This window comes from Mesorhizobium sp. 113-3-3, from assembly GCF_016756495.1.
GTDB lineage: Bacteria > Pseudomonadota > Alphaproteobacteria > Rhizobiales > Rhizobiaceae > Mesorhizobium.
On the sequence record NZ_AP023243.1, the window covers coordinates 3,378,048 to 3,602,860 of the forward strand.

211 protein-coding genes, 2 tRNA genes, 1 other RNA gene, 5 pseudogenes and 2 riboswitches (2 of these 221 cut by a window edge) are annotated in these 224,813 nt (G+C 63.0%); of the genes and pseudogenes, 123 read left to right on the top strand and 96 right to left on the bottom strand.

Features of this window, described 5'->3' with window-relative positions; genetic code table 11:
* On the top strand, nucleotides 1–1,580 hold the 3' portion of the coding sequence (locus JG746_RS16435; protein WP_202359080.1) for a GcvT family protein. It extends 832 nt beyond the left edge of the window; only the last 1,580 of its 2,412 coding nucleotides appear in the window; the start codon falls outside the window, past its left edge; it ends in the stop codon at nucleotides 1,578–1,580.
* A 12-nt stretch (nucleotides 1,581–1,592) separates the two neighbouring features.
* The gene (locus JG746_RS16440) at nucleotides 1,593–3,146 is read left to right on the top strand and encodes a trimethylamine methyltransferase family protein (RefSeq protein WP_202359081.1); all 1,554 of its coding nucleotides are present in this window, start codon (nucleotides 1,593–1,595) and stop codon (nucleotides 3,144–3,146) included.
* Nucleotides 3,147–3,168: 22 nt separating this feature from the next.
* Here the strand turns inward: JG746_RS16440 and JG746_RS16445 are convergent, their stop codons facing one another.
* The 5 genes from JG746_RS16445 to JG746_RS16465 form a co-directional block, all read right to left on the bottom strand.
* Nucleotides 3,169–4,488, bottom strand: a complete 1,320-nt coding sequence (locus JG746_RS16445) for an ABC transporter ATP-binding protein (RefSeq protein ID WP_202359082.1) — start codon at nucleotides 4,486–4,488, stop codon at nucleotides 3,169–3,171.
* 23 nt (nucleotides 4,489–4,511) lie between these two features.
* Entirely contained in the window at nucleotides 4,512–6,266 is a 1,755-nt protein-coding gene (locus JG746_RS16450; RefSeq protein ID WP_202359083.1) for an ABC transporter permease, read from the bottom strand.
* Nucleotides 6,267–6,413: 147 nt separating this feature from the next.
* Complete coding sequence (locus JG746_RS16455) at nucleotides 6,414–6,659, bottom strand: hypothetical protein (RefSeq protein ID WP_202359084.1); 246 nt, start codon at nucleotides 6,657–6,659, stop codon at nucleotides 6,414–6,416.
* A gap of 364 nt (nucleotides 6,660–7,023) precedes the next feature.
* A complete protein-coding gene (locus tag JG746_RS16460; RefSeq protein ID WP_446721211.1) occupies nucleotides 7,024–7,635 on the bottom strand; it encodes a response regulator transcription factor in 612 nt (203 codons plus the stop codon).
* A gap of 5 nt (nucleotides 7,636–7,640) precedes the next feature.
* The gene (locus tag JG746_RS16465; RefSeq protein WP_202359086.1) at nucleotides 7,641–8,726 is read right to left on the bottom strand and encodes a sensor histidine kinase; all 1,086 of its coding nucleotides are present in this window, start codon (nucleotides 8,724–8,726) and stop codon (nucleotides 7,641–7,643) included.
* Nucleotides 8,727–8,889: 163 nt separating this feature from the next.
* Between JG746_RS16465 and JG746_RS16470 the strand changes: the two genes are divergently transcribed.
* Both JG746_RS16470 and JG746_RS16475 read left to right on the top strand, forming a co-directional pair.
* Nucleotides 8,890–9,645, top strand: coding sequence for a bestrophin-like domain (locus JG746_RS16470; RefSeq protein ID WP_202359087.1), 756 nt, complete (start codon nucleotides 8,890–8,892; stop codon nucleotides 9,643–9,645).
* Nucleotides 9,646–9,700: 55 nt separating this feature from the next.
* On the top strand, nucleotides 9,701–10,015 hold the full coding sequence (locus JG746_RS16475) for a ferritin family protein (protein WP_044548017.1): 315 nt from the start codon (nucleotides 9,701–9,703) through the stop codon (nucleotides 10,013–10,015).
* A gap of 18 nt (nucleotides 10,016–10,033) precedes the next feature.
* On the opposite strand, the gene JG746_RS16480 is transcribed toward JG746_RS16475, so the two are convergent.
* Nucleotides 10,034–11,059: a LacI family DNA-binding transcriptional regulator gene (locus tag JG746_RS16480; RefSeq protein ID WP_202359088.1), complete on the bottom strand. Its 1,026-nt coding sequence runs from the start codon at nucleotides 11,057–11,059 to the stop codon at nucleotides 10,034–10,036.
* 195 nt (nucleotides 11,060–11,254) lie between these two features.
* On the opposite strand from JG746_RS16480, the gene JG746_RS16485 reads away from it, so the two are divergent.
* The 5 genes from JG746_RS16485 (at nucleotide 11,255) to JG746_RS16505 (ending at nucleotide 16,219) form a co-directional block, all read left to right on the top strand.
* Nucleotides 11,255–12,274, top strand: a complete 1,020-nt coding sequence (locus JG746_RS16485; RefSeq protein WP_202359089.1) for a Gfo/Idh/MocA family protein — start codon at nucleotides 11,255–11,257, stop codon at nucleotides 12,272–12,274.
* Nucleotides 12,275–12,286: 12 nt separating this feature from the next.
* Nucleotides 12,287–13,192, top strand: a complete 906-nt coding sequence (locus JG746_RS16490) for a sugar phosphate isomerase/epimerase family protein (RefSeq protein WP_202359090.1) — start codon at nucleotides 12,287–12,289, stop codon at nucleotides 13,190–13,192.
* Nucleotides 13,193–13,285: 93 nt separating this feature from the next.
* Complete coding sequence (locus JG746_RS16495) at nucleotides 13,286–14,293, top strand: substrate-binding domain-containing protein (RefSeq protein ID WP_202359091.1); 1,008 nt, start codon at nucleotides 13,286–13,288, stop codon at nucleotides 14,291–14,293.
* 85 nt (nucleotides 14,294–14,378) lie between these two features.
* A complete protein-coding gene (locus JG746_RS16500; RefSeq protein WP_202359092.1) occupies nucleotides 14,379–15,176 on the top strand; it encodes an ATP-binding cassette domain-containing protein in 798 nt (265 codons plus the stop codon).
* Nucleotides 15,173–16,219 carry an ABC transporter permease gene (locus tag JG746_RS16505; RefSeq protein ID WP_202359093.1) on the top strand — a complete coding sequence of 349 codons (1,047 nt, stop codon included), beginning with the start codon at nucleotides 15,173–15,175 and terminating at the stop codon, nucleotides 16,217–16,219. The genes JG746_RS16500 and JG746_RS16505 overlap by 4 nt, the downstream gene beginning before the upstream one ends.
* 54 nt (nucleotides 16,220–16,273) lie before the next feature.
* On the opposite strand, the gene JG746_RS16510 is transcribed toward JG746_RS16505, so the two are convergent.
* Entirely contained in the window at nucleotides 16,274–18,811 is a 2,538-nt protein-coding gene (locus JG746_RS16510) for an ATP-dependent helicase (protein WP_202359094.1), read from the bottom strand.
* 83 nt (nucleotides 18,812–18,894) lie between these two features.
* Entirely contained in the window at nucleotides 18,895–19,731 is an 837-nt protein-coding gene (locus JG746_RS16515) for a DUF2059 domain-containing protein (protein WP_202359095.1), read from the bottom strand.
* Nucleotides 19,732–19,925: 194 nt separating this feature from the next.
* Between JG746_RS16515 and JG746_RS16520 the strand changes: the two genes are divergently transcribed.
* Nucleotides 19,926–22,241, top strand: a complete 2,316-nt coding sequence (locus JG746_RS16520; protein ID WP_274609330.1) for a glucose/quinate/shikimate family membrane-bound PQQ-dependent dehydrogenase — start codon at nucleotides 19,926–19,928, stop codon at nucleotides 22,239–22,241.
* A gap of 5 nt (nucleotides 22,242–22,246) precedes the next feature.
* Here JG746_RS16520 and JG746_RS16525 read toward each other — a convergent pair whose 3' ends face one another.
* A complete protein-coding gene (locus JG746_RS16525) occupies nucleotides 22,247–22,684 on the bottom strand; it encodes a hypothetical protein (RefSeq protein WP_202359097.1) in 438 nt (145 codons plus the stop codon).
* A gap of 9 nt (nucleotides 22,685–22,693) precedes the next feature.
* On the bottom strand, nucleotides 22,694–22,849 hold the full coding sequence (locus JG746_RS16530) for a hypothetical protein (RefSeq protein ID WP_202359098.1): 156 nt from the start codon (nucleotides 22,847–22,849) through the stop codon (nucleotides 22,694–22,696).
* Nucleotides 22,850–23,131: 282 nt separating this feature from the next.
* On the opposite strand from JG746_RS16530, the gene JG746_RS16535 reads away from it, so the two are divergent.
* Nucleotides 23,132–23,980, top strand: coding sequence for a dienelactone hydrolase family protein (locus JG746_RS16535; RefSeq protein ID WP_202359387.1), 849 nt, complete (start codon nucleotides 23,132–23,134; stop codon nucleotides 23,978–23,980).
* A 5-nt stretch (nucleotides 23,981–23,985) separates the two neighbouring features.
* Here the strand turns inward: JG746_RS16535 and JG746_RS16540 are convergent, their stop codons facing one another.
* The 3 genes from JG746_RS16540 to JG746_RS16550 form a co-directional block, all read right to left on the bottom strand.
* Nucleotides 23,986–24,432 (bottom strand): response regulator, encoded by a 447-nt coding sequence (locus JG746_RS16540; RefSeq protein WP_202359099.1) that lies wholly within the window; start codon nucleotides 24,430–24,432, stop codon nucleotides 23,986–23,988.
* Complete coding sequence (locus JG746_RS16545; protein ID WP_274609331.1) at nucleotides 24,425–25,576, bottom strand: histidine kinase dimerization/phosphoacceptor domain -containing protein; 1,152 nt, start codon at nucleotides 25,574–25,576, stop codon at nucleotides 24,425–24,427. The genes JG746_RS16540 and JG746_RS16545 overlap by 8 nt, the downstream gene beginning before the upstream one ends.
* A gap of 144 nt (nucleotides 25,577–25,720) precedes the next feature.
* The gene (locus JG746_RS16550; protein WP_202359100.1) at nucleotides 25,721–26,620 is read right to left on the bottom strand and encodes an EamA family transporter; all 900 of its coding nucleotides are present in this window, start codon (nucleotides 26,618–26,620) and stop codon (nucleotides 25,721–25,723) included.
* An 89-nt stretch (nucleotides 26,621–26,709) separates the two neighbouring features.
* Here JG746_RS16550 and JG746_RS16555 point away from each other — a divergent pair, with 89 nt between their 5' ends.
* The gene (locus tag JG746_RS16555) at nucleotides 26,710–27,189 is read left to right on the top strand and encodes an Lrp/AsnC family transcriptional regulator (protein WP_202359101.1); all 480 of its coding nucleotides are present in this window, start codon (nucleotides 26,710–26,712) and stop codon (nucleotides 27,187–27,189) included.
* 33 nt (nucleotides 27,190–27,222) lie between these two features.
* On the opposite strand, the gene JG746_RS16560 is transcribed toward JG746_RS16555, so the two are convergent.
* Nucleotides 27,223–27,420, bottom strand: a complete 198-nt coding sequence (locus JG746_RS16560) for a hypothetical protein (protein WP_202359102.1) — start codon at nucleotides 27,418–27,420, stop codon at nucleotides 27,223–27,225.
* Between the two features lie 261 nt (nucleotides 27,421–27,681).
* Complete coding sequence (locus JG746_RS16565) at nucleotides 27,682–28,161, bottom strand: thioesterase family protein (RefSeq protein ID WP_202359103.1); 480 nt, start codon at nucleotides 28,159–28,161, stop codon at nucleotides 27,682–27,684.
* Nucleotides 28,162–28,263: 102 nt separating this feature from the next.
* On the opposite strand from JG746_RS16565, the gene JG746_RS16570 reads away from it, so the two are divergent.
* The gene (locus JG746_RS16570) at nucleotides 28,264–29,679 is read left to right on the top strand and encodes an FAD-binding oxidoreductase (protein ID WP_202359104.1); all 1,416 of its coding nucleotides are present in this window, start codon (nucleotides 28,264–28,266) and stop codon (nucleotides 29,677–29,679) included.
* A 102-nt stretch (nucleotides 29,680–29,781) separates the two neighbouring features.
* Entirely contained in the window at nucleotides 29,782–30,303 is a 522-nt protein-coding gene (locus JG746_RS16575) for a hypothetical protein (protein WP_202359105.1), read from the top strand.
* Between the two features lie 48 nt (nucleotides 30,304–30,351).
* Here the strand turns inward: JG746_RS16575 and JG746_RS16580 are convergent, their stop codons facing one another.
* Entirely contained in the window at nucleotides 30,352–31,320 is a 969-nt protein-coding gene (locus JG746_RS16580) for a Dyp-type peroxidase (RefSeq protein ID WP_202359106.1), read from the bottom strand.
* Nucleotides 31,321–31,452: 132 nt separating this feature from the next.
* Here JG746_RS16580 and JG746_RS16585 point away from each other — a divergent pair, with 132 nt between their 5' ends.
* A complete protein-coding gene (locus JG746_RS16585; RefSeq protein WP_202359107.1) occupies nucleotides 31,453–35,469 on the top strand; it encodes an AsmA family protein in 4,017 nt (1,338 codons plus the stop codon).
* Between the two features lie 82 nt (nucleotides 35,470–35,551).
* On the opposite strand, the gene JG746_RS16590 is transcribed toward JG746_RS16585, so the two are convergent.
* The 3 genes from JG746_RS16590 to JG746_RS16600 form a co-directional block, all read right to left on the bottom strand.
* Nucleotides 35,552–36,439, bottom strand: a complete 888-nt coding sequence (locus tag JG746_RS16590; protein WP_202359108.1) for a sigma-70 family RNA polymerase sigma factor — start codon at nucleotides 36,437–36,439, stop codon at nucleotides 35,552–35,554.
* 33 nt (nucleotides 36,440–36,472) lie between these two features.
* Nucleotides 36,473–36,778, bottom strand: coding sequence for a hypothetical protein (locus tag JG746_RS16595; protein WP_202359109.1), 306 nt, complete (start codon nucleotides 36,776–36,778; stop codon nucleotides 36,473–36,475).
* A gap of 127 nt (nucleotides 36,779–36,905) precedes the next feature.
* Nucleotides 36,906–37,343 carry a MarR family winged helix-turn-helix transcriptional regulator gene (locus tag JG746_RS16600; protein ID WP_244730839.1) on the bottom strand — a complete coding sequence of 146 codons (438 nt, stop codon included), beginning with the start codon at nucleotides 37,341–37,343 and terminating at the stop codon, nucleotides 36,906–36,908.
* A 151-nt stretch (nucleotides 37,344–37,494) separates the two neighbouring features.
* Between JG746_RS16600 and JG746_RS16605 the strand changes: the two genes are divergently transcribed.
* Nucleotides 37,495–39,291 carry a chloride channel protein gene (locus tag JG746_RS16605; protein WP_202359111.1) on the top strand — a complete coding sequence of 599 codons (1,797 nt, stop codon included), beginning with the start codon at nucleotides 37,495–37,497 and terminating at the stop codon, nucleotides 39,289–39,291.
* A gap of 122 nt (nucleotides 39,292–39,413) precedes the next feature.
* On the opposite strand, the gene JG746_RS16610 is transcribed toward JG746_RS16605, so the two are convergent.
* The 4 genes from JG746_RS16610 to JG746_RS16625 all read right to left on the bottom strand — a co-directional run bounded on the left by JG746_RS16610 (nucleotide 39,414) and on the right by JG746_RS16625 (nucleotide 41,227).
* On the bottom strand, nucleotides 39,414–39,638 hold the full coding sequence (locus JG746_RS16610) for a ribbon-helix-helix domain-containing protein (RefSeq protein ID WP_032930777.1): 225 nt from the start codon (nucleotides 39,636–39,638) through the stop codon (nucleotides 39,414–39,416).
* Between the two features lie 10 nt (nucleotides 39,639–39,648).
* Nucleotides 39,649–39,843, bottom strand: a complete 195-nt coding sequence (locus tag JG746_RS16615) for a DUF4169 family protein (RefSeq protein ID WP_202359112.1) — start codon at nucleotides 39,841–39,843, stop codon at nucleotides 39,649–39,651.
* An 11-nt stretch (nucleotides 39,844–39,854) separates the two neighbouring features.
* Nucleotides 39,855–40,391, bottom strand: a complete 537-nt coding sequence (locus JG746_RS16620) for an SspB family protein (protein ID WP_202359113.1) — start codon at nucleotides 40,389–40,391, stop codon at nucleotides 39,855–39,857.
* A gap of 146 nt (nucleotides 40,392–40,537) precedes the next feature.
* A complete protein-coding gene (locus JG746_RS16625) occupies nucleotides 40,538–41,227 on the bottom strand; it encodes a TetR/AcrR family transcriptional regulator (protein ID WP_202359114.1) in 690 nt (229 codons plus the stop codon).
* A 188-nt stretch (nucleotides 41,228–41,415) separates the two neighbouring features.
* On the opposite strand from JG746_RS16625, the gene JG746_RS16630 reads away from it, so the two are divergent.
* Nucleotides 41,416–42,621 (top strand): multidrug effflux MFS transporter, encoded by a 1,206-nt coding sequence (locus JG746_RS16630; RefSeq protein WP_010910191.1) that lies wholly within the window; start codon nucleotides 41,416–41,418, stop codon nucleotides 42,619–42,621.
* Nucleotides 42,622–42,667: 46 nt separating this feature from the next.
* On the opposite strand, the gene JG746_RS16635 is transcribed toward JG746_RS16630, so the two are convergent.
* Both JG746_RS16635 and ssrA read right to left on the bottom strand, forming a co-directional pair.
* Nucleotides 42,668–43,219 (bottom strand): AAA family ATPase, encoded by a 552-nt coding sequence (locus JG746_RS16635; RefSeq protein WP_202359389.1) that lies wholly within the window; start codon nucleotides 43,217–43,219, stop codon nucleotides 42,668–42,670.
* A gap of 113 nt (nucleotides 43,220–43,332) precedes the next feature.
* Nucleotides 43,333–43,693, bottom strand: a transfer-messenger RNA (tmRNA) gene (gene ssrA, locus JG746_RS16640).
* A gap of 168 nt (nucleotides 43,694–43,861) precedes the next feature.
* Between ssrA and JG746_RS16645 the strand changes: the two genes are divergently transcribed.
* Both JG746_RS16645 and JG746_RS16650 read left to right on the top strand, forming a co-directional pair.
* A complete protein-coding gene (locus JG746_RS16645) occupies nucleotides 43,862–44,173 on the top strand; it encodes a DUF2853 family protein (RefSeq protein WP_064983857.1) in 312 nt (103 codons plus the stop codon).
* Nucleotides 44,174–44,378: 205 nt separating this feature from the next.
* On the top strand, nucleotides 44,379–45,173 hold the full coding sequence (locus JG746_RS16650) for a thymidylate synthase (RefSeq protein WP_202359115.1): 795 nt from the start codon (nucleotides 44,379–44,381) through the stop codon (nucleotides 45,171–45,173).
* 61 nt (nucleotides 45,174–45,234) lie between these two features.
* On the opposite strand, the gene JG746_RS16655 is transcribed toward JG746_RS16650, so the two are convergent.
* Nucleotides 45,235–45,444 carry a TOBE domain-containing protein gene (locus tag JG746_RS16655; protein WP_063172453.1) on the bottom strand — a complete coding sequence of 70 codons (210 nt, stop codon included), beginning with the start codon at nucleotides 45,442–45,444 and terminating at the stop codon, nucleotides 45,235–45,237.
* A 209-nt stretch (nucleotides 45,445–45,653) separates the two neighbouring features.
* Between JG746_RS16655 and modA the strand changes: the two genes are divergently transcribed.
* From modA to JG746_RS16675, 4 genes are all read left to right on the top strand, one after another.
* A complete protein-coding gene (gene modA, locus JG746_RS16660; protein WP_202359116.1) occupies nucleotides 45,654–46,448 on the top strand; it encodes a molybdate ABC transporter substrate-binding protein in 795 nt (264 codons plus the stop codon).
* A 20-nt stretch (nucleotides 46,449–46,468) separates the two neighbouring features.
* Nucleotides 46,469–47,173 (top strand): molybdate ABC transporter permease subunit, encoded by a 705-nt coding sequence (modB, locus tag JG746_RS16665; protein WP_202359117.1) that lies wholly within the window; start codon nucleotides 46,469–46,471, stop codon nucleotides 47,171–47,173.
* Entirely contained in the window at nucleotides 47,170–48,282 is a 1,113-nt protein-coding gene (gene modC, locus JG746_RS16670; RefSeq protein ID WP_202359118.1) for a molybdenum ABC transporter ATP-binding protein, read from the top strand. Before modB ends, modC begins: the two co-directional genes overlap by 4 nt.
* Nucleotides 48,283–48,373: 91 nt before the next feature.
* Entirely contained in the window at nucleotides 48,374–48,715 is a 342-nt protein-coding gene (locus tag JG746_RS16675) for a winged helix-turn-helix domain-containing protein (RefSeq protein ID WP_010910183.1), read from the top strand.
* 84 nt (nucleotides 48,716–48,799) lie between these two features.
* Here JG746_RS16675 and cobF read toward each other — a convergent pair whose 3' ends face one another.
* Nucleotides 48,800–49,564 carry a precorrin-6A synthase (deacetylating) gene (gene cobF, locus JG746_RS16680; protein WP_202359119.1) on the bottom strand — a complete coding sequence of 255 codons (765 nt, stop codon included), beginning with the start codon at nucleotides 49,562–49,564 and terminating at the stop codon, nucleotides 48,800–48,802.
* 169 nt (nucleotides 49,565–49,733) lie between these two features.
* Here cobF and JG746_RS16685 point away from each other — a divergent pair, with 169 nt between their 5' ends.
* From JG746_RS16685 to JG746_RS16710, 6 genes are all read left to right on the top strand, one after another.
* On the top strand, nucleotides 49,734–50,750 hold the full coding sequence (locus JG746_RS16685; RefSeq protein ID WP_202359120.1) for a DUF4424 domain-containing protein: 1,017 nt from the start codon (nucleotides 49,734–49,736) through the stop codon (nucleotides 50,748–50,750).
* Nucleotides 50,750–51,268 (top strand): dihydrofolate reductase, encoded by a 519-nt coding sequence (locus JG746_RS16690; RefSeq protein ID WP_202359121.1) that lies wholly within the window; start codon nucleotides 50,750–50,752, stop codon nucleotides 51,266–51,268. The genes JG746_RS16685 and JG746_RS16690 overlap by 1 nt, the downstream gene beginning before the upstream one ends.
* A 168-nt stretch (nucleotides 51,269–51,436) precedes the next feature.
* A complete protein-coding gene (hflK, locus tag JG746_RS16695; RefSeq protein ID WP_202359122.1) occupies nucleotides 51,437–52,552 on the top strand; it encodes an FtsH protease activity modulator HflK in 1,116 nt (371 codons plus the stop codon).
* Nucleotides 52,552–53,502 (top strand): protease modulator HflC, encoded by a 951-nt coding sequence (hflC, locus tag JG746_RS16700; RefSeq protein ID WP_202359123.1) that lies wholly within the window; start codon nucleotides 52,552–52,554, stop codon nucleotides 53,500–53,502. Before hflK ends, hflC begins: the two co-directional genes overlap by 1 nt.
* A gap of 3 nt (nucleotides 53,503–53,505) precedes the next feature.
* Entirely contained in the window at nucleotides 53,506–53,694 is a 189-nt protein-coding gene (locus tag JG746_RS16705; protein ID WP_202359124.1) for a DUF2065 domain-containing protein, read from the top strand.
* A 147-nt stretch (nucleotides 53,695–53,841) separates the two neighbouring features.
* The gene (locus JG746_RS16710) at nucleotides 53,842–55,356 is read left to right on the top strand and encodes a DegQ family serine endoprotease (protein WP_202359125.1); all 1,515 of its coding nucleotides are present in this window, start codon (nucleotides 53,842–53,844) and stop codon (nucleotides 55,354–55,356) included.
* A 31-nt stretch (nucleotides 55,357–55,387) separates the two neighbouring features.
* Here the strand turns inward: JG746_RS16710 and JG746_RS16715 are convergent, their stop codons facing one another.
* Both JG746_RS16715 and serB read right to left on the bottom strand, forming a co-directional pair.
* Complete coding sequence (locus tag JG746_RS16715) at nucleotides 55,388–55,960, bottom strand: GNAT family N-acetyltransferase (RefSeq protein WP_202359126.1); 573 nt, start codon at nucleotides 55,958–55,960, stop codon at nucleotides 55,388–55,390.
* Nucleotides 55,957–56,844 carry a phosphoserine phosphatase SerB gene (gene serB, locus JG746_RS16720; RefSeq protein ID WP_202359127.1) on the bottom strand — a complete coding sequence of 296 codons (888 nt, stop codon included), beginning with the start codon at nucleotides 56,842–56,844 and terminating at the stop codon, nucleotides 55,957–55,959. The genes JG746_RS16715 and serB overlap by 4 nt, the downstream gene beginning before the upstream one ends.
* On the opposite strand from serB, the gene miaA reads away from it, so the two are divergent.
* Entirely contained in the window at nucleotides 56,834–57,799 is a 966-nt protein-coding gene (gene miaA / locus JG746_RS16725; protein WP_202359390.1) for a tRNA (adenosine(37)-N6)-dimethylallyltransferase MiaA, read from the top strand. The two genes, serB and miaA, sit on opposite strands and share 11 nt — an antisense overlap.
* Nucleotides 57,800–57,903: 104 nt before the next feature.
* Nucleotides 57,904–58,695 carry a GGDEF domain-containing protein gene (locus JG746_RS16730; protein WP_202359128.1) on the top strand — a complete coding sequence of 264 codons (792 nt, stop codon included), beginning with the start codon at nucleotides 57,904–57,906 and terminating at the stop codon, nucleotides 58,693–58,695.
* 226 nt (nucleotides 58,696–58,921) lie between these two features.
* Here JG746_RS16730 and JG746_RS16735 read toward each other — a convergent pair whose 3' ends face one another.
* Complete coding sequence (locus JG746_RS16735) at nucleotides 58,922–60,754, bottom strand: ATP-binding protein (protein ID WP_202359129.1); 1,833 nt, start codon at nucleotides 60,752–60,754, stop codon at nucleotides 58,922–58,924.
* 154 nt (nucleotides 60,755–60,908) lie between these two features.
* Between JG746_RS16735 and JG746_RS16740 the strand changes: the two genes are divergently transcribed.
* The 3 genes from JG746_RS16740 to JG746_RS16750 are packed head-to-tail and all read left to right on the top strand — an operon-like array spanning nucleotide 60,909 to nucleotide 62,346.
* A complete protein-coding gene (locus tag JG746_RS16740; protein WP_202359130.1) occupies nucleotides 60,909–61,472 on the top strand; it encodes a helix-turn-helix domain-containing protein in 564 nt (187 codons plus the stop codon).
* A 4-nt stretch (nucleotides 61,473–61,476) separates the two neighbouring features.
* Entirely contained in the window at nucleotides 61,477–61,785 is a 309-nt protein-coding gene (locus tag JG746_RS16745) for a hypothetical protein (RefSeq protein ID WP_095202239.1), read from the top strand.
* A 30-nt stretch (nucleotides 61,786–61,815) separates the two neighbouring features.
* Nucleotides 61,816–62,346 (top strand): GNAT family N-acetyltransferase, encoded by a 531-nt coding sequence (locus tag JG746_RS16750; RefSeq protein ID WP_202359131.1) that lies wholly within the window; start codon nucleotides 61,816–61,818, stop codon nucleotides 62,344–62,346.
* A 10-nt stretch (nucleotides 62,347–62,356) separates the two neighbouring features.
* Here the strand turns inward: JG746_RS16750 and JG746_RS16755 are convergent, their stop codons facing one another.
* Nucleotides 62,357–63,244: a LysR family transcriptional regulator gene (locus JG746_RS16755; RefSeq protein ID WP_202359132.1), complete on the bottom strand. Its 888-nt coding sequence runs from the start codon at nucleotides 63,242–63,244 to the stop codon at nucleotides 62,357–62,359.
* 119 nt (nucleotides 63,245–63,363) lie between these two features.
* On the opposite strand from JG746_RS16755, the gene tmpA reads away from it, so the two are divergent.
* The 3 genes from tmpA (at nucleotide 63,364) to JG746_RS16770 (ending at nucleotide 66,950) form a co-directional block, all read left to right on the top strand.
* Nucleotides 63,364–64,515, top strand: a complete 1,152-nt coding sequence (gene tmpA / locus JG746_RS16760) for a 2-trimethylaminoethylphosphonate dioxygenase (protein WP_202359133.1) — start codon at nucleotides 63,364–63,366, stop codon at nucleotides 64,513–64,515.
* On the top strand, nucleotides 64,512–65,096 hold the full coding sequence (gene tmpB / locus JG746_RS16765; protein WP_202359134.1) for a (R)-1-hydroxy-2-trimethylaminoethylphosphonate oxygenase: 585 nt from the start codon (nucleotides 64,512–64,514) through the stop codon (nucleotides 65,094–65,096). The genes tmpA and tmpB overlap by 4 nt, the downstream gene beginning before the upstream one ends.
* A 711-nt stretch (nucleotides 65,097–65,807) precedes the next feature.
* A complete protein-coding gene (locus JG746_RS16770; protein WP_202359135.1) occupies nucleotides 65,808–66,950 on the top strand; it encodes a PcfJ domain-containing protein in 1,143 nt (380 codons plus the stop codon).
* Nucleotides 66,951–67,038: 88 nt separating this feature from the next.
* Here the strand turns inward: JG746_RS16770 and JG746_RS16775 are convergent, their stop codons facing one another.
* Nucleotides 67,039–68,841, bottom strand: a complete 1,803-nt coding sequence (locus JG746_RS16775) for an NAD(P)/FAD-dependent oxidoreductase (protein ID WP_202359136.1) — start codon at nucleotides 68,839–68,841, stop codon at nucleotides 67,039–67,041.
* Nucleotides 68,842–69,318: 477 nt separating this feature from the next.
* Between JG746_RS16775 and JG746_RS16780 the strand changes: the two genes are divergently transcribed.
* The 10 genes from JG746_RS16780 to JG746_RS16825 all read left to right on the top strand — a co-directional run bounded on the left by JG746_RS16780 (nucleotide 69,319) and on the right by JG746_RS16825 (nucleotide 80,684).
* Nucleotides 69,319–71,100, top strand: coding sequence for an acetolactate synthase 3 large subunit (locus JG746_RS16780; RefSeq protein WP_202359137.1), 1,782 nt, complete (start codon nucleotides 69,319–69,321; stop codon nucleotides 71,098–71,100).
* Between the two features lie 78 nt (nucleotides 71,101–71,178).
* The gene (gene ilvN, locus JG746_RS16785; RefSeq protein ID WP_096447268.1) at nucleotides 71,179–71,754 is read left to right on the top strand and encodes an acetolactate synthase small subunit; all 576 of its coding nucleotides are present in this window, start codon (nucleotides 71,179–71,181) and stop codon (nucleotides 71,752–71,754) included.
* Between the two features lie 116 nt (nucleotides 71,755–71,870).
* Nucleotides 71,871–72,467, top strand: coding sequence for a LysE family translocator (locus JG746_RS16790; RefSeq protein WP_202359138.1), 597 nt, complete (start codon nucleotides 71,871–71,873; stop codon nucleotides 72,465–72,467).
* 121 nt (nucleotides 72,468–72,588) lie between these two features.
* A complete protein-coding gene (locus JG746_RS16795) occupies nucleotides 72,589–73,059 on the top strand; it encodes a nucleoside deaminase (protein WP_202359139.1) in 471 nt (156 codons plus the stop codon).
* A 221-nt stretch (nucleotides 73,060–73,280) separates the two neighbouring features.
* Nucleotides 73,281–74,558: an efflux RND transporter periplasmic adaptor subunit gene (locus JG746_RS16800; RefSeq protein ID WP_202359140.1), complete on the top strand. Its 1,278-nt coding sequence runs from the start codon at nucleotides 73,281–73,283 to the stop codon at nucleotides 74,556–74,558.
* On the top strand, nucleotides 74,555–77,716 hold the full coding sequence (locus JG746_RS16805; protein WP_202359141.1) for an efflux RND transporter permease subunit: 3,162 nt from the start codon (nucleotides 74,555–74,557) through the stop codon (nucleotides 77,714–77,716). Before JG746_RS16800 ends, JG746_RS16805 begins: the two co-directional genes overlap by 4 nt.
* A 78-nt stretch (nucleotides 77,717–77,794) precedes the next feature.
* The gene (gene nthA / locus JG746_RS16810) at nucleotides 77,795–78,418 is read left to right on the top strand and encodes a nitrile hydratase subunit alpha (RefSeq protein WP_202359142.1); all 624 of its coding nucleotides are present in this window, start codon (nucleotides 77,795–77,797) and stop codon (nucleotides 78,416–78,418) included.
* Nucleotides 78,415–79,074 carry a nitrile hydratase subunit beta gene (gene nthB, locus JG746_RS16815; RefSeq protein ID WP_202359143.1) on the top strand — a complete coding sequence of 220 codons (660 nt, stop codon included), beginning with the start codon at nucleotides 78,415–78,417 and terminating at the stop codon, nucleotides 79,072–79,074. Before nthA ends, nthB begins: the two co-directional genes overlap by 4 nt.
* A complete protein-coding gene (locus JG746_RS16820; RefSeq protein WP_202359144.1) occupies nucleotides 79,061–79,420 on the top strand; it encodes a nitrile hydratase accessory protein in 360 nt (119 codons plus the stop codon). Before nthB ends, JG746_RS16820 begins: the two co-directional genes overlap by 14 nt.
* 136 nt (nucleotides 79,421–79,556) lie before the next feature.
* Nucleotides 79,557–80,684 (top strand): ATP-dependent DNA helicase, encoded by a 1,128-nt coding sequence (locus tag JG746_RS16825; protein WP_010910153.1) that lies wholly within the window; start codon nucleotides 79,557–79,559, stop codon nucleotides 80,682–80,684.
* Between the two features lie 2 nt (nucleotides 80,685–80,686).
* Here JG746_RS16825 and JG746_RS16830 read toward each other — a convergent pair whose 3' ends face one another.
* A complete protein-coding gene (locus tag JG746_RS16830; RefSeq protein WP_202359145.1) occupies nucleotides 80,687–81,106 on the bottom strand; it encodes an STAS/SEC14 domain-containing protein in 420 nt (139 codons plus the stop codon).
* A gap of 161 nt (nucleotides 81,107–81,267) precedes the next feature.
* On the opposite strand from JG746_RS16830, the gene JG746_RS16835 reads away from it, so the two are divergent.
* From JG746_RS16835 to JG746_RS16845, 3 genes are all read left to right on the top strand, one after another.
* Nucleotides 81,268–82,008, top strand: coding sequence for a pyridoxine 5'-phosphate synthase (locus JG746_RS16835; RefSeq protein WP_202359146.1), 741 nt, complete (start codon nucleotides 81,268–81,270; stop codon nucleotides 82,006–82,008).
* A 98-nt stretch (nucleotides 82,009–82,106) separates the two neighbouring features.
* On the top strand, nucleotides 82,107–84,020 hold the full coding sequence (locus JG746_RS16840) for a potassium transporter Kup (protein ID WP_202359147.1): 1,914 nt from the start codon (nucleotides 82,107–82,109) through the stop codon (nucleotides 84,018–84,020).
* A gap of 156 nt (nucleotides 84,021–84,176) precedes the next feature.
* Nucleotides 84,177–86,096, top strand: a complete 1,920-nt coding sequence (locus tag JG746_RS16845) for a potassium transporter Kup (protein ID WP_202359148.1) — start codon at nucleotides 84,177–84,179, stop codon at nucleotides 86,094–86,096.
* Nucleotides 86,097–86,273: 177 nt separating this feature from the next.
* Here JG746_RS16845 and JG746_RS16850 read toward each other — a convergent pair whose 3' ends face one another.
* Together JG746_RS16850 and JG746_RS16855 are read right to left on the bottom strand one after the other, a co-directional pair.
* The gene (locus JG746_RS16850) at nucleotides 86,274–86,423 is read right to left on the bottom strand and encodes a hypothetical protein (RefSeq protein WP_202359149.1); all 150 of its coding nucleotides are present in this window, start codon (nucleotides 86,421–86,423) and stop codon (nucleotides 86,274–86,276) included.
* A gap of 31 nt (nucleotides 86,424–86,454) precedes the next feature.
* Nucleotides 86,455–87,348: an SDR family oxidoreductase gene (locus tag JG746_RS16855; RefSeq protein WP_202359150.1), complete on the bottom strand. Its 894-nt coding sequence runs from the start codon at nucleotides 87,346–87,348 to the stop codon at nucleotides 86,455–86,457.
* A gap of 135 nt (nucleotides 87,349–87,483) precedes the next feature.
* On the opposite strand from JG746_RS16855, the gene JG746_RS16860 reads away from it, so the two are divergent.
* From JG746_RS16860 to JG746_RS16870, 3 genes are all read left to right on the top strand, one after another.
* A complete protein-coding gene (locus tag JG746_RS16860) occupies nucleotides 87,484–87,894 on the top strand; it encodes a winged helix-turn-helix transcriptional regulator (protein WP_202359151.1) in 411 nt (136 codons plus the stop codon).
* A gap of 53 nt (nucleotides 87,895–87,947) precedes the next feature.
* Nucleotides 87,948–89,234, top strand: a complete 1,287-nt coding sequence (locus JG746_RS16865; protein ID WP_202359152.1) for an FAD-dependent oxidoreductase — start codon at nucleotides 87,948–87,950, stop codon at nucleotides 89,232–89,234.
* Between the two features lie 62 nt (nucleotides 89,235–89,296).
* Nucleotides 89,297–92,077 carry a CHAT domain-containing protein gene (locus tag JG746_RS16870; protein WP_202359153.1) on the top strand — a complete coding sequence of 927 codons (2,781 nt, stop codon included), beginning with the start codon at nucleotides 89,297–89,299 and terminating at the stop codon, nucleotides 92,075–92,077.
* 36 nt (nucleotides 92,078–92,113) lie between these two features.
* Here the strand turns inward: JG746_RS16870 and JG746_RS16875 are convergent, their stop codons facing one another.
* Nucleotides 92,114–92,845: a glutathione S-transferase family protein gene (locus tag JG746_RS16875; RefSeq protein ID WP_244730840.1), complete on the bottom strand. Its 732-nt coding sequence runs from the start codon at nucleotides 92,843–92,845 to the stop codon at nucleotides 92,114–92,116.
* A gap of 1 nt (nucleotide 92,846) precedes the next feature.
* Nucleotides 92,847–93,152, bottom strand: a complete 306-nt coding sequence (locus JG746_RS16880; protein WP_202359155.1) for a Rieske (2Fe-2S) protein — start codon at nucleotides 93,150–93,152, stop codon at nucleotides 92,847–92,849.
* A 97-nt stretch (nucleotides 93,153–93,249) separates the two neighbouring features.
* On the opposite strand from JG746_RS16880, the gene JG746_RS16885 reads away from it, so the two are divergent.
* From JG746_RS16885 to ilvC, 3 genes are all read left to right on the top strand, one after another.
* The gene (locus tag JG746_RS16885) at nucleotides 93,250–93,708 is read left to right on the top strand and encodes a MarR family winged helix-turn-helix transcriptional regulator (RefSeq protein ID WP_202359156.1); all 459 of its coding nucleotides are present in this window, start codon (nucleotides 93,250–93,252) and stop codon (nucleotides 93,706–93,708) included.
* A 164-nt stretch (nucleotides 93,709–93,872) separates the two neighbouring features.
* On the top strand, nucleotides 93,873–94,526 hold the full coding sequence (locus JG746_RS16890; RefSeq protein ID WP_202359157.1) for a TetR/AcrR family transcriptional regulator: 654 nt from the start codon (nucleotides 93,873–93,875) through the stop codon (nucleotides 94,524–94,526).
* Between the two features lie 24 nt (nucleotides 94,527–94,550).
* Nucleotides 94,551–95,570 carry a ketol-acid reductoisomerase gene (ilvC, locus tag JG746_RS16895; RefSeq protein WP_010910140.1) on the top strand — a complete coding sequence of 340 codons (1,020 nt, stop codon included), beginning with the start codon at nucleotides 94,551–94,553 and terminating at the stop codon, nucleotides 95,568–95,570.
* Between the two features lie 173 nt (nucleotides 95,571–95,743).
* On the opposite strand, the gene JG746_RS16900 is transcribed toward ilvC, so the two are convergent.
* Together JG746_RS16900 and JG746_RS16905 are read right to left on the bottom strand one after the other, a co-directional pair.
* Nucleotides 95,744–97,033 (bottom strand): alpha/beta hydrolase, encoded by a 1,290-nt coding sequence (locus tag JG746_RS16900; protein WP_202359158.1) that lies wholly within the window; start codon nucleotides 97,031–97,033, stop codon nucleotides 95,744–95,746.
* 179 nt (nucleotides 97,034–97,212) lie between these two features.
* Complete coding sequence (locus JG746_RS16905; RefSeq protein ID WP_202359159.1) at nucleotides 97,213–97,749, bottom strand: BA14K family protein; 537 nt, start codon at nucleotides 97,747–97,749, stop codon at nucleotides 97,213–97,215.
* A gap of 187 nt (nucleotides 97,750–97,936) precedes the next feature.
* Here JG746_RS16905 and JG746_RS16910 point away from each other — a divergent pair, with 187 nt between their 5' ends.
* Nucleotides 97,937–99,052: an endonuclease/exonuclease/phosphatase family protein gene (locus tag JG746_RS16910; RefSeq protein WP_202359160.1), complete on the top strand. Its 1,116-nt coding sequence runs from the start codon at nucleotides 97,937–97,939 to the stop codon at nucleotides 99,050–99,052.
* 2 nt (nucleotides 99,053–99,054) lie between these two features.
* The gene (locus JG746_RS16915) at nucleotides 99,055–99,771 is read left to right on the top strand and encodes a hypothetical protein (protein WP_202359161.1); all 717 of its coding nucleotides are present in this window, start codon (nucleotides 99,055–99,057) and stop codon (nucleotides 99,769–99,771) included.
* On the opposite strand, the gene JG746_RS16920 is transcribed toward JG746_RS16915, so the two are convergent.
* The 4 genes from JG746_RS16920 to JG746_RS16935 all read right to left on the bottom strand — a co-directional run bounded on the left by JG746_RS16920 (nucleotide 99,768) and on the right by JG746_RS16935 (nucleotide 103,354).
* Entirely contained in the window at nucleotides 99,768–100,010 is a 243-nt protein-coding gene (locus tag JG746_RS16920) for a hypothetical protein (RefSeq protein ID WP_202359162.1), read from the bottom strand. The genes JG746_RS16915 and JG746_RS16920 overlap by 4 nt on opposite strands.
* A gap of 125 nt (nucleotides 100,011–100,135) precedes the next feature.
* Nucleotides 100,136–101,353 (bottom strand): ABC transporter permease, encoded by a 1,218-nt coding sequence (locus tag JG746_RS16925; RefSeq protein WP_202359163.1) that lies wholly within the window; start codon nucleotides 101,351–101,353, stop codon nucleotides 100,136–100,138.
* Nucleotides 101,350–102,057 (bottom strand): ABC transporter ATP-binding protein, encoded by a 708-nt coding sequence (locus JG746_RS16930; protein ID WP_202359164.1) that lies wholly within the window; start codon nucleotides 102,055–102,057, stop codon nucleotides 101,350–101,352. The genes JG746_RS16925 and JG746_RS16930 overlap by 4 nt, the downstream gene beginning before the upstream one ends.
* Nucleotides 102,058–102,061: 4 nt before the next feature.
* Complete coding sequence (locus JG746_RS16935; protein WP_202359165.1) at nucleotides 102,062–103,354, bottom strand: efflux RND transporter periplasmic adaptor subunit; 1,293 nt, start codon at nucleotides 103,352–103,354, stop codon at nucleotides 102,062–102,064.
* A gap of 101 nt (nucleotides 103,355–103,455) precedes the next feature.
* Here JG746_RS16935 and JG746_RS16940 point away from each other — a divergent pair, with 101 nt between their 5' ends.
* On the top strand, nucleotides 103,456–104,364 hold the full coding sequence (locus tag JG746_RS16940; RefSeq protein WP_202359166.1) for a PhzF family phenazine biosynthesis protein: 909 nt from the start codon (nucleotides 103,456–103,458) through the stop codon (nucleotides 104,362–104,364).
* A 106-nt stretch (nucleotides 104,365–104,470) separates the two neighbouring features.
* Nucleotides 104,471–104,546, top strand: a tRNA-Lys gene (locus tag JG746_RS16945).
* Between the two features lie 202 nt (nucleotides 104,547–104,748).
* Here the strand turns inward: JG746_RS16945 and JG746_RS16950 are convergent.
* Complete coding sequence (locus JG746_RS16950) at nucleotides 104,749–105,105, bottom strand: hypothetical protein (RefSeq protein ID WP_202359167.1); 357 nt, start codon at nucleotides 105,103–105,105, stop codon at nucleotides 104,749–104,751.
* Nucleotides 105,106–105,319: 214 nt separating this feature from the next.
* On the opposite strand from JG746_RS16950, the gene JG746_RS16955 reads away from it, so the two are divergent.
* Nucleotides 105,320–106,762 (top strand): LuxR C-terminal-related transcriptional regulator, encoded by a 1,443-nt coding sequence (locus JG746_RS16955; RefSeq protein ID WP_202359168.1) that lies wholly within the window; start codon nucleotides 105,320–105,322, stop codon nucleotides 106,760–106,762.
* Nucleotides 106,763–106,823: 61 nt separating this feature from the next.
* On the opposite strand, the gene cobT is transcribed toward JG746_RS16955, so the two are convergent.
* The 8 genes and pseudogenes from cobT to cbiE all read right to left on the bottom strand — a co-directional run bounded on the left by cobT (nucleotide 106,824) and on the right by cbiE (nucleotide 113,310).
* The gene (gene cobT / locus JG746_RS16960; RefSeq protein ID WP_202359169.1) at nucleotides 106,824–107,834 is read right to left on the bottom strand and encodes a nicotinate-nucleotide--dimethylbenzimidazole phosphoribosyltransferase; all 1,011 of its coding nucleotides are present in this window, start codon (nucleotides 107,832–107,834) and stop codon (nucleotides 106,824–106,826) included.
* Nucleotides 107,835–107,873: 39 nt separating this feature from the next.
* Nucleotides 107,874–108,650, bottom strand: coding sequence for an adenosylcobinamide-GDP ribazoletransferase (cobS, locus tag JG746_RS16965; protein WP_202359170.1), 777 nt, complete (start codon nucleotides 108,648–108,650; stop codon nucleotides 107,874–107,876).
* Nucleotides 108,647–109,966, bottom strand: coding sequence for a cobyrinate a,c-diamide synthase (locus tag JG746_RS16970; RefSeq protein ID WP_202359171.1), 1,320 nt, complete (start codon nucleotides 109,964–109,966; stop codon nucleotides 108,647–108,649). The genes cobS and JG746_RS16970 overlap by 4 nt, the downstream gene beginning before the upstream one ends.
* A complete protein-coding gene (gene cobA / locus JG746_RS16975; protein WP_202359172.1) occupies nucleotides 109,963–110,781 on the bottom strand; it encodes a uroporphyrinogen-III C-methyltransferase in 819 nt (272 codons plus the stop codon). Before cobA ends, JG746_RS16970 begins: the two co-directional genes overlap by 4 nt.
* Nucleotides 110,778–111,542, bottom strand: a complete 765-nt coding sequence (cobM, locus tag JG746_RS16980; RefSeq protein WP_202359173.1) for a precorrin-4 C(11)-methyltransferase — start codon at nucleotides 111,540–111,542, stop codon at nucleotides 110,778–110,780. Before cobM ends, cobA begins: the two co-directional genes overlap by 4 nt.
* A pseudogene (locus JG746_RS16985) lies at nucleotides 111,539–111,709 on the bottom strand (cobalamin biosynthesis protein); the annotation flags it as partial. The pseudogene JG746_RS16985 and the gene cobM, both read right to left, overlap by 4 nt.
* A 243-nt stretch (nucleotides 111,710–111,952) precedes the next feature.
* Nucleotides 111,953–112,105, bottom strand: a pseudogene (locus JG746_RS37170) (cobalamin biosynthesis protein); the annotation flags it as partial.
* Complete coding sequence (gene cbiE, locus JG746_RS16995) at nucleotides 112,084–113,310, bottom strand: precorrin-6y C5,15-methyltransferase (decarboxylating) subunit CbiE (RefSeq protein ID WP_202359174.1); 1,227 nt, start codon at nucleotides 113,308–113,310, stop codon at nucleotides 112,084–112,086. The gene cbiE and the pseudogene JG746_RS37170, both read right to left, overlap by 22 nt.
* Nucleotides 113,311–113,315: 5 nt before the next feature.
* Between cbiE and JG746_RS37840 the strand changes: the two are divergent.
* Nucleotides 113,316–113,438: pseudogene (locus tag JG746_RS37840) on the top strand (cytochrome c-type biogenesis protein); the annotation flags it as partial.
* Nucleotides 113,439–113,464: 26 nt separating this feature from the next.
* The gene (locus JG746_RS17000; protein ID WP_202359175.1) at nucleotides 113,465–114,238 is read left to right on the top strand and encodes a cobalt-precorrin-6A reductase; all 774 of its coding nucleotides are present in this window, start codon (nucleotides 113,465–113,467) and stop codon (nucleotides 114,236–114,238) included.
* On the opposite strand, the gene JG746_RS17005 is transcribed toward JG746_RS17000, so the two are convergent.
* From JG746_RS17005 to JG746_RS17040, 8 genes are all read right to left on the bottom strand, one after another.
* Nucleotides 114,202–114,966 (bottom strand): precorrin-3B C(17)-methyltransferase, encoded by a 765-nt coding sequence (locus tag JG746_RS17005; RefSeq protein WP_202359176.1) that lies wholly within the window; start codon nucleotides 114,964–114,966, stop codon nucleotides 114,202–114,204. The genes JG746_RS17000 and JG746_RS17005 overlap by 37 nt on opposite strands.
* Entirely contained in the window at nucleotides 114,963–115,721 is a 759-nt protein-coding gene (locus tag JG746_RS17010) for a precorrin-2 C(20)-methyltransferase (protein ID WP_202359177.1), read from the bottom strand. The genes JG746_RS17005 and JG746_RS17010 overlap by 4 nt, the downstream gene beginning before the upstream one ends.
* The gene (locus JG746_RS17015; protein WP_202359178.1) at nucleotides 115,718–116,350 is read right to left on the bottom strand and encodes a precorrin-8X methylmutase; all 633 of its coding nucleotides are present in this window, start codon (nucleotides 116,348–116,350) and stop codon (nucleotides 115,718–115,720) included. Before JG746_RS17015 ends, JG746_RS17010 begins: the two co-directional genes overlap by 4 nt.
* A 2-nt stretch (nucleotides 116,351–116,352) precedes the next feature.
* A complete protein-coding gene (gene cobG, locus JG746_RS17020) occupies nucleotides 116,353–117,846 on the bottom strand; it encodes a precorrin-3B synthase (protein ID WP_202359179.1) in 1,494 nt (497 codons plus the stop codon).
* A complete protein-coding gene (locus tag JG746_RS17025) occupies nucleotides 117,843–121,571 on the bottom strand; it encodes a cobaltochelatase subunit CobN (RefSeq protein ID WP_202359180.1) in 3,729 nt (1,242 codons plus the stop codon). Before JG746_RS17025 ends, cobG begins: the two co-directional genes overlap by 4 nt.
* Before the next feature lie 19 nt (nucleotides 121,572–121,590).
* A complete protein-coding gene (gene cobW / locus JG746_RS17030; RefSeq protein ID WP_202359181.1) occupies nucleotides 121,591–122,628 on the bottom strand; it encodes a cobalamin biosynthesis protein CobW in 1,038 nt (345 codons plus the stop codon).
* 2 nt (nucleotides 122,629–122,630) lie between these two features.
* Nucleotides 122,631–123,059 carry a DUF1636 family protein gene (locus JG746_RS17035; RefSeq protein ID WP_202359182.1) on the bottom strand — a complete coding sequence of 143 codons (429 nt, stop codon included), beginning with the start codon at nucleotides 123,057–123,059 and terminating at the stop codon, nucleotides 122,631–122,633.
* A gap of 40 nt (nucleotides 123,060–123,099) precedes the next feature.
* Nucleotides 123,100–123,305, bottom strand: a riboswitch (cobalamin riboswitch).
* A gap of 29 nt (nucleotides 123,306–123,334) precedes the next feature.
* The gene (locus JG746_RS17040) at nucleotides 123,335–124,534 is read right to left on the bottom strand and encodes a winged helix-turn-helix domain-containing protein (RefSeq protein ID WP_202359183.1); all 1,200 of its coding nucleotides are present in this window, start codon (nucleotides 124,532–124,534) and stop codon (nucleotides 123,335–123,337) included.
* A gap of 333 nt (nucleotides 124,535–124,867) precedes the next feature.
* On the opposite strand from JG746_RS17040, the gene JG746_RS17045 reads away from it, so the two are divergent.
* From JG746_RS17045 to JG746_RS17155, 23 genes are all read left to right on the top strand, one after another.
* A complete protein-coding gene (locus JG746_RS17045; protein ID WP_095204098.1) occupies nucleotides 124,868–125,233 on the top strand; it encodes an NADH-quinone oxidoreductase subunit A in 366 nt (121 codons plus the stop codon).
* Nucleotides 125,224–125,805: a NuoB/complex I 20 kDa subunit family protein gene (locus JG746_RS17050; RefSeq protein WP_015317338.1), complete on the top strand. Its 582-nt coding sequence runs from the start codon at nucleotides 125,224–125,226 to the stop codon at nucleotides 125,803–125,805. The genes JG746_RS17045 and JG746_RS17050 overlap by 10 nt, the downstream gene beginning before the upstream one ends.
* A gap of 4 nt (nucleotides 125,806–125,809) precedes the next feature.
* The gene (locus tag JG746_RS17055; RefSeq protein WP_202359184.1) at nucleotides 125,810–126,415 is read left to right on the top strand and encodes an NADH-quinone oxidoreductase subunit C; all 606 of its coding nucleotides are present in this window, start codon (nucleotides 125,810–125,812) and stop codon (nucleotides 126,413–126,415) included.
* 9 nt (nucleotides 126,416–126,424) lie between these two features.
* Entirely contained in the window at nucleotides 126,425–127,615 is a 1,191-nt protein-coding gene (locus tag JG746_RS17060; RefSeq protein ID WP_202359185.1) for an NADH-quinone oxidoreductase subunit D, read from the top strand.
* Complete coding sequence (locus JG746_RS17065; RefSeq protein ID WP_202359186.1) at nucleotides 127,616–128,896, top strand: NADH-quinone oxidoreductase subunit E; 1,281 nt, start codon at nucleotides 127,616–127,618, stop codon at nucleotides 128,894–128,896.
* Between the two features lie 10 nt (nucleotides 128,897–128,906).
* Nucleotides 128,907–130,211, top strand: coding sequence for an NADH-quinone oxidoreductase subunit NuoF (gene nuoF, locus JG746_RS17070; protein ID WP_202359187.1), 1,305 nt, complete (start codon nucleotides 128,907–128,909; stop codon nucleotides 130,209–130,211).
* Between the two features lie 79 nt (nucleotides 130,212–130,290).
* Nucleotides 130,291–130,986, top strand: a complete 696-nt coding sequence (locus JG746_RS17075) for an NADH-ubiquinone dehydrogenase (RefSeq protein ID WP_202359188.1) — start codon at nucleotides 130,291–130,293, stop codon at nucleotides 130,984–130,986.
* Nucleotides 130,987–131,059: 73 nt separating this feature from the next.
* Entirely contained in the window at nucleotides 131,060–133,141 is a 2,082-nt protein-coding gene (gene nuoG / locus JG746_RS17080) for an NADH-quinone oxidoreductase subunit NuoG (protein ID WP_202359189.1), read from the top strand.
* Between the two features lie 2 nt (nucleotides 133,142–133,143).
* Nucleotides 133,144–134,187: an NADH-quinone oxidoreductase subunit NuoH gene (gene nuoH, locus JG746_RS17085; protein ID WP_202359190.1), complete on the top strand. Its 1,044-nt coding sequence runs from the start codon at nucleotides 133,144–133,146 to the stop codon at nucleotides 134,185–134,187.
* The gene (gene nuoI, locus JG746_RS17090) at nucleotides 134,187–134,678 is read left to right on the top strand and encodes an NADH-quinone oxidoreductase subunit NuoI (protein WP_095204089.1); all 492 of its coding nucleotides are present in this window, start codon (nucleotides 134,187–134,189) and stop codon (nucleotides 134,676–134,678) included. The genes nuoH and nuoI overlap by 1 nt, the downstream gene beginning before the upstream one ends.
* 234 nt (nucleotides 134,679–134,912) lie before the next feature.
* Nucleotides 134,913–135,533: an NADH-quinone oxidoreductase subunit J gene (locus tag JG746_RS17095; RefSeq protein ID WP_202359191.1), complete on the top strand. Its 621-nt coding sequence runs from the start codon at nucleotides 134,913–134,915 to the stop codon at nucleotides 135,531–135,533.
* A 1-nt stretch (nucleotide 135,534) separates the two neighbouring features.
* Nucleotides 135,535–135,843 carry an NADH-quinone oxidoreductase subunit NuoK gene (gene nuoK, locus JG746_RS17100; RefSeq protein WP_019858930.1) on the top strand — a complete coding sequence of 103 codons (309 nt, stop codon included), beginning with the start codon at nucleotides 135,535–135,537 and terminating at the stop codon, nucleotides 135,841–135,843.
* A 10-nt stretch (nucleotides 135,844–135,853) separates the two neighbouring features.
* Nucleotides 135,854–137,827, top strand: coding sequence for an NADH-quinone oxidoreductase subunit L (gene nuoL / locus JG746_RS17105; protein WP_202359192.1), 1,974 nt, complete (start codon nucleotides 135,854–135,856; stop codon nucleotides 137,825–137,827).
* Entirely contained in the window at nucleotides 137,827–139,332 is a 1,506-nt protein-coding gene (locus tag JG746_RS17110) for an NADH-quinone oxidoreductase subunit M (RefSeq protein WP_202359193.1), read from the top strand. Before nuoL ends, JG746_RS17110 begins: the two co-directional genes overlap by 1 nt.
* Nucleotides 139,333–139,351: 19 nt before the next feature.
* Nucleotides 139,352–140,788 carry an NADH-quinone oxidoreductase subunit NuoN gene (gene nuoN, locus JG746_RS17115; protein ID WP_202359194.1) on the top strand — a complete coding sequence of 479 codons (1,437 nt, stop codon included), beginning with the start codon at nucleotides 139,352–139,354 and terminating at the stop codon, nucleotides 140,786–140,788.
* A gap of 4 nt (nucleotides 140,789–140,792) precedes the next feature.
* A complete protein-coding gene (locus JG746_RS17120; protein WP_202359195.1) occupies nucleotides 140,793–141,614 on the top strand; it encodes a biotin--[acetyl-CoA-carboxylase] ligase in 822 nt (273 codons plus the stop codon).
* A 34-nt stretch (nucleotides 141,615–141,648) separates the two neighbouring features.
* Complete coding sequence (locus JG746_RS17125; protein ID WP_202359196.1) at nucleotides 141,649–143,319, top strand: ribonuclease J; 1,671 nt, start codon at nucleotides 141,649–141,651, stop codon at nucleotides 143,317–143,319.
* 110 nt (nucleotides 143,320–143,429) lie between these two features.
* On the top strand, nucleotides 143,430–143,834 hold the full coding sequence (gene mce, locus JG746_RS17130; protein ID WP_202359197.1) for a methylmalonyl-CoA epimerase: 405 nt from the start codon (nucleotides 143,430–143,432) through the stop codon (nucleotides 143,832–143,834).
* Nucleotides 143,831–144,115 carry a DUF1467 family protein gene (locus JG746_RS17135; protein WP_010910093.1) on the top strand — a complete coding sequence of 95 codons (285 nt, stop codon included), beginning with the start codon at nucleotides 143,831–143,833 and terminating at the stop codon, nucleotides 144,113–144,115. Before mce ends, JG746_RS17135 begins: the two co-directional genes overlap by 4 nt.
* 654 nt (nucleotides 144,116–144,769) lie before the next feature.
* Nucleotides 144,770–146,098, top strand: a complete 1,329-nt coding sequence (gene proS, locus JG746_RS17140; protein ID WP_202359198.1) for a proline--tRNA ligase — start codon at nucleotides 144,770–144,772, stop codon at nucleotides 146,096–146,098.
* Nucleotides 146,095–147,381, top strand: a complete 1,287-nt coding sequence (locus JG746_RS17145; RefSeq protein ID WP_202359199.1) for a lipoprotein-releasing ABC transporter permease subunit — start codon at nucleotides 146,095–146,097, stop codon at nucleotides 147,379–147,381. The genes proS and JG746_RS17145 overlap by 4 nt, the downstream gene beginning before the upstream one ends.
* On the top strand, nucleotides 147,333–148,061 hold the full coding sequence (locus JG746_RS17150; RefSeq protein ID WP_196232823.1) for an ABC transporter ATP-binding protein: 729 nt from the start codon (nucleotides 147,333–147,335) through the stop codon (nucleotides 148,059–148,061). Before JG746_RS17145 ends, JG746_RS17150 begins: the two co-directional genes overlap by 49 nt.
* A gap of 672 nt (nucleotides 148,062–148,733) precedes the next feature.
* On the top strand, nucleotides 148,734–149,984 hold the full coding sequence (locus JG746_RS17155; protein ID WP_202359200.1) for a site-2 protease family protein: 1,251 nt from the start codon (nucleotides 148,734–148,736) through the stop codon (nucleotides 149,982–149,984).
* Between the two features lie 20 nt (nucleotides 149,985–150,004).
* Here JG746_RS17155 and lipB read toward each other — a convergent pair whose 3' ends face one another.
* The gene (lipB, locus tag JG746_RS17160) at nucleotides 150,005–150,748 is read right to left on the bottom strand and encodes a lipoyl(octanoyl) transferase LipB (RefSeq protein ID WP_202359201.1); all 744 of its coding nucleotides are present in this window, start codon (nucleotides 150,746–150,748) and stop codon (nucleotides 150,005–150,007) included.
* Between the two features lie 188 nt (nucleotides 150,749–150,936).
* Here lipB and JG746_RS17165 point away from each other — a divergent pair.
* A tRNA-Leu gene (locus JG746_RS17165) sits at nucleotides 150,937–151,021 on the top strand.
* A gap of 93 nt (nucleotides 151,022–151,114) precedes the next feature.
* Here the strand turns inward: JG746_RS17165 and JG746_RS17170 are convergent.
* The 9 genes and pseudogenes from JG746_RS17170 to JG746_RS17210 all read right to left on the bottom strand — a co-directional run bounded on the left by JG746_RS17170 (nucleotide 151,115) and on the right by JG746_RS17210 (nucleotide 161,843).
* Nucleotides 151,115–152,896, bottom strand: a complete 1,782-nt coding sequence (locus JG746_RS17170; protein WP_202359202.1) for an SIR2 family protein — start codon at nucleotides 152,894–152,896, stop codon at nucleotides 151,115–151,117.
* Nucleotides 152,893–153,432, bottom strand: coding sequence for a methionyl-tRNA formyltransferase-like protein (locus tag JG746_RS17175; RefSeq protein ID WP_202359203.1), 540 nt, complete (start codon nucleotides 153,430–153,432; stop codon nucleotides 152,893–152,895). The genes JG746_RS17170 and JG746_RS17175 overlap by 4 nt, the downstream gene beginning before the upstream one ends.
* A gap of 233 nt (nucleotides 153,433–153,665) precedes the next feature.
* Nucleotides 153,666–153,828, bottom strand: a pseudogene (locus tag JG746_RS17180) (succinate--CoA ligase subunit alpha); the annotation flags it as partial.
* A 68-nt stretch (nucleotides 153,829–153,896) separates the two neighbouring features.
* The gene (locus JG746_RS17185) at nucleotides 153,897–156,581 is read right to left on the bottom strand and encodes a phosphoenolpyruvate carboxylase (protein ID WP_202359204.1); all 2,685 of its coding nucleotides are present in this window, start codon (nucleotides 156,579–156,581) and stop codon (nucleotides 153,897–153,899) included.
* A 124-nt stretch (nucleotides 156,582–156,705) separates the two neighbouring features.
* Nucleotides 156,706–157,605, bottom strand: a complete 900-nt coding sequence (sucD, locus tag JG746_RS17190; protein ID WP_115144481.1) for a succinate--CoA ligase subunit alpha — start codon at nucleotides 157,603–157,605, stop codon at nucleotides 156,706–156,708.
* A gap of 128 nt (nucleotides 157,606–157,733) precedes the next feature.
* Nucleotides 157,734–158,921, bottom strand: a complete 1,188-nt coding sequence (locus tag JG746_RS17195; protein ID WP_202359205.1) for a malate--CoA ligase subunit beta — start codon at nucleotides 158,919–158,921, stop codon at nucleotides 157,734–157,736.
* A 19-nt stretch (nucleotides 158,922–158,940) separates the two neighbouring features.
* The gene (locus tag JG746_RS17200) at nucleotides 158,941–159,897 is read right to left on the bottom strand and encodes an HpcH/HpaI aldolase/citrate lyase family protein (protein WP_202359206.1); all 957 of its coding nucleotides are present in this window, start codon (nucleotides 159,895–159,897) and stop codon (nucleotides 158,941–158,943) included.
* 11 nt (nucleotides 159,898–159,908) lie between these two features.
* Complete coding sequence (locus tag JG746_RS17205) at nucleotides 159,909–161,099, bottom strand: aminotransferase class V-fold PLP-dependent enzyme (protein WP_202359207.1); 1,191 nt, start codon at nucleotides 161,097–161,099, stop codon at nucleotides 159,909–159,911.
* A gap of 123 nt (nucleotides 161,100–161,222) precedes the next feature.
* Entirely contained in the window at nucleotides 161,223–161,843 is a 621-nt protein-coding gene (locus tag JG746_RS17210) for a response regulator transcription factor (RefSeq protein WP_202359208.1), read from the bottom strand.
* A gap of 423 nt (nucleotides 161,844–162,266) precedes the next feature.
* On the opposite strand from JG746_RS17210, the pseudogene mgtE reads away from it, so the two are divergent.
* A pseudogene (gene mgtE / locus JG746_RS17215) lies at nucleotides 162,267–163,678 on the top strand (magnesium transporter).
* A gap of 138 nt (nucleotides 163,679–163,816) precedes the next feature.
* Nucleotides 163,817–164,203, top strand: coding sequence for a MerR family transcriptional regulator (locus JG746_RS17220; RefSeq protein ID WP_006203215.1), 387 nt, complete (start codon nucleotides 163,817–163,819; stop codon nucleotides 164,201–164,203).
* 6 nt (nucleotides 164,204–164,209) lie between these two features.
* On the opposite strand, the gene JG746_RS17225 is transcribed toward JG746_RS17220, so the two are convergent.
* Nucleotides 164,210–164,686 (bottom strand): methyltransferase family protein, encoded by a 477-nt coding sequence (locus JG746_RS17225; protein ID WP_202359209.1) that lies wholly within the window; start codon nucleotides 164,684–164,686, stop codon nucleotides 164,210–164,212.
* Nucleotides 164,683–165,681 carry a heparan-alpha-glucosaminide N-acetyltransferase gene (locus JG746_RS17230; RefSeq protein ID WP_202359210.1) on the bottom strand — a complete coding sequence of 333 codons (999 nt, stop codon included), beginning with the start codon at nucleotides 165,679–165,681 and terminating at the stop codon, nucleotides 164,683–164,685. Before JG746_RS17230 ends, JG746_RS17225 begins: the two co-directional genes overlap by 4 nt.
* A 208-nt stretch (nucleotides 165,682–165,889) precedes the next feature.
* On the opposite strand from JG746_RS17230, the gene JG746_RS17235 reads away from it, so the two are divergent.
* The 4 genes from JG746_RS17235 (at nucleotide 165,890) to JG746_RS17250 (ending at nucleotide 170,978) form a co-directional block, all read left to right on the top strand.
* Nucleotides 165,890–166,651, top strand: coding sequence for an MFS transporter (locus tag JG746_RS17235; RefSeq protein WP_244730843.1), 762 nt, complete (start codon nucleotides 165,890–165,892; stop codon nucleotides 166,649–166,651).
* 29 nt (nucleotides 166,652–166,680) lie between these two features.
* A complete protein-coding gene (locus JG746_RS17240) occupies nucleotides 166,681–168,498 on the top strand; it encodes a recombinase family protein (protein WP_202359211.1) in 1,818 nt (605 codons plus the stop codon).
* Between the two features lie 761 nt (nucleotides 168,499–169,259).
* Nucleotides 169,260–169,913, top strand: coding sequence for a recombinase family protein (locus JG746_RS17245; RefSeq protein WP_202359212.1), 654 nt, complete (start codon nucleotides 169,260–169,262; stop codon nucleotides 169,911–169,913).
* 270 nt (nucleotides 169,914–170,183) lie between these two features.
* Nucleotides 170,184–170,978 carry a hypothetical protein gene (locus JG746_RS17250; RefSeq protein ID WP_202359213.1) on the top strand — a complete coding sequence of 265 codons (795 nt, stop codon included), beginning with the start codon at nucleotides 170,184–170,186 and terminating at the stop codon, nucleotides 170,976–170,978.
* Nucleotides 170,979–170,987: 9 nt separating this feature from the next.
* Here JG746_RS17250 and JG746_RS17255 read toward each other — a convergent pair whose 3' ends face one another.
* Entirely contained in the window at nucleotides 170,988–171,227 is a 240-nt protein-coding gene (locus JG746_RS17255; RefSeq protein ID WP_202359214.1) for a hypothetical protein, read from the bottom strand.
* A gap of 1,506 nt (nucleotides 171,228–172,733) precedes the next feature.
* Between JG746_RS17255 and JG746_RS17260 the strand changes: the two genes are divergently transcribed.
* Nucleotides 172,734–173,654: a COG3904 family protein gene (locus JG746_RS17260; protein ID WP_202353903.1), complete on the top strand. Its 921-nt coding sequence runs from the start codon at nucleotides 172,734–172,736 to the stop codon at nucleotides 173,652–173,654.
* Nucleotides 173,655–173,667: 13 nt separating this feature from the next.
* Here JG746_RS17260 and JG746_RS17265 read toward each other — a convergent pair whose 3' ends face one another.
* Together JG746_RS17265 and JG746_RS17270 are read right to left on the bottom strand one after the other, a co-directional pair.
* Complete coding sequence (locus JG746_RS17265) at nucleotides 173,668–174,108, bottom strand: hypothetical protein (RefSeq protein WP_202353904.1); 441 nt, start codon at nucleotides 174,106–174,108, stop codon at nucleotides 173,668–173,670.
* A gap of 41 nt (nucleotides 174,109–174,149) precedes the next feature.
* On the bottom strand, nucleotides 174,150–174,722 hold the full coding sequence (locus JG746_RS17270) for a recombinase family protein (protein WP_202353905.1): 573 nt from the start codon (nucleotides 174,720–174,722) through the stop codon (nucleotides 174,150–174,152).
* A gap of 188 nt (nucleotides 174,723–174,910) precedes the next feature.
* On the opposite strand from JG746_RS17270, the gene JG746_RS17275 reads away from it, so the two are divergent.
* Nucleotides 174,911–175,474 (top strand): hypothetical protein, encoded by a 564-nt coding sequence (locus JG746_RS17275; RefSeq protein ID WP_202353906.1) that lies wholly within the window; start codon nucleotides 174,911–174,913, stop codon nucleotides 175,472–175,474.
* A gap of 127 nt (nucleotides 175,475–175,601) precedes the next feature.
* On the opposite strand, the gene JG746_RS17280 is transcribed toward JG746_RS17275, so the two are convergent.
* Together JG746_RS17280 and JG746_RS17285 are read right to left on the bottom strand one after the other, a co-directional pair.
* The gene (locus JG746_RS17280; protein WP_202353907.1) at nucleotides 175,602–176,000 is read right to left on the bottom strand and encodes a hypothetical protein; all 399 of its coding nucleotides are present in this window, start codon (nucleotides 175,998–176,000) and stop codon (nucleotides 175,602–175,604) included.
* Nucleotides 176,001–176,618: 618 nt separating this feature from the next.
* Complete coding sequence (locus JG746_RS17285) at nucleotides 176,619–176,816, bottom strand: hypothetical protein (RefSeq protein ID WP_202353908.1); 198 nt, start codon at nucleotides 176,814–176,816, stop codon at nucleotides 176,619–176,621.
* 664 nt (nucleotides 176,817–177,480) lie between these two features.
* On the opposite strand from JG746_RS17285, the gene JG746_RS17290 reads away from it, so the two are divergent.
* The 3 genes from JG746_RS17290 (at nucleotide 177,481) to JG746_RS17300 (ending at nucleotide 180,065) form a co-directional block, all read left to right on the top strand.
* Nucleotides 177,481–178,653: a hypothetical protein gene (locus JG746_RS17290; protein WP_202353909.1), complete on the top strand. Its 1,173-nt coding sequence runs from the start codon at nucleotides 177,481–177,483 to the stop codon at nucleotides 178,651–178,653.
* Between the two features lie 163 nt (nucleotides 178,654–178,816).
* The gene (locus JG746_RS17295) at nucleotides 178,817–179,197 is read left to right on the top strand and encodes a hypothetical protein (RefSeq protein WP_202353910.1); all 381 of its coding nucleotides are present in this window, start codon (nucleotides 178,817–178,819) and stop codon (nucleotides 179,195–179,197) included.
* 4 nt (nucleotides 179,198–179,201) lie between these two features.
* On the top strand, nucleotides 179,202–180,065 hold the full coding sequence (locus JG746_RS17300) for a lysozyme inhibitor LprI family protein (RefSeq protein ID WP_202353911.1): 864 nt from the start codon (nucleotides 179,202–179,204) through the stop codon (nucleotides 180,063–180,065).
* Nucleotides 180,066–180,159: 94 nt separating this feature from the next.
* On the opposite strand, the gene JG746_RS17305 is transcribed toward JG746_RS17300, so the two are convergent.
* On the bottom strand, nucleotides 180,160–181,002 hold the full coding sequence (locus JG746_RS17305) for a hypothetical protein (protein WP_202353912.1): 843 nt from the start codon (nucleotides 181,000–181,002) through the stop codon (nucleotides 180,160–180,162).
* Nucleotides 181,003–181,460: 458 nt separating this feature from the next.
* Here JG746_RS17305 and JG746_RS17310 point away from each other — a divergent pair, with 458 nt between their 5' ends.
* Both JG746_RS17310 and JG746_RS17315 read left to right on the top strand, forming a co-directional pair.
* Nucleotides 181,461–182,522, top strand: a complete 1,062-nt coding sequence (locus JG746_RS17310) for a hypothetical protein (RefSeq protein WP_202353913.1) — start codon at nucleotides 181,461–181,463, stop codon at nucleotides 182,520–182,522.
* 103 nt (nucleotides 182,523–182,625) lie between these two features.
* A complete protein-coding gene (locus tag JG746_RS17315) occupies nucleotides 182,626–182,997 on the top strand; it encodes a hypothetical protein (RefSeq protein WP_202353914.1) in 372 nt (123 codons plus the stop codon).
* 235 nt (nucleotides 182,998–183,232) lie between these two features.
* Here JG746_RS17315 and JG746_RS17320 read toward each other — a convergent pair whose 3' ends face one another.
* The gene (locus tag JG746_RS17320) at nucleotides 183,233–184,033 is read right to left on the bottom strand and encodes a hypothetical protein (protein ID WP_202353915.1); all 801 of its coding nucleotides are present in this window, start codon (nucleotides 184,031–184,033) and stop codon (nucleotides 183,233–183,235) included.
* A gap of 117 nt (nucleotides 184,034–184,150) precedes the next feature.
* Between JG746_RS17320 and JG746_RS17325 the strand changes: the two genes are divergently transcribed.
* Nucleotides 184,151–184,621 carry an MFS transporter gene (locus tag JG746_RS17325; protein WP_244730305.1) on the top strand — a complete coding sequence of 157 codons (471 nt, stop codon included), beginning with the start codon at nucleotides 184,151–184,153 and terminating at the stop codon, nucleotides 184,619–184,621.
* A 3-nt stretch (nucleotides 184,622–184,624) separates the two neighbouring features.
* On the opposite strand, the gene JG746_RS17330 is transcribed toward JG746_RS17325, so the two are convergent.
* Complete coding sequence (locus tag JG746_RS17330; RefSeq protein WP_202359391.1) at nucleotides 184,625–185,761, bottom strand: aromatic ring-hydroxylating oxygenase subunit alpha; 1,137 nt, start codon at nucleotides 185,759–185,761, stop codon at nucleotides 184,625–184,627.
* Nucleotides 185,762–185,931: 170 nt separating this feature from the next.
* Nucleotides 185,932–186,129, top strand: a riboswitch (cobalamin riboswitch).
* Nucleotides 186,130–186,162: 33 nt separating this feature from the next.
* Between JG746_RS17330 and JG746_RS17335 the strand changes: the two genes are divergently transcribed.
* Genes JG746_RS17335 through JG746_RS17355 form a run of 5 tightly spaced genes read left to right on the top strand, consistent with a single transcriptional unit; the run spans nucleotide 186,163 to nucleotide 188,641 of the window.
* Complete coding sequence (locus JG746_RS17335; RefSeq protein WP_027046966.1) at nucleotides 186,163–186,342, top strand: CbtB domain-containing protein; 180 nt, start codon at nucleotides 186,163–186,165, stop codon at nucleotides 186,340–186,342.
* Between the two features lie 15 nt (nucleotides 186,343–186,357).
* Nucleotides 186,358–187,176: a CbtA family protein gene (locus JG746_RS17340; protein WP_202353916.1), complete on the top strand. Its 819-nt coding sequence runs from the start codon at nucleotides 186,358–186,360 to the stop codon at nucleotides 187,174–187,176.
* Nucleotides 187,169–187,684, top strand: coding sequence for a bifunctional adenosylcobinamide kinase/adenosylcobinamide-phosphate guanylyltransferase (cobU, locus tag JG746_RS17345; protein ID WP_202353917.1), 516 nt, complete (start codon nucleotides 187,169–187,171; stop codon nucleotides 187,682–187,684). The genes JG746_RS17340 and cobU overlap by 8 nt, the downstream gene beginning before the upstream one ends.
* Nucleotide 187,685: 1 nt before the next feature.
* Nucleotides 187,686–188,300, top strand: a complete 615-nt coding sequence (gene cobO / locus JG746_RS17350) for a cob(I)yrinic acid a,c-diamide adenosyltransferase (protein ID WP_202353918.1) — start codon at nucleotides 187,686–187,688, stop codon at nucleotides 188,298–188,300.
* 26 nt (nucleotides 188,301–188,326) lie between these two features.
* Entirely contained in the window at nucleotides 188,327–188,641 is a 315-nt protein-coding gene (locus JG746_RS17355; protein ID WP_202353919.1) for a hypothetical protein, read from the top strand.
* Between the two features lie 17 nt (nucleotides 188,642–188,658).
* Here the strand turns inward: JG746_RS17355 and cbiB are convergent, their stop codons facing one another.
* Nucleotides 188,659–189,630: an adenosylcobinamide-phosphate synthase CbiB gene (gene cbiB, locus JG746_RS17360; RefSeq protein ID WP_202353920.1), complete on the bottom strand. Its 972-nt coding sequence runs from the start codon at nucleotides 189,628–189,630 to the stop codon at nucleotides 188,659–188,661.
* On the opposite strand from cbiB, the gene cobD reads away from it, so the two are divergent.
* Entirely contained in the window at nucleotides 189,629–190,675 is a 1,047-nt protein-coding gene (cobD, locus tag JG746_RS17365) for a threonine-phosphate decarboxylase CobD (protein WP_202353921.1), read from the top strand. The two genes, cbiB and cobD, sit on opposite strands and share 2 nt — an antisense overlap.
* Nucleotides 190,672–191,181, top strand: a complete 510-nt coding sequence (locus tag JG746_RS17370) for a tyrosine phosphatase family protein (RefSeq protein ID WP_202353922.1) — start codon at nucleotides 190,672–190,674, stop codon at nucleotides 191,179–191,181. The genes cobD and JG746_RS17370 overlap by 4 nt, the downstream gene beginning before the upstream one ends.
* On the opposite strand, the gene JG746_RS17375 is transcribed toward JG746_RS17370, so the two are convergent.
* Nucleotides 191,182–191,985, bottom strand: coding sequence for a creatininase family protein (locus JG746_RS17375; RefSeq protein ID WP_202353923.1), 804 nt, complete (start codon nucleotides 191,983–191,985; stop codon nucleotides 191,182–191,184).
* 54 nt (nucleotides 191,986–192,039) lie between these two features.
* Nucleotides 192,040–192,423, bottom strand: coding sequence for a RidA family protein (locus tag JG746_RS17380; protein ID WP_202353924.1), 384 nt, complete (start codon nucleotides 192,421–192,423; stop codon nucleotides 192,040–192,042).
* 265 nt (nucleotides 192,424–192,688) lie between these two features.
* Between JG746_RS17380 and JG746_RS17385 the strand changes: the two genes are divergently transcribed.
* From JG746_RS17385 to JG746_RS17415, 7 genes are read left to right on the top strand one after another with little or no spacing between them, the layout of a single operon-like run.
* A complete protein-coding gene (locus JG746_RS17385) occupies nucleotides 192,689–193,693 on the top strand; it encodes an ABC transporter substrate-binding protein (RefSeq protein ID WP_199642407.1) in 1,005 nt (334 codons plus the stop codon).
* 12 nt (nucleotides 193,694–193,705) lie between these two features.
* On the top strand, nucleotides 193,706–194,530 hold the full coding sequence (locus tag JG746_RS17390; RefSeq protein ID WP_202353925.1) for an ABC transporter ATP-binding protein: 825 nt from the start codon (nucleotides 193,706–193,708) through the stop codon (nucleotides 194,528–194,530).
* Nucleotides 194,517–195,365, top strand: a complete 849-nt coding sequence (locus JG746_RS17395) for an ABC transporter permease (protein ID WP_202353926.1) — start codon at nucleotides 194,517–194,519, stop codon at nucleotides 195,363–195,365. The genes JG746_RS17390 and JG746_RS17395 overlap by 14 nt, the downstream gene beginning before the upstream one ends.
* 4 nt (nucleotides 195,366–195,369) lie before the next feature.
* Complete coding sequence (locus tag JG746_RS17400; protein WP_202353927.1) at nucleotides 195,370–196,671, top strand: cytosine deaminase; 1,302 nt, start codon at nucleotides 195,370–195,372, stop codon at nucleotides 196,669–196,671.
* Nucleotides 196,671–198,077 (top strand): FAD-binding oxidoreductase, encoded by a 1,407-nt coding sequence (locus JG746_RS17405; protein WP_202359392.1) that lies wholly within the window; start codon nucleotides 196,671–196,673, stop codon nucleotides 198,075–198,077. The genes JG746_RS17400 and JG746_RS17405 overlap by 1 nt, the downstream gene beginning before the upstream one ends.
* Nucleotides 198,077–198,658, top strand: coding sequence for an NAD(P)H-dependent oxidoreductase (locus JG746_RS17410; RefSeq protein WP_202353928.1), 582 nt, complete (start codon nucleotides 198,077–198,079; stop codon nucleotides 198,656–198,658). The genes JG746_RS17405 and JG746_RS17410 overlap by 1 nt, the downstream gene beginning before the upstream one ends.
* The gene (locus tag JG746_RS17415) at nucleotides 198,658–199,245 is read left to right on the top strand and encodes an NAD(P)H-dependent oxidoreductase (RefSeq protein ID WP_202353929.1); all 588 of its coding nucleotides are present in this window, start codon (nucleotides 198,658–198,660) and stop codon (nucleotides 199,243–199,245) included. The genes JG746_RS17410 and JG746_RS17415 overlap by 1 nt, the downstream gene beginning before the upstream one ends.
* Before the next feature lie 211 nt (nucleotides 199,246–199,456).
* Here the strand turns inward: JG746_RS17415 and JG746_RS17420 are convergent, their stop codons facing one another.
* From JG746_RS17420 to JG746_RS17440, 5 genes are read right to left on the bottom strand one after another with little or no spacing between them, the layout of a single operon-like run.
* On the bottom strand, nucleotides 199,457–201,904 hold the full coding sequence (locus JG746_RS17420) for a GcvT family protein (RefSeq protein ID WP_202353930.1): 2,448 nt from the start codon (nucleotides 201,902–201,904) through the stop codon (nucleotides 199,457–199,459).
* On the bottom strand, nucleotides 201,901–203,082 hold the full coding sequence (locus tag JG746_RS17425) for a pyridoxal phosphate-dependent aminotransferase (RefSeq protein ID WP_202353931.1): 1,182 nt from the start codon (nucleotides 203,080–203,082) through the stop codon (nucleotides 201,901–201,903). The genes JG746_RS17420 and JG746_RS17425 overlap by 4 nt, the downstream gene beginning before the upstream one ends.
* Nucleotides 203,082–203,981 (bottom strand): homocysteine S-methyltransferase family protein, encoded by a 900-nt coding sequence (locus tag JG746_RS17430; RefSeq protein ID WP_202353932.1) that lies wholly within the window; start codon nucleotides 203,979–203,981, stop codon nucleotides 203,082–203,084. Before JG746_RS17430 ends, JG746_RS17425 begins: the two co-directional genes overlap by 1 nt.
* Entirely contained in the window at nucleotides 203,978–206,431 is a 2,454-nt protein-coding gene (locus JG746_RS17435) for a GcvT family protein (protein ID WP_202353933.1), read from the bottom strand. The genes JG746_RS17430 and JG746_RS17435 overlap by 4 nt, the downstream gene beginning before the upstream one ends.
* A gap of 20 nt (nucleotides 206,432–206,451) precedes the next feature.
* The gene (locus tag JG746_RS17440) at nucleotides 206,452–206,994 is read right to left on the bottom strand and encodes a helix-turn-helix domain-containing protein (RefSeq protein WP_202353934.1); all 543 of its coding nucleotides are present in this window, start codon (nucleotides 206,992–206,994) and stop codon (nucleotides 206,452–206,454) included.
* A 225-nt stretch (nucleotides 206,995–207,219) separates the two neighbouring features.
* On the opposite strand from JG746_RS17440, the gene JG746_RS17445 reads away from it, so the two are divergent.
* Entirely contained in the window at nucleotides 207,220–207,924 is a 705-nt protein-coding gene (locus JG746_RS17445) for a nitroreductase (RefSeq protein ID WP_202353935.1), read from the top strand.
* Between the two features lie 31 nt (nucleotides 207,925–207,955).
* On the opposite strand, the gene JG746_RS17450 is transcribed toward JG746_RS17445, so the two are convergent.
* Complete coding sequence (locus JG746_RS17450) at nucleotides 207,956–209,398, bottom strand: MFS transporter (protein ID WP_202353936.1); 1,443 nt, start codon at nucleotides 209,396–209,398, stop codon at nucleotides 207,956–207,958.
* Between the two features lie 154 nt (nucleotides 209,399–209,552).
* Nucleotides 209,553–210,449, bottom strand: a complete 897-nt coding sequence (locus tag JG746_RS17455) for a LysR family transcriptional regulator (RefSeq protein ID WP_202353937.1) — start codon at nucleotides 210,447–210,449, stop codon at nucleotides 209,553–209,555.
* A gap of 86 nt (nucleotides 210,450–210,535) precedes the next feature.
* On the opposite strand from JG746_RS17455, the gene JG746_RS17460 reads away from it, so the two are divergent.
* Both JG746_RS17460 and JG746_RS17465 read left to right on the top strand, forming a co-directional pair.
* The gene (locus JG746_RS17460; protein WP_202353938.1) at nucleotides 210,536–211,048 is read left to right on the top strand and encodes a DMT family transporter; all 513 of its coding nucleotides are present in this window, start codon (nucleotides 210,536–210,538) and stop codon (nucleotides 211,046–211,048) included.
* Nucleotides 211,045–211,455, top strand: coding sequence for a VOC family protein (locus tag JG746_RS17465; protein ID WP_202353939.1), 411 nt, complete (start codon nucleotides 211,045–211,047; stop codon nucleotides 211,453–211,455). Before JG746_RS17460 ends, JG746_RS17465 begins: the two co-directional genes overlap by 4 nt.
* Nucleotides 211,456–211,481: 26 nt before the next feature.
* Here JG746_RS17465 and JG746_RS17470 read toward each other — a convergent pair whose 3' ends face one another.
* From JG746_RS17470 to JG746_RS17485, 4 genes are read right to left on the bottom strand one after another with little or no spacing between them, the layout of a single operon-like run.
* Nucleotides 211,482–212,069, bottom strand: coding sequence for a sarcosine oxidase subunit gamma (locus JG746_RS17470; RefSeq protein ID WP_202353940.1), 588 nt, complete (start codon nucleotides 212,067–212,069; stop codon nucleotides 211,482–211,484).
* Nucleotides 212,062–215,070 (bottom strand): sarcosine oxidase subunit alpha, encoded by a 3,009-nt coding sequence (locus JG746_RS17475; RefSeq protein ID WP_202353941.1) that lies wholly within the window; start codon nucleotides 215,068–215,070, stop codon nucleotides 212,062–212,064. Before JG746_RS17475 ends, JG746_RS17470 begins: the two co-directional genes overlap by 8 nt.
* Entirely contained in the window at nucleotides 215,067–215,363 is a 297-nt protein-coding gene (locus JG746_RS17480; protein ID WP_202353942.1) for a sarcosine oxidase subunit delta, read from the bottom strand. Before JG746_RS17480 ends, JG746_RS17475 begins: the two co-directional genes overlap by 4 nt.
* Before the next feature lie 9 nt (nucleotides 215,364–215,372).
* Nucleotides 215,373–216,632 carry a sarcosine oxidase subunit beta gene (locus tag JG746_RS17485; protein WP_202353943.1) on the bottom strand — a complete coding sequence of 420 codons (1,260 nt, stop codon included), beginning with the start codon at nucleotides 216,630–216,632 and terminating at the stop codon, nucleotides 215,373–215,375.
* A 206-nt stretch (nucleotides 216,633–216,838) separates the two neighbouring features.
* Between JG746_RS17485 and JG746_RS17490 the strand changes: the two genes are divergently transcribed.
* On the top strand, nucleotides 216,839–219,328 hold the full coding sequence (locus JG746_RS17490) for a mechanosensitive ion channel family protein (protein ID WP_202353944.1): 2,490 nt from the start codon (nucleotides 216,839–216,841) through the stop codon (nucleotides 219,326–219,328).
* Nucleotides 219,329–219,341: 13 nt separating this feature from the next.
* Here the strand turns inward: JG746_RS17490 and JG746_RS17495 are convergent, their stop codons facing one another.
* Nucleotides 219,342–220,232 carry an NAD(P)H-binding protein gene (locus JG746_RS17495; protein ID WP_202353945.1) on the bottom strand — a complete coding sequence of 297 codons (891 nt, stop codon included), beginning with the start codon at nucleotides 220,230–220,232 and terminating at the stop codon, nucleotides 219,342–219,344.
* A 127-nt stretch (nucleotides 220,233–220,359) separates the two neighbouring features.
* Nucleotides 220,360–221,181 carry an AraC family transcriptional regulator gene (locus JG746_RS17500; RefSeq protein ID WP_202353946.1) on the bottom strand — a complete coding sequence of 274 codons (822 nt, stop codon included), beginning with the start codon at nucleotides 221,179–221,181 and terminating at the stop codon, nucleotides 220,360–220,362.
* A gap of 225 nt (nucleotides 221,182–221,406) precedes the next feature.
* Between JG746_RS17500 and JG746_RS17505 the strand changes: the two genes are divergently transcribed.
* The 4 genes from JG746_RS17505 to JG746_RS17520 all read left to right on the top strand — a co-directional run.
* Nucleotides 221,407–221,670, top strand: coding sequence for a hypothetical protein (locus JG746_RS17505; RefSeq protein WP_202353947.1), 264 nt, complete (start codon nucleotides 221,407–221,409; stop codon nucleotides 221,668–221,670).
* Nucleotides 221,671–221,897: 227 nt separating this feature from the next.
* The gene (locus JG746_RS17510) at nucleotides 221,898–223,331 is read left to right on the top strand and encodes a UbiA family prenyltransferase (protein ID WP_202353948.1); all 1,434 of its coding nucleotides are present in this window, start codon (nucleotides 221,898–221,900) and stop codon (nucleotides 223,329–223,331) included.
* Between the two features lie 2 nt (nucleotides 223,332–223,333).
* Nucleotides 223,334–224,683 (top strand): FAD-binding oxidoreductase, encoded by a 1,350-nt coding sequence (locus JG746_RS17515; protein WP_202353949.1) that lies wholly within the window; start codon nucleotides 223,334–223,336, stop codon nucleotides 224,681–224,683.
* Nucleotides 224,684–224,806: 123 nt separating this feature from the next.
* Nucleotides 224,807–224,813: the beginning of an EamA family transporter gene (locus JG746_RS17520; RefSeq protein WP_202353950.1), read on the top strand. It continues 428 nt past the right edge of the window; the window shows 7 of its 435 coding nt (coding positions 1–7); the start codon lies at nucleotides 224,807–224,809; the stop codon falls past the right edge of the window.

Genomic DNA, 224,813 nt, shown 5'->3' on the forward strand with positions numbered 1-224,813 from the left:
ACGGCGCGCCGTGGGACTACGGCATCGAGCTGATCCCGGAAGACATAGACCGCATCAGCTTGGAACTCGGCAGGGCGCATGAGCGCTTTCCCTGCCTGGCGAGCGCCGGCATCCGCAAATGGGTCAACGGCGCCTTCACCTTTACCCCCGACGGCAATCCGATCGTCGGACCGGTTCGCGGCCTGAAAAACTACTGGGTCGCCTGCGGCGTCATGGCCGGTTTCAGCCAGGGCGGCGGCGTCGGCAAATCGCTGGCCGAATGGATGATTTACGGCGAGCCGCAGGCCGACATTTCCGGCATGGACATTGCCCGCTACGGCGCCTTTGCCGCCAACCGCGAATATCTCGGGCAGACGACGCGGCAATTCTATGCGCGCCGTTTCGTCATGACCTTTCCCAATGAGCGGCTGCCGGCCGGCCGGCCCTTGAAACGCCCCGGCGCCTATGACGGCATGAGCGCGGCCGGCTGCGAATGGACTGCATCGTGGGGGCTGGAAATCCCGGCCTATTTCGCGCCGATGGGCTTTTGCGAGAACACCACGCTCAAGCGCTCCAGCGCTTTCGACATTGTCGGCGACGAGGCGCTGCAGGTCCGGCGTGCCGCCGGTCTCGTCGATATCTCGGCCTATTCACGCTATGCGGTGTCGGGGCCAAGCGCCGAGGCATGGCTCGACCGGCTGCTTGCCTGCAGGTTGCCGAAGGCCGGGCAGGCGCGGCTGGCGCCTATGCTCGGGCCGGACGGGCGGCTGAAGGGCGACCTCACAGTGATCAATTGGGGCGGCGGCGACTATTGGCTGATGGGTTCCTACCACCTCAGGGAATTCCACATGCGCTGGTTCGAAAGCCAAACAGGTGGGGGCGTCGCGGTCACCGACATCTCCGACGCGACGGGCGGCTTCCTGCTGACCGGGCCGAATGCGCGGAAAATCCTGGAGCGCACGACACATCAGGACGCCTCCGCCGCCGCACTGCCGTTCATGGCCTGCGGCGCGTTCGACATTGGCATGGTGCAGGCGCGGCTTGCCCGTCTGTCCATCGCCGGCGAGCTCGGCTTCGAGATCAGCTGTCCCGTGACCATGCATGCCACGCTGCGCGAGACCTTGCTTGCCGCCGGCGAGGATCTTGGCCTGGCCGAGATCGGCTACTACGCGCTGAATGCGCTGCGCCTGGAGAAAAGCTTCGGCATCTGGTCGCGCGAATTCACGCAGGGCTACACGCCAGGGCAGACCTGCCTCGACCGTTTCATCACCTTCGACAAGGGCGATTTCGTCGGCCGCGAGGCGGCGCTGAAGGAGCGCGATGCCGGTGCCGCGCAACGGATCGTGACGCTGGAGGTCGACGCCGTCGATGCCGACGCCAGCGGCTTCGAGCCGGTCTGGCGCGACGGCCGGCGCGTCGGCTTCGTCACGTCCGGCGGCTTTGGCTACACGATCGGCAAGAGTGTCGCGCTGGCGTTGGTCGACGGCGATTTTGCCGAGGAGGGGACGGCGCTTTCGGTGCACATTGTCGGCGTCGAGCGGCCGGCTCGGGTCATCGCGGCCTCGCCCTACGATCCCTCGGGCAAGGCGATGCGGCAATGAGGAGGATTTTCGATGATCGATGACGCGGCACGAGACAGCAGGCGCGAGCGCCGGCGCGGACGCACGGGCGAGGCCGGCAGCGAAAGCAGCCGCCGTCCCAACTACCGGTCGCTGAAGAATCCGTTCATGCCGCAGCCGATCTTTTCGGACGACCAGATCGCCGCGATCCACGACACGGCGCTGCGCGTGCTGGAGGAGCTCGGCATCAAGGTGCTCTTGCCGCAGGCGCGGGAGATTTTCGCCCGCGCCGGTGCGCTCGTGGACCCGGACACCGACATGGTGCGCATCGGCCGCGACATCGTGGCCGCGGCGCTGGCCTCGGCGCCAAAATCAATTCCGGCGCTGGCGGGCGACCGCAGCCGCGATCTTTTGCTCGAACTCGGCTCGATGACGTTCCTCGCAGGCGCTGGCGCGCCGAACGTCACCGATCTCGAACGCGGCCGCCGGCCGGGAACGCTCGGCGCCTTCGAGGAGTTGACCAAGCTCATCCAGCATTTCGACGTACTGCACATGCTTTGCCCCTGCATCGAGCCGCAGGATGTCGACAACCGCTTTCGCCACTATGCCGTCAACCGCGCGCAGCTGACGCTGTCCGACAAGTTCCCCTTCGTCTTCGCGCGCGGCACGCCGCAGGTCGAGGATGGGTTTGAGATGATCCGGCTGGCGCGCGGGCTGTCGGAGGATGAATTCCGCGCCGGCGCCCATTGCTACACCATCATCAACACCAATTCACCGCGCCAGCTCGATATACCGATGGCGCAAGGCATCATCGACTTCGCCCGCGCCGGACAGGTCCTGGTCATCACGCCGTTCTGCCTGGCCGGGGCGATGGCGCCGATCACGGTCGCAGGCGCGCTGACGCTGCAGCATGCCGAGGCGCTGGCCGGCCTGGCACTGGCGCAGATCGTGCGCCCGGGCGCACCCGTGCTTTACGGTTCCTTCTCCTCCAATGTCGACATGAAGTCGGGCGCTCCGGCGTTCGGCACACCCGAGCACGTCAAGGCGACACTGGGGGCCGGCCAATTGGCGCGCTTCATCGGCCTTCCCTGGCGATCGGGCGCCGGCAGTGCCGCCAACATCTCCGATGCGCAGGCGGCCCATGAGTCGCAGTTCGCCCTTTGGGGCTCGGTGCTTGCCGGCGCCACCGTCTGCATCCACGCCGCGGGCTGGCTGGAGGGGGGCCTGAGTGTCTCTTTCGAGAAGCTGATCACCGACATCGAGGCGGTGCAGTCGATAGCCGAGCTTTGCGCGACGACTCCTGGCGACGACGACGCGATCGGTTTCGAGGCGATCGCCGAAGTGCAGCCGGGCGGGCATTTCTTCTCGGCCGGCCACACGATGTCGCGCTACCGCACGGCATTCTATGAGCCACTGGTGGCCGACTGGTCGAACTTCGGCAACTGGACGCAAAACGGATCAAAGACCGCCACCGAGCGCGCCACCGGTATCTGGAAACGCATCCTTGCCGATTTCGAGCCGCCCGCTTCGGCTGCCACCACTGCCGGCGTGCTCGACGAGTTCATCGCGCGGCGCACCGAAGAGGGCGGCGCGGCGCCGGTGTCGTAACCAGGCGCGGCGCCCAGATTGGTTAGGTGGGGTTGTCGAGCGTGAACAGGTCGCTCTCCTCGTCATAGGCGAAATATTCGGCGTAGCGCGCCCAGCTGATGACGGCCCGCACCGTCTGGTCGGCATAGTCCTCGGACATGTGGTCCTCCAGCTCATCACGGAAGCGGCGGGCCGGCGCCTTGTGGTTGGCGCGTTCGTCGAGCACGCGGCGGATGTGACCGGCCAGCGGCACATAGGTCGCGAGCTGCTGCGCGAACAATTGCTTGCGCGCGTCGACCTCGCTTTCGGCGAAGCGTTTGCCCGCCGGCGTCAGCTGGATGTCGCCTTCGGCGAACTCGGCGAAGCGCAGCAGCTGCAGCGTTTCGGCGATCGGGAACAGATCGTCGATCTCAAGCTGCAGGCTGGCGGCCAGCGGCGGCAGGTCGGCATGTCCGTTGTAGGGCGGCGCTGCAACGGCCTCGATCAGGCCGGCAAGCAGGTTGGTCGAGACGCGCGGCAGCACCATGGCGATGCCGGAACCCGGGAAGACGCCGTCGCGGACAGGGGTGCCCGGCTCCTTCCTGGCGGTCATGCGGGCATAGATGTCCTCGACCAGCGCGCGGAAGGCGGGGTCCAGCCGGTTGCGCGGCTGCGGCAGATCGATCCTGAGCTCGGCGACGACGCGGCCCGGATTGGACGAAAAGATCAGCACGCGGTCGCACATCAGCACGGCCTCCTCGATGTTGTGCGTCACCATCAGGATCGATTCGATCGGCATGCGGCCTTCCGACCAGAGGTCGAGCAGGTCGGTGCGCAGCGTCTCGGCCGTCAACACGTCGAGCGCCGAGAACGGCTCATCCATCAAAAGCACCTTGGGATGCACCACCAGGGCGCGGGCGAGCCCGACGCGCTGGCGCATGCCGCCCGACAGTTCCTTCGGATAGGCGTTCTCGAAACCGTCGAGGCCGATCAGGTCGATGGCCGACAAAGCGCGCTTGCGGCGCTCGGCCGGCGAGACGCCCTGCGCCTCGAGCCCGAGTTCGACATTCTGCAGCACGGTCAGCCAGGGAAACAGCGCGAAACTCTGGAAGACCATGGCAATGCCGTCCGGCGTGCCGCAGACGAGCTTGCCCTCGAAGGCGATGGCGCCCTCGCTTGGCCGGATCAGGCCGGCGATGGAGCGCAGCAAGGTCGATTTGCCGGATCCGGAGCGGCCGAGCAGGCCGACGATCTCGCCCGAGACGAGCGTCAGCCCGACCTGGTCGAGGACGGCGAGCTTGCCAGCGCTGCCCTTGTCATAGGTCTGGCAGACGCCATGGACTTCGACGAGCGGAAAGGTGTTGGGGATGACAGTTTGGTTCATGATCAGTCTCCTGGAAGAAAGGGTCAGTCGAGCCGCATGCGGCGTTCGGCGAAGACATAGAGCGGGCGCCAGAGGATGCGGTTGAAGAGGGTGACGAAGAGCGACATCACGGCGATGCCGAGGATGACGCGCGGGAAATCACCTGCCTCGGTGGCCTTGGCGATGTACGACCCGAGGCCGAAGGCCTCGAGCCTGGTGTTGCCCCAGCTTGCCAGTTCGGCGACGATCGAGGCGTTCCACGAGCCGCCGGAGGCGGTCAGCGCGCCGGTGATGTAGTAGGGGAAGATCCCCGGCAGCATGACGTTCTTCCACCACGACCAGGACCGTATCTTGAACACCCTGGCCGCCTCCTTGAGATCGGAGGGGAAGGCGCTGGCGCCGGCGATGACGTTGAACAGGATGTACCATTGCGTGCCGAGCACCATCAGCGGCGACAGCCAGATGCCGGGGCTGGCGCCGGTGGCGACGATGGCGATCACCGCGAATGGAAACAGCACATTGGCTGGGAATGCAGCGAGGAACTGCGCCAGTGGCTGAACGCGTTGGGCGACCGCGGGCCGCAAGCCGATCCAGACGCCGATCGGCACCCAGATGACGCTGGCCACCGCGATCAGCACGATCACGCGCAGCAGAGTGAGAAGGCCGCCGCCGAGGGCTTCGACCACATCGTTCCAGCCAAGTGTCTGCCTGAGATACAGGACCGTCTCGACGGCACCCCACAGCGCGACAAGCAGCACCAGGCCGAGCCAGGCGAAGTCGAGCAGCCGGGACAAGCGGCGCGAGGCGACGCTGGCCGCCGGCAGGGTCCGCTTGCCCGGGCGAAGCAGCATGGCGCGCTGCCACAGCCAGGCGATCGGCAACCCCACGGTCCGCAGCAGCCGGGCGCGGCGCAGGACGTCGTAGACCCAGGAGCGGGGCTTTTCCTGGCCGGCGGTCTGCTCGAAGCGGAACTTGTCGGCCCAGGCGACAACGGGCCGGAACAGCAACTGGTCATAGAGCAGGATGAGCACGCCCATGGCGAGCACGGCCCAGGCGACGGCGGTAAAATCCTGCTTGTCGATGGCGAGCGCCAGCCAGGAGCCGATGCCGGGCAGTTGCACGGTGGTGTTGCCAACGGTGATGGCCTCGGAGGCGACGACGAAGAACCAGCCGCCCGACATCGACATCATGGTGTTCCAGACCAGGCCGGGGGCCGCGAAGGGAGCCTCCAGCCGCCAGAACCTCTGCCACGCCGACAGGCCGAAGCCGCGGCTGACCTCGTCGAGGTCGCCAGGCACGGTGCGCAGCGACTGGTAGAACGAGAATGCCATGTTCCAGGCCTGGCTGGTGAAGATGGCGAAGATCGCCGCGCATTCGGCGCCGAGCTGGCTGCCGGGAAACAGGCCCATGAAGAAGGTCACGGTGAAGGTCAGGAAACCCAGCACCGGCACCGATTGCAGGATATCGAGCGCGGGAATGATCACCATTTCGGCGCGCCGGCTCTTGGCTGCCAGCGTCGCCACCGTGAAGGTGAAGACCAGCGACACGATGATGGCCGCGAACATGCGCAGCGTCGTGCGCAGCGCGTATTCCGGCAGGTTGACGAGATCGAGCGTGACCGGCGAGGTGGTGAGCAGCGCGCTCGGCGCGCGCATGCCGGCGGCGCCATGCGCCAGAAGCACCAGCAAGGCCACCAGCATGGCAAAGGCGATAGTGTCGTAGATGTTGGGGGCGATGCGTGCGCGTGCGAGCGCCGCGGCCTCGCCAAGCGAATTGCGGTTGTGGGGCAGGAAGATCATGGCGGACCTCCGGGGGATGGGCCGATTTCGGTTTGGCTTGGGAGAGGATGATTGCGGGCGTGCGGAAGGCTGCGACCGGGAGGTGGTCGCGCCGGGCGCCTGGGCCTGACCGTCAGTGCGGAGGTTTGGGCTGCGTTGAGAAAGGGCTCAGGCAGCGCGCCGAGGGAGGGCCGATCGACGACTGACGCCCTCTTCGGAGACGGGCTCCTGCGCCCAGCGGCACTCCAGGCGGCCGCTCACCGAGCCGAGGCGCCAGACGCAGACGAGCCGGGTCGACGGCATGGCGAAGCCGGCTTTGCCCGCCAGGCCGCGCGTTGTTGCAACGGACGGCCGTGCAATCGAAGCGGAGCGCGTGGCAGAGCGCGCACGGAAGGGAATGATTTTGGTGTTCATGGCTCACCTCTTGCGGTCCGGCGGGACGGCAAGGCGAGCCGCAGGCGGGTTATGCCCTGCCGAGGCCCGACCGGCGCCACATGCCGGAAACCAAATCTGTTGACGGGGCCAGTGTCCGGACCGTGCCTGTGGCTTGATCCGGACAGCGACTGGGATAGCTGTCCATAACCTGTTCGATCTCGAGTTGATGCTTCGGTCAGCCGAAGCCACGCCGCCTTACGCCCGCCGCTCACGACGTGTCAACGCGAGCGCCGGAATCTTAAGTATATGGATTGATACCAAGGCATAGCGCGGCCGGGCGCCGGTTACGCAACGCGCTATCAATGCATTGAAAAATAACGGTTTATTTGCCGCCTCGGAGCGGTCAGATTCCGAGCTTGCCGGCCATTTTTATGAGCTCGGCCAGCGACACGGCCTGCATTTTGCGCATCGCTCGCGCGCGGCGGACCTTGACGGTTATCTCGCTGACGCCGAGGTCGCCGGCGATCTGCTTGTTGAGCCGTCCCTGCACCACCAGCGCCACGACGCTGTGTTCGCCTTCGCTCAGCGTCGCCAGCCGTTCGCGCAACGTATCGAGTTCCGCTGCTTGCGTCCGCCGCAGCCGGTCCTTGTCCAGGGCGGTGGCGATGGCATCGAGCAGGTCCTGTTCGCGGAACGGTTTGGGCAGGAAATCGACGGCGCCGGTCTTCATCGCCTGCACCGACATGGCGATGTCGCCATGCCCGGTCATGATGATGACCGGCAGCGGCGTCTCGGAACGGGCGAACTCCTTCTGGAAATCCATGCCGCTTTTGCCGGGCAGACGCACGTCGAGCACCAGGCAGGAAGGTGCGTCCGGCCTCGGCGCGCCCAGGAATTCGGCGACCGAACCGAAACAGCGCACGTCCAGGCCAACCGAGCGCAGCAGGCTGTCGAGCGCCTCGCGCATGGCGGGATCGTCGTCGATGACGAAAACGATCTGCTCTGGTTCTCCGATAGGCGTCATTGCTCTGACCCGCGCGGTCCGGTTTTGCCGGCCGGGAGCGAAAAGAAGAAGGCGGCGCCGCGCGGCGCCGCAGGCTGCGCCCAGATGCGGCCGCCATGGCTTTCGACGATGGAGCGGCTGATGGCAAGCCCCATGCCCAGGCCCTCGGGTTTGGTGGTGTAGAAGGCGTCGAAGACATGGTCGAGTTCGACGCCGCCCAGCCCACGGCCGGAATCGCGCACCTCTATGACGATTTCGCCGGATTTACCGGGGCTGGTCACGATGGTGACGTCACGCGCTTCTTCGCCGCTCACCGCCTCGAGCGCGTTGAGGACGAGGTTGAGGATGACCTGCTGGATCTGCACCGGATCGGCCTGGGCCCGAGGCAGTTTGCTGGCCAGTTCCGTCCGCAAGGAGACATGCGCTCTGCCGGCCTCGGTTTCCACCAGGGTCAGCGTCTCCGCTATCAGCTGGTTGACGTCCAACCGGACGGCCTTGCCGCCCGCCTTACGGGTCAGACCGCGCAGGCGCTTGATCAGCTCGCTCGCGCGTTTGGCGTCCCTGACGATGCGTTCGGCCGCCTTGCCGGCCTCATCCGGATTGCCGCCCGCCAGCCAGCGCCGGGCGGCGTTGCCGTTCAAAACGATTGCCGCCAGCGGCTGGTTGAGCTCATGCGCGATCGAGGCCGTCAATTCGCCCAGCATCGTCACGCGCGTGATGTGGGCGAGTTGCGCCTGCGCCTCCCGCGCGGCGGCCTCGGCGGCGGCGGTGCGCAGCGCCAGATAGGCGGTGACGGCGATCGCCACCAGGCTGATGGCGCAGTTGATCATGCCCGCCGGCACCGAACCCGCCCGCGTCAGGAAAAAACTCAGCACGGTGAGCGCCATGCAGGCCGCCGCCACCATCGCCACGCCGCGGCGGTCGAGATAGCGGACCGCAATCAGGACAATGGCGACGTAGAAGACCGCGACCGCGATTTCGAGATTGGTGATCGTATCGGCAAGGAAGATGGCCGCCGCCAGCAGGGCAAGCAGGGCCGCCGGCAGCAGCGGCCGGCGCCCGAGGAGCGGTCCAAGGAGCGGCAAGGACGATCTTCCAGACATGCCGCCTCCTTGCTGATCGAACTGCCGCGACGGGCAGGCGACATTACCGCGCCGCGTTTCAGCCCGGCAAGGCGCTGCAATATCGCACCGGATCCTTGAACTTTCGCTTTCAACAGGCCGCCTCGGCATTGGCAATTGGCGCTTCCCGTGCAGAGATGAGCGAATGCGCGAAGCTTTGATCGCAGTGGTGATCTTCCTGTGCCTGGCCGCATCGGCATTTGGCAGCATGGCAATCTGGCCGAGACTGCCGACCAGACACCGCGATGACGACACGAACACGGTGGTTCGGCTTGCAGCCAACCTGTTCGGCGTCATGACCTCGCTGATACTCGGCCTGATGATCAACTCGGCCAAGAACACCTTCGAATCGATCGATCACAATGTGCACGCCTATGCGACGGAGCTGATCCTGCTCGACAGGACATTGCGCCGGTACGGTCCCGAAACCGATGCGGTGCGCCAGCCGTTGGTCGCCTATGTGCAGCGGGTGGTGGACACCTCGTCACAAAACAGCGAAACGACTATCGCCGCCAACCAACTGTCCGAACGTCTGCTGACGGAAATCGGCGCACGGCTAAATGCGCTGACGCCGTCCGACGCTGTACGTGGTTCCCTCCTGCAGGATGGACGCCAGCGCCTGCAGAAGGTACTGGAAATGCGCTGGGTGCTGATCGAGCAATCGGAGGGCGCCATCCCTTGGCCGCTGATTGCCATGCTGGTTGCGTGGCTGGCACTGATCTTCGCCAGTTTCGGCTTCAGGGCGCCGAAGAATGCCATCACAGCCACAACCCTTGTGGTGTCGGCCGCGCTGATCGCGGGGGCGATCTACCTGATCCTGGACATGGATGTCGCATTTTCCGGGCCGATCCAGATTTCGTCGGCGCCGCTGGAGCGGGCGTTGGCGGAATTGCAGCGTTGAGGCGGAACCGGCGACATTCCCAGGCATTCATGGGGATGAAGCACCGGAGGACGACATGGGTTTCGACCAGTATCACGAACCGCCTGAAGAACTGTCGCAGAAGGTGCGGACCTTTGCGCGCATGATCACCTCGCTGATCGAGGAAGCGGAAGCGATCGGCTGGTACGAACAGCGCATCTCGGTGGAGAAGGATCCGCAGGCGCGGGCCATCATGCAGAACGCGCAAGGCGAGGAGTTCAAGCACTTCGGCATGGATCTGGAATTCCTGCTGCGCCAGAAGAAGGACTGGCGCGCGGAATTGAAGGAAATCCTGTTCACCACCGGCGACATCGTCAAGGCCGGTGAGCGGGGCGAGAAGAAGGTGGATTGATATCCTCTACGGGCTCCATCAATCGCTGTCGCGCGCGATCAGCTCCAGCGGCCAGACCTCGCGGATGATGCGCGGGCCTTCGGGGCCGGCAAAGGCGGGCAGCGAGGCCAGCAGCATTTCGGCCAGCCGCCTTCCCATCGGCTCCAGCGCCGGGCGGAAGGCGGTCAACGCCGGGGAAAAATAGCGGCAGAGCGGCGTGTCGACGATGACGGTGACGGCGATGTCGTGGCCGGGTCTGATGCCCATCTCGGCCAGCGCCTTGCAGCCGCCGAGCGCCATGGCGTCGTTGTTGAAGATGATGGCCGTCGGTCGGTCCTTTGCCAGCATCACGCGCGGCGTCACCTGGTAGCCGCCGGCCTCGTTGATGAAGCCGTCGGCGATCAACGCGGGATCGACCTCGATGCCGTGCCGCTTCAGAGCTTTGCGGTAGCCGTCCAGGAACAGATAGCCAAAATTGAGGTTGAGGGAAGGGCGGATGGCGGCGATGCGGCGGTGGCCGCGCGCCACCAGCCGGTCGACGGCATCGCTGCCTGCCTGTTCGAAATCAAGGTCGAGCGAGGGATAGGCCTTGCCGCCGGTGCGGCTGCGGCCGAGCGTGGCGAAGGGGAAGCCGACCTCGGTGAGATAATCGATGCGCTCGTCCTCGCGCCGCGTCCACGCCAGCAGCACGGCATCGGCGCGGCGGGTCTCGACGACGCGGCGCAGGCGTTCCTGTTGATAGTCGCCTGGCGCGCCCATCACCACCGTCAGGTCGAGCCCGCTTTCGGCCAGGCGGCCCTGCAGCCCGATCAGGAAGGGGATGAAGAACGGTTCGCCATATTGCTGGTCGCCAGGATGCGGCTGCAGCATGAAGGCGATCGAATGGGTCGCGCCTTGCCTGAGACTCCGGCCAGACTGGTTGGGGGAATAGTTCAGCTTCTTGGCGGCGTCGAGCACGCGCTGTCGGGTGTCGGCATTGACGTCGGCGCGGCCGTTCAGCGCCCGCGAAACGGTGCCGATCGAAATGTTCAGATGACGCGCTAGGTCGTGGATGCTGGACGCCAAAGGATAGTCTCCCCTGCCTTGGCTATCATTGGCTGCCGCTGAGGCCAAGTGTTCGTGACGATTTTCGCGGGCGGCCGATTGACATTCTACGCCATCGGGTGTGTTCTCGTAAACGTTTACGGAAAAACGTTTACGGTGATGCCGTGGATGCCGTGACGATCGGTCTGGAGGGACCGAGCGGAGGAGGAACGCCGGATGATGAATGTCGTCCTCGTCGGCTGCGGCGCGATGAGCAGGCAGTGGCTCGATGCCGCGAGGCAGATCGACGGGCTCGCCATTGTCGGCCTTGTCGACCTCGACGCCGAGCGGGCGAAGGCGAGGGCGCATGAATACGGCCTCACCGGCATTGTCATCGGCACCAGCCTTGACGCGGTGCTCGACCAGACAAGGCCCGACGCGGTGTTCGATGTCGTGGTTCCCGCCGCCCGGCGCGAAGTCGCGCTTTCGGCCTTTGCCCATAATTGCCATCTTCTGACCGAGAAACCCTTGGCCGACAGTCCTGAAAACGCCCGCGCCATCGTCGAGGCGGCCCGCCAGGCCGGGCGCACCCATGCCGTCGTGCAGAACCGCCGCTACGTCGCCAATGTCAGGCGCATCCGCCGCTTCCTGGAATCCGGCGCCATTGGCGCGGCGACCAGCATCCATGCCGATTTCTTCGTCGCGCCGCATTTCGGCGGCTTTCGCGAGGAGATGGCGCATGTGCTGCTGCTCGACATGGCCATCCACACCTTCGACGCCGCCCGCTACATGGCCGGCGGCGAGCCGGCCGGCGTCTATTGCCAGGAATGGGAGCCGGCCAATTCCTGGTACCGGCAGGGATCGTCGGCAAGTGCTGTCTTCGATCTCGGTGGCGGCAAGGTCTTCACCTATGCCGGCTCCTGGTGCGCCGACGGTTTCCGCACCAGCTGGGAAGGCAGCTGGCGCATCGTCGCCGAGCGCGGCAGCCTCATCTGGGACGGCCACGACCTGTTGACGGCTGAGGTGGTGGTGCCTGGCCGCGACGGGCTATTCGACAAGACCCAGCCGATCGAAGTGCCGCCGCTCGATCCAGCCGACCGCGTCGGCGGCCATCTCGGCATCATCCGGGATTTCATGCACGCCATCGAGACCGGCACCGAGCCGGAGACGCGCGGCACCGACAACATCAAAAGCCTGGCCATGGTCTTCGGCGCCATCGAGAGCGCCGAAACCGGACGCCGCGTGGCGATTTCATAGGAAACACAAGTGATGCCAAACCCGCTTCTCGACATCCGGATCGGCACCATGGTGCGGGCCAATCTCGAAGACCCCGCTGCCTATGTCAGGCAGATCCTGCCGCTTGGTTTCGAGAGCATCCAGCCCTTCTTCTGGCAGACGCTGGGCGGCAAGGACCTTCCGCGCCTTGCCGGCGAGATCCGCGAGGCGATCGGCGATGCCGATGTCATCGTGTCGTCCCTCGGCGTGTTCGGCAATCCGCTGGAGGGCGGCGAGGTCGATCGCGGCGTGCTTGCGGCCTGGGAGACGGTGATCGACAATGCGCATCTGTTCGGCGCTTCGATGGTCAGCGGCTTCACCGGGCGCATCCGCGGCAAGCCACTGACGGACAGCCTGCCGCGCTTCCGCGAAGTGTGGGGACCGCTGGCCAAACGCGCCGCCGACAAGGGCGTGCGCATCGCCTTCGAGAATTGCGCAATGGACGCCAATTGGGCCGCCGGCGACTGGAACATCGCGCACAATCCGGACGCCTGGGAGCTGATGTTCAACGAATTGCCTGATGACAATCTGGGTCTCGAATGGGAACCCTGCCATCAGCTCGTCTATCTGATCGACCCGATCCCGCAGATCCGCAAATGGGCGCCGCGCATCTTCCATGTCCATGGCAAGGACGCCACCGTGCGCTGGGACGTCATCCGCGAGCACGGCGTGTTCGGCCGGCTGCCCTTCGTGCAGATGCGCACGCCCGGCTTCGGCGACAGCGACTGGACGCGGGTGATCAGCGAATTGCGGCTGGCCGGCTACAAGGGCGCCATCGACATCGAGGGCTGGCACGACCCGGTCTATCGCGACGATCTCGAAATCACCGGGCAGGCGCGGGCGCTGGAATATCTCAAACAATGCCGAGGAGGCGCCAGCTACCTGCAGAATCCGACGTGAGGACCCGGCCGGCGGGAGGAGCCGGTTCGTAAGTGGCGAAGCAATCGTCAACAGCCCCTCGGCTGACGAGGGAAACAATGGGAGGACAAGTGCATGAGCATCGCGATCAGAACGACACTTCTGCGCACGACCGTCGTGGCCGCCGCCACGGCGCTTTGCGCCGCCATCTCGACCTTGCCGGCACAGGCGCTCGACGCCCAGTGGTGCAAGGATGTCCATATCCGCTTCTTCGTCGGCGGCGCCGAGGGCGACGCTTTCGGCACCATCGTCTACAATGGCGCCAAGCAGGCGGCGGCCGATCTCGGCCCCAAGGTCGACTACATCTTCTCCGGCTGGGATGTCGAAAAGATGGTGCAGCAATTGCGCGAGGCGGTCGCGGTCAAGCCCAACGGCATCGCCATGATGGGTCATCCAGGCGAAGACGCGATCATGCCGCTGGCCGAGCAGGCGCATAAGGACGGCATCAAGATGATGTACCAGAACGTGCCGGTGCCGAAGGTGACGGCGGCGTTCGGCGGCGGCTATGTCGGCGCGCAGCAGGAACAGCAGGGCCGCGCGCTCGGCGCCGAGGCGTTCAAGCTGGCCGGGCTGAAATCCGGCGACAAGGCGATCATGATCGGCCCCTTCGACAATGAGAGCCGGGGCGCGCGCGAGCGTGGCACGGTCGCCGCGCTGAAAGAGGCCGGCGTCGACGTCGTTCAGATCAATTCCGTAACCGAATGGGCCGCCGATCCGAACCTGGCCATCCCGGTGATCACCGCGGCATTGCTCAACAATCCCGGTGTCAAGGCGGTCGGCTATCCGGGCGGGCAGATGCTCGGCAATGTGCCGACCTACATGCAGGCGGCGGGCAAGAAGCCCGGCGATATCTTCAATTTCGGCTTCGACACCAGCCCGCAGATCGTCGAGGGCTTCAAGGGCGGCTGGGTGCAGCTGACAGCCGACCAGCAGCCATTCATGCAGGGCTATCTGCCGATCCTCAGCCTCTGCCAGCAAGTGGTGCTGGGGCTGGCGCCGATGAATGTCGACACCGGTGCCGGCTTCGTCACGCCGCAGAACTATGAGATCGTCTCAGAGCTCGCCAAGCAGGCGCTGCGCTGACCTCCCAAGGCTGCCGGCCGGGTCAGGCCCGGCCGGCAGGACCGCCGGCAATGGGCCGGCATGCGACAATGAAAGCGAGGATCCGATGGCCGAACGCATCATCGAACTGCGCGATATCAAGAAGTCCTACGGTCAGGTCTATGCGCTGGGCGGCGTCAATCTCAGCGTCGACCGCGGTGAGGTTGTCGGCCTGCTTGGCGACAATGGCGCCGGCAAGTCGACGCTGATCAAGATCCTGTCCGGCGTGGTCAGGCCGACCAGCGGCGACATCCTGGTACGCGACAAGCCGGTGAGCGGCTGGAGCGCGGCACGCTCGCGCGACGCCGGCATCGAGACGGTGTTCCAGGACCGGGCGCTGGCGGTGCAGCAGACCATCGTGCGCAACATCTTCATGGGCCGCGAGCTGACCGGCTTCATGGGCTGGCTGAAGGTCAACAAGGAGATCGAGGAGGCAAGCCGGCTGATGCGCGAGATCGGCTTCACCTCGAAGGTATTCACGCCGCACTCGATCGTCGGCCAGCTGTCGGGCGGCGAACGCCAGGGCGTGGCGATCGCGCGCGCCATCTACAAGCAGGCGGAACTGATCATCCTCGACGAGCCGACGACGGCGCTGTCGCTGACCGAGACCGCCAAGGTGTTCCATTTCGTGCGCCAGGTGCGGGCGAGCGGACGCTCGATCCTGTTCATCGGCCACAACATCCACCACGTCTTCGACATCGCCGACCGCTTCGTGGTGCTCGATCGCGGCAAGGTGGCGCTGACCGCCGATCGCAGCGCGGTCAAGTCGGCGGAAGAGTTGATCAATTTCATGGAGGACGTCGCACATCCCGGCGGATTGCCCGGACTGCGCGAGGCCGGCGAAGCGGAGCAGCAAGCGCGATGAGCAAGACCATGGAACCCGATCTCGAAAGCCCTCTGCACGCTCATGCCGGGTCCACCCGCCAGGAGTGGAAACATCCGTCCGATCACTGGCTGCGCGGCTTTGTCCTCGACAACCGCGCCTCGCTCGGCACGCTCGCCGTGTTCATCGTCATGATGGCGGTGTTCATGGTTGCCAACCCGACCGTGTTCACCACCTGGTATCTCTACAGTTCCGTGCTGACGACGCTGCCCGTGGCGCTGTTCGTGGTGGTGCCGCTGGTCTTCGTCGTCACCTGCGGCGAGATCGACCTGTCGTTTCCGGCGACGATGGGCTTCGCCTCCTGGGTCTTCGCCCTGGTGGTGCAGGCCGGCTACGATCCGTTCCTCGGCATTGCCGCCGCACTCGTCACCGGCATGCTGCTCGGCTTCCTCGTGGGGTCGCTGGTCGTCTATGGCGGGCTGTCGTCGCTGATCGCCACGCTCGGCATGAATTTCCTGCTGCGCGGCCTGATCCAGATCGTCAACGAAGGCAAGTCGATGGCGCTGACGAGCCTCAGCGGCAGCTGGGCCTACAAGATCTTCTCCAGCCAGATCCAAGGCATTCCGGTGCAGATCTTCTGGGCCATCGCCTTCGTCGTGCTGTCGGCGATGCTCTATAACAGGCATCGTTTCGGCGCACAGGTGAGGGTGGTCGGCGACAATCCCGACAGCGCCCAGCAGATGGGCATCGACGTCAAGCGCGTGCGGGTGAAAGTGTTCGTCTTCGTCGGCATAGGGGCTGCGATCGCCGGCACCTTCTCGGTGATGATCAACTTCACCTGGTGGCCGACGGCGGGCGACGGTTATCTCCTGCCGGTGCTGGCCTCGGTGTTCGTCGGCGGCACGCCGACCTGGGGCGGCATCGGCACGGTCGTTGGCGGCGCCATCGGCGCGGTCACCGTGTCGTTCATCCAGACCGGCGTGGTGGCGGCAGGCCTGAGCGGCTTCTACGTGCAGTTCTTCAACGGCCTGATCATCATCCTGTCGCTGCTGGGGCACAAGTGGAACCAGGCACGGTATCGGTGAGGGAGGCACTGCCGTTGCCGGAACTGCGCTGAGAGCTGCTCGGAACCGGGCAGCTCACACCGCCGCGACAAACCCGTCCAGCACGCGTTTCTGGCCGGCCTTGTCGAAGTCGATGGTCAGCTTGTTGCCTTCGATGGCCGAAATGTTGCCATTGCCGAATTTCTGGTGAAAGACGCGGTCGCCGACGCTGAAGGGCGACGGCTTGTCGGCGACGGATTTGGCGACCAGCTCGCCGTCGATGGTGCGGCCCTTTACGCTCGTGCGGCCGGCGCCGTAGCCGCTGTCGGTCTCGCCATAGCCGATGCGCTCGACCTGATGGCCGGAGCGCGTGCCCCAGTTGCGGTCGGTGGCTTCGGTGCGGTTGGCCTGCGCACGCTGCCAGCCGGGCGTCGAATAGGTGTTGGAGAAGGCGCCGGATTTTTCGGTGTTGGCGCCGACACTGTCGAAACGCGAGGCGCCGTACGGATTCTGCCGGCCGCCACGGCCCGACGCGAAGGAGCCGCCGCCGTACGAATTGCCGTAGCCGCCGTAGCTGTTGCCACTTTCGGCAATCTCGACATGGGATTCCGGCAGTTCCTCGAGGAAGCGCGACGGGATGGTCGATTGCCAGAGCCCATGGATGAGGCGGTTGGAGACGAACCAGAGATGCAGGTTCTTCTTGGCCCGCGTCAGGCCGACATAGGCGAGCCGGCGTTCTTCCTCCAGGCCGGAGCGGCCGCCTTCATCAAGCGCGCGCTGGTGCGGAAACAGGCCTTCCTCCCAGCCGGGTAGGAAGACCGTCTCGAATTCGAGACCTTTCGCCGAATGCAACGTCATGATCGAGACGGCGTCCTGCCCGGCATTCTGCTCGGCATCCATGACCAGCGCCACATGTTCGAGGAAGGAGCGCAGCGACTCGTACTCCTCCATCGAGCGGATCAGTTCCTTGAGGTTTTCCAGCCGGCCCGGCGCCTCGGCCGAACGGTCGTTCTTCCACATGTCGGTGTAGCCGCTCTCCTCGAGAATGGTCTCGGCGAGCTCGGTATGCGGCTTGGTTTCCAGCGCCTTCTGCCAGCGCTCGAAATTGGCGGCGACTTCGCGCAGTGCTGCGCGCGGCTTCGGCTTCAATTCGTCGCTTTCGGCGAGATTGCCGGCGGCCTCCAGCATCGGGATGCGCAGCGCGCGCGCCGTGTCGTGGATCTGGCGGATGGTGGCTTCGCCGAGCCCGCGCTTCGGCACATTGACGATGCGCTCGAAGGCGAGGTCATCTCCGCTGTTGGCGACGACGCGGAAGAAGGCCAGCGCGTCGCGGATTTCCATGCGCTCGTAGAAGCGCGGGCCGCCGATGACGCGGTAGTTGAGGCCGAGCGTGATGAAGCGGTCCTCGAAGGCGCGCATCTGGAAGGACGCGCGGACAAGAATCGCCATGTCGTTCAAATTATGCTTTTGCCGCTGATAGGCCTCGATGGTCTCGCCGATGGCGCGGGCTTCCTCCTCGGAATCCCAGGCGGCGTGGACATTGACCTTGCCGTCCTCGGGGTCGTTGCGGTCGGTGAACAGCGTCTTGCCGAAGCGGCCCTCATTGTGGGCGATGAGGTGGGAGGCAGCGCCAAGGATGTGCGCGGTCGAGCGGTAGTTGCGCTCCAGCCGGATGATGGTGGCGCCGGGAAAATCCTTGTCGAAGCGCAGGATGTTGTCGACCTCGGCGCCGCGCCAGCCATAGATGGACTGGTCGTCGTCGCCGACGCAGCAAATGTTGACGGTGGTGCGACCTTCAGCCCGTTGCGCCAGCAGGCGCAGCCACATGTACTGCGCCGTGTTGGTGTCCTGGTATTCGTCGACGAGGATGTATTTGAAGCGCCGGTGATAGTCCTTCAGCACATCCGGATTGGCGCGGAAGATGCGGATCGGGTGGCAGAGCAGGTCGCCGAAATCGCAGGCGTTCAGCGTCTGCAGTCGCTCCTGATAGGCCTTGTAGAGCTCTCGACCCTTGCCGTTGGCGAAGCTGCGCGCGTCACCCTCGGCGATATCGGACGGACCTTGGCCTTTGTTCTTCCAGCCGTCGATCATCTGGGCGAACTGCTTGGCCGGCCAGCGCTTGTCGTCGAGCCCTTCGGCCTGGATCAATTGCTTGATCAGCCGCACGACATCGTCGGTGTCGAGGATGGTGAAGTCGGAACGCAAGCCGGCAAGCTCGGCATGACGGCGTAGAAGCTTCACGCCGATCGAGTGGAAGGTGCCGAGCCAGGGCATGCCCTCGACATTGCCTTCACCGATCAGGATGCCGATGCGCTGCTTCATCTCGCGCGCGGCCTTGTTGGTGAAGGTGACGGCGAGGATCTGCGAGGGAAAGGCCCTGCCGGTGGCAAGGATGTGGGCGATGCGGGTGGTCAAGACGCGGGTCTTGCCGGTGCCGGCGCCGGCCAGCACCAGAACCGGGCCTTCGGTGGTCTCGACCGCCAGCCTTTGCTCGGGATTGAGGCCCTTCAGATAATCGGGCGCACTGTTCTGGCCGCCGCGGGCAGCCATGGCGCGCGCGGCAATGCCCGACGGGGCGGTGGGCCGCGCATTGGGTTCGTCGAAGAAGGGCATGTCTTCCGAAAAGCCGGACATCTTCCCCCGAATGTAGTGATTCGGCAGGGAAAGACCAGAACTGTCTACGTTTTGTTCTGGGTAAAAGTGCCTGCTATCGCGGTTCAGGCCTTGCGGTAGCCGAGGGCGACGAAGAATCGATGGCCGAAGGAGCGCGCCTCATCCGTCATCACCGCGCCCAGGGCGTCCTGCATCTGGTCGTAGTAGCGGCCGCCGGCGGGTGAGGCCAGGAAGGCGGCATAGAGCTTCAGGTCGGCCATGGACATATCCCGGTAGACATAGGCGGCCGATTCCATGGCATCGCTGTCGATGTCGCGGCGAAGCCCTTCGGTTTGCTTGCGCAGCAGGGCCATGACCTGGTCGTCGGGCAGGGGCTTTCCGGCCGCGCCAAGCATTTCGGAAAGCATCGCATAGCCCATGTTCAAGGCGACGGCTTCGCCGGTGTCGACGGCGCTGATATCGTCCATCATCTTCCTGTACAATGCGAGCCTGTCCGGATCCCTGGACGGAAGCTCGCCGAGGATTTTGGCGCCCTCGATCTTCTTGGCCTCCCTTGCCGCTGGCGTGGACGCCTGGATCTCCAGCGCGGTGACCTGCTTGCCCAAAGGCGACGCGTAGAACGCGGCCAGGTCGGACAGGTCCTTCGCGCTGAGCTTGTCCGCCATCCGGGCCTCGATGGCCGCTTCCATCTTCTCCGGGTCAAAGGCGCCTTCCATGGCGTCGGCAAGCGCGTCCTGGACCTTTTGCGGCGGCGTTCCCGGTGCCGATTTCACGGCCGCGGTGAAGCCCGGGCCGATGCCCATCAGCATCTCGTGAAAGCCGTTCGCCTTGTTGATCTCGCTGATTGTCTGCGCCGGCGCAGCTACCGTGCCGGCAACGAGCGGGACGAGGCAGTAGAGCACAAGCGCTATGCGCGTCAGCGGCGAAACGAATGACGGCATTTTGCTTGCTCCACGACAAAGATGATCCATGGAGACTGCGGGAAAACCCTGATGCAGGCAAGATGGTTTGCCACCTTGGCGTGTGGGCCGGCTTGACAGGCGAGGCAGGCGGGAGAAAGCTGCGCGCAGGGCAGGAACGGTGTACCGGATCGCCCATGGGCGCGCGAGCGCGCAACAGTCGAAGGAGTATCATCTTGGCTGTCACCATCACCTCCCTCATCCTCTTTCTCCTCGGTCTGGCGCTTGGCGCGGGCGGCATCTGGTTGGCCTCGCTGGGGGGCAGCTGGTACTACATCGTCGTCGGTCTGGCCTTCCTGATCGCGGCCTGGCTACTTTACCGGCGCCGTTCCACCGCGCTCTGGCTCTATGCGGCGATCGTGCTCGGCACGCTGGCCTGGGCGGTCTGGGAAATAGGCTTCGACTGGTGGGAGCTCGGCCCGCGCGGCGGCATCATCGTGCTGGTGGCGCTTTGGCTGCTGACACCGTGGGCAAGGCGGGGCCTTGTCGGGCCTGACGGCCGCGCTCCGCTGATCCTGGCGGTGCTGGCATCGCTGGCGGTGGCCGGCTATTCGATGACCACGGACCCGAAGGACATTGCGGGCGCGCTCGACACCGACAAGGTGATCCCCAACGCCAATCTCGGCAATGATGTGCCGGCCGGCGAGTGGCACTATTACGGCCGCACGCAGTTCGGCCAGCGCTATTCGCCGCTCGACCAGATCACGCCGGATAATGTCGCCAATCTGCAGCCGGCCTGGACCTACCGCACCGGCGATGTGAAAGGGCCCGATGACGTCGGCGAGACCACATACCAGGTGACGCCGCTCAAGATCGGCGACACGCTCTACATCTGCACGCCGCACAATTTCGCCATCGCGGTGGACGCTGCGACCGGCAAGGAAAAATGGCGCTACGATCCCAAGGTCAAGCTTGACAAGGACCGCCAGCACCAGACCTGCCGCGGCGTGTCCTATTATGCCGATGCGGCCGGCGCCGCCGGCCAGCCTTGCGCGACCCGCGTCTACCTGCCGACCTCGGATGCGCGGCTGATCGCGCTCGATGCTGCCAGCGGGCAGGTCTGTCCCGCCTTTGCCGAGGGCGGCACGCTCAACCTGTTGACCGGCATGCCCTATCCGAAGTCGGGCTATTACTACTCGACCTCGGCGCCGCTGATCGCGGGCGGCAAGATCATCGTCGGCGGCGCGGTCAACGACAATTATTCGACGCAGGAGCCTTCCGGCGTCATCCGCGCCTATGATGCGAGCACCGGTAAGCTGGTCTGGAACTGGGATTCCGGCAATCCGGACCAGACGACGCCGCTGCCGGCCGGCCAGACCTACACCGCCAACTCGCCCAACATGTGGTCGACGCCGAGCGCCGACGAGAAGCTCGGCCTGCTCTATGTGCCGCTCGGCAACCAGACGCCGGACCAGCTCGGCGCCGGGCGCAGCGCCAATGTCGAGAAATTCTCCTCCTCGATCACCGCGCTCGACCTCAACACCGGGCAGTTGAAATGGGTGCGGCAGACCGTGCACCACGATCTCTGGGACATGGACGTGCCGGCGCAGCCGAGCCTGATCGACATCACCAAGGCCGACGGTTCCGTCGTGCCCGCGCTGGTCGGGCCGACCAAGCAGGGCGACCTCTATGTGCTCGACCGGCGCACCGGCGAACCGGTGATCGCGGTCAAGGAAGTGCCGGCGCCCGGCGGCGCCATCGAGGGGGACCATACGTCGCCGACGCAGCCGGTCTCCGATCTCACCTTCATGCCGAAGCCGCTGACCGGCGCCGACATGTGGGGCATTACCATGTTCGACCAGTTGGCCTGCCGGATCGAATTCCAGGGCTTGCGCTACGAAGGCCGCTATACGCCGCCTTCCGTACAGGGCTCGCTGGTCTATCCCGGCAATTTCGGCACCTTCAACTGGGGCGGCGTCGCTGTCGATCCGGTTCGGCAGGTGATGTTCGGCATGCCGACCTATCTGGCGTTCAAGTCGCAGCTCATTCCTCGCGACCAGGTGCCACCGCCGGATGAAGGACGCGGCAGCGAACAAGGGCTGAACCGCAATGAGGGCGCGCCCTATGCGGTGGTGATGGGACCGTTCCTGTCGCCGCTCGGCATCCCTTGCCAAGCGCCGCCCTGGGGTTATGTCGCGGGCGTCGATCTGAGGACCGGCGCGATCGCCTACAAGCACCGCAACGGCACCGTCTACGACATGACGCCACTACCGCTGCCGCTGAAGGTCGGGGTGCCCGGCATTGGCGGGCCGATGATCACCGCCGGCGGCGTCGCCTTCCTCGGGGCCGCGGTCGACGATTACCTGCGCGCCTATGACCTGACGTCAGGCAAGCAGCTCTGGCGGGCCCGATTGCCCGCCGGTGGGCAGTCGACGCCGATGACCTATACGGTCGCCGACGGGCGCCAGTTCGTGGTCATCGTCGCCGGCGGCCACGGCTCGGTCGGCACCAAGCCGGGCGATTATGTGATGGCGTATGCGCTGCCGAAGTAAGGGCGCTAGCCGAGCCCGAGATGGCTCTTAAGGCCGGGCACAGAGCCGAGCACCTGGTTGGTCAAACCGGGGCCGGCGGCGGCTTCGGCCTGCTGGACCAGCGTGGCGCCGGCCTTCTGGATCTGCGCAATGTCGAGCCCGGATGCCTTGAGCGCGGCGAGGCCATTGACCAGCGCGCCCGCCTTTTCGCCGAGAACGCCGCCAAGCGCGCCTTGCAGCGACGACAGGAAGCCGCCCCCGCCGCCGGCCGGGGCCGCGGCCATGACGTCATATTTCTGCGCCAACGCATCGGCGCCCGGGATCTTGGCGAAGAAGGATGAGGCGCTGGTGCCTTCCGCCTCATGCTCAAGCACCGAGAAAATGGTGCCGACGACCTTTTCGGTCGTCGCCTGATCGAGGCCGGCCTTCTGCGAAACGGTGTTCACGATATCCTGTACGTCCATGACTTCACCTCAACCTTGGGTCTTCGTGTTTGCCGGATGGCGCTGGCGGCTGCGGACCTTGACCATGGACTTTCGGCTTGCCGCGACAACGGTTGCGCTCATCGCCAGAATGGCGGCTGCCGCAACCATGAAGACGGTTGCAAGGATCGGCGAAGTCATGGTCATCAGCTTTCCTTTCACGTCGGGCCCTTCTGGACCATGGCCGCGCCATGGGGCGGCCGGAACGTGAGTTTCCTCTAACATTGTGGCAGCGCCATCAGAATTTGTCGCCGATGACAAGAATGTGATGATGGTTGCCGCAGCTTGCCAGGGAACAGGAGCGTGACCGAGCCGTGACTGGACGATGCGAGGCTCGCCCCTATCTTGCGGACGCAAGGACACAAAGTTCGAGGAGCGCCCCCCGTGACCAAATCCACCATCGCTGACAAACCTGTCATCACCCAGGCGATGATCGATGCGTATGACGAGTACACGCATCTGACGCTCGACCGCCGCCGCTTCATGGAACAATTGACCCGGCTTGCCGGATCGGGGGCCGCGGCGGCCGCCATTGCACCAATGCTGGCGGCGAATTCCGCCCAGGCGGCGATCGTCGCCGACAACGATCCGCGGCTGAAGGGTGAGGATATCACCTATCCCGGCAGTGGCGGCGAGATGAAGGGCTATCTGGTCAAGCCTTCAAACCAGGCCGGCAAACTCGGCACCGTCATCGTCATCCATGAAAACAGGGGGCTCAACCCGCATATACGCGACGTCGCCCGCCGCGTGGCGCTGGAGGGGTTCGTGGCGCTTGCACCGGATTTCCTGTCGCCTCTCGGCGGTACGCCCGCTGACGAGGACAAAGCGCGCGACATGTTCACGAAAGTCGATCCGGCGCAAACGATCGCCAATGGCGTCGCAACCGTCGCCTTCCTCAAGGCCGACAAGGACGGCGACGGCAAGGTCGGCGCCATCGGCTTCTGCTGGGGCGGCGGCACGGCCAACATGCTGGCCGTCAACGCGCCGGATCTCGCCGCCAGCGTCGCCTATTACGGCATGCAGCCGAAGGCGGCCGACGCAGCGAAGATCAAGGCCGCGCTGCTACTGCACTATGCCGGGCTCGACGATCGCACCAATGCCGGCATCGCCGCCTTCAAGAAGGAACTCGATGCCGCGCATGTCGAATACACGGTCTATGTCTATGAAGGCGCCAACCATGCCTTCAACAACGATACGTCGGCGGCGCGCTACGACAAGAAAGCGGCCGATCTCGCCTGGGGCAGGACGATCGCTTTCCTGAGGCAGAAGCTGGCGTAGGGACGTCAGGCTGCTGGCGCCCAGACCGCCGCGAAGGCCGGCGAGAGGGTGAAGCCTGCTGGACGTGTCGAAACCGGCGGCGGGCGGCGCACGCCCTCCTGCAGATACCGCAACGCCGACGTCAGCCCGTTCATCGTGTAAGGCTTGGCGATGACGCCGATCGCACCGGCAAAATGATCGGGGATGCGCTTCGGATTGGCGGTCATGAACACCACCATCGAACGTTTCTTCTCGCCAATATAATGGGCCACATCGACGCCGGTCGGACCGTCGGTGAGGTGGATGTCTACAAAAGCGATGTCGGCATCCGTCGACTCAACCATGCTTTTTGCTTCCGCCGAAGACGTCGCCCAGCCGACGACGCTGTGGCCGGCTTCCTCGACAAGGCTTTCCAGTTCCATCGCCAACAGCGCTTCGTCCTCGACGATCAGGACCTTGAGCGGTTCAATCATGAGAGTGTCCTTTTTGCTGCGGTTCGTTTGGCATCGAGATCACGACCGTGGTGCCGGGGCCGGCGTCACGCCATTCGATATCGGCGTGCAATTGGCGAGCGAGCGATTTGATCAGCCGCATGCCGAACGAGCCGTCGCCATTGGCTTCGGCCATGCCGACGCCATCGTCTGATACCTCGATGTTGAAGTGGCCGTCAGGCTGGCTCATCTTGATGCCGATGCGGCCCGCCGTGGTTCCGTCCGGCGCCTCCTTGAAAGCGTGCTTCAAGGCATTCGTGACGAGTTCATTGACCATCAGCGCGACAGGCGTCGCCTTCTCGGCTGAAATCACAATGGGTTCGAGTTCGAGTTTCGACTCGATCCCGGATCGTCCCGACGCCGTCAGCAGATCCGTCACTAGGTCCTTGGCGAAATCCGAGACGTCGAACCGGCTGACATCCTTCGATTGATAGAGCCGGCGATGCACGGTGCTGAGCGCCTCGATCCGCTCCAGCATAGTGGTCAACGAATGCCTGGTCGCCTCATCCTTTATGGTCCGGCGCTGCATGATGATGAGTGACGAGATCATCTGCAGGTTGTTTTTCACCCGGTGATCGACCTCATGCAGCAAGGTGGTCTGCGCGTCGAGCGCCGCTTCCAGTTCGGCGGTGCGCTCCTTCACCGCTCTCTCGAAGCGGTCCTTGTCGGCGGTGATGCGATGCTCCGAGCGCTTGCGGTCCGACACGTCGAGTTGCGAGGCGAAAAAGAACTGCAATTCGCCTTTGTCGTTGGAGACAGGGCTGATGTAGAGTGCGTTCCAGAAGGTCGAACCGTCCTTGCGATAGTTCAGAATGTCGACGCTGACATCGGCTTTGTCCTCGATCGCAGCGCGTATCTGATCAACCGCGTCCTTGTCGGTTTTCGGCCCCTGCAGGAAGCGGCAGTTCTTGCCCAGCACCTCGTGGCGCTCATAGCCGGTCAGACGCAGGAAGGCGTCATTGGCAAAGACGATCGGGTTGTCGGGCCGCCGGGGATCGGTGATGATCATCGACATGCGGGTGGCGCGGATGGCCGCCGCGAACGGGTCGCCCTTGCCGTGCTCGACATGAAGGTCGTCCGTCATGTGCCAAGCGTCGGCAGGCTCCCTGGTCCGTTTCCAGTCCATTGTGTCACTCCAAGCCGTTTTCGTGGGATCAACGGCTCAAGTGAGGAATTGGTTCAATTCTGGACGTCTTGTCGCAGCCAGGCGAGAACCGGGAACCGACTCGGCATTCGTGCAAGCAATTGATGATAAAGGCTTTCCTGGCGTCTAGTCTGTCGAAGCCGGCTTGTGGAAAGCGACGCCGGCGACCACCAGTGCGACCCCCACGCAATCGTAGAAGCTTGGAATCTGGCGCAGCACGATGACGCCGATCAGCGTTGCCGTGACCGGCAGCAGCGATAGCATCAGCGCGAAGCTGGAGCGCGGCAGCCGCGACATGGCGAGCTGGTCGCAAATGTAGGGGATGACCGAGGAGCAGATGCCGACGCCGATGGCGGCGATGAGCAGCGGCGGCGAGAAAAAAGCCGGTAGCGCATCGGCAAAGCCGACCGGCAGCACCAGAATGAAGGCGACCGCCATGGCGGCGCCCAGGCCCGCAATGCCGTCGCCGGCGCCGGTGCGGGCGACACGGTGGCCGAGCACGATGTAGCCGACGAAGAGCGCACCGTTGAGGAAGGCCCAGAACAGGCCGACGGGATCGCTGGACCATTTGACGTCGATCAACAGCAAGGTGCCGGTGACGGCCACGGCAAGGGCAGCCAGGTTGCGAACGCTCCTCAAGCCGATCACCGCGACCCCGATGGTGCCGACGAATTCGATCGCCGCGACCAGCGAGATCGGCGAGCGGGCGAGTGCCAGGTAGAACGAGCAGTTCATCACCGCCAGGCAGGCGCCGAAGGCCAGCAACAGCAGCCGTGTCGAGCGATCGGCGCGGGCAAAGCTTCGCCACGGGCGCGTCAGCGGCGCGAAGATCAGCGCGGCGGTGGCGATGCGCAGCCACGCCATGCCGAGCACGCCGACATGCGGGAAAAGCAGCACGGCGAAGGCCGGGCCGAGATAATGGAAGATGGCACTGACACCGAACCAGACATGCGGCGGCAGTTTTGTCGCCAGGCCGTCGAGGGCCAGGGCAGGGCGGGCAGCTTGTGCTTGCGTTGAATCCTTCATAGTCTCAGCATCGCAGGCGATTTCTTCGCTTTATATGGGCGATAATCAGCTTCTCCGGCAGTTTTTCTCCCGGAAGCAAGGAGTTTTCAGTGAAACGCCTTCGAACTGAAAATATCGACCTCGACGCGGCCGACATGAAGATCCTGCGGCTGCTGGAAAAGGATGCGCGCGCCAGCACGGCGGAACTGGCGCGTTCGGTCGGCCTGTCGGCGCCAAGCGTAGCCGAGCGCATCAAGCGGCTGCAGGAGAACGGCGTGATCAAAGCCTATTCAGTCAGGATCAACCCCGCCGCGCTCGGCCTGAAGCTGTCGGCATGGCTGCGCATCCGGCCGGTGCCGGGGCAATTGTCCGTGGTTGCCGAGATCATCCGTGAAACGCCGGAGATCGCGCAATGCGACCGCGTGACCGGCGAGGATTGCTTCATCGCGCTCGCGCATGTCGCTTCGGTGGCCGAACTCGAGCGGGTCATCGACCGCATCATCCCCTATGCGATGACCAACACGGCCATCATCCAGTCATCACCAGTGGTGGCGCGCTCACCCCTGGCGGCGATGAAGCGCTCGCCGTAAACGGCGCGGTTTGATTAATGCCCGATGAGGACGCTACGCATGCCCGCGCTTCAGGCGGGCGCGTTTCAAGATGCTGCGCCAGCGGATCATGTCGAACGGGATCGGCTCGTTGTTGTTGGCGATGTGGAAGATCTCGTTGTCGACGTTCTTGAGCGAACGCCAGAAATCGTAGTCCGTGATGCGCGGATCAGCGGCCAGCCTGTCCGCTTCGACCTTGATGTCGGTTTTCATGCACGTCCCTCGAACCGGCTTCGCCCCGCCGCTCGTATCGCAACTCGATGCGGACCGTTTTCAACCGCTCCGCTGAGTCGTTCAACGGCTCAATTGGCTTGTTCCCGTTAAATCCTCGGTAAGGTTAACGCCGGTCCAAACCGGCTTCAAGCACCGCTGCTGGTGGATATCGGGGGCTCCGCGATTTTGAGTTCAGGGTGTGGCTTTGAAGTCAGACCCAATGCCTGGCCGCAAGGAAGCTGGATGGATATCGGCTGCGTCCTATTTGCGCCTGATGCCGATCGAGCGGCCAGCACGCTCCGGCATCGGCAGGACCGCATGGGCGGCGCGCATGGCTTCGACCTTGGCCATCACATCGGCGGGGAAGGGCGCGACCTTCGGCCCCGACATGTCGACATGCAGCGACAGCGTCTCGGAGGTGGCGGCGAGCCAGCCGTCGACATGGCGGATTTCCTGATAGGCCCGGAGCCGCTTCTCGTCATGGTCGATGAGCTGGAACGACACCTGGACCTTGTGGTCCAGGTGCAGTTCCTGGACGTAGCAGACATGGACTTCGGCGGTGTAGATGGTGAGGCGCCGCTGCTTGACGTAGTCCAGTCCCATGCCCATCGCCTCGAAGGCCTCGTCCGAGCAGCGGTCGAACAGCACGTTGTAGTAGGCCATGTTGAGATGGCCATTGTAATCGATCCAGTCCTTCTCGATGTCCATGGGCTTGGAGACGAAGGGGGCGGGGATGGACATTGAAACTTCCTTGTTCTGGCGCTGGACACGGCGTGGCCGCTGAGACTACGCATCCATAATCGCATAACAAGCGTGGACGCTGGTCCATTCGCGGAGGAATTCATGGCTCTGAGCGACCTCAATCCGGTCGAACGCAACGAGGAAGGCATCGCGGCGGTGCTCGGCATCCTCAAGCAACGGCTCGGCGAACGTTTTCAGACCGGCCAGGCTATCCGCGCTCAGCACGCCCACACCACCACCTATATCCCGACCCAGGCGCCCGATGGCGTCGCTTTCCCCGAGACGACAGCCGAGGTGCAGGAGATCGTGCGGGCCTGCGCCGCGCATCGCGTGCCGGTGATCGCCTTCGGCGTCGGCTCTTCGCTCGAAGGCCACACCAACGCGCCCGGCGGCGGCATCTCGGTCGACACTTCGCGCATGAACCGCATTTTGGCCGTCAATCCGCAGGATCTCGACTGCACGGTCGAACCGGGCGTGACGCGCGAGGATTTGAACCGGCATCTGCGCGACACCGGCCTGTTCTTTCCGATCGATCCGGGCGCCAATGCCTCGCTCGGCGGCATGGCCGCGACGCGGGCCTCCGGCACCAATGCGGTGCGCTACGGCACGATGCGCGAGAACGTGCTGTCGCTGACGGCGGTCATGGCCGATGGCGAGACGGTGACTACCGGCAAGCGGGCGAAGAAGAGCTCTGCCGGCTACGATCTGACCCGGCTGCTGGTCGGCTCGGAAGGCACGCTCGGCATCATCACCTCGCTGACGTTGAAGCTGCAAGGCATTCCGCAGGCGATCTCGGGCGGCGTCTGTCCGTTCCCGACCGTCGAGGCGGCCTGCAACGCCGTCATCGCGACGATCCAGATGGGCATTCCGGTGGCGCGCATCGAACTGGTCAATGCGCTGCAGATGCGGGCGATGAAGAACTATTCCAAGCTCGATTACCCGGAAAGCCCGTGCCTGTTCGTCGAGTTCCACGGCCGCGATGCCGGCGTTGCCGAACAGGCCGAAACCTTCGGCATGATCGCCGACGAAAATGGCGGCGGGCCGTTCCTGTGGACCAGCATCGCCGAAGAACGCACCAAACTGTGGAAGGCCAGGCACGATGCCTACTGGTCGTCGCTGACGCTGCGGCCGGGCGCCAAGGGCCTGTCGACCGATGTCTGCGTGCCGATCTCGCGCTTTGCCGAATGCGTCACCGAGACCGAGGCCGACATCGCCGAAATGGGCCTGATCGCGCCGATCGTCGGCCATGCCGGCGACGGCAATTTCCACGTGCTGGTGCTTATGGACGTCAATGATCCCAAGGAGATCGCGCTGTCGGAAAAATTCGTCGCGCGGCTCAACCTGCGGGCGATCGCCATGGACGGCACCTGCACCGGCGAGCACGGCATCGGCCAGGGCAAGATCGGTTTCATGCGCAGCGAACTCGGCCACGGCGTCGACATCATGCGCACCATCAAGCAGGCGCTCGACCCGCAAAACATCATGAATCCGGGCAAGATATTGCCGGCTGTGGGGTAGGGTCTCCCGAAAAAGCTCGTCTTGACCGCGCCACCATTCGGGTCGAGGCTCCTTTCCGCGGCAGGCCTGACGAGACGGGCGTTGCCAGCGGAGGAGGATGTCATGGCCATTTCACGCAAGGAAGAAACCCGCGCGCTGAGCGCCGATGAAAAGGACCTGGTGGAGAAATCGCACCATCCGGCGGTGCAGGAGCTTTCCGACGCCGACCTTTCCGGCCTGGTCAAGCTGCTGCGCGAGCGGCGCGACAAGGCGCAGGCCGAAGCACATCGTCGCCGCCGCGAAATACGCGGCAAGGGCGCGCCCAAGGGCGCTGCGCCCTCGAAGGCCGATGGCGGTTCGCAGGCCAAGCTGGCGGTGCTGGCCATGGCGATGCGGCGGCTGAATGGCGAGGCGGAACGGCGGCGTCAGCTGGCGGCTCGTGTTTCGCTGGTCGGGAATGCACGCAAGGCGTTGGCGATGAAGCAAAGTGCGCCGGCGGATGGTCCCGCGCACAATTCGCGGACGGCTCACAAGGGCATGCGGGCCGTGACCAACGAGCGGGCGCCGAAGTTGGTCCGGCCGGCGGAACTCGGCCGGCAGCGCAAGGCGGGCAAGGTGGCGCAAGCCAAGCGTGACGCACGCTGATCCCAGCAACAAGGGCTATCGGCAGCCGCTCTACCGTGCCGCGGGAAGCTACTTCTGCGCGCCCTCGGCAAGGGCCTGCAGCATCGGGCGGGTCGGCGCGAAGAAAGTCGTGCCGGTCTGCGGCGTCGAGACATCGAGCAGCCGGTCGTAGGCGCCCGGCGGGTCGCCGACATACATGCGCTGCAGCATCTTCTCGGTGACCCAGAGATACCTCGAGTAGCCGATGAAATAGGTACCGAACTCATTCTGCCCGGGCCTGCCGAACGGCATGTTGTCGCGCAAAATGTCGTATTCGTTGCCGTCGGCGTCCTCGATCGTGGCCAGCGATTTGTGCGATTTGCGCGGCGCGTCGTCATCGTCGATCTCGATGTTGTCGATCTTGGTGCGGCCGATGATCGCCTCCTGCTCTGATGTCGGAATGCGCGCCCAGGCCTGCATGTCGTGCAGGTATTTCTGGACGACGACATAGGAGCCGCCGGCATAGTCGCCATCCTCATCGCCGATCAGCGCCGAGGCGGGCAGGTCGAGGCCGGTCGGATTGGCGGTGCCGTCGACGAAGCCGAGCAGGTCGCGGGCGTCGAAATAGCGAAAGCCCGTGACTTCGTCGACGACGGTCACATCAGGACCAAGCCGGTCGAGCAAGATGCGCTCGAACTCGAAGCACATGTCCGGCCGCTCGGCCCGGATGTGGAATAGAAGGTCGCCCGGCGTCGATGGCGCCGAATGGACCGCCCCCTTGATCGGCGCGAACGGCTTCAGCTCCAGCGGCCGCCGCCCGGGGCTTAGACGATCCCACAGATCGCGGCCGATGCCGGCAATGCACGACAGGCGGCCGCCGAGATCGCGGAAGCCGACCGTCTTGACCAGATCGTCAAGTTCGCCGAGCACGGAACAGACCTTGGCCAGGGCCGGTTGTTCGCCGGCAACGGTGACGACCAGGAAAATCGCCGACTGCGAAAGCGGCGCATCGACGCTCTGCGCGTCGATCGGCACGCGGTCCCAGTTCTTGCCTGACATTCGAAAATCTCCGCTTTTGCCGGATTTGTTTCAGATAGCCCGGGATGACGCAATACTGGATGAATTGCCTCTTTATCGACACGCGGATGCGGGTAGAGTGCGGCAGAATTTCAAACAACCTGTTGGGGGCTGATGCTCGCACGCCTGTTCGTGATCTTCGGTGGCCTGTTCGTGCTGGTGCTGTGCGCGGCGCTGGTGGTGCCCTATTTCATCGATTGGACCGGCTACCGCGCTGAGTTCGAGCGTGAGGCAAGCGCCATTCTCGGCCGCAAGGTGACCGTGCAGGGCGATGCCACGGCGCGGTTGCTTCCATTCCCCTCTGTGACCTTCTCCAACGTTGCCGTCGCCGGCGGTCCGAAGGGCCAGCCGGCCATGACCGTCGAGACGTTTTCGATGGATGCGGAACTGGCGCCCTTCCTGCGTGGCGAAGTGCTGATTTTCGACATGCGGCTGGAGCACCCGAAGGCGACCATCGACATTGCCAATGACGGCACTGTCGACTGGGCGATGCGCCCGTCCTCGCCTTTCGACCTCAACCAGATCTCGATCGAGAAACTGACGGTGACGGAAGGCCAGATCGAACTGCGCCACGCCGCCGGCGGACGCAGCCATATCTTTTCCGAGATCAATTCGACCATTTCGGCCAAGTCGCTGGCCGGTCCGTGGCGCATGGATGGCACGTTGCGGCTGGACGGGTTGCGCACCACGATCGCGGCGTCGACCGGCAAGGCCGAAGGCAATGGCCAGATGCGGCTGCGGCTGAAGGCCGACCCAGACGCCTATCCGCTGGTGATCGAAACCGACGGCAATGCCGGCATCGTCAAGGGTGCCGCCGTCTACTCCGGCCAGTTCAAGATTTCCGGCGCCGATAAGAATTCGGCCCAATTGCGCGGCACCGATGGCGAGACCGTGAAGGTCAGCACCGGCAAGCCCGATCCGGGCTTTCGCCTGAACGGCAAGTTCTCGCTCGACCACCAGAAGCTTGGCGTCGACGAATTCCGCTTCGAGACCGGGCCGCTGGACAATCCCTACACCGCCGACGGCAAGGCCTCGGTCGATCTCGGCCAGAAGCCGAACTTCGCCATCGAGGCCAATGGCGCGCAGGTGCAGTTCGACGAGGCCGTGGGCGCGGAATCCGGCGCAGGCCTGACGCTCGACCAGCGCATCGCCGGTCTGGAGCAGGCGCTGCTCGATCTGCCGAAGCCGACCATTCCCGGTACCGTCGAGGTCAAGCTGCCGGCGGTGGTGGCCGGCGACACGACGGTGCGTGATGTCCATCTTTCCGCCGAGCCCGTCGAGAGCGGCTGGTCGATCAAATCGCTTGCCGCGACCTTGCCCGGCCGCACCACGCTGGAAGCCGATGGCATGCTTGCCCTCAATGTGCAGGGCCATTTCGGCTTCACCGGATCGCTGCTGCTGGCCGTGGCGCAGCCGTCCGGTTTTGCCGCCTGGCTGTCGAAAGATGTCGACGAGGCGATCCGCCGTCTGCCGGCGGCCGGCTTCAAGGCCAAGGTCGATCTGACGGAAAAGCACCAGGCCTTCAGCGATCTCGAGCTGATCCTGGGCAAGGCGAAATTCTCGGGCCGCATCGATTCCAGCCAGCCTGACGAAGCCAGGCCATCAGTGCTGATGCGGCTCGAAGGCGGCGAACTTGACGTCGACGGGCTGGCGGCCTTCGCCTCGATCTTCGTCAGCGACAAGGGCGCCAACCGCTTTGCCGACAGCGATCTCGATTTCCAGATCAAGGCCGGGCCGGTCAGCGCCGGCGGGTTGACCGCCGACACGGTCGACACCGCGCTCAGGCTGCGCGACGGCTTGCTTGAAGTCGACCGGCTCTCCGTCGGCGGATTGGCCGGCGCCTCGATCAGCGCCACGGGGCGGATCAAGGATTTCCCGGCGAGCCCGACCGGCAAGCTCGACGCATCGGTTGTCGCTGTCGATCTGAAGCCGCTGATCGACGTCGCCGCGCAGCATTATCCCGACAATGCGGTGCTGAAAGGGTTGGCGAGCCGTGCGGCCGCCTATCCCGACCTATTCCAGGATGCACGCGTAGACCTTGTGGCAAGTGCCGCTGACAATGGCGATGGCACGACGGGCCTGGCGGTGAGCGGACAGGGCAAGGCCGGCGGCTCGGCTTTTTCGGCTTCGCTGTCGGGGAAGGGGGAGCCGGACAAGCTTCTCGATGCGCCGGTGACACTGACCTTCAACGCCAAGAACCCCGACGCGACCGCGCTGCTGGCGCTTTACGGCCTGCCGGCGCTGCCGCTCGGCATGCTGGGCGAGGCAACCACCGATATCCAGGCGAAAGGCACGTTGGGCGGCGGGCTGGCGACGACTTTCAGTCTCGCCGGCAATGACTTCAAGGCCAGCTTCGAGGGAACCGTCGCGGACACGCCGCAAGGACCTGCCGCCAAGGGCAAGATCAATCTTGATGCGGCCGACATCGAACCGTGGTTGATGACATCGGGCATCGGCCTGCCGGGCATGGGGGCGGGCATGTCGGCATCGCTCTCGGCACAGGGCGACTATGGCAACGGCCTGCTGGTGCTGGACAATGTCAGCGGCGCGATCAACGAGGCCGCGGTGTCCGGCGACATCAACATCGACGCCAAGGACGGCGTACCGCATCTGGCCGGCGCGCTGGCGCTTGACGAGCTCGACCTCGATCCGATGGCGGTGGCGCTGTTCGGCGATTCCGCCTTCCTTGCTGACAAGGGTGGGGCCGACAAGAGCGGCACCAACAAGGGCGCAAACGACAAGAGCGCAAACGACAGAGGCGGCGCCTGGCCGGCAGCACCCTTCAGCCAGAAGTCCAGCCTGCCGTTTACCGCCAATCTCGACCTGACGACGGCCGCCCTTGCCGCCGGGCCGTTCGCCACCGCCTATGATGCCGCCTTTTCGCTGAAGCTCGACCAGGAAGGCATCCGCGTTTCGGACCTGAAGGCGAAACTTCTCGGCGGGGTACTGACCGGCCTGTTCGAGCTGAAGAACAATGAAGGCACCGGGCTTTTCACCGGCCAGATGAAGCTGGCCGGCGCGGATCTGGCAAACGTGCTGCCGGATAGCGGCATTGGCGGCGTCGGCGATTTCTCGACGACTCTTTCGACCAGCGGCAAGTCCGTCGATGCGATGATCGCCGCGCTGTCGGGTTCCGGCACGGCGACGCTCAAGGGGTTGCAGGTCGCGGGCGTCAATCCGGACGCATTCAGCGCTTTGCTGGCCAAGGCGGATGCGATCGGACGCGACATCGACGCGGCCAAGACTGCTGGCTTCGCACCCGGGATCGCTGCCGATGGCAATTTCCCAGCCGGGGACGCCGATGTTGCTTTCACGATTGCCGGCGGCACGCTGCGGGCGCCGCCGATCAGCCTTCAAAACCCGGCGGCGACCTTGTCCGCCGACATCACGGCCGATCTCAACACCAGCACGGTTTCCGCCAAGGGCGCCATCACCTATCGGCCCGGCGACGAGGCGCTGGTCGGCTCCGAGCCGGTCGTCAATTTCACGGCCGAAGGGCCGTTCGGCGCCGTCAAACGGCAGTTCGACAGCGAGCCCTTGGCGCAGTTCCTGACCCAGCGCGCGCTGGAGAAGGAGCAGCAGCGCGTCGAGGCGATGCAGGCGGCGTTGCTGGAGAAACAGCGGCTGCGGCGCGAGGTGCGCTATTACGCGGCGCTGCAGGACGCACGCGACAAGGCCGCTGAGGAACTGCGCCAGCAGGAAGAGGCGGCGCGGCTGAAAGCCGAGGCCGACGCCAAGGCGAAAGCCGAGGCCGAGGCCCAGGCGCAGGCCGAAGCGGAGGCCAAGGCGAAGGCCGACGAGGAAGCGAAAGCCAAGGCTGATGCCGACGCCAAGGCGAAAGCCGATGCCGACGCGAAGGCCAAAGCCGAAGCCGACGCCAAGGCCGCGGCCGAGCAGCAGGCCGCCGACGAGGCGGCCAAGGCTCAGGCCGAGCAGGAGCGCCAGAAGGCCGAGGAAGCGATGCGCATCGCCTCACAGGAAAAGGCCAGGCTCGAGGCCGAGCGCAAGGCCGCTGAACAGGCGCCCAAGGTCGAGCCTGCGCCTTTGCCGGAGGCCAGCGGCAACCCGCCGCCAGCCAAGCCGAAGTCCAATCCGTTCACGATCGACAATTTGTTGAAGTCGTTGCAGTAGCCGCACGGCAGTAGGGCAGTAGGGCAGTAGGGCAGTAGGGCAGTAGGGCAGTAGGGCGAGGCTTTCCCCGTTCCGGAATTGTTCAGAGAACGAGCATCTCAGCACTGTCGGCGACGTACCGAGCGTGGCGGAAATCTTGGATGGCGGCGAGCTTGCCGTCCTGCCAGGCCAGCAGGATGAAGTAGGTTGGGCGGGCCGTCGGGTCGTTGGGGTCGCGGACGAGTATTGCCGGCCTGCCTTCGACGAGGCCGGGCACGAGATGCCAATCGCGCACCCTGGAATAGTTGCCGAAATAGGTGCCGACTTCCTTGTGGCCGTTGAGCCGTGTCCTGGCCACCAGTTCCAGCCGCACCTCTTCGGCCAGCATGTCGCGCACCGCGTCGAAATCACGGGCATTGAAGCGATCGATGTAGGCGTTGAGCAGCTGGCGTTCCGCAGCACCCAGTCTCGGGACAGGGCGGTCGTCGGGCTCGTGCGCAATCTGGCGCAGCCGGTCGCGGCCGCGATGCAGCGCAGCCTTGACCGCGGGGATGCTGGTGTCGAGCGTGGCGCTGATCTCCTGCAGGGAATAGCCCAGAACGTCCATCATGATGACGCTGCTTCGCTGCGTCACGGGAAGGCGCATGAAGGTATGCAGCCCCGCAGCCGCGGCCTGACGATCGACGGTGGGGTTGGCCGGGTCGACGATCATGTCCAAGTCCTCGTCGGAATAGGCGTTTTCGCGGGATCGTCGGCGCAGGAAGTCGAGCGCCGTATTGTGGGCGATGCGAAACAACCAGCCTTCCGGATTGGCGATCGGGCCGGCGCCGGGCAAGGCCTCGACCGCCTTGGCCAGCGCCTCCTGCAACACGTCCTCGCCGTCGAAGACCGAGCCCGTCATCCGGGCGCAGTAGCGATGCAGCTTGGGGCGCAATTCTCCAAACAGGCGCTCAAAGGGCCCGTGCTGCCCGCCAGGAATGGGAATGTTCATTCGTCTCCCGTTCTGCGCCGTCGCTTCCCTCGGTCACGCATCCAGCATCCGGTAGCTGCCCACCACGGTCATCTCGTCGCGTTGCGGAGGTTCGCTGCAGCGATCCCTGATGCCGTTTTGAAAGGCCACGAATGCGGCCAGCCGCGTGATGATATCAGAATGCGCGTCGGTTTCCGTCTCGACCAGATGGACAAACGTGCCGTCGCCGGACCGCAAGGTCATGTAGCGAACGCCATCCGGTGCTTTGTCGCGCAGTTCCTTGAACACGGCCTTGACCAGCCGCTCGTTCTCATCGGCCCGTTCGGGTTTGGTCTTGTAGCGTATCAGATGGCGTTTCATCGCTGGCCTTCCTCTCGATTGCCTTGCGCCCGTTTGAGGCTTTCATCCCCCTAGACGTTGCGGGGAGGCCAAAGGATTCAGGCGTCGAAAGAATAAAAGGTGCCATCCGGTGCAAAACGCCAGAGCGTCACTCGCGGCCCTGATCGAGCAGGCGCCTCAGCATAGGCTCGATGCGCGAAAGCTCGTCGAGATGCGCCGCTGACAGTTCGGCCAGGCAATCGTCGGCCCGTTCGGTCAGCCGCAGCAGCACGCGGCGATGGTCGTCCTTGTCCTGGTCTCGCACGACCAGTCCGGCTTCGCCCAGGCGGTTCACCAGCTCGACGGCGCTGTGATGGCGGATTCGCAGGCGCTCCGCCAGGTCGCCGACCGTCACCGGTCCGCCGCCCGGATAGCCCTTGATCGCCAGCAGCGCCTGGTGCTGGCGCGGCGTCAGGCCGGCGTCCTCGGCCTGCACCTGGCTGAATTCGAGGAAGCGGCGGATCAGGTAGCGGAACTCGGACAGCCGCTCGTAGTCGGCCTGTTCGATGGCGGGGCGGGATTTCCTGGGCTGCGTCATTCCAGACATTTGTTCCATTCCGGCCAAAGGCTCAAACGGTTTTGCTGCAAAACCGGCTTGAATTTATATCGTGTTACGATAGATAGCGAGCCGACAAGTCTGGCCGGCGTCTTCGCCGTGCCGGCATATCCGAGATGCGGCCACCGCCAGAAAGCCAGCCATGAAGCCCTCCGAAAACAACCATCTCAGGGATTTCACCACCGACGCGCGCGTGCTGACCATTGCCACCATTGCCGTGGTGGTCGCCACGGCGGGGCTGTTCGCCGGCATTGCGCTGTTGAAACTGATCCGGCTTGCCACCAACATCGCCTATTTCGGCCAGTTTTCGCTCGCCGAGCTGAAATTGCAGGATACGCCGCTTGGGCTTGCCGCGGTGGTGGTGCCGGTGATCGGCGCCCTGGTCATCGGGCTGATGGCGCGCTACGGCAGCGAGAAGATCCGTGGCCATGGCATTCCCGAAGCGATCGAGGCGATCCTGCTCGGGCGTTCGAAACTCGGCGCCAAGGTGGCGATCCTGAAGCCGCTGTCGTCGGCGATCTCCATCGGCTCCGGTGGCCCGTTCGGCGCCGAGGGGCCGATCATCATGACCGGCGGCGCCATCGGCTCGCTGATCGCGCAGATGCTGCCGGTCAGCGACAATGAGCGCAAGACTTTGCTGGTGGCAGGGGCGGCGGCCGGCATGACCACCGTGTTCGGCACGCCGATCGCGGCCATCATGCTGGCGGTGGAACTGCTGCTGTTCGAATGGACGCCGCGCTCCTTCATTCCCGTGGCGGTCGCGGCCATCGTCGCCGAGGTCGAGCGCACCGTGCTGCATCTGCCCGGGCCGATCTTTCCGTTCCAGGGCGGCATGGAGGTTTCGTTCGTCGGGCTTGGCGGCTGGGTTCTGGTCGGCATCTGCGCCGGCCTGCTGTCGGGGCTGCTCACCCAGATGGTCTATGCCTGCGAGGACGCCTTCCAGAAACTGCCCATCCACTGGATGTGGTGGCCGATGATCGGCGGCCTGGTGGTCGGCATCGGCGGACTGATCGAGCCACGGGCGCTCGGCGTCGGCTATGACAACATCGCCGACATGCTGGATGGCCGCACGGTCGCGGCCGCCGCCCTGCTGCTGCTGGTGGTCAAGGCCATCATCTGGTCGGTGGCGCTCGGTTCGGGAACCTCAGGAGGTGTGCTGGCGCCGCTGCTGATCATGGGGGGCGCAATGGGGGCGGTGCTCGCCGGCATCCTGCCGGCGGCGGATCCAGGCTTCTGGGCGCTGCTGGCCATGGCCGCGACCATGGGCGGCACGATGCGGGCGCCGCTGACGGCCACCTTCTTCGCCGTCGAGTTGACCGGCAACACGCATGTGCTGGTGCCGCTGATCGCGGCTTGTGCCGCGGCGCATGCCGTCACCGTGCTCCTGATGAAGCGGTCGATCCTGACCGAGAAGATCGCCAGGCGAGGGCACCACCTCGTTCGCGAATACCGCGTCGATCCCTTCGCGCTGACCAGGGTGCGCGAGGTGATGACGTCGCAGGTCGAGAGCGTGCCGGCGACGATGACGCTGCATGGCGCCGCCGCCTTCCTGACCGCGCCGGAAACCCGGCATCCGAGCTTCCCGGTTGTCGACGAGAACAGGCGGGTGCTTGGCCTCATCGATCCGCCGGCGATCCTGCGCTGGCGCCGCGCCGGCAAGCACCGGACGACGACGCTCGGCGACCTGCTTGCCGGAAGCAAGGTGACGCTCGCTTTTCCGGACGAATATCTGGAAGGCCTTTCGGACAAGCTGCTGATGGCCAACGTCTCGCATCTGCCGGTCGTCACCCGCGAAAGCCTGCAACTGGTCGGCTATGTCGGCTGGAAGGATCTGATGGGCGTGCGGTCCAGAAAACAGGCCGAGGAGCGCGACCGCTCTACCTTGCTTGGCTTCGGCACCAGGCGCGGGAAAAGGACGGACGCTGTCGAGGGCGTCTAGAGCGTTTCGCCGTTTCATGGAAACGGCGAACCGCTTTAACTCTTTGTTTTGACGCAATTCCCAAGGGCAAAGCGCTATGCGCTTTGCCCGGGGAAATCGCTCACACTTTTCCTGGAATTGCTCTAGGCGTTCGCCCCGCGCTTCGCCCATTCCAGCACATGCAGCCGCAGCGCCGAGGACAGGTTGGTGTCGCGGGGGCGCGTCTCGTCGACTTCGGCCACGAGCGCGGCGAGCGTCAGCTTTCTCGCCGCGGCGATGGCGACGAGATCGTCATAGAAGGGCTTTTCCAGGGAATAGCTGGTGCGATGGCCGCGAATGGTCACCGAGCGCTTTTCGACGACGCTCACGGCCCGACACTCACGGCTCGTCCTTGCCGGACCGCTCGAGGCGATGGCCGGCGACGAATTTCTCGGCCTTGTCGGCATTCAGCCGGTCGCGTTGCTTCTCCGCCTTGGAGCGGCCATGCAAGGCCCGGTTCTGTTCGGCGACGCGCGTCTTCTCGTCCCGCGCCTTCTGCTTTCGGGCCTGGCGGAGGTTAACGATATCGGCCATGGCCCGGGAGCCTATTTCTTGCGGAAGGCGTCGAGCGAAACCACTTCGGCGCCTTTGGCGCCGGCGTCAGCCGCTGCGGGCTTTTTCTCCGGCTCGGAGGCGGCCTTCTTCTCGGCCTTCGGCTTCTTCTCGGATACGATGGTCAGCGGCTCGGACGCCGGCTGGGCCGGTTCCTCTTCGGGCTGCGCATCGGTCTTGACGTCGAACTCAAGCTCGAAATTGACCGAGGGATCATAGAAGCCACGCACGGCCGAGAACGGGATTTCGAGCTTTTCCGGCACATCGGAGAAGGACAGGCCAACCTCGAAGCCGGTGTCGGTCACTTTCAGGTCCCAATACTGGAACTGGATGACGATGGTCATCTGCTCGGGATAGCGCTCGCGCAGGCGCGACGACACGCGCACGCCGGGCGCGCCGGTCAGGAAGGTGATGAAGAAATGATGGTTGCCGGGGAGGCCGGTGCGTGCGACCTCGGCCAGGACCTTGCGCATGACGCCGCGCAACGCCTCCTGGGCCAGAATGTCGTAGCGGATGTGGTCGTCGGCCATGTGGTGGTCGGGTTCCGTTGAATCGTCCGCATAGCTGTAATCAAGCTTGAGCGCGGCGTAAACCTGATATAGCCCACCGTCGCGTCGAAGCGAGAACTATTGCCAACGATTTGATCGGCAGCGCGGCTTGCCGGCAACCGTAAATGTTATGCGTTAGCCAGCGCAGTGTGCTTTTTGACGCTGCCCGGGGCAGGGCGCTTGCCGAAAGCGCGCAGGAAAGTGCGCACGCCATTCGTCGCCGATTGCAGCACTTCGTCCTCGCGCGGCGAGCCGCCGAGCATGAAAGTGATCTGCAGTTCGGCATTGACCAGGCCGAGGAACTGGCGCGCCGCGACGTCGGGGTCGTCGATTGTGAGGTAGCCGCCATAGGCGAGGCGGGCGAGGCGGGCGGCGATTGCCGGCCATGTCCTGCCCGGGCCCTGTTCGCGCCATTCGGCGAACAGTTCGGGATAGCGCTCGCCTTCGGTCTGGATCAGCTTGCGCAGGAATTTTCCGTCGCGGTTGCAGATGCAGTTCTGGTTCAGGCGCACCGCAAAGCCGATCAAATCCGCTTCGAGATCGCCGGGCTGATCGGGAAAGGTGGCTATGGTGGCGAAGATGCCGACATTGCAGCGATCGGTGAGGTCGCGCACCACCGCCATGAACAGCTTTTCCTTGTCGCCATGGTGGTTGTAGACGGTCTGGCGCGAGACTCCAGCCTCGGCGGCAATCAGGTCGATATTGGCGCCGGCAAAGCCTTCGCGACAGAACACACCGGCAGCGGCGTCGACGATCGACAGGCGCTTGGCCTCATGGCCACGTGGCGGGAAAGTGTCAGGAGAAACGCTCGCTCTCATGAAAAACTATATAGAGGTGATTGACGATTTAGACAAGACTGTCTAAATTTGTGGACATACGATAAAGAGATTTCGCGCCGGGGAAGAACAGAATTCGTTCCTGTGGAGTCGGAATCTCGCGGGATGGAACGTCCTAGGGTTTGACGTCGCCTGGCGGCGGCAACCAGAATTCGAAAGAAGCCAATATCATGAGTCCCAAATTCCTCCGCATCGCGGTTGTGCTCGGCCTTTTGTCCGCTATCGGCCCCTTCGCGATCGACATGTATCTTCCCGCTTTGCCGTCGATCGGCGCGGATCTGCACGCCGGCACCGCCGCCGTGCAGATGAGCCTGCTGATCTTCTTCCTATCCATGGGTTTCGGCCAGATCGTCGTCGGGCCGATTTCCGACATGGTCGGCCGCAAGCTGCCGCTCTATGGCGGCCTTGGACTGTTCATGGTCGGCGGCATCGGTTCGGCAATGGCGCCGACCATCGAGTGGCTGATCGCCTTCCGTTTCCTGCAAGGCCTTGGCGCCAGCGCCGGCATGGCCGTGCCGCGCGCCATCGTGCGCGACCTGCACACGGGCAACGAAGCGGCCAAGCTGATGTCCTTGCTGATGCTGGTTTTCTCGGTGTCGCCGATCCTGGCGCCGCTGACCGGCAGCCAGATCATCGAGAATTTCGGCTGGCGTGCCGTGTTCTGGACGGTGACGGGCGCGGCGGCCCTTGCAACGATCCTGCTCGCGACCTCGCTCAAGGAGACGCGGCCGGCGGAAGAACGCGTCGGTTCCTCGTTCGGAACCGCGCTTGCAGGCTACCGCTTCCTGATGGGCGACCGCAATTTCCTAGGCCTGGTGGCGATCGCCGGCTTCGGCATTGCTAGCTTCTTCGTCTATCTGTCGAGCTCGTCCTTCATCCTGATCGACCATTACGGGCTGTCGCCTTCGGTCTACAGCGTGTTCTTCTCGATCAATGCGGTGGCCTTCATCGGCATGTCGCAGCTGACGGGCCTGCTGGCCGAGCGTTTTGGGCTGCGGCGCGTGGTGCGTGTCGCGGTGACCGGCTATGCCTCGACGATGGTGGTGCTGCTCGCGATCATGGCGACGGGCGTCGACCGGCTCGACGTGATGGCAGCCCTGCTGTTCGTCGGCTACGGCTTCCTTGGCCTGGTCATTCCGACCACCTCGGTGCTGGCCATGGAAGAGCATGGCGAGATCGCCGGCACGGCCTCGGCGCTGATGGGCACGCTGCACTTCGCCATCGGCGCGCTCGCCATGGGCGTCGCCGGCGTGTTTTTCGACGGCACGCCGCTCCCGATGGTCGCCGGCATCACGCTGTGCGCGGTGATTTCGTTCACGCTGGCCAAGGTCACGCTTGGCCGTTCGCGCGAAGCGGTCGAAGCGCCGGCGGAATAGGCGCTGTATGCAATCCCATGAAAAGGCCGGGTTTTCCCGGCCTTTTTCATTTGAGCCCCGCCTCGGCCAATACAAAACCCACTCGTGCCTCGACCGGCGACAGGGGCAAGGGGACCAGCTCGTAGCCCAGCTCCGTATAGACGGCGGCCAGTGCATGATAGGTGCGCTCGGCCTCGTCCGATGTCTGCTTGCGTTCTTCATCCTGCGTGAAAATGTCAGGCCAGGGCGGAGCGATGAACACACGCGGATTGTAGCGGAAGCGCATGGCGGCGGTTCTGATGTGTGCTGCCACGGGCAAGCCGCTCAGCTTGAGATAGCCAAGCGTGTCCGGCACGCCGCGATCGAAGAAGACCGGTCCTGTCTGCTCGATCGCGGTCTGATATGAGCCCATCTCCCAGGACAGCATGAGTTCGGCGAACAGCGGGCGGTCGTTCCAGGGCAGGGCGGTTCCGCCAATGGCGGACTGGTCGCGGATGATGCCGCGTCCGGCTTCCACGGAAGTCGCAAAGCCCGCCTGTTGCAGCGCAGTGATCAAAGTGGTCTTGCCGGAGCCCGGACCGCCGGTCAGCACGAAGAATCGATCGGAATCGTTTTGCATTTTTCTGCCCATGAAGAAGGAGACATGCGATGCGGCGGCTTCGCGGCTCACGGCCATGCGAAGTCTCGACGGCGAGAAGCGGCCGTTGCGCATGATTTGGATTGAGGGGGAGAAGTGGAGGTTTCTGTTGCCAGGTACCTCCGAACCCCGCCTAGAAGTGCGAACCCCTAGGGCTTGATTTGAAGCTATCGCACTGCATTAAGCAGCGAGACGTGCTTCCGCATAGTTGTCGTTGGCAACTATAAGTTTAGCCCGATGACGGTGGTACAATGCCGGGCAAAAGTACGATCTTTACACCTTCGTCGATCCTATTTCGCCCCCAGCAAAAACCGCTCTGTCGTCAACAGCAGCTTTTGGTGGAGGCGCCGGGTACCGCCCCCGGGTCCGAACGGCTTATTTCATCGCCCATTTATCGCCATAGTCGGTCAAGCCGACAAATCGAATATAGGGGGCGTTGCGTGGAAATGAAAGGCCGCAATGGCGCTTTGTCCCTGTGTCAAATTGCGACGGCAAGGGTTGACTTGGGCGCGGTCTCAACGGAAGCTTTGCGGGCGGTGAGGAGTTAGCGACCTAGCGCACAGATTGCGAAGCGCGCCACAGCCCTCATCGATCGGATCCGTGGCGCCGACGAGGGGAATTTTGATGGCCGACTATCTTGCGGATGTGAAGAAATACGACGCGGGCGCCAGCGCCGACGCGGTCGAAAAGATCGTCAAGCATCTGGGCATTGCGCTGAGGAACCGCGACTCCTCGCTGGTGTCCTGCACCGATCCGAAGGAGCTCGAGCGCGTCAAGGAGAGCTGGGTGGCCAAGAAGCTCGGCGTCAGCGACGGGGCCAAGGCCGACGCCTCGATCGAGAAGACCTGCAAGGCGATGCACGCCGACAACACCAAGAGCCGCGTGACCTTTTATTATCTGGTGGCCAAGGATCTGGGCAAACTCGGTTCGCTCTGACGATCGCGTCAATTTGCGAAGGCTGGCGCCGGCGTTGCGGCCAGCCACTTTCTCCCCGTCACTATACGGGGAGAAATGCCCGGCAGGGCAATGAGGGGCGGCGCAGACGCCTAGACAGAGTGGTGCGCAAGTAGCGCCGTTTTGCTGTGTTCGGCCGCCGGTATGGCCGCTATAATATCCAGACACCCGAATCGAGCTGGAACCAATGCGCCAATATCTCGACCTCTTGCAGCATGTGCTGGACAATGGCGCCGACCGCGGCGACCGCACCGGCACCGGTACGCGCTCCGTCTTCGGCTACCAGATGCGTTTCGACCTGGCGCGCGGCTTTCCCGTCACCACCACCAAAAAGCTGCATCTGAAGTCGATCATCCATGAACTCTTGTGGTTCCTGGCCGGCGACACCAACATCAAATATCTGACCGACCACGGCGTCACGATCTGGGACGAATGGGCCGACGAGAATGGCGACCTTGGCCCCGTCTACGGCAAGCAGTGGCGCTCCTGGCCGGACGGCCATGGCGGCTCGATCGACCAGATCGCCAATCTTCTGAAGGAGATACGCCGCAATCCTCAGTCGAGGCGGCTGATCGTTTCGGCCTGGAACCCGGCCGAGGTGGAAGCCATGGCGCTGCCGCCCTGCCATTGTCTGTTTCAGTTCTATGTGTCCGAGGGCCGGCTTTCCTGCCAGCTCTACCAGCGGTCGGCCGACATTTTCCTTGGTGTGCCGTTCAACATCGCATCCTACGCGCTGCTGACGCTGATGGTGGCGCAGGTGACCGGGCTGAAGCCGGGCGATTTCGTCCACACGCTGGGGGACGCGCATCTCTACTCGAACCATTTCGAACAGGCGCGCGAACAGTTGCGGCGCACGCCGAGGGCTCTGCCGACGATGTGGATCAATCCGGAGGTGAAGGACCTGTTCGCCTTCCGCTTCGAGGATTTCCAGCTGGAGAGTTATGTCGCCGATGCCTCGATCAAGGCGCCGATCGCCGTTTAAGGCATGTGGATATTCAGGTGATGCGGCCTGACCTGAATCTGAACACCTCGCGCTTGGCCCGTCAGTCGATACCGACCATCACGTCCGAGGCCTTGACCACGGCATAGGCCTGCTTGCCCTTTTCGAGCTTCAGGTCAGCGACCGCTTCGTTGGTGATCGAGGCGGTGACGATGGCGCCGCCGCCAATGTCGATCCTGACATGCGAAGTGGTGGCTCCCTTGACGATTTCGGTGATCGTTCCCTTGAGCACGTTGCGGGCGCTGATCTTCATTGGGCTCTCCTTTGCTTTTATGCATGTCGTTCTCCCAAGCCGAGGTCACTTTTGGGCGGCATACATTAGGGTTTCCCGGTCGTCTTAGCAGAACAATCGACGAGACATAGGCGTTTCGCAAGCCGCCAGGCCTTCCCTTGTTATATTCATACGGATATATCGATCGGCAGGCTTCGCGCCGACGGATTTCAAACCAGGGAGAGTTTTCCATGACGCGCAAGGGTTTCGGGCTGAAGGCAATCGCCATTGGCGGTTTCGCCGCGACGTTGATGGCGGTAGCGCCGGCCGCGCATGCGCAAGACAAGGTCGTGGTGTTCGCGGCGGCCAGCCTCAAGGACGCGCTCGATGCTGTGAACAAAGCCTGCGAGGCCGATGTCGGCGAGGCCGCGACCATCTCCTATGCGGCAAGCTCGGCACTCGCCAAGCAGATCGAGGGCGGTGCACCGGCCGACGTCTTCATCTCGGCCGATCTCGACTGGATGAAATATCTTTCCGACAAGAAGCTGACCAAGCCCGATACCGAGGTGAAGCTGCTCGGCAACGAGATCGTGCTGGTGGCGCCGAGGGATTCGACGGTTGCAACCAAGATCGAGAAGGGTTTCGACCTCGCCAAGCTGGTCGGCGACGGCAAGCTCGCCATGGGCGACTTCAAGGCGGTGCCGGCAGGCAAGTACGGCAAGGCGGCGCTGGAATCGCTGGGCGTCTGGTCGTCGGTCGAGGGCAAGGTGGCGCAGGCCGAGAATGTGCGCGCGGCGCTCAAGCTGGTTTCGACAGGCGAGGCCGCTCTCGGCATTGTCTATGCCACCGACGCGCATGCCGAGAAAGGCGTCAAGGTCGTGGGCACCTTCCCGGAGGATTCGCATCCGCCGATCATCTATCCGGTTGCCCAGACCGCCGATTCGAAGGACAAGGATACGCCGGCGTTCCTCAAATGCCTGCAGTCCGCCAAGGCCGGTGCGCTCTTCAAGGAACAGGGTTTTACCGTGCTCACGCCGAGCAACTGAACAGGGCCTGATAGCGCAATATGAACTGGCTGCTGGACCTCACTCCCGACGAATGGAATGCGGTCCGGCTGTCCATCAAGGTGGCGAGCGTGGCGATGCTCGCCAGCCTGCCGCCTGGCATTCTGATCGCATTGCTGCTTGCCCGCGGACAGTTCTGGGGCAAGACGCTGCTCAATGGCTTGGTTCACCTGCCGCTGACCCTGCCGCCTGTTGTGACCGGCTATCTCCTGTTGTTGGCCTTCGGCAAGCGCGGCCCGGCCGGTGCCTTCCTGGCCGAGCATTTCGGCATCGTCTTCTCGTTCCGCTGGACCGGTGCGGCGCTGGCCTGCGGCGTCATGGGCTTTCCCCTGATGGTGCGGGCGATCCGGCTGTCGATCGAGGCGGTGGACCGCAAGATGGAGGCGGCGGCAGGCACACTTGGCGCCAATCCTTTGTGGGTGTTCGCCACCATCACGCTGCCGCTGATCCTGCCCGGGCTCATCGCCGGCGCCATACTGGCCTTCGCAAAGGCCATGGGCGAATTCGGCGCGACCATCACCTTCGTCTCCAACATTCCGGGCGAGACGCAGACGCTGCCGTCGGCGATCTACACTTTTACGCAGGTGCCGGGCGGCGATGAGGGCGCGCTGCGGCTCACATTGATCTCGATCGTCATTTCGATGGCGGCACTGGTGGCCTCGGAAGTGCTGGCGCGGCGGGTCGGGCGGCGGATGGACATCGAATGAGCGTTCTCGTCGACATCAGCCATCGGCTTGGCGACTTCGCAATCGCGGCGCGCTTCGAGAGCGCCGGGCGGCTGACGGCGCTATTCGGGCCGTCCGGTTCGGGCAAGACCACGTTGATCAACATGGTCGCCGGCCTGATCCGGCCCGACAGGGCGCGCATCGAGGTCGACGGCCGGGTGCTGGTCGACACTGCCAAGGGCATTTTCGTGCCGAAGCACAAGCGCCGCATCGGCATGGTGTTCCAGGATGCGCGGCTGTTCCCGCATATGAGCGTGGCCGGCAATCTGCGCTACGGCCGCTGGTTCACGCCCGCACAGGAGCGTTATGCCGACATGGATGCCGTCGTCGAATTGCTCGGCATCGGACCTCTGCTCGCGCGGCGCCCGGCAAAACTATCGGGCGGCGAGAAGCAGCGCGTGGCGATCGGCCGGGCGCTGCTGGCCAGTCCGAAACTGCTGCTCATGGACGAGCCGCTCGCCTCGCTCGACGAGGCACGCAAGGCAGAAATCCTGCCCTATATCGAACGGCTGCGCGACGAGACGAAAATCCCGATCGTCTATGTCAGCCATTCGGTTGCCGAGGTGGCGCGGCTGGCGAGCGACGTGGTGATGCTGGCGCAAGGCAAGGTGGTTGCCAGCGGTGCGACCGAGGCTGTCATGCAGAGGCTTGACCTGTTGCCGGTGGAAGAGCGCGGCGAGGGCGGCGCGGTGCTGGACACGAAAGTGCTGCGCCACGACGAGGTGTTCGGCATGACCGTGCTCGGCTCGGCCGCCGGCGAGATCCGCGTGCCGCGCCTGGCGATGAGGACAGGCGCTTCCGTGCGCATCCGCATCCGTGCCCGCGATGTGATGATCGCCACGGAGAAGCCGACCGGGCTCAGCGCGCTCAACATCCTGCCCGGCACGATCGTCGCGATCAGCCCGGGCGAGGGGCCGGCGGTCGAGGTCGGCATCGACTGTCATGGCGCAGCCGTGCTCGCCCGCATCACCGAACAATCGCGGCAGGCGCTGAAACTGCGGCTTGGCGGCAAGGTTTTTGCCGTGATCAAGACAGTCAGTTTCGACCGGGCCAACACCGGCGCCGGCCTGCCGCTCGAGGCCGATAGCTGACAGGGGTGGCGATCGGCGCTATATTGTTTTGGAATAACGGTATCGCCGAAGTGGCTTCGGCAGGAGTCCTGGTGACCGCGGAGGAACAAAGATGCCATCGCTGAGCTTGCGGATAAATCTCGACCCCGACGGTCGGATCGGTCCGGGCAAGATCGAGCTTCTGGAGCAGATCGCCACCTTCGGTTCGATCTCGGCCGCCGCGCGCGGCATGGAGATGTCCTACAAGCATGCCTGGGACCTGGTCGAGGACATGAACCGGGTGTTCGGCAAGCCGCTGGTCGCCGCGCAGACCGGAGGCCGCAAGGGCGGCGGCGCGCAGCTGACGGCCATTGGGCTCGCGGTGGTCAGCCGCTTCCGCGCCATCGAGCGCGCGGCCACCGCGGCTGCTGCGACACACATGGATGCGCTGCAGGCGGAGATCGATGCGGGCTAGGGGGCAGCAGTAGGGCAGTCAGTCGTGGCTGTCTTCAAGCACAGAAAATTCCTTCACCTACTGCCGTACTCCCCTATTGCCTTCCTATTCGCCGGGCTTGCGCAGCAGATAGGTGTCCATGATCCAGCCCTTTTGCCGGCGGGCTTCCTCGCGGACCTTTTCGATCTCGGCGCCGACATCGCCAAGGCGGCCGGCGATGATGATCTCGTCCGGCGTGCCGAGATAGGCGCCCCAATGGATGGTGACTTCCGGGTCGGCAAGCGTGTTGAAGGCGCATTTGCCGTCCAGCATGACGATTGTGCTGTCGGCATTGTCGGCCAGACCTTCCTCGGTCAGCCTGCGGCCGGTGGTGACCAGGATCGAATCGCCGATGCGGTTCAGCGCCGTCTTGTGGCTGGCGGCAAGCGCCTGGATGGCTGATATGCCGGGTATAACCTCCAGTTCGAAGGCGACATTGTTCCTCAGGCGCACCCGCTCGAGGATGCGCAGCGCGCTGTCGTAGAGCGAAGGGTCGCCCCAGATCAGGAAGGCGCCGCAGCCATTTTCCGCAAGCTCGTCGCGGATCAGGCGTTCGTAGATGGCGGCGATGGCCTCGTGCCAGTCGTCGACGGTCGAGCGGTAGGACGATGTCGGCTCGGCGCGAACAGGCACGTCGAATTCGACGCGGCGCGATTTCGGGTTGGTGACGAAGCGGTCGCAGATCTCGCGCCGCAATTCGGCGAGGTCGTTCTTCCTGGCGCCCTTGTCGGGGATGAACAGCACCTCGGCGCGGTTCAGGCCTGATATGGCCTGGACGGTCATGTGGTCGGGATTGCCGGCGCCGATGCCGATGACGAGAAGCTTGCGCATGAAGCGAACTCCTGCCCGATCGCAACCTGTTAGTCCAGACCGCTCGCGTGTCCAGACCGCTGCTAGCGTGTCCAGACCGCTGTGGCGTAGTCACGCAAGCGGAAGGGCTTTGAAACGTCACATTGAAACGGCTAGGGTCACGAGGGCATTCTTGCCGAGGGGGGCTTCGATGTTGCGATATGTTCTGGCTGCGGCGCTGGCGTTTCCGGCGGCACCCGCATTGGCCAACGATTCGGTTGCCGAGCTCGGCACCGGCGGCCTGATCCTGTCGCGCAGCGATGCGGTCGCGATGCAAAGCGAGGACCTCTTCATCTCGCCCGAAAAGGTGACAGTCGACTACGTCTTCCACAACAACACCGATCGGGATGTCGATGCGATCGTCGCCTTCCCGATGCCCGATATTTCGGGTGATCCGGAAGAGATGCCGGCGATTCCTGAAAACCAGAGCGACAATTTTTTGGGCTTCGAGGTAACGATCGACGGTGCCGCTGCAAAGCCTCAGCTCGAGCAGAAGGTGTTCGCGCTCGGCATCGACATCAGCGCCGATCTCAAGGCGCAGAATGTGCCGTTCAACCCATTCGGCGACGCCGCCAAGGCGGCATTGGCGAAGCTGCCGCAAGCGGTGGCCGATGACTGGGTCAACCGCGGCATCATCATCGAGGACACCGCCGACGACGGCAGCGGCATGAAATCCACCTATGCGCCGTTCTGGCAATTGCGCTCGACCTACTGGTGGCGCTCGACCTTTCCGGCCAACAAGGACGTTCACGTTTCCCATCGCTACAAGCCGAGCGTCGGCGGCACGTCGTCGGTCAGCTTCTTCTATGACGGCCAGTTCCAGGGGCAGTATGCGGCATACAAGACCCGCTACTGCATGGACGACACGTTCGAGAACGCGGTGCGGAAGGCGGCCAAGGACAATCCCGACGGCTATCCCCAGTACAACGAAAGCCGCATCGCCTACATCCTGACCACCGGCGGCAACTGGGCGGCGGGCACAATCGGCAAGTTCAAGCTGACCATCGACAAGGGCAATCCAAAAGCCCTGGTCTCGTTCTGCGGCGACAATGTCAAAAAGGTCGGGCCGACGACCTTCGAGATGACCGCGAACGATTTTTACCCGGAGCACGACATCGATATTCTCCTGCTCGAACCGTCGGACAGCAATGGCGGGGACGCGAACTGATGCATGTCGCAATCTACGTCGCCATTGCCGAGAACGGCGTGATCGGGCGGGAAGGCGGACTGCCCTGGCGGCTCTCCACCGACCTCAAGCGCTTCAAGGCCGATACGATGGGCAAACCCATCATCATGGGCCGCAAGACCTATCAGGGCATCGGCAGGCCGCTGCCGGGCCGGCTGAACATCGTCGTCACCCGCGACAAGGCTTGGCGCGCCGAGGGCGTCGAAGTGGCGCATACGCTGGAAGCCGCCATTCAGCTGGCAACGGTGCGCGGACGCTGCATGACCGGCGTGGACGAGGTCTGCGTCATCGGCGGCGGCGAGATCTATGCCCAGGCGCTGCCGCTGGCCGACCGGCTGCACGTTACCCATGTGCTGGCCGCCATCGACGGCGACGCGCATTTCCCGCCGATCGACCCCCAGACATGGCGCATGGTCAGTTCGCAGGAGGTTGCGGCCGGGGAAAAGGACAGCCATGCAACGCGCTATTCGGTTTATGAGCGCCGCCGCCCGATACTTTGATGGACAAACAGTGCATTGAAGGACGACAAAGGGTCGCTACCGGCCCAAAACGGATGATGTCGGCGGCGCATCGCGTTGAAAGCGTGCCGTGGCGTCCCTATAGAAGAACAACACTGGATTTGCGCCGTAACTCCGGCGCTTGAGGGAATTCCAAGCGAAAGGACATTCATGCCCTGGAACGACAAGAGTGGCGGAGGCGGCGGCCCGTGGGGCGGCGGCGGTAACAATCAGGGGCCCTGGGGGCAGGGGCCAAAGGGGCCAAGCGGCCCGCAAGGATCGCCCCCCGACCTCGAAGACATTATCCGCCGCGGCCAGGACCGGCTGCGGCGCGCTCTGCCCGGCGGTGGTGGCGCCAGTCCCGCGGTGTTCGGGCTGATCGCGGCGGTGCTGGTCGTTCTGTGGGCCTTCCAGGCGGTCTATACGGTGCAGCCCGACGAGGTCGCGGTCGAACTGCGTTTCGGCAAGCCGAAACCCGAACTCTCGCAGCCTGGGCTGCATTTCCATTGGTGGCCGCTTGAAACCGTCGAGACGGCCAAGATTTCCGAGCAGCTTGTCGATATTGGCGGCGGCAACACCAGCGGCAACGGCCTGATGCTGTCGGGCGACCAGAACATCGTCAACGTGCAGTTTTCGGTGGCCTACCAGGTCTCCGATCCCCGCGCCTATCTGTTCGACGTCTCCGATCCGGACGGCATGCTGCGGCAGGTCGCCGAAAGCGCCATGCGCGAAGCCGTCGGCCGCCGGCCGGCACAGGACATTTTTCGCGACGACCGCCAGGGCATAGCGGCCTCGGTGCGCGAGATCATCCAGACGACGCTGGACGGCTACAAGGCCGGTCTCAACGTCAACGCCGTCTCGATCGAGGATGCGGCACCGCCGCGCGAAGTGGCCGATGCGTTCGACGAGGTGCAGCGCGCCGAGCAGGACGAGGACAAGTTCGTCGAGCAAGCCAACCAGTATTCCAACCAGAAGCTTGGCCAGGCGCGCGGCGAGGCGGCACAGATCCGCGAAGACGCGGCCGCCTACAAGAACCGCGTGGTGCAGGAAGCCGAAGGTGAGGCCCAGCGCTTCATCTCGGTCTATGACGAATACGCCAAGGCGCCGGATGTAACCCGCAAGCGCCTCTATCTGGAAACCATGGAGAGGGTTCTGAAGGACTCGAGCAAGGTCATCGTCGAGCAAGGCAACGGACAAGGCGTCGTGCCCTATCTGCCGCTGCCGGCATTGCAGCCGAAACCGCCGGCTCCGGCCGCACCCGCAGTGAACACGGGAGGTACCCAGTGATGGCCAACCGTCTTCCCATTTTCGTCGTCATCGCGGCGGTCATCCTGTTCCTGATCTATTCCTCGGTCTTCGTGGTCAATGCACGCCAGCAGGCGCTGGTGCTGAGGTTCGGCGAGATCGTCGACGTCAAGAGCGAGCCCGGCATCTATTTCAAGGCGCCGTTCTCGTTCTTCGACGCCGATACGGTGCAGCTGATCGAGAACAGGGTGCTGCGCTTCGACCTCGACAACATCCGCGTCCAGGTATCGGGCGGCAAGTTCTATGAAGTCGATGCCTTCATCGCCTATCGCATCTCGGACCCGCGCGTCTTCCGTGCCGCCGTCTCCGGTCAGATCGAACTGGCCGAGGCGCGGCTGAGGACGCGTCTCGACGCTGCCTTGCGCCGCGTCTACGGTCTGCGCGACTTCGAAGCGGCGCTCTCGGAACAGCGTGCGGTGATGATGCGCGAAGTGCGCGATCAGCTCCGGCCCGACGCCACCTCGCTCGGCCTGCAGATCGAGGATGTCCGCATCCGCCGCACCGACCTCACGGCCGAGGTTTCACAGCAGACCTACGACCGCATGAAGGCGGAACGCCTGGCCGAGGCCGCGCGGCTTCGGGCACGCGGCAATGAAGCGGCACAACGCATCACGGCACGCGCCGATCGTGAAGTGGTCGAGATCGTTGCCGAAGCGCAAAAGGAATCCGAGATCCTGCGCGGCGAGGGCGAAGCCCAACGCAGCGCCACCTTCGCGGACGCCTACAAGCGCGATCCGGCCTTCTTCGACTTCTACCGGTCGATGAATGCCTATGGCACGGCCCTGGACAATACCGGAACGACCATGGTGCTGTCGCCGAGTTCGGAGTTCTTCCGCTACTTCCGCGATCCGGACGGCAAGGAAGGGCCGGCGAAACCGACGCCGACGGCACCCGCCGCGCCGGCAACACAACCCAGCACCGGCCAGCAATAGCCGGTGCAGGATTTCTTCGCGGCGATAGGCCTGGTCCTCGTCATAGAGGGCCTGGTCTATGGCGGCTTTCCCGGCTTGGCGAAGAAGCTCGCGAGCGAGGTGCTGTCGATGCCGGAGAACGCATTGCGGATCGCCGGGCTGGTTGCGATCGCCATCGGCGTCGGCATCGTCTGGTTGGTGCGGGGCGCATGAGATGGCCGGTTTTCGTCGGCGGCAAACGGAGGATTAATCCTCTGCCGATAGTCGTAGCCGCAAACGTGCCGTATTTTTTGCCAACATAGCGCAACGCGGTTTTTTGCCGTTGCGCTTTCTCTTTCAGAAAGACCGGGAGGCTTCTCGATGACATCCATACTCCTTTTGCGCGCGGCACGGCGGACGTTCATCGCCGGCACGGCAGCGCTTCTTGTCGGCACCGTCGCCGTCCCGTCCTTCGTGACGCCGAGCTTTGCTGCCGACGGACCTGCTTCGGTGGCCGACTTGGCGCAAGGCCTGCTCGGCGCGGTGGTCAACATCTCGACCTCGCAGACGGTGAAGGGCACGGAAGGGCCGGGTGCTGTGCCGATGCCGCAGCTTCCCGAAGGCTCGCCCTTCCAGGATTTCTTCGACGATTTCTTCAAGAACCGCGGTGGCGACAAGGACAATAGCGCGCAGAAGGTGCAGTCGCTGGGATCCGGCTTCGTCATCGATGCCGAGCAAGGCATCGTCGTCACCAATAATCACGTGATCGCGGACGCCGACGACATCGAGGTCAACTTCTCCGATGGCGTGACGCTGAAGGCGACGCTGGTCGGCACCGACACCAAGACCGACGTCGCGGTGCTGAAGGTCGATCCGAAAGGCCACAAGCTGACGGCGGTGAAGTTCGGCGATTCCACCAAGATGCGTGTCGGCGACTGGGTGATGGCGATCGGCAATCCGTTCGGCCTCGGCGGCACGGTCACTGTCGGCATCGTCTCGGCGCGCAACCGCGACATCAATTCCGGCCCCTATGACGATTTCATCCAGACCGACGCGGCGATCAACCGCGGCAATTCGGGCGGACCGCTGTTCAACAGCGCCGGCGAAGTCATCGGCATCAACACCGCCATCATTTCGCCGTCCGGCGGCTCGATCGGCATCGGCTTCTCCATTCCCTCGCAACTCGCCTCGGGCGTCGTCGACCAGTTGCGCCAGTTTGGCGAGACGCGGCGCGGCTGGCTCGGCGTGCGCATCCAGCCGGTGACGGACGACATCGCCGAAAGCCTCGGCATGGCAACCGCCAAGGGCGCGCTGGTCGCCGGCGTCATCAAGGGCGGACCTGTCGACAACGGCACCATCCAGGCCGGTGACGTCATCATCAAGTTCGACGGCAAGGACATCCATGAGATGCGCGACCTGCCGCGCGTCGTCGCCGAAAGCCCCGTCGGCAAGGCCGTCGACGTGCTTATCGTGCGCAAGGGCGTCGAGCAGACGGTGAAGGTGACGCTCGGCCGGCTCGAGGATGGCGAGAAGCTGGCCAGCGGCGAGAACGGCAATACCGACCAGGACAAGGGCAACAAGGCTCCGGCCGTTTCGACCGCCTCGGTGCTCGGCATGACCGTCGGCGAACTCAATGACGAGACGCGCAAGAAGTTCAGCATCGCCGCCGATGTCTCCGGCGTCGTCATCACAGATGTGGCCAAGGACTCGGCCGCCGCCGAGCGCGGCATCCAGCCGGGCGAAGTGATCACCGAGATCGCGCAGGAATCGGTGGCCACGCCCAAGGATGTCATGGACCGGATCGGCGCGCTGAAAGAGCAGGGCCGCAAGAACGCGCTTTTGATGCTGGCGTCGAAGACCGGCGAGCTGCGCTTCGTGACGATCCGGATGGATTGAGATTTCAGTCCACGACCTTCAAAAAAGGCGGCTAACCAGCCGCCTTTTTTCTTGCCTGCCAGCCCTCGCGCGACAGCCGGTAGAGCACATGCCGCTTGAGCATGGGATGGCTGTCGGGAATGCTGGGATGGTCGAAGTCAGCCGATGGGTCGGCCGTCATGCCGAGGCGTTTCATGACAGCGGTCGAGCGGTGGTTTTCCGCGACGGCGAAGGAAACGATCTCATTGACGGCCAATGTCTCGAAACCGTAGGCCAGCCAGGCTTCCGAGGCCTCGGTGACATAGCCCTTGCCCCAGAATTCAGGCGCCAGCCGCCAGCCGATCTCGATTGTGTCGGCCGGCAGCGATGGCACATCATCGGTCGCGAGGAGGCCGACGAAACCGATGCATTCGCCGGTCGCGGCAAGCTCGGCCGCGGCGAAGCCATAGCCGTCCTCTTCGATCCAGGCGCGGAATTCGTCCATCTTGGCATCCGCGGCGGCACGGTCGCGGCGGAACGGGAAGAATTCCATGACGCGCTCATCGGAATTGATGCGATGGAAGAGCTCGCGGTCGCGGTCTTCCCAGTTGCGCAGGATGAGGCGCTCGGTGTGCATTGGTTTCATTGGACGATTTCCTCACTGCGGTAACCCTGAAGGTAGAGCAATGCGGTGAGGTCGCCATGGTCGATGCGAACCTTGGCCTGCGCCGCCACGGTCGGCTTGGCGTGCAGCGCGACACCGGTGCCGGCGAGGCGGATCATGTCTAGGTCGTTGGCGCCATCGCCGACGGCAATGGCATCGGCCGGCGTCAGGCCGAGCCGCGCGGAAATTTCGAGCAGGGCCTCGGCCTTGGCGGCGCGGCCGAGGATCGGCTCGCCGACCAGACCGGTGAAGCGTCCATCCTGTTCGAGCAGGCGGTTGGCGCGGTTTTCCTGAAAGCCGAGCATGGCCGCTATGCGCGTGGTGAACACCTCGAAGCCACCCGAGACCAGTGCCGTCCAGGCGCCGTTGGCGCGCATGGTCTGGACCAGTGCGCGGCCGCCCGAGGCCAAGGTCAGCCGATTGGCGACGATGCGGTCGACGACGGCGGCATCGAGCCCCTTCAAAAGCGCGACGCGTTCGCGCAAGGCCGGCTCGAAGGCGATCTCGCCATTCATCGACCGCGCGGTGATCGCCGCGACGTGCTCCTTGACGCCGATCTCATCGGCCAGCTCGTCGATGCATTCCTGGTCGATCATGGTCGAATCCATGTCGGCGATGAGGATCTTCTTGCGGCGCGTTTCGGCCTGCTGGACGATCACATCGACCGGTTCCCCAGCCAATGCGGTGCGCAAAGCGGCGCTCATATCGGCGGCGTCAGCCTCTTGCGGCAAGGCAAGATCGCAGGCAATGCCTTCGGCCAGCCAGACGACAGTGCTTGCGCCCACCGACCGCGAGGCCATATTCGCAAGCGACGGCGACAGCGCGCGGTCAGCGGGACGGGAAACAAGCGTGGCAATGAGCGGCATCGAGAATTCCGGCGCGGATGCGGGCGAAGGCCGCGTGAAGAACGCGATCCTGATAGCCGGGCCGACCGCCAGCGGCAAGTCGGCATTGGCGCTCGACCTCGCGGAGCGCGCGGGCGGCGTCATCGTCAACACCGATTCCATGCAAGGCTATTCGGTGCTCGACGTGCTGACCGCGAGGCCGCAGCCGGCCGACCTCGCACGGGTGCCGCATTTTCTCTACGGCCACGTCCATCCCGCCACCGCCTATTCGACGGGTGCGTGGCTGCGCGATGTGATGAAACTCATCGACGATGGCGAACTGTCGCGGCGGCCGGTCTTCGTCGGCGGCACCGGCCTGTACTTTCGCGCGCTGGCCGAGGGTCTTTCGGAAATGCCCGACATTCCGCCGCGCATCCGCGACCGCTGGCGCTACGAGTTGAGGGAACAAGGCGCGGTCAAGCTGCATGGCCTGCTGTTGCGCGAGGATTCGAGAGCCGCCATGCAGCTCAAGCCAACCGACAGCCAGCGCATCGTGCGGGCGCTCGAAGTGCTCGACGCCTCCGGCCGTTCGATCCTGGACTGGCACGCGGAGCGCGGCCGGCCGCTCATCGACAGGCAGACGGCGCGTTTCCTGGTCATCGAGCCGGACCGGGCCGCGCTGGTCGATCGCATTGAAAGGCGCTTTGACCAGATGTTGGACAAGGGCGCGCTGGAGGAAGTCAGGCAACTAGCGGCCCTTCGCCTTGATCCGGACCTGTCGGCCATGAAGGCGATCGGCGTTCGCGACCTGCAGGCCGCGATGGCCGGAGAGCTAAGCTTTCCCGAGGCGATCGAGCGCGCCAAGATCGCAACCCGGCAATATGCCAAGCGGCAGGCGACCTGGTTTCGCAATCAGCTGGGGCCGGAATGGCAGAGATTGCGCCCCGGTGACGATCTCGAAACCACGATCCAAACACTTGTTGCTAATGCAACTTAAAAAGTTGACCATGACAGAAGGGTTCGCGCCGAAGTTGCCGGGATTAACGCTCCGTAAGGCGGTCCGTGCCATAAGGTCGATGGGCACTTTTCCATGGGGAGCAGATGCGTTTCCATAAGGCGGAATCCGCATTTTTCGTCTTTATTTTCGTGATCCTGGCCGCTGGTCTGGTGACGCTGCACGCCTATGGGCTCCTGCAATCCTTCGCCATGGAACTCCATACCCAGTCTGGCCTGGACAAGGTCATCTACCTCAACAAGCTGTTGTTCGCGACCGGCGTGCTGCTCGCGACCGCACTGTTTTTCGGCATCTTCTTCATCTATCCGCTGATCCGCAAACAGGCGACGGAAGAAGGCAAGCTGCGCGCCATGACGGTTTCGCTCAGCGCCCGCTCCGAAACGCTTGAGCACGCCGCGCTGACGGACAGCCTGACCGGCATGCAGAACCGGCGCTATTTCGACGATGCGCTGAAGGAGTATCTCGAGGAGTTCCGCCGCATCGAGAAGCCGGTCGGGCTGATGATCCTCGATCTCGACCATTTCAAGCAGGTCAACGACACCCACGGCCACGATGTCGGCGATGAGGTGCTCAGGGCCGTGGCCAGCTGCCTGAAGGACATGACGCGCTACCACGACGTGGTGGCGCGGCTCGGCGGCGAGGAGTTTGCCGTGGTCACGCCCAATATGGAGGCAGAGCTGCTGGCCAAGTTCGCCGAGCGCATCCGCAAGGCGATCGCCAACATGTCGATCCTTTCGGGCAATGTCCGGCTCAAGATCACCACCAGCGTCGGCCTTGCCGTATGGGACCGCAAGGAAACGGCCGAGGAATTTTATCGCCGCGCCGACCGCCAGCTCTATGAAGCGAAGAGGCAAGGCCGCAACCGCGTCTGCGCCTAAAATCCCGCCACTAAATTCGTGATGCTGGCCGCTTGATGCCGACTTCTGCGCTCCCGGTGCTCACGGACTCAATGTCCGCTCCGCTCCGGTTCTCGAAGTCGACACCAATCGACTCAGCCTGACGAATTTCCTGACGGGATTTACCCAAGTTTTCCACCGAAGCTTGCCCTTGGAAGCGCGATGTGGGCTTTCAGAGCTGCCCGCAAATCGGGGTGACGCCCAGGGTTCAGTCGTTCTGGGGGCGCAGGCCGAAGGTGGCGGGCTTCAGGCCGTAGCGCATGTCGAAATCGTCGTCCGATTGCACGCGGGCAGTCGCCGGCTTGCGGTAGTCGGGATCGCCGGCCTGGCGGCCGGAATCGACCACCTCGGCGAAGGCCATCGCCTGTGGGGTGGGTTTCGGCACGTTGCGCAGCCGCTCGACGATCGCCACCAGGTCGACATCGTCGCCGGTCTTCGGCGACTCGACCTCTTCGCGCTTGGCCGTGCCGGGAAGCAGGTGGCTGGGCAGTCTTTCGAACTTCAGCCGCATGGTCGTCGCCACGCCTTCGCCGAAGGCGATGGCCTCGCGCTGGCCCATGGACGACAGGAAGGCAAGCGTGGAGGCGGACGAGTCGGCGATGGCCGAGCGGATGATCGCCTGGTCCTGCTCGTTGGCGAGCCGCATGGCGAAGAAGGTCGAACATTGCGACAGGATGGTCGGGTCGAGCTCGCCCGGACGCTGCGTGACGACGCCGAGATAGCAGCCATATTTGCGGCCTTCCTTGGCGATGCGCGACAGCGCGTGCCGGGTCGGCGCGAAGCCGAGACGCGGATCGGCCGGCATATAGCGGTGCGCTTCCTCGCATAGAAACAGGAGTTGCAGCTTGCCCTCGCTCCACAGAGCGAGGTCGAAGGCCAGGCGCGCCAGCACCGAACAGACAGAGTTGACCACTTCGGAGGGCATGCCGGCCATCTCGAAGCAGGTCACCGGCCGGCCGTGATGCGGTACGCGAAAAATGTTGCCGATCGTCTCGTGGATGGTGTCCTCGATCAGGCGCGAACTGAACATGAAGCGGTAGCGCGGATCGGCGGCGGCCGATTCGATGCGCGTCTTCAGCGATTTGAGCGTCGGGCGCTCGTTCTTGCTTTCGAGCATGCCCATGCGCTCGTCGATCTGCTTGAGCAGGTCGGCGATGCGGTAAGGCACGGGCGTATCGGCGGTCAGCGCGTCATTGCCGCGCCTGAGATAAGCACCTGAATTCGGGTTGCGGTAGAGATTTTTGGCAAGCGGAATGAGGTCGCGCAGGGCGTCGATTTCTTCCGGGTCGGTCTCACGACCGCGAAACAGCACCTCGGCGAATTCCTCGAGCTTGAACATCCAGAACGGCAGGTCGAGCGTCTTGGAATCGACCCTGACGCAATATTCAGGCAACGAGCTCGCAAATTCATTGTGCGGGTCGAGGATCAGGATGCGCAGATCGGGGCGTGCCTCGATCGATTTGCGCAGCAGCAGCGAAACGGCCGTGGATTTGCCGACGCCGGTGGTGCCGACAATGGCGAAATGGCGCGCCAGCGTGTCGTCGATGGCGATGTTGGCGGCGATCGACTCGTCCTGCGCCAGCGAGCCGATGGTAATGGAATGGCGACCGGCCAGATCGTAGACGGCCTGCAGGTCGCGGCTGCGGATGCGGTGCGCGACCGCGCCGATATGCGGATAGGTGGTGATGCCGCGGTCGAAGATCGGCTTGGCGCCGGGCTCGGCGCCGTCGCGCACTTCGCCGATCAGCTCGATGCTGACCTCGATGGCGTTCTGGCCTTCATTGCTCCAGGCGCGGTCGGATTTGCCGATGCCATAGACGAGGCCCACGGTTCGCGTCGTGCCCAGATTGATCGAGATCATCTTGCCGACCGTCCAAAGGCCGGTCACCGCGCCGTCGACGTCGTCGGCATAGGCGCTGATGGTGGCGCGCGCGCCGTCGCATTGCACGACATTGCCCAGGATGCGACGGTCGTTCTGCTCTGCGTTGCGGCGCTCCTGCGATGTCGGTTCTCCGACGGAAGCTTCGCGTTCGACATACATGGACAGGCCAATCCCCATTTCCCTGGAGATCGGACCCTAACGGAATGGGGTTAAGGTCGGATGAGGTCGGATGGTGTAGAGAGGATTAAGCGCCCTGCGAAAATTGTCGCGACACGGCTCTTCTCCATCTCCGATATTTCGCTATAATGGACGAATGGATGATATAGCGAACGATATTTCTTCGACGATCGGCCGGCGAATTCACACCGAGAGGGTCATGCGGGACTGGTCGCTGGCCGAACTCGCCGAGCGGTCCGGTGTTTCCAAGGCGATGCTGAGCACGATCGAGCGCGGCATGACCAGCCCGACGGCGGCCCTTCTGGTGCGCATCGCGGCAGCCTTCGGCATGACGCTGTCGACCCTCATCGCGCGGGCGGAATTGCAAGGTGGCGGGGTGCTGCGCGAGGCCGACCAGCCGGTGTGGCGCGATCCCGATACAGGCTATGTCAGGCGGCATCTGTCACCGGCCGGTGACATGCCGCTCGAACTGATCAAGGTGCATCTGCCGGCGGGCGCCAGGGTCAGCCTGCCGGCGGCTTCCTATGCCTTCATCAAGCAGCAGATCTGGCTGATTTCCGGACGGCTCGAATTCACCGAGGGCGATGTGGTGCACAGGCTCGAACCCGGCGACTGCCTGGCGCTGGGCGCGCCTTCGGACTGCACCTTCCACGCCATGGAGACAGGCGCCGACTATCTCGTCGCGCTGGTCAGAGGCTGAGATCATGGCGAGACGTCCAAAGCGCTCCCACAATGGGGGGCCGCCTCTTGATGAGTACAAGGGGCCACCCTGGGGCAAGGGCGATCCCTACATCTTCCTCGCCTGGCAGGCCGCGCACGCCAAGGCGTGGAAGGCGCCGAGCCGCGAAGTGATGCTGATGCGCATGGACAAGGCCGAACGGCTGGGCCTGACCTATGAGGAATACACGCTCGAGATCCTGGAGCGCGGACGGCATCTGAGGGAAGAAGACACCGAGCGCATCAGCGCCATCAAGGCCGCGCGCAAGCGACGGCGCGTGCGCCATCTCGACTGACGCCCATTCATCGTTTCCAGAGGACCAGGCATGAATTCCATTGAAATCGAAGCGCTCGGCGCCAGTGCGCAAACGTTGGCGATGCTGGCTGATCTGCTGGTCGAAACGGTTGCGGCCGGTGGTTCCGTCAGCTTCATGCATCCGCTGGCACCGGAAGCGGCAAGCGCGTTCTGGCAGAAATCCCTGGCCGCGGCGGCAAAGGGCAAACGGGTGGTGCTCGGCGCCTGGGACGGCAAGACCCTGATCGGCACCGTCACGCTGCTGCTCGACTTCCCACCCAACCAGCCGCACCGGGCCGAGATCGCCAAGCTGATGACATCGGTCGAACACCGGGGCAGGGGTATCGGAACGCGGCTGATGCGGGCCGCGGAGCGTCTCGCCGTGGAGAAGGGGCGCACGCTGCTGGTTCTGGATACGGCGACGGAAGAGGGCGCCTCGGGCCTCTACAAAAAACTCGGTTTCACCCAGGCCGGGGAAATACCCGACTTTGCGCTGAAGCCGCATGGCGGGCTGACCGGCACGCTGATCTACTGGAAGCGCATCGGCGCTGCATCGCGATAGGCCGCACCGGTCAGGCCGAGGTGGCACCGGAGAGGTGCCTCAGCAGCCACTTGCGGAAATCCGCTTCGGCGCTGGTCAGCCGCGCGGTCGATGCGCAGGTCAGAAAATGGCCCGAGTTGCTGGAGAGTTCGAAATCGGAAAGCGGCAGCAGGCTCCTGCTCTTGAGCGCCGCGTCGACAAGCGGCCGCGACCCCAGAAGCACGCCGGCGCCGGCGCTCGCCGCTTCCATCGCGGCGACGAAACTGTCGAAGCGGTGCGACCGCTGAGGGTGGCCGGCCAGTCCGGCGGCCGCGAACCATTCCGCCCACATTTCGCGGGCGCCGGCGACCAGAAGCAGCGGCATGGCTGTCCAATCGGCTGCACCGGCGAGGGTCGGACTTGCCACCGGCACGAGCCGCTCGGCGGTCAGCCTGTCAGCCTCGCGTCCGGGAAAGGAGCCGTTGCCGAAACGGATATCGAGCGCGGAGCCCGGCAAATCATAGTCGGTCGGCCGATGGATCGTCACCAGATCGAGCTGGATGCGCGGCAGCGCCTCGGCGAGATCGGTCAGCGCCGGGACCAATATCAGTAAGGCGAAAGAGATCGGCACCCGGATCGACACGGTCTGCACGGCGCGCGGCTCGAACAGTTCCGTGGTGCTGCTGGCGATGGTGGTGAAGGCCGACTGGATGTGCGGCAGGTAGGCGGCACCCTCCGGCGACAGCGCGACGCCGCGCGCCAGCCGCGAGAACAGGCGCGTCTTCAACCGCTCCTCGAGCAGCCGGATATGCTGGCTGACGGCCGCCTGGGTCAGGCCGAGCTCGGCCGCTGCCGCCGTGAAATTCGACAGCCGTGCCGCGGCTTCGAAACTGCGCAGCCAGTCGAGGGGAGGCAGTGCGGGAATGGGTTTTCGATGCATTAGAAATTTGTGGCCTTTGGCCAAAAAATGATAATTTGAGTTATGCCTGTCTTGTGGCCAACATGCAATCGAAACCCTGCGGACCGGGCCGCTGGGCGTAGAGGACAGGATCAGATCTCATGCTCACCCACGCGATGATTGGCGACGAAGGCAGAACGATCGAACTTGGCTGGCAGGGCGGGCGGCGCACCCGCTTTCATGCAATGTGGCTGCGCGACAACGCGCTCGACGACAAGACGCGCAGCGCCGGCAATGGCCAGCGGCTGATCACCATCCTCGACATTCCGGCCGAGACGAGGATCGGCGCGGCTGCGATCAAGGGCGGCGCGCTGGAAGTCAGCTTCGTGCCGGAAGGAAAAACGGTCAGCTTTCCGGCGCAATGGCTGAGCGCCAACGCCTATGATCGCGACGAGCCCCGCGAGCCCGGCTGGACAGGCGATATCATCCAGCGCTGGACCAAGGCGACGATGCAGAATTCGGTGCCGCGCGCCCGATACCCGGCCGCCTCTAACAGCCGCAGCGTCCTGCGCGAATGGCTTTCGGCGGTGCGGACCTACGGCTTTGCGGTGATGGATGGCCTGCCGGCGGAATCCGGGGCACTGTGCAAGGTCTCCGATCTGTTCGGTTATATCAGGGAGACCAATTACGGCCGCTGGTTCGAAGTGCGTGCCGAAGTCAATCCGAACAATCTCGCCTATACCAATCTCGGCCTCCAGGCGCACACCGACAATCCCTATCGCGATCCGGTGCCGACGCTGCAGATCCTGGCCTGTGTCGAGAATACGGTGGAAGGTGGCGAGTCCAGCGTCGTCGACGGCTTTGCCGTCGCGGCCGCGCTGCAGGCCGAAAACCCCGAGGGCTTCCGGTTGCTGAGTTCCTGTCCGGCGCGTTTCGAATATGCCGGCTCGTCCGGCGTGCGGCTGCAGGCGAAGCGCCCGATGATCGAGCTCGGACCGGATGGCGAGCTGATCTGCATCCGCTTCAACAACCGCTCGCTGGCGCCTGTCGTCGATGTGCCGTTCGCCGATATGGACGCCTACTATGCCGCCTATCGCCGGTTCGCCGAGCTGATCGAGGATCCAGCCTTCGAAGTGACGTTCAAGCTTCAGCCTGGCCAGGCCTTCATCGTCGACAACACCCGCGTCATGCATGCGCGCAAGGCGTTCTCCGGCACCGGCAAGCGCTGGCTGCAGGGCTGCTACGCCGACAAGGACGGCCTGCTGTCGACGCTTGCCGCGATCGAGCACAGCTTCAAGGAGGCCGCCGAATGAGCGGTCAGGACCTGAACGCGGACAACATCGTCGAATTCATCGCCGACATTTTCGAACGCCGGGGCGCTGAATCCTATCTCGGCGAGCCGGTGACGATGTCCGAGCACATGCTGCAGGGCGCCTGGCTGGCGGAACAGGACGGTGCGCCCGAAGTTCTGGTGGCGGCGGCACTGCTGCACGACATCGGCCACTACACCAGCGAGTTCGGCACCTATTCGCCCGACGATGTCGAGGACAAGCACCATGACGAGGCCGGCGGCGAGGTGCTTGCGCCGTTCTTCCCTCCGGTCATCGTCGAATGCGTCCGCCTGCATGTCGCGGCCAAGCGCTATCTCTGCGCCGTCGACCCGACCTATTTCTCCAGGCTGTCGCCGGCTTCGGTGCATACGCTGTCGCTGCAGGGCGGACCGATGAGCGCCGACGAGGTGGCCGATTTTCGCAAGAACCCGTTCCACGAGGAAGCGGTGCGGGTGCGCATCTGGGACGAGGGTGGCAAGGTCGCCAACATGAAGACGCGGGCGTTTCGCGATTACGTGCCGCTGCTGCAGCGCGTGGTGCACGATTTCGCCAACCGCGCCTGACGGCGGTTCATTCCGGGAGGGGCAGCCTATGTGTTTTTGCTTCGAAGGTGAAAACGCGGTGGCTGCATTCCGACCGGAAAGCTGCCGCGAGCGTTTGCCTGGCGCTGGCGTCGACCAACCGGTCCATTCCCAAGTTGAGCCAAGGCAGTTCGGCGCGGTCGGTTCGTTCGAGCCTGCCGATGCTGGCCCCATTCGTCATATTGCTGTCGGGATGGTTCAGGAGTATTAGCCACGCCCGACATGCGGCCCTCTTTGATCCACCGCATCGACCACTCTTGAAGGAGGCATGATGAGAATTTGTTCACGCATTTCGCGCCTCCACGGTAGTCGGACGGGCTGACCCGCGCCATAGCGGATTCCGATTTCCTGACGATCTGACGACCGCAATGCTGTCATGCGTCGCGGGCGTTGTCCGTGGCTGCTTCTATGCCGCTGATATCAACGAGACGGTGGGAGCCGAGAAGCTCCCGGCCGACGATCACCGCTGCCTGAAGGCCTGGGGTGCGCCTTTGCAACACTCCCTCAGGCCATTGTAAATGTTGAAAGAATAGCTCTTGCTCGAAAGTCTCTGTGAGCCTAGAGAGCCCGCCCATTCCAACCCGTCATCCCAAGAGGAGACCTGTCAGATGTCACGCCAACCCAGATCGACACATTCCGTGCCGGCGCTGGACTTGCGTGCGGCTGACAGGGTTCCAATCGGGAAGAACGGCCATGGCCAGGTCCATGATCCAGCGCAGGCAGCAGGCCGAGCGCGAACGCATTGAAGCATATCAAGCAACGCTGCGGCGGGTTTCCGCCATGCCGCGTCCGGCTCCGGATTTCGAGCGGGCGCTCGACGAGGTGCGCCGAGGCTTTGCCGGCATAGCGATCCGCGACGGCGGGCTGTGGCGTCCGAAGCTGAAGACGCGCGACCCCGCGCGGCTGCGGCTGGCCGCTGCCCGCCATCTCTATGCGCGCTATCCAGTCTCGGCCGCGCTCGAGGCCATCTGGCGCGACGGTGCGGGGTTGCAGGCCGACGAGATTGCGCTGCGCAAGTGGTGGTACGTCGCGGTTGCGCGTGGTGACTCGCTCTACAAGGCCGGCGCCAATGCGTGGCTGTCGCGCAAGGAGGTGCATTGCTTCCTGAACCTGTCGGGCGACCTGACCTTCGACGAGGCGTTCTGGCTGGCGATCATTCGATCCTATACGGACGATTTCGGGCTGGCCGCTCGCCTTGTACGCACCAAGATCGCACGCACGCCGCGCGCTGATCTGGCCTTCTGGCGCGAGGTGGCTCGCTTCTTCTGCGGGCAACCGACGTCGAAGGAGGAGATCGACGATCTCTGCGACTATGTCGGCGCGATGTATCGGCACGATCGAGCCTACAGCCTGAAGGGACGCACGCTCGCCTCGCTGCGCAAGCAGATGTCCGAGTGGCACCGTGACATTGCCGCCATCGAGCGCATCGAGGCCATGCGCCGCCGCGCCGGCGGCCGGGCTGCGCCGGTCAAGGGCGCCTGGGAGGGCTCGCAGCTCGAAGACTGGGAGTGGCAACCGTCGGTCAAGGAGGCGAAGGCGCATGGCGAGCGCTTCTTCGTGCGCCAACTGAAGACCGCCGAGGATCTGGTCGCCGAAAGCCGAGCGATGCATCACTGCGTCTCGACGTATGCGGCCAAATGCATCGCCGGCTACGCCTCGATCTGGGTGCTGCGGCGCACGGCCCTCGGCAAGATCGAGCGGCTGCTGACGATCGAGGTCAACCCGCAGCACCGGGCGGTGCAGGTGCGGGGTTTCAGCAATCGGCTGGCCACGCCCGACGAGCGCAAGATCCTCGAGCGCTGGACCAAGGCGAGGGGCGTGATGTTGCGTGACTGAAACGAAACCCCGCGCGGCGGAGATGCCGCGCGGGGTTATGCTTTTCGATTGCCTATGCGGGATGGCAGAAGACCTCCCGAGCTGCCGGCTATCCCTTGTGGTGCACCGTCTGCAGCCCGTAGACCGGCGTCGGCAGTCCGGCGTGTCTGGCCTTCAACTGCAGCGACAGGAACTGCGAATAGTGGCGTGACTGGTGCAGATTGCCGCCGTGGAACCACAGCGCTTCCTGCTGCGTCGGCTTCCACATGTTGCGCAACTCGCCTTCCCAGGGGCCGGGATCCTTGGTGGTGTTCGAGCCGAGGCCCCAGCATTTGCCGACCTTGTCGGCGGTTTCGCGCGATATCAGATCGGCGGCCCAGCCGTTCATCGAGCCGTAGCCGGTGGCGTAGACGATGAGATCCGCGGGCAATTCGGATCCGTCGCTGAGCACAACCGAATGCTGCTTGATCTCTTCGACGTCGACGCCGCTCTTCAGCTTGATCGAGCCATCGATGATGAGCTGGGAGGCGCCGACGTCGATATAATAACCGGAGCCGCGCCTGAGATACTTCATGAACAGGCCGGACTCGTCGTCGCCCCAGTCAAGCATGAAACCGGCTTTCTCCAACCCCTTGTAGAACGCCGCGTCGCGCTTCTTCATCTCGGCATAGGCCGGGATCTGGAATTCGTGCAGGATCTTGTAGGGCAGCGAAGCAAAAATCAGATCGGCCTTGGCCGTGGTGATGCCGTTCTGCAGTGCCTGCTCCGAATAGAGCGAACCCAGTCCGATCTCCATCAGCGTGTCGGATCTGGAAATATGGGTGCTCGAGCGCTGCACCATGGTGACGTCGGCGCCGGCCTCCCATAGGGCCGCGGCGATATCATGGGCGGAATTGTTGGAGCCGATGACAACGGCTCTTTTGCCGGCATAGGCATCGGGGCCGGGGTGCTTCGAGGAGTGATGCTGGTCGCCCTTGAAAGTCTCCATGCCCTTGAATTTCGGCAGATTGGCCTTGCCGGACTGTCCGGTCGCCAGCACCAATTGCTTTGGCTTCAGGGTGATATCCCTGCCGTCGCGGTGGACGACCACGGTCCATTCCTTCTTCTTGTCGTCATAGGAGGCGCTCTTGGCCTCCGTCGAGGACCAGTAATTCAGCTCCATCACCTTGGTATACATTTCCAGCCAATCGCCAATCTTGTCCTTCGGCGAGAAGACCGGCCAGTTCTTCGGGAAATCGATATAGGGCAGATGGTCGTACCAGACCGGATCGTGCAGGCAGAGCGACTTGTAGCGCTTGCGCCAGCTGTCGCCGGCCCGCTCGTTCTTCTCGACGATGATGGTCGGCACGCCGAGCTGGCGCAGTCTTGCGCCGAGCGCAATGCCGCCCTGGCCGCCGCCGATGATGAGCGTGTAGGGCTGCGTCTTGAAGCCGAGCTCGGCGGCTTCCTTCTCACGCTCTTCCTTCCACGTCGGACGGTTCTTGCCCGAGCCATGCTTGGCGCCCATCGGCCGTGCGAAGCCGGCCGGTTCCTCATGGCCCTTCAATTCGACCATGGTGGTCAGCAGCGTCCAGATCTTGCCGTCCTTCAACCTGATATGGCCAAAGCCGCGCGCCAGTTCGGTCTCGAAGCTGATCCAGCCCTCGATCAGCCCGCCGCTTTCGGTCGCGTCCTCGCCCTTGGCGAGTGCCCAATGCGACGGCTTTGTCTTCGACAACTGGCTTTCCAGCATGTCGCGGACCTGGTCCTTGCCTTCCATGGTCTTGATGTTCCAGGTGAAGGTGACGAGGTCGCGCCAGTAGCAATCCTCCTGGAAGCAGCCGACGGCCGTGTCGATGTCATTGGCGGCCAGCGCAGCGCCGAATTGGTCGAGCAGGTCGGACAGTTTCTTGTTTGGGGCCTTGTCGAGCATAAGTCTTCCTCCGTGAAATCCGGGTCGTCATGGTGGCTCCTCCCGAGCCGGACGATCAAGTATCGGCAGAGAGGACGCCCTTCGTCACGCCCCACCATAGTTTTGCGTGGCTTCAAGGACTTATCGGGAGAACGCCGCTCCCGGGCCGGTTTGGGTTTGGCGCGAATGTCGGCATGATGCGGTGTCCATCGCGAAATCGTGACGGGCCATTTGCCGAATTGGGAGGCGCCTTCATCGCCGGCGCGATTTTTGCCGTTGACAGGGCGCCTTGCCCGCCCGTAGTGTCCGCGACCATGAAAAAGGCACTCATTCTCGTAGGAAGGCGCGTGGGCAAGGCGGTGTAACCGCCGGGCGAAAACCTCCCATGCGCAACACACAGGCTCCCTCGGGGGCCTTTTTTATTGCCCGAAACACGACTAAACGACCAACAACGCCCAAGTGGCAACGCCCAGGTGGCGACAGTACGGGACCAGACCGATGAGCAACGGACAGAGTGAGCGGCGCGAGATGACGGGCGCCGAAATGGTGGTGCAGGCGCTGAAGGACAATGGCGTCAAGCATGTCTTCGGCTATCCGGGCGGCGCGGTTCTCCCGATCTATGACGAGATCTTCCAGCAGGACGATGTCGAGCACATTCTGGTGCGGCATGAGCAGGGTGCCGGCCACGCGGCGGAGGGCTATGCGCGCTCGACCGGCAAGGCCGGCGTCATGCTGGTGACATCGGGACCCGGCGCGACCAATGCGGTGACGCCGCTGCAGGACGCGCTGATGGATTCGATTCCGCTGGTCTGCCTGACGGGCCAGGTGCCGACCTCTCTCATTGGCTCCGATGCCTTCCAGGAATGCGACACGGTCGGCATTACGCGGCCCTGCACCAAGCACAACTGGCTGGTGAAGGACGTCAACGAGCTCGCAGCGACCATCCACGAAGCCTTCCATGTCGCCACGACCGGCCGTCCGGGTCCCGTGGTGGTCGACATTCCGAAGGACGTGCAGTTCGCCAAGGGGTTTTATGTCCCGCCGCAGATCGCACCGCGCACCAGCTATCAGCCGAAGGTCCAGGGCGATCTGGAAAAGATCAAGGCCGCGGTCGAACTGATGGCCAAGGCCAAGAAGCCGATCATCTATTCGGGCGGCGGTGTCATCAATTCCGGTCCGGAAGCGAGCCATCTGCTGCGCGAACTGGTCGACCTCACCGGTTTCCCGATCACCTCGACGCTGATGGGGCTGGGCGCCTATCCGGCATCGGGCAAGAACTGGGTCGGCATGCTCGGCATGCACGGCACCTACGAGGCCAACATGGCCATGCATGATTGCGATGTGATGATCTGCATCGGCGCGCGCTTCGACGACCGTATCACCGGACGGCTCAGCGCGTTTTCGCCGCACTCGAAGAAGATCCACATCGACATCGATCCGTCGTCGATCAACAAGAACGTGCACACCGAAGTGCCGATCATCGGCGATGTCGGCCGCGTGCTGGAGGATATGGTGCGGCTGTGGCGGGCCACCGCCAAGGCCGACAAGAAGGCGCTCTACCCCTGGTGGGAGCAGATCGCCAAATGGCGCGGCCGCGATTCACTTGCCTACAAGATGAACCACGACGTGATCATGCCGCAATACGCCATCCAGCGGCTCTACGAACTGACCAAGGACAAGGACACCTACATCACCACCGAGGTCGGCCAGCACCAGATGTGGGCCGCGCAGCATTATCATTTCGAAAAGCCGAACCGCTGGATGACATCGGGCGGGCTGGGCACGATGGGTTACGGCCTGCCGGCTGCGCTCGGCGTGCAGATCGCGCATCCCGATGCGCTGGTCATCGACATCGCCGGCGATGCCTCGGTGCAGATGACGATGCAGGAGATGAGTGCTGCGGTGCAGTACAAGGCGCCGATCAAGATCTTCATCCTCAACAACCAGTATATGGGTATGGTGCGCCAGTGGCAGCAGCTCTTGCACGGCAACCGGCTGTCGCATTCCTACACCGAGGCGATGCCGGACTTCGTCAAGCTGGCGGAGGCCTATGGCGGCCACGGTATACGCTGCGAGAAGCCGGACGAGCTCGACGACGCCATCAAGGAGATGATCTCGGTCAAGAAACCCGTGCTGTTCGATTGCCGCGTGGCGAACCTCGCCAACTGCTTCCCGATGATCCCGTCTGGCAAGGCGCATAACGAGATGCTGTTGCCCGACGAGGCCACCGACGAGGCCGTGGCGAACGCCATCGACGCCAAGGGCAGGGAACTGGTGTAATCGACGGGCCAAGGCAGGGCTTGTCGAAAGAAGCCGTGCGCAAACAAAGAATTAGATCAAGAATTTGAGATCCATGTCATGAACGCACAGCACCTTCAACCAACCGGCTCCGCCTACTTCATCGCCAAGGAGACGGAGCGGCCGGAGATCCACACGCTTTCCGTGCTGGTCGACAACGAGCCCGGGGTACTCGCCCGGGTCATCGGCCTGTTTTCCGGGCGCGGCTACAACATTGAGAGCCTGACCGTTTCCGAGACGGAGCATGAGAAGCACCTGTCGCGCATCACCATCGTGACGCGCGGCACGCCGCATGTGATGGAGCAGATCAAGAACCAGCTCGAGCGCATCGTGCCGGTCCATCGCGTGGTCGATCTGACTGTCCGCTCGCACGAGCTTGGCCAGGAGCGGCCGCTGGAGCGGGAACTGGCGCTGGTCAAGGTTGCCGGCACCGGCGACGCCCGCGTCGAGGCGCTGCGGCTGGCCGACGCCTTCCGCGCCTCGGTCATCGATGCCAACACCGAGCATTTCATCTTCGAGATCACTGGCAAGGGCTCCAAGCTCGACCAGTTCATCGCCATCATGAAGCCGCTCGGCCTGGTGGAGATCTGCCGCACCGGCGTGGCGGCGATGAACCGCGGCCCGCAAGGGATGTAGAACCCGCTACCGCGCAAAGAGATCCGCTCAACGCCTGGCTCGATCAATGGCCGGGCGCTGGGCTTTGCGCAGTCGGCGGAAAGCGACAATGATGCTGACGTATCTGGGAGGATAACATGTCTCTCGACGCATTCCTCGCACTGCTCGTCTACGCCTTCGTGACCTCGATCACGCCGGGGCCGAACAACCTCATGCTGCTGGCCTCCGGCGTCAATTTCGGCATCGCCAGAACCGTCCCGCACATGCTTGGCATCAGCATGGGCTTCCTGGTGCTGTTGCTTGCCGTGGGCCTTGGCCTTGGCGCTGTGTTGACGGCGTTTCCGGCGCTGCATACCGGCTTGAAGATCGCCGGCGGCGCCTATCTGCTCTATCTCGCCTGGAAGATCGCCATGTCGCGCTCGTTGAACGGCAAGGGCGCGACGGACGCGCGGCCGATGCGCTTCATCGATGCCGCAGCATTCCAGTGGGTCAATCCCAAGGCGTGGGTGATGGCGATCACCGCCATGGCCGTCTATGCCAATGCCGAGCACCCGTTCCTGTCGGTGGCGCTGATCTCGATCGCCTTCACGGTCGTCAATCTGCCGAGCGTTTCGATATGGGCTGGGTTCGGCACGGCGCTGCGGGGGTTCCTGTCGGATCCGGTGCGGCTGAAATGGTTCAACATCGCCATGGGCGTGCTTCTGGCGGCGACACTGTGGCCGATGCTGAAATAGGCTCAGGACTCATGGATTCGAGCCAGATGCAGATCGCCGACTTGAATCTGATTTGCAGCCCCTTGGAAATTCCTACGCTTGAAGACAAGATCATTCAGCTTGGCCTCTTTGGGGGAGTGTGATGGAAAGCCATGAGCCGTTTCTACGCGAGGCGATTGCGCTCTCGAAATCCGCAATGGACCATGGCAACGAACCGTTTGGCTCGGTGCTGGTGAAGGACGGCGAAGTAATCCTGCGCGCCGAAAACAGTGTCTTCACGGGCCGCGATATGACGAACCATGCCGAGATGAACCTGGTTAAATTGGCGGCACAACACTACGACACGGCTTTTCTCGCTGACTGCACGCTCTACACCAGCACTGAGCCGTGCGCGATGTGCTCCGGCGCGATATACTGGTCGGGCATCGGGCGTATGGTGTTTGCGTGCTCCGAAGCGCGGCTTGGCGAGATCGCTGGGATCGGGTTGAACGTGCCGAGCCGGGCCGTGCTGCAAACCGGCGCGCGCATAGTCACGGTGGTTGGGCCGAACCTCGAAGACGAAGCCGCCGAAGTACATCAGGAATTCTGGCCGAAGCATCTGGGTAAGGCTTAGAGCCGGGCTTTTGAGGCCTGTGACGGGCTTCGGCCCGCGACGATAGCCGGCTGCCTATCCATTGTGCAGTGCACATTAAATCTTCGTAATGCCGTGTTTTGGCCCTTTTCCGACAAACGTGTGTCCTATCTATTCGGCGAAATCGCGGCAATGAGCCGTGAGTTGCGCTAGAATACGACCACCACCTGGCTATGGCGTGTCGGACGGAGAGGCCTTTGTCGATGCGTGGAAAAGTCATTCTTTCATTGCTTGTCGTCGCCTGCGCGGGCGCGGCCTGGCTCTATCTGTCTCCGGACGCGCTGAGCAGGGTTCAGCAGCTCATCGGCGCAAAGCAGGTTGCGGCGTCGGACAAGGCGGCAACCGATAAGCAGGCAGCAGGGGGGCAGGCAGCGGGAGGCAAGCAGGGCGGCAGCGGCGCGCGTTCGGCCTCGATCGTTTCGGCGACGGCAACCACGGCCGACTTCCCGATCCGGCGCTACGCCATCGGCTTCGTCTCCTCACCCGCCGTGGTCAGCATCAATGCGCGGGTCTCCAGCCAGATCGTGTCGATCGACGTCAAGGACGGGCAGATGGTGAAGGCGGGCGATACCCTGTTCTCGCTCGACGACCGGGCGCTCAAGGCGCAACTCGCCAAGGACCAGGCCACGCTCGCCAAGGACCAGGCGCTGCTTGCCAGTTCGAATTCCGATCTTCAGCGCGCCAAGGACCTTGTCGCCAAGCAGGCCGGCACGCAGCAAACCTATGACCAGGCCGTGGCCGCGCAGAAGGCGGCGGCCGCGACCGTCGATGCCGACAAGGCGACGATCGACGCGGACAATGTCCAGCTTGGCTTTGCCACCATCACGGCGCCGATCGCGGGCAGGCTGGGCGCGGTCAATGTCGCCGTCGGCGATCTGGTGACCACCAGCAATGGCAACAGCAGCACCTCGACGCCGCTGGTCACCATCACCCAGATGGACCCGTTGCAGGTCAACTTCAATCTGCCCGAAAGCAATCTGGCGCTGCTGCACAAGGCGCTAGCCAATCCGCAGCAAGGGGCGGTGACCTTGACCAAGGACGGCGACCCGACGCCGATCGGCAAGGGCACGCTCGATTTCGTCGATTCCAGCGTCGATACCGCCTCGGGGACGATCGCGACACGGGCGAGCATCCCCAATGCCGATCTTTCACTGTGGCCCGGCCAGTATGTGAATGTCGTCCTCGATGCCGGCATCATGCCGCAGATGACCTCCGTTCCGACGGTCGCGGTCCAGCCCAGCCAGAAGGGGCCGTTCGTCTATGTCGTCAAGCCCGACAGCACGGTCGAGATGCGGCCGGTTCAGGTGGCGCTGACCGAAGGCGAAAACAGCGCCATCAGCCAGGGGCTGAAGAGCGGTGAGAAGGTGGTCACCGAAGGCCAGACAAGGCTGAAGGACGGCGCAGCCGTGCATGAAGGCAAGGTTGGGGCTGCCGCACCCAAGGTGGCCCAGGCGAGCAACGCCGGCGAGGCGGCCCAATGATCTCCGAATTTTGCATTCGCAGGCCCGTCGCCACCCTTCTAATGTCGTTCGCCCTCGTGCTGGGGGGATTGTTCGCCTACAAATTCCTGCCAGTTGCGGCACTTCCGAGCGCCGAATTCCCCGTCGTCAACGTCTCGGCCTCGCTGCCGGGCGCCTCGCCGGAAACCATGGCGACATCGGTGGCGACGCCGCTGATCAAGCAGTTCGCCACCATTGCCGGCATCGATTCCATTTCGACCACCAACTCGCTCGGCCAGACCTCGATTGCCATCCAGTTCGTGCTCAACCGCGACATTGACGCGGCGGCCGCGGACGTACAGGCCGCGATCGCGCGCACGCAGAAATCGCTGCCGCCGCAGATGACGTCGCCGCCGAGCTATCGCAAGGTCAATCCGGCCGATGCGCCGATCCTCCTGATGTCGCTGGTCAGCGACACGGTTCCGCTGACCGACCTCGATGCGTTCGCCGAAAACGTCATATCGCCGTCGCTGTCGACCATCGACGGCGTGGCGCAGGTCTCGATCTTCGGCCAGCAGAAATATGCCGTGCGCATCCAGATCGATCCGACGGCACTTGCCGCGCGCGGCATCTCGATCGACCAGTTGCAGGCGGCGGTCTCATCGGCCAACAGCAATACGCCCCTCGGTGTGCTGCAAAACAACAAGCAGCAGCTGACCATCACAGCCAACACCCAGCTGACCGACGCCGCCGGCTTCTCCAACCTGATCATCGCCACCAAGAATGGCCACCCGGTGCGGCTGGGCGAGGTGACGCGCGTCGTCGATTCGGTGCAGACGACCACGACCGCAAGTTGGTACGACGGCACCCGCGCCATCATCATGGCCGTGCAGCGTCAGCCCGACGCCAACACGGTCGACGTCGTCGACAAGGTCAAGGCGATGCTGCCGTCCTTCCAGGACCAGATGCCGGCCGCCGCCCAGATCAAGCTGCTCAACGACCGTTCGACCTCCATCCGTCAGGCCGTCAACGATGTGCAGTTTACGCTGCTGCTGACCATCGCGCTGGTGGTGATGGTCATCTTCGTGTTCCTGCGCCGGGTGACGGCGACCATCATCCCGGCCGTGGCGGTGCCGATCTCGCTGATCGCCACGCTCGGCGCGATGTTCCTCTTCGGCTTTTCCATCGACAACATATCGCTGATGGGCCTGACGCTTGCGGTCGGCCTCGTCGTCGACGACGCCATCGTCATGCTGGAAAACATCTTCCGGCACATGGAGGAGGACGGGCTTTCCGCATTCGATGCCTCGCTCAAGGGCGCGCGCGAAATCGGCTTCACCATCATCTCTATCTCGATCTCGCTGGTGGCGGTGTTCATCCCCGTGCTTCTGATGGGCGGTGTCATCGGGCGCATCTTCAACGAGTTCGCCGTCGTGGTGACGGTCGCCATCCTGGCATCGATGTTCGTATCGCTGACGCTGACGCCGATGCTGTGCTCGCGGCTCTTGTCGGTGACCAAGGCCGATCGCGAAGCGCACGCCCCGGGACACAAGCACGACCTTGTCACGCGCGGCTACGATCGGGTTCTGAGCTTCTGCCTGCGACACACGTTCCTGGTGTTCCTGGTCTTCATCGGCACCGCGGCAGCGTCGGTATGGCTGATCGAGGTCTCGCCGAAGGGCTTCTTCCCGCAGGAGGATATCAGCCAGATCTCGGTGACGACCATTGCGCGCCAGGACATTTCTTTTGACGCCATGGTGAAGCTGCAGGGGCAGGTGGCAAGCGTCTTTTCCCATTCGCCCTATGTTTCGCATGTGGCATGGTCAGCAGGCAGCGGCAACAATGCGCTGAACCAGGGCCAGCTCTATGTGCAGTTGAAGGACAAGAGCCAGCGACCCGACATCGAGAAGGTGCAGGCTGATCTGCGCAAGCAACTGGCTGGCGTGGCCGGCATCGAGACCTACATGCAGCCGGTGCAGAATCTGCGGCTTGGTTCGCGCTCGTCGGCCAGCGCCTACCAGCTCGTCGTGCAGGGGCTCGATACCGGCCAGACCGATATCTGGGCGCAGAAACTGAATGACGCGATGGCGGCCGACCATACGACCTTCACCGACGTCACCAGCGACCTGCAGAACAATGCCCTGCAGGCATCGCTGGTCATCGATCGCGACAAGGCCGCCCAGCTCGGCATCGATACCGACACGCTGCGCTCGGCGCTTTATGGCGGCTTCGGCACCGACCAGGTCTCGACGATCTTCGGTTCGGCCGACAGCTACGAAGTCATCACCGAACTCGACCCCAAGATCGAATGGTCGCCCGAGCGGATGCTGGCCATCCAGATGCGGACGGCGAGCGGCTCGCTGGTTCCGCTTGGCGCCTTCGCCCGGGTCGATCGTACGGCAGGCGCCCTGACGGTCAACCAGCTCGGTCAGCTGCCGGCCGTGACCATCTCCTACAACCTCCCGCAAGGCGTGGCGCTGGGCGACAGCGTGAAGCGCATCGATGCGCTCAAGGAGCAGATCGGCATGCCGACGGCGATCTCGACCAGCTTTGCCGGCACGGCCAAGACCTTCCAGGATTCGCTGGCCAACCAGGGCCTGCTGGTCGGCGGCGCGATCCTGACGATCTATATCGTGCTCGGCATCCTGTACGAGAGCTTCATCCACCCGCTCACCATCCTCACCGGCCTGCCGTCGGCGGTGCTGGGCGCGGTGGTCGCCTTGCGCTTCGCCGGCATGGATCTGTCTGTTATCGCGGTGATCGGCATTCTGATGCTGATCGGCATCGTCAAGAAGAACGGCATCATGATGGTCGACGTCGCGCTCGAATTGCGACGAGAGGGTATGTCGGCCAAGGACTCCATCCACAAGGCCTGCCTGATGCGTTTCAGGCCGATCATGATGACGACGCTGGCCGCGCTGATGGGCACGTTCCCGATCGCGCTCGGCACCGGCGCCAGCGCCGAACTGCGCCAGCCGCTGGGCGTTGCCGTCGTCGGCGGCCTGCTGGCCTCGCAGGCGCTGACCCTGTTCGTGACCCCGGTGATCTACGTCTATATGGAGAATTTCTCGGGCTGGCTGGGCGGGCTCTTGCCGAAGCGCAAGCCCGACCTGCCCGCGGTGGCCGATGCCGAACAGCCCTCGCTCTTCGGCATCAACGACGATATTCCGGCCGAACCGCAGAAGACGGCCGCCGAATAGCCGGCCAGCGGGCACCGATTTCCGCTGGCCCAAGCCGTCATGCTTGCAGCCGGCGGGGCGGAACCGTAATTTGTGCCCATGTCCCATGATCATGACCACGACAACGAGCTCGATCCGTTTGCCGCCCGCGTGCGGGCGCTGGAGACCATCCTGACCCGCAAGGGCCTGATCGATCCGGCGGCGATCGACGTCATCGTCGATACCTACGAGACCAAGATCGGCCCGCGCAACGGCGCCAGGGTGGTGGCCAAGGCCTGGAGCGATCCTGCCTATGCGGACTGGCTCAAGCGCGATGCGACGGCGGCGATCGAATCGCTGAGCTATACCGGCCGGCAAGGCGAGCACATGCAGGCGGTGTTCAACACCGGGGATACGCACAACCTCGTCGTCTGCACGTTGTGCTCCTGCTATCCATGGTCGGTGCTCGGCCTGCCGCCGGTCTGGTACAAGGCGCCGCCCTATCGCTCGCGCGCGGTGATCGATCCGCGTGGCGTGCTTGAGGAATTCGGGCTGACGCTGCCGGCGACCACCAGGATACGCGTCTGGGATTCGACGGCGGAACTGCGCTATCTCGTCGTGCCGATGCGCCCGGCCAGCACTGAAGGCTGGAGCGAGCAGCAACTGGCCGACCTGGTGAGCCGCGATGCGATGATCGGTACGGCGCTCGCCCAGGAACCGCAACAAACGAGGCAGCCGGCATGAACGGGCCGCACGATCTCGGCGGGCAGATGGGCTTCGGCCCGGTCGCGCCCGAACAGGACGAGCCCTATTTCCACGCTGCCTGGGAGAGGCGCGCACTCGGCGTGACGCTTTGCGCCGGCGCCATGGGTGCCTGGACCATCGACGAGAGCCGGCATGCGCGGGAATCGCTGCATCCGGCCGATTATTATGCCTCCAGCTACTACCAGATCTGGATCAAGGCGCTGGAAAAGTTGCTCAAGCGCCACGGTTTCGTCAGCGAGCGCGATCTCGAGGCAGGCGAGGCGATCGATAGAGCGGCGACCCCGAAACGGGTGCTGAAAGCCGAAAACGTGCCTGCCGTGCTGGCCAAGGGCGGTCCTTGCGATCGGCCGGTCGAAACAGCGCCACGCTTCAAGGCCGGCGATGCCGTGCGGACGAAGAACTTCAACCCGACCGGCCATACAAGGCTGCCGCGCTATGCACGCGGCAAGCGGGGTACAATCGAGGCGGTGCGCGACGGTTTTGTCTTTCCCGACAGCAACGCGCATGGCCAGGGCGAAAACCCGCAATGGGTCTACACGGTGGTTTTCGACGGTCCGGAAATCTGGGGCGAGGGGGCCGACCCGACGCTTGTCGTTTCGATCGACGCCTGGGAGAGTTATCTTGAGCCGGCCTGACGGGATCGCCGCAGATTTGCCCGCCAGCCTCGATGCGGCGGTCTTCGCCGAGCCATGGCAGGCCGAGGCGTTCGCCATGACGGTGGCGCTGCATGACAAGGGCCTGTTCTCGTGGAGCGAGTGGGCGGATGCGCTGTCGGCAGAAGTGAAGAAGCCGGGTGCCGCAGCCGATGGCCATGACTATTACGAGCATTGGCTGGCGGCGCTGGAGGGGCTGCTGGCCTCAAAGGGGCTGGCCGCCAAATCCGATGTCGATGCGATGGCGCAGGCCTGGGAACGCGCGGCGCACGCCACCCCGCACGGCAAGCCGATCTTGCTGGAGAACGATCCGCATGCCGTGAGGTGATCACGGGCGGAGCGATGTTTGTTCTCTTTACGTTCCAATTTTCGCCTGATAGTCTGGGTGTGGGGAGTTAGCCGCCGTCTGTATCGATGGTGGCGCCTATCTTGTCTTTCCCTCGCGAATCCGGTCACACGATCAGATGGAATTCTCACCCCAACAGGACGAGGCGCTGCAAGCGGTCGCCCGCTGGCTGCAGGCCGGCAAGCCGCAGCTGTTCAGGCTGTTCGGCTATGCCGGCACCGGCAAGACGACGCTCGCGCGTTATTTCGCCGAACATGTCGACGGCCAGGTGCAGTTCGCCGCCTTCACCGGCAAGGCAGCGCAGGTGCTGCGCTCCAAGGGGGCGGTCAATGCCCGCACCATCCATTCGCTGATATACAGGCCCAAGGGAGAGGAATCGGTCGAGGACGAGGTGACCGGCAAGACCTCGATGTCGCCGACCTTCTCGCTCAACCGGCAGAGCCCGATCTCGCGCGCGAAACTGGTCGTCATCGACGAATGCTCGATGGTCGACGAGCAGCTTGGCCGGGACCTGATGAGTTTTGGCACGCCGATCCTGGTGCTGGGCGATCCCGGCCAGCTGCCGCCGATCTCGGGCGGCGGCTTTTTCACCGATCACGAGCCAGATTTCCTGCTCACCGAGATCCACCGGCAGGCGCGTGACAATCCGATCCTGCGGCTGGCCCTCGACGTGCGCGAAGGTCGCGAATTCATGCGCGGCGACTATGGCACGGCGCAGGTGATCGGCAAGGAAGACGTCACCCAGGAACTGGTGCTGAAGGCGGACCAGGTGCTAGTCGGCACCAATCGCACCCGCCGCCGCTACAATCAGCGCCTGCGCGAGCTCAAGGGCTTCAATGCCGACTATCCCCAGGCCGGCGATAAGCTGGTCTGCCTGCGCAACGATCCCGCCAAGGGCCTGCTCAACGGTTCGCTGTGGAAGGTGATGACCTCGTCGCGCGAGACGGTGAAACCTGGCATCAACCTTCTGGTCTCGCCGGAAGAGGACGATCCGGACCGCGGCGTCGCCAAGATCAAGCTGCTCAAGGCGGCGTTCGAGGATCCCGACGCCGATATCCCGTGGCAGCAGAAGAAGCGTTTTGACGATTTCGACTATGGCTATGCCTTGACCGTGCACAAGGCTCAGGGCTCGCAGTGGAACGAGATCGTGCTGTTCGACGAAAGCTGGGCCTTCAAGGAAACACGCCAGCGCTGGCTCTATACCGCGATTACGCGGGCCGCCGAACGGCTGACCATCGTCCGGTAGAGCTACGACGCCGGCTTTTCTCGCACGCCGACCTGCCCGGCGCCGAGCCATTCCCAGGCCTCATCTTCATCCTCGGCCTTGAAATGCCTGAATTCGATGGGTGACGAAGCGGGCAAAGCGTGCCGTGCGTCCGGCGTCCAGTCCGGCGTGCCGATCGCCGCGCAACGGCCTATATGCTCCGATGCATGGATAGCACCCTGTTTGAGGGTCTCGTCGGAGATGTCGGTCCAGTCGACGCCATCGTGATCGACCATGCGCACGGCCACGTCGATTCGCTGATGCAGCGCATAGGCCGCCTCCAGCAGGCCGAACAGGTTTTCCGCATCGGCCGCCGATACATGACCGACGACATCGATGGCGAACAGGTCATCACGAGAGGTGTCGATGCGGCGGATCGCCGGCACGGATTGCAGGAAATTCACGGGTGGGGCCTCCTTTGGCGGAACAGCGTTGGTCTTCTGGAACACCGGAAACCCCTATCTGTTCCCGTCAAAGGCGCTATAGATGCCCGATCTCGAGCGCGCCGCGGATGAACGTGTGGCCGTGGCGCACCGCCAACCGCCTGATTTCACGGACGCCAGACATGCCCGCCAAGCTTTCCGTCAACCTCAACGCCATCGCCATGCTGCGCAACCGACGCGACCTGCCGTGGCCCAGCGTGATCGGCATCGGCCGGCTCGCGCTTGCCGCCGGAGCGCATGGGCTGACGGTCCATCCGCGCCCCGACGAGCGTCACACGCGCCATTCCGACCTGCCCGAAATCAGGGCGCTGATCGACGATGAGTTCCCAAAGGCGGAGTTCAACATCGAGGGTTACCCGAGCGAGGATTTTCTGGCGCTTGTGGAAAAGCATCAGCCCGAACAGGTGACGTTGGTTCCCGATGATCCGGCACAGGCGACCTCCGACCATGGCTGGAACTTCGTCGCCGATGCCGCCTTCCTGACGCCGATCGTCCGGCGCTTGAAGAAGGGCGGCTTCAGGGTGTCGCTGTTTTCCGACGCCGATCCCGCCGGCATGACGGCCGCGCGCGACACCGGCGCCGACCGGATCGAGCTCTATACCGGCCCTTATGGCAGCTATCATTCCGATTCCGAAAAAGCCGCCAAGGAACTGGAAAGATTGGGAAAAACGGCCGACGCCGCATTTGCTGCCGGTCTCCAGGTCAATGCCGGGCACGATTTGACGGTGGGCAATCTGCCGGCTCTGGCCAAGCGCATTCCGGCATTGGCCGAAGTGTCAATCGGACATGGGTTGACAGCCGACGCGTTGGAGTATGGCATGGCCGGCACGGTGGGCCGGTTCCTCAGAGCCTGCGGCTGGTAGGGGTAGAGCTTCGCTTTGCAGGTATGGCAGCCATAGCGTGCAATTGACATCGCATTGCAGCATACGTGAAGCATCGCGCGCTCGTCGGGGGGTGGTCCATGGACCTTGCCAGTCGCGGTAGCGAGGCCGAAACCGTCGAGCAATCGAGCCATTCCGGGGCCGAGCAGCACAGCACCAAGGTTCTGATGCTGGGTGCGCTCGGCGTTGTCTATGGCGATATCGGCACCAGTCCGATCTACGCCTTCCGCGAGGCGCTTCACGCTTCGCCCGGTACCGATACACGCGCTCACGTGCTTGGCGTGCTGTCGCTGATCGTCTGGGCGCTGACGATCATCGTGACCATAAAATATGTCGCCTTCGTGCTTCGCGCCGACAACAAGGGCGAAGGCGGTACCTTGTCGCTGATGTCGCTGGCGCGCAGCGCCTATCCCAAAGGCGCGCGGCTGATCCTGGCGATCGGCCTTTGCGGCGCGGCGTTGTTTTTCGGCGATTCGATCATCACACCGGCCATCTCCGTGCTGTCGGCGGTCGAAGGCCTCACGGTGGTGACGCCGACACTGGACCCCTATGTCGTGCCGATCACGCTGCTCATCCTGGCCATCCTGTTCTCGGTGCAACGCTTCGGCACGGGCAAGGTGGCCGCGGTGTTCGGGCCGGTGACCGCGCTGTGGTTCCTGGCTATCGGCGTAGCGGGGCTCTATCACCTGATGGACGATCCATCGATCCTGCTGGCCATCAATCCGTATCACGCGGTCGCCTATCTCTTCAGCACACCCACAGCCGCCTTTGTCACGGTCGGCGCGGTGTTCCTGGCGGTGACCGGGGCCGAGGCGCTTTATGTCGATCTCGGCCATTTTGGACGCAAGCCCATCGTGTTGGCTTGGTTTTCCGTGGTCTTCCCCTGTTTGCTGCTCAATTATTTCGGGCAGGGTGCCTTTGTGCTGGCCAATGGCGGGAGGCCGACCAATCCATTCTTCCAGATGCTGCCTGACTGGGCATTGATGCCGATGGTGGGACTGGCGACGGCCGCGACCGTCATCGCCAGCCAGGCAGTCATATCAGGTGCTTTTTCGCTGACCCGCCAGGCGGTGCAGCTCAACCTTCTGCCACGCATCGAGGTGCAGCATACGTCCGAAATGCAACTCGGCCAGATCTACATGCCCCGCGTCAATCTGCTAATCGCCCTGGGGGTGATGCTGCTGGTCGTCGGTTTTGGCAGCTCGAGTTCGCTGGCCTCCGCCTATGGCATCTCGGTGACCGGTGAAATGCTGATGACGACGATCCTGCTGTTCGTCGTCATGCGCAAGCTGTGGAAATGGACATTGGCGGTCGCCCTGCCGCTGACCTTGCTGTTCGGTATCATCGACAGCGGTTTCTTCCTGGCCAATATCGTGAAGATCTTCGAAGGCGGCTGGGTATCGATCACGGTTGCCTGCATGATGGGGCTGATCATGGGGACCTGGATACGCGGCACCCGCTATCTGTTCGACAAGACCCGCCGCAACGAGATCCCGCTCGATTTCCTCGCCGCAAATCTCTTGAAGAAGAAGCCGCACCTGGTGTCGGGCACCGCAGTGTTCCTGACCAGCGATCCCTTGAGCGCACCGACAGCACTGATGCACAGCCTGAAGCACTACAAGGTGCTGCATGAGCAGAACGTCATCCTTTCGGTGGTGACGGCGCCGCAGCCGGTGGTGCCCGACAGCGACCGGGTCAAGATGGAGACGGTCAACGAGCTGTTCATGCGGGTGACGCTGACCTTCGGTTACATGGAACAGCCCAACATTCCGCGTGCGCTGGCGATCTGCCGCAAGCAGGGCTGGAAGTTCGACATCATGACAACGTCGTTCTTCCTGTCGCGGCGCTCGCTCAAGGCCTCGCCCAATTCCGGCATGCCGGTGTGGCAGGACCGGCTGTTCATCGGCCTGGCGCGCACGGCGGCTGATGCGACCGAATATTTCCAGATCCCGACGGGACGTGTCGTGGAAATCGGCACGCAAGTCGCTATTTAGGATGGATGCCGCAGCCGCGAATTCAGCCCGCGACCATTGGATTACGGCCATTTCCCACGGAGCCTAGCGTTGCCGGCATGGGAGCCATTACGCGACGGCACTTGATATTGCATTGCAGCAAGCGTAGAGCACCGCGCGCTTATCGGAGTGTCGTCCATGGCCCTTGCCAATGCTGGTAGTGAGGCAGAACCCGTCGAACAGTCGAGCCATCCGGAAATCGAACAGCATAGCACCAAGGTGCTGATGCTGGGCGCGCTGGGCGTGGTTTATGGGGATATCGGCACCAGCCCGATCTATGCCTTTCGCGAAGCGCTGGTAGCGTCGTCCCACGGCAGCGTTGCGCAACGCGGCGATATTCTGGGTGTGCTGTCGCTGATCATCTGGTCGCTGACGATCATCGTCACCATCAAATACATCATGTTCGTGCTGCGCGCCGACAATCGCGGCGAGGGCGGCGTGCTGTCGCTGATGGCACTGGCGCGCGGCAGTTTCCCGAAGCGCTCGGCGGTGATCCTGGGCATCGGCATCGTCGGCGCTTCGCTGTTTTTCGGCGACGCCGTCATCACGCCGGCGATTTCGGTGCTGTCGGCGGTCGAGGGCATGAATGTCGTCACGCCGGCTTTCCAGCCTTACGTGGTGCCACTGACCCTGGTCATCCTCGCCCTGGTGTTCGCGGTGCAACGCTTTGGCACGGGAGGTGTGGGACTGGTCTTCGGCCCGGTGACCGCGGTCTGGTTCCTGGCGATCGGCCTTTCAGGCCTCAAGCACATCATCTCCGATCCGGAAATCCTGTGGGCGATCAGCCCGCACTATATCGTCGCCTTCCTGATCCATTCTCCCGACGTCGCCTTCGTCACCATCGGCGCCATCTTCCTGGCCGTCACCGGCGCCGAGGCGCTCTATGCCGATCTCGGCCATTTCGGCCGCAAGCCGATCGTGCTCGCCTGGCTGTCGATCGTGTTCCCCTGCCTGCTGCTCAACTATGCCGGGCAGGGCGCCTTCGTCCTGGCCAAGAATGGCGTCGTCGGCCACCCGTTCTTCGAGATGAACGAGGGTTGGGCGCTGATTCCCATGGTCGTGCTGGCGACAGCCGCGACGGTCATCGCCAGCCAGGCGGTGATCTCGGGCGCCTTCTCGCTGACCAGGCAGGCGGTGCAGCTCAACATGCTGCCGCGGCTGGAAATCCTGCACACGTCGGAAAAACAGTCCGGCCAGATCTACATGCCGCGCGTCAACCTTTTGCTGGCGCTGGTGGTGATGATGCTGGTGGTCGGCTTCGGCGAGTCCAGCAAGCTGGCCTCGGCCTACGGTATCTCGGTGACCGGCAACATGCTGGTGACGACGGTGCTGCTCTATGTCGTCATGACCCGCATCTGGAAATGGCGGCTTTGGGTTGCGATCAGCCTGACGGCGCTGTTTGCCTTCATCGATATCGGTTTCTTCGCCTCCAACATCGTCAAGGTGTTCGAAGGCGGCTGGGCGTCGCTGCTGGTGGCCTTCACCATCGTGCTGGGGATGTGGACCTGGGTGCGCGGCAGCCGCTATCTGTTCGACAAGACCCGCCGCAACGAGATCCCGCTGGATTTCCTCGCCGGCAATCTGTTGAAGAAGAAGCCGCAGCTGGTGTCCGGCACCGCGGTGTTCCTGACCAGCGATCCCTTGAGTGCGCCGACAGCGCTGATGCACAGCCTGAAGCACTACAAGGTACTGCATGAGCAGAACGTCATCCTTTCGGTGGTGACGGCGCCGCAGCCGGTGGTGCCCGACAGCGACCGGGTCAAGATGGAGACGGTCAACGAGCTGTTCATGCGGGTGACGCTGACCTTCGGTTACATGGAACAGCCCAACATTCCGCGCGCGCTGGCGATCTGCCGCAAGCAGGGCTGGAAGTTCGACATTATGACGACGTCGTTCTTCCTGTCGCGGCGCTCGCTCAAGGCCTCGCCCAATTCCGGCATGCCGGTGTGGCAGGACCGGCTGTTCATCGGCCTGGCGCGCACGGCGGCCGATGCGACCGAATATTTCCAGATCCCGACAGGACGAGTCGTGGAAATCGGCACGCAGGTGGCGATCTGACGCGATCGATCAATCCGGCCGTCAGAGGCGAGCGCTTCCTGGCGGGATCGGGCGATTTCATGCCCGTGCGGGAAATTGCGCAGACCGTGAAAAAGCGGCTCGGCGATGCGGCGGCGCGCGCGCCACGACGCGCGAGCTTCCCGATTGGCCGGTGCGGATCCTAGGGCTGTTCGACCCTTAAGCCGCGACGCTGGTGACGAAACTGGGCAAGGTCAAGAATGCCACCAGCGCCACGCGGTGTGTGTGCTCGGCTGGGCGCCGCGCGAGGACGCGCTGGCCGCCACCGGCGAGAGCCTGGTCCGGCTCGGTCTGCTCAAGAAGTAGCACGGCGGCAGGGAGACCTCCCGCCGCGCACCTTTCAACCAGCCAGCGCGGCCTTGTTGGCCTCGAGGAACTGCTTCAGCGTCCGCGGCTTCCTGCCCGAAAGCTTTTCGACCGCGTCCGTCGTCATGGCGATGCGGCCGGACCGCGTGTTGGCGTCGAAGGACACGATGACGCGAGCGAATTCCTCGGGAACGCCGGCCGCCTTCACGCCTTCTGTCAGGGCCTCGTCGGGCAACTGGATGACGTCCAGCGGCTTACCGGTGACGTCGCTCACCAAGGCGGCGATCTCGGCTGTCGTATAGGCCTGCGGGCCGGTCAGCGTGTAGGTCTTGCTGTCGGTCGAACCGGAGGCGAGGCCCGCGGCAATGGCCGCGGCCATGTCGTCACGTGCGCCATGGGCGATGCGGCCGTCGCCCGCGGACGTGTACCACTGTCCCGAGGCAATGGCTTGCGGCAGGGACATGAACAGGTTCTCCTGGTACCAGCCGTTGCGGAAGATCGTATAGGCGATGCCGCTGGCCTTGATCGCCTGCTCGGTGCCGTAATGGTCGCCGGCAAACAGCACCGGCGAAACCGGCTCCGGATTGGGCATCGACGTGTAGAGCAGATGCGAAACGCCTGCTTTCTTCGCCGCCGCCACCGCCGTCTCATGCTGCTTCAGGCGCCTGCCGGTTTTGAGATCGAGATCGCTGGTTGAAATGATCAGCACCCTGTCGGCGCCCTTGAATGCGTTTTCCAGCGAGGTCGCGTCGTTGAAGTCGGCGGCCCGGACGACGACGCCACGCGCCGCCAGATCGGCCACGCTTTCCGGGTTGCGGGTGGTGACGATGATCTTTCCCGGCGGAACGTTGTGCGTGTCCAGGAGATAGCGGATGACGCTGCGGCCGAGCTGGCCGGAAGCGCCGGTGACGAGAAGGGTTTCGGTCATGGGGAGGTCCTGATCTGCGCCAGCATGGCGGGTGCGTATATGGTCTCAAAAAGAGACCAGCACTAGAATAGGAATTGACCCGGCGCCGTAAAGAAGGCAGTTTTTCGGGAGGTAGGCACACGCAGGGAACCAGCCATGGACAGCCGGATCGTCAATCTGAGATCCAAGCTCGACGTCTTCAAAGCCATGACCGGCGGCGGCAATCTTGCCGATTGCCCGGTCCGCGACGTCATCCAGGGGCTCAACGGCAAGTGGAGTTCGCTGCTGATGGCGGCGCTCGCCGAGCAGCCCTATCGCTTCGGCGAGTTGCGGCGGCTGGTGCCCGACATCTCGCAGCGCATGCTGACCCAGACGCTCTACGATCTGCAGCGCGACGGCTATGTGCATCGCGAAGTGTTCCCGACCAAGCCGCCCAGCGTCGAATACAGCCTGACCGATCTCGGACGTTCGATGTTCAGCGCGCTGCATCATCTGATCCAATGGGCCGAACTCAACCACGATGCGGTGCGCGAGGCACGCGCCGGTTTCGACGCAGCGCAGGCCTGAGCAGCGCGACGGCGTTCGGCGTCGCGACTTGATTTCATCCGGCGGCTGAAGGATTGTCCCGGCCAGTTCGGCTTGGGGGCATCGGCATTTCCTACGACATTGCAATTGCAGGCGCCGGTCCGGCGGGGCTGGCCATGGCGCTCTATCTCAAGCGGGCGGGGCACAGGGTCACCATCTTCGAGCGTTTCGAGGAGCCGAAGCCCGTCGGCTCCGGTCTGATCCTGCAGCCGACCGGCTTGACGGTTCTGGCTGATCTCGGCCTGCTCGACGACATCGTCGCGCTCGGCGCCCGCATCGACCGGCTGCATGGCGCCGATGCCTCGACCGGACGCACCGTGCTCGACGTTCGCTACGGCGCCCAGCGCGGCCGCCGTTTCGGCCTGGCGGTGCACCGCGCGGCGCTGTTCGGCGTGCTCTTTCGCGCCGCCCGGCGCGAGGCCATCGCCATCGAGACCGGCGTTGAGATTGAGGCAGTGGAAGCGGGCGAACGGGCGACTCTTGTCTGTGGCAATGGACGAAGGGCAGGGCCGTTCGATCTGGTCGTCGACGCCAGCGGTGCGCGCTCCAAACTGCGGCAAAGCGTGGCCAATGCAGGCGCGCCGCGCCCTCTGACCTATGGCGCCTTCTGGGCATCGCTCGGTTGGCGTGGCGAAGGCTTTGACGAACACGCGCTGTTGCAGCGCTACGACAAGGCCAGCGTGATGATCGGCGTGCTGCCGATCGGCCGGCCGGAGCCGGGCGCCGAAAAGATGGCGGCCTTCTTCTGGAGCCTGAAGCCTGATGACGCCGACGCGGTGCGTGCTGCCGGCATCGACGCCTGGAAGGAGAGGGTGGTGCGGCTGTGGCCGCAAAGCGAGGCGTTCACCCGCCAGATCGACAGTTTCGACCAGCTGTCGCTGGCCCGCTACGGCCACCACACGATGAAACTGCCGATCGGCCGGCGGTTGGCCGTCATCGGCGATGCCGCGCACTCGACCAGCCCGCAGCTTGGTCAAGGGGCCAACATGGCGCTGCTCGACGCGGCCGCGCTCGGCCACGCGCTGGCGCGCACGCAGAGCATCGAAGCAGCGCTCGAAGCCTATGCCGGGGCACGGCGCTGGCACGTGCGTGTCTTCCAGGCGCTGTCGCTGGCGTTCACGCCGTTCTACCAGTCGGATTCCGTGGCGCTACCCTTCATCCGCGACAGGCTGGTGGCGACCATCGCAAAAATCCCGCCGGCACCGCAGCTTCTCGCCTCGATGGTCGCCGGCACGGTGATCGACCCGTTCAGGCGGGCAGGGCTGACGGAAGTGCGATGGGATTTCGAACAAAATCCAGGTCGTGATACGACTGCATCATAGAGTTTTCGCCCAGGCCGGGTCGCATGCATGCCATGTTGAGAGCGCGAGAATCGCAACATCTGATGCGCGTTGTTGCGCCTGTCCTGCTGATGCTGGTGGTGGCGTTTCTTTCGCCGCAGGCGCAAGCCCAGACGCCTGACCAGGCCAGCGAGCATGAGCCGGCGCACAGCCAGGAGGTCCTGACGGCCCGGATCGACGCGGCCTACAAGCTGATGATGGACGCCGGGCGCTTTGACGAAGGCTACGCGCAATTGCGCGCAACGCTGCTCGATGCCGCCAGAAGCGACCTCTACGAATTCACCGTGGAGAGCTACTCGAACGCCGGCGCGACTTTTCTCAACAACCAGATTCTCGACAATGCCGAGGAGATTTTTGCCGAAGGCCTGAAAACCCGGGCGATGCAGCAGGATGTCGCCAAGCGCGCCGATTTCTATCTCAACTACGCGATGTTGAAGCAGGCCGAGAAGGACTATCAGGGCTTCGTTTCCATGTGCGCGACGGCCACCAATCTATACGCCCACTACCACGGCGAGGAGTCTCAGGAACTCCTGTTTGCCAACGATGTGTTGGCGACGGGGGTCGCCGCGTTCGGTCAAATCGCCTCGGCGATCAATATCGAGCAGCGCAATCTGAAGTTGGCCGAGCAGGTCGCCGGTACCGACGATCGTTTCATCTGGAAGCTGCAGAACAATCTGGCCGACATGCTGCGCCAGATGGGGGCTCCGACGCGCGCCTTGCAGTACGACCTGGCCGTGCTGGAGAAGCGGATCGGCTACTACGGCCCAGATCATTTCAACGTTCTGGTCAGCGCCAATAACACGGCGCAGGACTATCTGGACCTTGACAGATACGACGAGGCCTTGCGCTACTTCCAGCAGAACCGGGACATTGCCGTCGTTCTCAAGCAGGAAGGCAATCTGGTCGAACAGGCCGATGCCTGGCTGCTCTACACTAAGGTGCTCTCTGGTGCGCAGCCGCTCGATCAGCCGACGCTGGCAAGGCTGCAACAACTGACCATCGACCCGAACTATCCCGAGATACTGGCAATCAAGATCGCCAACCTGCTCGCCGCGCATTTCTTCGCAGTGGGCGACAAGGAAAACGGCATGAGCCAGCTTGAGCGGGCCCAAGACATAGCCGAAGCGACGTACGGGGTGGTGCACCCGCTGGCCTTTGCCGCTCGGCAGGCCATGGCAAATCTCAAGGCGAAGACGAACCCGGAGAAGGCGGCTGCCGATTTCGCGGCTCTCGACGAGGACATGCTGCGTTGGAATTGGTTCCAGGTGAGCACTGCCGGCAATCCAATCGTGGCCGAGGCCAGCCGCGCCCTGGCCGACGACATGCTGTACGACTATGCGCGCCTCGCAAAAGGCAATGCATCGGTGGTGCCGGCATTTGCCGAAGCCGTGCGCCGCTGGCCGACGCTTGAAAATGAGAAACGCGATCTGTTGCGCAGACTGTCCCGCCTGATCGATCCGAACGACACTGAGACACAGAATTTGATCCAGGCCGGGATCCGACTGTCCCTGGCATATCAGGAGGCGGCCTCCAGCGGTGACAGTTCCGACGATCCCGGGGCGGTGCAGCCGGGACAGGTTGAAGCGGCATACCAAAAGGCCATGGCCAGAGTCATGGCCAAATACAGTTTCAGCCAGAGCGTGGTGGACAAGCCGCTGCCATCCGCCGGCACCCTGCTGAAGCCGAATGAGGCGCTGATCGACTACTTCATCACCCGCAAGTGGCGGGCGGATCGGGAGAGCGCCGATCCGCTTGAGGACGAGCGCCTCTATGCCATCGTTACCCGCAAGGACCAGCAGCCGTCTCTCTATGACCTTGGCGATCCGCGCCGGCTCATCCCGGCCGCTCGCGAAACACGCATGGCTAATCTGAGGTCGACGCGTTCGGCTCAGGAGCGGGGCGCCGTGACCCTGATCGATCTGAACGCCACGTTCACCGGGCTCTATGCCGGTTTGATCGCGCCGCTGGAGCCGTCGCTTGGTGGCGCCGATACGCTTTTCGTGGTGCCGGACGGGAAACTGTTTTCGGTGCCATTTCCCTTGCTGCAGGACGGCAAGGGCGCGTCGCTCGATGACCGTTTCGTCGTGCGCATGCTGACGCGGCCGGAATCGCTGTTGAGCGCCGGCGTCGATCAGAGTTTTCCCAAGAAGGGCAAAGCCCTGCTGGCCGGGGGGCTGGACTATGCGCGCGGTTCGGAAAAAGGGGCGGAGCCGCTGCCGGGCACAGCCAAGGAGGTCGACGCGATCGCCTCGATCCTGCGTGCCGACGACTATTCGGTCGAAATGCTCACCGGAACGGCGGCCAGCGAGCGGACGCTGCGCAAGGATATGGAGCAGGCGACGATCGCGCATCTGGCCACCCATGGCGCTTACCGGGATGAGAAAGAGGGCGGCGTGGGGGCCGTGAATGCGCTCTGGCAGAGTCAGGTCGTGCTGTCGCAGTCGGGAGACCGGCAGTCGATGAAGCGCGACGATGAGGACGGCCGGCTCTATGGCATGGAACTGATGAACTGGGATCTGTCGGGCCTCGACCTGCTTGTCCTGTCCGCCTGCGAGACGGCCCGTGGCCAGGAGACGTTCGTCGGAGGCTTGCGCGGCCTGCCGACGGCAATCGACATTGCCGGCGCCAAACGCTCGCTTTTGACGCTGTGGCCCGTGGACGACGCCGGAACCGCCGCCTTCATGGTCGGGTTCTACCGCCATCTTGCCGCGGGACAAACCTATCCGGAAGCGCTGCGCCAGACCCGCCGCGATGCCCGCGACGGCAAGATATCAGGCGCCCAGGATCCGCGGGTCTGGGCTGCCTTTGTCATGTTCGAGAACTGAGGCCGCTCGAAGCGCAGACTTGCTCGTGATCCCCCTTCAAGCCGATCGTGCCAACGCAAATGCTCCGTCTTGATCGCCTCGGCGGATGAGGCTCGACAGAAAGGATCCCTTGGCCTGCAGGAAGGTATGCAGGCGGCGCGGGTAATCCGGCGCCACGGCGTGCTTGATTGACGGATGATCATTCAACGCCTGCCGCCAGGCCTGGACGCTCGGCTTGCTGTCCAGAATGCCGAAATCGCCGATCCGGTCGAAAGCGTCGAGATATCTGAACACAGGCCCGTAGACCGCATCGACGAGCGAGAAGCGGTCGCCGGCGAACCACGGCCCATTCCGCAAGGCATCGTCCGCCAGTTCAGTCTCCAGGCGGCCAAACATCTCTGATAGCGCGGCGGACTCGGCAAGGAAGCCGGCCTCGGTCGGCGCCGAATAGAAGCGGCCGATGGCGTTGAGGATGGCCGAGCCGTATTCGATCCAGGCACGGTGCCGGGCACGGGAGTAGGGGTCGGCCGGGTGGAGGGGATTGGCCTGCGTCTCCTCGAGGAATTCGAGGATGACGGCCGATTCGAAGATGATCGTTTCGTCGCCATTTCGCTGGACGCGCAGCAGGGGCACCTTGCCGAGCGGCGAGATCGCCTTGAACCACACAGGCTTGTCAGCGAGGTCGATGTCGATGCGCTCGAACGGCACGCCTTTCTCGGTCAGCGAGATCGCCGCGCGCTGGACATAGGGGCAGAGAGGGTGGCTGACGAGGATGAGCTTGTCGGTCATCTCACTCTCCCCAGACATAGTTCAACGCGCCGTTTTCGACGCGCGTCGAGAGGAACATCAGGCGGGAATTCCTGGGCGCAGGACCGTCGAGGCGATCGCCCGATGCCATGTCGAAGGCGGCGCCGTGCCATTGGCAGACCAGCTTGCCATCCTTGCAGTCCAACGGTCCGCCAAAATGCAGACAGGCATTGGCGGCGGCGCGGATGCGTTCGCCGCTGCGCCAGACATGGACCTCGCGGCCGAAGAACGGGGCAATCAGGCTGCCCGTCTCAGGGACGTCGGCGACCTTGCAGATTTCGTGTTTCATCGGTTTGCCTTTCGGGTTGATGCAATTGCATCTATATAGATGCAGATGCATCGATCGTCAAGCTTGATGCATTTGCATCTATCATCTAGGGTGGGCCATGACCGAGAAAGCCACGCCTTCGCCTGAGGCCATCAAGGCCTGGGCCCGCCTGATGCGCGTGTCGCGCCAACTGGTGGAAAATGCCGAAGACGCACTGAAGGAGAGCGGCCTGCCGCCGCTTGCCTGGTACGACGTGCTGCACGAGCTCGCCGAGGCGGGCGAGGGCGGCCTGCGGCCGTTTCAATTGATCGAGCGCACTCTGTTTGCGCAATACAACATCTCTCGGCTGCTGGCCCGGATCGAAGCCGACGGGCTGGTCGAGAAGCTGAAGGTCGCCGACGACGGTCGCGGCCAGACCATCCGCATCACAGCCAAGGGGCGCGAGACGCGCCGGCGGATGTGGGCCGTCTACGGACGGTCAATCGCCGAACTGGTTGGCGCCAGGCTCTCGCCGGATGAGTTGAACGCGGTGTCGGCACTGCTTGGCCGGCTGCGCAATCCGCCCGCCGGCGATTGAGGCTGGCCAACTCGGCTGGCCATTGCGCATTGTCGCCGTTTGCAGGCGAATATTTCTACTTTTCCCTCTTGCTTCGATTATCGGATTGCGCAATATGCCGAACCGTAACGTACGGTACGGCTATTGAGTGATCCGCGGCCACGACCATCGAACGGGAACAGAGCGTGTTGCTGGCAAACACCGACATCGACAACAGCCAAGCGCTGACGGAACGGCAGAAGGCCGTTCTGGATGCGGCCTTGCGGCTGCTGGTGGAGGAGGGCGATCAACTGACCATGACCGCCGTGGCGCGGCGGGCCAGCTGTTCCAAGGAAACCCTCTACAAATGGTTTGGCGACCGCGACGGGCTGTTGACGGCAACCGTGCAGTGGCAGGCTTCCAAGGTGCGGGTGGCGTCCGTCGACGGCAAGGGGCTCGACCTTGCCTCGCTGACGGCAAGCCTGGAGCGTTTTGCTTCAGACTGGCTGAAGGTGATTTCCAGCGACACCTCGATCGCGCTCAACCGTGTCGCCGTCGGCCATGCCGGATCCGGCAAGGACGATCTTGGCGCCGTCGTCCTGCAGAATGGCCGGTTCGCGCTGGCGAGGCGGCTGAAGCCGGTGCTCGAGGCCGGGCGCCAGGCCGGGCTTCTCGATTTCGCGGATGCCGAGACGGCGTTCCGCACCTTTTTCGGGCTGGTCGCCCGCGACGTGCAGATCCGTCTGCTGCTTGGCGACCGGCTGGAATTGACTGAGGCGACGATCGGCGGCGATGCCGTGCGCGCGACGCAGCAGTTTCTCGCTCTTTTCGGAGCAAAAACCGGGCCGCGAGGCCTCTGATCTTAGAAACGGGAAGGAAGTAAAATGCGCGTCTATTACGATCGTGATGCCGATCTCAACCTGATCAAGGGCAAGAAGGTCGCCATCATCGGCTATGGCAGCCAGGGCCGGGCGCATGCGCTCAATCTCAAGGATTCCGGCGCCAAGGAGATCGCCATCGGCCTCAAGGCCGGCTCGGCGACCGCCAAGAAGGTCGAGGCCGACGGGCTCAAGGTGATGAGCGTGGCCGACGCCGCCAAATGGGCCGACCTGATGATGATGGCGACGCCCGACGAACTGCAGGCCGACATCTACAAGAACGAGATCGCGCCGAACATCCGCGACGGCGCGGCGATCGCCTTCGCGCACGGCCTCAACGTGCATTTCGGCCTGATCGAGCCGAAGTCGACCGTCGACGTCGTCATGATCGCGCCGAAGGGCCCGGGCCACACGGTGCGCGGCGAGTATCAGAAGGGCGGCGGCGTGCCGTGCCTGGTCGCCGTCAACCAGGACGCCTCTGGCAATGCGCTCGACCTGGCGCTGTCCTACGCCTGCGGCGTCGGCGGCGGCCGTTCGGGCATCATCGAGACCAATTTCCGCGAGGAATGCGAGACCGACCTGTTCGGCGAGCAGGTCGTGCTGTGCGGCGGCCTGGTCGAACTGATCCGCGCCGGCTTCGAGACGCTGGTGGAAGCCGGCTACGCGCCTGAAATGGCCTATTTCGAGTGCCTGCACGAGGTCAAGCTGATCGTCGACCTGATCTATGAAGGCGGCATCGCCAACATGAACTACTCGATCTCGAACACCGCCGAATGGGGAGAGTATGTCTCGGGTCCGCGCATCATCACCGCCGAGACCAAGGCTGAGATGAAGCGCGTGCTGAAGGACATCCAGACCGGCAAGTTCACTTCGGAATGGATGCAGGAATACCGCGCCGGCCTGTCGCGCTTCAAGGGCATCCGCCGCATGAACGACAGCCACCAGATCGAGGAAGTCGGCGCCAAGCTGCGCGCGATGATGCCGTGGATTTCGAAGAACAAGCTGGTCGACAAGGCCAAGAACTGAGCGAAATCCACGTTATGGCCTTTGCGCGTCCTCGGGCTTCGCCCTGCGGGCGCGCGGGGATTTCGAAAAACAAGCTGGTCGACAAGGCCAAGAACTGAGCGAAAACTCGGTTGTATCCAGCAAAAGGGCGGCGAGTGCCGCCCTTTTCATTTCCGGTCACCGGGGGATCCTGCTTAAGCGCTCGATCCGCCCGGCTCGCCGTCGTCATCCAGCAAATCCATCAGTTTCTGCATTTCCACGGTCAACTGCTGATGCATTTCGGACAGTTGTTTGTGCCACTCCCGCGCCTGCTCGACCGTCGGCATCTCCTTCACCTTGATGATCTGGTTGACGACGAACTGGCGCCCGTTCCATTGCTTTTCGACGGTCACGAAGGGGTTGCTGTATTTCTTGTCGATGGTTTGCTTGCCTGTCGACGTAATCAAAATGATGTTGTTGCCGACGCCGAACAGCCTGGAATCATAGTCGAGCGCCTTGGCGACGCCGTCATCGATCTGCTTCAGCAAAACGTCGGCGACCTGGACGATCTCGGCCCATTTTTCCGGCGTCGGCTCGGCTTCATATTCGTCCATCAGGGGGAACAGACGACCGCCCTTGAGGTCAAGCGTCTTGTTGACCTCCGCAACAACATCGCCAAGTTGTTTTTTCAGATCCTTGCGGCCTGCCAGCCAATCCTCGGTCACGCATTGGCCCTTGTAGGGCTTCTCGCCGCTGGGACAGCCACCGAGTATCCAGACCGGATGCAGGGCAAGCACCGCCGCCACCGCGGCGGCCGCGACAAACGGGACCCACTTCAGCGGTAGCCGCAGCAGATTGAACCATGCCGGGGTTCCGCCACCCTGGGTATCCACATCCGAGAATGTCACCTTCTCGCCGCGCACCAGGGGGATCCAGTTGGCCTTGACGAATTCGTTGGTGAAGTACTCGCTGTGCGTGATGTCGTGAAAGCGGTCGCGGACATTGAACGTTCCGAAACCGTAGGTTCCGGTGGCGCCGTAACCCCAGGTGCCGGATTGCGCCAGCACCGGCCAGATGTCGCGCGTGCCGCACTCGTTGATGATGGCGTTGCGCTTCTCCGGGCCGCGTATCTGGTCTTCGACGGCGCGCCAGTCGAAATCTTGCGGAACCACCGAGCCACACAGGATGACCCTGTCGAACCGGAAGTAGGGATTCTGCAGGATCACCCGGGTCAGCGCATAGGTGCCGTAGCTGTGCGCAAAGACGATCAGCGGCCTGTCGCCATAGTGCTTGCTGACCCCCTCGATCTGCTGGCGCAGCTTCTCGATCGGGCCTGCCCGGCAGATGCCGAAGGGGCACCAGAACCGCAGCAGGTCGAAATAGCCATATTTTATCGGAATGACGGTTGCTGATGTTTCGCTTTCGATGACCGAAGCGATCCGGTTCTGCCACCATGCGGCGGTCCGGATTCCATGGATAAGGATGACGATGGGCGCTTCTGACATTTCAGATTACCCCTCAAGCCGCAAAGTCTTGCGGGGTGCATAATAGTGGGGGCGGCAAGAAAAGTTAAGTGAGCCAGCTGTTGCGCCAACTCCTGTGCTGTTGAAGACTTATCAGTGGCAGCGCCAAAAGAAAACGGCGCCGCATCGCGACGCCGTCTATCATGTGCTTTCAGGTTGGCTCAGCTATAGGGCGACCAGCATTGCTGGCGCGGGCCGCCATAGGGCTGGAACGTGTTGTCCCAGGCGCGATACGACCGGTACCTGTTATAGCACCAGCGCACATGGGCGTTGGAAAGCCGCCCGGCGCGATAGTGGCGCCGGGGCGGTGCGTCGTAGTAATTGTAGTTGTTGTACATGCTGCTGAGGCCGAGCCCCAGGCCAAGGCCAAGGATCGCGGCACCCGCACCGTCGTCGTAGTAGCGGCGATGGTGATGGCGGCGCCAACGCCAGTCATCGCCGCCGTTCCAGTTGCCATCGCCGTTCCAGTGACGACGACCGTTCCAGTTGCCTGATCGGCGCCATCTCCAGTCGTCATTGTAGACCGGGCGATTGTTGCCACCGGCCCATCCGTCGCGCACCGGCGTCACCGCCGTGTTTGTGGGAAGTGCTAGATCCGGCTGCATGAAGGGGCCGGCGGCCGATGGCGCCGTGATGCCCGATATGATGCCCAGGGCAACAAGCCCCGATTTGACCGTTGATGAAAAGAGCGAGTTCATAACACTCTCCAAGAGCTAAAGGCCCCACGCCTACCCTGGAATGGGCCTACTGTGGATCTTTGCGTCTGAACGGCGGATGAACGGAAAGGTTCCGTCAACCATGGCGTGAATCCTTCCAGGGCAACCGATCCTGGCTTGTGGTCCTGCGATCTTGTGTTCCGGCGCTCCTGCAGGCAAAGGTCAGGGCATGTCGCTGCGCCTTGCCACCTTCAATGTCGAGAACCTGATGAACAGGTTCGATTTTTCCGGCTATCGCAACCAGCTCAACGAGGATCGGACGCTGGCGCTGTTCGATATACAGAGCGAGGCAGAGTACAAGATGCTGGAGCAGGCCCGCGCCATCGCACAGTCCGACGATACGCGCCAACTGACGGCGCTGGCGATCGCCGCCACCCGGGCCGACATCATCTGCATGCAGGAGGTCGACAACATCGAGGCGCTGAAGGCCTTCGAATATGGCTATCTGTTCAAGATGGTGGGGCAGGGCTACCGCCAGAAATACACCACCTCCGGCAATGATTCGCGCGGTATCGATGTCGCGGTGATGATGCGCAACGAGACCGCGCAGGGCCAGCCGATCGAATTCGTGCGCATGACCAGCCATGCCTACGTCACCTACGAGCAGTTCGGGCTGTATACGCCGGAACTGGCGGCGCTGGGCAACCAGGCCAATGAACGCATTTTCCGCCGCGACTGCCTGGAAGTCGACATCACCGTCGGCGGCGTGCCACTGACGCTCTATCTCGTGCATTTCAAGTCGATGGGCTCGCCGCGCAACGGGCTCGACGGACGCGAGGCGACGATGCCGGTGCGCATCGCCGAGGCGCAAGCCGTGCGCCGGATTATCGAGGAGCGCTTCGGCGCGGATCATGCCGCTGACAAGCGCTGGGCGATCTGTGGCGACATGAACGATTACCGCCAGCGCGTGAAGATCGCCGGCGATGATGTCGACGGCTACCGTTTCGAGGTGGTCGACGAGGCCCAGTCCTGCATCAACGTGCTGACGGCGGGCGGCTTCTGCGAGAACGTCATCGAGCGGCGGCCGGAAATGAACCGCTGGACCTTCTACCACACGCGCGGACCCGAAGAGCGGCATCTCTGCCAGCTCGACTACATCCTGCTGTCCAGGGGGCTGGCGGCGAAGAACGCCACCGCCGTTCCCGACATCATCCGCAATGGTCAGCCCTGGCGCACGATCTTTCCGGCTGGCCAGGAAGTCGAGCGCTTTCCGCGCGCGGGCTGGGACCGGCCGAAAGCGTCGGACCATTGCCCGGTGGCGATCACGCTGGATATGGCTCGATAAACATGAGTTTCGACCTGCCGCGCAATGTCATCCTGCCTGTCGATGCCGTCGACGTCCGGCTCGATCCCGGTCCGCATCCTTTCGCCAGGGATAATGCCGAAGCGATCGCCGAGAACTGGCAGCGGGAGATTGCGGCCAATCCGGCGCTGTTCGACGGCACGGTGGTGCTGCTGTCGCAGCTTGCCTGGCGTGACGACAGCCTGATCGGCCGCTGCCACGCGGTCAATTACTCCACCTTCATGCTCTGGCGGAAGCAGCGCGAGAATTCCGGCGCCGAGCATGCCTATGCCCACGCCATGCTAGTGGCCGGCGACAATGCGCTGGTGGCGATCCGCATGGGACGTCACACGGTGGGTGCCGGCAGTGTCTATTTCGCCGCCGGCTCGTTCGAGCCGATCGATTTCCGCGACGGTCTGGTCGATGTCGACTTCAACATGATCCGCGAAGTGCGCGAAGAGACCGGCCTTGACCTGTCGGCCGCCGAACGCGGCAAGCGCTATCACGCCCTGTCGACGAGCAGCGGCACGGTGATCTTCCGCCGCTATCACGTCGACGGACCGGCCGACGAGATCGCGCGCCGAATCTCAGCCTTCGTCGCCAGCGAGACCGATCCGGAGATCGACGGGCCGGTGATCATCCGCCATGCCGGCGACCTGCCGGACGGGCTGGCATCGCATATGAAGCCGCTGATCGAGTGGCATTTTTCGGGCGTAGGCTAGCGGCGCGCCTTGTCCTGCACCGCCTTGCGGTCGTTGCGGGCCGCGACGAGGAACAAGATAACGCCGATGCCCAGCAACCCACCCATGGCCATTCCCATGGTCTGGCCGACGACGGCCTGGAAATCTGACGTGACGCGATCCGGATTGGCCATGCCGTAACGGGCGAGATACCACCAGATGCCCGCCAGCGCGGCCTCGATGATCACCATTGTCAGGACCAGTCGCGCCTTCTTGCTCATATCTTGTTCCTCGGCCGGAGACGTCTTGCCTTAACATCGTCGACCAGCCGGCGACAGTGCCATCGGTGCAGGCAAGCGCCAAGGTTGGGGATAGCCGTCGATTGTGCTGGACCCGGTCCGGCCCTTTATTCGTGCCTGAGCGCGTCGATCGGATCGAGCCTGGCGCCGCGCAGCGCCGGGAAGAAGCCGAACACCATGCCGATGAGCGCAGAGAAGCCGACGGCGAGCAGGATGACGGCCGGACTTGGTGCGAAGGGGATGGTCAGCGTCACCGCGGCGAGGCCGGCGAGCGCCAGGCCGGTCAGGATGCCGATGATGCCGCCCAGCAGCGACAGCACCGTCGCCTCGACCAGGAACTGGATGAGGATGTGCTTTTCATGCGCGCCGATGGCGAGCCTGATGCCGATCTCGCGCGTGCGCTCGGTGACCGAGACCAGCATGATGTTCATGATGCCGATGCCGCCGACCAAAAGGCTGACGCCGGCGACCGCGCCGAGCATGCCGGTCATGGTGGTGGTGGCGCTGGCCATGGCGTCGGCGATCTGTGTCATGTCGCGGATGGCGAAATCGCTCTCGCGGTCGGGCGTGATGCGGCGCGCATCGCGCAAAATATCCTCGACGCGCGGCTGCAACTCGCTGGTCGGCGTGCGGTCGTCGGCGGCGATGTAGATGTTGTCGATGTCGCGGTTGCCGGCGATGCGGCGCTGATAGGCATGCAGTGGCATCAGGACGACATTGTCCTGGTCCTGGCCGAAGCCGGTGTAGCCCTTGGGCTCGAGCAGGCCGATGATCTTGCAGGAGGTGCGGTTGACGCGGATGATCTCGCCCTCGGGATCGCCGGCGCCGAAGAATTGCTGGCGCACCGTCTCGCCGATCAGGCAGACGCCGGTGCCCGAGCGGGTTTCGGAATCGCTGAACGGCCGGCCCGACACCAGCTTCCAGTCGCGCGCATCGAGATAGGCGCTGTCGGTGCCGGTGACGCCCGAGGTCAGGCTCTCGGTGCCGAAGATGACGCGGACCTGCTTTTGCGAAGCCGGCGAGATGGCGCGCGCGCCGGTCAGATGCGTGACAAGTGCTTCAAGGTCCTTTTCGGCCAGCGGTCGCACCACCTGGTCGAGCCCGCCAGGACCACCGGGACCAGCCGGGCGGCCAGACCGGACGACAAGCAGGTTGCTGCCGAGCTTGGAGATGTCGGCCTTGACCTTCTGCGTGGTGCCGGAGCCGATGGTCAGCATGGCGATGACGGCGGCGACACCGATGACGATGCCGAGCAGCGTGAGGAACGAGCGCAGCACATTGCGGCGGATGGAGCGCAGCGACAGGCGGACGGTTTCCCAGATCATGCCAGCTCCACCTTCATGGTGTCTGAGGCGACGTGGCCGTCGAGGAAGCGGATGGTGCGCTCGGCATAGTCGGCGACGTCGGCCTCGTGCGTGACCATGGTGACGGTCAGGCCGAGCTCGGTGTTGAGCTTTGTCAGCAGCTCCATGATCTCATGCGTGCGGGCCGTGTCGAGATTGCCGGTCGGCTCGTCGGCGACAAGCAGCGTCGGCCGTGTGACGATGGCGCGCGCGATCGCCACGCGCTGCTGCTGGCCGCCGGAGAGCTCCGCTGGCGTGTGATGCTCGCGGCCGACAAGGCCGACCTGGGCGAGCGCCTGCATGGCAAGGTCGCGACGCTCGCGGGCCGCCACCCCACGATAGATCAGCGGCAGTTCGACATTCTCGGCCGCCGTGGTGCGCGCCAGGAGATTGTAGCCCTGGAAAACGAAGCCGACATAGAGGTTGCGCAGCATGGCGCGGCGGTTGCGGTCGAGCCGGCCGGCATCGACGCCCATGAAGGAATAGGTTCCGGCGGTCGGCGTGTCGAGGCAGCCGATGATGTTCATCGCCGTCGATTTGCCGGAGCCTGACGGCCCCATGATGGCGACGAATTCGCCCCGCCTGATGGCAAGGTCGACGCCGGCCAGCGCGTGCACGCGGGCCTCGCCCTGGCCATAGCTCTTCCAGACCTTGTCGAAGGTGATGAGGGGCGCGCCCGCGGCCACGGAATCAGCTCCGCAGCTGCGAGGCCGTGATGACCTGCGCGCCTTCCTCCAGGCCGGACGTGATCTCGGTCAGTTCACCATCGGTCGAGCCGATCTTGACGTTGACCGCATGCGGCCGGCCGTTTTCCAGGACGTAGAGCGTGCGCGAGCCATCGGTGGGGGCCGTCGCTGGCTGGCGCTGACGATTGCCGCCGGGACGGCCCATGCGGCCGGTGAACAGGTCGCTGAAGCTCCACGCACGCGCTGCTTGCTGCGCCGGGCGATAGCGGAACGCGGAGGAGGGGACCGTGAGCACGCCCTTGGCTTGCCTCGTGACGACAGAAACGGTGGCGGTCATGCCCGGGCGAAGCAACAGCTCGTTGTTGTCGACCTCAAGCCGCGCATTGTAGGTGACGACGCCGTCCGTGGTGACCGAGGCATAGGAAATATCGCGGATCTCGGCATCGAACGGACGGTCGGGAAAAGCATCGACCGTGAAACGCGCGTGCTGGCCCGACTTGACCGCGCCGATGTCGGCCTCGTCGACAGCCGCCACCAGTTCCATGTTCCTGAGATCCGCGGCGATGATGAACAGCACCGGCGCCTGCAGCGAGGAGGCGACCGTCTGGCCGGGGTCGACCGAACGCGTCAGCACGATGCCGTCGATCGGCGCGTAGATGGTCGAGTTGGCAAGGTCGGTCTGCTGCGATTTCAAATCGGCATTGGCGATGGCGAGATTGGCTTGCGCGCTGTCCAGCGCCGCCTTCGAGCGGTCGCGCGTCGCGGTCGCCGCCTCGAGCGACTGGTCGGTCGCCATGCCGCGCTTGGTCAAGGCGGCGGCGCGCACCAGCCCGCTCTCGTTCTCCGCCAGCGTCACCGTGGCATCCTCGACATTGGCGGCCGCGCCCTTGGCGGAAGCCTCGGCGCGTTCGATCTGCACCTGCAGCTTGGTGGTGTCGAGCGCGGCCAGCACATCGCCCTTCTTCACCTGCTGGTTCTCGTTGACCGAGACCGAGCGGATGATGCCGGAGAGCTGGCTGGAAATGTCGACCTGGGTGAGGGGCTGCAGCGTACCCGTCGCCGACACCTGGACGGTGAGGTCGGCCTTGGAGGCCGGAACGGTGGTGTAATCGATCCTGGCGGGCGTGCCCGCGTACCATTGATAGAGGCCAAGACCGGCGGCAAGCACGATCAGGGTCAGCAGAGCATAGAGCCAGCCACGCCGGCGCGTCTTGCTCCGCCCCTTTTTATCGAGCCCGAGCGCCGTCTCGATGGCGGAATCCGATTCCGTCTTTGGCAGATTGACAATCTGGTCCACGTCGGACCCCTATGATGCGTAATGTCCCTATCTGTGCACAGATCAGGCTTGCCGGTTCGAATATCAAATTAAATTTCGCCCATGTTGGGATTGAGGCAGGAATGCAAACCCGGAATTACTTGCTTTACGATGTGTTTACGACCGAGCGACTGGCCGGCAATCCGCTGGCCGTGGTGTTGGATTGCAAAGGTCTGGACACCGCCGCGATGCAGGCCATCGCGCGCGAATTCAACCTGTCCGAGACGGTCTTTGTGCTGCCGCCGGACAATCCCAAGCATAAGAACCGCATCCGCATCTTCACGCCGGACTATGAAATGCCGTTCGCCGGCCATCCGACGGTCGGTTCGGCAATCGCGCTGGCGGAACTCTCCGGCGAGGGCGGCGCCGGTATCTTCGTGCTGGAAGAGAATATCGGCCCGGTGCGCTGCGCCGTCAGCACGCATGATGGCGCCACCTTCGCCGAGTTCGATCTCGCGAAATTGCCGGAGCCTTTGAAGCTGGAGGCCGATCCGCAGGCGATCGGCGCCGCCCTTGGCCTGGCGCCGCATGAGATCGGCTTCGAGAATCACCGCGTCGCCTTCTGGTCGGCGGGCGTGCCCTATGTGACCATCCCGGTCGCCAATCTCGAAGCGGCAGGCCGCATCCGGCTGGACAACCAGGCGTGGTCGGAACTGGCGCCGCGCAAGAGCGAGTGGGCCTTCGCCAGCCCCTATGTCTATTGCCGCGAGACGGTGAACCATGAAAGCGCCTTCCATGTGCGCATGATCGTGCCCGGCACGCCTTCCTACGAAGATCCGGCGACCGGATCGGCGGCGGCGGCCTTCGCCGGCGCCATCATGCATTTCGATGCTCCGACGGATGGTATTTCGCAGCTGTGGATCGAGCAGGGGCTGGAGATGGGCCGGCCGTCGCGCATTCGCCTGGAACTGACCGTGCAAGGCGGAAAACTGGCCTCGGCGCGCATTGGCGGCCATGCCGTGAAGGTGGCGGAAGGCAAGCTTTTCCTCTGATCGCTGAAAGGGTTTGTCGATTTGTCGGGAAATGATTCCGGCAGGGCTAGACATGACCGATGGTGGCGGCTATATGCCCGCCAACGCCGGTTTTTGCCGGCCGAGTGGGTGCGTAGCTCAGTTGGTAGAGCAGCTGACTCTTAATCAGCGGGTCCACAGTTCAATCCTGTGCGCACCCACCATTTTTCCGCTGATATTTCAACATGCTACAGGCGATATGGGGAGCCAGTTTGGCCCCGCCAAATCTCCAAAAAGGTAAAATCCCCGGTAACAGGCCTGCGAGGGCGGGCAAGACCGCCGTACATGCCGACAACAAGGGCGCGATCCTGCATTGTCCAACGGCAACTCCCAGCCTTGGGCTAGGGCTAAAACCCAATCCCAAGGTCATTCATCGCGCCAGTATGGGTGGGAACAGCTGAATTGGCGCGAGCCAACCAGACGACGTTTGGTCCCCGATATCGTTGTTTGGACCTGCGGATCATTCGCGGTCATGTCGGGTACGACAATGTAACCCTGATCGACAAGCTGCAGTTTCAGCTCTGCCAGGTGGCGCCTAAATCCGTTTTCGACGTAGCTGCGAGGATACCGCCATCCGTTCCTGCATGCTCGCACGAGGATGTCGGAATACAGTTCAGCGCTGGCAGCTTCCACCGCTTCTTCGGAAATCAGTTTGCCGTTAGTTTGGGTGCCTTCGGACAAGCATGGCCCCGCCGACACCGACAGCACCAGTATTGCGGTCAAGACAGACAACCTTGTCATGGAGGCCCTCCGTGTTCTGAATCGACCAGGGTCTGCCATGCGACCAGACCCTGCCGACCTGCGGAGGCTAGGATGCTGACCCGTCGGATGGAATCGTGCAAATGCAGTGTTTTCGATGTCGCATCTGTAGTATTTCACTAAGGCAAGGCCATCGGTTCTTAGCCACGGGTCGGCAGCGGATGGGGAGTTCGAAACAATGCTTCGCGCCGTAGGCAATCCTCTCGCCGGCTTGTCGGATCGGGAGTTGGTGATCGCGGCAAAGTTCGCGGAGGGAATGACCTATCGCGAAATCGGTGAAACGCTGTTCATAGCGCCGACCACGGTCCGGACCCATCTCTCGGCCGTTTATCGGAAGCTCGATGTTCGCAGCAAAGTGACGCTTGCTGCGTTCCTTGCCGATCACCGCCAGCAGGACCTCAGCCAGGCACTACCCGGAAGCCTTTCGACGGACGAGTCAGGCCCGCCAGTCGTCGCGGTTCTCCCGTTCGACAATCTAAGTGGAGAAGAACGCTGGACCCGTATCGCCGATGGTTTGTCGGCGGACCTCATAGTTGATCTCGCCCGTTACCGCGACCTTGCGGTGATCGCCCGTCAGACAATGCTTTCCTACAAGGGACGGCATGTTGACGTGCGAGACCTCGGACGAGAGTTGAATGCTGACTATGTGATCGAGGGAAGTTTTCAAGTGGACGGGCAGAGGGTGCGCATCCGCGTCCAACTCGTCGACGCCCACACAGGGGTCGATGTCTGGACCGTGCGTTACGATCGGTCCGCGAACAACCTGTTTGCGATGCTGGACAGCGTGACCGAGAACGTCATCAATGTCCTTGCAACTTGTCACGGTCAGCTCGCAAATCTGCGACGCGATGCGGCTCGGCGGAAGCCACCAGCAAGTTTGCAGGCTTATGATTGCTACCTGCTTGGGCTCGAGCAGAAACACCTTTTCACCCGTGAGTCGAACAAGGAGGCGATACGACTGCTGGCGCGCGCAATCGAACTCGATCCGGGTCTTGCAAGAGCCTGGACCGCGTTGGCACTTGCGCATGCTGTGGACGCCATCAACGGGTTTACCGACGACGTTTCCGGCTCGATCGAGAGCTGGAGCAAATGTGTCAAGCAAGCGCTGGCGCTCGATCCGGCCGATGTTTACGCCCGCATTATGCTTGCCGATCTTCGGGCATTGCAGGGCGATGTCGAAGCTGCTGTCGAAGAACATGACCGAGTGTTGGCGGCTGCTCCAAATGACGCTGACTCGCTTGCCCTTCTTGCGGGTAGCCTTGCTCTTGTTGGTAGCGACCCGAAGCGTGGCTACGAACTGGCCAAGCGAGCGGTCCAGCTAAATCCATATGTGCCCTGGTATTACGGAATGCTTGCGCGATGCAGCTACGTTCTAGGCCTTTATCGGGAATCGCTGCTCGCGCTACGTCAATCTGCGCCAGATTCGCCCGCCACACTTCTGTTTCTGGCAATGGCTCATGCGATGCTCAATGAAACGCCTCAGGTCGCTAAGATCAATTCACGACTGAAGGACGAGTTCCCGGACTTCACGCCCGAAGTGTTCATCAGAACCTATCCGGTTACCAATCCTCTCGCCATTGCTGCGATCAGAGAAGGCGCCCGTTGTGCGGGTTTGGCATAGCCTCGAATAATCAAGATGACGTTATTTCGATGTTTCAACAGTGTTGAAATTTCGATGGAGTTTAATTCTCCGACACCCCAGCCTCGGCAAAGCTTGCCATTCTTGCATGGCACTCCAGCGCCGAGCGGACGATGTTGACGGCGAGGCAGGCGCCGGAGCCTTCGCCGAGCCGCATGCCGAGGTCGAGCAGCGGCGGCAGGCCGAGCGCCTCGAGCAGGCCGCGATGGCCCGATTCGGCAGAGACATGGGCCGCGATGGTGTGGGCGAGGCCGGTCGGGTGCAGCCTGGCCAGTGGGGCCGCGGCGGCGGTGCAGACGAAACCGTCGAGCAGCACGGGTATGCCGAGATGGCGGGCGGCCAGCGTGGCGCCGAAGATGGCGGCGAGTTCGCGGCCGCCAAGGGCCGCGGCAATGCCCAGCGGGTCGGCAAGAGCGGCGGCATGGCGCCTGAGGCCTGCTTCGATGGCGACCACCTTGCGCTTCAGGCCGGCATCGTCGACGCCGGTGCCGCGCCCGGTCCATTTTTCCGCGCCGCCGCCGAAGAGCGCCGCCGAAATGGCAGCGGCCGGCGTGGTGTTGCCTATGCCCATTTCGCCGAAGCAGACCAGGTCGAGATCATTAGTCACGGCATCATAGCCTGCCGAGACCGCGGCGAGGAAGGCTCTCTCGTCCATTGCCGGCACTTGCGTGAAGTCGCCGGTCGGATGGTCGAGATCGAGCGGGATGACATCGAGTTCGGCGCCGGCGATGCGGGCGAGCTGGTTGATGGCAGCACCCCCGCCGGCGAAGTTCGCCACCATCTGCACGGTGACCTCCGAGGGGAAGGCCGACACGCCCTGCGCGGTGACACCGTGATTGCCGGCGAAGACAAACACTTTTACCCGGTCAAGCTTGGGCATGTCGCGGCCCTGCCAGCGCGCCAGCCAGGCGGCGATGGTCTCCAGCCGGCCGAGGCTGCCTTGCGGCTTGGTCAGCGTGTCCTGGCGGCTGGCAACGGCCTTGGCGGCGGTATCGCTGCCGGCGGGCAGGTCGAGGCAGGCGGCGCGCAATTCATCGAGGGATTTGAAGGGCATGGGGGCAAGGTCTCCGGAAAGGAATCAAGTCGAATGGGATCAGGAAAGCGCGACGGAAGCGACGAGAAGCACTGATATTTCGCTCACCTGCTGCAAGGCGCCGATCGTGTCGCCGGTCTGGCCACCAATCTGGTTGAGGCAAAGCGCATGGAAGGCGGCAAAGAACAGGCCGAGCAGGATCAGCGCGGCAATGGCGCCGCCGACCCCGAGCAGGAGAAGCGGGATCGCGCCGAGCACGGCGCCGGCGATCGCGGTTTCCAGCGAGACGGTGCCGGCGCCGGCCGAGAGGCCGTCGGAGCGCGCCGGCGGCAAGAGGTGCATGAAGACGCCCAGCACACCGCGCGAGGCCGCGTGGGCGGCAACAAGGGCAAAGAGAGCCTGGGTGGGATCCACCAGTTCAGAAAGCACGTTCCAGCGGATCAGCAGCGACAGGGCCAGCGCCATGGCGCCATAGGCGCCGATGCGGCTGTCACGCATGATGTCGAGTTTGCGGCCGCGCGACTTGCCGCCGCCAAAGCCGTCCGCGACATCGGACAGCCCGTCCTCGTGCAGGCAGCCGGTGGTCAGTACCGTCGCCACAAGGGCAATGGCGGCCGCCGGTCCCATGGCGAGGCCGAACCGTTCCGCCGTGGCAAAGACGATGGCGCCGATCAGCCCAACGAGAAGGCCGGCGACCGGTGCGGCCCAGATCGCGGCGGCGAGGCTGCGGCCGCGAAAGTCGAGGTCGGGCAAGGGCAGGCGGGTGAAGAAGACCAGGCAAAGCGCGACGTCGTCGAGGATTTGCCGGGGTGAAAGGGTCAAATTCGGGAACTTCATGCGCTGGCCCTCGCTATCGCGTGGAAGAAGGTACCGCTGACCTGACCACGCCGGTAGCCGGAAGCGCCGATCGGATTGCCCTGGCCATCGGCGAGGTCGGCCAACGGCTCGTCATTGCCGGTGGCCGTCATCTGCGCATAGTGGAATTCGTGGCCGCGGATCAGCGCGCCTTGCGCCCCCAACGGGCAGTCGGCGCGCAGCCGCGCCTCGCGGTAGCCGAGATTCATTTTTCTCTTGGCGAAGCTGGTGGCGTGGCCGAGCAGGCCGAGCATGCGATGCGTTTCGCCGGCGGCATCCTCCAGCGCTTCGCCAAGCACCATGAAGCCACCGCACTCGCCATGGATCGGCTTCATCGCCGCAAATCTTGACATGCCGGCTTTGAAGGTCCCGGCGGCGGCGAGCTTGCCGGCGTGAAGCTCGGGATAGCCGCCGGGCAGCCAGCAGACGTCGCAGCTGTCGTCGGGCGCCTCGTCGGCGAGCGGCGAGAACGGAACGATCTCCGCGCCGGCTTTGCGCCAGTAGGCGGCGACATGCGGGTACAGGAAGGTGAAGGCGGCATCTTCGGCCAGCGCGATGCGTTGGCCGGGCGGTTCCAGCGCGTCGGTGAAGTCGCCAACCGCCGGGGCGAGGGGCGTCGCCAGCCTCATCACGGCATCGAGGTCGAGCGATTTCTCCGCCATGTCGGCCAGCCGGTCGAGATGCGCCATCAGATCATCATATTCGCCGGCCTGGACGAGGCCGAGATGCCGCTCGGGCAGATTGAGCGTGGGGTCGCGCAAGATGGCGCCGACGACGGGCAGGCCGATCGCCTCGATGGCGTCGCCGGACAGGCGCCGGTGGCGCTCGCTGCCCAGCCGGTTGAGCACGACGCCGGCCATGCGCACATCGGGATCGTAGGTGGCAAAACCTTTGGCGACGGCGGCCGCCGTGGTCGACTGGCCCGACACGTCTAGCACCAGCAGCACCGGCAGGCCGTAGAGCCGGGCAAGGTCGGCGGCAGAGCCCGTTCGGCCTGGCGCGGCCGGAATGCCGTCGAACAGGCCCATGGCGCTTTCGAGGATGACGAAATCGGTGTCGTCGGCCTGTTGCGCCGCCAGCGCGTTGAGCAGCGAGGGCGGCATCGCCCAGCTGTCGAGGTTGACGCCGGACAGGCCGGTGGCGGCGGTGTGGAAACCGGGGTCGATATAGTCGGGGCCGGATTTGGCGCCGCGCACTTTCAAGCCACGCCGGGTCAGCGCGCGCAAAATGCCGATGGTGACGCTGGTCTTGCCCGAGCCGGAGCGCGGCGCGCCGATGATGATGGCGCGGGCCGTCATGCCTGCCCCGTCAATGCCGCGCGCATGGCGACGATGCCGCCGACAACGATCAGCGCCGGCGAGGCCAGCCCTGCGGCAGCCGCTTCCTCGGCAATGGTGGCGAGCGTGGCGACGACGGTCCGCTCCTGTGGCGTGGTGGCGGCGACGATCACCGCCGCTGGCGTCGACGGCGCCAGTCCGCCGTCGAGCAGAGCGGCCGCGATCAGCGGCAGATTGGCCATGCCCATATAGACCACGACCGGCTGGCCGGTGCGGGCGATCGCAGCCCAGTCGATGTCGTCGTCGGTGCCGGCGGCGTGGCCGGTCGCCAGGATCACCGCCTTGTTGATGCCGCGCATGGTGGCCGGGATGCCGGTGGCGGCCAGCGCGCTGAGGCCTGACGTCAGGCCCGGCAGGACCCGGAACGGGATGTTTTCGCGCGCCAATGCCAAAGCTTCCTCGCCGCCGCGGCCGAAAATATAGGGGTCGCCGCCCTTCAGCCTGACGACGCGGCGGCCGTCCCGCGCCAGCCGAACCAGCAGGGCGGTAATGTCGTCCTGCTTCATCGAGGGTTTTCCGCCGCGCTTGCCGGCAAAGAAAAGCTCGGCGTTTGCGGCAACGGCCACGACATCAGGCGAGACCAGCGCATCATAGACCAGCGCGTCGGCCTCGGCCAAAGCCGCCAGCACTTCCAGGGTCAGGCAGCCGGGATCGCCGGGGCCGGCGCCGGCCAGCCAGACATGGCCCGGCTCCAGCGGGCGCGGCTTGAAATTCAGCCGCGCGAGCGCCTGTTCGAGCGGGGCGTTTTCGCCCTGTTTTTTGCTGCTGCCGCTCACAATCCGTCCCGTCCGCGAAAACGCCGCTGATAGTGGGCGTCGTACAATGAACTCTCGCCAAACCCTTCCGCCGCCAGCGAGCGGCCGACGAAGATGATCGCCGTGCGCTCCATCGGATCGGTGGCAAGCTGTGCCTCGATGGTTTCCAGCGTGCCGGTCAGCACCCGCTCATCCGGCCAGGAAGCGCGAAAAACGATCGCCACCGGGCAATCGCCGCCATAATGCGGCGTCAGTTCGGCGACGACGCGGTCGATGGCGTGGATGGCAAGATGAATGGCCAGCGTGGCGCCGGTGCGGCCGAAGCCGGCCAGTGTCTCGCCAGGCGGCATCTTTGAGGCGCGGCCGGAGACGCGGGTCAGCACTAGGCTCTGCGCGACTTCCGGAATGGTCAACTCGCGCCGAAGTGCGGCGGCTGCCGCTGCGAAAGAAGGCACGCCCGGCGTCAGCGTGTAAGGAATGCCGTGCTTTTCCAGCCGGCGGATCTGCTCGGCAACCGCGCTCCATACCGACAGGTCGCCGGAATGCAGGCGGGCGACATCATGGCCGTCCCTGTGAGCCTCGAGATACGCCGCCTCGATCTCGTCGAGCGACATCGGCGCGGTGTCGATGAGTTTCGTCCCCGGCGCGCAATGCTGCAGCAATTCGGGCGCGACGATCGAGCCGGCGTGCAGGCAGACCGGGCAGCTTGCCAGGAGTTTTGCGCCGCGCAGCGTGATGAGGTCGGCGGCACCCGGACCGGCGCCGATGAAGTGGACAGTCATGGCGCGTCTCCGCTGATGGCGATGGCGCAGGTGACCGGGCCAAGCACAATTCGGGGGCCAAGCAGTTTCGCGCCGGCGCCGGCAACGGCGAGGGCCGACGCTTCGGAAATCGAGGGCGTGCCGGCGAGTTCTTGCGAAAGATCGGAATGACTGAGCAGAGACGCCCCCTCATCCGGCCGCTTTGCGGCCACCTTTGCCGGGGCGAGTCGCTGGCCTCGCCCGTCCTTCGGACCCCCGGAGGGGAGAAGAGATTGGCGCCGGCGCTGAACGTCTCCTCTCCCCACCGGGGAGAGGTCAGCCGAGCGAAGCGGAGGCTGGGTGAGGGGGAGCGACGGTTCGGAACCAGCAACATCCACCACTATCACCGGGAGGTTGAGCTCACGGCCGGCAGCAAAAATGGCTTCTTCGTTGCGTTTGAACTCGGTCGTTGCCAGGGCCGAAAGTGCCGTCATGGCCAGCCCATGCGCTTCGAGAGCGGTTTCAATCGCCGCAAGCACGTCTTCAACGCCAACGCCTTTGCGACTGCCGATGCCCGCGATCATCATGGCTTCACCCAGCTCCATTGGGTGACCGGCATGGCCGGCCGCCAGGCCTGCATCGAGCCGACCGGCGAGGCGCGCGAAATATCTATGCGGGTGAGGTCACCACCGAGCTTTGTGTGCTGGGCGAGGAGTAAGGCTTCCATCTCGAGCGTCACCGCGTTGGCGACGAGCCGGCCGCCGGGGCGCAGCGCCTTGATGGCCGCGCTGAGCACGCCAGTGTCGCTGCCGCCGCCGCCAATAAAGATCGCGTCCGGCGTGTCCAGCCTGGCTAGTGCCTTGGGAGCGCTGCCTTCGACCACGACGAGGCCGGGAACGCCGCAGGCCGCGGCGTTGCGGTGGATGCGGGCGGCGCGACCCGGGTCGGCCTCGATGGCAATCGCGCGCATCAGGGGGTGGGCGAGCATCCATTCGATGCCGATGGAGCCAGAACCCGCGCCGATATCCCACAGCAATTCGCCGCGCCTTGGCGCCAGCGATGACAAGGTGATGGCGCGGATTTCACGTTTGGTGATCTGCCCGTCATGGTCGAACAGATGATCGGCGAGGCCAACCGTGAGGGGCAGGATTCGGGCTTGCGGATCGGAATCAATCTCGATGGCCAGCACGTTGAGCGGATTGATGTTTGCGATATCGAAGGCATCGGCGCGGGCGGTGCGCTGGCTCTCTTTGGGACCGCCCAAAGCTTCCAGGACCGTCAGTAGCGATGCGCCGAAGTCGAGTTCGGTGAGCAGGCCGGCAATTGCCGCCGGCGCTTCGGCATCCGAGGTCAGCGCCAGGATGCGCGCATTGGGCTGCAGCAACGGCCGGATGAGGTCGAGCGGCCGGCCATGCAGCGAGACGGTCTCGATGTCCTGCAGCGCCCAGCCAAGGCGGGCGGCCGCCAAAGAAACGGCCGACGGCGCGGGAATGACATGCATCTCTCGCGGCTTGACCTTGCGGGCGAGCGTGGCGCCGACGCCGTGGAAGAAGGGATCGCCGGAGGCGAGCACGCAGACGTTTCTGCCGGCGAGCGCCAGCACATCAGCCATCCCGGCATCGAATGGCACCGGCCAGGGATGCGCCTCGCCCTTGGCGAATGACGCGACCAGCGCCAGGTGCCGCTTGCCGCCGAAGATGAATTCGGCCTTGGCAATCCGCTGCTTGGCCTCGTCGCCGAGACCCGCTAAACCGTCCTCGCCGATGCCGACGATGGTGAGCCATTTTGGCGTTGGCTGTTGTTTTGACATGTCGCGCTGCCCCTCATCCGCCTGCCGGCACCTTCTCCCCGTATAGTGACGGGGAGAAGGGAGAAGCTCCGACGCTGACGCCTCCCTCTCCCCGTTCTTCACGGGGAGAGGGTAAGGGTGAGGGGCAGCGCCGACGCTGTTCAATATGGTGCCCATGAAGAAAATTCTGATCCTCGGCGGAACGACCGAAGCTCGGCAATTGGCAGGAAAACTGGTGGCGGAATTTTCGGTCACGCTGTCCCTGGCCGGGCGCACCGAAAGCCCGGTCGCGCAAGGCGTGCCCGTGCGAAGCGGAGGCTTTGGCGGCGCCGAGGGTCTGGCCGCCTATCTCAGGGAGACGGGCACCGATCTGCTGATCGACGCCACGCATCCCTATGCGGCGCGAATCTCCGCCAATGCCGCGCAAGCGGCGCGGCTGACCGGCGTGCCGATCCTCGCCTTGCGCCGTCCCGGCTGGGAGCCTGTCGAAGGCGACCGCTGGACTGAGGTTGATACGGTTGCCAGTGCCGCTCACGTGCTTGGAATCGCGCCGCGCCGTGTCTTCCTGGCGCTTGGCCGGCAAGAGGTTGCTGCCTTCGAAGCAACACCGCAGCACCACTATCTCATCCGCAGCGTCGATCCGGTCGAGCCGAAGCTGGCCGTGCCGGATGCGAGCTATCTGCTGGCGCGCGGGCCGTTTGGCGAGGGGGAAGAACGCGCGCTGCTCGAAAACCATCGCATCGACGTCGTCGTGTCCAAGAACAGCGGCGGCGCTGCCACCTATGGCAAGATCGTCGCGGCACGGGCACTTGGCATCGAGGTGGTCATGGTGCGCAGGCCTGATCTGCCGGAGGTGCCTTCGGCTGAAACCGTCGATGAGCTCGCCGCGATTGTTGACCAATTTGGGGTCGATCATTTTGTCGAGCCCGCTGCCGAACGCGGCGTGTAGACCAGCGCCGGCCTGTCGACGCGCTTGATGATCCGGGTTTCCGGCGAACCGATGATGATGCAGGTCGCCATGTCGGCCTTCTGCGCGTCGACATCGGCCAGCAGGTAGACCTCGATGCGTTCGTCCGGCCGGCCGGCGGCGCGGCCGAAGATGACAGGCGTGGTGCCCGGCAGGATCGCCGTCAGGCATTCGAAGGCGCGGCCAAGCTGCCAGGGGCGCGCCTTGCTGATCGGGTTGTAGAGCGCGACGACGAAGCCGGCGCCGGCCGCCGCCAGCAGCCGCAGTTCGATCAGTTCCCACGGCTTCAGATTGTCGGACAGCGAAATGGCGCAGAAATCATGGCCGAGCGGCGCGCCGATGCGGGCGGCGACGGCGAGCATGGCGGTGATGCCGGGCACGACCGCGACATCGATCGCGCGCCATTCCACCGGTCCGGCCTCGATCGCCTCGCAGACGGCCGCCGCCATGGCGAACACGCCGGGGTCACCGCCGGAAACGACGGCGACATCATGGCCCTCGGCGGCCTTGATCAAGGCATCCTTGGAGCGGGCGAGTTCCTCGCGATTGTCCGAGGCGACGCGAGTCTGGTCCGGGCGCAACTCCAGCCGGTCGAGATAGGGCTTGTAACCATAGAAGAACTTCGCCTCGGCGACGGCGCGGCTGGCTTCAGGGGTGACCTGATCGGCATTGCCGGGCCCAAGGCCGATGACGGTGAGACGGCCGCTCATGCCTGTGCTTCCAACGCACCGGGGCGGGCGGACCAGCCGGCGACCAATATGATGGCGAAGTAGGGCGCCTTGTCGTCCTGTTTGTCGGCGAGCTTCATCGAGACGCTGCCGGCCATGGTGCCGCGCTCGACATAGACAGCGCGCGTCAGCTTGCCGGTAGCCTCCAGCGCGCGCCTGATCTTGGGCAGGTTGCGGCCGACCTTCATGATGACGGCGGCATCGGTGTCGGCCAGCCTCCGCGTCAGCTCGAATTCGCTCATTGTGCCGGGCAGCACGGTCAGCACGTCGTCGCCCTGCACGATCGGCACGCCGGTCTGCGACCAGCAGCCGGACATTGCGGTGACGCCGGGAATGACTTCCGTGGGGAAGCGATGGGCGAGGCGTACATGCAGATGCATGTAGGAGCCGTAGAACAGCGGATCGCCTTCGGACAGGACGGCAACCATCCTGCCGGCTTCGAGGTGTTCGGCGACCTTCTCGGCCGACTCCTCGTAGAAACCGGTGATCTGCGAGCGGTAGTCGTCGTGATCCTTGTCGATCTCCGTGGTGACGGGATAGAGCAGCGGCAGTTCCAGCATATCGGGCCGGAAGCGCGCCTCGACGATGGCCCGCGCATTGCTGTTGTTGCCGCGCTTGGCGAAATAGGCGACGACATCGGCCTCGGCCAGGGCGCGCGCGGCCTTCAGCGTCAACAGTTCGGGGTCGCCGGGACCGGTGCCGACGCCGACGAGCTTGCCTTTGGAGAGCGCGTTCACAGGCCGGGCCTCGCCAGGGAATTGAGCGCGGCGGCGGTCATGGCGCTGCCGCCAAGCCGGCCACGCACAATGGCATAGGGCACGCCATAGGAATTCTCGGCCAGCGCATCTTTCGATTCGGCCGCACCGACGAAGCCGACCGGCATGCCGATGATGGCCGCCGGCTTCGGCGCGCCGTCGCGCAATTTCTCCAGGAGATAGAACAGTGCGGTCGGCGCATTGCCGATGGCGACGACGGAACCCGCCATGCGCTCGCCCCACAGGTCGATCGCGGCAGCCGAACGGGTGTTGCAGATCTCCTTGGCGATCTCATGCGTGCGCGGGTCGCGCAGCGTGCAGATCACCTCGTTGCCGGCCGGCAGCCGGGCGCGAGTGACGCCATGCGAGACCATTTCCGCGTCGCAGAAGATCGGCGCGCCGGCGGCAAGGGCCTTGCGCGCCGCGGCGACGAAGTCAGTGGAGAAAACGAAGTGGCTCGATGCTTCGACCTGGCCGCAGGCATGGATCATGCGGATGGCGACATCGGCCTCGGCTTCGGAGAAGCGAGACAGGTCCGCCTCGGCGCGGATGATGGCGAAGGAGCGCTCGTAGATCGCCGTGCCGTCGTGGATGTAGTCGTAGGCGGCCATGCTCATTCCTGTTGGTAGGTCTCGGCGATTGCTGCCGGCCCGAGCCTTGTCAGGCAAGCGGCGGCGGTCTCGCCCTGAAATCGTGCGCTGCGGATTGCCGCTGCGACGCGACCGATGCCGCGCGCGGCGTCATAGCCCGGCCTGTAGCCGGCAGGAAGGGCCTTTGCCGTCGCGTTCACGACAAGTCCGGCTCCATTTTCGCCGCCGACGATCGTGAGCGCCGCCGGGCCGGGATGCGCGCAGCCCTTGGCGCAGCCGGAAACGTGCAGCGTGAAGTCGAGGATGTCGGCGTTTTCCGCGGCGATCGTCTCTGCGATCTCGCGCGTGGCGATCCGGCCGGAGGCGCAGGCGGGCATGCCGGGGCAAGCGGCGATGCGGGTGCGCGGGTCGGTGGCGGCGGTGACGAGGCCGAGGGTGGCGGCGGTGGCTTGCAGGGGCTGATTGGCGTTAGCCGGTTGGCCGAGGAAAAGCAGGGCGCGGCCTTGGGCGAGGCGGATTTGGTTGGTGCCGAGGGTGAGGGCGCTTTGGGCGAGGGCAATGATTTTGTCCGCGGGCATGCTGCCGTAGGGCAGGGCAACGCCGAGGGCGATGGCATTGTCCAGATCGAAGAGGCCGATTGACGAGGGATTGCGCCCTACGGCGCCCCCCTCCGTCCTGCCGGACATCTCCCCCACAGGTGGGGAGATTGGCAGCCCGGCCGGCGGCGCCGTTCTAGCGAAGGTGGAAATGTGCTCAGCCGTTTCGGCGTCAGAAATTGGCAAAGGCGAGCGTGAAAGAGCATTCTCCCCCCTCGTGGGGGAGATGTCCGGCAGGACAGAGGGGGGCGCCACAGAGTGCCACCCTGCGAGAGAGGCCCACTGCCGCTCCGACAAATCCCTTGCGTGAGCCTCACGGCCTTTTTCAGCGACCATTCTGAGTGCAGCGACGGCAATGTCGCGCGCAGCGGCGTCTTCCGCCTCGACCAGCAATCGTGCGCTCTGCCCATCACCTGCGACAGACACCTGCCACTGAACTCCGGCATTAACCCGCACCGCCTTCAGCCTGATATCCGCCGTCACCGCATCCATTGCCAATTGCCCGCCGCCGTCGACAATCACCGAAACCTTCGGCCCCAGCCTCGGCGTCAGCCCGGCCTCTTCAATCGCTACCCTGATCCGCTCAGCCAGCGGTCGCGGATCGGCGATCTCCTGCGGGTCGATGCCCGCCAGCGGGCCAGTCTCGACCGGCACGCCGGTCCGCACCGCAATGCCCAGTGCGTCCACCTCAGCTGCCAGCAGTGCAGCACTTTCCGTTGTCAGACCGCGTATCTGCAAACTACCCCGTGCGGTGACTTCCATGATGCCGTTGCCATGCCGCAAGGCGGATTCGGCCAGTCCGATCAGAAGCTTCGGCGACAATGCTCCAGCAACCGGGTTGAGCCGCACCAAGAGCCCATCGCCGGTCTGCATCGGCGCCGACAAAGCCGGGCAGGCGCCGCGGCGCGAGAAGGCGTTCATGCCGCCACTCCCAGCGCCTCGGCCTCGGCAATCAGCGCGGCGAGATCATCGTCGATCGAATTGCGCAAGGGATGCCACAGGCCACGCCGGCGCGCCGACAGGAAACGCTCGGCGATGACTTTCGCGGCCGCCGGGTTTTCGCGCAGGATGAAGGCGCGGACTTCCGCGTCGCCGACATAGGCGTCGTGCACGGCCTCGATCAGCGCGCCCGAAATGGCATTTGTGGTTTCGGCAAAGCCGACAAGCCGGTCGACCGTCTCGGCGAATTCCGAGGCGCCGCGCGGGCCGTGCCGCATCTGGCCCGATATGAAGCGGGCATTGACGGCGCGGGCGCGCACCACCCGCGACACGGCCTCACTGATCGAGCGCGGCTTCGGCTTTTGCGGGTCCGTGGTGTCGAGCACGATGACGTCGGCATTCCGGCCAAGCGCGGCAAGGGCGGCCGAAAACCCGCCGATGAAGGCGACGTCGGCGGAGCCTTCGAGAATGTCGCGGCCAGGGTCGTCGCCGGTGTGCACGAGCAGGTCGGCCTCGGCGATGCGGGTCTCGAAGGCGCCGGGGGCGGAGATGCCTTCGCCGCCGGCGCCGCCATAGGCATGCGAGGTGGCGTCGAGATAGGCGCGGCCGATTTCTTCGCGCGCACCCCAGTCGCCGCTCGACAACAAATCTTCCACGCCGGCGCCGTAAGTGCCGGGCGAGGTGCCGAAAATGCGCGGGCTGATCTTGCCGTCGGCGCGTGTCCTGGCCGCGAGCGGGTTTTCCGAATCCTCTTCGTCGCGCGCGGCAACGGCGTTGGCGGCGGCGTCGATCAGCGCGATCTGGGTCGGGAACATGTCGCGGAACAGGCCCGATATGCGCCAGGTGACGTCGACGCGCGGGCGGCCGAGCGTGGCCGGCGGCAGCACCTCGATGCCGGTGATGCGGCCTGTGGCGGCATCCCATTGTGGCCGACAGCCCATCAGCGCCAGGCCTTGGGCGATCTCCTCTCCGCCGGTACGCAGCGAGGCCGAACCCCAGAGGTCGATGACCAGCGAGTGCGGCCAGTCGCCATGCGATTGCAGATAGCCGCGCACCACTTCTTCCGCCGCCGCCTTGCCCAGATCATAGGCGGTCGGCGTCGGCATTGTGCGTGGATCCGATGTGAACAGATTGCGGCCGGTGGGGAGCACGTCTGAGCGGCCACGCGCCGGTGCGCCGGCCGGACCGGCCTTGACGTGGCGGCCATCGAGCGCGGCAAGCAGCGCCGATCTTTCAGCCTCGGCACTCTGGCGGCGCATGGCATCGGGCTCGTCCTCAGCCGCACGGCCGTAAATATGCAGGCCGTCCTTGATGGCGAAATCCTTGAGGTCGCAGAGCCAGGAATCGATGCGGCGCAGCGCCTCGTCGGGCGCGTCGGTCCCGGCGACGCCGGCTTCGGCGGCAAGGCCGGTCTTTTGGGCGGTGTCGACGATCAGCTTGGCCAAGCGATCGCGGCGGCGGCGGTCGAGGCCGTCGGCCTGGGCGTATTCGTCGACCAGGCGCTCGAGTTTGTGCTGCTCCTCATCCAGTCCGGCGCCGGTCAGCCGCGGCGGCAGATGGCCAAGGGTGACGGCGGCGATGCGCCGCTTGGCCTGCGCCGCTTCGCCGGGGTTGGAGACGATGAAGGGATAGATGACGGGCAGCGAGCCGGTGACGATCTCGGGGAAGCAGCTTTGCGACAGCGCGACCGTCTTGCCGGGCAACCATTCCAGCGTGCCGTGGGCGCCGACATGGACCAGGGCGTGGACGCCGAGCGATTTGCGCAGCCAGAGACCGAAGGCGATCAGGGCGTGGCGCGGCGGCAGCGTCGGGTCGTGGTAGTCGGCGCGGCGATCCTCGGAGCGGCCGCGATCGGGAGCCAGCGCCACGGTGATGTTGCCGAAGGTCGCGGCGCGGAAGGGGAAGTGCTGTTTGCCTGATGGTGAAGGCTGGCGCGACGCGCCCCCCTCTGTCCTGCCGGACCCGGCCCTTCGCTGTCGCTCCGGGCGTTGGTCGCTCGGAAGGCCAAGCAATTGGCTTTCCGTCCGCTGCGCGGACCACTCCTCACCCCCCTCAAGGGAGGAGATTGCTCCTTCACGCCCGCTTTCACCAATTTCCACGGGTGAAGAGGGAAGGCCGCCGCTGGAACTGCCAATCTCCCCCCTAGTGGGGGAGATGTCCGGCAGGACAGAGGGGGGCGCATTGACGTGAGCTTCGTCATTGGTGTTGCCCCACGCACCCTCGACTGCATCGTATGCGGCCTTGGGCAACTCCGTGGACAAGCGAAGGTAGTCGTCCAGACTCAACCCCCGATCGCCCCGCTCCAGTAAACCCAACAGCTCACGCGCCGTTTGCGGAATCCCCCCAACCACATAACCCTGCTCCTTTAGGTCATGCAGCATGGCCAGCACGCTCGACGGGACATCCAGGCCGACCGCATAGCCAGTCCTGCCCGGCGCGCTCGGGTAGTCCGGGATCAGGATGGCCAGTTTTCGCTCGGTGCGGGGTGTCGCCTGCAGCTTGATGTAGGCCGCCACACGGTCGGCCACCTGCGCCACGCGATCCGGTTCCGGCCGATTGGCGAAGGCGCGGTGGCCAAGTGCGGGATCGACATCGCTTTCGCCCTTGAAGGAAATGGCGCCGGCGAGGATGCGGCCGTCCAGTTCGGGCAGCACGACATGCATGGCGAGGTCGGCGGGTGCCAGGCCGCGCTGGTTGTTCTCCCAGACGTCGCGGCGGGTGGTGGCGACGATGACCTGGAAGACGGGCACGCCGGCGCGGTCGAAAAGGGTTTCCACGCCGGGTTCGGCGCCGGAGGCGAAGGCGGTCGCGGTGATGATGGCGGCGGGTTTGAGCGCGGCGAGGGCCGTTTCGACGAAGGCCAGGGAGGCCGGGTCTTTCAGGCTGGAGACGAAGATGGGAACAGGCGCCATGCCGCGCTGGCGCAGCGCTTCAAAAAGGGCGTCGATGGGCGCGACGTCGGCGGCCAGCAGCATCGAGCGGTAGAAGAGGATCGGCACGACCTTTCCCTCCCCCTCGAGGGGAGGGTGGCCCGCAGGGCCGGGTGGGGTCGGTACGACCGGACGCGACGTTTCTTTGCGTTGGCGCGCTTCGGAGAGGACCCCACCCCCGGCCTGCGGCCGGACCCTCCCCTCGAGGGGGAGGGGGACGACGCCGCGGTTCGGCTCGTAGTAGCCCGCTTTCGGCACGCTGACCGGCTCAGTCACATAAGCATCCTGCCCAGCCAACCCCGCCAGCCGCTGCACCAGTGCGCCCATATTGGCCGGGCCGCCCTCGCGGAAATAGCCGAGCAGCGCGTCCAATTCCTGGCGCGGCAGCGTCGAGGCTTCGATCAGCCTGAGATCCTCGTCGTGGCTTTCGCCGGGAAGCAGCGCCAGTTTTATGCCGCGCTCGCGTGCGGTCGAGGCCAACTGGTCACAGCCATAGCGCCACCAGTCGTAGCCGCCGAGGATGCGCACCAGTATGATCTTGGCGTGGCGCGCGACACTGTCGATCCAGAGATCGACGGACATCGGATGGCGAAGGTCGCGCAGTGCCGCCAGCCGCATCGAGGGCAGGCGGCCGGCATCCGCCTTCCACGCGGTAGCAAGTCCGGCGAGATCGCTGTCGGTGAAGGACAGGGCCACGATATCCGCTGGCGTCTGCCGCAGATCGACCGGCTCGGCGAGATCGTCGAGCGAGGCGGAGGTCGTGGTGAGGATATGCATCGCGGCCCGTGTCTGAAAATCAGCCGGCGAGTATACGCTCGATTGCCGGGCGGTTCAGCCCCTTGAGGCCGATGACGACGAGGCGCGAGCGGCGGTCGTCCTCGGCGGTCCAGGCGCGGTCATAGTAATGATTGACGCGCGGGCCGACGGCCTGCAGCAGGAGCCGCATCGGCTTGCCGCCGACTTCGACGAAGCCTTTCACGCGCAGCACGTTTTCCTGTTCGGCCGCGGTGGCGACGCGCTTGGCCAGTTCGTCCGGATTGGCGATCGACGGGATGTCGACGATGAAGGTGTCGAAATCGTCATGCTCGTGGTCGAAGGCGCCGTCATGGTGGGATTTGCGGTTCTCGATGTCGTCCTCGACGGCGAGACCGAGCCCGAGCAGCACCGAGGGATCGACCTTGCCGTGCGAGGTCGGCACGATCTTCACGGCGCGGGCGGAGTGTTCGCCAATGATGGCGTTGGCGCGGGCCGAACCGGCGGCGTCCATCAGGTCACTCTTCGACAGGATGATCAGGTCGGCGCAGGCGATCTGGTCCTCGAACAATTCCTCGACCGGGTCGTCATGGTCGAGGGAGTCGTCAGCAGTCCTCTGCGCCTGCAGGGCGTCCATGTCGTTGGCGACGCGGCCTTCGGCAAGTGCGGGGCCGTCGACCACGGCGATGACGCCATCGACGGTGACGCGGCTCTTCACCGTCGGCCACTGGAACGCCTGGACCAGCGGCTTGGGCAGAGCGAGGCCGGAGGTTTCGATCAGGATGTGGTCGACCTTGGGGTTGAGCGACAGGATCTGGTCGAGCGCCGGTACGAAATCGTCGGCCACGGTGCAGCAGATGCAGCCATTGGCCAGTTCGACGATGTTTTCCTCCGGACAGGTGTCGATGCCGCACCCCTTCAAAATCTCGCCGTCGATGCCGATGTCGCCGAACTCGTTGACGATGATGGCAATGCGCTTGCCGCCGGCGTTTTCCAGGAGATGGCGGACCAGCGTCGTCTTGCCGGCGCCGAGGAAGCCGGTGACGACGGTACAGGGGACGCGGGATACGGAAGCGCTCATGATCAATCCTTCAACAGGCCGAGGGGAGGAATACGGGCAACGAGGCCGCGCTTGAGGGAATCGGGCCGGCCACGCCAGGGGATGAGGCCGTCCGTCGAGATGGCGAAGAGCTTCGCGCCGGTGACGAGGTCGGCGCCGCTGGCCACGGTCAGGTCGCCGAAGACATAGCTCCAGCAGCCGTCGCGCAGGATGGCGGCGCTCAGCCGGCGCTTGCAATTGCCGAGGCATTCGACCGTGCGGATGCGGATGTTTTCATCCGATGCGGCGCGTCGCGTGTCGTCAGCCAACAGTTCGCCGGCGCGGGGGTGGGCGTCGGAGCCGGTCTCGTCGCGACAGGACGCGCAGACGATGACGGTGACGCCGGCCAAGGCTTCGCTGTCGGCGGATGAGATATCCGCTGTGCCAGCCGAAAAACTGCCGTTCTGGTCCAAAAAACCGGGCTCCTTGCCCGGAAACCCGCCGGGCGATCGGATTCTTTTGTCGCAGACGGCAGGTCTCCTGGCTCGCGGGTCATCGCCTTGGGTGCCGCCTTCCCGGGAAACTCCCAGTGGCTTTCGGCCTTGGCTCATCGCTTACAGTTGCGGGGACAGCCGCGGATTTGAGATTTTTCACCCCGCACCGCATTCCCTCTTAGCCCCTGCCGTTGCGGGCAGGGGACCGTCTGGACCGGATTTAGGCTTTTGCGGGTAGCGGTGTCAACGCGGGCTTACGACACCGTCATGTCGGCCAGCGCCGGACCCAGATCGCCGGCGGACGTCACGTCCATGCGTTCAAGGCCGAGCCAGCCCTGCATCTGTTTCAATTCCTCGAACAGTTGCGCGGCGGTTTCGGGCGGCGCGCCGGGCTCGGCGTAGGCGGCGTGGACGCGCAGCACGCTGGCCGGCCGGTCCGCCTTGAGGTCGACGCGGGCGACGATCCGGTCGCCGAGCAGGAAGGGGAGGACGTAGTAGCCGTATTGGCGCTTTTCGACCGGCGTGTAGATCTCGATGCGGTAGTGGAAATCGAACAGCCGCTCCGAGCGCGAGCGCTCGAAGACGACCGGATCGAATGGCGCGAGCAAAGCGCGCGCCTCGATTTTCCGGGGCAGGCGGGCATCCTTGTGAAGGTAAGCCGGCTTGTCCCAACCCTCGACTCGCACCTGCAGCAGTTCTCCAGTCTCGACCAGTTCCTCCAGCCGGCCCTTCATGTCGGCCGGCGACAGCCGAAAGTAGTCGCGCAAATCGCCTGATGTCGCGATGCCATGGGCGCGGGCGGAAATGCGCAGCAATTCGCGGTGCGCGTCCTCCGGGGTGGGCACCGGCAGGTCGAGGATCGCCTGCGGCAGCACGCGCTCGGGCAGGTCGTAGAAGCGCTCGAAGCCGCGGCGGTGCGCCGTCGTGATACGCCCGGCCCAGAACAGCCACTCGAAGGCATGCTTGGCATGGCTCCAGCCCCACCAGCCGCCGGAGCCTTTCTGGCCTTCCAGTGCCGAAGCGGCGATCGGACCGCGCTCGGCGACCGCGCGGTAGATCTCTTCTATATAGGCGGCGTGCTCGCGGCCCCATTTGGCCAGGCCCAGATACATCTCGTCGCCCCGTTCGGCGCGCTGCATGCGCCAGCGCATCAGCGGATAGGTCTCGACCGGCAGGAAGGAGGCCTCGTGCGCCCAGTATTCGAAGACCGTGCGCTTGCGCGTCACGGCGGCATTGTCGAGCAGAGCGAGCGGGTAGGGGCCAAGCCGCGAATAGAGCGGCATGTAGTGCGCGCGCACCACCGCGCTGACGGAATCGATCTGCAGCAGGCCGGTGCGAGAGAGCACGCGGGCGAAGTGGCGGCGGTCGGGCGTTCCGCCGGGACGAGGGTCGAGAAACCCTTGAGCGGCCAGCGCGATGCGGCGGGCCATGGGAAGCGAGATCTTTTCCTTCATGCAGGCATCACTCTGAGGGGGCTTGGCTGTGCGTCTGACCGGTGATTCCGGCCCATGCTAGCAGGGTTTTGGCGGCAATCCTGTCAGGAGAGAAAAGTGGAGTAAAAAACGAAGGAAATCAAACAGGAGCGGATCGGACCAGTTTCTTCGGATATGCCGTCCAGGTCGGTGTTTTGAACAAGGTTTGACTTGCTTCGCTGGAAGTGCTGCGCTAACCCTCGCCGCGTTGCAGCATAGGCCCCTTAAAACGGTTCAGCGGTTAATCTGTCACGCTTCCGCATTAAGGTCCGGTGCTGTAATCAAAGTGGATTGGCGCCAACGGAAAGCCGCTGCATGAACGCACTCCTCAGTTCATACCTGCCCATCGTCCTGTTCATCGGCGTGGCGCTGGTCGTCGGCCTGGCGCTGCTGGCCGCACCGTTCCTGGTGGCCTACCGCAATCCCGACCCCGAAAAGCTTTCCGCCTACGAGTGCGGTTTCAACTCGTTCGACGACGCCCGCATGAAATTCGACATCCGTTTCTACCTGGTGTCGATCCTGTTCATCATCTTCGACCTCGAAGTGGCCTTCCTGTTTCCCTGGGCGGTGTCCTTCACGAAGATCGGCATGCTGGGTTTCTGGTCGATGATGGTGTTTTTGGCAGTGCTGACCATCGGCTTTGCCTATGAATGGAAAAAAGGAGCGCTGGAATGGGATTGAACGACAGTTCAGGCACCCTCGTCGCGCCGAAGCCGAAGGGCATTATCGATCCCAACACCGGAAGGCCGGTGGGGGAGGACGATCCCTTCTTCCTCGAAATCAACAATGAGCTCGCCGACAAGGGGTTCCTGGTCACCTCGACCGAGGCGCTGATCACCTGGGCGCGCTCGGGCTCGCTGATGTTCATGACCTTCGGTCTGGCGTGCTGCGCGGTGGAGATGATCCACACCTCGATGCCGCGCTACGACTCGGAGCGTTTCGGCGTCGCGCCGCGCGCCTCGCCGCGCCAGTCTGACATCATGATCGTCGCCGGCACGCTGACCAACAAGATGGCGCCGGCGCTGCGCAAGGTCTACGACCAGATGCCGGAGCCGCGCTACGTCATCTCGATGGGCTCCTGCGCCAATGGCGGCGGCTACTACCACTATTCCTATTCGGTGGTGCGCGGCTGCGACCGCGTCGTGCCGGTCGACATCTATGTGCCCGGCTGCCCGCCGAGCGCCGAAGCTTTGCTCTACGGCATTCTTCTCCTGCAGAAGAAAATCCGCCGCACCGGCACGATCGAACGGTAAATCCATGGCCGCATCCCTTAGCGAACTGTCGACCTATCTCGGCGAAAAGCTGATTGGTCGCGCCAATGGCGCTGACATCGCCTATGGCGAGCTCACCATTCATGTCGAGCCGCGCGATCTGGTCGAGGTAATGACCTTCCTGCGCGATGATCCGCGGTGCCAGTTCATCTCGATCATCGATGTCTGCGGCGCCGACTATCCGTCGCGCGCCAAGCGCTTCGACGTCGTCTATCACCTGCTTTCGCCGAAACAGAATGTCCGCATCCGTGTGAAAGTGCAGGCCGACGAAGAGACGATGGTGCCGTCGATCACCGGCGTTTTCCCGGGTGCCGACTGGTTCGAGCGCGAGACCTACGATCTCTATGGCGTGCTGTTCTCGGGTCATCCCGACCTGCGCCGGCTTTTGACCGACTACGGTTTCGAAGGCCATCCGTTGCGCAAGGATTTCCCGCTGACCGGCTTCGTCGAGGTGCGCTACGACGACGAAGCCAAGCGCGTCATCTACGAGCCTGTGGAATTGAAGCAGGAATTCAGGAACTTCGACTTTTTGAGCCCGTGGGAAGGAACAGACTACGTTCTTCCCGGGGACGAAAAAGCCAAGACGAATTGAGGCGCCACAATGGCTGAAACCTCCGTCCGCAATTTCAACATCAATTTCGGCCCGCAACACCCTGCGGCGCACGGCGTTTTGCGCCTCGTGCTGGAGCTGGATGGCGAAGTCGTCGATCGTGTCGATCCGCATATCGGGCTCTTGCATCGCGGCACGGAAAAGCTGATCGAAGCAAAAACCTATCTGCAGGCGGTGCCTTATCTCGACCGGCTCGACTATTGCGCGCCGATGAACCAGGAACATGCTTTCGCGCTGGCCGCCGAGCGCCTGCTCGGCATCGAAGTGCCGAGGCGAGGCCAGCTGATCCGCGTGCTCTATTGCGAAATCGGTCGCATCATGTCGCACATCCTCAATGTGACGACGCAAGCCATGGACGTCGGCGCGCTGACGCCGCCGCTGTGGGGTTTCGTCGAGCGCGAAAAGCTGATGGTGTTCTATGAGCGCGCCTCCGGCTCGCGCATGCATGCCGCTTATTTCCGCCCCGGCGGCGTCCATCAGGACCTGCCACGCCAGCTGGTCGAGGACATCGGCAAGTGGATCGACCCGTTCCTGAAGTCGATCGACGACCTCGACAAGCTCTTGACCGGCAACCGCATCTTCAAGCAGCGCAATGTCGATATCGGCATCGTTTCGCTGGCCGATGCTTGGGCCTGGGGCTTTTCCGGCGTCATGGTGCGCGGTTCGGGCGCGGCATGGGACCTGCGCAAGTCGCAGCCCTATGAATGCTATTCGGAAATGGATTTCGATATTCCGATCGGCAAGAACGGCGACTGCTACGACCGTTACCTCGTGCGCATGGAAGAGATGCGCCAGTCGGCGCGGATCATGCGCCAGTGCGTCGACCTGCTGCTCGGCAAGGAAAGCACCGGCCCGGTGTCGAACCTCGACGGCAAGGTCGTTCCGCCCAAGCGCCAGGCGATGAAGCGGTCGATGGAAGCGCTGATCCATCACTTCAAGCTCTACACCGAGGGCTATCGCGTGCCGGCCGGCGAGGTCTACGCGGCCGTCGAGGCGCCGAAGGGCGAGTTCGGCGTCTATCTGGTCTCCGACGGCACCAACAAGCCGTACCGCTGCAAGCTGCGCGCGCCGGGTTTCGCGCATCTGCAAGCCATGGATTTCCTCTGCCGCGGCCACATGCTGGCCGACGTCACCGCCGTCCTCGGCTCCCTCGACATCGTGTTTGGTGAGGTCGATCGCTAAATGTCAGTCCGCCGTCTCGCAGAAGCCAGCGTCCAGCCAGCATCCTTCGCCTTCAACCGGGCGAACGCGGCCGCGGCGAAGCAATGGATCAAGAAGTACCCGAAGGGCCGCGAGCAGTCGGCGATCATTCCCTTGCTGATGATCGCGCAGGAGCAGGAAGGCTGGGTCACCAAGGCGGCGATCGAGACAATCTCGGACATGCTCGGCATGCCCAGGATTCGCGGGCTCGAGGTCGCGACCTTCTACACGCAGTACCAGCTCAATCCCGTCGGCACCCGCGCGCACATCCAGGTCTGCGGCACCACGCCCTGCATGCTGCGCGGCTCGGAAGCGCTGATGGATGTCTGCCGTTCGAAAATCCATCACGACCAGTTCCACACCAACGACAAGGGCACCTTGTCGTGGGAAGAGGTCGAGTGCCTCGGCGCCTGCGTCAACGCACCGATGGTCATGGTGTTCAAGGACACGTTCGAGGATCTGACGCCGGAACGGCTGGCTGAAATCATCGATCTCTACGACGCGGGCAAGGGCGCTTCGGTGGCGCCGGGACCGCAGAATGGCCGTACCGGTTCGGAGCCGGCCTCCGGCCTGACGACGCTGAAGAGTGAAAAGGCGATCCTGAAGTCGACCCGCGACCGGGAGGCGAGGGAAGCAGCCAAGGCCGCCAAGGCGGCACCCGACGCGATCATCGCCGCGCCCGTTCCGGCGCCCGCCGCCGCTCCTGTAGCGCCGTCCAATGCTGGCAAGCCGAAGACCGACGCGCCTGAGACCAGCCCGGCGTTGAAGACACCTTCTAAGACCAAGGTGGCGCCGGCGGCGGAGAAGGCCGCGAGCGTTTCGGCGCCGCCGCATTCGGCCGCCAATGCCAACAAGGCATCGCCGGAAGTCGAGAAGGTCTCTAAGCAGCGCAATGGGCCCAAGTCCAATGCCGAACCGGCCGCTGCCTTCAAGGCGCCGGAAGCCAGGGCGCCGGCCGCCAAGTCGGCGAAACCGTCGCTGGAAGACAAGAACCGCCCAGCCGGGATCGACAGGCCGGCGGCGGTCGACGATCTCAAGCTGATCTCCGGCGTCGGCCCGAAGATCGAGGGCGTCCTGCACACGCTGGGCATCTTCACCTTCGCGCAGGTCGCTTCCTGGAAGAAGGCCGAGCGCGAGTGGGTGGACGGTTATCTCTCCTTCCACGGCCGCATCGAGCGCGACGACTGGGTCAAGCAGGCCAAGGCGCTCGCCAAGGGCGGCGTCGCCGAATACATCCGCGTTTTCGGCAAGAAGCCGGTCTGAGGGACGAAAAATGCTTCAGGACAAAGACCGCATCTTCACCAACATCTACGGCCTCTTCGACAAGTCGCTGGCCGGCGCGATGGCGCGCGGCGCCTGGGACAACACGCCCGGCATCGTCGCCAAGGGGCGCGATTGGATCGTCAACGAGATGAAGGCGTCGGGCCTGCGCGGCCGTGGCGGCGCCGGCTTCCCGACCGGGCTGAAATGGTCGTTCATGCCCAAGCAGAGCGATGGCCGGCCGAGCTACCTCGTCATCAATGCCGACGAATCCGAGCCCGGCACCTGTAAGGACCGCGACATCCTGCGCAACGACCCGCACACGCTGGTCGAGGGCGCGTTGCTCGCCGGCTTCGCCATGGGCGCGATCGCGGCCTACATCTATGTGCGCGGCGAGTTCATCCGCGAGCGCGAGGCACTGCAGCGGGCCATCGAGGAGGCCTATGAGGCCAAGCTGATCGGCAAGAACAACACCTCGGGCTACGATTTCGACGTCTACATGCATCACGGCGCCGGCGCCTATATCTGCGGCGAAGAGACCGCACTGCTGGAGAGCCTTGAGGGCAAGAAAGGCCAGCCCAGGCTGAAGCCGCCATTCCCGGCCAATGTCGGCCTTTATGGCTGCCCGACCACCGTCAACAATGTCGAATCGATCGCTGTGGCGCCGACCATCCTGCGCCGGGGCGCGGCCTGGTTCTCGTCCTTCGGCCGGCCCAACAATGTCGGCACCAAGCTGTTCTGCGTCTCCGGCCACGTCAACAACCCGTGCACCGTCGAAGAGGCGATGTCGATCCCGTTCCGCGAGCTGATCGAGACGCATTGCGGCGGCATCCGCGGCGGCTGGGACAATCTGCTCGCCGTCATTCCGGGCGGCGCTTCCGTGCCGCTGGTGCCGGCCGAGCAGATCATCGACACGCCGATGGATTTCGACGCGCTGCGCGACCTCAAATCCGGCCTGGGCACGGCGGCCGTCATCGTCATGGACAAGTCGACCGACGTCGTGAAGGCGATCGCGCGGCTGTCCTATTTCTACAAGCATGAGAGCTGCGGTCAGTGCACGCCGTGCCGCGAGGGCACCGGCTGGATGTGGCGGGTGATGGAGCGGCTGGTGCGCGGCGAGGCGCAGAAGCGCGAGATCGACATGCTGCTCGACGTCACCAAACAGGTCGAGGGCCACACGATCTGCGCGCTGGGCGACGCGGCGGCATGGCCGATCCAGGGCCTGATGCGGCATTTCCGAGGCGAGGTGGAGCGGCGCATTGACGAGTTTTCGCGCAACGCGCACCGCGCCGAACCGGTGATGGTGGCGGCGGAATAGTAGAAATCGTGAGTGCGGGCGAAAGCCCGAAGCTGGAATAACGGGGCGGGGCGAACGAAGAAACGACCAGGAGAACTCTATGGCGCCGTATTCGACACCCTACCCATTGATGCCCAATTTGGACCAGATCGAAAAGATGAACCAGGACCTGACCAGGATGATGCCGAAGGAGATGGCCAGCGCCGTCAACCTTTTCGTGCACCCTGTCGCGGGTGCGGCGGCGATGTCTGCGCTTGGCATCGGGCTCGCCAACCATGCGTTCGGCGTCTGGATGGGCGCGCTTTCGGGCGCCGTCGAGGCATCTCAGCGCCTGATGCAGCCGCTGATGGAGGATTTCGAGGCCCGCGTCGAGCAATTCGAGGACGCGAACGCGTCGTCCATCAAGGCGCGGGCGACGGCCAAGAGCATGATCGCCGAGGCGCAGTCCTTCGCGCAGGAGGTCACCGACATCGCCGCCAAGGAAGCCGCCACCACGGCACCGGCGGTGAATGCGGCTCCGGCGGCCGGCGAGGCCGCCGATGTGCTGCTGCCCGAGGATTTCAGGCAGCCCAGGGCGATCGACAAGCCGGCGAAGCCGTCCGACCTCAAGGCGATATCGGGAATCGGCCCGAAGCTGGAAAAGGTGCTGAACGGACTTGGCATCTGGACCTATGCCCAGATCGCCGCCTGGTCGCCGCAGGAGATCGCCTGGGTCGACGATTATCTGTCGTTCAACGGCCGCATCGGGCGTGACGACTGGACTGCGCAGGCGGCTGTGCTGGCCGCCAAGAAGTGAATGAAATGCCGGGCGCCGCGTCTGCCGCGCCCGGGAAATGAGATTGCGGGAAATCCGCAGGGGTTTGAAGCGAATGGCAAAGCTCAAGGTCGACGGGAAAGAGATCACTGTACCCGACCACTACACGCTGCTGCAGGCGGCGGAAGACGCGGGCGCGGAAGTGCCGCGCTTCTGCTTCCATGAGCGGCTGTCGATCGCCGGCAATTGCCGCATGTGCCTGATCGAGGTGAAGGGCGGGCCGCCCAAGCCGCAGGCCTCGTGCGCCATGGGCGTGCGCGATCTGCGCCCCGGGCCCAATGGCGAGCCGCCGGAAATCTTCACCAACACGCCTATGGTCAAGAAGGCCCGCGAAGGCGTGATGGAATTCCTGCTGATCAACCATCCGCTGGATTGCCCGATCTGCGACCAGGGCGGCGAGTGCGACCTGCAGGACCAGGCGATGGCCTTCGGCGTCGATTCCTCGCGCTATCACGAGAACAAGCGCGCCGTCGAAGACAAATATATCGGCCCGCTGGTCAAGACGGTGATGAACCGCTGCATCCATTGCACGCGCTGCGTCCGCTTCACCACGGAAGTCGCCGGCATTTCCGAGCTTGGCCTGATCGGCCGCGGCGAGGATGCCGAGATCACCACCTATCTCGAACAGGCGATGACCTCGGAGCTGCAGGGCAACGTTATCGACCTCTGCCCGGTCGGCGCGCTGACCTCCAAGCCCTTCGCCTTCCAGGCGCGGCCGTGGGAACTGACCAAGACCGAATCCATCGACGTGATGGACGCTGTCGGCTCGGCGATCCGCATCGACAGCCGCGGCCGCGAAGTGATGCGCATCCTGCCGCGCGTCAACGAGCAGGTGAACGAAGAGTGGATCTCCGACAAGACCCGCTTCATCTGGGACGGATTGCGCACGCAGCGCCTCGACCGCCCCTATGTGCGCAAGGACGGCAAGCTGGTCCCGGCGAGCTGGGCCGAAGCTTTCACCGCCATCAAGGACGCGGTGTCGAAGACCACGCCCGAGAAGATCGGCGCCATCGCTGGCGATCTCGCGGCGGTCGAGGAAATCTACGCGCTGAAGCTTTTGATGGCTTCGCTTGGCTCCAAGAATGTCGACTGCCGCCAGGATGGCGCAGCACTTGATCCGGCGCTGGGCCGCGCCAGCTACATCTTCAACCCGACCATCGAAGGTATCGAGCAGGCCGACGCGGTGCTGATCATCGGCGCCAATCCGCGCTTCGAGGCCTCGGTGCTCAACGCCCGCATCCGCAAGCGCTGGCGGGTCGGCAATCTGCCGGTCGGCGTCATCGGTGATATCGGCGACACGCGCTACGAGTATGAATTGCTCGGCGCCGGGCCGGATTCGCTGAAGGATCTGGCCGACGGCAATGGCAAGTTCTTCCAGACGCTGAAGAAGGCGACGCATCCGCTGATCATCGTCGGCCAGGGCGCACTGGCGCGCGCCGACGGCGCGGCCGTGCTCGGCCAGGCGGCGAAGCTTAGCACGGCCGTCAACGCCGCTCGCGCCGACTGGAACGGCTTTGCCGTGCTGCACAATGCGGCGGGCAGGGTCGGCGGCCTCGATCTCGGCTTCGTACCGGGCGAGGGCGGCAAGGATGTCGCCGGCATGCTGGGCGAAACGGACTTGCTGTTCCTGCTCGGTGCCGACGAGATCGACATGGGCAAGACCGGCGGCGCCTTCGTCGTCTATATCGGCACCCATGGCGACCATGGCGCGCATCGCGCCAATGTCATCCTGCCGGCGGCCGCCTACACGGAAAAGTCGGGCACCTACGTCAACACCGAAGGGCGCGTGCAGCAGACCAACCGCGCCGGCTTTGCGCCTGGCGATGCGCGCGAGGACTGGGCGATTCTGAGGGCCCTGTCGGACGTTCTGGCCAAGAAGCTGCCATTCGATTCGCTGCCGCAGCTGCGCGCGAAACTCTATGGCGAGTACCCGCATCTGGCCCGCATCGATCAGGTCGCGGCCGGCAATGCCGAGGATATCGCTGGCGTGGCGAAGCTCGGCGGGCGGCTGAACAAGGGCACCTTCACCTCGCCGGTCAAGGATTTCTACCTGACCAACCCGATTGCGCGGGCGTCCGCCGTGATGGCGGAATGCTCGGCACTGGCCAAGAGCGGCTTCAAGCAGGCGGCGGAATAAGCATGGACACCTTCTTCTCCTTCTACGTGCTGCCGGCGCTGCTGATTCTTCTGAAGTCAGTCGTGCTGATCGTGGTGCTGCTTATCTTCGTCGCCTACATACTCTATGCCGACCGCAAGATCTGGGCGGCGGTGCAGTTGCGCCGCGGCCCGAACGTCGTCGGCCCGTGGGGCACGCTGCAGGCTTTCGCCGATCTGCTGAAATTCGTCTTCAAGGAACCGGTCATCCCGTCAGGCGCCAACAAGGGCGTGTTCCTCCTGGCGCCGCTGGTGTCGGCGGTGCTGGCGATTTCGGCCTGGGCGGTCATTCCGGTCAACCAGGGCTGGGCGATCGCCAACGTCAATGTCGGCATCCTCTATGTCTTCGCCATCTCTTCGCTCGAGGTCTATGGCGTGATCATGGGCGGCTGGGCTTCCAACTCGAAGTACCCGTTCCTCGGCGCGCTGCGTTCGGCCGCGCAGATGGTTTCCTACGAAGTCTCGATCGGCTTCGTCATCGTCACCGTGCTGCTCACCGCCGGCTCGCTCAACCTCAGCGATATCGTGCTGTCGCAGCAGGGTGGGCTTGGCACGCGGCTTGGCCTGCCCAACACCTTCCTCGACTGGAACTGGCTGGCACTGTTCCCGATGTTCATCATCTTCTTCATCTCGGCGCTGGCCGAGACGAACAGGCCGCCCTTCGACCTGGTCGAAGCCGAATCGGAACTGGTCGCCGGCCACATGGTCGAATATTCGTCGACGCCGTTCCTGCTGTTCTTCCTCGGCGAGTATGTCGCCATCGTCCTGATGTGCGCGCTGGCCACCATCCTGTTCCTTGGCGGATGGCTGCCGCCGTTCGACTTCGCGCCCTTCACCTGGGTGCCCGGCGTCATCTGGTTCGTGCTGAAGGTCTGCTTCGTGTTCTTCGGCATCTCGATGGTGAAGGCCTTCGTGCCGCGCTACCGGTACGACCAGCTGATGCGGCTGGGCTGGAAAGTGTTCCTGCCGATCTCGCTGTTCATGGTGGTCGCCACCGCAGCCTTCCTCAAGATCATGGGGTTTGCGTGATGTCCGCTCTCGGCCAAGCCGCCAAATCGCTGCTGCTGCAGGATTTCGTCAGCGCCTTCTTCCTGTCGATGCGCCAGTTCTTCGCGCCGAAGGAGACGATCAACTATCCGCACGAGAAGGGGCCGACCAGCCCGCGCTTCCGTGGAGAGCATGCGCTGCGCCGCTATCCCAACGGCGAGGAACGCTGCATTGCCTGCAAATTGTGCGAGGCGATCTGCCCGGCGCAGGCCATCACCATCGAGGCGGGCCCGCGCCGTAACGACGGCACGCGCCGCACGGTGCGTTACGACATCGACATGGTGAAGTGCATCTATTGCGGCTTCTGCCAGGAAGCCTGCCCGGTCGACGCCATTGTCGAGGGGCCGAATTTCGAGTTCGCGACGGAGACGCGCGAGGAGCTCTACTACGACAAGGACAAGCTGCTGGCGAATGGCGACCGGTGGGAGCGCGAACTGGCGCGCAACATCTCGCTGGACTCGCCCTACCGCTGATATTTGACGCATGGACGGGGCGAGGGGCCTCGTCCAGAGGATGATCCCGAAAAGTTGCAGACTTTTCGGACCAGATCATCCTCCGGATGAAAAGAGTGTCGCATGTTTCTTTCGATCGGGTCTTTCAACCCGATCGGAACATGCGATAGGAACACGCAACTTGACGACCGGAGGCGGTCGCAGAGAACAAACAGGACGAGCGTCCTGTTTGGACAGGAACCCGGGGGAACCCCAATGCTGAGTGGACTAGAGGCGGCCTTTTTCTACCTCTTCGCCTTTGTCGCCGTGGCCTCGGCGTTCATGGTCATTTCGTCGCGCAACCCCGTGCATTCGGTGCTGTTCCTGATCCTGACCTTCTTCAACGCCGCCGGCCTGTTCATGCTGACCGGCGCCGAATTCCTGGCGATGATCCTGCTCGTCGTCTATGTCGGCGCGGTCATGGTGCTGTTCCTGTTCGTCGTCATGATGCTGGATGTCGACTTCGCCGAAATGAAAGAGGGCGCGCTGCAATACGCGCCGATCGGCGCGCTGGTCGGGCTGATCCTGGCGGCGGAGCTGATCGTCGTACTCGGCGGCTACACATTCGCGCCGAAGCTGGCTGCGACGGTGTCGAAGCCCATTCCCGATCTCGCCACGCGCTCGAACACGGCCGCACTCGGCGACATCCTCTATACCGACTACCTCTACTACTTCCAGATTTCGGGCCTCATCCTGCTGGTTGCCATGATCGGCGCCATCGTGCTGACGCTGCGCCACAAGGAAGGGGTCAAGCGGCAGTCGATCGCAGCCCAGGTCGGCCGCACGCCGGCTACCGGCATGGAAATCCGCAAGGTCAAGTCGGGCGAAGGAGTCTGAGATGGTCGTCGGCATCGCACATTATCTGACCGTATCGGCGATCCTGTTCACGCTCGGCGTGTTCGGCATCTTCCTGAACCGCAAGAACGTCATCGTCATCCTGATGTCGGTCGAGCTGATCCTGCTTGCGGTCAACATCAACTTCGTCGCCTTTTCGGCGGCGCTCGGCGATCTGGTCGGCCAGGTGTTCGCGCTGTTCGTGCTGACGGTCGCGGCGGCCGAGGCTGCCATCGGACTTGCCATTCTCGTCGTCTTCTTCCGCAACCGCGGCTCGATCGCGGTCGAAGACGTGAACATGATGAAGGGTTGACGGAACCACCATGTATCAGGCCATCGTCTTCCTTCCCCTGCTCGGCTTCCTGATCGTCGGCCTGTTCGGCACGTCGCTCGGCGCCAAGGCGTCCGAATACATCACCTCCGGTTTCCTGGTGATTTCGGCTGTTCTGTCATGGGTCGCCTTCTTCAGCGTCGGCTTCGGCCATGGCGAGGTGTTCACCGTGCCGGTGCTGCACTGGATCCAGTCCGGCGGGCTGGACGTCTCCTGGGCGCTGCGCATCGACACGCTGACGGTGGTGATGCTGGTGGTGGTCAACACCGTGTCGGCGCTGGTTCACATCTATTCGATCGGCTACATGCACCACGATCCGAACCGGCCGCGCTTCTTCGCCTATCTGTCGCTGTTCACCTTCGCCATGCTGATGCTGGTGACGGCTGACAACCTCGTGCAGATGTTCTTCGGCTGGGAAGGGGTCGGTCTCGCCTCCTACCTGCTGATCGGTTTCTGGTACAAGAAGCCGTCGGCCAACGCCGCAGCCATCAAGGCCTTCGTCGTCAACCGCGTCGGCGATTTCGGCTTCGCGCTCGGCATTTTCGGCGTGTTCGTGCTGTTCGGCTCGGTCAATCTCGGCACCATCTTCGCCAATGCGGCGACGTTCATCCTGGCCGAAGGCGCGCCGCATGGCGCCGCCGTGCTGACCTTCCTCGGCTATGCGCTGGACAAGCAGGCGGCCATGACGGTCGTCTGCCTGCTCCTGTTCATGGGCGCCATGGGCAAGTCGGCGCAGGTGCCGCTGCACACCTGGCTGCCGGACGCCATGGAAGGCCCGACGCCGGTCTCCGCGCTCATCCATGCCGCCACCATGGTGACGGCGGGCGTGTTCATGCTGGCGCGGCTGTCCCCGCTGTTCGAACTGTCGCATTCGGCGCTGACCGTGGTGACCTTCATCGGCGCCTTCACCGCCTTCTTCGGGGCCACCGTCGGTCTGGTGCAGAACGACATCAAGCGCGTCATCGCCTATTCGACCTGCTCGCAGCTGGGCTACATGTTCGTGGCGCTCGGCGTCGGCGCCTATGGCGCGGCGATCTTCCACCTGTTCACGCATGCCTTCTTCAAGGCGCTGCTGTTCCTCGGTTCGGGCTCGGTCATCCATGCCGTCTCCGACGAGCAGGACATGCGCAAGATGGGTGGCTTGAGAAAGCTGATCCCGACCACCTACTGGATGATGGTGATCGGCACGCTGGCGCTGACCGGCGTCGGCATTCCGGTGACCGTGATCGGCACCGCCGGCTTCTTCTCCAAGGACGCCATCATCGAGAGCGCCTTTGCCGGGCACAATTCGGTCGCCGGCATTGCCTTCATCCTGCTGGTCATCGCCGCCTGCTTCACCTCGTTCTACTCCTGGCGCCTGATCTTCATGACCTTCCACGGCAAGCCGCGGGCGAGCCATGAGGTGATGCACCATGTGCATGAATCGCCGCCGGTGATGCTGGTGCCGCTGTTCGTGCTGGCCGCCGGCGCGCTGTTTGCCGGCATCATCTTCCACAATTCCTTCATCGGCGAGGGCTATGCCGAGTTCTGGAAGGCGTCGCTGTTCACGCTGCCGGACAATCACATCCTGCACGAAATCCACGAACTGCCGCTGTGGGTCGAGCTGTCGCCCTTCATCGCCATGCTGATCGGCTTCGCGCTGGCCTGGAAGTTCTACATCCGCTCGCCGGAAATGCCCGTCAATCTCGCCGCGCAGCATCGCGGGCTCTACGCCTTCCTGCTCAACAAGTGGTATTTCGACGAGCTCTACGACTTCCTGTTCGTGCGGCCCGCCAAGCGCCTTGGCCATTTCCTTTGGAAGACCGGGGATGGCACCATCATTGACGGGCTCGGGCCGGATGGCATTTCGGCGCGCGTCGTCGATGTCACCAACCGCGTCGTCAAGCTGCAGACCGGCTACCTCTACCACTACGCCTTCGCCATGCTGATCGGCGTTGCCGCACTCGTCACCTGGATGATGCTCTGATGACCGCCTGGCCAATCCTCTCGCTGGTCACCTTCCTGCCGCTGGTTGGTGCGCTGCTGATCCTGTTCATCAGGGATGACAGCGAAAACGCGCGCCGCAACATCCGCGCCATCGCGCTGTTGACGACGACGTTCACCTTCATCGTCTCGCTGTTCATCTGGACAGGGTTCGACAATTCGCAGGCTGGCTTCCAGTTCGTCGAAAAGGTTGCCTGGCTCGACTCCGGCATTTCCTACCATATGGGCGTCGACGGCATTTCGATGCTGTTCGTCATCCTGACGACCTTCCTGATGCCGCTCTGCATCCTGGCGTCGTGGGAAGCGATCGACAAGCGCGTCAAGGCCTACATGATCGCCTTCCTGCTGCTCGAGACGCTGATGATCGGCGTGTTCTGCGCGCTGGATATCGTGCTGTTCTACGTCTTCTTCGAAGCCGGCCTGATCCCGATGTTCATCATCATCGGTGTCTGGGGCGGCAAGCGGCGCGTCTACGCCTCGTTCAAGTTCTTCCTCTATACGCTCGCCGGTTCGGTGCTGATGCTGCTCGCCATCATGGCGATGTTCTTCCAGTCCGGCACGACCGACATTCCGACGCTGTTGACGCACAGCTTCCCGGCCAACATGCAGACCTGGCTGTGGCTTGCCTTCTTCGCTTCCTTCGCGGTGAAGATGCCGATGTGGCCGGTTCACACCTGGCTGCCAGACGCGCACGTCGAGGCGCCGACGGCGGGTTCGGTGATCCTGGCCGGCATCCTGCTGAAGATGGGCGGATACGGCTTCCTGCGCTTCTCCTTGCCGATGTTCCCGCTGGCGTCGGAAATGTTCGCGCCGCTGGTGTTCACGCTGTCGGTCGTCGCCATCATCTACACCTCGCTGGTGGCGCTGATGCAGGAGGACATGAAGAAGCTGATCGCCTATTCGTCGGTCGCCCATATGGGCTTCGTCACCATGGGCATCTTCGCCATGAACCAGGAAGGCGTGCAGGGCGCGATCTTCCAGATGCTCAGCCACGGCCTTGTCTCAGGCGCGCTGTTCCTGTGCGTCGGCGTCATCTATGACCGCATGCACACGCGTGAGATCGCGGCCTATGGCGGCCTGGTCAAAAACATGCCGAAATACGCCACCGTGTTCCTGATCTTCACCATGGCCAATGTCGGCCTGCCGGGCACGTCGGGCTTCATCGGCGAATTCCTGACCATGCTCGGCGTGTTCCGGGTCAACACCTGGGTGGCGTTCTTCGCCGCCACCGGCGTCATCCTGTCGGCTGCCTACGCGCTCTGGCTCTATCGTCGGGTGATCTTCGGCGCGCTGACCAAGGACAGCCTCAAGGGGCTGCTCGACCTGTCGCTGCGCGAGAAGGTGATCATCTACCCGCTGGTCCTGCTGGTCATCTTCTTCGGCGTCTATCCCGCTCCCGTCTTCGACGCGACGGCCCAGTCGGTCAAGTCGCTCGTCACCAATGTCACCGCATCCATCGGCGCCGCGCAGACCGCGGCGGCGAACTGACCCAGGGGTTTTGCGAACCATGACGCCGGACCTTCTCTCCAGCCTGTCGCTCTCGACGCCCGAGCTGATCCTTGCCATCGGCGCGCTCGCGTTGCTGATGGTCGGGGCCTATTCGCGCGCCAACACCGCCAATACGGTGACAGGCCTTGCCGTCGCCGTGCTGGTGGTCGCCGGCGCCTGGCTGATCTTTTCCACAGGGCAGGGCAGTGCCTACGGCAACGCCTTCATCCAGGATCCCTTCGCCCGCTTCATGAAGGTGCTGGCGCTGGTCGGCTCGGCGGTGACGCTCGTCATGTCGATGCGCTTTGCCAAGGCGGAGCGTTTCGACAAGTTCGAATATCCGGTGCTGATCCTGCTGTGCACGCTCGGCATGATGCTGATGATCTCGGCCAACGGCATGATCGGGCTCTATCTCGGCCTCGAACTGCAGTCGCTGGCGATCTACGTGCTGGCGGCGATCAACCGCGATAACCTGCGTTCGACAGAGGCCGGCCTGAAGTACTTCGTCCTCGGCGCGCTGTCGTCGGGCATGCTGCTCTACGGCATCAGCCTGGTCTACGGCTACACCGGCAACACCGGCTTCCAGGAAATCGCCTCGGCCCTCGGCAGCGGCGAGCGCCAGCTCGGCCTCGTTTTCGGTCTGGTCTTCGTGCTGGCCGGCCTTGCCTTCAAGATCTCGGCGGTGCCGTTCCACATGTGGACGCCCGACGTCTATGAAGGCGCGCCGACGCCGGTGACGGCGTTCCTCGCGGCCGCCCCCAAGATGGCGGCGATGGCGCTGATCGTGCGCGTTACCATGGGCGCGTTCAAGCCGATCGCCGCCGACTGGCAGCAGATCATCGTCTTCATCTCGATCGCCTCGATGGCGCTTGGCGCCTTTGCCGCGATCGGCCAGACCAACATCAAGCGGCTGATGGCCTATTCCTCGATCGGCCACATGGGCTACGCGCTGGTCGGCCTTGCCGCCAACAGCCAGGCCGGCGTGCGCGGCGTCGCCATCTACATGCTCATCTACCTGGTGATGACGCTCGGCACCTTCGCGTTCATCCTCGCCATGCGGCGCAAGGAAGGCAATGTCGAGCAGATCAGCGACCTGGCCGGGCTCTCCTCGACCAATCCGATCATGGCCACGATCCTCACCATCCTGATGTTCTCGCTGGCCGGCATTCCGCCGCTCGCCGGCTTCTGGGGGAAGTGGTACGTCTTCCTCGCCGCCATCAACGCCAACCTCTATGCGCTGGCGATAATCGGCGTGCTGGCTTCGGTGGTGGGTGCGTATTACTATCTGCGCATCATCAAGATCATGTGGTTCGACGAACCGGTCGGCGGCTTCGTGCCGATGGCCACCGAATTGCGTGTCGTGCTTGGCGTCTGCGGCGCCTTCGTGCTGTTCTATGTGCTGATCGGCGGACCGATCGGCACCTATGCCGAAGCCGCCGCCAAGACATTTTTCTGACGGGATGGCATTTCGGCTGGCCCCAACCTCGGCGTCGGAAGGGTTCCGGCTTGAGGCCCATGACAGCGTCGGCTCCACCAATACGGTGGCGCTCGACCATGCAAGGGCAGGTGACCCGGGCAAGCTGTGGGTCGTTTCCAAGAAGCAGGAAAGCGGACGCGGCAGGCGCGGCCGCGCCTGGGTGTCGCCCGAAGGCAATCTCGCGGCGACCTTGCTTGTCATCACCGGCGGTGAACTGCGCCTTTCCGCGACGCTGGGTTTCGTTGCCGGCCTGTCGCTTGCCGACGCACTGGATGCCGTGGTGCCGAAGGGCCGGATATCAGTCGGGCTGGATGGGGCGAGCCAGGGACAAAACCGTTTCGAGCTGAAATGGCCGAACGACGTGCTGGCCTCCGGCGCCAAGCTCGCCGGCATCCTGCTGGAGTCGGCGATACTGGAGGGCGGCCGTTTCGCGGTGGCGGTCGGCATCGGCGTCAATGTGGTGGCGCATCCGCCCGATTTGCCTTATCCCGCGACATCGCTGCAAGCTCTGGGCGCGACTTGCGATGCCGAAACGCTGTTCCTGGCGCTGTCGGATGCCTGGAGCGAGAACGCCCGGCTGTGGGATGAAGGCCGCGGCCTTGCCGCCGTCAGGCGGCGCTGGCTGGCGCGCGCGGCGGGGCTCGGCGGCGAGGTTGCCGTCAGAATTGACGGTAATGTGGTGCGTGGAGTGTTCGAAACCATTGACGAGGATTGCCGTTTCGTGATCCGCGACGATGAGGGGACTGTCCTGACGATCGCGGCAGGCGACGTGCATTTCGGCGCAGTGGCGTCGGCTCGGGTATAATGGGCTTGGCCTGAGGGTCAGGAAGGGAAAAATCATGGCGAAAGCGGAAAACGCTGAACTCGTCTTCGTGCCGCTCGGCGGCGTCGGCGAGATCGGCATGAACTTCGCCCTCTACGGCTACGGCCCGCCGAGCGCGCGCGAATGGATCGTCATCGATGTCGGCGTCACCTTTCCCGACGCGGCGCATCCGGGCGTCGACCTGATCCTGCCCGACACGCGCTTCATCGAGGAAAACCTCGCCAATCTGCGCGGCATCATCATCACCCACGCGCATGAGGACCATTACGGCGCGCTGCTCGACACCTGGCCGAAGCTGAAGGCGCCGGTGTGGATGACGCCGTTCAGCGCCGGGCTGCTGGAAGCCAAGCGGCAGGGCGAGCAGGGGGCACCGAAAATCCCGCTGACGATCTACCGGGCAGGCGAGAAGTTCACCGTCGGCCCGTTCGAGATCGAAGCCATTCCGGTGGCGCATTCGATCCCCGAGCCGATGTCGCTTGCCATCACCACGCCGGCGGGCACCGTCATCCATACGGGCGACTGGAAGATCGATCCGGAACCGACGATCGGGCCGAAGACCGACGAGGCGCGGTTTCGTGCCTATGGCGACAAGGGCGTGCTGGCGCTGATCTGCGATTCGACCAATGCGCTGCGCGAAGGCGAATCGCCGTCGGAAGTTGCCGTCGGTGAAGGGCTCAAGGGCGTCATCCAGGCCGCCAAGGGCCGGGTCGCCGTCACCACCTTCTCCTCCAATGTCGGACGCATCGTCTCCATCGCCAGGGCGGCGCGCGATGCCGGCCGCCAGTGCCTGGTGCTCGGCCGCTCGCTGAAGCGCGTCATCGACGTCGCCGACGAGCTTGGCTACATGGACGGCCTGCCGGAATTCATCGCCGAGGAGGATTTCGGCTTCATCCCGCGCGAAAACCTGGTCATCATCTGCACCGGCAGCCAGGGCGAACCGCTGGCGGCACTGGCGAAACTGTCGCGCGACGAGATGAAATCGGTGTCGCTGACGGCGGGCGACACGGTGGTGTTTTCCTCGCGCACCATCCCCGGCAACGAGAAGGCAATCCTCGAGATCAAGAACCGCCTGATCGATCTCGGCATCAAGATCATCGAGGACGGCGACGCGCTGGTGCATGTCTCCGGCCACCCGCGCCGCAGCGAGTTGCGCAAGATGTATGAATGGGTGCGCCCGCAGATCGGCGTTCCCGTGCATGGCGAGGCGGCGCATCTGGTGGCGCAGGGTTCGCTGATGTCGACCTCCGGCATCGGCCAGGTGGCGCAGGTGCGCGACGGCGACATGCTGAGGCTTGCTCCCGGCCCCGCCACCATCATCGACCAGGTGCCGTTCGGCCGCATCTACAAGGACGGCAATCTGATCGGCACCGACCAGGCGATGGGCATTCGCGACCGGCGCAAGCTTTCCTTTGCCGGCCATGTCGCGGTCAATGTCGTGCTTGACGACAAATACGAACTGGCCGGCGATCCCGACCTCGTCGCCATCGGCGTCGCGGAAGCCGACGCCAGCGGCGAGGCGCTGGAAGATTTGATGATCGATGCGGCCGTCGGCGCGGTCGATTCGATTCCGCGCCAGCGGCGCAAGGACCTCGATCTGGTGCAGGAAGCGGTGCGGCGCGCGGTGCGCGGCGCCGCCAACGAAGCCTGGGGCAAGAAGCCGCTGGTGACTGTCTTCGTCACGCGGTGACGAATAGGGGAATAAGGGGGTAGGGCAGTAGGAATGCGCTCACTTCTAGCCCTGTCTTTCCCTATTGCCGTACTGCCTTATTGCCATACTGCCCTGATACGGAGCATTCCATGCTTGGACGCCTCAACCATGTCGCGCTGGCGGTGCCGGATCTGGCTGCTGCCGTTGCCGCCTATCGCAACACGCTTGGCGCCGAAGTGACGGAGCCGCAGGCTTTGCCGGAGCACGGTGTCACTGTGGTGTTCGTCAATGTCGGCAACACCAAGATCGAATTGCTGGAACCGCTGGGCGAGGGCTCGCCGATCGCCGCGTTCCTGGCGAAGAACCCGTCGGGCGGCATGCATCATCTCTGCTACGAGGTCGACGACATCCTGGTCGCACGCGACCAGCTCAAGGCCGCCGGCGCGCGCGTGCTGGGCGACGGCAATCCGAAGACCGGCGCGCATGGCAAGCCGGTGCTGTTCCTGCATCCGAAGGATTTCTTCGGCACGCTGATCGAACTGGAGCAATCATGAGCTGGGTTTCGTTCACCGCCCTGTTTTTCGCGACCTGGTGGGTGGTGCTGTTTGCCGTGCTGCCGTTCAGCGTCAGGACGCAGGACGACGATCATGACGTGACGCTGGGCACGGTTCCAAGCGCGCCACGCGGGCCGCACATGCTTCGCGCGGTGATCCGCACCACCATCGCCACCGCGATCCTGATGGGCATTTTCTATGGGCTGACGCACGGGCTGGGCTACAGCCTCAACGACATCCCGCATATCGTGCCGGATTTCGGCCAGACCCCGGCGAAATAGACCGCCCGGCAAGACTGCTCTTACGGCAGTGGTACGCTGCGGACGGGGGGTGAGACGCTGCCGTGCCGCGCAGCCGCATGCCTGCTGACGCAACGTCATGTGAGTTGGCAGCACGCCGCGCTAACCAGATGATTGCACAAAAAAAATGCAAGGCACGAGGCCTTGCAATTAAACGCGTCCGATCTGTTTCCGGTTTCCGGCGGCAGCGAGTAACCGCGCCTAGATCGCATCCTCCCAAGACTTTGACCGCGTAGGAGAGCAGATTTTTCTCCGCCCTCTCGGTTATCGCGGCACACTAGCCTAAGCCGAATGAAAATGTCACGAAGAATTTTGCCTCGAAACAGGCATTCTCGTGCTGCACTGCACAATAGTATGGCATGCTTTGCTTGGGAAACGACCAGCAAGGCTCGACTGAGCCTTTGCGGCATGTTCTGGATTGACGCGCGCAAAGAATTGGCGGCCAAAACCGAAGAGGTTCGGCACGCTCGATGCCAGCACGGCCTGGTCCGGAAACCGGAGGATTCCGGGCCGTAGCGCGCTGATGTGCCACCATGCCCGGGTTTCCATTCGGTCATGAAATGGCTATGAAGCCGGGGCAAGCAAGCCTGCGTCGCGCCGATTCTGGCGTGGCCGTTCTCATTCACGGACCAGTCCATGCGTTTGTCGCGCTATTTCCTGCCCATCCTGAAAGAAAATCCGCGCGAGGCCGAGATTGTCTCGCATCGGCTGATGCTGCGTGCCGGCATGATCCGCCAGCAGGGGCAGGGCAGTTTTTCCTGGCTGCCACTCGGCAAGCGGGTGCTGGACAAGGTTTGCCAGATCATCCGCGAGGAGCAGAACCGCGCCGGCGCGCTGGAAATCCTGATGCCGACCATCCAGTCGGCCGATCTGTGGCGCGAAAGCGGCCGCTATGACGACTACGGCAAGGAGATGCTGCGCATCAAGGACCGGCAGGACCGCGACATGCTCTACGGTCCGACCAATGAGGAAGTGGTCACCGAAATCGTCCGCGCTTACGTCAAGTCCTACAAGGATCTGCCGCTCAATCTCTACCACATCCAGTGGAAGTTCCGAGACGAGGTGCGGCCGCGCTTTGGCGTCATGCGCTCACGCGAATTCCTGATGAAGGACGCCTATTCCTTCGACCTCGACTTCGAGGGCGCGAGGGCTGCCTATAACAGGATGTTCGTGTCCTATCTCAGGACCTTCACGCGCATGGGCCTGCAAGCGATTCCGATGCGGGCCGATACTGGGCCGATCGGCGGCGACCTCAGCCACGAATTCATCATCCTGGCCGATACCGGCGAGAGCCAGGTCTATTGCGACCGCGAGTATCTGTCGCTCCAGGTGCCCGGGGAAAACACCGACTTCGCCAACGACGCTGAGATATCAGACATCGTCAAGACGTGGACGACGCCCTACGCCGCCACCGACGAGATGCATGATGAGGTGGCGTGGGACAAGCTCGGCGAAGCCGACCGGGTCTCGGCTCGGGGCATCGAGGTTGGCCACATCTTCCATTTCGGCGACAAATATTCCAAGCCCATGGGCGCCAAGGTGACCGGGCCCGACGGCAAGGATCACTTCGTCTCCGGCGGCTCCTACGGCATCGGCCCGTCGCGCCTGGTCGCGGCGATCATCGAAGCCAGCCATGACGAGAACGGCATCATCTGGCCCGACGCCGTGGCGCCGTTCGACATCTGCCTGATCAACATGAAGGTGGGTGACGCCGATTGCGACCGCGTCAGCGAAGAGCTGAATGCCGCCTTCACCGCCGCCGGCAAGGATGTGCTTTACGACGACAGCGACCAGCGGCCGGGCGGCAAGTTCGCCACCGCCGACCTGATCGGCCTGCCCTGGCAGGTAATCGTCGGACCGCGCGGCGTGGCCGCCGGCGAGGTCGAGATCAAGAATCGCAGGACCGGCGAGCGCGAAACGCTGCCTATCGCCGATGCGAAAAATCGCTTCGGTGTCGTCGCATGAGCGAGGCGGCGGCGGCAAGATCGGCGGGCGCCGGCCCGTTCTCCTTCTTCGAGCGCACGGTTGCGTGGCGCTATTTGCGCTCGCGGCGCAAGGAGACGGTGATCTCGGTCATCGCCTCCATCTCCTTCCTCGGCATCATGCTGGGGGTGGCGACGCTGATCGTCGTCATGGCCGTGATGAACGGGTTCCGCGCCGAGCTTTTGACGCGCATCCTCGGCGTCAACGGCCATCTGATCGTGCAGCCGCTCGATTCGCCGCTTGAGGACTACGCCCAGGTCGCCGGCCGAATCAACGGCGTGCCCGGCGTCAAATACGCCATCCCGCTGATCGACGGCCAGGTGCTGGCGCAAGGCAATGTCGGCGGCGGCACCGGCGCGTTGGTGCGCGGTATCAGGGGCGAGGATCTCGGCAAGATCGCCATCGTCGCCAACAACATCAAGCAGGGTTCGCTCACCGGTTTCGATTCGGGCGAGGGCGTCGCCATCGGCAAGCGCATGGCCGAGAATCTCGGGCTGACGCTGGGCGACACCATCACGCTCATCTCGCCCGATGGCGACGTGACGCCGATCGGCACGACGCCGCGGATGAAAGGCTACAAGATCGCGGCGATCTTCGAAGTCGGCATGTCGGAATATGATACGTCCATCGTCTACATGCCGTTCTCCGAAGCACAGCTGTATTTCAACATGGATGGCCGCGCGCAGACGATCGAGATCTACGTCGACAATCCCGACAATGTCGACGCGCTGAAGCCGAAGGTGGAAGAGGCGGCGCAGCGGCCCATCGACATGGTCGACTGGCGCCAGCGCAACGAGACCTTCTTTTCCGCCCTGCAGGTCGAGCGCAACGTCATGTTCATGATCCTGACGCTGATCGTGCTGGTGGCGGCGCTCAACATCATTTCGGGACTGATCATGCTGGTGAAGGACAAGGGGCACGACATCGCCATCCTGCGCACCATGGGCGCCTCGCGCGGCGCCATCCTGCGCATCTTCCTGATGACGGGTGCAGCGATCGGCGTCACCGGCACGCTCGCCGGCGTGCTGCTCGGCGTCGTCATCTGCACCAACATCGAATCGATCCGCCAGTTCTTCTCCTGGATGACGGGCAAGGTGCTGTTCAACCCGGAACTCTATTTCCTCAGCCAGCTGCCGGCGAAGATGGATCCGCGCGAGACGACCTATGTCATCATCATGGCGCTTGGGCTGTCCTTCCTGGCAACGGTGTTTCCGGCATGGCGGGCCGCCCGCCTCGATCCGGTCGAAGCCTTGAGGTACGAGTAGTGGCCGAGGTCATTATCGAACTGAAGAGCGTCGAGCGGCACTATGTCCAGGGGCCGCGCAAGCTTACCATTCTGAACGGTGCCGATTTCTCGTTGAAGCGCGGCGAGATGGTGGCGCTGGTGGCGCCGTCGGGCACCGGCAAGTCGACGCTGCTACACACAGCGGGCCTGCTGGAGCGCCCCGACGCCGGCGACGTGATCCTGGCCGGCCGGGCCTGCGGGCGGCTCTCCGATGACGAGCGCACGTCGATCCGCCGCAACGATGTCGGCTTCGTCTACCAGTTCCACCATCTGCTCCCGGAGTTTTCCGCGCTGGAAAACATCATGATGCCGCAGCTGATCAAGGGGCTGCCGCGCAAGGAAGCGGCCGAGCGCGCCGCGCAGCTGCTGGATTACATGCAGATCGGCAAGCGCGCCTCGCACCGGCCGTCCGAACTCTCCGGCGGCGAACAGCAGCGCGTCGCCATTGCCCGCGCAGTGGCCAATGCCCCGCTGGTGTTGCTGGCCGACGAGCCGACCGGCAATCTCGACCCGGTCACCGCCTCCTATGTCTTCGAGGCGCTGGGCGCGCTGGTCAAGCAATCGGGCCTCGCGGCACTGATCGCCACCCACAATCACGAGCTGGCATCGCGCATGGACCGGCGCGTCACGCTGGCCGACGGCAAGGTTGTGCCGCTTTAGGGCACGGAGTTTCGCCTTACGAGTATCACACGTGCGACTCTGCCTCAGAACCGCCAGTAAGTATTCAGTGCGATCAGGGTGGAAGAGATCACGATCATCACCAGGATAATCAGCCAAGTTACAACGTTGCGGGAGAGGCGCCACCGGCGGCCTTGTCTCATGCGCTTTCGCCAGCGATCAGCTTGATTGGCGCCTTCGTGTTGCCCCACGTCCATCACTCGGTGGTCGTACGGCTTACCACTATTGTCTCGACTAAGATTGAGTGCAAGGAGCCACAAAGGGCTCATCCGTACGCTGCGGGAAGATGGCCCGCCCGACATCTTCCTGACCTGTTGATAGGCGCCGCGCCGTCAACCTTTCCTTAACCCTGCCGATTTGATCGCCCGGAGATTCTGGGCGAGGCCGGATTCTGCGCGTTGACTTTGAAACAAAATTAGAACAAATTGCGAACATATCAACAACAGGAGAGAGTTATGACCGATCTGGTTCAGGATGTCATCTCACTGGTTTGCATGAGCACCTTCCTCATTTCCATGGCGATCTGGATCGGCGCCATGTGATCTGGCGGCTCTCGCCGCCGTCGTTCCTGGCGGGTGAAACCCGCTTCCCCGTTAAGCCTTTCTTGCCGCCGCGACGCTAGGGTGCGTCTCTCAGGCAGGGAGCAACATCCAGGTGTCGCCCATCGTCACGGCCATTCTGGTGGCCAGCAATCTCGGGCTGATCTTTCTCTTGATGACCGTGCCGCTCGGTTCGCGCACGGTCAGGGTCAGCCGCGTGATTGCGATGGACCGCCAGCGCCTCTGGGAGGCGCTGTGGCCGCTTGGCAGCGACGCCGGCTGGTCCGGTGAGATCCTGTCGGCCGAACCGCTGGACGGGGAGGGTGTGTCGCGCATCATGCTGTCGTGGGAAGGCCGCGACGGCAAGCCGATCGAGCGCCGGGCGCGGTTTGACGATGTCGTCGAGGGCAGCCGCTTCTCGATGCGTGTGCTCGAGGATACCGCGCTCGATGCCTCGTTCTGGAAAGATTATTGCGAAACCGCAGAGCTGGCTTCCGAAGGCGGCGGCACGCGCGTGACGCTCGGCCGGACGGATCGCTACCGTGGCGTTGCCTTTCTGGTGTTCCGTTACTTCGCCATGCGCCGCGAGCTGTCCAAGCTGCAGCGCTGGGCGGTGACGGGGCAGTACCGCAAGGGCGGCTGGTTCGAGCACCCGCTGAGCCAGGTCGGCTTTGCCGTGCTGTCGGCACTGATCCTGTGGCCGTTCTTCGGCCTCCATCTCGGTGGGCTGGCGCTGGCCGCGATCCTGACGTCGGTTGTCGCCCTGCACGAGCTCGGCCACATGGCGGCGTTCCGGCTGATGGGCCATCGCAAGGCGCGGATGATCTTCATCCCGCTGCTCGGCGGCATCGCCATTGGCGGCCGGCCCTATAACAGCCGTTTCGAAGTGGCCTTCGTGGCGCTGATGGGGGCGGGGTTTTCCGCCTTCCTGGTGCCGATCGTGATTGCCGCGAGCACGTTTGCGGGCAGCGAGGGGCACAAGGCCGCAGCCGCGCTGCTGGCGGCGCTGGCGGGCTGTGCGGCCCTGTTCAACATCGCCAATCTGGTGCCGGTGTGGAAGTTTGACGGCGGCCAGGTGCTGCGCCAGATCTGCCCGGGGCCGGTCGCGCTGGCACTAGCCTCGTTCTTCCTGCTTTCCGTCTTCCTGGCACTCGGCCGACAGGCTGGCTTCTCGTCAGGCTTTCTAATCGTGACGGGAGCGGTCTTTTCGATCCTCAGCCTGCTCACTGTCGGCAGCGGCGTGAAGCCACGCCACGAGCTGGAGCCGATCCGCACCGCTGACCGCTTCGCCATCGCCGGCGCGCTGCTGGCGGTGTTCACCATTCATGGCTGCGGCGTTCTGTGGGCGTCGGCGCAATTGCTTTGAGCTGGTTGGGCCCGAAAGGGTCAGCCCGCCTTGCGGGCGGCCTCGGCGGGCAAAGCCGCCACGGGACCGAATACCCCCTCGAAGGCTGATTTCAACGCCAGGTCGAGGTCGGCCATGCCGACGGGCAGGCCAAGGTCGACGAGGCTGGTGACGCCGTGGTCCTGCACGCCGCACGGTACGATGCCGCCGAAATGCTCTAGTTCCGGCTCGACATTGATGGCGATGCCGTGAAAGCTCACCCAGCGCCGCAGCCGGATCCCGATGGCCGCGATCTTGTCCTCCGCCGGCGAACCGTCCGGCAGGCGAGGGCGATCGGGCCGCACCACCCAGACGCCAACCCGGTCCTCGCGGCGCTCACCGCGCACATTGAAGGCGGCGAGCGTGCCGATGATCCACTGTTCGAGCGCGGCGACGAAAGCGCGGACATCCTCGCGCCGCCGTTTCAGGTCGAGCATGACATAGGCGACCCGCTGGCCGGGGCCATGATAGGTGTATTCGCCGCCACGCCCGGCGGCAAAGACCGGAAAGCGATCGGGATCGATCAGGTCCTCGATGCGGGCGCTGGTGCCGGCGGTGTAGAGCGGGGGATGTTCGACCAGCCAGACCATTTCGCCGGCGGCCCCGCTGCGGATCGCTTCGGCGCGGGCTTCCATGAAGGCCAGCGCATCGGGATAGGCGGTGAGGCCAGGCTCGATGCGCCACTCGACGGGTGCCGAACCGGGGAGCGGCAGGAACGACGTGGCGATCTGGCTGCGTTCTGTCATGGTTTTTCGTTTTTTCGCTTGTGCACACCATATGGCGATATCGGGTGCAAACGTCCAGTTCCGCATGCTCATTCCGATCCTGTGGACCGATATGCCAATCGGTTGAGATTATTGCTCATCGCGCACTTGTTTCGCCGGAAACGATTTGCTACACGCCGCGAGCCGGTCGGTTCCGGCTCCTACCACGTGCGGTCGTGGCGGAATTGGTAGACGCGCAGCGTTGAGGTCGCTGTGGGGCAACCCGTGGAAGTTCGAGTCTTCTCGACCGCACCATTCTCCCCTCGATCCGTGGTTGTAGTGGTACTCGATCGAGGCTTAAGCGATCAGGCCGCGAAACATTCGCAGCGCCATGCTTTCTGGCGCATCTCAGTAGCGCCTCATATACCCGGCTAGGCGCTTTAGATTTTTCATTTGCAGTTCCAACACCGATGTTCGACCGCCCGCAAAACCGGCTTCAATTAACGTGTCCCGCATTGGATTGGTGAGAATCTCATCCTCCAGAGCACGGAACGATTGAGTTCTCCAAAGAATTCGCCCCATCGGCGGGTGTATAAAGTCGTTTTGATCTGCTAGCGCCTCGGTAAGAGCTGCCTCTGAGGTGCTATCCAGATGTGCCAAAGATCCAAGAGTTTCAAAGCGGTCGAACAAAAGTTCAAAATCAGATGATAGTCCGATGAACGGCCGACTCCAATCGGTGAAAATATCTAGAAGGTGATCGCTCAGTGGCGTTTTCCGACCTTCAAAACCTTCGATATTGCGCCAGGCATCTCGGTCATGCCCTTCCCACTCCCAGAGAAACAGCGTCTCCACAAGTCGCTTGGACTTATTCCCATTGCTATCCGGAAAGTTGAGTGAAAATAGATTGTGCAGTTCTCTCCATCTTTGTGAGCGGCATAGTCCTAGGCCATAAGCGGTGAATATGAGAACTGCCGGGTACTCCCGCAGTCCCAATAAAAATGTGTTGCCGCTCCTCACTTTGTTGGCCCGTGTTACCAACGTTCGGATCAGATCTGCTACCAACGGAGCCTCATTCCCTTCCCCCCACCGACCCATCGCGCCAGCTGCCTTGGCTAAAGCTTCCGACATCGACTCGTACCTGGCGACGCGTGTCCGAAAATTGTCCGCGGACCAACTTGCGTTGGCAGAAAATTCTTCTGCTGCAGATTCCTTCGCCACCCGCTCTGCTTCGCGTGAGACGAGGTCATCAAGCTGGATGCGATGCTCCGCACGGGCGAGGTATCGCTTAGCTGTACTTACGAAAAGGTCGACGCTGAGAGGGTTTTGCTTCCGAGTGGTCGCCAATGTTTCTATGCGTTGGCCGGTGGATGTGAAGAACGTGTCGGCGTCGGCAATCCTAACTATTTGAGCTTTTTTGCTCCGGATGATTTCCTCGGCGCCGGTGCCTGGATCGCCACGCAGCGTCCAGAAGATTGGATATCGGCGATTGGGTGCCCTTAACAGGGCTGCTCGTAATGCGTGATCCCACTCACCCGACCAACCGCATATTACTAGTCCATGCTCGTCGAAAATCCTGTTTAGAAGCGCGTCGTACGGTGCAGGATAGCCACCCAGTTCTTCATCGGTGTTAAGGATGCGGGCGTCTTTATAATCGCCGTGCAATTTCAGCACATAGCAGGCGCTGTGGGTCAACGGCTCTGCTCCGGAGAGTGCATCGACAGAGGACACCACAGTCGGTTCAATTCCAGCCTCGCGGAGAGCGTTTTCTAGCAATCGATCAAAATTTGTGGTGACGATGACTCGGACATAGCCGTCACGGACTAGCCTCGCGATGGCGTGATGCGCGGCGGTCGGCAACTTCTTGCCTTCTGAGCGTTCCTCTTCGTCAGGCTCGATATAGGAATGCAAGATTGATCTGCGTTCGGCTGGAGAGGCTGCCAATTCCTCCAAGAGCGTCGAATAGTCAGGCGCGCCGCCGATCTCGTCGCGATACCATGTTGCCCAATCCGAACGATCCTCCACTCCCTTGGCAAGGGCGACGCGCCGCACCAGATCAAGAGTGATTTCCCAGCCTGTTGGAATTCCGGCTGCACGGGATAGTCCAGAACCAAGAAGCAGGGCATATATGCCTCTGTTCTCGAACATAGAGAATGCGAGTTGCGTTGTCAGATCGCCTGCGAGAAGGCTCATGCTGTAATCTTTCCGAGCAGAGCGACCTGGAATGCAGAGGCACTCGGTTTGGGATGAAACCAAATCTCAACCGGGATATCTTTCGACGCGACTTTGGAAGCCCCTTCGATCCGAGCCAGCAACGCATCGTTCACTTCGTTGCCGAACAGCAGGTATATGGCTCGTTTGTAACCAACCTTGGTTCGAAAAAGTGCGAGTGTTTCCAAATCTTTCCGAATTCCACTAAGCGGTGGCCGGGCTGACTTCACTTCGATAATGGCATAGTTGCCAACCATGTAGCCCGGCTGATGAACCAGAAGGTCGGGTTTGGCATAAGCGGCTCCTAACTCGACCAATATCGGATGCGCGGCCTTGTCGATTTCTCCATTCAAGTAAAACGGCGTGCCAGCCGGCCAGATGGAACGCATCTGATGATAAAGCTCATAGCAATAAACCCGCTCGCGGTAGATAGGGTCGCCTCCGTCGATCTGGAGGTGAATGTACTCAGGCGGAATGGCGGCAGTTGCGTGTTCAAGGATTGCCGTCAAAGCTTCCAAGTCTGTTCCCCCGAGTCGTCTGCCAGAAATAGTAATCCGGAAATTTGTGCGCGACACCCCTTCGAACGCCGTGGTGCCTCCGTAACCAGAGTTCTTAACTACATTCCATGGCAGGGAGGATCTCCAAGGAGGAACGTGCCAGGCGGCTAGGACTTCGATGCATAACGGAAGCGGCGGCGCGTCATGGAGACCGCGCCGCCGCTTCTGCCCTTACTCGCAGAATCGCTGATCCACGCCGCCTTCTTCATCCGCGCCAGCGTATCGGCCACCACCTCGCCGAACGACGACGGTGTCGGCACGATGATGACGCCTGCCTGCTTCAGGATATCGACCTTCTCTTGAGCCGACTCGCCCAAAAGCCGGAATGGCGGCGCCGGCATGGTCCATGTGGCGACCAGCCCTTTGCCGCCGAAAGCCATGCGCTTCAAGTGCCTTGGACAACCACGGCTTGCCAGAAACCGAGCCTATCCCGTCCACCCAAGGCCGGCCGAGATGCAATTGATCGATACGAGCAGAGCGTCGGTGGCCCGCTTTTGATCCACTGTCCCGGTATTTGTCCGAACTTCACGCAACAGGTCGACCTGCAGCCGGTGAATGTCATCCATCTGTCGCCGCAGATTGTCGAAGCGCCGCTTGAACATCGGAAAGCGCGCGGAGAGATCGCCTCCGGTGAGGTCACCAATCAGGCGCCGCGTCAGCTCGTATTCGGCAGCGATGCGGGCGTAGATCCGTCGGGCCGCATCGCTGTCGGACACCAGGCGGGCGTAGAGCCGGGCGATCTCCATGTCGGACTGGTAAAGCGTCTTCTCCGCCTCGTCGACGATCAGGCGGAAAAAGCGCGAGTGCTCGAACATGCGAGCCAGAAGCTCGCGCCCGGCCTCGCCGCGCACCGTGACGAAAGCGCTGAGCGCGCTGCCGATACCATACCAGCCGGTCAACAGATGACGGTTCTGGCTCCAGGCGAACACCCATGGAATGGCGCGCAGGTCGGCAATACCGCTGGCGCCGAAACGGCGCTCCGGCCGTGAACCCATTTTCAGGAGCGCCAGTTCCGCGACCGGGCTCGCCTGGTTGAAATAGTCGAGGAAGCCAGGCTCGGCCATCAGCCCGGCATAGGATGCCTGCGACATGCCTGCCAGCGCTTCCAGCGCTTCATTGAACTCCGGCGTTTCCTTTGCCTCGACATCACCGGGCGATCCGGCGCTGTGGGCCAGCACGCCTGCGGCGAGAATCTCGAGCTGGTTGAGTCCGGTGCCGCGATTGGCGAATTTCGACGATACGACCTCGCCCTGCTCGGTCACCCGCATGGCTCCAGCGACAGTGCCTTCGGGCTGCGCCGCGATCGCCCGGCCGGTCGGCGCGCCGCCACGGCTGACAGAGCCGCCGCGACCGTGGAAGAAACCGATCCTGACCTTGTGCTTGTGCCCGACGACAGCGAGGCGCTTTTGCGCTTTTGCCAGTTCCCAGTTGGACGCGAGGAAACCGCCGTCCTTGTTGGAATCGGAATAGCCAAGCATGATTTCCTGGCGCGCGCCGAAATCGCGCACCGTCCGTCTCACCAGCGAAACGCCGAGCAAATCATTCAGGATGCCGGGGGCGGCCTGTAGATCAGCGATGGTCTCGAACAATGGCACGATGCGCAGCCTGATCGTGCCGCCACCACCGGGCGAGGTTGAAAGTCCGCAATATTGCGCCAGCAGATAGACCGCCAGGAGATCGTCGGCCGAGCGGGTCATGCTGAGGACGAAAGCGCCGACTGCGTCGGCGTCCAAGCCGGAAGTATGGTCGCGGATGACAGAGAATGTCGAAAGCAGTTCAGCTGCTTCAGGCGAGAGCCGGCCTGCGTCGATCTCCAGCCGCTCGCCCTGGCCGACGGCCGCGCGAATGCGCGCCGACCATTGCGGCGTGCCGGCTGCGACCGGATCGGCGGGATTTGTCAGCGCAAACAGCTCGGCCAGCACCCGGTTGACCACCGTGGAGTTCTGCCGGATGTCGAGCGAGACCGTACGCAAGCCGAAGCTTCCGACTTGCCAGAGCAGGGGTTGGACAAAACGCCTGGCTACCGCGCGTCCTCCGATCGCTTCAAGAACACGAGACAGGCTGTCCAGATCAGCGCGAAACGCCTCTGCCGAGTGGTACGCCGCCATGCCGCCGTTTCGCGTGGCCTCCAGCCGGGCAAGCAAGGCCGAAGCGAACTGGCGAAGCGGTTCATCAGGATTGCGGGCGGCGATCATGTGCGCCTGTCCGCTTTTATCAAGCGCGGTTTGCAGCACCGGTTCGAAGCTTGCCGGCAGAGCGACGACATTCGAGCTGGCGCTGAGCACCGTCACCAGCCGCTGCACCTGCGTCAGATACCAGACTATGGCGGTATCGCGGTATTCGGTCATGGCATGGGCGGTGACTGCGGCCGTCACATTGGGATTGCCATCGCGATCGCCGCCGATCCACGAGGCATAGCGCATGAAGGAGGGAATGCTGATCGGCTCTCCCGGATAGTGACGCGCGAAGGCGCCTTGAAGCTTGCCGTAGAGCTGCGGCGTTGCCTCGAAGATGACTTCGCGAAAGAAATGCAGTCCCCAGGCGATCTCGCGTTCGACGGTCGGACGCTCAAGTCGCAACTCGCCCGTCATCCACAGAAGCTCGATCTCGCTTTCCAGATCGGCGATCAACAGGTCGCGTTCGCGCGGCGCCCAGCGCGGCTGATCGAGTTCGGTCAGCTTGCGATAGATACGGCGGTGGATCTCCAGCACCGTGACGCGTTTGGCCTCGGTCGGGTGCGCGGTCATGGTCGGGCCGACGCAAAGCTCATTGAGCGTCGCCTGGACTTCCTGCGCTGAGTGGCCGTTGGCTGCCATCTGCGCGATGACGCTGGCGAAGGAGCCTGGCACTTCGTCGACACCCGCGCCTTGTTCGAGTTCGCGACGCGCCCGCATGGCAAACAACTCGTCTGCAATCGCCAGCAACTGGAACCATACGCCGCTCGCCTGAAGCGCCGGGATGCGCTGCTCGGCGGCGAGGGAGACAAGCGACCTGCGTCCGGTCAGGACGGCGGCGATCTCGGGCTCTCGCGCGCTTGCGACCTGCAGCAGCAGACGCAACAAAAGGCTGCGCTCGTCCTCGCGAAAGTTGATGCGTCTGCTCTGTTCCAACTGCTTTCCTGATCCGTCCGCATCGATTGCTGCTATAGCCGTGCCCTGGACGTCCTCCAGCGGCTTCAGCGCCGCTGGAACAGACTTCACGTCTTGCGCTATGCGGCCTTGGCCCGGTCTGCCGTCACGCCGCCTTCTTCATCCGCGCCAGCGTATCGGCCACCACCTCGCCAAAGGACGACGGCGTCGGCACGATGATGACGCCTGCCTCCTTCAGGATCTCGACCTTCTCCTGCGCCGACTCGCCGAAGGCCGAGATGATGGCGCCGGCGTGGCCCATGCGGCGGCCTTTCGGGGCGGAGAGGCCGGCGATGTAGGCGATCAGCGGCTTGCGCATGTTGTCGCGCGCCCAGATCGCGGCTTCGGCCTCCTGCGGTCCGCCGATCTCGCCGATCATCACCACGGCGTCGGTCTCGTCGTCCTGCTCGAACAGTTTCAGCATGTCCTTGAACGAGGAGCCGTTGATCGGGTCGCCGCCGATGCCGACGCTGGTCGACACACCGATGCCGAGCGCCTTCATCTGCGAGGCGGCCTCGTAGCCGAGCGTGCCGGATCGGCCGACGATGCCGACGCGGCCGGGCAGGTAGATGCTGCCCGGCATGATACCCATCAGCGCCTGTCCCGGGGTGATCATGCCGGCACAGTTCGGGCCGATCAGCCGCATGCGGTCTTCGTAGCGGTAGCGCAGCATGTAGCGTTTGACCTGCATCATGTCCTGGGAGGGGATGCCGTCGGTGATGCAGACGCACAGTTTGATGCCGGCGTCCGCGGCCTCCATGATGGAATCGGCGGCAAAGGGCGGCGGCACGAAGACGATGCTCGCCTCGGCGCGAGTCTCGCGCACAGCGCCCTTGACCGTGTTGAAGACGGGCAGGCCGAGATGCTTCTGGCCGCCCTTGCCGGGGGTGACGCCGCCGACCAGCTTGGTGCCGTAGCGTTTCATGTCCTCGGCGTGGAAGCTGCCGATCTTGCCGGTGAAACCCTGGACGATGACCCGGGTGCTGCGGTTGAGCAGAATTGCCATTTTTTCGACCTCCCTAGAGCATGATGCCGAAAAGTGTGAAGCGGTTTTCGGACGACATCATGCTCTATCTGTTTGATTTTAGAGACGGATTCAGATTTCAGGTCGATTCGACCTGAAATTATCCGGCTCTAGGCTGCTTTTTTCTTCTTGGCGGCCGCGCGCCAGGCGGCGACGGCTTTTTCGGCGGCTTCGGCCAGCGTGTCGGCAACGGTCACCGCCTCGCCGGAATCGGCGAGGATGCGGCGGCCTTCCTCGGCCTTGGTGCCGGATAGGCGCACCACCAGCGGTAAGTTGACGCCGACTTCGCGTATCGCCTTGATCACGCCTTCGGCGACCCAGTCGCAGCGGTTGATGCCGGCGAAGATGTTGACAAGGATGGTCTCGACATTCTTGTCGCCGAGCACGGCGCGGAAGGATTTCGCCACCCGCTCGGGCGAGGCGCCGCCGCCGATGTCGAGGAAGTTGGCCGGCTCGCCGCCGGCGATCTTGATCATGTCCATGGTCGCCATGGCCAGACCCGCGCCATTGATGATGCAGCCAATATTGCCGTCGAGGCCGACATAGGAGAGGCCTCGGTCGCTGGCGAAGGTTTCGCGCGGGTCTTCCTGGCTCTTGTCGCGCAGTTCGGAGATTTCCGGCCGCCGGAACAGCGCGTTCTCGTCGAACGACATTTTTGCGTCGAGCGCGATCAGATTGCCGTCGCGCGTCACCACCAGCGGGTTGATCTCCAGCATCGAGGCGTCGTAGTCGCGGAACACCTGGTAGCAGCTGAAGATGGTTTCGGTGGCCTTGCCGATCAGGTTGTGGTCGAGGCCGAGCCCGAAGGCGATCTCGCGCGCCTGGAAGCGCTGCATGCCGACACCGGGATCGACCGATGTGCGCAGGATGGAATTGGGTTCCTTCTCGACAATGTCCTCGATCTCCATGCCGCCGGCGGCCGAGGCCACGATCATGACGCGCTCTTCCTTGCGGTCGAGCACGAAGCCGACATAGAGCTCCTGGGCGATGTCGACGGCTTCCTCCAGGTAGAGCCTGGAGATCAGCTTGCCGCGCGGTCCGGTCTGCTGGGTCACCAGCTTGCGGCCGAGCATGGCTTCGGCGGCGTTGGAGATTTCCTCGTCATTGGCGCAGAGCTTGATGCCGCCGGCCTTGCCGCGGGCGCCGGAGTGCACCTGCGCCTTCAAGACCCATTTGCTGCCGCCGATCTCGCGCGCCCTGTAGGTGGCCTGTTCTGGGCTGTAGGCCAGCCCACCGCGCGGCACATGCACGCCATGGCGGGCAAGCAGTTCCTTGGCCTGATATTCGTGGATGTCCATTTTTGTCCTCCCTGAACAGTCAATGCGTGGCGGTTTGGCCGGCGCGTTCGATGGCTTCGTTGACCACCAGAACATTGCGCGCCATGCGTTCCGACGCGGCGTCGATCATCTTGCCGTCGAGGGCAGCGGCTCCCTTGCCCTGAGCCTCGGCTTCCCTGAGCACTTCGAGAATCCGCCTGGCGCGCGTGACCTCTTTTTCGGGCGGCGAAAACACGTCGTTGGCGAGCGCGATCTGCGAGGGATGGATCGCCCATTTGCCTTCGATGCCGAGCGCCGCGGCGCGCCTGGCGCCGGCGATATAACCTTCCGGGTCGGAGAAATCGCCGAACGGGCCGTCAATGGCGCGCAGGCCATAGGCGCGGCAGGCAACCGTCATGCGCGACAGGGCGAAATGCCACTGGTCGCCGGGATAGTCGGGGTTTAGGCCACCAATGTTGACGGTGCGCGCCTTGCAACTCGCCGCGTAGTCGGCGACACCGAAATGCATGGCCTCCAGCCGGCCTGGCGTGGCGGCGATCGCCTCGACATTGGCCATACCGAGCGCTGTCTCGATCAGCGCTTCGAGGCCGACACGGGTTTTGAAACCCTTGGCCATCTCGATCTGGTTGACCATGGCCTCGACCATGTAGAGATCGGCCGGCACGCCGACTTTCGGCACCAGGATGGTGTCCAGCCGGTCGCCTGCCTGTTCCATCACGTCGACCACGTCGCGGTACATGTAATGGGTGTCCAGGCCGTTGATGCGCACCGAGACAGTCTTGCCCTTGGCTCGCCAGTCAATGTCGTTCAGCGCCTGGATGATGTTCTTGCGGGCGCGTTCCTTGTCGGGCGGGGCGACCGCGTCCTCTATGTCGAGGAAGACGAAGTCGGCGGCGCTGTTGGCCGCCTTTTCGATCATCTCCGGGCTGGAGCCGGGAACCGCCAGCTCGCTGCGCTGCAGCCGCAATTTCTTCAAATGGTTGATGGTGTGGCTCATCGTGCGCTCCCTCAAGCGGCTTCGGCGACTGGCACGGCGGCCGAGGCGCGGAAATGCTGGATGGCGGCGCCGACGCCGGAACCCGGCGACAGCCGCACGCCGCAATCGAGCAGCGCCATTTCGGCCGCTGACAGCGAGGAGAGCACCATCACCTCGTTCAGCCAGCCGAGATGGCCGATGCGGAAGACCTTGCCCATCACCTTGTTGAGGCCGCCGCCCAGCGAGGTCTGGTAGGTGCGGTAGGCGCGCTTGACGATGTCGCCACTGTCGATGCCTTCCGGCACCAGAATGGCGCTGACCGTATCGGAGTGCCATTTCGGCGCTTTCGCACAGAGCTTCAGGCCCCAGGCATCGACCGCCTTGCGCACGCCTTCGGCCAGGCGATGGTGGCGGGCGAAGATGTTGTCCAGCCCTTCCTCCGCGATCAGGTCGAGCGAGGCGCGCAGGCCGCGCAACAGCTGCGTCGCCGGCGTATAAGGAAAATAGCCGGCATCGTTGGCGCGGATCATGTCCTCGAAGGAGAAGAAGCAGCGCCGGTGGGTGGAGGTCCGCGAAGCCACGAGCGCCTTCTTGCTGACGGAGAGGAAGCCGAGGCCGGCGGGCAGCATGAAGCCCTTCTGCGAGCCGCTGACGGCGCAGTCGACGCCCCATTCCTCCTGGCGGAAATCGATCGAGCCGATCGACGACACGCCGTCGACGAAGAGCAGGGCAGGGTGGTTGGCATCGTCGAGCGCGGCGCGGCAGCCGGCGACATCGCTGGTCACGCCTGTCGCCGTCTCGTTCTGCGTGCAGAACACGGCCTTGATGCGGTGCGCCTTGTCCGCCTTAAGCCGCTCGGCATAGAGCTCGAGTGGCACGCCGGTGCCCCATTCGCAGTCGATGACATCGACCTCGAGGCCGAGGCGTTCGGCCATGTCGACCCACAGATGCGAGAACTGGCCGAAGCGCGACATCAGCACGCGGTCGCCGGGGCTGAGCACATTGGTCATCGCCGCTTCCCAGGCGCCGGTGCCCGAGGACGGGTAGATGAAGACGCGGCCGGTCTCGTTCTTGAAGACGCGTTTGATGTCCTGGAACAGCGGCAAGGTGAGATCCGGGAAGGACGCGGCGCGCATGTCCTCCATCGGCAGGTTCATCGCCTGCCGAACCTGCTCGGGGATGTTGGTCGGCCCGGGAATGAAAAGATGGGTGAAACCGGCCATGATGCGAACTCCTCCTGATCCAGCAAAGCGGTGGGGGGAGTTTCGTTTCGACGGCTAAAGCCAGCAACACCTTGGCGGGTAAGATCTCGCCGCGCGCGGGTGGGGCGGGACTACCCGGTTGGCCTACCCGAAAGGCTGCTTCTGGGTGCGCCTTTCGCGCGCATAGAGCGCGACAGCCATCGCCCGGTTGCGGACGTCGAGCTTGTCGTAGAGATTCTTCAGGTGGTACTTCACCGTGTTCTCGGAAATGCCGGTCCGCGTGGCGATCTGCAGATTTGTCCAGCCGTCGGAAAGCACCGCCAGCAGCTCGCGTTCACGCACCGTGAGCTGCGCGAGCGGCGTGTCATTGACCTTGTTGATGTCGATATAGGGGATGCAGATGCGGCCGTGCGCGACCGCCAGGATCGTGTCGAAGATGATGGCCGGATCGTCGAACTGGAAACAGTAGCCCTGGGCGCCGAGCCGCACGCATTGCTTCAGGATGCCGATGTCGTGGTCGTTGGAAAAGACGGTGATGCGCACGTCGAGCTTGCGGCTCTGGACCTCGGCCAGCACATCCGCGCCGTCCATGTCGGCGAGCTTCCAGCCGATGATTGCGACGTCGAACCCGCCCTTGGCAGCAAGATCGAGGAATTGCTTGCCGCTGTGCACACTGCCCAGCAATTCGAAGCGGCCGTCGCATTCGAGCATTTCGCGCAGCGCCGATATGACGAATGGATTGCGCTCGGCGACGACAATGCGCATCCGCCGGTCGCCAATTGCCTTGCTCGTTTTCCCGGGCTTGCTGTTCAAGGGCCGTTTTTGTCCTGGGCTGATCGTGCCGCACTCCGAGGCCAGGCTTCAGGCCTGGACCCGTATCATGACAATTCTGCCCCAATCGCGCCGGGGTGCTCTTTCCCCAGCGACATCGGCTGTCGCGCCGTCTGAAGCCGGGATGCGCCGGTTCCTGATGGAGCAGGCAGTGCCGGGTCAAGCATGCGCGATGCGCGTACCGGGTGGCGTGGAGCCAGCGTTTCGTTTGATATTCCGTGCCTTAGGGCGATAAGTTCTCAAATCGAATCGTGTCCGCGGGCGAGATGTATCGGATTTCCGCGAAACCGGTTTCCGCTTTAAGGTCCGATGCTCTAGACCTGAGACACAATTTGTCCGGGATGGCGGGAGGCGCTGGTGGAGGACAAGCAGACGATCTCCGCCAAGGCGGCTGACGAGGCCCACGCCGATATCTACGGCGAGGGCGGTGCGGTCCTGCCGTCCTTCCTTGCCCAGATCGGGGCCGCGATCGCCGACCGCGATACGCTCACCCTCAAGCATGAAGTCGACATCTGCACCAGTCGGAACTGGGCGACCTGATCGAGGCGCTGCATCCCGAACAGCGGCGGGCGCTGGTCGAGCTGCTGGGCGCCGATTTCGACTTTTCCGCGCTGACCGAGGTCGATGAGGCGATCCGCATGGAGATCGTCGATCATCTGCCCAATGCGCAGATCGCGCAGGCGGTGCAGGAACTCGATTCCGACGACGCCGTCTACATTCTCGAAGACCTCGAAAAGGAAGACCAGGACGAGATCCTGTCGCAACTGCCGTTCACCGAACGGATCAGGCTGCGCCGCTCGCTCGACTATCCGGAGGAGACCGCCGGGCGGCGCATGCAGACGGAGTTCGTCGCCGTGCCGCCGTTCTGGACCATCGGCCAGACGATCGACTACATGCGCGAGGACAAGAACCTTCCCGACCGCTTCAGCCAGATCTTCGTCATCGACCCGACCTTCAAGCTCGTCGGCGCCATCGACCTCGACCAGATCCTGCGCACCAAGCGCGCGGTGAAGGTCGAGGATGTCATGCATGAGACGCGGCACGCCATCCCGGCCACCATGGACCAGGAAGAGGCGGCGCGGGAATTCGAGCAGTACGACCTCTTGTCGGCCGCCGTCGTCGATGAGAACGACCGGCTGGTCGGCGTGTTGACCATCGATGATGTCGTCGACGTCATCCAGCAGGAAGCCGAGGAAGATCTGCTGCGCATGGGCGGCGTCGGCGACGAGGAACTCTCCGACACGGTGTTCGCAACCTCGCGTTCGCGCGTTCCCTGGCTGCTGGTCAACCTTGTCACGGCATTCCTGGCGGCATCGGTGATCGGCCTGTTCGACCACACGATCGAGCGGATCGTGGCGCTCGCCGTGCTGATGCCGATCGTGGCCGGCATGGGCGGCAATGCCGGCTCGCAAACCATGACCGTCACCGTGCGGGCGCTGGCGACGAAGGACCTCGATATCTACAATGCCGCCCGCATCATCCGCCGCGAAATGGGTGTGGGCTTCATCAACGGCGTTGTCTTTGCCGTTCTGATCGGCATCGTCGCCGCCCTCTGGTTTCGCGATCCCAATCTGGGCGGGATCATCGGCGCGGCCATGATCATCAACATGTTCGCGGCCGCCCTTGCCGGCATCCTGATCCCGCTCATGCTCGACCGGTTCAAGATCGATCCGGCCGTGGCGTCGGCGGTTTTCGTCACCACCGTCACCGACTGCGTCGGGTTTTTCGCCTTCCTCGGCCTTGCAAGCTGGTGGTTCGGGGTGAGGTAGCAGCCTCAATTGACTTTTACGTAAATGCCGTGCGACGCTCGTGCGGGGTGCCGCGTCGATTCCGACGGGCAAGGGTTTGGTTCGGGACAGAAGGCGATGCCGCCGGGCGATCGTCCGGGATTCCGACTTGGAGTGACAATGCGGGAATATTATTCGATCACCGAACTGACCCGCGAATTCGACGTGTCGACGCGGACGCTGCGCTTCTATGAGGATGAGGGGCTTGTGCAACCGGTGCGGCGCGGCCGCACGCGGCTGTTTCGCCCGTCCGACCGCCATCTCATCCGACAGATCATGCGCGGCAAGCGGCTCGGTTTCTCGATCAACGAAATCCGCGAAATCATCCAGATGTACAAGGAGCCGCCGGGCGAGGTCGGGCAGCTCAAGCTGATGATCAAGCGCATCGAGGAAAAGCGCGAGGATCTCAGGCAGAAACGCCGGGATCTCGAAGAGACGCTGGCCGAACTCGACCAGGCCGAGGAGTCCTGCGTCGAGCGGCTGGTGGAGCTCGGCGTCAACACCTGAGCGTTGTCAGATCCAGCGCCGCACGCGCTTGGCGTAATCCCGGTATTTCTTGCCGAACTTCGCCGCCAGCACCTTTTCCTCGCCCTCGATGGCGATCTTCTGCGTGGCGAAAGCGGCGATGAACGCCAGCGGCAGGAACCAGACGATCCCAGTGACGAAAGCGACGCCGATCAAAAGCAGCGTGTTGGCGAGATACATCGGGTTGCGGGTGATGCCGAAAGGGCCTGTGGTGACGAGGTGATCGGGCACCGCGTTGGGGTTGAGCGTCGTCCGGGCCCGGATCATGGTGCGGATGGCGGTGAACCAGAGTGCGGCGACGCCGAACAGTGCCACCCAGCCGGCGGCGAACAGCAGGTCGCCCAGGAGGTCGCCGATCCAGGGCAGGGGATAGAGCAGGCCGAGAATGACGCTGATGGCGATCGCCGCGACGTAGATCACCGGCGGCCACGGTATCACACCCGGCTTCGGCTGGGTTTCGGTCATTGCGTTCCTCCCTCGTCCATCTTTTCCTCGGTCTGGGCGGTGCAACTGGCGGCCAGGTCGCCCAGATGCGCCCGGAATTCCGCAGTCTGGTCGTTGTTCTCGAGCCGATCAAGCGCGGCTTCGCCCTCCAGCGTCGTCAGCATGCAACTGCAATAGCTCGTGCAGAAGGTCGCGTTGCGCGTCTGCTCGCATGAGCGCTGGCAGGTTTTCAGGAAATTGACCTGCAGGCTTTCGACCTGGGCCGGCATGACTTGCGAGAACAGCCAGACGCAGCCGATCAGCAGCGGCTGGTGGATCAGGTAGAAGGCGAGGCTGTGGCGGCCGATGAAGACCAGCGGATTGGCCCAGCGGCCGGGCATGAGGCTCGCCAGGCGGGCACGCAGGCCGGCTGCGGAAGCGAGTTTCGCTGTCCCGATGCCGACAAGCACCGCGCCGAACCATGGAAACAGCGGGACATAGTCGTTGGATCGCGGATTGATCGCCGAAAGGCCGATCCACCACAGCCAGGGATGGTCCAGGGCTTCGAAGCGCAGGTAGACGGGCGCGGCGATGACAAGCGCGGCAACGGCAAGCGTCAGCAGGGCCGGCAGCCGAAGGACGGCGAGGCCGAGCAGGCTGGCGAGCGCGATCTCGTGCAGGATGCCGAAAAAGATGAACCCGTCTGGCGTCGCGATGCGGGTGACCACCGAAATGGCGATCGCCGCTCCGGCGACCATGGCGAAACGTTTCCAGAAACCGTTCCAGCGGATTTGCCGGCCGTGCGCGAGGTAGAGGCTGACGCCGACCAGGAACAGGAAGGTCGAGGCGATGCAACGCGCATAGATCTTCCACCAGCCGAAGGCGGTGAGGCCGGGATCGGTGTAGCCGAAGAATTCCAGGTCCCAGGTGAAATGGTAGCTCGCCATGGCCAGCAGCGCGATGCCGCGCACGATGTCGATGGCGACGATGCGCCTGGATGGTTCCGGAACGGGTGCGGTCGGCGTATCGATGGTCATGGTCTCACGATCTGATTCAGCCCCGCCTGAGGACTATCACGGTTGGACGGGACAGAAGAAGCCAGGGCGTCCGATCATGCGCCGCTTTAGGCCAGCGCCGGGAAGTCTTTGACCGACTTCGCTTTTCACGGCGTATGCGTCGGTTTCCTCTTAATCGTCCGGGAACGACCAAGGCAGATTTGACCGGTGATTCTGCTTTGGGGAAGCAATGTCCACCCATGTGCGCCATCCGATCTGGCTCCCGGCCCTCAGGGCCGCGGATGCGCGCACCTTCGCTTCGCTCTACGCGGTCGAATCCTTCGCCCGCGCCACGGTGTCGAGCGTGATCCCGATCCAGGCCTACGAGATCCTGCACAATGAGCAGATCGTCTCGATTCTCTACACCATCGTGGCGTTGCTCGGCCTGTCGGTGACCTTGTTCATGCCGATGCTGATCCGCCGCTTTGCCCGGCGCTGGGTCTACACGGCAGGCGCCTGCCTGCTCGCCATCGGCTCTCTGTTCTTCGTCACCCACACGCTGGCCGGACAACTGGCGGGCATGCTGTGCCGGGTGATGGGCGCCAGCGCGCTTTCGATCACGCTCAACCTCTACATCATGGACCACATCCGCAAGACCGATTTCATGCAGGCCGAATCGCTGCGCATGGCGTGGTCGATGCTGGCCTGGACCGGTGGGCCGACGCTCGGCATCTTCCTCTACACGCGCTTCGGCATCTATGCCGCGCATGGTGCGGTGGCGGTGTTCGCGCTGGCGCTCTTGGCGCTGTTCTGGACCTATCGGCTGGGCGACAACCCGTCGATCCGGCCCGGCAAGACACGGCCGGCCAATCCGCTCGCCAATATCGGCCGCTTCGTCGCGCAGCCGAGATTGAGGCTCGCCTGGCTGATCGCCTTCGGCCGCTCGTGCTTCTGGACGACGTTCTTCGTTTACGGGCCGCTGTTCATGGGTTGTACGTTTGCAGCAAGGTGAAACCTTGCGTGGCTTCACCGGCTCACTAAATGAGCATGGAAAGGGCCAAACCCATGATTTCAATAATGAAAATTCCTTCTGCCTATTCGTACATCCGGTGGTCGTCGGACATCCAAGCTGATGGTGACTCCAATCGTCGCCAGACAGAGCTTGCCGGGAAGTGGTGCGAACAGAAGGGCATACAGCTTGCACCCGAGAACATCCTGAAAGACGAAGGCATATCGGCATTCCGTGGCAAGAATCTATCGGAAGGCTCACTAGGCGGGTTTCTCGCATCGGTGAAGGCAGGCAAGATCGAACCGGGTTCCTATCTGCTTGTGGAGTCGGTTGACCGCCTGTCCCGTCAAGAGCCGTTGAAGACGCTGGCCATGGTGATTTTCCAATTGCTGGAAGCTGATATCGTGATTGTCACGCTGGACACGGGCAAGGAATACCGGAACCCCATTAACCCGGCTGACGTGTTCCTATTGGTCGCCACGGCCATCAGAGCCAACGAAGAGTCCGAGACGAAGCGCAAGCGCAATGTGGCGGCTTGGAAGAACAAGCGTGACCAAGCCCGGAGCGGTGGAAAAAAGCTGACCAAGATTTGCCCGGCTTGGATGTACCTGAACGAAACCAGAGACGCCTACATTCTCATTCCGTCACGTGTCGCCATCGTGCAGCGCATCTATCGTATGTCCATGGACGGGCTTGGCATCCACAAAATCACACAGACGCTCAATCGTGAGCGTGTCGAACCGTTCAACGGTGGCGGCAAGGCCAGCAAGAACCCGAGAAAACAGTGGGCGGTTTCGTCGGTGAATTCCATCCTGCAAAACCGTGCAGTGTTCGGTGAATTCCAGATGAAAATTCGAACCCATGAAGTCGGCACTAGAGGCAAGGCCAATGATGGGGAACCGATACAAGGATATTACCCTGTCATCATCACGGAAGGCGAATACAACGCATCAGCGGCTATCAGGAACAACCGAAGGACAGCCGCCACAGGTAGGAAGGGTGAGACACATTCAAACCTTTTTACGGGAATGGCGTTTTGTTCCGAGTGTGGCGGTAAGATGCACCAGCGGCGGCTTGGCACCTATAAGAGCAAGAACCCAGAGGTAACGGAGCGCTACCGCAATACCAAAATCCTGTATTGCTCCGAAACCGTGAATGGGAACTGCACATCCAAGAGTTGGGATTACACGAATTTTGAAAATTCCTTCCTGACCTTCATGCGTACAGAAGTGGACGTTGAAACTATCATCAATGGTGGAACTGACAATCAGATTGAGAGAGTCAACGGTGAGCTTCAACAGCTTGAAGGTGAAAGACAGGTGATCGAGTCCAAGGTAAGTGACCTATTGGAGTTGGATGGTTCTACACCCATGGCATCCATCAAAGCCAAGCTGGCAAAGCACGATGAACGACTCCAATGGATCATCAAACGTGCCGAACATCTGAACAGGGAACGTGCCGTGATTGTTGAAAGCCGTAGGGCTGCAAAGGTTGTCGAGTTCAAAGGGTTTCCAACGGACATCAGCGCAACCGAACTGTATGACATGAGAGCCAAGACCGCCCAACAAATCCGGAGCGTGGTGGAGCGTGTCGAGTTGTACAGACCCAACTTGGCCAAACGTGTCAATCAGGCTGGCATTCAACCGCCAATGACCAAGGAGTCTGATAGCCGAGTTGATAGGAATTACATGGTTCGTTTCAAAGGTGGTGCAGCCCGTTTGATCTATCCTGATGGTGGTGACGCATTCGAGTCATTCATCGTGAAGAACATGGGATTTGGTGAACAGGCAGGATTGCCCAAGGCCACCAGAACATCAGAGGAATTTGCACAGGCAAGGGCTGGACGGTGACAAATCACGACAATGTTACTCACAGGACCGTTGATATAATGAGGTTCGGTTTTCCATCTAGACAGGCTTAAAATGTGCCGCTAGGTGCAGGGTTGGAACTAACCCCAACCTATAGTAATTTAAAACAATGGAAATTTCGAACGAGAACTTTAAAAAGTTTCAGGATCGACTCGTTGAATGGATAAACACATATAACGATACCGTCTGTGTGGATATTTTAGGATGTGAAACATTTGAAGATATCGAATTTGTATGTGGTGATTGTCAATATCCATCCTTGCTGCTCCTATTCAAAGATATAAAGGCAGAGGAACGATTCCAATTCACCGATGAAGCCATTAAGACATATGATGATAAGCAATCAGGATAGGCTTTAGGTGCCAACGCAAGGGACTGGACAGTGAGGCAAACCATTTTCTTTCTGGTGATGTTTGCCATCCTGTTTTCAGTTGGGTTCATGGGTGTGTATTGGCTGGTGATCCCGTGATAATTAACATGTGAACTAATTGATCATAACCACACTGCCGGAATCATAGGCGCACTCTCGCTCTTCGCTTAGCCCGGTCATATAGAGATGCAGAGTCCTCGCAAACCAAGGCTTTTCGGCAGTGGCGTCATCCTATGAGCGTCACTAACTCGACCATCATCCCTCTGATGGTCACTCGGGTAGCTTCGGCTCTGCCCGTTTTCGTTGACAAACCCCTGTACCACTGCCATAAGTGTACCACTGCTACTGCGCTGGTACAGAAGGGCCATCCGCAATGCCAAAAGTCTATGGATACATCCGGGTTTCGACACTCGATCAAGCCAACAACGGTGACTCTCTGGATACCCAGACACGGGCCATTGACGGCTACTGCATGATGAAGGGCTTTGCCGAACACATCATCTTCGTAGAGCATGGCGTAAGCGGCTCTGTGAGCCTCGCAGAGCGTCCACAGGGGCAATTGCTGCTTGGTGCCTTGGAACCCGGTGATGTGGTCGTGGTGGCCAAGCTAGATCGCATGTTCCGCAACGCATCCGATGCACTCGGAACGCTTGAAGTCTTCAAGGAACAGGGTGTTCAGCTTCACATGCTGGACCTTGGCGGGGATGTGACCGGCAACGGTATATCCAAGCTGGTGTTCACCATCCTGTCAGCCGTGGCCGAGAACGAACGGGACCGTATTCGGGAGCGCATACGGGAAGTGAAGCGCAATCTTGCGGCTAAGGGCATCTATGGTGGCGGCACAAGGCCATACGGCTATGACATCGGGGAAGGTGGCAGGCTCATTGAACGTGCCGATGAACAGAAGATGATAGCTGGCATCATGCAGCTGCACGACACGGGCATGTCACCACGCAAGATCGGTGACGCCTTGGGCATGGCACACATGACCGTGCGAAGGATCATCGCTAGGCGTCAAACCGCATAGGCACACCACTTCCACAACTGACTGGCAGGGCAGGGCTGGCGTTTCGCTGGCCCTTTTCGTTGCCACCGGACCAATGCATTGGTCACAATGGCCGGTACAGATGCTCAAACTTATGGGGAACGCTTTGAATCGGAAACCGGAGTGACTGCTTGGCGTGTCGCTTCGCTCGATTCTAAAATTTCTACATATTTCTAATAGGTACATACAAAAACTTCCCGAAAACCCGGCCTTCGACGCTATAATACGCCGATTTGCGATTCGGGGCGGCTCATGAAAGACTTCTTTCTTGTAATAATTAGTTCCGTTGTTTCCGGCATCATTGTGGGAATTTTCGGCTATTTGTTTCTCACCGCTGGTCCAGCAAAACCGGCAATTGACGTTTTCCAGACAACGCTGGATTTGCCTTTAGATGCCGGTTCAAAGCTGCTTGACTCTAGCAGCGGGAACAATGTTTCCGGATACATTGTACAGAAATTCAACATCAATAATTATGGTGGAGTGATCTACAGAAATCTGACCATCAAGCCGGATGGCTTCAAAAGGGCTGTTTTGGAACAAGGCGGGAAAGCAGAACTCCTTACCGATCATCAGGCCAAAGACTACACGCTTGTTCCCGGTGAAACGATCCGGGTTTTTGCTGTCTCGGACGGCTATTCCTATGACTACGGCATGGTTGGTGATGGGCGGATTCAGGTGTCTGTAGGTGACGACCCGATTGCCACAAGAACCGAACAAACCGACAATACCGGGCCACTAAGCGATATGACCAAGGTGATGAATAACAACCCATTCATCACCTTTATTCTGGTCGTGGCACTTGGCCTTGGCGGCGTGATTTTTTGGCTTATTCTGCTTGTTGTCGGAACTATGATGCGGTTCTTTCCCAAAACCTACATCAAATCCTTCGGAAATAAGGATACTGGTCGGCTAGTGGCATTGTTGGGCTGGTTGAAAAAAGAGCACCCAGATAAGTGGGAGAATATTCGGTCACACGCCGCAGCCTACGCCAAGGAACAGGATCTGGGTGTTCCAAAGTTGCCAGCTACCACGCCAGAGGCCAAGTGAGGAAAGGCGCTACTCGACCGTTGGCCGAACCGGACCCGTGGTGTTCCAATGGATGAACTCAACTTCCTTCCCAATCACTTCCCGCACGGCGTTCAACAGCACTTCATGCAGTGTTCGGGTTGCCCGGTAGTGGTCGCAGTGCGGCGATATGAACGGCTTTACGATGGCCTTGTGTAGCCCTTCCGCTGCCGCCACAAAGCGGTCGATCTCAGCCTGCGAAAGTTGCTGTGACGGTTTCGACCTAGCCATTGCGATCTCCGTGCGGAAACTATGTCAGTTCTTCCGTTGATTGCGCTCTACCGCTGCGAGCCACTTTCCTGCCCTATCGTTTTCGACCTCGAATTCTGCCCCTTGCCTCTTGTGCCCTGTTTTCCGAGTCGTAAACTTGGATCCTTTCCGAAGTCTCTGGGGATTGTGGGTCTTTAGGGGCTCCTGTTCGGGACTGGTTAGATCGGGTAGAATTCTTGGTTCCGTCATTTCTCATTACCTGTTTTTGATGGTTCTCATTCCGCTTCGCTCCATTCGAATGTTCTTCGAACATGGTCTAGATTGATCATCAGAGGTCATTCCGAAGGATGCGAAGCACGACTAATGATCTTCAGTTATGATGATGCACTGGATTGAGGGCACACTTTTCCCTGTCATTAGAATCGATTTTTCAAAGTGCGTGATAGCTCGACTCTAAAGTAGCAGGGAAAAGTGTGTGTTGAGCGCCAGTTATGCACTATGGCTTTCAGACACGTTCTAATCAGGCAACCTTGTTACAGGATGGGGAAGGACTCCGTATTTCCCCTTTATGCCAGTCTTCTCTTTAGTCGGACTTCATGAACCCGTTAGAACCCAAGATCATGAAAGTTGCCGGTTGTGAGGTTCACATTGCCGACGCTTGCAAGCGAGGTTGAAACAGCCCTTCTTGATTTGCTGTCATTTTCCATCTTCAAAGTTCGTTTCGAAGGCATTTGTTCCGCCGGTTGGCGGTTGGGTTCGAATCGTCATATTTGTACTTTATCATAGCAATGTACGTATAAAGATCGCCGTGGTCTCATTCAGTATTATTCAATATCATATCTAATATATATATCGACAAATTGACTAGGTCCTGTCTGTTTAAAAAATAATCATTGCTGTACATACGTAGAAGATTCATAAATTTCCAAAAAACATGACTGTGTCTCTAGATCATTTAGCACGATCTTCCCTATCTGAGGAATCGAGATATCTGCGGATGGCCTTTCGAGCAATGCACGAAATGGATTCGCCAGAAGTATCGGAAAGCTGAGACAATTTCATAATGTCGCCGGCAAACAACGTTGCTGAAAGTCTTTTTTCTGGTTTAACCAACGTCATCATCCTCCAGATCTATTTCTTCTGACTCATTAGCCTGATCTATGAGAAACGATACCAGAGGGTGCTGACTTTGCTCCCCATATAATTCAAGAGTGGAAATCATGTGATCGAACGTAGTGGAATTCACGAGGCGATATGAACCAGCCCCCGATTTGATTCTATTAATATGCATTTATGAAATGTCCTCTAAAAATATTGTGTATCAATTGCGATACAAAAGTATTTAGCAATTTCTGCATCTTGACTCAGAATGAGGCCGGGCACAGCAGATCAAGTTGGATCCACATGTCACACGTCGGAGCTTGCCGCTAAGAGCTTACGCTGGTTCAATGCCGCTGCGTTCGACCAGCATCCGGCTCCGGCTAGCGGGGCGAGGGGCCGTACCAAGGGTTCGGGCTTGGGGGGTAAATGGACAAGTTTGCGTGTTTGATTGGCTCAATGCTGTTCACGGTTTCAGCCGAGGCGGCTGTAGTCGAAAAAGTACCGCAGCCCGGAGGCCTGCCAGATATCATCACCGTAACGGGTGTCATCGGGCCTAACGATGATGCTCAATTCAACCAAATCGCCGCCACAACAGGCCAAGCGATTGTCTTGCTGAACAGCGAGGGCGGTTCGGTTTTGCCGGCGCTTGAGATAGGCCGAGCTATTCGTCACAAGGGTTTCGCTACCGCTGTGGCCAGCGACACTCTCTGTGCCTCGGCATGTGCTCTAACGTGGCTCGCTGGTACGCCACGATTGGCAGGGCAAAGCGCCAGTATTGGCTTCCACGCCTCCTATATCGTCAAAAACGGAACTCCCAGCGAAACCGGTGTCGGAAACGCCCTGATAGGTGCCTATTTGAACCAGCTCGGCCTCTCGCAAAATGCGATTGTCTTCGTCACTTCTGCGCCGCCTGAAGGGATGGCTTGGCTCTCCGGGGAGAAGGCCAACGGGCTGGGTTTGCAGTTCGCCGCCTATCAAACAAACGCCACGTCGTCAGACAATGTTGAAGCGCCAATCGCACCCGAGCCATACGATCCGATGAGGGTCGCCGCCGCCTTTTACAATGCCCTATCCAATGCTGATGGCGTTTCCGCAGCGGCGCTGGTGGTTCCAGACAAACGTGGCATCGGACCTTTCAACGAGACCTCCATACACTCATATTTCGGAGGGCTTTCTGTTCCGTTGCAGCTTGAATCCATTGGGCGACGTGGCAAAGACAAGGTCGCTGTCGTTTACAGCTATTCCCGAGCGGACGGCTTTGTCTGTAAGGGCAGGGCCGAAGTCCTCACCGCCTATAGGTACGGCAAGACGCTCATCAGCAGGATCAAGGCTCTCGACGGGTGCTGACGCTCCTAGATGCTCAAGGCCCGCTGGTGCGAACGAACCAGAACTGGCTGGCGCCATTCATGTAGTGGCCATAATGCGAGGCAACCGATCCCGCATATCGAGCCACCAAATGGCGGTAGATGCGGTGCCTTCTCTCGTCCAGAGCTTCGAAATAGAAGCTGTATGGATCCTCCCGCAGCACCCATTCGATTGTCAGAGTCACTACGTGCCGCAGAACGGGAAAGCCGGTCCGGAAGTAGCCACCTTCCGTGAACTGAGCGATTTCGTCATCCCAGCCTCGCCACGAGCCTCCTGAGAAGGCCTTTAACCATGTCTGCCCCCCGATTGCTCGAAAGGTGACTGGTCCGCCATGGGTCGCTTCGAATTCGAATAGCAGTCCTTCGATTTTGAACCGCTCACGGAAAAAGCGCTGTGCGGTGTCACGCTTTGGCAGCGAAACTATCCTCCAGTTCATCAATGATACCTGTTTCAGCCATTTTCAGTCCTGCTGCGCCCCTATTGCGATGAAACCATTGCCCGTGCGGAAGGCAGGTATCGGTAAAGAGTCGGCAGTGAAACGCTGAGGCGCTCCGCCACCTCTTTCACCGTGATTTCTGGATCCGCCAGCAGAGCTTTTGCGGCGGCAATGTCGGATTCCCTCAGGGAACGTGGGCGTCCACCAAGCTTGCCCTTCTCCTTGGCCGCCGCAAGCCCGGCAAGAGTCCGCTCACGAATGGTCGAGCGTTCCCATTCCGCTAACGCACCGAAGACATGGAAAATCAGTCGACCTCCGGGTGATCCCGTTTCCAGTTGTTCGGTTATCGAGCGGAGGTCGATGCCACGCCTGTTCAGATCCTCGACGGTATCGAGAAGTTGGCGAAGCGAGCGGCCTAAACGGTCGAGCTTCCAAACGATCAGTGTGTCGCCTGAACGAAGATAGTCCAGCGCCTTCGTCAGCTCCGGACGATCCCGCTGCGCTCCAGAAGCCTTTTCAAGGAAAACTTTTTCGACACCTTCACGCTCCAATGCCTGCAATTGCAGGTCGAGCGACTGTTCAACTGTGGAGACACGGGCATATCCAATCTTCAAGTGGGGCCACCTCTCAAAACTCATCAGTCCGTCTGGTATTGAGATAGAGGTTTCGAGATACAGTTTCAAGATACCGAAGAGCGAGAATTGCGGGAATCTATCGATTTGAATGCCAAGCTATCAAAAACCTTCGTTTTGAAGATGCAAGCTGCGAGGTCGGACGGATATTCCTCTGCTGGTACAGCTTCATGGCTTTGGATGCATTTAGAGGAATACTGCCGAGGAGCGTTGCGGTTGGCGGCATTTTTCGAAACAATGGGCGCTGGAAAAAGGGGGGCATTGAAATGCGATTCTTGATAGCCACGATGTTCGTTGTCAGCGGAACGTTGTCGTCCGCTGCCCAATCGATTGAGGTTAAGGTCGTGTCGGCAACAGATGAGCAGGCGATGTTCGGCGACAAAAAGGAACAATGCGAACTTGGGTTCGAAATCACCAACAACGCTTGGGGAACGTTAAATCGAATTGCAGTTCCGCTTGGTGCTACTGACGACAGGGGAAGAGGGGTGGACAAACTTCTCATTGCGAGAGCATCTAACAGTGACGTCTTTACTTGGATCCCCATCGCTAAAGGCCAAACCGCTAAGGTTAAGGGAGACGCCGTATTCAAGGAGGAGTGCAAATATATCGCCAAGATCTATGTCGACGGCTCAGTCGATGACGAGGATTGCGCAATTAGGATGATGCCTGAGGAGGCAAAGTGTTCAGACATCGTGAAGCTAACGACGTCTCTACCAAATCTGAAAACAGAATAATTTGAGCGTCCTTACTAGCTAAGTCTGCAAACCATGATTTTGATGATGGCTTTCTGGTCAACTGATACTGATGGGTGTCTTAGAACTGCCCAACCCGCTGATCAGTGAAATCTCGGACGAAAGCCACTCACTCCGTTGTAATGTCGTCTAGGCGGATTGAGAACGATGGCTTGGTAATCTCGGTATAAGGGCCGTCATCGACGTAGTCGATCACCCCATCGCCCGTGGGGTTGAATTTCCCTGTGAATTGGATGAACTGATTTTCGCTAAGATCACGCAGCTTTTGCTCTACTTCGCTGCCTCTTGGTACCGAGGCATGAAGGGTCGCTTCGGAGTCCCCAACCGTGATCTCCACTGTTGTTGAGGAGTCTGTCACATTTAAATGCGATAGGCGACCCACCCATCTGTCGACCCCAGCCGCTAAAATCGGTCGAAGCTGCGTACTTCGTCCCTTGAGGATCTCGTCACGCCTCAAGGGGTTTCTCTCCCCCAAATATTTAATTCTGGCGTCGCTGATGATAGACAAAACTCTCGCCTCATCCGCTGGCGAGGACGGTGCTCGGATCTGGGGAGGGCTTTTGCTAGGCGTGTTCAAGCCTACAATGAAAATTGTCCCAATCCCTATCAAGATAGCGGGAAACAGAAACCGCAGCTTAGATCGATTCGGTGCACCGCAATGGCCGCAAATCTTCGCAGTTTTGAATACCCCCTGACCGCATTTGGAACAGAGCTTAAAAGTTGTGGCCTCGCTCATCCCGTTTTGAGCTCTATGCCGCTTTGGGACGGGTAAGCAGGGCCATAATCCCAAGTATTACGGCGCCAATGAGCCAGACCACTATTAGGATCGTAATTCCTATGCCGGCTCCTATCGAGGTGCCTACTTTCTCGGCGTCGGTCATCGCACCCATTTTTTCAGACGTTGCAGAAAATCCGGCGTATATCCAGAATATCATAAGCAAATTGAAGAGCCAAAAGAATGATATAACAATCTTACCAAAGATACCACGCCTTGCCTTTCGCAATCGTGCACCACAGGATGGGCAGCTCATTGCTGATGTGCTCACTTTATTTGAGCAAGACGGACATTGTATCAATGCAGGTGCAGCCATAGTTCCCCCTTGTCCACCCTTGCGGACATCCCAGTTCAATGTGTCGGCATGCCGACCGACAACCCAAGCTGGGTACCTTCAACACGAAATTTGATGCGGATCAACTCATTGTCCAAGTAATACACGGGCCGTGGTCCATAGCGAATCTGTGGATCTGCCTGATGGGTGCTTTCAATCGTTGCGGGGAGGGGCAATGCGCAAGCTGTCACACATAGCGGGAGTTCTTTATTCATGACGTCTCCGCTGCGAGCGGCGGTAATCGAAAGAATTCCGCAATCACCCGGCAATCCAGATCGAAAATTCGTTAGCGGCGTTATCGGGCCCGATGGCGACGCTCTTTTCACCAGATCGCTCGCCACCACGAATCAGCCGTCGTGGTTCTGAACAGCGGGGCGGATCGGTTTTGCCGGCGCTGGAGATAGGTCGGGCAAGGCTGAAGGCTTTCGCTACCGCTGTGGCGAGTGAGATCCTATGTGCCTCCGCATGTGCTCTGGCACGGCTCGCCCCGGCTAGCGGGTGAGCGAGTCAGCATTGAGCGTGCGAGACGATCCAGCCGGGGGCAATCAACACGTCTCCCTCTTGTGCAAACTCGATGGCCCTTTTGAGGACGAAACCTGTTCGCTGAAAACCTTCTCGCTCAACGGTGCTGGTTGTGGCGTAGCCCACAAACATGCTTTGTGCGTCCCAACAGCCTCTAGAATCTTGCAGGAATTGATTTCTAACTTGCGGGGATTGATTTCTAACATGTCAATGGAACTCTTGTGGGACAGCGCCGAACCGATATGTTCATTCCCGCAAGAGCAGGGTTAAATGGGACGTCTCAAGCGTTTCGTGCCCTCTTGCCATTGCGAGTAGTTGTCGCCACCATCCGGGTTAAGGTGACGGGCGGGGGTTTAAGTGGCAGAGCGATCAGGACTGCACGTTAACGCAAGCGTTAGGGGGATGGGCTGGCTGCTCGCATCGCAAGGGGTGCAGGTATTACAAAACCGTCGCCTCCACTCTTCAATCGCCGATATGAACAAGGCCATAAAGAAACAAGGTCAATCGTTTGATCGGCTAAATGAGCAGCAGGAAATTTCTAATGAGCGGCAGGAAATTTCCAATAAAGAGCTTATTCTCTTAAATAAGCAGCAAGCTTCAGCAAACAGCGAGTTGATTAAACAGACGGCGCTTTCAGAGTTGCAAGCTAAGCACCTTAGCAGGCAAGTCGAGTTGATGGAATACGAGATAAACAAAAAAACAACATCTGCGATTATCAAAAATGTTATTTTCGAGCTCAAGCAACATATAAGCCATATTTCAGGTCTTGGTTCTAATGTGGAGAAATACCTTCTTTTCAAGGCAACTTATATAGATATTGATGAGAAAAATATAAGATATGACCAAATTGAAGAGATACATGATAAGGAATATCTTGCTTCCGCAATAGAGTCACTTCGCATCGGAATTGAAACTGCAATCAGAGACATAACGGGCGAGGAATTGTTGGACTTGAATCGATTGGACGCAATCCACGAAGAAATTTCTCGGGAAAAAGAAAATCTTGATCGTGTTTCACAAATATTCAGCGAATACACGGATTTGGGTAAAATCCCGATCAAGAAAGTTGTTAAGAATAGCCCAAGACAAAACCGAAATGATATTTTGATGAAATGGTGGTTCTTATTAGGGTTGGCGATTGCTGGATTTGCATTAGCTGTCGTTTCAATTGTGAACAATCCTACAAAAATATCGACGCCTCTTTTTCTGTTTTCCTTTTCGGCATTCGGAGTCTTTGGTCTTGTCTACAAGATTGCGTCGGCGCTCATTCGCAGAACCTATGAGGCTGTGGGGCAGGCGAGAGCCGAGCGTCTTAAGGCAGCTTCGGAGAAAAGAGATCATGAGCTGTCGAGTCGCCTTCGAGAGATCGAAAAAATTGCCAATAGACCGATCTTTGCGGGTGACGTTGGTAAGCTCCAATTCGATGAAGCAGCCAAGTTATTTGAAGATAGAATCGAGCAATTGAGGGAAGAATTTGTTCTGACAACTAAAAGATACCCAAACATCGCCGGAGTTGTCCAATTGGTGTAACCGGGCATAGGGGCAATCGCCTCTTTGATTGCCTGAATGTCCAGCGGGTGTCTAACGCAAGCTTCGTCACGAGCGAGCATGCAGGTTCTCGTACGGGGAGCTATTGCCTGATCCCGAAAAGGCGAAGCGGGAGCTTTTGGCAACCAAGACAGGGAGTGGTAGAATGAAAGTAGGTGTAGCCGCTGTTTTTGTGGCGGGGATACTGGGACTGTCGGTGCAGTGGGTCGAGGCCGCTGACAAGCTCCCCTTTCCCGATGGTTCATATGCGTCCAAAGCGAAGTTCTGCAAAATGAGCAGGGAACAAGCCTACGCCGAATTCGAGTTTGCCTTCTATGACATCAGGGGCAAAGAGATCTCGAACTATGAGACTTATTGCACCGTGAAAAGCGTTTCAGTCAAAGGGAGCGCCATAGAATTCAAGCAGGTGTGCGAAACCGAGGGCGAAAGCAAGGTCGACAAGGTAGCTTGGAAGAAGCTCAGTGCCAACAGCTTCTCGGACGAGAAAGGCCAAATCTGGACGGGGTGCGGGCGCTTTGTTGAATGATCCAATGCGCCTGTCTGCACGAGTGCTTTTGGGTATGGCGCTTGCGATCTGTCTACTTCCGTCTGGCGTCGGCGTTGCGGCCAGCTTCGATTGCCGAAAGGCCTCAAGTAAGGAAGAGCGCCTGATTTGCACGAACCGGAATCTGTCGGCACTTGACGGCCAGATGGCGGACGCATTTAAGGCGGCCCGCCGAAAATCAAACGAAAAGGATGCTCTTCTGGCTGATCAGAAGGATTGGCTGGAGACACGAAGCATGTGCGTTCTTCGGGGCGATAAGGCGATGCAGATTAATTGCCTGATCTCTGCAACCGAAAATCGCCGGGCCGAGTTGCTGAACCTTACCATGAGTGGCGAGTTGGCACCGGAAGGTAGCGCCGCCACGATGTCGAACTCCATTGTCGGGCGAAGAATCCAAGGCCGTTGCCACATGGATTATTGCGGCTGGTTTAGCATTGAGGAGCGCAGCATCGCCGCTCGTGCGCCAGATGGTGTACTCTACAGGGTGGAAAGTCGGTATTGGGAATCAAAACATCCCGAAGGCACCTATGACACGCCGGCTCCTTTGAAAGACAATGGGCGAGGCGATTGGTATGTGTTCTGTTCGCTGACACGTCCGGCGATGATGTTCCACGACAGCAGCACTGAAAACAACTGGGTTGTTTCGACGCTATCCCCAAACGATCAAGGTGGGATTTTTGGCTATAATGAGTCGTCATACACTGAATATTTTGCGGCCTGCCATGATATCGAAATCACTGATGTCTATGGTCAGATCTCTCCGAAGGTAAAGGGTTTAGGCTATCGGGTTGATGCAGAAGCCGTTAAGCAGGAGCGGTTGTCTAACCCGAAGGACTATCTGTCGGAATAGCGCATACTCTAAGCGGTCTGGCGGAGCCCGTCTGGCAGTTCCACAAGTCGGAAGTGCGTTTGCTTTCGCTGGCGCACTTCCGCTACGTGCCATTTCATAAGCCAAACAAAAATTTCTTATTCAAACCCTCGATCTGTGAATCGATTTTGGACAATTTGTCGATACGGGGCCAATTTTTTCCTAGATTGGAATCGTTCCAAGCCTCCATCAAATTGTTGCAAAGAACACCGTCATTGAACCTGCCCGGAGACGATTCAAAGAATTCGTAAATCCTGTTGAATGGGTATCCTTCTGGCTCTTTGGAGTTTCCGATTAGGGCCTGAAAGGCTTTCTCGATAATTTCCTCAGTTCCGCTTTGACCTTTGAAGAGGGTTTTGAGGGCATAACAAAAAGCTACGGTAAATCGTGCCGGAAAATCCGTCTCTCTCCAAAAATCTTTGATTGTAGGCTCAATGTCTGGATGGGCATTGAGAATGTCTGAGATCTTTGAACTTCCCAGCGTTACGCTTGAATGCTCCCCGCACAGAAAAGCTAAAAGACGTGCAACTTGCACGCACTTAATGGGTTTGCTAAAGCCGGCTATGGTTGCCATATGGGCTGGGGTTCTTCGTACTCCTACATCAACGTGGCTCGCTTTTGTGTCGTCTTCGTCACGGATTATCCAAAAATATTGGGATAGTCCTGAACGTTCAACCGCCTTGAGTCTGTGCTGCCCATCAATCACGCAGTTTGTTGACGAGAGCAGACGTATCGTATTGTTTGATACGATAGAAGAATCCCATCTTCCTTCCTTCATGTCGGCTGCATAGAGTCTAACGGCGTTGCGATTTAGCGGGCGCTTTTTGCCCGGAATAGAAAGAAGTTCTTTCGCCCGTTCCGGCGTTATCAGCTCCTGTTTGAAGTTTTCGATCTGAGGAATGATCAGTTCAGTTTGCATTTGATGCTTCCTTGTTGGCTTGTTGATATCGCTTGATTGCGATGTTTGGGCATCTAAGCTGGCTGAAAGGGTCTTTCAAGGCTGGGAAAAATCTATAGTTCGAGATTGCGATTCTATCATAAAGAAAAATGATTCTGGTGATTATATTCTTTCTCAGACAAAAGTTCACTGGCAATATGAATCTATTAAGGCGCCGTTGCCTTGATGGATGCCCTCTTACAACAAAGTACAGTGATCTTTGCACGATATGCCGAATGAACTGGAATGCTGACTCCAAGAGGTTTCAAAAGACGCTCTGAAAACCGACTAGAATCGAAGTCAAGACGAGGATTGTTGATTCGCCACACCAACCTATCCGGATGGTTGGTGCCCGTGACTTGCGCATTGTCGGGCACTTTGCCTATGCACGGTGGCCAGTCATGCCTTAGGATACCAAATCGCATTCGGACGGTGGGCAGATGTTTACTCAAAAAACGCTGATGATCCTTGGGGCAGGGGCAAGCAAAGAAGCCCATTTGCCGACTGGCGATGAACTTAAAACGAGGATTTCAAACGTTCTGAGAGTTCAGGACAATAAGGATTTCTACCGAACCAAAAGCGTATCCAATGACCTCATTATGGAGGCTTTGCGACACGCAAGCCAGACCGCTACCGACTCAAAGGTGGCGATGAAGCTCTACACTGATGCAGCGGCGCATATTAGCCGTGCGATACCGCTTATCCGCTCGATTGATGAATTCCTGAATTCGCACAACGAATCCAAGGAAACAGAATTGGTTGGCAAGCTGGCCATTGTTCACCAGATATTGGATGCAGAACGCCGCAGCCTGATGTTCGAAAAGCATCCCACGGTACAACTTGACTTTAACAAGCTGACCGGAACTTGGTACAACAGGATGGCGGCGCTTTTGTTCAATTGCTCATTGACAGAGCTTCCGACCAAACTTGAGGCGCTAACCGCCATCGTCTTCAACTATGATCGGTGTTTCGAGCATTTTATGCTTAATGCGATCAAGGAATTTTATCGCATTCCGGAAGGCGAGGCGGCAAAGTTGGTTAGACTGATAAAGATTTATCATCCCTATGGAACCGTTGGTTCACTGCCTTCAATGGGAGTAAATTCGGCAAATCCTTCTCCATTCGGTGGGGATGTAACGGGCGGGCAACTCTTGGAGCTTTCAAAGGGCATCAAGACGTTCACAGAGGGAGTCGACCCGGACTCCAGCGAGATTAAGGCAATCAGGGAAGCCGTGAAATCTGCGACGACGATTGTGTGCCTTGGTTTCGGCTTCATACCGCTCAATATGGACTTGTTGCGCCCGAATATGTTCGCCCTACCGACGACAGCCAAGAAAACCTACTACGCAACGGCAGTAGGGCTTTCAGACCCAGACACAAATTTGATTAGAGCCGATCTTATCGATTTGTGTCCAGCCAGCGAAGTTGAAACCTACCTCGATAACAAGCTCTATTGCGCCGACTTGTTCAGAGAATATGCCCGTAGCCTCTCCCTTGGCTGAAACCAAAAATCATTCTTCCTTTGTTTAAGGAATCCGCTTAGTAGGAAACTATCGGCAAACGGGAAAGCGGTTTCGCTTTCTTAAACAGGGAAAGGGAGACCTCGTGGCAATCACATATATGGACCAGTTGAAGAAGCTGGACGAACAGCAAGCCAAGATCGAACAGGAACGCCAGAAGCTACAGGCAGCGGCGCATGACGAAGGCATGAAGGCTGTTAATGACGCTATCGCAGCGCTGAACGATCTTGGCTATTCGTACAAGGTGGTGGAAACCAAGGGTGTCCATTTCGTCACGCCAAAGAAGGTCAAGGGCTCAGGAGCCGGAACCCGTGCACCATCAACCGGACCATGCCCAATCTGCCAGTTCGAAACCAATCCGCATCATGACGCTAGGAAGCATCGTAGCCAGCCGGAAGGCCAGAAGAAGCCATTCACGGCAGAGGAATTGACGACATTGGGTTTGGTCAAAGTTTGAGCGGTGAAGGCCGCTAAACCCAAGCGGGAAACTCTGGAAATGTTGGACGGAAGAAAGGTCTTTTCGGCCGACAATTGGAAAACCATCTGGCAGGCCAGAGGTGATCCAGACGGCAAGAGTCACCGCAAGGTTTTCGACAATCCGGTTCCTTGTCATCCTTCAGGGTTCCTAACCCTAAAAAACCGCTGATACACACTTCACAAAGAACCCCGGCAAGTCCGGGGTTCTTGTGGCTCTAAGGTTCTATCTCGACATACCGGCAGTTGGCGTAAAATTTTCCCACCTGCCACGTGAAGTGGTGTTCCGATTGATCGGTAGCCGAACAGGTTTCGCCAATGATGTTTTGGCCCTTCGGATTGGTCACTATGGACTTGGCGGTGTAATTCCAGAAACTATCAGCTTGCGGATCATCCGGCTTCGAAAATTCGCTGTACTCAATCGTGCCACATGAGTCGCCAGTTTGAATGGTCGATTGCCAGCGTTTGGTTGAAAAATTAAGGGTGAAGGTCTTATCGAACTTCCAATTGCTGATTTTGCATGTGGAGTTGGCCAAATCTTCGCTTGCTCTGGCCATTGCCTCAGCGTTGGTTCGGTCATGGCTTTTGCAAAAATCGGCAAAGGCTTTCATCATTTTCAGGGTGTCAGCTTTAGCTACTGGCGGCTGCTTGGCCCAATTTTCTTCGAAACCCTTCTTATCGGCCACTTCGGCTGGTGCTTTTCCGCTTTCCAAAGCCTCCACAATGCCGGGATAGGAATCGCATCCCTTGAATTCAGAAGCTGGAGCTTTGAGCAAATCACCCACACCTTTTGCAATGCGTTCTGCCGCTTTCGTCTCGTCCGGTTTGCTAACGGTCGTCTGGGTGAAGTGGCAATGCATCTGATCCACAACCGGTGCATCGCATTCAGCGGTGATTGCGCTTTTCTCGTCGGCATTCAGAACGTAAACGGTGTTTGGCGGGATGTTGTCGGCAAAGGCATTGGTGGATGACATCGATAGGGCGGCAACTATCAAAGCCGCCTGCACTTGAGCACTCATACGAAATCCCTCCACCAGTTAGAGACATATCATTGGGCGTGTTGGTCTGAAAGGTTCGGAAAAACCCACGGAACGCCGGGAATCCGGGCTTTTCTGCTTTCAGGAATTGACCAAACCATGTTCATGGTGATCACCGGCGAGGGCAAGCTGGCCGGCGGCCTGCTGGTCTCGGCCGGCAACGCACTTTTGTTCATGGCGATCTTCTGGGGCAAGGCCGGAAAACGCTTTGGCGGTCGGCGCACCATGACATTTGCTTATTTCGCCATGTCGGCGATGCTTCTGGCCGCAGGCACTGTCGGCGAAACCGTGCCGCTGCTCACCGGCGCTTTCCTGCTGTGCGGCGCGTTCTTCACCATCGCGCTCGATGCGCTGGGGTCGACCGCCTTCATGCGTTCGGTGCGCTCCTATGAGCGGGCGCAGATGGCGGCGGTCTACCGCACCTATCTCGACTTTTCCGAGCTGACGCCGCCGCTGGTCTATTCCGTCGTGCTGGCCTTCTTCGGATTGGGCTCGGTTTTCGTCACGCTCGGCCTGCTGGCGGCGGTGTGCGGCTTCGTCACCTGGCGCTATCTGCCGAAGTCGCTTTGATCTTCAGGGCTTGGGTGCAAGTGCGCCATGGCGCTCGCGCACCCAGTTGTGGAAGCGGTGCAGCTCATACTCCTCGGGCATCAGTACGCCGGCGGCGTGGCGCATCGAGCGCAGGCCTCTCTGGTTGACCTCGCAGATCGCCGCGTCCTCTTCCAGCACCTGTGAGCCAAAGGCGACGATGTTGTCGATGTCGGTCACGGCCAGCGCCTCGGGCGCGAAGAGCCATTCCGCGACAAGCTCCGTCTGTTCGGGACCGAGCGGCACCAGGCGCACGGTCCTAACATAGTCGACATGACCGACGATGAACATCGACGGCAGGCTGGTGGCGTAGGTCTGGCCGGCGGCGCGTTCGGCTGGTGTCAGGCCTGAGAAGACCGGCCCATGCGTCTTGCCGTCACTCGACCATGTTTCGGCGCCGGCGCGCAGGCCGCCGGAAAATTCCGGCGCGTCATTGTCGGCGTGGCGTGTCCATTCGGGATCGTCGTGCCGGCTCATCAGGCCGCGGCCATAGATCGGCACCAGCCGCGACAGGTCCTTGTGCACGCCCGGACAATGCAGGCACTCGTTGAAGTTTTCCCAAAAGATCTTCCAGTTGCAGTGCATCACCTTGCGCAGCACATGGCCCGATAGCAGCGTTTCCAGCGGCCAGTTGCCGAGATCGCCGGAGGCCGGGTCGAAGGAGGCCTGCGCGGAGCCCGCCGCATCCTCCTGCAGATTGACGAAGACGAAGCCGCGCCACACCGAGAGCGCGACGCGATAGAGCGGATGGTCGGCCTTGTCGAAGCCGTCCGGCAGCGATTTTGAAGGCACGCGTACGAGGTCGCCGCGCTGCGAATAGGACCAGGCATGGTAGGGGCACGTGATCAGCCGCGCCTTCAGCCGGCCTTCGCTCTCCTGGCAAAGCTGCGAGCCGCGATGCCGGCAAGTGTTGTGGAAGGCACGCAGTTCGCCGGTGTCGTCGCGCAGCACGATGATGTCCTGCGTGCCGATGCGGAATCGGCGGAAGGCCAGCGGCTCTGCCAAATCGGCCTCGCGGCAGACGAGCAGCCAGTTTTTGTACCAGATGGCGTCGAGGTCGCGCTGGTAAGCCGCTTCATCCCAATAGGCCGACGTGGGCAGGGTCGATTCGACCTGGGTCAGGCCATTGTAAGGGGCGCGCTCGCTGGCAGTGGGCTACATGGCTGGCTTCCTGTGAAGCGATCAGCCGACACCCGGCCAGGAGAATTGTCAATTGTCGTGCCTGGAGACGGCATGGCGCAATCGCGCTGGTTGTCGGCGGAATTTGGTTTGCCGCGTGTCGCGATTTTCCCTATAGTCATGCAGTCGTCGGTTCCGTTTTGGAGCCAAGAGGGAATGCGGTGCGGGCGAAGTTCTTGCCCAATGCCGTGGCTGCCCCCGCAACTGTGTGCGGTAGTCCTCTCCATATGCCACTGAAGATTCGTCTTCGGGAAGGTGGGGAAGGGCGCTGATCCGCGAGCCAGGAGACCTGCCGACGACGGCAAAACTGACAGGCCCTCGGGTGGAGGGTGAAAGGACAAGATATGAATACCGCTTCCGTCTCCCTCGGCGCCTCCGTCTCCTCGCAGTCGCGCTTCATGCAGCTGGCGCTTGCCGCGCTGCTCGGCACGTTCATCATCGGCTTTGTCGGCTTCTCGCATATCGAAGCGGTCCACAATGCCGGTCATGACAACCGGCATTCGATGGCGTTTCCCTGCCACTGACGAGGATCTGACATCATGAATCTGTTTCGCAACGTCGTGTTCATCGCGGCGATAGCAGGGCTCGTGGCCGGCGTCGTCCTCGCCTGCATGCAGGCCTATGCCACCGTGCCGCTGATCCTCAAGGCGGAAGTCTACGAACAGGCCGAAGGCGGCCACAGCCATGACCATGCCGCCGCGCCCGCGGCGCCGGCCAATGCTGCCAGCGGCAACGCCATGAGCTCTGCCGCGCCGGCGGCATCGAACGCCATGAGCGCCGCCACCCCGGCTCCGGCCGTTGCCGCTGCTCCGGCCGAAGACGAGGGCTGGGCGCCGGCCGACGGCTTCGAGCGCTTCGCCTTCAACGTGATGTCCAATGTCGTCACCGGCATCGGCTTCGCGCTGATCCTGGTCGCAGTGTCGGAATTCGCCGGCGGCATCGGCAATTGGCGCCAGGGCGTGTTCTGGGGCCTGGCCGGCTTTGCCATCTTCACTTTGGCGCCAGGTCTCGGCCTGCCGCCGGAACTGCCGGCCATGCCGGCGGCGGACCTCACGCAGCGCCAGATCTGGTGGGTGGCGACCGTGATTGCAACCGCTATCGGGCTCGGCCTGATCGCGTTCCGCAAGTCGCTGCCTCTGGCCATCCTAGCCGTGGCGCTGATCGTTGCTCCGCACATTGTCGGCGCGCCGCAGCCCGACAGCTTCGAGACGCCGATCCCGGAAGGCCTGCATCACCAGTTCGTGGTGGCGGTGACGCTGACCAATCTGGTGTTCTGGCTGGTGCTCGGCGCCGTCGTCGGCGTGGTGCGCGGACGCTTCACCGGCACCGCGACCAGCCTGCGCGACAGCTTTGCCTGATCGCAACGAACTGACCTTCATCATCGGCGGTGCGCGCTCCGGCAAGAGCGCGCATGCCGAAACCCTGGCGACGGCCTTGCCCGCGCCATGGACCTATATCGCGACAGGCCAGGCCTATGATGACGAGATGCGCGAGCGCATCGCGCTGCACCGCTCGCGGCGCGGCGAGGGCTGGACGACAGTCGACGCACCGCTCGATCTTGCCGCCGCGCTCGAGGCGTTGCCCGACAACCAGCCGGTACTGGTCGACTGCCTGACGCTATGGCTGACCAATCATATGCTGGCCGATCACGACGTCGTCGCCGAGTGCCGGCGGCTGGCGGATGTGTTGTCGCGGCCGCGCGGACCCTGGTTCGTGGTCTCCAACGAAGTCGGGCAAGGCATCGTGCCCGACAATGCCCTGGCGCGCCGTTTTCGCGATGACGCCGGCCGGCTCAACCAGCATGTCGCTGCAATTGCAGATACGGTGCTGCTGATGGTGGCGGGGCTGCCGCTCAAGGTGAAGTGACATGACCGACATCGACAATAAGGACGAAGAGCGCCATCGCGCCAAGATGGCCAAGCGCAAGGCCGTGCAGGATGCCGAGGTGGCGGCCAAGACGATCGAAAAGGGGTTGTTGATCGTTAACACCGGTCCGGGCAAGGGCAAGACCACGGCCGCCTTCGGCCTGGCGCTGCGGATGCTCGGCTATGGCAAGCGCGTCGGCGTCGTGCAGTTCATCAAGGGCAAATGGCACACCGGCGAGAAGGATGCGTTTGCTGCCTTCGGCGATCGCGTTGTCTGGCACGCGATGGGCGAGGGTTTTACCTGGGAGACGCAGGATCTGAAGCGCGATATCGCGGCCGCCGAAACTGCCTGGGCCAAGGCGCTGGAGTTGATCGCCGATCCCTCGATCAGCCTTGTCGTGCTCGATGAACTCAACATCGCGCTACGCTACGATTATCTCGATCTCGACAAGGTGGTTGCCGAGCTGAAGGCGCGCCGCGAGGGCCTGCATGTCGTCGTCACCGGCCGCAACGCCAAGCCGGCGTTGGTCGAAGCGGCGGACCTGGTTACCGAAATGGGCGTGACCAAGCACCACTTTTCAGCAGGCGTGAAGGCGCAGCAGGGGATAGAGTTCTAGTCGCTTGGCAAGCGGGAGCGTTGTTTTTGGAACAAGCTGTAATCGTCTATCTTCGTCTCAATGACGGTCAGTTTGGAACGCTGCGAGAGCACGAACCCGTTCGCGCGTTGGAGGAACGGTTAGAGCAAGCCGTTGGAAGTGCTTCGGTCGGAGAGTTTGACGGCGATTTGTTTGGTGAGGGTGAGTGCGTCCTCTACATGTACGGGCCAGATGCTGAACGACTTTTTGCCGTGATCGAACCTATATTGAAATCGTCTCACGTGGCTGCCGGCGGGTATGCGATCAAGAGGTTCGGCGAGGCAGCTGATCCAAGCGCAAAGGAAATCCGCGTCACTTGGTAGGTTGGGTTTCGATCTACTCAGGCCAAGATGACGACGACCGAAACCAGCCCAAACAGCGCGATCAGCAGATAGTCGGCCATGCGGTAGAGTTTCAGCGCCCGCCGGATGTCGCCGCTGTCCACGTCGCGGCGGCCGCCTTCGCCCATGAAGGCGTCGTCGACCATGATGCCGCCATAGCTGCGCGGCCCGGCAAGCGCCAGGCCAAGCGCGCCCGCCATGGCCGCTTCCGGCCAGCCAGCATTGGGTGAGCGGTGCTTTTTCGCATCGCGCCACACCGCCTGCCAGGCGCTGGCGGGATCGGCACCCTTGACCAGGAAAGACGCCAGCACGATCAGCAGCGCCGTCAGCCGCGACGCCGGCAGGTTGATCCAGTCGTCGAAGCGCGCCGCCGCCCAGCCGAAAGCCTCGTGGCGCGGGGTGCGGTGGCCGATCATCGAATCGGCGGTGTTGGCGGCCTTGTAGGCGGCGCCGCCGGCCAGCCCGCCGAGACCGGTCCAGAAGGCGGGCGCGACGATGCCGTCGGAAAAATTCTCAGCCAGGCTCTCGATCGCCGCGCGGCAGACGGCGGCGCGGTCGAGCGCTTCGGGATCGCGGCCGACGATGCGCGAGACGGCGACACGACCCATGGCGAGGCCGCCCGAATCGAGCGCGTCAGCCACGGCCTCGACATGTTCGTAGAGGCTCTTTTGCGACAGAAACGATGTTGCCAGAAGGACGGCGATAAAGAATCCCAGGGGAACGAACCAGAGCAGGACAAGCTGCACGCCGAGGCCGATCACCGCCGGAACCAGCACGATGAGCAGCAGCGCCTGGACGCCACGTTGGCGACGCAACGCGTCGGGATCAGTGGCGCGGTTGAGCCTCAAGTCGAGAAAGGATATCAGCCTGCCGAACCACGTCACCGGATGGCCGATGGCGCGGAAGAGCCAGTCCGGGTAACCCAGGACGAATTCGACGGCCAGTGACAGGAAAGCGATCAGGACTGACATGAAGCTTCTTGAAGGAGCGGTGGACCATGGTGGAAGTCTTGGCCGGGCGAGGGCGCTTTTCCCCAACGCCCCTCAGCCTTTCGTCGACCTTTCGACCGGTATCAACCCGCACTCCTACCCGCTTTTCGACCTGCCCGCCACCTCGCTGTGGCGATTGCCGGAAGCCGCGCGGGCGCGCGAGCTGACGGAGATCGCCGCCAGCACCTATGGCGCGCCATCGCCGGCCAATGTGGTCGCGGCGCCCGGCACGCAGATCCTACTGCCGCGCGTGGCGTCTCTGGTCAGACCCGGCAAGGCATTGGTGCTGGGACCGACCTATGCCGAACATGCGCGCGCAGCGGCGATCGCCGGGCATGAGGTCACCGAAGTCACCGATTTTGCCAAGCTGGCGCAGGCCGACCTTGCCATCATCGTCAACCCGAATAACCCGGATGGGCGCGTCATCGAGCGCGACCGGTTGCTGGCGCTGGCCGCCGGGCTGCGCGCCAGAGGCGGGCTGCTGGTCGTCGACGAGGCCTTCATGGATGTCGGCCCGCGCGAGCACAGCCTCGCCGGCGACGTCAATCGAGGCGGGCTCGTCGTGCTGCGCTCGTTCGGCAAGTTCTTTGGGCTGGCCGGACTACGGCTTGGCTTCGCGCTTACCGATGCAGCAGCGGTTGGCCGGCTGGAGACGCAATTCGGGCCATGGGCGGTCGCCGGCCCGGCGCTGGAATACGGCATTCGCGCGCTTGCCGATATTGGCTGGCAGGACGCGATGCGGGCATCGCTTGCCGAGGCATCCGCTCGGCTGGACGCATTGTTCGGCCGTTTCGGCGCGCCTGTCGCGGGCGGCACCACATTGTTCCGCTATCTCGGCCTGCCGGATGCCGCCGGCCTGTTTTCCGCGCTTGGCGAGAGGGGCATTCTGCTTCGCCATTTCAGCGACCGGCCGTTTGTCTTGCGGGCCGGCCTGCCGGGGAGTGAGGAGGAGTGGCAGCGGCTCGAATCGGCCCTTGCCGATTGGGCGACGCGGCGCGAGGATCGCAAAAAGGGTTCAAAACAATGATCCATGTCTGCTCGCTGGCGAAGGTCGAGGAAACGGTGGCCAGGACCGGCGCCGATCGCATGCTGTCGCTGCTCTCAGTCGGAACCGAGGTGACGCGTCCGGTCTCGATAGCGAGGGAAAACCATCTGCATCTGGTCATGCACGACATCGCGGTGGCGCAGGACGGCATGACCATGCCTGGCGAGGAGCATGTCCGCGAGGTGCTCGATTTCGCGCGCCGCTGGGACCGGGCCAAGCCCATGGTCGTGCATTGCTATGCCGGCATCAGCCGTTCGACTGCCTCGGCCTACATCATCGCCGCCGCATTGGCGCCAAAACGCGACGAGGCCGAACTGGCGCGGACGTTGCGGGCGCTGTCACCTTCGGCGACACCCAATCCGCGGCTGATTGCCGTGGCGGACGCGCTGCTGGATCGCAATGGCCGCATGATCGAGGCGATCCAGTCGATCGGGCGCGGCGCGGATGCGTTTGAGGGCACGCCGTTCGAGCTTGATATAGACGGTTAGTTACTTCAGCCAGTCGGCGAGCTTCGCCTTGCGCACATCCCTGAGCAGGCTGATGAAACCGTCGGCCTGGTGCTCTGCCGTCAGCCGGCCTTTTTCAGCCGTAGCGATGCTGGCGTCGCCGACCACGCCATTGGGGTTGAGATCACTGGCGATCCAGGCAAAGGCGTGGGTGCCGGTGTGGCGCAGCAGCGAAAATTCCGTCTCTGCCCTGGCGACGTTGGAAACGAAATTGTCGGCCTTGCCCATGTCGACGAGGTCCGGCCGGAAATGCAGCATCAAGGACGTCTCGACATCGCCGCCATGGATGCCGTGGCGGTCGTCGAGTTCGGTGTACATGCCGGCCGGGCGGCCAAAGCGCTGCCAACTCGTCTTCACCGCCAGCATCTTTTCGCGCACGCGCAATTCGCGCGTGATGATGCCCATGATCTCTTCATTGCCGCCATGTGAGTTGACGACGATGAGTTTGCGCACGCCGGCGCGCGCGATCGACACGCCAAGTTCGGTCCAGGCTTCGACCAGCGTCGTTGCCGGCAGAGTGAGGGTGCCCGGCGCATGCAGATGTTCGTTTGATTTGCCCACCGCCTGGACCGGCAGGATGCGGATGTCGAGATCGTCCGGCAGGCGCGAAATGACCGTGTCGAGCATGCCGTTCATGATCGAGGTGTCGGTCGACACAGGCAGATGCGGCCCATGCTGTTCGATAGCCGCCACCGGCAGAACGGCGATCGTCGCCTCGGGATCGATCGAGGCGTATTCGGTGGTCCGGTAGTCACCCCACCAGACGCGTCTTTTGGCTGCGGTCATATCATGCCTCTTCGATGATCGGTGAGACCTAGCGCGGGACAGGCGTTCTGTCGATCACCCGGCCGCGATGGCTTCGACTTCGACCTTGAATTCGGGCCGGGCAAAGCCGGAAACGATCATCAGCGTCGAGGCCGGCGCCGGGCTCGAAAACAGCCGGTCGCGGACATCCATGTAGGGCCGCAGATGCGCGCGGTCGGTGACATAGGCGTTGATGCGAACGATGTCCTGGAGTTCCAGCCCAGCCTCGCCGAGAATCGCCTCGATGTTGCGGAAGCAGAGCTCGGCCTGGGCGCCGGCGTCCTCGGGAATCTGGTCGTCCGCCGTGATCGCCACCTGGCCTGAGCACAGCACCAGCCGCTTGCCCGCCGGCACTTCGACGCCGTGGCTGTAGCGGGCAAAGGGCGGCTTGATCGACTTCGGGGTAAGGAATCTGAACATGGCAATCTCCTGGATGCCGTCAGCCTAAGGCCGTATTCACTACAGCTTCAAGATGGCTTGGGATGTCGCCGGTGCGATTGTGGACAGGCGTTCAAAAAATAGGCACGATGCCTTCGGTGCAGCACGACCTTTCCGGCTTTCGCAGATGGCTGTGGTGCAGGCGGGCGGGTTCCGGCGCGAGACGCCGGTGGCATGTGTCTTGCTTCTTGAATCTTTGGTGTCGAGCCTGGCGCGTGGCGCCGGAGCAAACAGAGGGTGGTTGTCGATGTACGCAAAACAGAAGATCTCGGTAGCGGCGGTGGCCCTGCTGGCGGCCAGCACGCTGGGCGCCGCGGCGAATGAAAAAGTCACCTTCGGCACCAACTGGCTGGCCGAGCCGGAACATGGGGGTTACTACCAGGCCGTGGCGGACGGCACCTACGCCGCCTGCGGCCTCGACGTCACCATCATGCAGGGCGGCCCGCAGGTCAGCGGCCGGCCGATGCTTTTGGCCGGCAAGATCGATTTCTACATGGGTGGCAATCTGCTGTCGGCTTTCGATGCCGTCCAGCAAGGCATTCCGATGCGCGTGGTGGCGGCCGATTTCCAGAAGGACCCGCAGGTGATCATGTCCCATCCCGGCGAGGGGCTGGACAAATGGGAGGATTTGAAGAACGCCGACCAGTACATCCTTGGCGACGAAGGCGTGCAGACCTTCTTCCAGTGGATGGTCACCGCACTCGGCTTCGACGCCGCCAAGCGCGCGCCCTACACCTACAACACCGCTCCGTTCCTCGCCAACAAGAAGTCGATCCAGCAGGGCTACGTCACCTCCGAGCCGTTTGCGGTGAAGAAGGAAGGCGGCTTCGTGCCGAACCAGTTCCTGCTCGCCGATTATGGCTGGGATACGTACTCGACGACGATCGAGGTGATGCAGGACACGATCGACAAGAAGCCGGAGGTGGTCCAGTGCTTCGTCGATGGCTCGGCCAAGGGCTGGTACAAGTACCTCTACGGCGACAACAAGGCCGCCAACGACATGATCAAGAAAGACAATCCCGACATGAGCGACGAGCAGATCGCTTTCTCGATCGAGCAGATGAAGAAGTTCGGCCTTGCCGATTCCGGCGACACCGAGAAACTCGGCATCGGCGCCATGACCGACGCGCGCATCAAGAGTTTCTACGACAAGATGGTCAAGGCCAAGGTCACGCCGGAAGGCATCGACATTTCGAAGGCCTACACGCTGGCCTTCGTCAACAAGGGCGTCGGGCTCGACCTGAAGAAATAGGTCGGCCTGGGCATGATAGGAGAAAAGGTGGCGCGAGCGCCGGCATCGGACGTCGCTCCGACCTTGCTGGCGCTGCGCGGCGTCGGCAAGGTGTTTTCCAACGGCGTGACGGCGCTGAGCGATGTCGACCTGACGATCCGGGAAGGCGACTTCCTCAGCCTGCTCGGGCCGTCCGGATGCGGCAAGTCGACGGCGCTGCGGCTGATCGCCGGCCTGTCGACGCCGACTTCCGGCGTGCTCGACTGGCGCGGCGGCGGCTCGCTCGACCGTGCCAATATCGGCTTCGTCTTCCAGGAGCCGACGCTGCTGCCCTGGGCCAGCGTCTTCGACAATGTCTGGCTGCCGCTCAGGCTGAAGGGCATTTCCCGCGCCAAGGCGGCGCCTGCGATCAGAGAGATGCTGGCGCGGGTGCACCTGACCGGCTTCGAGGATGCCGTGCCGCGCGAACTGTCGGGTGGCATGAAGATGCGTGTCTCGATCGCGCGCGCCATGGTGACCAAGCCGCGCGTGCTGTTGATGGACGAACCGTTCGCGGCACTCGACGAGATCACCCGCTTCAAGCTCAACAACGATCTGCTGGAGCTTTGGCAGGACGAGCGCTTCACCGTCGTCTTCGTCACCCACAGCGTTTTCGAAAGCGTGTTTCTGTCCAACCGGGTCGTCGTCATGGCGGCACGGCCGGGCAGGGTGTTCGACGAACTCGCCATCGAGGCCCCCTATCCGCGCGACGAGGCGTTTCGCACATCGCCCGACTATGCAGCCCTTTGCCGTCAAGCTTCCGACGTGCTGGTCAATGCCATCAATTCAACAGCGGGCTCGCATCATGACGGTCATTGACGGCACGTTGAAACTCGACCCCGAGGAAGCGCGCCGTGTGCGCCAGGAGCGGTTCGAGCGTATCGGCCGCTGGGTGCTGCCGCTGGCGATCATGATCCTGGCGATCTGGCTGTGGGATCGCATCTGCGTGTGGAACGAGATCCCACAATATATCCTGCCGCGCCCCGGCGTGGTGCTGCAGACGCTCTACAACGATGCCGGCCTTTTATTCTCCTCGCTGCTGGTCACCTTGCGCATCACCTTTCTCAGTCTGGCCTTGGCGGTCATCGGCGGCGTCGGCCTGTCGGTGCTGTTTGCGCAATCGAAATGGGTGGAGATGTCGTTCTTCCCGTTCGCCATCGTGCTGCAGGTGACGCCGATCGTGGCGATCTTTCCGCTGATCAACATCTATGTGAACAACCAGACGACCAAGCTCCTGCTCTGCGCCTGGATCGTCGCCTTCTTCCCGATCCTGTCCAACACCACGCTTGGCCTGAATTCGGTCGACCGCAATCTGCGCGACCTGTTCAAGCTCAATGGCGCGACGCGCTGGCAGCAATTGCGCTATCTCAGGCTGCCGGCGGCGATGCCGTATTTCCTCGGCGGGTTGAAGATCGCCGGCGGCCTGTCGCTGATCGGCGCCGTGGTGGCCGAGTTCGTCGCCGGCGCCACCGGCCAGTCGTCGGGGCTCGCCTCGCGCATCATCGAGGCCGGCTACCGGCTCAACGCGCCAAGGCTGTTCGCGGCGCTGTTCCTGATTTCGCTGACCGGCATCCTGATCTTCCTCGTGCTGTCGCTGATCTCGCATCTCATTTTGCGGCGCTGGCACGAAAGCGCGCTGAAGCAGGAGCGGTAGTGCCGTGATTCCGGACTCAGCCTCATACCAGCTCGCCAACGCCCGCGTTCATCGATCGCTGACGCCGGGTCTTGCCGCTGCTTACGACAATGACGGTTTCACGCTGGCCGACATTGCCATTGCCGACGGCAAGATCTCCCGCATGGCCCCGCATGGCAAATCGAAAGCGCCGGCGGAGGCTATCGACCTCGCCGGTCGTATCGTGCTGCCGTGCTTCGTCGACTGCCATACTCATATCGACAAGGGCCATATCTGGCCGCGAAAGCCCAATCCCGACGGCACCTTCATGGGCGCGCTCAATGCCGCGGGTGCCGACCGCGTCGCGCGCTGGAGCGCCGAGGACCTGGCCAGACGCATGGATTTCTCGCTGCGCTCGGCCTACGCGCATGGCACCAGGGCGCTGCGCACCCATCTCGACAGTGTCGCGCCGCAAGAGGAAATCTCCTGGCCGGTGTTCGAGACGATGCGCGAGGCCTGGCGCGGCCGCATCGAATTGCAGGGCGCCTGCCTGCTCGGCATCGAGGGCGTGCGCGACAAGAAATGGTTCGACAGGCTGGCGAAGCGGGTCGCCGCCGCCAGGGGCGTGCTCGGCGTCGTCACCTATATGGTGCCGGACCTGGAAGAGCTGCTCGACCATGTCTTCGCGCAGGCGATCAAGCATGGGCTCGATCTCGATTTTCACGCCGACGAGACCGACGATATCGCCGCCATCTCGCTGAAGAAGATCGCCGAGGCGGCCCTATGGAGCGGCTTCGAGGGCAAGATCCTCGTCGGCCATTGCTGCTCGCTGGCGCGGCAGCCCGATCTCGAGGTGCTGGACACGCTGGACAAGGTGGCGAAGGCCGGTCTGGCGGTGGTGTCGCTGCCGATGTGCAATCTCTATCTGCAGGATCGGCGCGGGAACCAGACCACGCCGCGCTGGCGCGGCGTGACGCTGCTGCACGAGATGAAGGCGAGGGGCATTCCGGTCGCGGTGGCCTCCGACAACACGCGTGACCCCTTCTATGCCTATGGCGATCTCGACATGCTGGAGGTCTACCGCATGGCGACGCGCATCCTGCATTTCGATCATCCCGTCGCCGACTGGCCACAAGCGGTCACTGCCACGCCGGCCAAGGTGATGCGGCTCGATGGTTCCGGCACGCTTGCCGCCGGCGGCGATGCCGATTTCATCCTGTTCAAAGGTCGAAACTGGACGGAATTGCTGTCGCGGCCCGAATCGGATCGCATCGTCGTGCGCGGCGGCCGCGCGATCGAGCGGCAATTGCCCGACTATGCCGAACTCGACGAACTGATGGTGGAATGATGGATGTTTCGGCGCTCAAACGCGATCTCGAGGGGATAAAGCTCGACGACAATCCGGCCATCGTCCAGCAGAAGAGCCGCGACTTCTACTGGTACAGCCCGGTGCTGAAACAGCAGCTCGACCATGTCACCGGCGACCTGATCGTGACGCCGAAGACCGAAGCCGAGCTGATCCGCGTGCTGGCCGCCTGTCACCGGCACGGCGTGCCAGTGACGCCGCGCGGCAGCGGCACCGGTAATTACGGTCAGGCGATGCCGTTGTCGGGCGGCGTGGTGCTCAACCTCGCCGAAATGAACGAGATCAAATCGATCGCGCCGGGGCGCGTGGTGACCGGGCCGGGCGCGGTGCTGGCCGATATCGACAAGGCGACACGCGCGCATTCCGGGCAGGAACTGCGGCTGTCGCCGTCGACCTACAACACCGCCTCGATCGGCGGCTTCATCGCGGGCGGGTCGGGCGGCGTCGGCTCGATCAATTTCGGCGGCCTGCGCGATTTCGGCAATGTACTGCGCCTGCGCGTGGTGACCATGGAGGCCGAGCCGAAAGTGCTCGAACTCACCGGCGAGGATCTGCACAAGGTGACGCACGCCTACGGCACCAACGGCATCATCACGGAAGTCGAGATGCCGCTGACCGCGGCCTATGAATGGGTCGATGTCATCGTCGGCTTCGATGCCTCCTTCATGGACGCTGCGCGCTACGGCAACGCGTTGGCCTGCCAGGACGGCATCCTGGCCAAGCTGATCACGCCGATCGCCGCACCGGTGCCACAGCTCTATTTCAAGCGGCACCAGAAGTTTTTCAGGGAAGGGCAAAGCATCTGCGTCGTCATGGTGGCGCAGCATGGGCTGGATGCGTTCCTTGCCTTCACCCGGCGCGCCGGCGGCGAGGTGATCTTCAACGCCGCCACCGCGACGGCGGAGGAGAAAAAAGGCCTGCCGCCGGCCTATGAGCTGGCCTGGAACCATACGACGCTAAGGGCACTGCGCGTCGATCCCGACATCACCTATCTGCAGTCGCTCTATCCCTTTCCCAACCAGCTGGCGCTGGTCGAGAAGATGGATGCGATGTTTCCCGGCGAAGTCTTCTCGCATCTCGAATTCGTGCGGCTGGACGGCAACATCACCTGCTTTGGCCTGCCCTTGGTGAAGTTCACCACCGAGGCACGGCTCGACGAGATCGTGCGGCTGCACGAGGACAATGGCTGTCCGATCTTCAACCCGCACCGCTACACGCTGGAGGAGGGCGGCATGAAGCAGACCGATGCCGTGCAACTCGCCTTCAAGCGCGAGACCGATCCGCAGGGCCTGCTCAATCCCGGCAAGATGATCGCTTGGGAAAACCCGGACTATGACTATCGTTCCGGACGGACCTTTTTGTTCAAGGGACTGCAAAAGGCAGGCTGATGAACATCCTCGTCCTCTACGCGCACCCGGTCGAGACCAGCTTCAATGCCGGCCTGCACCGGTTGATCGTCGAGCGGCTGACGGCGGCGGGCCATGCGGTCGACGATTGCGACCTCTACGCCGAGGATTTCGACCCGCGGCTGATGCGCCAGGAGAGGCTGGATTATCACAGCCCGCGCGGTTCCGCCGACCCGGCGGCGCCCTATGTCGAGCGCCTGCTGCGTGCCGAGGCGCTGGTGCTTTCCTACCCGGTCTGGAATTACGGCTTTCCCGCGATCCTGAAAGGCTTCTTCGACCGCGTCTTCCTGCCCGGCGTGTCGTTCAGGCTGGTCGACGGCAAGGTGCAGCCGTCGCTGCACAACATCAGGAAGGTGGCGGCTGTCACCACTTATGGCGGGAGCCGGTTCCGCGCCATGGTGATGGGTGATCCGCCACGCAGGCTGATCAAGCGCATGCTGCGCGCCACCGTAAAGCCGGGCGCGCCGGTGACTTATCTCGCGCATTACGCAATGAACCTGTCGACCGACCAGACGCGAAAGTCCTTCATGACGAAGGTCGCGGCGAGCATGGATGCATTCTGATGCGTGTCCTCGTGGTCTATTGCCATCCGGTGCCGGAAAGCTTTTGCGCCGCCATCCGCGACACCGCCCTGGATGTGCTCAAGGCAAGGGGCTGGGAGGTGCGGCTGCTCGACCTCTATGCCGAGAAATTCGACCCGGTGATGGGCTGCGACGAGCGGCGCACTTACAACAATCAGGCGCCGCAGGACCCGGCGCTGAAGCCGCATTTCGAACTGCTCGCCTGGGCCGAGGCGATCCTGTTCGTCTATCCGACCTGGTGGTACGGGCTGCCGGCGATGCTGAAAGGCTGGCTCGACCGGGTGTGGGCGACCGATGTCGCCTTCAAGCTGCCTGTGGGCAAGGGGCGGATCACGTCGCTGATGACGCATGTCACCAAGGTCGGCGTCATCACCACCTGCGGCGCGCCGACCTGGTGGAGCGTCGTCGTCGGCCAGCCCGGACGCAAGACCTTGCTGCGCGGCATGCGGGCGCTGTGCGCGAGACGCTGCAAGACGTTCTTCCTGGCGCACTATCTGATGGACGCCTCGACGCCCAAGACGCGGGCGGCGTTTCTGGCGAAGGTGCGGACGAAGCTGGAAAGGTTTTAGGGGATGCGCGACTCTCCCTTCTCCCCTTGTGGGAGAAGGTGGCCTCGCGAAGCGAGGTCGGATGAGGGGTGCGTGAGGGATCTCTGCTTTGCAGAAATAAGTGCTTCAGACCCTTCGATCCTTTCACACCGCGCTTCGTCACGCACCCCTCATCCGTCTCGGCGCTACGCGCCGATCCACCTTCTCCCACAAGGGGAGAAGGGAAGAGGCGTTACATCTTCGTCCGTTCAGCCTTCGGGTCATACATCGGCTTCAACGACGCTTCAGCCGCAAACCGCTCGCCGGCGATTTCGATCTCGAAGGACGAGGCCAGCACCTGCGCCTCGCTCTCGCCCTGGCATGGCACATAGCCCAGCCCAATGGCGCCGCCGAGATGGTGGCCGTAATTGCCTGAGGTGATCGGGCCGACGATCTTGCCGTCACGCAAGATCGCCTCGTTGTGGAAGAGCAGGGGCTGCGGGTCTTTCAGCCGGAACTGGACCAGCCGGCGGCTCAATCCGGCTTCCTTTTTCTTCAACACGGCATCGCGGCCGATGAAATCGCCCTTGGCCGTCTTCACCGCGAAGCCGAGGCCTGCTTCCAGCACATTGTCCTCGTCGGTGATGTCGTGGCCGAAATGCCGGAAGGCCTTTTCGATGCGGCAGGAATCGAGCGTGTGCAGGCCGCAGAGTTTCAGGCCGACATCCGCACCGGCCTCGTCGATCGCCTCGAAGACATGAGCCGCCTGGTCAGTCGAGACATAGAGCTCCCAGCCGAGTTCGCCGACATAGGTGACGCGGTGGGCGCGGGCCAGCCCCATGCCGATCTCGATCTCCTGGAACGTGCCGAACGGGTTGTTCTCGTTGGAGAAATCGTTGGGGCTGACTTTCTGGATGAGCTTTCGCGCATCCGGACCCATCAGGCAGAGCACGCTTTCGGCCGCCGTGACGTCGGTGATGACGACGAACTCCTCGCCGACATGCCGGCGCAACCACGCCAGATCGCGCTGCAGCGTGGCGCCCGGCACGACGAGGAAGTAGGCCGTGTCCGACAGCCGCGAGACGGTGAGGTCGCTCTCGATGCCGCCGCGCTGGTTGAGCATTTGCGTGTAGACGATCTTGCCCGGTGCCACGTCCATGTCGTTGGCGCACAGTCTTTGCAGGAAGGCGCAGGCATCGCGGCCCTCGACGCGGATCTTGCCGAACGAGGTCATGTCGAACAGGCCGACCTTGTTGCGGACGGCCAGATGCTCGTCGCGCTGGTTGTCGAACCAGTTCTGCCGCTTCCAGGAATAGCGGTATTCGCGCTCCTGTCCCTCGCGGGCGAACCAGTTGGCGCGCTCCCAGCCGGCGACCTCGCCGAACACGGCGCCGCGCGCCTTCAGGTGCTCATGCAGCGGCGAGCGGCGCACACCGCGCGATGTCGCCATCTGCCGATAGGGGAAGTGGTCGGCGTAGAGCAGGCCGAGCGTTTCGGAGACGCGCTCCTTGAGATAACGGCGGTTCTTCTGGAACGGCTGGGCGCGGCGGATGTCGACTTCCCACAGGTCGAACGGCGCTTCGCCGTCGTTGATCCATTGCGCCAGCGCCATGCCGGCGCCGCCGGAGGAGACGATGCCGATCGAATTGTAGCCGGTCGCCATCCAGTAGCCCCGCAGTTCCGGCGCCTCGCCGAGATAGTAGCGGTCGTCGGGGGTGAAGCTTTCGGGGCCGTTGAAGAAAGTGTGGATGCCGGCGGTGGCCAGCATCGGCATGCGGTTGACGCCCATTTCAAGGATCGGCTCGAAATGATCCATGTCCTCGGGCAACTGGTCGAAGCAGAAATCCTCGCGGATGCCGTCCATGCCCCAGGGCTTGGCCACCGGCTCGAAGGCGCCGAGCATCATCTTGCCGGCGTCTTCCTTGTAGTAGGCGCATTCGTCCGGCACACGCAGCACCGGCAGGCGGCTGAGGCCGGGGATCGGCTCGGTGACGAGATAGAAATGCTCGCATGCGTGCAGCGGTATGGTGACGCCGTTCTGGGCGCCGAGTTCGCGCGCCCACATGCCGGCGCAGTTGACGACGATGTCGGCCTCGATCATGCCCTGTTCGTCACCCTGCGCCCAGGACACGCCGGTGACGCGGCCGTTCCTGGTGTGGACCTTGGTGACCTTCACATTCTCGACGATGGTGGCGCCGCGCTGGCGGGCACCCTTGGCCAAAGCCATGGCGATGTTGGCCGGGTCGCATTGGCCGTCGAGCGGCAGATGCACGGCACCGACGACGTCGGACACGTTGAGATGCGGATACATCTGTTTGACTTCATTGGGCGAAATCTCGCGCACGTCGACATCGAAGGCACGGGCGAGCGAGGCCTGCCGGTAGATCTCGTGCTTGCGCTCCTCGGTCAGCGCGACGGTGATCGAGCCGACCTGGCGCATGCCGGTGCCAACCTCGGTCTCGGCCTCCAGCTTGACGTAGAGGTCGGCTGAATATTTCGCCAGCCGCGTCATGTTCTGCGAGCCGCGCAGCTGGCCGATCAGGCCGGCGGCATGCCATGTCGTGCCCGAGGTCAACTGCTTGCGCTCCAAGAGCACGATGTCGGTCCAGCCGAGCTTGGCCAGATGATAGGCAACCGAACAGCCGGAGACGCCGCCGCCGATGATGACAGCGCGGGCCTTGGTGGGGATGCTCTTGGTCATGCGGCCTCGCGGCGATAGGTGGAAGCAAAACGGCGCAGCCGAGCCGCTGCTTCCTGCAGCACCGGTTCCGGTTGGCAGAGGCTGATGCGGATATGGCCGGCGGCGGCGTCACCGAAGCTGGAGCCGGGCATCACGCCGACCTTCTCCTGGTCGAGGAGGGCCCAGGCGAACTTTTCGTCGTCGGGTTCGACATCGGAGATGTCGAGCATGACATACATGCCGCCTTCGGAACCGCGCACGGTGACGTCGTTCATGCCGCGCACGGCATCGAGGAAGACGGTGCGGCGCGCCGCGTAGCGCTCGGCGATCTCCTTGACGCCGTAGCGGTTCTCCAGCGCCTCGGTGCAGGCGATCGAGATGAAGGCCGGCAGGCCGTAGGTCGTCACCAGATTGAGGTTGGTGAGCAGCGTGATCATCTCTTGCGGGCCAGTCAGCCAGCCCATGCGCCAGCCGGTCATGCCGTGGCTCTTGGACATGGAATTGATGACCAGCGTGCGCTCGGCCATGCCGGGCAGCGAGCGCGGCGAGACATGCTCGCCGCCGCCCAGCGTCCAGTAGACCTCGTCCGACAGAAGCCAGAGATCGTGCTCGCGGCAGATTTGCGCCAGCTGTTCCAGCCGCTCGCGCGAATAGACCGCACCTGTCGGGTTGTTCGGCGTGTTGATGAGGATGGCGCGCGTGTTGGGCCTGAGTGCCGCGCGGATCATGTCGGCGCGGGGTTGAAACCCGTCCTCGGCCGGCGTCTCGACGACGGTGAAGCTGGCCCCGGCGGCGCTGAACGTGTTGGGATAGGTAGCATAGTACGGCGCCACCACGATGGCGTGGTCGCCCTGATCCAGCACGGCCTGCACGGCCGCGTAAAGTGCGGCCTGGCCGCCAGGTGTGGCGATGACCTGATCCGGTGTCGTCTCGACGCCGGTGCAGGCGCTCGAAGCGACCGCCATCGCCTGGCGCAGGCGCGGCAGGCCGGGCAGCGGCGTGTAGTGGTGGTTGCTGCCGCGAACCGCGGTGACGCAGGCCTCGATCGTCTCAGAGGGCGTGTCGAAATCATGGTCGCCGACGGACAGCATGATGATGTCCTCGCCGGCTTCCTTGCGGGCCCAGGCGGCGGAATGAACCTCCCAGCCATCCTTGCCGGAAGGCACGATGCCGGAAATACGCGATGATGGTCTGGGCATCATTGAACTCCCGAGATCTGGTAGCCGGCCTGTTCGAGCCGGCTGCGCAGCGCCGCGATATGGGCGGGACCAACTTCACAGCAACCGCCGACGATTTCTGCGCCGGCCTCGACCCAGCCGATGGCCTGATCAGCATAGGCGTCGGGGCCGAGGTCGTGGCGGGCGTGCAGCACGTCGACGGTACCGCCGTGCTTGAGCGCCTCTGTGGAGGTGAAGCCATTGGCATAGGCGCCGACCGGGCCGCCGAGTTCGATCAGCTCAGGCAAGGCGGCGGCGATCGCTTCCGGCCGGCAGCAGTTGAGCAGCCGCGCCGCTATCGGCAGGCCATCGAGCGCGCTTGCCGCGGCGGCTATTGTTTCGCCGCTGCGCAGCCGCGGCGCGCCGTGATCGGCGAGCGTCCAGGATACCCAGACCGGCTTGCCGCTTTCCGATGCCGCGGTGACGGCCGCGCGTGCTTCATCGGCCGAGGCCATGGTTTCGCACAGGAAGAGATCGACGCCATCCGCCTGCTCGGCGACGATGCGGCGATAGATGTCGAGCGTTTCCTGATAGGAGATGGTCAGCGCCGGCGCGTAGCTGCCGAAAAGCGGCGACAGGCAGCCGGCGATCGCTGCCTCGCCGGCTGCGTCGCAAGCTTGCCTGGCCAGTTCGATGCCGCGCTTCTGCAACGGCTTGAACAGCTCCTCGGCACCCTCGCGCGCCAGCCGTTCGGGCGTTGCCGAATAGGTGTTGAGGGTGATGACGCGGGCGCCGGCGCGAATGAATTCGGCATGCAGGTCGCGCACCAGATCGGGCTCGTCGATCAAGACCCTGGCCGACCACAGTGGCGTCGGCTCGGATTTGCTGCGGCGGACCAGTTCCTGGCCCATGCCGCCATCGGTAAGGATGACATTCTTCATGCCCGCAGCCTTTCGTTCCTCGGATCCCAGAGTGGCTCGTCTTTCTGCACCACCGCCTGGAATCGGTCGCCGAAGATTTCGACCTCGACGGAGGTGCCGGGCTCGGTCAAGTCCACGCGCAGCATGCCGAGCGCGATGGACTTGTCGATGCGATGGCCCCAGCCGCCCGACGTGGTCTCGCCGACGATCTGGCCGCCATGCCACAGCGTCGACATGTAGGGCGCGTCGCAATCGCCGGGGTTTTCGACGACCAGCGTGACGAAGCGCTTCTTCACGCCTTGCTGCTTTTCGTTCTGCAATGCGGCCTTGCCACGGAAGTCGGGCTTCTCCCATTTGACGAAACGCTCAAGCCCGCCCTGCAGGATGGAATAGTCGGTCGACAGATCGCCTTTCCAGGTGCGGTAGCCCTTCTCGAGCCGGAGCGAATCCAGCGCGTACATGCCGAACGGTTTCAGTCCGTGCTTCTGCCCGGCCGCCCAGATGGCATCGAAGATGCCCGATGTGTCACCGACCTTGGTGTGGATCTCCCAGCCGAGCTCGCCGGCGAAGGAGACGCGCACCAGCTTCGCCCAGCGCCCGGCGATGGTGGTTTCCTGATGCGTCAGCCATGGCAGGGTGAGGTCGGCGGCGCAGACATCGGCGAGGATTTTGCGCGAGTTGGGGCCGGCCAGGATCTGGGTGGAATAGTCCTCGGTGCGGTCGGTCAGGGTGAAGGCGGCGTCTTTCGGCATGCGCGACTTCAGCCATTCGAAATCATGCCATTGCGCGACCGCTGCGGTGATCAGCGTCATCTGGTCCTCGCCGTGGCGCACGACCGACATTTCGGTGACGATGCGGCCCTTGTCGTCAGCGAAATAGACGAGGCCGATGCGGCCGGGCTTCGGCACCAGGCCGGTGACCTGCAGGCTCAGCCATTCGGCGGCGCCGGAGCCTTCCAGGTTGAAACGCGAGAAGCCGGGCAGGTCGAGGATGCCGGCGGCGTCGCGGACGGCCAGGCACTCTTCGCGCACGCGATGCTGCCAGGGACCTTCACGGCGGAAGGTCAGCGTCGCTTCCTCGGAAATGTCGTCGCCCGGCTGCGCATACCAGGTGACACGCTCCCAGCCATTATAGGCGTCGAAGCGGCCGCCGAGCGCCTTGGTGCGGTCGTGGATCGGCGACAGTTTGCGGTCGCGCCCTTCGGGCCAGGCGTGGCGCGGGAACTGGATGGCGTATTCATTGCCGTAGATTTCCATGCCCTTGGCGACGCAATAATCCGGCGCCGAGGCAAACGAGGTAAAGCGGCGCGGATCGCAGGACCACATATCCCATTCGGTCTGGCCCTGCGTGACCCATTCGGCCAGCACCTTGCCGGCGCCGCCGCCCTGGGCAATGCCGAAGGTGAAGACGCAGGCCTCGAAGGCGTTGGGGACGCCGGGCATCGGGCCGATCAGCGGATTGCCGTCCGGCGCATAGGGGATGGGCCCGTTGATGACCTTGGACAGGCCGGCGGTGCCCAGGATCGGCACGCGGGCGACGGCATCGGCCAAATAATGTTCCAGCCGGTCGAGATCGTCGGGGAAGAGCTGGAAGGAAAAATCCTCCGGCATCGGATCGCCGGGGGTGGCCCAATGCGCGCGGCAATTGCGCTCATAGGGGCCGAGATTCATGCCGGTCTTTTCCTGGCGCAGATAGTAGGAGGTGTCGACATCGCGCAGCAGCGGCAGTTTCTTGCCCTGTTCCTTCGACCATGCGGCCAGTTCGGGGATTTCCTCGAACAGGATGTACTGGTGGCTCATCACCATCATCGGCACTTCGCGGCCGAACATCTTGCCGACTTCGGCGGCACGGTAGCCGGCGGCATTGACGACGATTTCGCAGCGGATCTCGCCTTGCGGCGTGGCGACCACCCACTCATCCTTCTCGCGGCGCACGCCGGTGACGGGGCAGAAGCGGATGATCTTGGCGCCCAAATCGCGCGCGCCCTTGGCCAGCGCCTGGGTCAACTGCGCCGGGTCGATGTCGCCATCGCTCGGATCGTAGAGCGCGCCCTCCAAATCATGCGTCTCGATGAAGGGATAGCGGCGCTTGATCTCGTCGACGCCGACCACTTCAATATTCATGCCCTGATAGCGGCCCATGCCCTTGGCGCGCTGGAATTCCTGCATGCGCTCCTTGGAATGGGCGAGCCGCAGCGAACCGGTGACGTGGTAATTCATGGGATAGTCGACCGCGTCGGCCAGGCCGCGATACAGCTCGGTCGAATAGCGCTGCATATTCATCAGAGACCAGGACGAGGAAAAGGTCGGCACATTGCCGGCGGCATGCCAGGTCGAGCCTGATGTCAGCTCGTTCTTTTCCAGGAGCACGCAGTCGGTCCAGCCCGCCTTGGCGAGATGATAGAGCGAGGAGGTGCCGACCACGCCACCCCCGATGATCACCACGCGCGCCGTGCTCGGCAACCCCGCCATCTTCTTCTCCCAAAATTGACTCAATAAACCGGTGGCGAAACCACCCAGATGACAACCGCCGGCTCGGTGCCTGGATTGCGCCAGCGATAGGGCTTGCCTTCGAAGCGGAAGGAATCGCCTTCGACGAGCCGGTGCCAGATACCCGCTATCTCGATCTCGAAAATACCGGAGGCAAGATAGCCTGCTTCCTCGGTCGGCCGCAGTTGCTCGGTCTTCATTTCCGCGCCCGGCGCGAAGATCGAGCGCACCATTTCGAAGCTACCACCGAGATCGGGCGACAGGAGTTCTTCCACCAGGCCGGATTCGCTGGTGCCAAGGGTGCGGCGCCTGCCGGCCCGCACCACCACGCCGCGCTCGCTCTCGACGGGCACGTCATGGCTGAAGAACAGGCTGATCGGCACGCCGAACAGTTCGGCGAACGCCCTGAGATCGCTGAGCGACGGCGTCGACAGGCCGCGCTCGACCTGACTGACCCAGCCGACCGAACGGCCGAGTTTCAGCGCGATTTCGGCGAGCGTCAGCCCGCGCGCCCTGCGCAGCGCCCGGATATCGCCAGCCAGCACGCGTTCGTCAGGTCCCTGTAATGTTCGTGCGGTAGGAGACGCCAAAACGCTCACTTCATGAAAATTTCAAACCGAATTTCATGAGAAATCAAGCTCATGAAAAAATCAAGTAGATTTTCACCAATGCTCAAGATTTGCTTGCAGGATTTTGACGGTTCATGCAAAGGCTCCGCCGCGAGCGGCGAGTGGGGACGTCCGATCGACGCAAAGGCTAAGGGACGGCCCATGTTGGAAAAGAAGGCTCGAATCGCGGATGAGGCCGAGATCGTCGACGAGGCGATCGTGTCGCGACGTTCGGTGCGCGCATTTCTGCCTGACATGATCGAAGACGACACTATCCGCGACATTCTGGCGGTTGCGGCTCGCGCGCCTTCCGGCACCAATATGCAGCCATGGCGGGTCTACGTCACCAAGGGCGAGACCAAGCAACAGATCTCGGATGCCATCCTGAATTCCGGTATCCGCGCCGAAAAGGCCGACTGGGACGAGTACCGCTACTATCCCACCCAGTTCTTCGAACCCTATCTGACGCGGCGACGCGCCAACGGCTTCGGCCTCTATGGCGCGCTCGGCATCGGCCGCCGCGAGGTCGACAAGATGCGTGCCCAGCATGACCGCAACTTCGTCTTCTTCGACGCGCCGGTCGGCATGATCTTCACCATCGACCGCCGGCTCAACCAGGGTTCGTGGATCGACTACGGCATGTTCCTGCAGAACATCATGGTCGCGGCGCGGGGCAGGGGCCTGCACACCTGCCCGCAGGCCGCCTTCGCGCCCTATCACCGGCAGATCCGGCCGGTGCTCAACATTCCCGACGAGGAGATCGTCGTCTGCGGCATGGCGCTCGGCTATGAGGACACCTCCAAGCCGGAAAACGCCTTCCGCACCGACCGCGTGCCGCTGGAAGAGTGGGTGACGTTCAGCGAGTAGAGCGGCTGCCCGGCCTGGCGGCGCTTGCCGGCTATTCCGTATTCATCTGCATGCCATGGCCGCTGACATGGGCGCCGTCCTGCGGCGTCAGCTTGAGATAGGCAAGCAGCGCGCAGAGCGTGATGACGCCCTCGATCGCGAACAGGACCCGGAAATCATTGGTCACGGCAGGGCCACCGCCGGCCAGGAACGACAGCATGGCCGCCGCCAGGCCGACGCTGACCGCCACCGCGAGCTGCCAGAGGATGTAATAAAGCGCGCTGAAGCGGGCGAGCTGGTCGGGGGCGATGTCGGAATAGGCGAGGTTGCCGGTCGAGGCCCATTGGACGGAGCGAAAGACGCCGAAAGCAAAGATGTAGCCAAGCACGATCCAGACCGGCGTCGTCGCCTGCATCAAGGCGAAGCCGGCCACCATGGCGGCAACAACCGGCGTGTTGAAGACCAGCACGCGGCGGAAGCCGAACCGGTTGAGGACGCGCGGCATGAAGAAACGCATGATCACCGAGCCGAGCGCGGCAACGAAGGTCAGCGATCCCGCCTGCACCGCACTCATGCCGAAGCCGAGCTGGAACATCAGCGGCAGCAGGAAGGCGACGGAGCTCAGGCCGATCGTGTCCAGCCCACCGCCGGTGAGGAACGAGATGCGGAAGGTGCGGATGCGCAGGAGCTTCAAATCGAGCAGGGGATTTGGCACGCGCAGGCAGTAGAGCGAGGCAATCGACAGGATGATGACCGCCAGCGCCAGTTCGCCGGCGATCATCCCGCCGGGGGCATCCTTGGCGGCCAGCGAATCCATGCCGAACACCAGCAGGATCATGCCGCTGCCGACCAGCAGGAAACCTGGAAAATCGAACCGCGTACGCACGGGCTTGGTCACCGTCGGGAACAGAGAGGCGGCAAGGACCGCCGCCGCCAGCGCGAACGGGACGTTTATGAAGAAGATCCAGCGCCAGGAAATGTAGGTGGTCAGCGCGCCGCCGACGAGCGGCCCGACCAGCGGCCCGGTCTGGCTGGCCACCGAGATATACATGTTGATCTTCAGCGTCCTGTTGCGCGGGAAACTCGACAGGATGACGACCTGGCCGAGCGTGCCCATCAGCGCGCCGCCAAACCCCTGCAGCGCGCGGGCGCCGACCAGCGTCCAGATGTCGTTGGACAGGCCGCAGAGCGCCGATGAGGTGGCGAACACCAGCAAGGCGAAGCAGTAGACGTTGCGCAGGCCGAAGCGGTCGGCCGCCCAGCCGCCGAGCGGCATCGAGATGATCAGGCTGGCAACATAGACGGTGATCAGCAGGCCGAGCTGGCTCGGCGGGCGGGCGAGGCTTTCGCCGATGCCGGGCAGCGCCGTCACCACGACATTCTGGTCGAGGCTGGTCATGAACACGCCGCAGGCGACCGTCAGTGGCAGCAGGAGCAAGGCTCTGGCCGACACATCGGCGCGATCGGTGGCGCCGGCGGATAGTTCTGCGGTCATGGGGATGTTCGAACCAAACGAATGTGCCGAGTCTGAGACGGGATTTTTATCCCTTGGGCCGATCTGGCGGCCATGTCTTTCCACCATGGCCGTCCGCGGCGCGATTCTCTAGCGGCAGAACCGGCCGGCATTGAGGCCAGAAGGTTTTCCGAGCTCAACCGTCAAACAGATGCTGAAGCAGCGACCGCAGCCATTGGTGCGCCGGGTCGCCGTCGCGTCGCTTGTGCCAGATCTGCGTGAACTGAAAGGCCGGAATTTCGAAAGGTGGGGCGAAGACGCAGAGCCGGTTGTCGGGCGCCGGCAGTATCCGACGTGCGACGGTAAGCACCAGGTCGGTGCCGGCGATCAGGCGCGGCGCCACGCCCCAATGCGGGATGATGAGGCAGAGCCGCCGCTTGTGGCCCATTTCGGCCAGGGCCTTGTCGACCTCGCTCTGACGCTCTGGCCGCAAATCGACCAGCGCGTGGGGCCGTTCGAGATAAGTCGCCAGATCTATCGTCTTTCTGCCGCCAAGACTTGCCGCATCGGCGAGACAGGCAAAGCGCTCGTCGAACAAGCGATGCGAGCGCACGGACCGATCGAGGCTGGGAAAGACGCCAAAGGCAAGATCGATCTCGCCGTCGATGATTTGCGAAACCATCACCTCGCGGCTCGCCTGGCTGACCACGAGGTCGACCTGCGGTGCCTGCGCCCGCATGACCGGCAGCAGTGCCGGCAGGATGACCGCCGCGCCATAGTCCGACATAGCGAGCCGAAACCTCCGGCGCTCCGTCGCCGGGTCGAACCCGGCCGGTGCCAGAAGGTGCCGCATGCGATCGAGCGCCTCGGTCAGTGCCGGGGTGATTTCCATAGCGCGCGCCGTCGGCTCTAGGCCTCCCTGCCGCCTGACCAGCAGCGGGTCATCGAGAAGGTGACGTAGCCTGGCGAGCGCATGGCTCACGGCGGGCTGACTCTTGTTCAGTCGGATTGCCGCCCGCGAGACGTGGCGTTCAGCCAGCAAGGCCTCCAGCACGACGAGCAGGTTCAGATCGATACCGGCGAGATTATTCATTTGGTGCATATTACGCGTACGCGAGTCGAATTTCCATATGCAAGTCCGATGCTGTAGTTGGCCTTGATCGATATGGAGACAATCTCATGGCCAGCACCTTTTCCTTTCTGATTGCCGCCCTGCTGGCAGGAGCCATCGTCCCCTTCCAGGCAGGGGCGAACGCCATGCTTGGCCGCCTGCTCGGCCATCCGCTCTGGGCAACCTTGGTCTCGCTGGGCGTCAGCGTCGCGCTGATCGTGCCGGTCATGATGGTCTTCAAGCTGCCGGTTCCAGCCGTCGGGGTGGCACTGAAAGGTCCGTGGTGGATCTGGATCGGCGGCGCGGCAGGCGTGGTCTACATCACCGCCGCACTGCTTCTGGCACCGAAGCTCGGCGCCGCGAGCTTCATCGTTGCCGTCATCGCCGGCCAAATGATGGCGTCACTGGTCATCGATCACTTTGCCTTGATGGGCTTTGCCCATCGACCGGTCACAGTGGCTCGTTTCGCCGGACTTGCGCTGATTATCGGCGGGCTGATCGTCACGCAATGGGCAAGCACGATTGCACCACAGGCAACCCAACTCGACTTCAATCCTGTCCACAAAGGAGACAGCAAATGAAAACTCAGCTCGTGCTGCGCGTTGCGCGGCCAACGAACGATCTCGCGGCAGTCACCCGCTTCTACCGGGATGGCCTTGGCCTGCAGGAACTGTTCCGCTTCAGCGATCATGACGGCTTCGACGGCGTCATGTTCGGGCGGCCCGGCGACACCTATCATTTCGAATTCACCCACGCCCATGGTCACGATGCGGGCAGGGCGCCCACAGCGGACAATCTGGTCGTCTTCTACATGCCGGATCGTGACGCTTGGGAAGCAGCCATCCAGCGCATGAAGGAACACGGCTACGCCACCGTGCCGTCCTTCAATCCCTATTGGGACAGGCAGGGCGTCACCTTCGAGGATTGCGACGGCTATCGTGTCGTATTGCAAAACGCCGATTGGCACGCAGTCGCACAGCAATCCTAGTCTAGCCCGCGCCAGGCTAGGTGGCGCTACTGCACCTCGTAGCCGACTTCCTCGCTGGCATGGCAAAGCGCCTTCCAGAACGAACGCGCGAAGGAGCGGAAGACATAGATGTCGAACTGGTCGGCGCCGGTGCGCTGGATCTGGGCGAAAACGTCGTGATGCGTGGTCGAGCGACCGGCGCCGACCGGGAATGCCGGCAGCGCGAAGTCGATGGCGAAGAATTTCGCCAGCACCCATTCGGCCTTCGGCCCGGCGATGCGTATGGCGGTGCGGCCGTGCGACAGGTCCGTTACCGTGCCGATGGCAGGCGTCACCGCCTTGGCAAAAGCCGCGGCCAGCCCTTCGGCCTCGTCGGCCACGGTGAATCTTCCCGGCGCGAAGCCGAATACAGATTTCACACCGTCGCTCAGGCCGCCGCCGGCGCCGTCGGGCAGCGCAAGGCCGGTGACGGTGCGGATGGCGGCGATCAGTTTCTTCTCTTCGCCCGGCCAGGCGGCGATCTGCACGATCGAGCCCGGCCTGGTCTCAGTCAGCAGGATCTCGACGCCATGCTCGAAATTGCCATGCGAGCCGACATGAAACTCCGGCTCAAGGGGGGATTGGCGCTCAACCATGCATGCGGGTCCCTTCCGGATCGTAGAAATGGTTGGAGACGATCTCGACCGGTCCGAACCTATTGCGCAGGGGATCGGACACATGGGCGCGCGTCCCGTGCCTGGCCTTGCCGCCCGAGACCAGCGCCAGCGCAATGTGCTTGCCGAGCGCCGGGGAATAGCAACAGGCGGTGATGTGGCCGATCGAACCGTGCGGATTGGCCTCGTCCAACGCCTCGACAATATGCGCGCCGCCATTGAGCGGCCGGTTGTCGAGCGCAATCAGGCCGACCAGTTCCAGCCGGTCAGACGCGATCAGGCCTTCGCGGTCCATCATCGCCGAGCCGATGAAAGGCTTCTTCTTCGATAGCATCCAGTCGAGATGCAGGTCGCGCGCCGTGGTGCGTCCGTCGATCTCGGCGCCGGTGACATGGCCTTTCTCGATGCGCATCGTGCCCAGCGCCTCGAGCCCGTAGGTGACCAGGCCGAACGGCTTGCCGGCTTCGATCAGGGCTTCCCAGACATGCGTGCCGTGGCCGGCCCCGGAATAGACCTCGAAGGCCATTTCACCGGAGAAGGACAGCCGGCAAATCATCACCGGAACGCCAGCGATCTCACCACGCACAATGCCCATGAAGGGCAAGGTGGAGTTGTCAACTGCGGTGCCGGTGACGCAGGCGGCGAGGATCTGCCGGGCCTTCGGTCCTCCGATCGCGGCGCCCGCCCATTCGTCGGTCACCGAGGTGACGTGAACCTTGAGGTCCGGCCAGATCACGTCGAGGAAATACTCCAGATGCTGCATCACCTTGCCGGCATTGGCGGTGGTGGTGGTCATCAGGAAATCCTGTTCGCCGAGCCGCCAGGTGGTGCCGTCGTCGAAGGCAAGGCCGTCCTCGCGCAGCATCAGCCCGTAACGCGCCTTGCCGACGGCGAGCGTCGAAAACATGTTGGTGTAGACGCGGTCGAGGAAGGTTGCGGCATCGGGGCCTTGCACGGCGATCTTGCCCAGCGTCGAGACATCGACAATGCCAGCGCTTTCGCGCGTCGCCTTGGCCTCGCGTACATAGGCCTGCTCGATGGTTTCGCCTGAAAGCCCGTAGATCATCGGCCGGTACCAGAGGCCGGCGGAATACATGGTCGCGCCGTTGGCGACATGCCAGTCATGCATCGGCGTCAGCCGCTCGGGCTTGAGGTCGCCGAAGCGTTCCGCCGCCAGCGAGCCGATCGAAACGGGTGCGAAGGGCGGCCGGAAACGTGTCGTACCGACTTCGGGGATCGGCTTGCCCAGCGCCTCGGCCATGATGGCAAGGCCGGGAACGTTGGAGCTCTTGCCCTGATCGGTCGCCATGCCGAGCGTGGTGTAGCGCTTCAGATGCTCGACCGAGACGAAGCCTTCGCGGTGCGCCAGCCGCACATCTTCTGCCGTCACGTCGTGCTGGACGTCGACAAAGCTCTTGCCCTTGGCTCTGATCTCGAAGACGGGCGCCGGATCGGGATCGCCGGGTACCGCTTCGGCCGTCGGCAATGCCGCCGGCGTACTCGTTCCACCGGCCGCCGCAAGGCCGGCGGCGCGGCCTTCGGCGATCGCCTCGGCGGTCGAAAAACTGCCGGTGAAGGCCCCGGCGCCAATCCACTGCTGTGTTGACCACTGCTGCGTCGGCTTTGGCGGCAGGAAGGCCTGCCGCGCGGCATTCCATTCCGCCTTGGCGCCGGCCTGACTGGCCAGATGGATGGTCGGCGACCAGCCGCCCGACATCAGCAGGCAGTCGGCATGGATGCTGCGCTCGTCACCGGTAAGCGCCCCGGTGACCATGTCGAAACGCTGAACCTTGACGCCGGAGAGCGCCTTGCCGCCCTCGGTGGCGATGACGGCATGGCCGGCCAACACTTCGGCCTCGGCCTCCGTCGCCAGCTTGCGCATCTCTGGCGAAAGCTCGGACCTGACGTCGGCGATGGCGACGATCGCCGCCCCCGCCTTCTTCAAGGCGACGGCCGCCCGGTAGGCGCTGTCATTGTTGGTGAACAGCGCGATCCGCTCGCCCGGCAGCACGCCGAATTCGTTGACGTAGCGTTCGGCGGCATGGGCCAGCATCGCGCCTGGCCTGTCATTGCCCGGGAAGACCAGCGGGCGTTCGAAGGCGCCGGTGGCCAGAACCACCGATCTGGCTCGGATCGCCCAGTAGCGATGGCGCGGCTCGCCCTTGGCGGGCTGTTCCTTGTGGTCGCTGACCCGTTCGAGTGCGGCAAGCGTGTTGTTGTCGTAATAGCCCCACACCGTGGTGCGCGGCAAAAGCCGGACATTGTCGCGGCCTTCGAGCTGGTTGACGGTGCGGCGCGCCCAATCGGCGGCCGGCACACCGTCGATGGTTTCACCCGACCAGTTGGTCGAGCCGCCGAAACGCGGTTCGAGATCGGCCAGCATGACACGCGCACCCTGGTCGGCGGCCGCCTTGGCGGCCATCAGGCCGGCAGGTCCGGAGCCGACCACCAGCACGTCGCAAAAGGCGTTCATGCGCTCGTAGCGGGCAGGATCCTTCGCCGATCCGGCGCTGCCCAGACCGGCGGCGCGGCGGATGAAATGCTCGCAGAACATCCAGAAGCGCGTGCCTTTCAGCGGACCGATCACCGGCCCCATGAAGGTCTTGTAGTAGAAGCCGGCCGACAGGATCTTGCCGCCAAGCTGGTTGACGGCGTTGATGTCCCAGGCCAGCGACGGGAAGCGGTTCTGGCTGATCGCCACCAACCCGTCATGGATCTCGACCATGGTCGCTGGAATATTGGGCTCGCGCACCTCGCCCTTCAGCACCGTCACCAGCGCGTTGGGCTCCTCCACGCCCGCGGTCAGCAGGCCGCGCGGGCGGTGGTATTTGAACGAGCGGCCGAAAAGCGTGACGCCCTTGGCCATGAGCGCCGAGGCCAGCGTGTCGCCAGCATGGCCGGTATAGGCAACGCCGTCGAAGGTGAAGCGGATCGTCTTCAGCCGGTCGATGCGGCCGCCGGTGTCGGTGCGGCGCGGGCTCATGCCTTGTCCTCCGCCTTGCGGCGTGCGGCCGAGCCATGATCGCCGCGCACGAAGGCGATACTCGAAATCTCATGCGTCAGCGTGTTGCGCACGACGCGCAGATGCGCGCGGCAACCGCCGGAATGCTGCCAGATCTCATTGTGGTCGCCGGCCGGATTCAGCCGGTCATAGACATAGGCGTTCCACGCCTCGAAATTCTGCGAAGCGGGGTCGGGACGTTCGCGGTTGCCGTCACCCTGGTAGGTGAACTCGATAACGTCGCGCGGGCCGCAATAGGGACAGGTGATCAGCATCGAATGTTCCTAATGCAGCCGCGGGTTCGCGCCCTGGCCCTTGTCGTCGATGACGAGGCCGCGGTGGAAGCGGTCAAGGGTGAACGGCGCGTTGAAGTCGTGCGGCTCATCCTTGGCGATGGTCCATGCGAAGGTCCAGCCGGAGGCCGGTGTCGCCTTGAAGCCGCCATAGCACCAGCCGCAGTTGAGATACATGCCGGGCAGGGGGCCGGTGGTGATGATCGGCGAGCCGTCCATCGACATGTCGCACACACCGCCCCACGAACGCAGCATGCGCACACGCGCAAGGCCCGGGAAGAGCGCCAGCATCTCGCTCATCACTTCGTCGACGATGGGCAGGTTGCCGCGCTGGGCGTAGCTGTTGTAGCCGTCGATGTCGCCGCCATAGACAAGGCCCCCCTTATCGGACTGCGACATGTAGAAATGCCCCATGCCGAAGGTCACGACCGTATCGATGAAGGGTTTCAGCGATTCCGTCACGAAGGCCTGCAGCACATGGCTCTCGATCGGCATCGTCTCGACGCCGGCCAACTGCATGACGCGCCCGGTGCTGCCGGCGACCGCGACCGCCACTTTTTTGGCCCTGATGTCGCCGCGCGACGTGGTGACGCCGGTGACGCGGTCGCCGTCGCGCAGGAAGCCGGTAACCTCGCAATTCTCGATGATGTCGACGCCGCGCCGGTCGGCGCCGCGCGCATAACCCCAGGCCACGGCATCGTGGCGGGCGGTGCCGGCGCGCCGCTGCATCAGGCCGCCGACGACGGGAAAGCGTGCGTCGCCGGAGATATCGAGCGCCGGAATCAGGCGCTTGATCTGCGCCGGCTTCATCAGTTCGGCGTCGACGCCGAGATGGCGCATGGCATTGCCGCGCCTTGCGTAATCGTCGAACTGGGCCGGCGTGTGCGCCAGGTTCAGGCAGCCGCGCTGCGAGAACATGACGTTGTAGTTGAGCTCGTGCGACAGGCCCTCCCACATCTTCATCGAATGTTCGTAGAAGCGGGTGTTGGCCGGCAGCAGGTAGTTCGAGCGAACAGCCGTGGTGTTGCGGCCGACATTGCCGGAACCGAGCCAGCCCTTTTCCAGCACGGCGACGTTGGTGATGCCGTGTTCCTTGGCCAGATAGTAGGCGGTCGCCAGCCCGTGGCCGCCGCCGCCGATGATGATGACATCATAGGAGGCCTTCGGGTCGGGCTTGCGCCAGGCCGGCTTCCAGTCCTTGTTTCCCTTGAGCGCGTTCGCGAGCAGCGAAAAGGCCGAGTACTCTGCCATCATTGTCATCCGGTTCGGGCGATGCGGCAGACTATAGAGCAGGCCGCATCGGCAAAGCCAATATTGCGCCATGGCCTTTCGACTGGCCGACGCTCGGATCGCGATCCAAGCGCGATCGGACGCGACGGCTTGCCCCACGATATGGCCGTCTTTATCAAGGAGAGGCTTTTTGAATGCCCTTGCCGCGTGTGAGTCGCCAACAAATCATGCTTTTGAGATTGCTTCGCCTCATTTTGGTTTTCACGCTCGTCATTTCGGCGTCGCCTTCGCTCGAAGTGATGGCGCAGGCGCTTGGCCAGGGCGCCGCCGGCTTGATCACCGATCAGCAGAAAGTCATCCAGGGCCTGACGGCCAAGACCGACGATCTCGAGAAGAAGATACAGCAGGACGGTGAGGACGATGCCTCGCTCGTGGATATCCGCCTGCAGCTGGAGGACCTGTCGCGGGCGGCGCTGACCAGTGCACTGGCGTTTCGTTCGCGGCTTACCGACATCAACAACCGCATCGAGGTGCTGGGTCCGCCGCCGGCGGCGGGCCAGCCGCAGGAGCCCGACATTGTGACCGGCGAACGCCAGGCGCTGGCGTCGGAAAAGGCCGAGATCAACGCGGTCGTCGCCAGCGCGCAGAACCTGTCGATCCGCATCAGCGGACTGATCGACAAGATCGGCAATATGCGCAGCGAGCAGTTCCGCAACTTTTTGACCAAGCGCTACGCGCTGTCCGAGGCGCTGAGCCCACAGGTGTTTTCCGACGCCCAGGATGAATACGCCAATTTTTACAAAGCGGTGTCGTCCTGGCTGAGCTTTGCGTTCAAGTTCAAGTTCCAGGCCGTCCTGGCGGCGACCTTCGTGGCGCTCGGACTGGCGCTGGTGCTGCTGGTCGGCGGCAGGCGGCTGTTCGGGCGCATATTCGAAGCTGATCCGGCGGTCGAGGATCCGTCCTATCTCAGCCGCCTGTCCGTAGCGTTCTGGTCTACCTTGCTGCCGACGCTGGCGGTCGGCGTGTTCCTGGCCTCCACGGTGTTCTTTTTCAACTATTACAATGTGTTGCGCGGCGACATCGGCGTCTTCCTCAATGCGTTGGCAGCCGTCATCGCGGTGGTATTCTGCGTCAACCGGCTGACCAATGCCGCGCTTGAGCCGCGGCTGCCGAACTGGCGGCTCATTCCTGTCGAAACCGGCCCGGCGCGCTGGCTGGTGCGGCTGACAACCGCCATGGCCGTGGTCATCGGTGTCAACAATTTCCTGTCGATCGTCAACGACAAGATGGGCTCGCCACTGTCGCTGACCATCGCCCGCAGTTTCGTCGCCACCATTGTCGTCGGCATCATCCTGATCCTGATGGCGATGCTGCGGCCGTTCAAGGCACGCGACGGAAGCTGGCGGCCGTGGCCGGCCTGGCTGCGCTATCTGGCGCTGGCGCTTGGCCTGTTCACCATCGCCGCCGCGCTGCTTGGCTTTATCGGCCTTGCGCTGTTCGTCTCGCTGCAGGTCGTGGTCACCGGCACGGCGCTGATCACCGCCTATATCGGCTTCCTGTCGGCGCAGGCGATCGGCGAGGAGGGCGCTTTCGCCAACACCACTGTCGGGCGCTGGCTGTCGGCCAACTCCAGCTACGAGGAGGCAGCACTCGACCAACTCGGCCTCGTCGTCAGTGTCGCCATCAATTTGATGATCGTGCTGGTTTTCCTGCCTCTGATCCTTTTGATGTGGGGGTTCCAGCCCGGCGACATCCAGGCCTGGGCCTACAAGCTGGCGACCGGGATCACCATCGGTTCGGTGACGATATCGGTCACCGGCATCCTTTCGGGCATCGTCGTCTTCATCATCGGCTATTTCCTGACGCGCTGGTTCCAGGGCTGGCTCGACGGGTCGGTGATGGCGCGCGGCAAGGTCGATACGGGCGTGCGCAATTCGATCCGGCTGGCGGTCGGCTATGCCGGCGTCGCCGTGGCGGGGCTGGTCGGCATATCGGCGGCGGGTATCGATCTTTCCAGCCTGGCCTTGGTCGCCGGTGCGCTTTCCCTCGGTATCGGCTTTGGCCTGCAGAATGTCGTCTCCAATTTCGTCTCCGGCCTGATCCTTCTGGCCGAGCGGCCGTTCAAGGTCGGCGACTGGATCGTCGCCGGCGACGTCAGCGGCACGGTCAAGAAGATCAGCGTGCGCGCCACCGAGATCGAAACCTTCCAGCGGCAGTCGGTGATCCTGCCCAATTCAAACCTGATCAACAACGCCGTGGGCAACTGGACGCATCGCAACAAGCTCGGCCGCATCGACATCAAGGTCGGCGTCGCTTATGGCAGCGACGTCAAGCAGGTTCACGCCATCCTGTTGGAGATCGCACGCGGCCACCCGATGGTGCTGAAAAACCCCGAACCCTTCGTACTGTTCTCCAATTTCGGTCCCGCGGCACTCGAATTCGAAATTCGTGTGTTCCTGGCCGATGTGATGAACGGCAACATCGTGCAAAACGACGTCCGCTTCGCTGTGCTAGAGAAATTCAGCGACCAGCATATCGAGATCCCCTCGACCCCGCGCGCCGTTATCGAGACCAAAAATGCGAAGGCATGGCCGACCGACGACGACAAGATCGAGGCCGACTTCGTCGAACAGGAGCAGGCCAAGGTCGACGCCGCAGTCGAGGCGAAAAAGCTGGCCAAATCAGGACGCAAGGTACGCAAACCCGACCCCGATTAGAGGCCAGGCCCTGTCAGCTTTTGGCGATCAGGGCGGCAAGTGCTGTCCGAAGATCGGTCTCGCCGCGCCTGATCTCGCCTGCGCCGTGCTCGGCATCGATGCGGCCGGCATTGTGGGCATCGAACATCGCGGCGACCAGTTCGGCGTAACTCGTGCTGATGCCGCCGCCAACGAGGGCGGGAACCCAGTCCTGCCTCCGCAATTCGCGGGCAACGATCTCGCGGCCGGCAATCTCGCCAAGCGTCCGCGCCACATCGGTTGCGCTGTAACGGTCAGGCCCTTCGGCGTGGACCACGCGAAGTGCATCGCCGTTGCCTGAAAGGAGGAGATCGGCGGCCATCAGGCCGACATCACCTGCCGAGACCGTCGGGAAGGATTTGGAGACGGGATGATGCAGGCTCGGCAGCACGCCGGTCTCGATCGCGCGGCCAACGAGGCGGTTCCAGTTCTGCATGTGCTCGGCCGAACGTAGCACCGTCAGCGCCGCCGGGATTGTCTTCAATTGCGATTCCAGATGGTGGAAGGTGAGCGTGATGCCGGTGCCGGCGGCAAGCTGGGCGCCATAGTCCGAAATCGCCAAAATGCTTTCCGGCCTGACCTGATCAAGTGCGTCGACGATGGACCGGATGGTTGATTGCATTTCCGCCGACGCATCAGCGGCGCGGATGCCGGTGGGACAGATAACCTGAACAGCGGTGGCGCCCTTTGTTGCCCGCGCCAATGCCAGGGCATCGCGCAGATCGGCGATTGCTGTTTCGCAACCAACCGCACGGAACTCTTCGGCATGCGACGGGTTTCGCACCACGGCCCTGATCGGAACGTTATGCCGACGCAGCGCGGCGATGGTGGCCCTTCCGATTTTTCCAGCAGCGCCCAACACAACAAACATGTTCGTACCCTTCATCCTGACCAATGGGATGTCAGCAATGCCGGATGAGTGCGCTCGGGTCGCCCAGAATGGACGGCGGAAGACAAAAACGGATGATCGGAATCAGAGTTGACGGTACGATGGCGAAATGTCGGACCGCCGGTTACCGCTGCATGCGGATAAGGGCGGCGGGCGTGACGCCGAGGATGCGCTTCATGCTCTGCGCCATGTGGCTCTGATGCGAAAAGCCTGCCTCCAGCGCGATCTGGCTCAGCGGCATTTTCCCCTGATGCAGCAAGGTCCTGGCCCGTTCGACCCGGCGATGGATGACATATTGGTGGGGAGGCATGCCGAAGGTACGGCGAAACAGCACTTTCAGATGCGAGCCGCTGATGGCAGCCACTTGCGCCAGCTCATCCAGCGAAAGGTCCTGGTCGAGATTGGCTTGGATGAAATCGGCCAATCTGCGCCTCTGGCCGAAGGAGAGCGTTTGCCTGGCTGGAACGTCCGGCTTTGAGGCGGCGCCCTGGATGAGTTGCACCGCCAGCGCCTTGGCCAGGCTTTCGAAATACAGCCGATCGGATGCCACGTCAGGGTTCAGCCCGGTCGCCAGGGCATGGGCGATATGTTCGATCCTCGGATCGCGGCGCTGGAACTGCGGATGGACGACGACCCTGTCCGGATCGATTTCGAGATCCTCGGCGGCACGCCGAACCAGCGCGGGACTGACCCAGAGTCGCAGGATGGTGCAGTCCGCGTCATCTTCCCAGTCACCATCGAGCCCGGCGGGTACAATATCGATATCGCCATCCGACTGGACCCGCCGGTGATGCCTTCCGTCGCAATGGCACGACGCGTTGACCGGCGCACCGACGTGGATTCCAAGCCGATGGTTGACGGATGCAGGCACATAGTGGGTCAGCCGCGCGGCAATCCTTCGCTGCTCAACTCCAACGCCGATCGTTTCGAGCCAGTTGTCGTGCATGGGTTTTTCTTCGCGCTGCTGCCTTCGGTTCATATCGTGCCGTCTGGCGAAATTAACAGAGCTGGGCGAGCGCCCGCAGCCGGCATTGGAGAATGCCAAAACCAATTGCGGCATGAATGCGGCATTCAGTTGCGGTTCAGCTTCCATCTCATATAAGCTTCCATGCAAAGGGCGAAAATGCCTTGCGAAATGCAACAGAGGCGGTGGGAACACCGATATTGCAACATGTGGAAGTCTCTCGTCGCTGCCCTGACCTTGCTCGCCGTGAGCGGCTCGGTCCATGCCGCCAGCGCGGTCAACAAGGACGCCGAGACCCGCACGCTGGTCGTGACGGAAGGCGGCAGCAAGACCGACCTTGCGCTGGCCGGCGGTGAAACCGTCGAATTCTGCCAGAACGGCTGCTTCGTCACCTTGCCGAACGGCGACCTCGAGGCCCTGACGGGCTCGGAAACCGTTGAAATTTCCGGCGGCGTCGCCCGCATCAAGTAGTGTCGGCAGCATGATTGGAAAGGCTGGGCATTTGCTCGGCCTTTTATCGTTTCCGGTAGCGGTTGTTTAACAATGACGCCGGAAATACAGCCGCGGCAGCCGCCTGCAACCAGGCGTTTTAACGTTCGCTACGCCATCCCCCGCTATACCAGCGTCAAGACGCCGAAAAGCGGCGCGCAACGGAACTCCGGTTTTTTCGGATCATACGCTGGCAGGGCAGGACGGGCATGGATGCGCGGTCGGACAGGAACGCAATACCGCTTGCGGTCGATCTCGACGGCACGCTGATCGCGACCGACCTGTTGTGGGAAGGCCTGTTCCTCCTCCTCAAGAAGAACCCGCTCTATATTTTCCTGGTGCCGTTCTGGGCGGCCGGCGGGCCGGCGCGGCTGAAGCAGGCGATCGCACAGCGCATCGACATCGATCCCGCGACGCTACCCTATCGCGCGCCACTGCTCGAGCGGCTGCGCGCTGAGCACGGCGAGGGCCGCAAGATCGTGCTGGCGACCGGTACGCCGCGCAAATTCGCCGATGCCATTGCCTGTCATCTCGGCATTTTCGACCGTGTGCTGGCGACCGACGGCCTCGACAATCTCACCTCCGGCAAGAAGCGGGCCTCGCTGATATCGGCCTATGGCGATGGCGGCTTCGACTATGCCGGCAACAGCCGCCATGATCTCCAGGTCTTCGATGCCGCTCGCAATGCAATCGTCGTTGCGCCCGACCGCCATGCCGCGCGCTGGCAGGCGGCGCATGGCGCCGAAACCATGCCGGCGCCGAAGCCGACCTTGCGGACCGTCGTCAAGATGCTGCGCGTGCATCAGTGGCTGAAGAACTCGCTGATCGCCGTGCCGATGGTGCTGTCGCACGAATATTTCAACACCAACATGATCTGGCAATGCCTGCTGGCGTTCATCTCGTTCAGCGCGGTCGCCTCGGCGATCTATATCCTCAACGACTTCTTCGACCTCGCGCTCGACCGCAAGCACGCCACCAAGCGCAACAGGCCGTTCGCCAGCGGGGCGCTGTCGATCCCGTTCGGCCTCGGCGCGATGGCGGTGCTGGTGGCGATCGGCCTCGGCGCCGGCCTGTTTTTGCCAATCGAATTCCTCGGTGTGCTCGGCGGCTACATGGTCGTCACCACGGCCTATTCGCTGTCGTTCAAGCGCATGCTGCTGGTCGATGTGCTGACGCTGGCCGGCCTCTACTCGATCCGCGTGATCGCGGGTGCCGCCGCGACCGGCGTCGACGTCTCGTTCTGGCTACTCGCCTTCTCGATCTTCTTCTTCCTGTCGCTGGCGCTGGTGAAGCGCTTCGTCGAACTGCGCACCACCGCCATTCCGCCCGGCGAACGCATTGCCGGGCGCGGCTATCGTACCGAGGACCAGGAGATCGTCGCCCAGGCCGGCATGGCCTCCGCCTTCTCCTCGGCACTGGTGCTGGCGCTCTACATGGACAGCGTCGCGGTGCGCGAGCTCTATCCGCATCCCTGGCTGATCTGGCCGCTGCCGCCGATCGTGCTCTACCTCACCATGCGCGTCTGGATCCTGGCGCGGCGCGACGAGATGAATGACGACCCGGTCGTCTTCATCATCCGCGACTGGCGCAGCCAGATCGTGGTCGCGATCGGCGCCGTGCTGCTGGTCATCGGAGGCTGGTAGGCATGGCCGAGCGTTTTCTGAGCTTCGGCCTTGCCACGCCGCCGGCGTCACGCGCGGTAAGCGCCGACGACGCCATTGCGTTGCTGAAGGGCGGCCAGACGAAGGAAGGGTCGCTGCTGGCCTATGGCAATGGGCGTTCCTATGGCGATTCCTGCCAGAACCGGGCCGGAGCGGTCGTCGACATGCGGACGCTGAACCGCATCCGCGCCTTCAACGCCGAGACCGGTGTGCTCGAAGCGGATGCCGGCGTGCTGCTGTCCGACATCATCGCGCATGCTGCGCCTTACGGCTTCTTCCCAGCGGTGGTTCCGGGCACGCAATTCGTGACGCTCGGCGGCGCCATCGCCAATGACGTGCACGGCAAGAACCACCACCGGCGCGGCACGTTCGGCTGCCATGTCGAAAGCTTCACGCTGCTGCGGTCCGACGGGAAGACCTATCGCTGCTCGGTATCAGACAATCCGCGCCTGTTTGCGGCGACCATCGGCGGCATGGGCCTGACCGGCCTCATCCTGTCGGCCTCGATCCGGCTGATGCGGGTGCCTTCGCTCGACATCGTCGAGAAGACGATGCCGTTTCGCGACCTCGGCGAATTCTTCGATCTGGCCGCGGCGGCGGACCAGGCCAATGAATATGTGGTCGCCTGGATCGACCAGCTCGCCGGTGGCCGCAACAGCGGGCGCGGGCTGCTGTTTACCGGGAACCACGCCGAGCATGGCTCGCACACGGCCGCGCGCGCCGGCGGCAGTCTTTCCGTGCCGTTCCAGCCGCCGTTTAATATGCTCAACCGGCCGTTCCTGACTGCTTTCAATGCCGCCTACCGGTGGAAGAAGGGCCGGGCCACGGTGCCGCGCCACACCGGCTACCAGGGCTTCTTCTTCCCACTCGACGGCGTGAGCGACTGGAACCGGCTTTATGGCCCGAAGGGGCTGTTCCAGCACCAGAGCGTGGTGCCGGAAGAGGCCGCGCGCATTGTCGTGCCGGAATTGCTCGCGGCGGCCCGGCGAGCCGGGCAGGGGTCCTTCCTCACCGTGTTGAAGCGCTTCGGTTCGATCCGCTCGCCGGCGCTGCTGTCGTTCCCGCGGCCCGGCTACACGCTGACGCTGGATTTCCCCAACAAGGGGGCGGCGACGCTTGCCCTGCTTGGCGAACTCGACCGCATCACGGTCGCGGCCGGCGGTGCGGTCAATCCCTACAAGGATGCGCGCATGGGCGCGGCAATCTTTGCGGCTTCCTTTGCGGACTGGCCGAGGCTGGAAGCGCTGCGCGACCCTGCCTTCATGTCCGATTTCTGGGCGCGCACGGCCGGCAGAGTCGACCTGCGGCGGCGCGGGGCCGAGGCCGCCGAATAGATAAAATTGGAATGAATCATGGTTAGCGAACGATTAACGGCAAGGTTTACTGAAAATATTCATGCGAGTTCACGAAATCTTTTCAGCTTTGTATTAATCGATGGCGCGGGGTGGTGAGCAGGCATGAAAT

What these genes read in the sequence shown, in the direction of transcription:
- JG746_RS16440 (WP_202359081.1), top strand. Translation starts at nt 1,593, where the DNA reads ATGATCGATGACGCGGCACGAGACAGCAGGCGCGAGCGCCGGCGCGGA.
- JG746_RS16445 (WP_202359082.1), bottom strand. Translation starts at nt 4,488, where the DNA reads ATGAACCAAACTGTCATCCCCAACACCTTTCCGCTCGTCGAAGTCCAT.
- JG746_RS16450 (WP_202359083.1), bottom strand. Translation starts at nt 6,266, where the DNA reads ATGATCTTCCTGCCCCACAACCGCAATTCGCTTGGCGAGGCCGCGGCG.
- JG746_RS16455 (WP_202359084.1), bottom strand. Translation starts at nt 6,659, where the DNA reads ATGAACACCAAAATCATTCCCTTCCGTGCGCGCTCTGCCACGCGCTCC.
- JG746_RS16465 (WP_202359086.1), bottom strand. Translation starts at nt 8,726, where the DNA reads ATGTCTGGAAGATCGTCCTTGCCGCTCCTTGGACCGCTCCTCGGGCGC.
- JG746_RS16470 (WP_202359087.1), top strand. Translation starts at nt 8,890, where the DNA reads ATGCGCGAAGCTTTGATCGCAGTGGTGATCTTCCTGTGCCTGGCCGCA.
- JG746_RS16475 (WP_044548017.1), top strand. Translation starts at nt 9,701, where the DNA reads ATGGGTTTCGACCAGTATCACGAACCGCCTGAAGAACTGTCGCAGAAG.
- JG746_RS16485 (WP_202359089.1), top strand. Translation starts at nt 11,255, where the DNA reads ATGATGAATGTCGTCCTCGTCGGCTGCGGCGCGATGAGCAGGCAGTGG.
- JG746_RS16490 (WP_202359090.1), top strand. Translation starts at nt 12,287, where the DNA reads ATGCCAAACCCGCTTCTCGACATCCGGATCGGCACCATGGTGCGGGCC.
- JG746_RS16495 (WP_202359091.1), top strand. Translation starts at nt 13,286, where the DNA reads ATGAGCATCGCGATCAGAACGACACTTCTGCGCACGACCGTCGTGGCC.
- JG746_RS16500 (WP_202359092.1), top strand. Translation starts at nt 14,379, where the DNA reads ATGGCCGAACGCATCATCGAACTGCGCGATATCAAGAAGTCCTACGGT.
- JG746_RS16505 (WP_202359093.1), top strand. Translation starts at nt 15,173, where the DNA reads ATGAGCAAGACCATGGAACCCGATCTCGAAAGCCCTCTGCACGCTCAT.
- JG746_RS16510 (WP_202359094.1), bottom strand. Translation starts at nt 18,811, where the DNA reads ATGTCCGGCTTTTCGGAAGACATGCCCTTCTTCGACGAACCCAATGCG.
- JG746_RS16515 (WP_202359095.1), bottom strand. Translation starts at nt 19,731, where the DNA reads ATGCCGTCATTCGTTTCGCCGCTGACGCGCATAGCGCTTGTGCTCTAC.
- JG746_RS16525 (WP_202359097.1), bottom strand. Translation starts at nt 22,684, where the DNA reads ATGGACGTACAGGATATCGTGAACACCGTTTCGCAGAAGGCCGGCCTC.
- JG746_RS16530 (WP_202359098.1), bottom strand. Translation starts at nt 22,849, where the DNA reads ATGACCATGACTTCGCCGATCCTTGCAACCGTCTTCATGGTTGCGGCA.
- JG746_RS16535 (WP_202359387.1), top strand. Translation starts at nt 23,132, where the DNA reads ATGATCGATGCGTATGACGAGTACACGCATCTGACGCTCGACCGCCGC.
- JG746_RS16540 (WP_202359099.1), bottom strand. Translation starts at nt 24,432, where the DNA reads ATGATTGAACCGCTCAAGGTCCTGATCGTCGAGGACGAAGCGCTGTTG.
- JG746_RS16545 (WP_274609331.1), bottom strand. Translation starts at nt 25,576, where the DNA reads ATGGACTGGAAACGGACCAGGGAGCCTGCCGACGCTTGGCACATGACG.
- JG746_RS16550 (WP_202359100.1), bottom strand. Translation starts at nt 26,620, where the DNA reads ATGAAGGATTCAACGCAAGCACAAGCTGCCCGCCCTGCCCTGGCCCTC.
- JG746_RS16560 (WP_202359102.1), bottom strand. Translation starts at nt 27,420, where the DNA reads ATGAAAACCGACATCAAGGTCGAAGCGGACAGGCTGGCCGCTGATCCG.
- JG746_RS16565 (WP_202359103.1), bottom strand. Translation starts at nt 28,161, where the DNA reads ATGTCCATCCCCGCCCCCTTCGTCTCCAAGCCCATGGACATCGAGAAG.
- JG746_RS16570 (WP_202359104.1), top strand. Translation starts at nt 28,264, where the DNA reads ATGGCTCTGAGCGACCTCAATCCGGTCGAACGCAACGAGGAAGGCATC.
- JG746_RS16575 (WP_202359105.1), top strand. Translation starts at nt 29,782, where the DNA reads ATGGCCATTTCACGCAAGGAAGAAACCCGCGCGCTGAGCGCCGATGAA.
- JG746_RS16580 (WP_202359106.1), bottom strand. Translation starts at nt 31,320, where the DNA reads ATGTCAGGCAAGAACTGGGACCGCGTGCCGATCGACGCGCAGAGCGTC.
- JG746_RS16585 (WP_202359107.1), top strand. Translation starts at nt 31,453, where the DNA reads ATGCTCGCACGCCTGTTCGTGATCTTCGGTGGCCTGTTCGTGCTGGTG.
- JG746_RS16590 (WP_202359108.1), bottom strand. Translation starts at nt 36,439, where the DNA reads ATGAACATTCCCATTCCTGGCGGGCAGCACGGGCCCTTTGAGCGCCTG.
- JG746_RS16595 (WP_202359109.1), bottom strand. Translation starts at nt 36,778, where the DNA reads ATGAAACGCCATCTGATACGCTACAAGACCAAACCCGAACGGGCCGAT.
- JG746_RS16600 (WP_244730839.1), bottom strand. Translation starts at nt 37,343, where the DNA reads ATGTCTGGAATGACGCAGCCCAGGAAATCCCGCCCCGCCATCGAACAG.
- JG746_RS16605 (WP_202359111.1), top strand. Translation starts at nt 37,495, where the DNA reads ATGAAGCCCTCCGAAAACAACCATCTCAGGGATTTCACCACCGACGCG.
- JG746_RS16615 (WP_202359112.1), bottom strand. Translation starts at nt 39,843, where the DNA reads ATGGCCGATATCGTTAACCTCCGCCAGGCCCGAAAGCAGAAGGCGCGG.
- JG746_RS16620 (WP_202359113.1), bottom strand. Translation starts at nt 40,391, where the DNA reads ATGGCCGACGACCACATCCGCTACGACATTCTGGCCCAGGAGGCGTTG.
- JG746_RS16625 (WP_202359114.1), bottom strand. Translation starts at nt 41,227, where the DNA reads ATGAGAGCGAGCGTTTCTCCTGACACTTTCCCGCCACGTGGCCATGAG.
- JG746_RS16630 (WP_010910191.1), top strand. Translation starts at nt 41,416, where the DNA reads ATGAGTCCCAAATTCCTCCGCATCGCGGTTGTGCTCGGCCTTTTGTCC.
- JG746_RS16635 (WP_202359389.1), bottom strand. Translation starts at nt 43,219, where the DNA reads ATGCAAAACGATTCCGATCGATTCTTCGTGCTGACCGGCGGTCCGGGC.
- JG746_RS16645 (WP_064983857.1), top strand. Translation starts at nt 43,862, where the DNA reads ATGGCCGACTATCTTGCGGATGTGAAGAAATACGACGCGGGCGCCAGC.
- JG746_RS16650 (WP_202359115.1), top strand. Translation starts at nt 44,379, where the DNA reads ATGCGCCAATATCTCGACCTCTTGCAGCATGTGCTGGACAATGGCGCC.
- JG746_RS16655 (WP_063172453.1), bottom strand. Translation starts at nt 45,444, where the DNA reads ATGAAGATCAGCGCCCGCAACGTGCTCAAGGGAACGATCACCGAAATC.
- modA (WP_202359116.1), top strand. Translation starts at nt 45,654, where the DNA reads ATGACGCGCAAGGGTTTCGGGCTGAAGGCAATCGCCATTGGCGGTTTC.
- modB (WP_202359117.1), top strand. Translation starts at nt 46,469, where the DNA reads ATGAACTGGCTGCTGGACCTCACTCCCGACGAATGGAATGCGGTCCGG.
- modC (WP_202359118.1), top strand. Translation starts at nt 47,170, where the DNA reads ATGAGCGTTCTCGTCGACATCAGCCATCGGCTTGGCGACTTCGCAATC.
- JG746_RS16675 (WP_010910183.1), top strand. Translation starts at nt 48,374, where the DNA reads ATGCCATCGCTGAGCTTGCGGATAAATCTCGACCCCGACGGTCGGATC.
- cobF (WP_202359119.1), bottom strand. Translation starts at nt 49,564, where the DNA reads ATGCGCAAGCTTCTCGTCATCGGCATCGGCGCCGGCAATCCCGACCAC.
- JG746_RS16685 (WP_202359120.1), top strand. Translation starts at nt 49,734, where the DNA reads ATGTTGCGATATGTTCTGGCTGCGGCGCTGGCGTTTCCGGCGGCACCC.
- JG746_RS16690 (WP_202359121.1), top strand. Translation starts at nt 50,750, where the DNA reads ATGCATGTCGCAATCTACGTCGCCATTGCCGAGAACGGCGTGATCGGG.
- hflK (WP_202359122.1), top strand. Translation starts at nt 51,437, where the DNA reads ATGCCCTGGAACGACAAGAGTGGCGGAGGCGGCGGCCCGTGGGGCGGC.
- hflC (WP_202359123.1), top strand. Translation starts at nt 52,552, where the DNA reads ATGGCCAACCGTCTTCCCATTTTCGTCGTCATCGCGGCGGTCATCCTG.
- JG746_RS16710 (WP_202359125.1), top strand. Translation starts at nt 53,842, where the DNA reads ATGACATCCATACTCCTTTTGCGCGCGGCACGGCGGACGTTCATCGCC.
- JG746_RS16715 (WP_202359126.1), bottom strand. Translation starts at nt 55,960, where the DNA reads ATGAAACCAATGCACACCGAGCGCCTCATCCTGCGCAACTGGGAAGAC.
- miaA (WP_202359390.1), top strand. Translation starts at nt 56,834, where the DNA reads ATGAGCGGCATCGAGAATTCCGGCGCGGATGCGGGCGAAGGCCGCGTG.
- serB (WP_202359127.1), bottom strand. Translation starts at nt 56,844, where the DNA reads ATGCCGCTCATTGCCACGCTTGTTTCCCGTCCCGCTGACCGCGCGCTG.
- JG746_RS16730 (WP_202359128.1), top strand. Translation starts at nt 57,904, where the DNA reads ATGCGTTTCCATAAGGCGGAATCCGCATTTTTCGTCTTTATTTTCGTG.
- JG746_RS16735 (WP_202359129.1), bottom strand. Translation starts at nt 60,754, where the DNA reads ATGTATGTCGAACGCGAAGCTTCCGTCGGAGAACCGACATCGCAGGAG.
- JG746_RS16740 (WP_202359130.1), top strand. Translation starts at nt 60,909, where the DNA reads ATGGATGATATAGCGAACGATATTTCTTCGACGATCGGCCGGCGAATT.
- JG746_RS16745 (WP_095202239.1), top strand. Translation starts at nt 61,477, where the DNA reads ATGGCGAGACGTCCAAAGCGCTCCCACAATGGGGGGCCGCCTCTTGAT.
- JG746_RS16750 (WP_202359131.1), top strand. Translation starts at nt 61,816, where the DNA reads ATGAATTCCATTGAAATCGAAGCGCTCGGCGCCAGTGCGCAAACGTTG.
- JG746_RS16755 (WP_202359132.1), bottom strand. Translation starts at nt 63,244, where the DNA reads ATGCATCGAAAACCCATTCCCGCACTGCCTCCCCTCGACTGGCTGCGC.
- tmpA (WP_202359133.1), top strand. Translation starts at nt 63,364, where the DNA reads ATGCTCACCCACGCGATGATTGGCGACGAAGGCAGAACGATCGAACTT.
- tmpB (WP_202359134.1), top strand. Translation starts at nt 64,512, where the DNA reads ATGAGCGGTCAGGACCTGAACGCGGACAACATCGTCGAATTCATCGCC.
- JG746_RS16770 (WP_202359135.1), top strand. Translation starts at nt 65,808, where the DNA reads ATGGCCAGGTCCATGATCCAGCGCAGGCAGCAGGCCGAGCGCGAACGC.
- JG746_RS16775 (WP_202359136.1), bottom strand. Translation starts at nt 68,841, where the DNA reads ATGCTCGACAAGGCCCCAAACAAGAAACTGTCCGACCTGCTCGACCAA.
- JG746_RS16780 (WP_202359137.1), top strand. Translation starts at nt 69,319, where the DNA reads ATGAGCAACGGACAGAGTGAGCGGCGCGAGATGACGGGCGCCGAAATG.
- ilvN (WP_096447268.1), top strand. Translation starts at nt 71,179, where the DNA reads ATGAACGCACAGCACCTTCAACCAACCGGCTCCGCCTACTTCATCGCC.
- JG746_RS16790 (WP_202359138.1), top strand. Translation starts at nt 71,871, where the DNA reads ATGTCTCTCGACGCATTCCTCGCACTGCTCGTCTACGCCTTCGTGACC.
- JG746_RS16795 (WP_202359139.1), top strand. Translation starts at nt 72,589, where the DNA reads ATGGAAAGCCATGAGCCGTTTCTACGCGAGGCGATTGCGCTCTCGAAA.
- JG746_RS16800 (WP_202359140.1), top strand. Translation starts at nt 73,281, where the DNA reads ATGCGTGGAAAAGTCATTCTTTCATTGCTTGTCGTCGCCTGCGCGGGC.
- JG746_RS16805 (WP_202359141.1), top strand. Translation starts at nt 74,555, where the DNA reads ATGATCTCCGAATTTTGCATTCGCAGGCCCGTCGCCACCCTTCTAATG.
- nthA (WP_202359142.1), top strand. Translation starts at nt 77,795, where the DNA reads ATGTCCCATGATCATGACCACGACAACGAGCTCGATCCGTTTGCCGCC.
- nthB (WP_202359143.1), top strand. Translation starts at nt 78,415, where the DNA reads ATGAACGGGCCGCACGATCTCGGCGGGCAGATGGGCTTCGGCCCGGTC.
- JG746_RS16825 (WP_010910153.1), top strand. Translation starts at nt 79,557, where the DNA reads ATGGAATTCTCACCCCAACAGGACGAGGCGCTGCAAGCGGTCGCCCGC.
- JG746_RS16835 (WP_202359146.1), top strand. Translation starts at nt 81,268, where the DNA reads ATGCCCGCCAAGCTTTCCGTCAACCTCAACGCCATCGCCATGCTGCGC.
- JG746_RS16840 (WP_202359147.1), top strand. Translation starts at nt 82,107, where the DNA reads ATGGACCTTGCCAGTCGCGGTAGCGAGGCCGAAACCGTCGAGCAATCG.
- JG746_RS16845 (WP_202359148.1), top strand. Translation starts at nt 84,177, where the DNA reads ATGGCCCTTGCCAATGCTGGTAGTGAGGCAGAACCCGTCGAACAGTCG.
- JG746_RS16855 (WP_202359150.1), bottom strand. Translation starts at nt 87,348, where the DNA reads ATGACCGAAACCCTTCTCGTCACCGGCGCTTCCGGCCAGCTCGGCCGC.
- JG746_RS16860 (WP_202359151.1), top strand. Translation starts at nt 87,484, where the DNA reads ATGGACAGCCGGATCGTCAATCTGAGATCCAAGCTCGACGTCTTCAAA.
- JG746_RS16870 (WP_202359153.1), top strand. Translation starts at nt 89,297, where the DNA reads ATGCGCGTTGTTGCGCCTGTCCTGCTGATGCTGGTGGTGGCGTTTCTT.
- JG746_RS16875 (WP_244730840.1), bottom strand. Translation starts at nt 92,845, where the DNA reads ATGACCGACAAGCTCATCCTCGTCAGCCACCCTCTCTGCCCCTATGTC.
- JG746_RS16880 (WP_202359155.1), bottom strand. Translation starts at nt 93,152, where the DNA reads ATGAAACACGAAATCTGCAAGGTCGCCGACGTCCCTGAGACGGGCAGC.
- JG746_RS16885 (WP_202359156.1), top strand. Translation starts at nt 93,250, where the DNA reads ATGACCGAGAAAGCCACGCCTTCGCCTGAGGCCATCAAGGCCTGGGCC.
- ilvC (WP_010910140.1), top strand. Translation starts at nt 94,551, where the DNA reads ATGCGCGTCTATTACGATCGTGATGCCGATCTCAACCTGATCAAGGGC.
- JG746_RS16900 (WP_202359158.1), bottom strand. Translation starts at nt 97,033, where the DNA reads ATGTCAGAAGCGCCCATCGTCATCCTTATCCATGGAATCCGGACCGCC.
- JG746_RS16905 (WP_202359159.1), bottom strand. Translation starts at nt 97,749, where the DNA reads ATGAACTCGCTCTTTTCATCAACGGTCAAATCGGGGCTTGTTGCCCTG.
- JG746_RS16910 (WP_202359160.1), top strand. Translation starts at nt 97,937, where the DNA reads ATGTCGCTGCGCCTTGCCACCTTCAATGTCGAGAACCTGATGAACAGG.
- JG746_RS16915 (WP_202359161.1), top strand. Translation starts at nt 99,055, where the DNA reads ATGAGTTTCGACCTGCCGCGCAATGTCATCCTGCCTGTCGATGCCGTC.
- JG746_RS16920 (WP_202359162.1), bottom strand. Translation starts at nt 100,010, where the DNA reads ATGAGCAAGAAGGCGCGACTGGTCCTGACAATGGTGATCATCGAGGCC.
- JG746_RS16925 (WP_202359163.1), bottom strand. Translation starts at nt 101,353, where the DNA reads ATGATCTGGGAAACCGTCCGCCTGTCGCTGCGCTCCATCCGCCGCAAT.
- JG746_RS16940 (WP_202359166.1), top strand. Translation starts at nt 103,456, where the DNA reads ATGCAAACCCGGAATTACTTGCTTTACGATGTGTTTACGACCGAGCGA.
- JG746_RS16955 (WP_202359168.1), top strand. Translation starts at nt 105,320, where the DNA reads ATGCTTCGCGCCGTAGGCAATCCTCTCGCCGGCTTGTCGGATCGGGAG.
- cobT (WP_202359169.1), bottom strand. Translation starts at nt 107,834, where the DNA reads ATGCCCTTCAAATCCCTCGATGAATTGCGCGCCGCCTGCCTCGACCTG.
- cobS (WP_202359170.1), bottom strand. Translation starts at nt 108,650, where the DNA reads ATGAAGTTCCCGAATTTGACCCTTTCACCCCGGCAAATCCTCGACGAC.
- JG746_RS16970 (WP_202359171.1), bottom strand. Translation starts at nt 109,966, where the DNA reads ATGACGGCCCGCGCCATCATCATCGGCGCGCCGCGCTCCGGCTCGGGC.
- cobM (WP_202359173.1), bottom strand. Translation starts at nt 111,542, where the DNA reads ATGACTGTCCACTTCATCGGCGCCGGTCCGGGTGCCGCCGACCTCATC.
- cbiE (WP_202359174.1), bottom strand. Translation starts at nt 113,310, where the DNA reads ATGTCAAAACAACAGCCAACGCCAAAATGGCTCACCATCGTCGGCATC.
- JG746_RS17000 (WP_202359175.1), top strand. Translation starts at nt 113,465, where the DNA reads ATGAAGAAAATTCTGATCCTCGGCGGAACGACCGAAGCTCGGCAATTG.
- JG746_RS17005 (WP_202359176.1), bottom strand. Translation starts at nt 114,966, where the DNA reads ATGAGCGGCCGTCTCACCGTCATCGGCCTTGGGCCCGGCAATGCCGAT.
- JG746_RS17015 (WP_202359178.1), bottom strand. Translation starts at nt 116,350, where the DNA reads ATGGCCGCCTACGACTACATCCACGACGGCACGGCGATCTACGAGCGC.
- cobG (WP_202359179.1), bottom strand. Translation starts at nt 117,846, where the DNA reads ATGAACGCCTTCTCGCGCCGCGGCGCCTGCCCGGCTTTGTCGGCGCCG.
- JG746_RS17025 (WP_202359180.1), bottom strand. Translation starts at nt 121,571, where the DNA reads ATGCATATCCTCACCACGACCTCCGCCTCGCTCGACGATCTCGCCGAG.
- cobW (WP_202359181.1), bottom strand. Translation starts at nt 122,628, where the DNA reads ATGAGCGCTTCCGTATCCCGCGTCCCCTGTACCGTCGTCACCGGCTTC.
- JG746_RS17040 (WP_202359183.1), bottom strand. Translation starts at nt 124,534, where the DNA reads ATGAAGGAAAAGATCTCGCTTCCCATGGCCCGCCGCATCGCGCTGGCC.
- JG746_RS17045 (WP_095204098.1), top strand. Translation starts at nt 124,868, where the DNA reads ATGAACGCACTCCTCAGTTCATACCTGCCCATCGTCCTGTTCATCGGC.
- JG746_RS17050 (WP_015317338.1), top strand. Translation starts at nt 125,224, where the DNA reads ATGGGATTGAACGACAGTTCAGGCACCCTCGTCGCGCCGAAGCCGAAG.
- JG746_RS17055 (WP_202359184.1), top strand. Translation starts at nt 125,810, where the DNA reads ATGGCCGCATCCCTTAGCGAACTGTCGACCTATCTCGGCGAAAAGCTG.
- JG746_RS17060 (WP_202359185.1), top strand. Translation starts at nt 126,425, where the DNA reads ATGGCTGAAACCTCCGTCCGCAATTTCAACATCAATTTCGGCCCGCAA.
- JG746_RS17065 (WP_202359186.1), top strand. Translation starts at nt 127,616, where the DNA reads ATGTCAGTCCGCCGTCTCGCAGAAGCCAGCGTCCAGCCAGCATCCTTC.
- nuoF (WP_202359187.1), top strand. Translation starts at nt 128,907, where the DNA reads ATGCTTCAGGACAAAGACCGCATCTTCACCAACATCTACGGCCTCTTC.
- JG746_RS17075 (WP_202359188.1), top strand. Translation starts at nt 130,291, where the DNA reads ATGGCGCCGTATTCGACACCCTACCCATTGATGCCCAATTTGGACCAG.
- nuoG (WP_202359189.1), top strand. Translation starts at nt 131,060, where the DNA reads ATGGCAAAGCTCAAGGTCGACGGGAAAGAGATCACTGTACCCGACCAC.
- nuoH (WP_202359190.1), top strand. Translation starts at nt 133,144, where the DNA reads ATGGACACCTTCTTCTCCTTCTACGTGCTGCCGGCGCTGCTGATTCTT.
- nuoI (WP_095204089.1), top strand. Translation starts at nt 134,187, where the DNA reads ATGTCCGCTCTCGGCCAAGCCGCCAAATCGCTGCTGCTGCAGGATTTC.
- JG746_RS17095 (WP_202359191.1), top strand. Translation starts at nt 134,913, where the DNA reads ATGCTGAGTGGACTAGAGGCGGCCTTTTTCTACCTCTTCGCCTTTGTC.
- nuoK (WP_019858930.1), top strand. Translation starts at nt 135,535, where the DNA reads ATGGTCGTCGGCATCGCACATTATCTGACCGTATCGGCGATCCTGTTC.
- nuoL (WP_202359192.1), top strand. Translation starts at nt 135,854, where the DNA reads ATGTATCAGGCCATCGTCTTCCTTCCCCTGCTCGGCTTCCTGATCGTC.
- JG746_RS17110 (WP_202359193.1), top strand. Translation starts at nt 137,827, where the DNA reads ATGACCGCCTGGCCAATCCTCTCGCTGGTCACCTTCCTGCCGCTGGTT.
- nuoN (WP_202359194.1), top strand. Translation starts at nt 139,352, where the DNA reads ATGACGCCGGACCTTCTCTCCAGCCTGTCGCTCTCGACGCCCGAGCTG.
- JG746_RS17120 (WP_202359195.1), top strand. Translation starts at nt 140,793, where the DNA reads ATGGCATTTCGGCTGGCCCCAACCTCGGCGTCGGAAGGGTTCCGGCTT.
- JG746_RS17125 (WP_202359196.1), top strand. Translation starts at nt 141,649, where the DNA reads ATGGCGAAAGCGGAAAACGCTGAACTCGTCTTCGTGCCGCTCGGCGGC.
- mce (WP_202359197.1), top strand. Translation starts at nt 143,430, where the DNA reads ATGCTTGGACGCCTCAACCATGTCGCGCTGGCGGTGCCGGATCTGGCT.
- JG746_RS17135 (WP_010910093.1), top strand. Translation starts at nt 143,831, where the DNA reads ATGAGCTGGGTTTCGTTCACCGCCCTGTTTTTCGCGACCTGGTGGGTG.
- proS (WP_202359198.1), top strand. Translation starts at nt 144,770, where the DNA reads ATGCGTTTGTCGCGCTATTTCCTGCCCATCCTGAAAGAAAATCCGCGC.
- JG746_RS17145 (WP_202359199.1), top strand. Translation starts at nt 146,095, where the DNA reads ATGAGCGAGGCGGCGGCGGCAAGATCGGCGGGCGCCGGCCCGTTCTCC.
- JG746_RS17150 (WP_196232823.1), top strand. Translation starts at nt 147,333, where the DNA reads ATGGCGGGCCGCCCGCCTCGATCCGGTCGAAGCCTTGAGGTACGAGTA.
- lipB (WP_202359201.1), bottom strand. Translation starts at nt 150,748, where the DNA reads ATGACAGAACGCAGCCAGATCGCCACGTCGTTCCTGCCGCTCCCCGGT.
- JG746_RS17170 (WP_202359202.1), bottom strand. Translation starts at nt 152,896, where the DNA reads ATGAGCCTTCTCGCAGGCGATCTGACAACGCAACTCGCATTCTCTATG.
- sucD (WP_115144481.1), bottom strand. Translation starts at nt 157,605, where the DNA reads ATGGCAATTCTGCTCAACCGCAGCACCCGGGTCATCGTCCAGGGTTTC.
- JG746_RS17195 (WP_202359205.1), bottom strand. Translation starts at nt 158,921, where the DNA reads ATGGACATCCACGAATATCAGGCCAAGGAACTGCTTGCCCGCCATGGC.
- JG746_RS17200 (WP_202359206.1), bottom strand. Translation starts at nt 159,897, where the DNA reads ATGAGCCACACCATCAACCATTTGAAGAAATTGCGGCTGCAGCGCAGC.
- JG746_RS17205 (WP_202359207.1), bottom strand. Translation starts at nt 161,099, where the DNA reads ATGGCCGGTTTCACCCATCTTTTCATTCCCGGGCCGACCAACATCCCC.
- JG746_RS17210 (WP_202359208.1), bottom strand. Translation starts at nt 161,843, where the DNA reads ATGCGCATTGTCGTCGCCGAGCGCAATCCATTCGTCATATCGGCGCTG.
- JG746_RS17220 (WP_006203215.1), top strand. Translation starts at nt 163,817, where the DNA reads ATGCGGGAATATTATTCGATCACCGAACTGACCCGCGAATTCGACGTG.
- JG746_RS17225 (WP_202359209.1), bottom strand. Translation starts at nt 164,686, where the DNA reads ATGACCGAAACCCAGCCGAAGCCGGGTGTGATACCGTGGCCGCCGGTG.
- JG746_RS17230 (WP_202359210.1), bottom strand. Translation starts at nt 165,681, where the DNA reads ATGACCATCGATACGCCGACCGCACCCGTTCCGGAACCATCCAGGCGC.
- JG746_RS17235 (WP_244730843.1), top strand. Translation starts at nt 165,890, where the DNA reads ATGTCCACCCATGTGCGCCATCCGATCTGGCTCCCGGCCCTCAGGGCC.
- JG746_RS17240 (WP_202359211.1), top strand. Translation starts at nt 166,681, where the DNA reads ATGAGCATGGAAAGGGCCAAACCCATGATTTCAATAATGAAAATTCCT.
- JG746_RS17245 (WP_202359212.1), top strand. Translation starts at nt 169,260, where the DNA reads ATGCCAAAAGTCTATGGATACATCCGGGTTTCGACACTCGATCAAGCC.
- JG746_RS17250 (WP_202359213.1), top strand. Translation starts at nt 170,184, where the DNA reads ATGAAAGACTTCTTTCTTGTAATAATTAGTTCCGTTGTTTCCGGCATC.
- JG746_RS17255 (WP_202359214.1), bottom strand. Translation starts at nt 171,227, where the DNA reads ATGGCTAGGTCGAAACCGTCACAGCAACTTTCGCAGGCTGAGATCGAC.
- JG746_RS17260 (WP_202353903.1), top strand. Translation starts at nt 172,734, where the DNA reads ATGGACAAGTTTGCGTGTTTGATTGGCTCAATGCTGTTCACGGTTTCA.
- JG746_RS17265 (WP_202353904.1), bottom strand. Translation starts at nt 174,108, where the DNA reads ATGAACTGGAGGATAGTTTCGCTGCCAAAGCGTGACACCGCACAGCGC.
- JG746_RS17275 (WP_202353906.1), top strand. Translation starts at nt 174,911, where the DNA reads ATGGCTTTGGATGCATTTAGAGGAATACTGCCGAGGAGCGTTGCGGTT.
- JG746_RS17285 (WP_202353908.1), bottom strand. Translation starts at nt 176,816, where the DNA reads ATGAATAAAGAACTCCCGCTATGTGTGACAGCTTGCGCATTGCCCCTC.
- JG746_RS17295 (WP_202353910.1), top strand. Translation starts at nt 178,817, where the DNA reads ATGAAAGTAGGTGTAGCCGCTGTTTTTGTGGCGGGGATACTGGGACTG.
- JG746_RS17300 (WP_202353911.1), top strand. Translation starts at nt 179,202, where the DNA reads ATGCGCCTGTCTGCACGAGTGCTTTTGGGTATGGCGCTTGCGATCTGT.
- JG746_RS17305 (WP_202353912.1), bottom strand. Translation starts at nt 181,002, where the DNA reads ATGCAAACTGAACTGATCATTCCTCAGATCGAAAACTTCAAACAGGAG.
- JG746_RS17310 (WP_202353913.1), top strand. Translation starts at nt 181,461, where the DNA reads ATGTTTACTCAAAAAACGCTGATGATCCTTGGGGCAGGGGCAAGCAAA.
- JG746_RS17320 (WP_202353915.1), bottom strand. Translation starts at nt 184,033, where the DNA reads ATGAGTGCTCAAGTGCAGGCGGCTTTGATAGTTGCCGCCCTATCGATG.
- JG746_RS17325 (WP_244730305.1), top strand. Translation starts at nt 184,151, where the DNA reads ATGTTCATGGTGATCACCGGCGAGGGCAAGCTGGCCGGCGGCCTGCTG.
- JG746_RS17335 (WP_027046966.1), top strand. Translation starts at nt 186,163, where the DNA reads ATGAATACCGCTTCCGTCTCCCTCGGCGCCTCCGTCTCCTCGCAGTCG.
- JG746_RS17340 (WP_202353916.1), top strand. Translation starts at nt 186,358, where the DNA reads ATGAATCTGTTTCGCAACGTCGTGTTCATCGCGGCGATAGCAGGGCTC.
- cobO (WP_202353918.1), top strand. Translation starts at nt 187,686, where the DNA reads ATGACCGACATCGACAATAAGGACGAAGAGCGCCATCGCGCCAAGATG.
- cobD (WP_202353921.1), top strand. Translation starts at nt 189,629, where the DNA reads ATGAAGCTTCTTGAAGGAGCGGTGGACCATGGTGGAAGTCTTGGCCGG.
- cbiB (WP_202353920.1), bottom strand. Translation starts at nt 189,630, where the DNA reads ATGTCAGTCCTGATCGCTTTCCTGTCACTGGCCGTCGAATTCGTCCTG.
- JG746_RS17370 (WP_202353922.1), top strand. Translation starts at nt 190,672, where the DNA reads ATGATCCATGTCTGCTCGCTGGCGAAGGTCGAGGAAACGGTGGCCAGG.
- JG746_RS17375 (WP_202353923.1), bottom strand. Translation starts at nt 191,985, where the DNA reads ATGACCGCAGCCAAAAGACGCGTCTGGTGGGGTGACTACCGGACCACC.
- JG746_RS17380 (WP_202353924.1), bottom strand. Translation starts at nt 192,423, where the DNA reads ATGTTCAGATTCCTTACCCCGAAGTCGATCAAGCCGCCCTTTGCCCGC.
- JG746_RS17385 (WP_199642407.1), top strand. Translation starts at nt 192,689, where the DNA reads ATGTACGCAAAACAGAAGATCTCGGTAGCGGCGGTGGCCCTGCTGGCG.
- JG746_RS17390 (WP_202353925.1), top strand. Translation starts at nt 193,706, where the DNA reads ATGATAGGAGAAAAGGTGGCGCGAGCGCCGGCATCGGACGTCGCTCCG.
- JG746_RS17395 (WP_202353926.1), top strand. Translation starts at nt 194,517, where the DNA reads ATGACGGTCATTGACGGCACGTTGAAACTCGACCCCGAGGAAGCGCGC.
- JG746_RS17405 (WP_202359392.1), top strand. Translation starts at nt 196,671, where the DNA reads ATGGATGTTTCGGCGCTCAAACGCGATCTCGAGGGGATAAAGCTCGAC.
- JG746_RS17410 (WP_202353928.1), top strand. Translation starts at nt 198,077, where the DNA reads ATGAACATCCTCGTCCTCTACGCGCACCCGGTCGAGACCAGCTTCAAT.
- JG746_RS17415 (WP_202353929.1), top strand. Translation starts at nt 198,658, where the DNA reads ATGCGTGTCCTCGTGGTCTATTGCCATCCGGTGCCGGAAAGCTTTTGC.
- JG746_RS17420 (WP_202353930.1), bottom strand. Translation starts at nt 201,904, where the DNA reads ATGACCAAGAGCATCCCCACCAAGGCCCGCGCTGTCATCATCGGCGGC.
- JG746_RS17425 (WP_202353931.1), bottom strand. Translation starts at nt 203,082, where the DNA reads ATGCCCAGACCATCATCGCGTATTTCCGGCATCGTGCCTTCCGGCAAG.
- JG746_RS17430 (WP_202353932.1), bottom strand. Translation starts at nt 203,981, where the DNA reads ATGAAGAATGTCATCCTTACCGATGGCGGCATGGGCCAGGAACTGGTC.
- JG746_RS17435 (WP_202353933.1), bottom strand. Translation starts at nt 206,431, where the DNA reads ATGGCGGGGTTGCCGAGCACGGCGCGCGTGGTGATCATCGGGGGTGGC.
- JG746_RS17445 (WP_202353935.1), top strand. Translation starts at nt 207,220, where the DNA reads ATGTTGGAAAAGAAGGCTCGAATCGCGGATGAGGCCGAGATCGTCGAC.
- JG746_RS17450 (WP_202353936.1), bottom strand. Translation starts at nt 209,398, where the DNA reads ATGACCGCAGAACTATCCGCCGGCGCCACCGATCGCGCCGATGTGTCG.
- JG746_RS17455 (WP_202353937.1), bottom strand. Translation starts at nt 210,449, where the DNA reads ATGAATAATCTCGCCGGTATCGATCTGAACCTGCTCGTCGTGCTGGAG.
- JG746_RS17460 (WP_202353938.1), top strand. Translation starts at nt 210,536, where the DNA reads ATGGCCAGCACCTTTTCCTTTCTGATTGCCGCCCTGCTGGCAGGAGCC.
- JG746_RS17465 (WP_202353939.1), top strand. Translation starts at nt 211,045, where the DNA reads ATGAAAACTCAGCTCGTGCTGCGCGTTGCGCGGCCAACGAACGATCTC.
- JG746_RS17470 (WP_202353940.1), bottom strand. Translation starts at nt 212,069, where the DNA reads ATGGTTGAGCGCCAATCCCCCCTTGAGCCGGAGTTTCATGTCGGCTCG.
- JG746_RS17475 (WP_202353941.1), bottom strand. Translation starts at nt 215,070, where the DNA reads ATGAGCCCGCGCCGCACCGACACCGGCGGCCGCATCGACCGGCTGAAG.
- JG746_RS17480 (WP_202353942.1), bottom strand. Translation starts at nt 215,363, where the DNA reads ATGCTGATCACCTGTCCCTATTGCGGCCCGCGCGACGTTATCGAGTTC.
- JG746_RS17485 (WP_202353943.1), bottom strand. Translation starts at nt 216,632, where the DNA reads ATGGCAGAGTACTCGGCCTTTTCGCTGCTCGCGAACGCGCTCAAGGGA.
- JG746_RS17490 (WP_202353944.1), top strand. Translation starts at nt 216,839, where the DNA reads ATGCTTTTGAGATTGCTTCGCCTCATTTTGGTTTTCACGCTCGTCATT.
- JG746_RS17495 (WP_202353945.1), bottom strand. Translation starts at nt 220,232, where the DNA reads ATGAAGGGTACGAACATGTTTGTTGTGTTGGGCGCTGCTGGAAAAATC.
- JG746_RS17500 (WP_202353946.1), bottom strand. Translation starts at nt 221,181, where the DNA reads ATGCACGACAACTGGCTCGAAACGATCGGCGTTGGAGTTGAGCAGCGA.
- JG746_RS17505 (WP_202353947.1), top strand. Translation starts at nt 221,407, where the DNA reads ATGTGGAAGTCTCTCGTCGCTGCCCTGACCTTGCTCGCCGTGAGCGGC.
- JG746_RS17510 (WP_202353948.1), top strand. Translation starts at nt 221,898, where the DNA reads ATGGATGCGCGGTCGGACAGGAACGCAATACCGCTTGCGGTCGATCTC.
- JG746_RS17515 (WP_202353949.1), top strand. Translation starts at nt 223,334, where the DNA reads ATGGCCGAGCGTTTTCTGAGCTTCGGCCTTGCCACGCCGCCGGCGTCA.